The following is a 229007-nucleotide window of genomic DNA, read 5'->3' on the forward strand; positions in this document are numbered from 1 at the left end:
TCGCGGCAGTAGGGGCACTCCAGGTCGCCGAACTCGACGATCGTCACGGGGGCGTCGGGATCACCCAGGACGTGGGCGTCGGCGGGGACGAGGCGGTCGGCGTCTACGGGGACGGAGGGCTGCTCGCTCACCGGCCCAGGATGGCACGGGACCCGCCCCTCCGCGCCGCGAGAGGGCGTCAGCCGAGCACGAGCGGTCGGCTCTCGAGCGCCGCCCCGGGCACGGGCTCGACGCGCTGCACGAGCGCGTCGCCGACGTCGTCGCGCCACCAGGTGACGTTGCGCGCGTGCCGGGCGTAGGGCGTCGACGGGTCGGCGGTGAGCTGCTCGGCCGTCTGCGCGAGGTACACCGCGTCGACGTGGTCCGGCGCGACCGGGACGCCGGCGAGGACGCGCAGGGTGCCGTGGAACCGGGGCCGGTGGCGCAGCCGCTTGACGAGGTTGATCGAGCCGAAGAGCAGTCCCGGCCGGAACCGGCACACGAGCGTGTCCTCGTGCCGGAGCTGGGCGAAGAGCCGGTCCTCGTCGAACGACAGCCCCCGGGCGATCGCCTCCCCCACCATCCACAGCAGCGCGGTGTCGGAGAGCGCGCGCGCCGGGGCCCCGCCGCCGACGTCGCTGTGCGCGCCGGGGAACCAGACCTGCTTGACGCGGTCGGCCATCGACACGGGCACCTCCCACAGGCACGGCTCGTAGGTGATGCGGCGGTCGTCGATCGCGAGCGCCTGGCGCGCCTGCTCGACGGCGGTCGAGAGCCGCAGGTCGTGGAACCGGCTGCGGCGGCGCGAGAGACCGGGGACGCCGAGCGCCCCGACCGTGTCGAAGACCCCGAGGAACGCGACCGGGACCCGCTCGTGGCAGTGCTCGGCGCGGAACGCGGCGGCGAGCTCCCGGCGCCGCTCCGGGTCCTGGAGGCGGTAGATGCGCTCGGCGTCGCACAGGTGGTCGAGCGCGAGCGCCTCCTGCGTGAGGAGGCCCACCGTGGAGACCATCCCGACGATGCTGCGCGCCGTGTAGGCGCCGCGGCTGAAGCCGAACACGTAGATCTCGTCACCCGGCTCGTAGTTGAGCGCGAGGTGCCGGTACCCGGCGACGACGTTGCGCGTCAGCCCGTACCCGAACGCCCCGCCGAGGAGCCGGTCCACGAGGTAGCCCTGCGCCCCCACGCCCTCGATCGAGAACACCATCTGCTGCACGCCGTCCGGGCCGATGCCCGTCCGGACCGACCGCGCGATCTTCTCGATGTTCGACACGCTCGCGTTCACCGGCGAGTTCCACGTGCCGTCGCAGCACAGCACCAGCCGCTTCATGACCCCTCCCGCACCCTGCCCGGCGTCGTCGCCGGGATCCTCCTGGAGGGAGGACCGGCGCTCCGGACCTGATACGCGGGGGCCCTCAGCCGCGCGCGACGTCCACGCCCGTCACGCGGCCGGGCGTCGCGCCGTCACGCAGCCAGTCGACGAGGTCGTCGAGCGCCCGGGCGGTCCCGGACGCCACGACCTCGACCGTGCCGTCGGCCAGGTTGGTCGCCGTGCCGTCGAGGCCCAGCTCGCCGAGGCGCCGCCGGGTCGCCCAGCGGAAGCCCACGCCCTGCACGTGCCCGTGCACGACGACGCGCACACGGCCCGTCCCGGTGCTCTCGTCCCGCGACGCGCCGACCGTCACAGGTGGACGTGCGCCGGTGCGCCGGTGGACGACTCGATGTCCGACTCCGCGTCGTCGAGCAGGCGGTCCGCCAGGCGGCGGAGCGCTCGCCCCACGGCGATCTCGTCGCCGATGAGCGGGACGTCCACGTCGTGCGGGTCGCACCGCGCCCGGCCCACGGTGCGCAGGTGCTCGGGCGAGTCCGCGACGAGGACCGCCTCCGCCGTCGTGCGCCCCTCGGACTCGACGAGGCTCACCTGGACCCGCCACACCTTCGTGGTGTCCGTGCCACCACCGCCGTTCTCCGCGCCCGGGACGTGCTCGACGTAGCTGTCCGCCCCCGGGTACACGAGCGTGCGCTCCCCCGTGTCGGACCACTCGACGAGATACGGCGGGGTGCCGTCGTCGTGCCGCAGCTCGACCACCACGCCGTCCCGCACGGCCCCGCCCACGACCCCCGAGGCGGTCACGATCCTGTCTCCGACCGATGCCTTCATGACTCCTCCTCCGGCCGTCCCGGCCGCGCCCGCTGCCGCGCCGGTGCGGTCGGGGTTCGTCCTCCCATCATGCGACCGGACCCACGGGACCGCACGGGCGTCGGCGGCGCCCGGCCGTGCCGCGCCGCCGACGACGACCCGCGCGCGCTCAGCCGTCGAGCTGCGCGCGCAGGCCGGCCGCGTCGTGCGCGGGGAGACGGCAGACGAAGTCCGCGCAGAGGTAGGCGCCCGGCGCACGGTCGGCGAGCGCGACGACGCCGTCGGCGGCGAGGGCCGGCGCGTCGTCGGGGGTCGCGGCGAGGACCGTGCCGCCCGGGCGATACCAGGACCGTGCGGCGTCCAGGAAGCCCTGCGTCCGGGCAGGGTCGGCGACCACGACGAGCTGGTGGGCGGGCTCGGCGAGCACGACCGCCAGGCGCAGCACCCCGGCGGCCGCGAGGGGCCGCGTCTCGGCGCCGGTCGCTGTCGCCACGGAGTCGCGGACCGCGTCGAGCAGCCGTCGCTCGTCCGTCAGCCGGTGGGCCAGCAGCGCCGCGCGGGCGGCCGACGTCGGCCCGGACGGGACCGCGCCCTCGCTCGGGTCGGCCGCGGCGCCCGCCGCCAGCCCCAGGTCCGCGAGGACCGGGTCGACGCCCTCGGGCGCGCCGAGGCGCCCGTCGTCGGACACCGTCGCGCCGACGAGCCGGAGCCCTGCACGCACGTACCGGCCGTCGCCGGTGAGCCCACCGAGCGTGAGGAGCGCGGTCGCGAGGGCACCGTGGTCCTCGAGCGTCGCGACGGCGTCGGAGACCCGGCCGTCGACGGACGCCCTGACGAGCGAGCCGTCGGCACGGACGTGGGTCTGCAGCAGGTGGTCCGCGGCGGTCCGGGCGGCGTCCGTGAACGCGGGGACGCCGAGGTGGTGCCCGGCCCGCGCGAGCGCCTCGATGGCGAGGCCGTTCCACCCGGTGAGGATCTTCGTGTCCAGGGGCGGGGGCTCGTGCGCGGCCCGCCCCTCGCGGTCGAGCAGGTACCACCCGCCCTCGACGCGTCGCCCGTCGATCGTCGACTCCGAGTCCTGCGCGCTCGCGAACGCGCCACCGGGGCGTCGCAGCGACCGCAGGAGGAAGTCCCCGACGCCCACCGCGACCTCCGCGGCCGCCGCACCGGGGTCCGCGGTGCCGTGCGCGTCGGCCGTCCCGGCAGGGTGCCGGCGGGCCCGGCGGAGCACCGCGAGGGTCGTGTACGCGGACAGGAGCTGGGCGTTGTCGTAGAGCATCCGCTCGTAGTGCGGCTCGGACCAGTCGGGCCGCGTGGCGTACCGGAAGAACCCGCCGTCGACGTCGCGCAGCGGGGTCGCCGCCAGGGCGTCGAGCGTGTCCCCCGCGAGCACGAGCGCACGGTCGGCGTCGGCGGGGTCCACGACGGACGACGCCGCGACGTCGAGCAGGAGCTCGAGCGCCGGGACCACGGGGAACTTCGGCGCCCCGCCGAAGCCGCCGTGCCGGAGGTCCCGGACCGCCTCGACCCGGTCGAGCACCTGCGCGACCACCGCCGGCAGCTCCACGAGGAGCGGTGCGGCGCCCTCGTCCCCGGCCGCACCGGCCGCGGACCCGCCGCCCTGCGCGGCCTCGTGCAGCGCGTCGCGGATCGTGTCGCCCGTCTCGACCACCTGGTCGCGCCGTTGCTCCCAGGCCTGCGCGACGGCGTCGAGCACGTCGCGGAACGCCGGTCTGCCCTGGACGGGGACCGGGGGCCAGTAGGTGCCGGCGTAGAACGGCGCGCCGTCGGGCGTGGTGAAGACCGTGAGCGGCCAGCCGAGCTGCTGGGTGAAGGCGCTGGCCGCGGCCATGAGGCTCGCGTCGACGTCGGGGTGCTCCTCGCGGTCGACCTTGACCGCCACGAACCGCTCGCGCAGCGCGTCGCCGACCGTGGCGTCGGAGAAGCTCTCGCGCGCCATGACGTGACACCAGTGGCAGGTGGCGTACCCCACGGAGACCATGACCGGCACGTCGCGACGGCGCGCCTCGGCGAACGCCTCCGGACCCCACGGGTACCAGTCGACGGGGTTGTCGGCGTGCTGGCGCAGGTACGGGCTGACGGCGTCGGCGAGACGGTTCACCATGCCCCCACTCTCCCAGGGCCCGGCGGCCCCGCGAGCGCAGACGGCCGGGACCGGCGCGGTCAGGACGCCGGCCTCGGACCGGGCCTCAGAACGGCCCCAGCACGTCGTCGCGCTCGGCGACGAGGTCGAGAGCCGCGAGCACGTCGCCCAGCGCCCTCTCCTCGTACCGGAAGTGCGACTCCATGATCGCGCCGACGCCGTCGAGGTGGCGCAGGACCGCGTCCCGCGACGAGGCGGGGTCCGCCGCGCGGTCGAGCGTCTGCTCGAGGTCGCCGACCAGGTAGGCGATCATGCTGTGGTCCTGCCGCAGCGCGCGCAGCGTGGCGCCGAGCTCGGGATGCCGCCGCTCGAGCTCCGGGAAGAGCGTCGAGTCCTCGCTCGTGTGGTGCCGGGTCAGCGCGGTGCAGAACCCGCGGCAGTACACGAGCAGCTCCGCGTGCGCGGCGTGCGGAGCACGTGGTCCCGGGCGACCGGAGGCGTCGGCCGCCGGACCGTCGCTCGCGGGGTCGGTCGCAGGACCTTCGCTCGCGGGGTCCTCGTCGGTCGTCGTGTCCTCGTCGGCGGTCGCGGTCTCCCGCACCAGGTCGAGCGCTCGGCGCAACCTGCCGTGCACGGCTCGCATCTCGTCGTACCAGGCCACGAGCCTGGCCTTCTCGCCCTCACCCACGGGTGCGGAACGAGGAAAGGGTCCGTACGTGGAGCACGGGCACCCCCTTCCGGGTCCGACGCCTCCATGCCTGACGTGGTCCGCCACCGGCACGCGACGCTGCCGCAGATCCTAGCGGGCGGGCCGAGGCGCCCGACGAGCACGACACGACGTGCGGCCGAGCACGACCTCACGGTCGCGAAGACGCTCGGAACGACCCTCAGGTCGTGCTCGGCGTGGTCCGGGGTCGGGTTCAGGCGTGGAGGCGGCGCAGGAACTCGCGCGTGCGGTCGCGCTGCGGGTCGCCGAGCACCTGCTCGGGCGTCCCCCGCTCGTGCACGCGACCGTCGTGGAGGAAGCACACCTCGTCGGCGACGCGGCGGGCGAAGCCCATCTCGTGGGTCGCGACGAGCATCGTGCGGCCCTCGGCGCGCAGCTCCGCGAGGAGGTCGAGCACCTCGCCGACGAGCTCCGGGTCGAGCGCCGACGTCACCTCGTCGAGCAGGAGGAGCTCGGGCTCGTTGACCAGGGCGCGCGCGATCGCCGCGCGCTGCTGCTCGCCGCCGGAGAGCTGGTCGGGGTAGGCCGTCGCCTTGTGCCCCAGGCCGACCCGGCGCAGCATCGCGACCGCCGCCTCCTCGGCCTCCTCGCGGGACCTGCGGTGCACGAGACGCGGCGCGAGCGTGACGTTGTCGAGCACGCGCATGTGCGGGAAGAGGTTGTAGGCCTGGAACACCATGCCCATGCGCGCACGCACCGCGTTCGCGTCGAGCCGCGGGTCCGCGACGTCCTGCCCGTCGAGCAGGATCTCGCCGTCGTCGACGTCGTCGAGCAGGTTGACCACCCGCAGGAGCGTCGACTTCCCCGAGCCCGAGGCCCCGACCAGCACGACGCAGCGGTGCCGGTCGACGTCGAGGTCGATGCCGTCGAGCACGACGCGGGGACCGCCGTGGGCACCGACGGCGGGCGCGACGGGCGCCCGTCGGGCACGCGCGGGTAGGGCCGACGGCGCCGGGTACGTCTTGCGCACGCCCCGCAAGGAGAGCAGGTGGCTCATCGGATGTCCCCCGCCCCGCTCACGGTCGCGATCGACCGGCCCCAGCCCCGGCGGGACTGGTAGGCGTCCACCGCGCGCGTGAGCGGGAACGACACGAGGAAGAACAGCACCCCGGCCACGACGTACGGCGTGAAGTTGTAGCTGCCCGTCGTCGCGATCTGCGCGGCGCGGATCGCGTCGACGGCTCCGAGCACCGAGATGAGCCCGGAGTCCTTCTGCAGCGCGACGAGGTTGTTCGCCAGCGGGGCCGTGACGTTGCGCACCGCCTGGGGCAGCACGACGCGCCGCGTCGTCTGGACGCGCGTCAGTCCGAGGGAGCGGGCCGCCGCCACCTGCGACGGGTGCACCGACTCGATGCCCGCGCGGAACACCTCGGCGATGTACGCGGTGTAGGTGAGCACGATGGCGAGCGCGCCGAGGAACGCGCCCGACGACGGCAGCCACGGCAGGCGCAGCGCGGGCAGCCCGAACCCGACGAGCAGCAGCACGAGCAGCAGCGGCACGCCGCGGAAGAGGTCCACGTAGCCGATCGCGAACGCCCGCAGGGGGAACAGCGCGGGGATGCGGCTCGTGCGCGCGATCGCCAGCACCAGGCCGAGGAGCGTGCCGATCACTCCCGCGGCCACCCACACGCGCAGGTTGAGCCACAGGCCCTCGAGGATCGCGGGCAGGGACTCCCACGCCGTCGCCGGGTCGAAGAACGCCGTCCGCGCCCGCTCCCAGCCGGGCGCGTTCACCACGACGAGCACGACCGTCGCGACGACGACCACGGAGCTCACCAGCGCGACGAGCGCCGAGCGCCGCCGCTGCGCACGCCGGAACGCGGCGCGGTCGAGGGCGAGCGGGGAGGGCGACCAGGGGTCGGCCGGCGACCGGGCGCCGTCGGGCACGGTCACGCGCTCACTCGAGGACGGGGACGTCGTCCGACTTCAGCCACGTCGTGCGCAGCTCGGCGAGCGTGCCGTCCTCCTCGAGCGCGTCGACGGCCTGCGACACGCAGTCGGTGAGCGGGGAGCCGACGTCGAGCACGAGCCCGTACTGCTCGACGACGCCCTCGTCGGGTAGCGTGCCGATGACCTCGGAGTCGGGGAAGTACTCGGTGGAGGCCGCCATGCCCTGGTCGACGTCCATGACCATGGCGTCGATCGTCCCGGACTGCAGCGCCTGCATGCCGTCGCCCGCGGCGCTGTACGGCGAGATGTCGGCGTCCTCGCCGAACGCGGCCTCGGACAGCGTGAGGCTCGTCTGCGCTGCTGTGACGCCGATGCGCGCGCCCTCGAGGTCGGCGAGGCTCGTCGCGTCCGCGTACGGGCCGTCCTCCATGACGATGACGCCCTGCCGGGTCGTGAGGTACGGGCTCGAGAAGTCGACGGCCTGCCGGCGCTCGTCGGTGATCGACGTCTGGTAGGCGGCCACGTCGAACGGCTTCACGGCGGGGCTGACGATCTGCTCGAACGTCACGGTCTCCCACCGCACGTCCTCGGCCGCGTACCCGAGGCGGTCGGCGACGGCGTAGATCAGCGCCGACTCGAACCCCTCGCCCGACTCGGGCTCCCCGACGTACCAGGGCAGGTACGGCTCGCCCGCCCCGACGGTCAGGACACCGTCCGTGAGCGTCGGGAGCTCGCCGGCCTCGCAGGTGGTGTCGCCCGACGGCGCGCCGGCACCGGTCGTCGCGGCGTCGCCTCCGTCCGTGCCGCCGGACGAACAGGCCGCGAGGACGAGCGCGGTGGCCGCGGCCGTGAGTGCGGTGAGGGCGGCGGGACGGGTGCGGGGACGCAGACGGCGCATGGTGACCTTCCGGGTGTCGGGCGCCGCGGGAGTCGTGGGCGCCGGCCACTGACGATAACGCCGCCCACGCGGCCGTGGCTTCCCGTCCTGCCCGTCGGCGCTGTGCGGCTCGTCACCGGGACGTCCCGAGGCCGCCTGCACGACGGACGGCAGAAGGCCCGGTCCCACGAGTGGGACCGGGCCTTCTCGATGTCTGCGACATCCTGTGTAGCGGGGGCAGGATTTGAACCTGCGACCTCTGGGTTATGAGCCCAGCGAGCTACCGAGCTGCTCCACCCCGCGTCGGTGATCACTACTCTACGCACACACCCCCGGACCGGCCAAATCGGGTCGGCGAGACCTGCGTCACGCCGGCCCGTCGACCCGCTGCCCGAGGATCTCGACCCCGGCCTCGAGCCGGCGGGTCGCGCCCGGGGCGAGGCGCACGTCCGGCTCGCAGTCGGCGCGGTTGAACGCGTTCGTCAGCGTGCTCACGGGTTCGACCGCGAGCGCCGCCCGCCCGCGGCGCGCGAGCCCGTCGCCCGTGTACACGTGGACCAGCCCGCCGCGCTGCCAGACAGCGAGACCCTGACCGGTCCGAGGGTCGCGCACGGTCGTCCGGGCCCGTCCGTCGGCGTCAGCGCGCAGCCCTGCGAAGGCGTGGTCGAGCCTCGTGCCCGCGAGCAGCAGGGGCCCGACGCCGTCGATCTCCGCGAAGGCCTCGTCACCGGGCAGCGGGACGAGCCCCGGGTCCGTGACGACCGCCCGCGCAGCCGGGACGGTCAGCTCGAGGGAGTCGACGCGCGCGTGGCCCGGGACCCGGAGGTACGGGTGCCAGCCGAGCGCCACCGGGGCGTCGTGCCGACCGGTGTTCGTGGCGCGGAGATCGACGCGCAGGCCCGCCGGCCCGATGCCGTACTCGACCTCGAAGGCGACCGCGAAGGGGTAGCCGGCGACGTCCTCGGCCCCCACGCCGGTGGCGAGCACCACGACCGACTCGTCCTCGGCACGCTCCGCCTCGCGCCGGGACACGACGACCCAGTCGAGCGCCCGGACGAACCCGTGCATGGCCACCGGCTCCCCCGCGACGACCGGAACCACGTCGTGGGAGACCCCGTCGAAGACGTACGCGCCCCCCGCCAGGCGGTTGACGAAGGGCGCCATGAGGGCGGACCGCGAGGCGTCGTGCGTCACGAGCTCGTGGGCGTCGGCGAAGCCGTCGACGAGGTCCTCGACGCCCACGGTGCCGTCGGGCCGGCGCCAGGGCGCCCGCCACCGGAGGACAGAGCCTCCGTGCGGCGCGACGACGAGCTCGGCACCCGACGGGTGCGTGAGCCGCTCCACCTCGGCGAGGCCCGCGAGCGGCGGCGCTCCGGGGACCTGCGGGTCGCCCGTGACGGCACCGCTGAAATCGTTGCTGCAAGCCGTTGCAGAGAGGGTCACGAGCAGCGATCCTCGCCCCCCGGGGCCCAAAAGACAAACGGGCGGGACCACCGTGGTGGTCCCGCCCGTCCGTGCTCGTGCCGGCGTCAGCCGCCCGACGGCGCCGCGTCGAGCTCCTGCTCCGCCGCGAGAGCCGACTCCAGGGCCTGCTGCAGCCGGTCCTGCGCCTCGCCGTACCCCGCGAAGTCCCCCTCGGTGAGGGCCGTCTGGCCGTCCTCGATGGCCTGCTGCGCGGCGCTCAGCGCCTGGTCGAGGCGCGCGCGGGCCTCGCCGTTGACCTCGCCGTCCTGGGCGGGCGGCGTAGCCGTATCGCCGGGCTCCTCGGCCGGCTCCTCGCCGGTCCCCGGCTCCGCGCCGGGGTCCGCCGTCGCCCCGTCGGCCGGCTGGTCGGGCACCTCCGTGTCCACCCCTCCGTCGGCGTCGCCGGCGTTCGCGCCGGAGTCGCCGCCGAAGACCTGGTCCAGCGCCTCGTCCAGCGTGTCGGCGAAGCCGATCTCGTCGCCGAACGACACGAGCACCTTGCGCAGGAGCGGGAACCGCGTGCCCTCCGTCGACTGCACGTAGACCGGCTGCACGTACAGCAGGCCGCCGCCGACGGGCAGCGTCAGGAGGTTGCCGTTGATCACCGTCGAGTCGCCGCGACGGAGCGCGAGCAGACCGTCGGCCGCGGTCGGGTCGGTGTTGAAGTTGTTCTGCACCTGACCGGGCCCGGGGACGGTCGCGTTGCGCGGCAGCTCCAGGAGCCGCAGCGTCCCGTAGTCCTCCGAGCGCTCCCCGTCCTGGTTCCCGGGCTCCGCGTCCACGGCGAGGAAGCCCGTGAGGATGTTGCGGTCCGAGCCACCGCCCGGGATGTACGTCGACATGAGCGAGAAGGTCGGCGCCTCCTGGCTCGGCATCTGCAGCGTGAGGTAGTACGGCGGCTGCGCGGGCTTGGTCGCCCCGCCCACCGTCGGGTCCTCGGGGATGCGCCAGAAGTCCTGCTGGGAGAAGAACTCCGTCGCGTCGTCCACGTGGTAGCTCGCGAGCAGGGTCCGCTGCACCTTGAACAGGTCCTCGGGGTAGCGCAGGTGGCTCATGAGGTCGCCCGAGATCTCCGACATCGGCTGCACGGAGCTGGGGAAGACCTGCGACCACGCCTGGAGGACCGGGTCCTCGGCGTCCCACGCGTACAGGTCGACCGACCCGTCGTACGCGTCGACGGTCGCCTTGACCGAGTTGCGGATGTAGTTCACCTGCTGCGGGGCGAGCGCCTCGACCGAGTTGGCGGCGACCAGCGAGTCCGCCGTCGACTCCTCGAGGGACTCCGACGTCGAGTACGGGTAGGCGTTCGACGTCGTGTAGCCGTCGACGATCCACTTCACCCGACCGTCGACGACCGCCGGGTAGACCCGGCCGTCGAGGGTGAGGTACGGGGCGACCTTCGCCACGCGGTCGCGCGGGCTGCGGTCGTAGAGGATCTGCGAGTCCTCGGTGACGCGGTCGGAGAAGAGGATCTGCTCGGAGCCGAACTTCAGCGCGTAGAGCACCTTGTTGAGGAACGACCCGACGCTCGGTCCGGCGGCGAGGTCCTGCGTCGGGAAGGTGTTGTTCACCTGGCCCGCGTCGTCGTCGACCGGGTAGTCGAGCTCCCACGGGTCCGTGCCCTCGGGCGCTCCGACGATCGAGTACTGCGGCGCCTCCGGCGAGAAGTAGATGCGCGGCTCGTAGCCGCCCGCGTCGGTGAAGGCGCCCGTCGAGGGGATCGAGCCCTCGTAGAACGCCGGGCGACCGTCCGTGCCGATCTGGTTCCCGTACGCCGCGACGACGCCGAAGCCGTGGGTGTAGACGGTGTGGTCGTTGACCCAGTTGCGCGCGTCGGGGCCCAGGCCGTCCTGGTTCAGCTCACGCACCGCGATGACCGTGTCGCGGCTCTCGTCGTCGATCGTGTAGCGGTCGACCGACAGCGACCTCGAGAACTGGTAGTACTGCTTGTTCTGCTGGAGCTGGCTGAACGACGGGCTGACGATCTCCGGGTCGAGCAGGCGGATCGACGCCGTGGTGTCGGCGTCCTCGCGCAGCGCGCCCGCCTCCGCCTCGGTCTTGGCGTTGTACGCCTCCGTCTGCACCTCGTCGATGCCGTAGGCGTCCTTCGTCGCGTCGATGTTGCGCTGGATGTACTCCTCCTCGAACTCCTGCGCGTTCGGCGTGACCTGGAAGCGCTGGACGACGGAGGGGTAGATGCCGCCGATCGCGATCGCCGAGACCACCATGAGCCCGACGCCGATGGCCGGCAGACGCCAGTTCCCGCGCACCGCGGTGACCACGAACAGCGCCGCGACGAACAGCGCGACGACCGTCAGGATCGCCTTGGAGGGGATGACGGCGTGCACGTCGGCGTACGACGCGCCGTCGAACTTCGCACCGCCCGACGTGAGGATCGAGTACCGGTCGAGCCAGTAGTTGGCGCCGATGAGCACCATGAGGATCGCCGCGGTGACGGAGAGCTGGACGCGAGCGGCCGTCGTCGTGCGCGGGCCGGAGTCGGCGCCCCCGCCGACGCGCAGGCCGCCGTAGAGGTAGTGCGTCGCGAGGGCGGCGATGCCCGAGATGATCACGACCGCCATGAGGAAGCTCACGAGGAAGCGGACCGCCGGCAGGGTGAACAGGTAGAAGGCGAGGTCGATGCCCCACTGCGGGTCGGTCTCACCGAACGGCACGGAGTTCAGCGCGAGCAGCACCGTCTGCCACTGCGACGCCGCCGCGGCCCCCGCGAAGAACCCGACGAGCGCCGGCGCGACGATCATCACGACCTTGCGCAGCGGCTCGACCGCCTCCCGGTACTGGTCGAGCGTCGCCTGCTCCGGCGTGGACGGCGCGTAGATCGGCCGGTTCCGGTACGCGAGCGAGAACGACAGGAAGACGAGGCCGCCCATGACGAGGAAGCCCCCGACGAACAGCGCGATGCGTGTGCCCCACTGGGTCCACAGCACGCGTTCGTAGTCGAGCTGGGTGAACCACAGGACCTCGGTCCAGAACTGGGCGAGCAGGAGCAGCAGGACGACGAGCACGCCGACGACGGCGATCGCGATCCCGATGGGGCTCCGGCGCCGGGAGGGCCGCGCCCCGGAGGACGGCCGGCGGGGCGCTGCGGCGAAAGACACGGTGGGTATACCTCTTTGCGTCGTGACTCGGACGTGCGGCGGGCGGTCGGCTGGGACGCGCCCACCGGGGTCAACGCCCGCACCTCCCTCAAGGTTCCCCGTCGCGTGGCGACGTCGCTCTGCGACGATGGAGCCATGCCCCGCGCCGACGACACCCCTCCCACCGGCAGCCCGACCGGCACCCCCGCCGCGACCCCCACCGGCCCCGCCCTGCCCGCGGCCCAGCGCTCGCTCGCGCTGGCCGTGCACGAGGTCGAGACCCACGCGGCGGACGACGGGTGGGACGCCCCGCCCCGCCTGCTCGCGCTGGTCAGCACCGCTCGCGCGCTCGCGGACGACCCGTCCCTGGCGCAGCGGCTCCCCGCGGACGTCGTCCGGGCCGCGACGACGGACCCGCACCACCTGCTCTCGGTCGAGCAGGAGGGATTCGCCGTCGACGGCGACCTGGAGGAGGCCCTGGCGCGCGTCGCGTGGCCGCCGTCGGTCGACGGCACGGCGCTGGTGGTCGAACGGGTCGTGCTCCCGCCCTCGGCCGAGGAGGGCGTCCCGGAGGACCCCGACGCCGCCCTCGACTACCTCGCGAGCCACCCGGACCGCCAGGACGTCCGCCTCGCGGTCGGCGTGCTCCGCGACGGCCCCGCCTGGTGCGCGGTGCGGTCCCGCGCGCACGACACCGCCGCGGACGTCGCGTCCGGACCGGACCTCGTGCCCGGGCTCGTCACCGCGCTGCGCGCGACGCTCGAGGACTGAGGCGGCTCAGCCCCGCGCCTCGCACGTCGGGAGCGTGTCGCCCTCCCCCGCGCCGATCGCCGTCATCGCCTCGCGCGCGTCGGCGAGCGTCGACACCGCCACGACGTCCAGCCCCTCCGGGACGTTCCCGACGACCTCGGGGCAGTTGGCCTGCGGCGCGAGGAACCACGTCGAGCCGTCGCGCAGCGCGCCGTAGAGCTTCTGCTGGATGCCCCCGATCGGCCCGACGTCCCCCTCGACGCTCATCGTCCCCGTCCCGGCGATCGACACCCCGTTCGCCTCGTCCTCCGGGGTGAGCTGGTCGACGATCCCCAGCGCGAACATCGTGCCGGCGCTCGGTCCGCCGATGTCGTCGATCTGGATCGTCACGTCCACCGGGAAGTCGAACGCCGGGTCGATGAACACGCCGAGCAGGGCCGTGTCGCCGCCGTCGCTCGTCGTGACCGTCAGGTCCGTCTCCGCGCCGTCGCGCACGACGCCGAGCGTCACGTCGTCCCCCGGCGTGACGGCCGCGAGACCGTCGATGAGGTCCTGGTACGTCGGCACGGGTGCGCCGTCCAGCGAGACGATGACGTCGCCGGGCTCCACGACGCCGTCGGCCCCGGTCCCGGGGCTCGTGCCCTGCACCGTGAGGGTGGCGGGCACGTCGTAGCCGAGCTCGGTGAGTGCGGCGACGGTCGCGTTCTCCTGCGAGGAGATCATCTCCGCCTGCCCCTGCTCCTCCGTCTCCTCCTTGGTGCGGTCGGGCGGGAACACCTCCTCCACGGGCCGCACCGAGCGCGACCCGTCGAACCAGCCCTGCACGACCTGCGCGAGGGTCACCGGGTAGCCGGGCCCACCCGCCACGGAGACGGTCGTCAGGCGCAGCTCGCCCGTGGAGTCGAACGTCTCCGCGCCCGTGACCGAGATGAGCGGCGTGCCGCCCTGCTCTCCGAGGGTGTCCTCCGTCGGGCCGGGCGAGCGCACGGCGTACGGCGCGGGCAGCACGGCGAGACCCGCGACGAGGAGAGTCGTCGCGAGCAGCGAGATGCCGAACGTCAGGGACCTGCGGGTCACGGGGGGCGGGACGTCGTCCTCGGTGAGGAGGTCGTCGAAGGAGGGCGTGTCGCTCACCGGGACATCATCCCCGAGGATCCTGGGATCTCCCCGTAAGCCCCTTGAGAGCGGTCAGCGTCGCGAGCGGGCCTGCCGCCACACCGCCGCGGTCCCCAGGACCGCGACGGCGGCCCCCGCCGCGCCGAGCGCCGCGGCGTCTCGCCCGCCGAGCCGCCGCCCGCCCACTCCGAGACGGCCTCGCACCTGGTCGAGCAGCACCTCGAGCGCCGCCGCGCTCGACCACTCGGGCGTCCACCCGGCGGCGTGCAGACGAGCCCCCGAGACGGTCCACGGGTAGACGACGAACGCGAGGTCGCTCGCCGGCGACGGCAGGACACCGACGCGGTGCAGCCGCTCCGCGACCCCGAACGCCGTGGCCGGGGGGAGCTGGACCGTCCGCATCCCCGCGACCGTCGCCACCGTCTCCGCGTCGAGCTCGTCCGGACGGCCGTCGCGCAGGGCACCCGCCGTCAGCCCGCCCTCGAGCCGGGCGTCCAGGACGACACGCACCGCACGCACGAGGTCCTCCACGTGCAGGAGCTGCCACGTGCGGTCGCCCCCGCGCACGGTGAGGAGGCGCGGCGCCTCGAAGTGCCGCGTGAGGACCGTGTCGATCCCCGGGCCGACGACGACGGCGGGGCGGACGACGGCGAGCGGCACCGGACCTAGAGCCGTCCGCAGCGCGTCCTCGGCGGCCACGAGGTCGCCCGCGAAGCCGGCCGCCCCGGGGTCGGGAGCCTCGTCGTCCTCGACGACGGCGCGCCCCGGCACCGCGCCGTGCACGACGGCGGACGTCACCGCGACGACGTGCTCGACCCCGTGGGCTCGCGCGGTCTCACCGACCCACCCGGCCTCTGCGACGAGGCGCTCGCGGTCGCCGAGCACGGCCTCGCCGCGCGCGGCCGATGGCCCGAACTCCCCGGCCGGCAGCACCACCACGACGCGCCGCACGTGCGGCGGCCACCCGCGCTGCGCACCGTCCGCCCGCGGCGGCGCGTCCGCGGCACCGAGGCCGTCCCGCACCGCCCGGGCGACCTGCCCCTCACCGACGACGACGACATCGGCCTCAGGCGCTGGGTCGTGCTCGGCGGACGAGACCGTCGGCGCGCCCGCCGTGGCCGCCGGGGCGCTGCGCCGTGAGCGAACCCCGCCCTCGGACATGGGCCTGCCCCCGTTCTCGGCGCTCGATCGTGGTTACGGTGATTCCCGACGCTACCCCGAGGAGTCCTCATGAGCAGCCTGCCCCCCGACCGCACGCCCGGGCCCGACGACCCGGACGAGCCGGACAGCGGCTTCGAGGAGCTGCTCCGCTCGATGCTCGGCCCCGGCGCCGACGAGGCGCTGCGGGAGCTGCGTGCGCGCGGCTTCGACCCCGCCTCGCTCTCCGCCGGCGGCGCTGCCGCCGTGGACCCCCAGATGTTCCAGCACGTCCTCGCGCAGGTGCAGCGCCTGCTCTCGACGCCGACGGACGGGCCGGTGAACACGGACGTCTCGCACGACGTCGCGCGGCAGGTCGCCGTCGCCGAGGGCGATCCCTCGGTCACGGGCGCGCAGGAGCGCGAGGTGACCCAGGCGCTCTCGGTCGCCGAGCTGTGGCTCGACGCCGTGACCGACCTCCCCCCGGCCGGCGGCCGCAGCCACGCGTGGAGCCGCTCCGAGTGGGTCGAGCAGACGCTGCCCGCGTGGAACGCGCTCGTCGCGCCCGTGGCGGCGTCCGTCGCCGAGGCCCTCTCCACCGTGCTGCGCGACCAGCTGGGCGACCGGTTCGGGATCGAGGACGACGCGCCCCCGGCGATCGGGTTCCAGCTCCCCGGCCTGCCCGTGGGCGGGATCGGCAGCGACCCTGCAGCGCTCATGCAGCGCCTGGGCTCGGCGGTCTTCGGGATGCAGGTCGGTCAGGCCGCGGGCACGCTCTCGCGCGACGTCTTCGGCGCGACGGACGTCGGCCTCCCCCTGCTCGACCGGCCGGCGACCGTGCTGCTGCCCACGAACGTCACCGCGTTCTCCGAGGGGCTGGACGCGCCCGCCGAGGAGGTGCGGCTCTTCCTCGCGCTGCGCGAGGCCGCGCACGCACGGCTCTTCACGCACGTCTCCTGGCTGCGGGGCCACCTGCGGGGCCTGGTCGACGCCTACGCGCGCGGCATCACCATCGACCTCGATGCCCTCGAGTCGCAGCTCGAGGACGTCGACCTCACGGACACGGACGCGCTCCAACGCGCGCTGTCCGGGGGCGTGTTCGGGCTCCAGAACACCCCGGAGCAGCAGGCGACGCTCCTGCAGCTCGAGACGACGCTCGCGCTCGTCGAGGGCTGGGTCGACGAGGTCACGGCCACCGCGGCCCTCCCGCACCTGCCCCACGCCGTGCCCCTGCGCGAGATGCTGCGCCGACGCCGCGCCGCCGGCGGTCCGGCCGAGCACACCTTCTCGACGCTGGTGGGCCTCGAGCTGCGGCCGCGTCGCTCGCGCGACGCCGCGGCGCTCTGGGCGCTCATCGCCGCGCAGTCCGGCGCCCCGGCGCGCGACGGCGTGTGGGACCACCCGGACCTCCTGCCCGACGCGGCGGACCTCGACGACCCGGCCGGGTACGCCGGTCGTCGCGCCGCGGCACGCGTCGAGGAGGCCGACGTCGACAAGGCGCTCGAGGAGATCTTCCGCACGGCCGACGAGGAGCCTGCCGGGGAAGGTCACGAGGACGAGGGGCGCCCCGACGCACCGGGCGCGCCGCCCGCTGACGACGACCGCCCGTAGTCTGCCCGGCTATGCCACGGGGCCGCCGTCGGGACCGTCGACGGCAGCCCCGTCGGGCCCGTCGTCGACCTCGGCCGGCTCCCCGGAGTCGCGCGCGAACGAGACTCCCTCGAGGAATCCGCGGGCACGATCGGTCCGGGGGTAGCTCTCCAGGAGCTTCCAGAAGCCTGGTCCGTGCCCGGCGTGCAGCAGGTGCGCGAGCTCGTGGAGGATCACGTAGTCGAGCACCCATCCCGGCATCCCGCGGACGCGCGTGGAGATGCGGATCGAGCCGTCGATGAGGGTGCAGGAACCCCAGCGGCGATCCTGGTTGCCCGCCCAGCGCACGCTCGCGGGACGGGCGCGCCCGCCGAGGTACTTCGCCGAGAGCTCTGCCGCGCGGCGTCCGAGCTCGTCGTCCGAGGGCCGTCGTCGGCGTTCCGAGTCGGCGAGCCGGTCGAGCATGCGCTGCACCCACTCGCGCTCCTGCTCGCGCGTGAACCGGGCGGGGATCGCGACGATCGTCCGTTCACCGTCGCGGTACGCGCTCACGGTGCTCTTGCGCCGGCGGCTTCGCCGGACCTCCACGACCGTCTCTCGGACCACGCCAAGACCGTAGTGGTTCTCGCCATGAAATGGCAGGGCCCACGCCGTGGCGCTCGCCTGCTGGCGGGACACGGCCGGCCCACGCGTCGCGCTTCGGCCGGGTGGCGGTCAAGGGATCGCCAGCCGATCACGTGGCACAGGCAGGCGGTGCCTGCTCGCGCAGCCACCGGCGGGCACCGCCGACCATGGCTGTGGACAACGCGGGCGACCAGGTCGGGCCGTGCGACGCTGCTCGTCGTCCGGTGCGTCCGCGCGGGATCCGGCGACCAGGAGGACCTGTGCCGACACGTCAGAGGCTGCGCCCGGCCATGCCCGTGCTCCGCCGCGCGCCGGGCGAGCTGCAGTTCGGGACGGACCCGCGGTGGGCGGTCCGGTTCGTCGGTCTCGACGCCGCGGAGGAGTCGTGGATCCGAACCATGGCCGGCACGTCGGCCGCCCGCCCCGAGACGTCGGGTCTGCCGGCCGCGCGGCGCGAGGCGCTCCTGCGCCTGCTCGACGACGCCCGCCTCCTCGTGCGACCGCCGTCGCGGACCGCCGTGTCCCCGGCACCCGGAGGGGGCAAGGCGGAGACGGGCGTGCTCAGTGCGCTGCTCCCGGACGGGAACGCGCACCGCGTCCTCGCCGGACGAGCGCGGGCGGCGATCGCCGTCGTCGGGCTCGGCCGCATCGGGGCGACCCTCGCGACGACGCTCACGACGGCCGGGGTGGGGACCGTGACGCTGCACGACACCTCGCCCGTGCTCCTCACGGACGTCGGTCTCGGCGGGTACCGGTTGCGCGACGTCGGTGCTCGGCGCGACGCCGCGCTGGCCCGTCTGCTCGGGGAGATCTCCCCGGACGTCCGCACGCGGCCCGTGTCGGCGTCCGGTGTCGTGGGAGGAGGTGCTGCGCCGCCCGACCTCGTCGTCGTGATCGAGCACCGCGCGGCCGATCCGGGGCGGGTCCGTGAGCTCGTGGGCGACGGGGTCGCCCACCTCTCGGTGGTGGTGCGCGAGGCCGACGTGGTCGTCGGTCCGTTCGTGCGGCCGGGGCTCGACCCGTGCCTGCGGTGCGTCGACCTGCACCGGGCGGAGGTGGACCCGTGCTGGCCCCAGCTGGCTCAGCAGCTGCGCGACTCCGCAGGTCCCGACCACGAGGAGTCGGTCGTCGCGGCCGTCGCCGCCGCCGTCGCCGCGGGCCAGGTCCTGGCCTTCGTCGACGGGTCGTCGCCCCGCGCCGCCGCGGCATGCCTCGAGATCCGTGCTCCCGATGCGATGCCGCGGCTGCGCGAGACCTCCCGCCACCCGCGGTGCGGGTGCGGCGAGCTGGTGAGCGCGCCCCCGGACGGGGCGCCGCTCGTCCGGACGGCTCGCACGTCAGGCGGCGGCCGAGGCTGACGCCTCGGCCTCGAGGCGTGCTGCCTCCTCGGCCTGACGCGCGAGGACCTCCGCCTTGCTCGGACGACCGCGGCCACGCTTGCGCGCGACCACGACGCCGTCGACGAAGACCTCGCCGCCCCAGACGCCCCAGGGCTCGCGGCGCTCGACGGCACCGGCGAGGCACCCCTCGACGAGGGGGCACGTGCGGCACAGGGCCTTGGCCTCCTCGACCTCGGCAGCGCGCTCGGCGAACCAGAGCTCCGGGTCGTTGGTCCGGCAGGGCAGGAGTCCGGCCAGGAGACGGTCGAACTCGGCCGCGTCCTTCTCGCCCAGCGGTGTGGCCAGGGGTTGATGGGGTGCCCAGGGGCCGGATCCGCCCTGGGCAGTGATGTTGTCGAGCAGCGCGGTGAGCCGCACGATGTCCTCCAGTGATGTCCTGTCGTGGTGTGAACGTCGTCGTCACAGGACCCGAGGGACAGCGGTCCCCGTCAGTGAAGACGGGAAGCGCCGGTGATCCTCATCGGCCGTCGCGCTCTGGAGAACACGAAGGCCGCGGGTCCCAGAGGGACTCCGCGGCCTGGAAGGTGCCGGTCTGTCAGACCGGACGAGTCCTGGGAGCGGAGTCGGGAGCGGGGCGGTTGACGAAGGTGCCGCCGTGCGTGCGCGCACGCGGACGGAGTCCTCCTGGCGTCACCGCGCAACCGGCCACGGAATCCAGCAGGATCGTCGTTGCGATCTGGTTCTTCATCTCAGCTCCACCACCCTTCTTCACTCGGGGACGCGCCTCTCGGCACAGCCCGCTCCATCAGGACTCGACGAGCGTATGCCGCTCGACGAACGAGGCACAACTTATTTCCCAGAATTTCTCGGACGAGTTTTTTCCTGCCCTCGGCCGACCTCTCCCCGACCCCTCCGGCGAGCGTCCGGGCCCGAGGCTCAGGCCTCGGCGCGGGCGACGATCTCGAGGAGCGTCGCCCCGTACCGCTCGATCTTCGCGGGGCCGAGCCCGTTGATGCGCGCGAGCTCCGGCACGCTGCTCGGGCGGGTCTCCGCGATCGCGGCGAGCGTGGTGTCGACGAGGACGGTGAACGCCGGCTTGTCCGTCTCCTGCGCCACCTGCAAGCGCCACTCCCGCAGCCGGTCGAACAGCTCGCGGTCGTACTCGCCGGTGAGCTGGACACGAGGCTGACCGGACCGCGAGCGTCGTCCGCGGGGCGCCGCCGGGTCGTCTGGCCACAGTCCGTCGAGGAAGCGCGTACGACGGCGCGTGGCGCGGCCGCCGGGGTTGCGCGAGCGGGCGAACGACACCTCGAGGTGCTCGCGCGCACGGGTGATCCCCACGTACAGCAGCCGCCGCTCCTCCGCGACCGCCTCGTCGGTCTCCGCCAGCGAGATGGGCATGAGCCCCTCGCTCATCCCCGCGAGGAAGACGGCGTCCCACTCGAGCCCCTTGGCGGCGTGCAGGGACGCGAGGGTCACGCCCTCGACCGTCGGGGCGTGCTGTGCGGACGCGCGCTCGTCGAGCTCGGCGACGAAGGCCGCGACGGTCGGCGCCGGGGCGTCCGACGCGGCTGCCAGCCCGGCGACGTCGTCGGCGAGGGCGACGATCGCCTGCATCGACTCCCACCGCTCCCGCGCCGCCCCTCGTGCGGCGGGGGGCTGCGACGCCCACCCCGCGGAGACCAGGACGTCGCGGACGGCCTCGGGCATCGCGACCTCCGGGTCGGCGGAGCGCGCCGCGCCGCGCAGCAGCACGATCGCGTCCCGGACCTCCTTGCGCTGGAAGAACCGCTCGCCGCCGCGGACGAGGTAGCCGATGCCCGCGTCCGCGAGCGCCGCCTCGAACGCCTCCGACTGCGCGTTGGTCCGGTACAGGACGGCGACCTCGCTCGCCCGGGTCCCCGCGGCGAGCAGGCGTCCGACCCGCTCGGCGATGCCCTTGGCCTCGCTCTCGTCGTCGTCGTACGCCGTGTACGAGACCGGCGGGCCCGCGGGGCGTTGGGCGACGAAACCCAGGGCCTGGTGCGCCCCGCCCGCCCGCCCGGCGCGCGCGAGGAGCCTGGTTGGCGAGGTGCACGACCTGCGGCGTGGAGCGGTAGTCGCGCACGAGCCGGATGACCTGCGCCCCCGGGTGCGTGCGCGAGAAGGTCAGGAGGTGGTGCGGCGTCGCGCCGGTGAAGGAGTAGATCGTCTGCGACGGGTCGCCGACGACGCACAGCTCCTCCCGTCCGCCGAGCCACTGGTCCAGGACGAACTGCTGCAGGGGCGAGACGTCCTGGTACTCGTCGACGACGAAGTGGCGGTACTGACGCCGCACCTCGTCGGCGACGCGACCCTGCGTGGCGAGCATGTCGCCGAGCATGAGCAGCACGTCCTCGAAGTCGATGACGGAGCGCTCCGTCTTGACGTCCTCGTAGGCGGTGATGAGCCGGGCCACCGTCTGGTGGTCGTAGCCCGCGGGCGGGTCACGGTCGATCGCCTCGCTGGCGCGGACGTAGTCGTCGGCCGTCACGAGGGACACCTTGGCCCACTCGACCTCCGACGAGAGGTCGCGCACGGCGACCCGGTCGACCCCGACGCCCAGCCGTCGCGCCGCCTCCGCGATCACCGGGGCCTTGTGCTCGAGGATGCGCGGCGGAGCGCCCCCGACGACCTTCGGCCAGAAGTACCCCAGCTGACGCAGCGCGGCGGCGTGGAACGTGCGTGCCTGCACGCCCGTCGCGCCGAGCTCGCGCAGCCGGGTCCGCATCTCCCCCGCCGCGCGCGCCGTGAACGTCACGGCGAGCACCGACGTCGGCGTGTACGCCCCGGTGCGCACCCCGTACGCGATGCGGTGCGTGATCGCCCGGGTCTTGCCCGTGCCCGCGCCCGCCAGGACGCACACCGGACCGCTCAGGGCGAGCGCGACGTCCCGCTGGTCCGGGTCCAGCGCCTCGAGGATCGCGTCGGCCGATCGCAGGACCGGACGGGACGGGACCGCCGCGGACGGGACGGACGAGGGCGAGACCGTGGGACGAGAGACGGAGGACGGGACCGGTGGCGTGGACATCACGGCGATTCTCGCAGCCCTCGCCCACACGGGACACCCGCGGAGCCGTGGGACGGAACCGGCCGCCGGCGACCGGGAACAACGACGCATCGGCCGGACGTTGCCCTGGGGCACCCCGGCCGCGCCCGCGGCCGGACGCGCCGTCCTGCACGCCGACCCGAGGAGAGCCTCCGATGCCCACCGCCCCGACCACCCCCGACGCCGGCTCGATCGTCATGTACTCGACGAGCTGGTGCGGATACTGCCGCCGGCTCAAGACGCAGCTCGAGTCCGAGGGCATCGGGTACACCGAGGTGAACATCGAGGAGCACCCCGAGACCGCCGAGTACGTCGAGCAGGTCAACGACGGCAACCGCACGGTCCCCACCGTCGTGTTCCCGGACGGCACGGCCGCCACGAACCCGTCCCTCGCCGAGGTCAAGCAGCGCCTCGCCGCCTGACCCTCCCGCGGGCGCACCCGCGCAGGCGTCCTGCGGAACGCCGGAACGGACGCCTCGCGCGCCGTGCGCACGGACTCAGGCGCCGGGCAGCTCCGCCCCGAACCAGTCCTCGATGAGCGCGCGGGCGATCGACGCGCGCCCCGGCAGGAGCACCTCGCCGGAGCGCACGTCGCGCTCGAGCTCGGCCCGCGTGAACCACCGCGCGTCCGTGAGCTCGACGCCGTCGACCCGCAGCGCGGTCGTGGTGGCCGACGCGAAGAACCCGAGCATCAGCGACGCGGGGTACGGCCACGGCTGGCTCCCGCGGTAGGTCACCTCGCCGACCTCCACGCCCGCCTCCTCCCTGACCTCGCGACGGACCGCGTTCTCGAGCGACTCGCCGGGCTCGACGTAGCCGGCGAGCGTGGAGAACCGCCGCTCCGGCCAGTGCGCCGCGTGCCCGAGGAGCAGCCGCTCGGCACCGTCGGGCCCGACTCCACCATCCGTACCGGCGTCCGCCGCGCCGCCTCCGTCCGCCCCGGCACCTCGGCCCGGCCCGGTGCCCCGGTGCACGACCGCCATGATGACGGCGGGGTCGGTGCGCGGGTACAGCTCGGTGCCCTGCGCGACGCAACGGCGCGTCCACCCGGCGTTCTCGAGCGTCGTCGGCTCGCCGCAGCGAGGGCACCGCTCGTGCGCGGCGTGCCAGGCGGCGAGCGCGACGGCCTCCGTCGCGAGCGCGGCCTGCGTCGCGTCGAGCCGGGTCGTCAGCTCGCGCAGCCCCGACCAGGTGTGCGTGCGGGCGAGGACGGCGAGCGCGTCGGCGGGGTCGACGCCCTCGATGTCGACCTCCTCGGCGTCGGCGTCGTCGGGCAGGACGAGGGCGAGGTACGACGTCGCGCCGGTCGCCGCGGTCGCTCCGCTCTCCCCGACGCCGGTCGCCGGCTCGTCCTCGCCGAGGAACATCCAGCGCGGACGCTCGCCGCCGTGGGGTGCGGGCACGCCCGCGACCGCGGCGCCCGGCAGCAGCACGAGCGCACCGTCGGCGGCGGTGGCGAGCCGCCCGCGATGGACGAGGAGGACGCGCGTGGCCGGCTCCGCCAGGAGCTTTCCCACGAGACCGGCCTCGGAGCGCCGGTGGGCCGCGCGGTCGACCGGCGCCGCGTCGAGCGGCTGGGGCAGGGGGCGGTACGGCGGGTGGTCGATGCTCACTCCCCGACCGTAGGCCACCGCGGAGGCGGACCGCCGCCCGGGCGGTGTGCGAGGTCGCGGCGCGGGTGAAGGCGGCGTGGGTGCAGGCGGCGTGGGTGCCGGTCGGCGCGCACCGCGAGCGACTACCGTGGGCGCGTGCCTCGTTCACCGCTCACCCTCGCCGCCCTCGCGACGGCGGCCGTCCCTGGTCTGGACGCGCGGTCCGCGCGAGCCGTCGCCGACCCGGGCGACTACGACACGGCGGTGGTGACCGACGCGGACGGCGCCCGGTGGACGGTCCGTGCGCCGCGCAGCCTCCAGGCGGGTGCCGCGCTCGAGGCCGAGTCCGAGCTCCTCGCGTCGCTCCGCCACTACGTCACGTCGGGGGTGCTGTCGTTCACGGTCCCGCACATCAGCGGCACCGCCGTCCTGCCCGAGGGCGGGCGCGCCGTCGTGCATCCCGCCGTGGAGGGCGCTCCGCTCGACGTCGAGTCGCTGCGCCCCGGTCCGGGTCTCGCGGCGGACGTCGGCCGGGTCGTGGCGTCCGTCCACGAGCTGCCGCGCGCGATCGTCGACGACGCGGGGCTGCCGGGGTACGACGCCGAGGAGTACCGCCAGCGCCGCATGGCCGAGCTCGACGAGGCCGCCGCGACGGGCAAGGTCCCGCCGGCGCTCCTGCGACGCTGGGAGTCCGCCCTCGAGGACGTGTCGCTGTGGCGGTTCCAGCCCGTCGTCGTGCACGGCGACCTCGGTCCCGACCAGGTGCTCGTGGCGCGCGGTCGCGTGGCGGCGGTGACCGGATGGTCGGACGCACGCGTCGCGGACCCTGCGGACGACCTCGCGTGGCTGCTCGTCTCGGCACCGCCGGAGGCGATCGACTCGATCATGGAGGCGTACCAGCTGCGGCGCACGGAGCTGACGGACAAGCACCTCGCGGAGCGGGCACTGCTCGTGGGCGAGCTCGCGCTCGCCCGGTGGCTCCTGCACGGGGTGCGGCACGGGCTCGACGACGTGGTCGCGGACGCGCTCGACATGCTGGCCGACCTCGAGGACGCGACGCGCGAGGACGCCGCGGACTGACCCGGCGCCGCACCGCGGCCGCCTCCGGAGGGGCCGTGGTCGGTCGGCGCGCGGGGGTCGTGCGCGCCGGCGTCCTCACCCGCGCAGGAGCGCCTCGATCTGCTGCTCGTCGAGCAGCCGCTCGGGGCGCACCGTCTCGTCGGACCCGACGTGGTAGAACGCCGCGTGCACCTTGTCGAGCGGCAGCCCGGACCAGCGCGACCACGCCAGCCGGTACACCGCGAGCTGGACCTCGCGGTGCCGGCGCGCCTGCGGGTCCGACGGCGCCCGGCCCGTCTTCCAGTCGACCACCACGACGGCGTCCGTCGCGCCGCCGGCGAGCTCGGGCAGCTCCGGGAAGACCGCGTCGATGCGTGAGCGCAGGACGGTCGCGCCGACGGGCGTCTCGACGTCGACCTCGACCGCGAGCGGCGTGCGAGCGGCCCACGACGACGCGAGGAACGTGCGCTGGAGCGACTCGAGGTCCTGGTCGGGGTCGAGGTCGGTGTCGTCGGCGCCCGGCAGGTCCTCGACGTCGAGCAGCGACGCGCTCGTGAAGTACCGCTCGGCCCAGAGGTGGAACTGCGTTCCCCGCCGCGCGTGCACGGTCGGCTCGCTCGGCACGGGGCGGCGCAGGTGCAGCGCGAACTCGTCGCGATCGCTCGCGAGTCGCACGAGGGCCGACGCCGAGACGTGCGCGGGCAGCGCGACGTCGCGTCCGGCGCGGTCGGCCCGCTCGGCGAGGAGCACGCGCGCGAGCCCGACGAGGTCGCGACCGTCCTGGTCCACGAGCAGGCCCTCGGCGGCGGTGAGCGCCGCGGCGGGCGACGTGCGGGACGCGTCGTCCCCGGGCGCGCCGACCGGTGACGCGCCGCCGACCGTGCGGGGCACCGCGGAGCGCGCCCGCCGCCGGGACGCCTCCTCGACACGCTCGGCGGTGGCCCGCAGCACGGCTCGGGCGGAGCCGGGCGCGGCGTCGTCCGACGCCGGCCACGTGGCGGTGACCTCGACGCCCTCGAGCGGGTTCGTCGCGCCCGGCTCCGGGGCGACCGCCCACCCGTCCGCCGCGACGGCTCCCCCCTCGACGAGCTCGAGGAGGAACGGGGACAGCGCGCGCGGCGTCGAGCCGGTCTGCCACCAGGAGGCCGACAGGAAGAGCTCGCGCCGCGCGCGCGTCAGCGCGACGTAGGCCAGCCGGCGCTCCTCGGCGAGCTGGTGCTCGCCGGACGCCGCACGGAACTCGTCGCGGCGCGCGACGAGGTCCTTGGTGTCCGTCGCCAGGTCGTACCGGAACTGCGGGAGGTCGGCCGCGTCCCCGCGCAACGGGTACGGGAGCTGCGACACGTCCGTCAGCCAGCCGCTGTCCGCACGCGTGCCCGACGCCGACCGCGCGACGGTCGGGAACACCCCGTCGACCAGTCCCGGCACCGCCACGACGTCCCACTCGAGGCCCTTGGCGGCGTGCGCGGTGATGACCTGCACGGCGTCGGGGTCCGGCTCGCGCACGGGCAGGTCGAGGCCGTTCTCGCGCGACGCCGCCACGCCGAGCCACGCGAGGAACGCACCGAGGGTCGCCACGTCGGCCGTCTGGGCGAAGGTCGCCGCGACGTCGCGGAACGCGTCCAGGTGCTCCCGTGCCCGGTCGCTCACGGCGTCCGGGTCCGTGAGCCGTCGGGTGGCGAGGAGCGCCGCCGTCGTCGAGGCCTCGACGTCAAGGCCCAGCGCGCGCTCCGCCTCGACGACGAGCTCCGGCAGCGAGAGGTAGGTCAGCGACCGCAGCGAGCGCAGCGTCGCGGCGAGCGTGGTGAGCCGGGCGTGGGCGGCGTCACCGAGCACGCGTCCGTCGCCGGCGGCACGACCGGGTGCGGGGAGGTCGTCGAGCGCGTCGACGATCGAGCGGTGGTCGACGACGTCGCCCTCGACCACGGCCGGCGCGAGCCCGCCGTCCACGCCCTCGGCCGAGCCCGGCCCGTCCGGGACGTGCTCGGCCCGGTGCGTGCGCGCCCGTCGTGCCGGCCCGCCGTCCTGCCGGGCGAGGTCGGCGGCGCGCGAGCCGAGCGCGTGCAGGTCCGCCGCCCCGAGGTTGACGCGCGGCCCGGTGAGGAGACGGACGAGGGCGTCGCCGCGCGACGGGTCGTGGACCGCCTCGAGGAGCGTCACGACGTCCACGACCTCGGGGGTCGTCAGCAGGCCGCCGAGGCCGACGACCTCGACGGGCAGACCTCGGCGACGCAGCGCGACCTCGACGGTCGCGAACTGGCTGCGCTTGCGGCACAGCACCGCCGCCGTCACGCGGCCCCCCGGCGCGCCCGCGGGGCGCCACCGCGCGGCGACGAAGTCCGCGACGGCGGCGGCCTCCTCCTCCGCCGTCGCGGCGACGTGCGCGCTCACCGCACCGGCGCCCGCCCCGGGCCGCAGCGACAACGGCGGGACCGTCACGGCCGCGTCCGGCGCGCCCGCGCCCCCCGCCCGCAGCGGCGCCGAGATGACGTTCGCGGCGTCGAGCACCGCGGCGTCGTTGCGCCACGACGTCGAGAGGAAGCGCACGGCCGAGCGACCGCCGTCGGCGTGGCGGAACCGGTCGGGGAAGCGCGCGAGGCCCCCCGCGCTCGCGCCGCGCCAGCCGTAGATCGACTGGTGCGGGTCTCCGACCGCGGTCACCGCGTGCCCGCCGCCGAACAGGCCGGCGAGCAGCTCGACCTGCGCGTGCGACGTGTCCTGGTACTCGTCGAGCAGCACGACCCGGTACCGCGAGCGCTCCGTCGTGCCGACGACCGGCACCTCGCGCGCGAGCCGCGCCGCGAGCGCCACCTGGTCGCCGAAGTCCAGCGAGTCGGTGGCCCGCTTGCGGCGCCGGTACGCGGCGACGACGTCGAGGAGGCGCACGCGCTCGGCGACGTCGCCGACGAGCTTGACGACCTCCTTCGTGCGCGACTTCTGCCGCGGTCCGAGCGGGAGCCCGTCGAGCGTCTCGACGATCTGGGCGAGGCGGTCGCGCGCGTCGAGCGGTTCGAGCAGGTGCTCGCCCAGCGCGCCGGAGAGCCCGAGCACGGCCGCGACGACGGTGCTCACCGCACGGTCGGTGCCGAGGTCGTCGTCCCAGCTCTCGACGACCTCGGACGCGAGCTGCCACTGCTGCGCCTCGCCGAGGAGGCGCGCGCCGGGCTCGACCCCCACGCGCAGGCCGTGGTCCGCGACGAGGGACGCGGCGTACGCGTTGTACGTGGCGACGGTCGGCCGGTCGAGCAGCGTGAGCGCCGACGTCGCGCCGCCGCGCGCTCGCGCGAGCTGCGCGAGGCGCGTCTGGACGCGCTCGGCGAGCTCACCCGCGGCCTTGCGCGTGAACGTGAGGCCGAGCACGGCGTCGGGCGCGACGAGGTCGTTGGCGATGAGCCAGACGACACGGGCCGCCATGGTCTCCGTCTTGCCCGACCCGGCACCCGCGACGACGAGCGTCGGCTCGAGCGGCGCCTCGATGACCTCGACCTGCTCGGGCGTGGGGCGCGGGCGGCCCAGCAGGTCGGCGATCTCCGTGGCCGAGACGGCCGGGCGTGCGGGCGTCGTCCCGGCGCCCTGCGCGTCGTCCGGCCCCGCGGCCGTCCCCACGAGCCGGACGCGGGGTCGCGACGGCTCCGGGAGCTCGAACAGCTCGCTGCTCATGCCACCACCTTCCTGCCCTCGGGCTGCACCGGGCACGACCGGCGGACCGGGCACATCTCGCACAGGCCGTTCTGCCGGGCCGTGAAGGTCGCGGACGCCATCGCGTCCGCCGCGTCCTCGACGAGGTCGCGCGCCCAGCTCGAGCCGTCCGGCGCCGGGTCGAGCGCCGGCTGCGCGACGACCGCCGGACCGACGTGCGTGCTGCCCACGTAGACGAGCTGCGCGCCCGCGCTCCGCGTGCCCTCCGGGAGGTCGAGCCCGCCGGCCTCGACGGCGAGCTGGTACGCGCCGAGCTGCGGGTGCTCGGCGCCCTCGGCCTTCGTCGCGGTGCGCCGCCCGGTCTTGAGGTCGACGACGCGCACCTCTCCCTCGCCCGCGGCCTCGACGCGGTCGATGGTCCCGCGCAGGTGCGCCCTGCCGACCGTGACGTCGAACGACGGCTCGACGAGCAGCGGCTCGCCCGCCTCGGCGAGATAGGCCGCGAGCTTGACGACCATGCGGTCCGCACGTCGCCGCAGCTGCGTCGACGGCCAGCCCTCGGGCAGCGCGAGCTCGGGCCACCGGCGGTCGAGCTCGGCCCGGAGCTCGGCGAGCGAGCCCGAGGGCACCGTCTCGGCGATCGAGTGGACGAGCGTGCCGAGGTTCTGGTGCGCGGCGTCGGGGGCCGTCCCGCCGGCCGCCTCGAGCGTCCAGCGCAGGGCGCACGTCGTCACCGTCTCGACCTTGGAGGGCGACACGGTGACCGTCTCGTCGTCGGCGCGCAGCGGGGCCGTGCTCGACACCCCCGCCACGCCGTACCAGGTCTCGGGCCGCGCCTCCGGCACGCCGAGGGCGACGAGGTCGGCGAGGAGCGTCGCCGCCGCCCCGGCCTCGAGCGAGGTCGGGCTGCTCGCGGCGTCCGGCCCGGGAGCCGGACCCGACGCCGCCGCGTCCGCGACGAGGACGGCACGCGCGGCCGCGACCACGCCTCGGAGGTCGAGCGGCGCACCGACCTGCACGCGACGGCGCGACCCGGCGAGGGGGCCGCCCGGCGGGGGACCGTCCGGCGTGGGGCCGCCGGGCCCGGTGTCCCGGTCGTCGTCCCCGGGGCCCTCGGTCGGCCCGGACGGCGGCACGACCAGGTCGCAGAACACCGACGGCGCGTCCTCGCTGTCCTCGACCGCGGTGACGACGAGCCGCCGTGAGGCGCGCGACGTCGCGACGACGAACGCGCGCAGCTCGTCCGCGAGCACCTGCGCGCGCGCCTGGGGGCCGACCCCCCGTGCGTCGTCGGAGCGGCCCGCGAGCAGCTCGACGAGGGCCTGCGAGCCGAGAAGCGAGTCACGCAGCCGCAGGTCGGGCCACACCCCGTCCTGGACGCCCGCCACCACGACGACGTCCCACTCCCCACCGGCGGCGCCCGCCGGCGTGAGCGCCGCGACCGAGTCCGTCCCGCTCGCGCGCGCCGCGAGGGAGTCCGCGGGCAGGTCCTGGGACGCCAGGTACTCGACGAACGCCGCGACCGGCGCTCCCGGCATCCGGTCGACGAACGTCTCCGCCGCCCGGAAGAGCGCGAGGACCGCGTCGAGGTCGCGGTCCGCGCGTGCGCCGGCCGGCCCGCCGTCGAGAGCGGCGGACCGCCAGCGCTCCGCGAGGCCCGTCGCCGCCCACACGGCCCACAGCACCGTCTGCGCGCTCGCCCCCGCCTCGCCCGCCGCCGCCCGGCCGGCCGCGAGGGCTCGCGCGACGGCGACCGGACCACGACGGACGGTCGGCGGGAGGGTCGCGGCGCGCGCCGGGTCGTCCAGGACCTCGACGAGCAGGGCGTCGGACGTCCGGCCTCCTCCGCCCGCCAGCTCCTCGGCGCGCAGCGCGCGTCGCAGGCGGCGCAGCGAGACGACGTCGAGGCCACCGAGGGGCGACGTCAGCAGGAGCGACGCGGTCGCGGGGTCGAGGGCCGGCACCGCGTCGTCCGCAGGGGCGACGCACGCGCGCACCGCGGCGAGCAGGGGGGCGACCGCCGGCTCGTCCCGCAACGGCACGTCGGACCCCAGCAGCGTGACCGGGACCGACGCCGCCACGAGCTCGCGGCGCAGGGCGGCGAGCCGCCCGCCGGTCCGCGCGACGACCGCCATGCGGCCCCACGGCGTGCCGTGCAGGAGGTGCTCCGCGCGCAGCTCGCGCGCGACGAAGGCCGCCTCCTGCGCGGGACCCGAGAGGACGGCCACCTCGACCGCCTGCCCCGCGGCCGGCTCGGCGGGTCCGGGCGCGGGCCGCGGCTGCGCGCCGCGGTGCACCGCCCCCGAGAGGGTCCCGACCTGCGCCGCGACCCGGCGCGTCACGGCGCGCAGGGGGTCCGGCTGGCGCCAGGCCGTCCCGAGGACCGCGACGCGCGCGCCGAGCTCGCCGCGGGCGCCCGGTCCGCTGCGCAGCGGTGCCGACGCGCGCCCGACGAGCCCCGGGCTCGCGCCGCGGAAGCCCTGCACCGCGGAGTCCGGGTCGGCCAGCAGCACGAGCCGCGCGCCGTCGTCGTGCAGCACGTGCAGGAGCCGGGCGGTCGCGACCGTCGCCTCCTGGTAGTCGTCGACGACGACGAGGTCCCACCCCGGGCGCGGCGCGTCGGGCACCTCGGCGTCCCACGCGCGCAACGCCTCGGCCGCCTCGTCGACGACGACGGCCGGGTCGAGCCGCGCGCCGGCGTCCGGCGTCCCACCGCGCAATGCCGTGACGTCGAGGTACTCGGCGTAGAGCTGCGCCCCGAGCACCCACTCGGGGCGCTCGTGCCGGCGCCCGAGCTCGCGCAGGTCGGCGGGCGTGAGGCCACGCTCGGCGGCGCGCATGAGGAGGTCCCGCAGCTCCTGGCGCAGGCCGCGCAGACCGAGCACCTCCTCCGGCAAGCCGTCCGGCAGCTCGAGCGGCGCCCCCTCCCCCGCGACGTGCCCCTCGAGGAGCTCCGCGAGCACGAGGTCCTGCTCCGGTCCGGAGACGAGCGTCGGCGGCGGGTCGCCGAGCGCGGCAGCACGCTCGCGCAGGACCGCGAACGCGGCGGACGCCGCCGTCCGGACCATCGGCGCTCCCACGGTGCGCCGCGCCCGCTCGGACAGCCGGTCCCGCACGGACGCCGCGGCCCGCCGGGACGCCGCGAGCAGGAGCACGCGCTCGGGGGCGACGCCCTGCTCGAGCGCCGCGAGCACGATCTCCTGCGCGACGAGCGTCTTGCCGGTCCCCGGCGCGCCCACGACGAGCGTCGCCCCGGGTCCGGTCGCGGCCGCGACCGCCGCGAGCTGGGAGGGGTCGAGGGTCGCGCGAGCGGCCTCCGTGTCGTGGTCACGGGCGACGAGGCGGGGTCGGTGGGGCTGCGCGCTGGTCCGGAGCACGACGCGATCCCATCACGAGCCACCGACAACGGGCCGGTGCCGGACCGGCGCGCCCCGTGCCGGCGCGCACGCTACGGCGCGGGCCAGCCGTTCGGCACGCAGCCCTCGGCCGAGATCGACTGCTGGACCATGACCGGGGCCACGGCACCCGGCGCGGGGCAGGACTCGTGCCCGTGGCCGAGCACGTGGCCGACCTCGTGGTTGACCAGGTACTGGCGGTAGGTCGCGACGTCGTCGCCGAAGTCCGCGGCGCCGTGCACCCAGCGGTCGAAGTTGAGGACCGCGACGCCCGTGCCGGCGTTGCCGCACGAGTACCGGCCCTCGGTCTGCAGCGGCGCGCACATCCTGTCCGTGGTGGCCGGGCTCGCGAGCACGACCCTGATCGACGCGTCGTCGCCGGCCGTGCGGGAGAACGTCACGCCGTCCGTCGCGCCCCAGCCCCGCGGGTCGTTGAGCGTCGCCAGCACCGCCTCGGCGAGGACGTCGCCGTCCAGCGGGAGCCCGAGCTCGGCCTCGACGCGCACGGAGCGGACCGTGCCCGGACCCGGTGCCGGGACCTCGCCCGGGACGACGACCAGCGTCCCCCCGAGGTCGGCGACGACCTCCTTCCCCGTGAGGCCCGACCCGGGCTCCGGGACGCGGACCGCCGGCGGCTTCGGTGCCGGCGTCCGTGCCGGTGCGGGCGGGACCTCCGGTGCGTCGGGGACCGTGACGGGAGGCGTCGGTGCCGGGCTCGGTGGTGCGAGCGGGACGAGCGTCCCGGGGGCCGGTGCCGCCGGGTCCGCCGTGGAGGGAGCGGCGGGCAGGGCGAGCAGTGCCCGCACCTCCTCCGACCGGCTCACCGCGTCCGGTGCGCGCGAGGGCGACGGCCTCGTGCCCTCGGCCACGACGGGCTCGCTCACCACCGGCGCCGCAGCCGTCCCGGCCGGTCCGCCCGGCAGGTCCCAGACCTCCGCCGCGGCCACGCCCCCGCCGAAGCCGACGCCCAGGCACGCGAGGACCGCGACGACCCGACGTGGCTGACGGCGGTGCGCGCGGTCGTGCGCGCGGTCGTGGGGACGCCTCGCGGGGGCAGCGGCCGCGGCGTCGTCCGCGCCGTGGTGCAGGGGTTCGGTCGGGGCGTCGGGGTCGGGCACGCGGCCATCGTCCCACTCCTCGTCGCCCCGGGTCGACCGCGCGCTGTTCGCCCGTATCCTCGGGCCCATGACGGGTGGTCCGGGACGCAAGGGCGGGGCCGTCCCCGTGCCGCGCGTGCGGATGCCGCGGACGCAGCGGCGCACCCAGCTCCTGTCGATCGGCGAGGAGCTCTTCGCCACCCACGGCTACCACCACATCTCGATGGACGACATCGCCGAGCGGGCGGGCGTCGGCAAGCCGGTGCTGTACCGGCACTTCCCGTCCAAGCTCGACCTGTACCTCGCGATCGTCGACGAGCAGGGCGACCGGCTCGTCCGGGCCGTGCACGCGACGCTCGACCCCTTCCGCGACGCGGCACCGGGCACCCCGCCGGGCGACGCGGACGCCCTGGCGGTCGACGGGCTGGCCGTGATCGAGGGGATCGTGCGGGCGTACGTGGCCTACGCGCACACCGCGGGACGCTCGTCCGCGCTGCTGTTCGAGTCCGACGTCATGCGCGACCCGGTCGTCCGTGCCCGGGTGCTCGCTCCCGACACGCTGATCGCGCACACGTTCGCCGACGTGCTCGTCCGCATCACGGAGCTCGAGCGTCCCGAGGCGCTCGTCGTCGCGCGGACGTGCACCGCGGTGGGCCGTGCGGCGGCCACCGAGGCGGTGCGGCCCGACGGCGCGGCGAGCGCGGACGACGTCACGCGCCTCGTCCCGCGCCTCGTGTGGCGCGGCGTGCACGGCATGCTGCGCCGCACACGGCCCGAGGGAATCTGACTACTATCGATCGCGTTGTCGCCGGTGGGTCACCCGCCGGCGGCCCACCGTCGACCTGCCGCGTGCGCGCGGCCGCTGTGAGGAGAACACGTGGAAGTCACGATCGGTGTGCAGAACCTGGCCCGTGAGCTCGTCGTCGACACCGACCTGTCCGCGGAGGCCGTCGCGAAGGCGGTCTCGGACGCCCTGGGCGGAGCGCCCGCGCTGGAGCTGACGGACTCCCGCGGCCGCCGCGTGATCGTCCCGACCGTGTCCCTGGGATACGTCGAGATCGGCACGGAGGAGCAGCGCAGGGTGGGCTTCGGGTCGCTCTGACCCCGCAGCCTCGAACGACCCGCGGTCCCGCGACGGCCTGCGGTCCGGCAACGCCCGACGGCCCGGACGTCCCTGCACGCAGGGGTCCGGGCCGTCGGGCGTGCGGACGACGTCCGGGTGACGACGTCCGGGTGACGTGCGTGCGACGTGCGCGGCCGTGCGCAGGCGAGGTGCCGCTCGTCAGGCGGCGAGACCCAGCCGGTCCATGCGGCGCGTGTGCTCCGCGGTGAGCCGCGAGAAGACCCAGGACTGCGTCGTCGTGGTTGCCGACGTCGTGTCGCCGTCCCCGCGGCCGATCTCCGTGACGAGCCGGTCGAGCGCCGGGTGGCGGGCGAGCACCACGCCGACCACGCCCAGGGCCTCCCCGACGATGCGGCGGCCCCACAGGGCGAGCCGGGCGGCGAGCACCGGGTCCGCCGTCGCGGCCTCCGCGATGACGGACGCCGAGCGGTCCGCGCGGGCCACCTGCGTGAGCGAGCCCACGACGACGTCCCGCGAGCGGTCGTCGAGGCCGTCCGCGGCGAGCAGGCAGAAGTCGTCCGCGACCCCCTGGCCGACGTAGCCCTTGAGGATCCCTTCCCACCACGTGCTGGGTCGCGTGCGCTCGTCGAAGTCGTCGAACAGGCCGTCGAACGACGCCATGCACGTCTCGGGGTCGCCCCCGAGCTCCGCGACGCGGGCCAGCACCGACTCCTGCCGGTGGAGCAGCTCGGCGGCCATGCGGGACAGCGCCTGGCGCTGGCGCAGGGTCGGCGCGTGCGCGGCGTCGCCGGCGAGCCGGCCGAAGCTCGCGAGCTCGGTGTAGGCGACGAGCCCGAGGAGCTCGAGCGCGTCCTCGGTCGCGCCGGTCGTCGGTCCGGTCGGCTGGTCGACGTCGATCATCCCGCCAGGATAGTGGCGGCCGCGGTGCCCGGAGCGCGGCGGAGCCGCCGTCGGATACCATGGGCGGGTACATCGGTTGCCCGGTCGTCCTGACCTCACGCGCCCGTCCCGGCCCCGGCCGGCACGAAGGGCGACGCCCGTCCTCGTGCGACGACGGCGGTACGGGTCCGCTCCGCGGGCCCGCGCCACGAATTCCACGATCGGCTGCCGGCCACGAAGCGCGTACGACCACGTCCGGGTCCCCCGGCGGCGGAGCCGGTTCCCGAGGCTCCCCGACGAAGCGGTCGCGCGCGCCGACGAGACAGAGGCACCAGTGACCACCACAGACGCGACCACCACGGACGCCACCCCCGACGTCAGCGCCGACGCGCGCGCCGTCGCCGCGAGCGTACAGTCCGACAACACGTCCTTCGCCGACTTCGGCGTCCGCCCGGAGATCGTCACGGCGCTCGCCGACGCGGGCATCACCCACCCCTTCCCCATCCAGGCGATGACCCTGCCCGTCGCGATGTCGGGCCACGACATCATCGGGCAGGCCAAGACGGGGACCGGCAAGACCCTCGGTTTCGGCGTCCCGCTCCTGCACCGGGTCGTCGCACCGGGCGAGCCGGGCTTCGACGAGCTGCCCTCCCCGGGCAAGCCGCAGGCGCTCGTCGTCGTCCCGACGCGCGAGCTCGCCGTCCAGGTCGCCAAGGACCTCGAGACGGCGTCGCGACTGCGCAGCGTTCGCGTCCTGCAGGTGTACGGCGGGCGGGCGTACGAGCCGCAGGTCGAGGCCCTGCAGCGCGGGGTCGAGGTCGTGGTCGGCACGCCCGGCCGCATGATCGACCTCATGAACCAGGGGCACCTGAACCTCACGCGCGCGAACACGGTCGTGCTCGACGAGGCCGACGAGATGCTGGACCTCGGGTTCCTGCCCGACGTCGAGAAGCTCCTCGCCCGGACCCCCGCGCAGCGCCACACCATGCTCTTCTCGGCCACGATGCCGGGCGCGGTCGTGTCGATGGCCCGCCGCTACATGAAGCAGCCGACGCACATCCGCGCGATCGAGGCGGACGACGACGGTCGCCAGACCGTCAAGAACATCGCCCAGGTCGTCTACCGGGCGCACGCGCTCGACAAGGTCGAGGTCCTCGCGCGCATCCTGCAGGCGCAGGGGCGCGGGCGGACGATCGTCTTCGCGCGCACCAAGCGCACCGCGGCCAAGGTCGCGGACGACCTCGCGGAGCGCGGCTTCGCCTCCGGTGCCATCCACGGCGACCTCGGCCAGGGCGCGCGCGAGCAGGCGCTGCGCGCGTTCCGCAACGGCAAGATCGACGTGCTCGTCGCGACCGACGTCGCGGCGCGCGGCATCGACGTCGAGGACGTCACGCACGTCGTCAACTACCAGTGCCCCGAGGACGAGAAGACGTACCTGCACCGCACCGGCCGCACCGGCCGCGCGGGCAACACGGGCACCGCCGTGACCTTCGTCGACTGGGACGACCTGCCGCGCTGGGGGCTCATCGACAAGGCGCTCGGCCTCGGCATCCCCGAGCCGGTCGAGACGTACTCGACGTCGCCGCACCTGTACACCGACCTGTCGATCCCCGAGGGCACGAAGGGCCGCCTCCCGAAGGAGCAGCGGACGCTCGCCGGCCTCGACGCCGAGGTGCTCGAGGACCTCGGCGAGACGGGCAAGCGGCACACCTCCGCGCGTCCGGCCCGTGGCGGCCCCGGTGGCGACCGGTCGGGTCGCGACGGTCGGGGGCAGGGCGGTCGTGACGGTGGGCGTGACGGTGGTCGCGACGGTGGGCGCGGCGGGGACGCCGGCCGTCGTCAGGCCGAGCCGCGTCGCCAGGGCGAGCACGCCGAGGGCGCGAGCACGGCCGCCGCAGCAGAGGCGCCGGGCGGGTCGGCCGAGGGCGGCGAGCGCCGTCGTCGGTCCCGCAGCCGCCGTCGCACGCGCGGCGGCCAGCCGGTCGACCGCACCGAGCAGGGCGGGGCTCCCGCCGCCGAGTAGGCCGCACCGCCCACGAGCCACGAGCCCCGGCCCGCCTCCCGACCGCACGACGGCGGGGGCGGACCGGGGCTCGTCGCGCTCCGGGGCCCCGACCGGTCGCGGACCCTGGCCGTCGCGGACCGCTGCCGGTCGCGGGCGCCCAGCCCGCGGCAGGCGAGACCGTCCGGCCGTCAGCGCACGTGCGCGTCGCGGCCGGCGAACCACACCGCGATCCCCTGCACCACCGCGACGCCGGCGAGGAGGAGCAGCGGGAGCGTCCACGACCCGCTCGCGTCGTGGGCGAGACCGACACCGATGGGTCCGCACGCGGCGAGCACGTACCCGGCGCTCTGCGCCATCCCCGACAGCTCCGAGGTGTGAGCGGCGTCGTGGGCGCGCAGGGCCATGAGCGTGAGGGCGAGGCTGATCCCGCCGCCCTGGCCGAGCCCGAGGAGCACGACCCACACCACCGCGGCCGACGGCGCGAGCACGAGCCCCAGCAGTCCCGCGCCCACCAGGAGGACGAGGACGACGCCGATCCCTCGCTGCCGGCGCATCCGTCCGGCGAGGACCGGGGTGACGAAGGAGCCGGCGATCCCCACGAGGTTGCACAGCGCGAGCAGCCACCCCCCGGCCTCCGGGGACCGGCCGAGGGACACGAAGACCTCGGGGAGCCAGGCGTTCGTCGCGTAGAAGGACAGCGACTGCGTCCCCATCACCACGGTCACGGCCCAGGCGAGCGGGCTGCGCCACACCGACCGGCGTCCGGCCGGCCGTGCGCCGCCGCGGAACCCCGTCGGGGCGGGCAGGGTCGCCCGGAGCGCGCGCGGGGCCCAGACGAGCGCCCCGGCGACGGCGAGGACGCCCCAGGTCGCGAGCGCGCCGCGCCAGTCGAGCCCGGCGGCGCCGGCCACGGGGAGCGTCAGGCCGGCGGCGAGCGCGGCGCCGCCGGAGAGCGCCATGGAGTAGAGGCCGGTCATCAGCCCGACCCGGTCGGCGAAGTCGCGCTTGACGAGCGCCGGGAGCAGCACGTTGCCGACGCCGATCGCGCTGCCCACGACGAGCGTCCCGGCGAACAGCCCCCACGTCGTCGGCACGAGGCGGACGGCGAAGCCCAGGGCGAGCACCACGAGACTCGCGAGGAGCGCGCGCTCGAGGCCCCAGCGCCGCGCGAGCACCGGCGCGACCGGTGCGAGCAGCCCGAAGCACAGGACGGGGAGCGCCGTGAGCAGCCCGGCGGCCGCCGCGCTGAGCCCCCAGTCGGCGCGGATCTCCCCGAGCAGGGGCGAGACCGCCACGACCGCGGGCCGCAGGTTGAGAGCCGCCAGCAGCAGCGCGGCGACGGCCGCGACGCCGAACGGACGGCGCACCGCGCTCACAGGTGGCCCGCGCGTCCTCGGACGTGCACGGTCAGGCCGTCTGGACGAACTGCGTGACGGCGTCGGCCACGAGCTGGACGGCGATCGCGGCGAGGAGGAGCCCGGCGATGCGCGTGACGAGGATCGTCCCCGAGTCGCCGAGGACGCGGTTGATGACGTTGGCGAAGCGCATCGAGAGCCACAGGCACACGTGGACCGCGACGACGCCCGCCACGATGGCGACCCACTCCGCGACGCCCCCACCGCGCTCGCCCGCGCGCTGCACGAACACCATCGTCGCGACGATCGCTCCGGGCCCGGCGAGGAGCGGCGTGCCGAGCGGCACGAGCGCGACGTTGACGCCCTTGTTGCCCGACGGCTGCGGCTCCTCCATCTTGCCCGTCAGCAGCTCCATCGCGACGAGCAGCAGGAGCAGGCCGCCCGCCGTCTGCAGCGCCGGGAGCGAGATGTGCATGTAGCTGAGGATCTGCTGGCCGAACGCCGCGAACGCCACGATGACGCCGAACGCCACGAGGATCGCGGTGCGTGCCGCCTGGTTGCGCTGCTTCGCGCCCATCGCGCTCGTCAGGCCGAGGAACACCGGGACGGTGCCCGGCGGGTCCATGATGACGAAGAGGGTGACGAACACCTCGGTGAAGAGCCGGACGTCGAACCAGTCGCTCATCGTGCGTCCACCGTGCCCTGCCCTGCGAGACGGCCTCGGCGGCTCGTCGGTCGGCGGCTCATCGGATCACGTCCAGCTGTCCCAGCTCCTCGATCTGCTCCAGCACGGTCGGTGCTGTCGTGTTCTCCCCGAGCCGGTTCGGTTTGCCGGCCCCGTGGTAGTCGCTCGACCCGGTGACGAAGAGCCCGAGGGTGCGGGCCATCTGGCCGAGCCGGGTGCGCTGACGCTCGTCGTGGTCGCGGTGGTGCACCTCGAGCCCGGCGAGCCCCGCCGCGGCCATCTCCTCGATCACGGTGTCCGCGACGACCCGACCCCGGCCGTCAGCGCCCGGGTGGGCGAAGACGGGGACGCCTCCGGCCGCACGGACGCCGCGCACGGCCGCGGCCGCGCTCGGGGCGTAGTGCGGCACGTAGTACGGCGTGCCGGGTGCGAGGATCGTCGCGAACGCCGCGGAGCGGTCGGTCACGTGCCCGGCCGCGACGAGCGCATCCGCGATGTGCGGTCGCCCGATCGTCGTGCCCTCGGCGGTCTGCGCGAGCACATCCTCCCACGTGATCGGGTAGTCCTCGCCGAGGAGGTCGACCATCCTGCGCGCGCGGCTCGTGCGCGCGTCCCGCGTGCGCTCGAGCTCGTCGAGCAGGGCCGCGTGGGCAGGGTCGTGCAGGTACGACAGCACGTGGACGCTGATCCCCCCGGAGCGCGCCGAGATCTCCGCGCCCCGCACGAGCGCGACGCCCGTGCGCAGCGCCGCGTCGGTGGCCTGCGCCCAGCCGGCGGTGGTGTCGTGGTCGGTGAGCGCGACGACGTCGAGACCGGCGGCGGCGGCCGCCTCGACGACCTCCCCCGGCGCGTCCGTGCCGTCGGACGCCGTCGAGTGGGTGTGGAGGTCGATGCGCACGGGTCCCAGGATAGTGAGCGCCGCGCGGGGCGCGTCCGCCCGTGCGCCGGGGCGCGCGCCACGGGACCCGCACAACATGTTCACGCGGGACGACGGCGCCGCTCACGGTGGTCCCAGGTACGGGTGCGAGGGTCGACGACGATGACCCACACCACGGCCACGACGCCCACCACGTCCTCGCACCGCCGGCCCGCCCCGACCGGCGACGCCGCCGCCGCCGGGTCTGCCGCGCCCGGCATCGTCTTCGTCCACGGGCTGCGCACCTCCGGCGCCATCTGGGACCGTCAGGTCGAGCACGTCCGGTCCCTCGGCCACGACGCCGTCGCGGTGGACCTGCCGGCGCACGGTGCGCTGTCCCGGGAGCGCTTCACGCTCGAGCGCTCGTTCGAGGTGATCGACGACGCCGCCGCGTCCTTCGGCCCGGACCGTCGCGTCGCGCTCGTGGGGCTCTCGCTCGGCGGCTACACGTCCCTCGCCTGGGCCGCCCGCCGCCCCCCGAACCTCGCGGGTGTCGTCGCCGCCGCGTGCACGTCGGACCCGAAGGGCAAGCCCGTCGCGCTCTACCGGGACGTCGCGCGCCTCGCCGTCGCGGGCGGTGGCGTCGTCGGCCGCGGCGCGCGCTGGGCCTCGCGGACGACGACGGCCGCCTGGTCGGGCATGACGCGCGCCGGCCGCTCGGTGCCCGGCGGCGGCGCGGCGTCGTACGTCGTGCGATGGTCCGACGGCGAGCCCGCGGCCCACCGGCCCGGCTGGGGCATCGTCACCGACGCGCTCACCCAGCTCGCCGGGCGCTCGTGGCTCGCGCACGTGCGCGACGTGGACGTGCCGGTCTGGCTCGTCAACGGCGCCCGCGACCACATGCGCCTGGACGAGCAGCGCTACCTCGCGGCGGCCCAGGACGCCGCGCTCGTCGTCGTGCCGGGTGCGGGCCACGACGTGAACAGCGAGGCGCCCGAGGCCTTCAACCGCGTGCTGACGCGGGCGCTCGCCGACTTCCGCCGGTCCCGCGGTGCGACACTGGGGGCATGACCGACGCCACCCCCGTCACCCCCGAGACCACCGAGCCCGCCGTCACGGCGGGCGAGCCGCAGGAGGTGTCGGCGCGCGGCAGCAACCGCTCGCAGCGCCCCGACTCCGCCGCGTTCAAGGCGTTCATCACGAGCGGCTGGGCGCCGCGCGCCGCGCTCGACGTCGCCCCGTCGCCGGCAGCGCCCTTCGCGGCCGCGCGCCGCGCCGCGCTCTCGGCGCGGTTCCCCGGCGCGCGCCTGGTGATCCCCGCCGGGCCGCTCAAGGTCCGCTCGAACGACACCGACTACCGGTTCCGGCCGCACTCGGCGTACGCGCACCTCACGGGCACGGGCTGGGACCAGGAGCCCGACGCGGTGCTCGTCCTGCACCCCGTCGAGCCCGGCACCGGCGACCCCTCAGGTCCCGACGGGACGGGGCGCAGCGCGCACCGCGCCGTCCTCTACGTGCGCCCGCTCGCGGCGCGCGACACCGAGGAGTTCTACGCCGACGCGCGCTACGGGGAGTTCTGGGTCGGCGCGCGCCCGTCGCTCGACGACGTCACGACGCTGACCGGGATCGAGGCCCACCACGTCGACGGCCTGCGCGACGCGCTCGCGAAGGACGTCGGCCCCGACGGCACGGTCCTGCTCGTCGTGACCGGAGCCGACGAGGCGGTCGAGACGCTCGTCGAGGCGATCCGGGCGGAGGCCGGGGTGGACGAGAGCGCCGAGCAGTCCACCACGGAGTCCTCGCACGAGCAGCGCACCGACGCCGAGTGGCTCGAGCTGGCCCAGGCCGCCTACCGGCGCACGGACGCGGCGCTCGTCGAGGCCGTGTCCGAGCTGCGCCTCGTCAAGGACGACCACGAGGTCGAGCAGATGCGCGCCGCGGTCGCGGCCACGGTCGCGGGCTTCGAGGAGGTCGTGCGCTCCCTGCCTCGCGCGCTCGGGCACCGCCGCGGCGAGCGCGTCATCGAGACGACGTTCGACGGCCACGCGCGCCTCGAGGGCAACGCCGTCGGGTACGAGACCATCGCCGCGGCGGGCGAGCACGCGACGACGCTGCACTGGATCCGCAACGACGGCGTGGTCCGGCCGGGAGAGCTCGTGCTGCTCGACGCGGGCGTCGAGGTGGACTCCCTCTACACCGCCGACGTGACCCGCACGCTGCCCGTGGACGGCGAGTACACCGACGTCCAGCGCCGCGTCTACCAGGCGGTGCTCGACGCGGCCGACGCGGCGTTCGCCGTCGCGGTGCCGGGCGCCCGCTTCCGCGACGTGCACGCGGCCGCGATGGAGGTCGTCGCCGCACGGCTCGAGGAGTGGGGCCTCCTGCCCGTGAGCGCCGAGGAGTCGCTCTCGCCGGAGGGTCAGCAGCACCGCCGCTGGATGGTGCACGGCACGTCGCACCACCTCGGCCTCGACGTGCACGACTGCGCCCAGGCGCGCCGCGAGCTCTACCTCGACGGTGTCCTGGAGCCCGGCATGGTCTTCACCATCGAGCCCGGGCTGTACTTCAAGGCCGACGACCTCGCCGTGCCCGAGGAGTACCGCGGCATCGGGGTGCGCATCGAGGACGACGTCCTCGTCACCGCGGACGGGAACGAGAACCTCTCGGCCGCACTCCCCCGGCGCCCGGAGGACGTCGAGGCCTGGATGCGGTCGCTGCGCGGCTGAGCCCGCCGCTCCGGTGTCAGGCCGGGGCGTCCGGCCGGCGCGCCGGGTCGTCGGGCCGCTCGGCCGGGGGCTGCGGGGCGGCCTGCTCCGGCGCGTCCGCCGTGCCCGACGTCGGGCGCATGGCCCCGTAGCGCGGCTCGCCCGAGGGCGTGGTCCAGCGCGGGTCGGGCGTCCGGGCCGGGGGCGGCGTCGTCCCGTCCTGCCCCTGCTGCGGGACCGCAGCCCCGGCGGGCGGTTGCGCCTGCGCCGGCGGCACCGGGCCCTGCGCGGGCGCGTGGTGCTGCGGCGGCCCGGCCGGCGTCCCCCAGGTGGGGTTCGCCGGAGCGGCCGCGGCGCGGACCCCGCCCGCTCCTTCCGGCATGCGGGCGAGGAGCTGGCGCGCGTCGCCCGCGCGCTCGTGGGCGCAGAGGATCGCGTACCCCGAAGCGACGATCTGGCTCTGCGACGTGAAGTCGCGCTTGCCCTGCGTCAGCGCGTACGACAGCACCGAGAACAGCAGGCCGAAGCCCGCGCCGATCGCGATGCCCGTGAGCACGTAGCCGCCCGAGCCCGAGAACATGAACAGCAGCAGCCCCACGAAGAGGCCGAACCACGCGCCCGACGCCGCGCCCGCGAGCGCGACGCGGCCGTAGGTCAGCCGACCCGTGACGCGCTCGACCATCCGCAGGTCGGTCCCGACGATCGTCACGACCTCGACGGCGAACTTGTTGTCCGACAGGTAGTCCACGGCCTTCTGCGCCTCGAGGTACGTCGCGTAGGACGCGACCTCCTCGCCGCGGGGCAGGGTGGGCACTCGGGGGTTGACGTTCGGGCGCGTCATGCTCATTCGCCCAGTCTGTCCTACTCGTCGGCGCGGCGCTACGCCGCGCCCGCGCGGCCGGACGGGGGCACGGGGCGCGACGACGGGCTTCCGGCGCGCCGAGGGCGGCACCTGCGTACGCTGGCGGCGTGAGTGCAGCCACCACCGTCTTCGTCGCGCGTCTCGCGGGCACCAGCGTCTTCGACCCGATCGGCGACCAGGTCGGGCGGGTGCGGGACGTCGTCGTGCTCCTGCGGCCCAAAGGGCTGCCCCGGGCCGTCGGCCTCGTGGTCGAGGTGCCGGGCCGGCGCCGCGTGTTCCTGCCGCTGACGCGCGTCACGTCCATCGACGGCGGCCAGGTCATCTCGACGGGCCTGGTCAACATGCGCCGCTTCGAGCAGCGCGCGATGGAGACGCTCGCCCTCAGCGAGCTCCTCGAGCGGAGCGTGGAGTTCGTCGACGGCTCCGGCACGGGCACCGTCGAGGACCTCGCGATCGAGCGTCAGCGCACGGGCGACTGGCTGGTCGCGAAGCTCTTCGTCCGGCGCAGCGCCGAGCACAAGGGGACGCTGCGGCTGCGCCGCCGCGGGGACGCCGTCGTCGTCGACACCACCGCGGTGACAGGTCTCGCCGGGCGCACGGGCGCCGCGCAGGGCGCCGCGATGCTCCTCGCCGCGTACGACGACCTCAAGCCCGCGGACCTCGCGGACGTCATCCACGACCTCGGCGACACCCGGCGCCTCGAGGTCGCGGGCGCGCTCGACAACGAGCGCCTCGCCGACGTGCTCGAGGAGCTCCCGGAGGACGACCAGGTCGCGATCCTCTCCGGCCTCGACAACGACCGCGCCGCCGACGTGCTCGAGGCCATGCAGCCCGACGACGCGGCCGACCTGCTGCACGAGCTGCCCGAGGCGCAGGCGGCCCAGCTGCTCGAGCTCATGGAGCCGGACGAGGCGCGCGACGTGCGCCGCCTGCTCGCCTACGCCGAGGACACCGCGGGCGGCCTCATGACGACCGAGCCCGTCGTCCTGGGACCCGAGACCACCATCGCGACGGCCCTCGCGCAGATCCGCCGCAAGGACCTCGCGCCCGCCCTCGCGTCCATGGTGTTCGTGGCGCGCCCCCCGCTCGAGACGCCCACGGGCCGGTTCCTCGGCGTCGCCCACTTCCAGCGGCTGCTGCGCGAGCCACCGCACGCGGCCGTGGGGTCGGTGCTCGACACGGACGTCGAGGGCATCGCGCCCGACGCGCCCCTCGGCCGCGTCACCCGCATCCTCGCCACGTACGACCTGCTGTGCGTCCCCGTGCTCGACTCCGAGAAGCGTCTCCTCGGCGCGATCAGCGTCGACGACGTGCTCGACCACATGCTGCCCGAGGACTGGCGCGAGACCGACGACGTCGAGGTCGAGCACCGGCCGGAGGACCCGCGCGCCGACGCGAGCCCGCGCGCCCGGACGGAGGTCCCCCGTGGCTGACCGCCTCGACACGCCGAAGGCGGCGCGACGCACGCTGCTGCCCCGCTACCGCGTCGACCAGGACGCCGTGGGCAAGGCGACGGAGGGCATCGCGCGGTTCCTCGGCACGCCGCGCTTCCTCATCTACCTGACGATCTTCTGCGTCCTGTGGATCCTCTGGAACTCCTGGGGGCCCGAGGGCCTGCGCTTCGACTCCGCCGAGTTCGGGTTCACCGCCCTGACGCTCATGCTCTCGCTCCAGGCGTCCTACGCCGCGCCGCTCATCCTCCTCGCGCAGAACCGCCAGGACGACCGCGACCGCGTCACCGCGGAGCAGGACCGTCAGCGCGCCGAGCGCAACCTGGCCGACACGGAGTACCTCGCCCGCGAGATGGCGGCGCTGCGCATCGCGCTGAGCGAGGTCGCGACGCGCGACTTCGTGCGGTCCGAGATCCGCAACCTGCTCGAGGAGCTCGAGGAGAAGTCGGCGCGGCCGGCCGCCGACGAGGAGGGCGCGGCGCGCGAGGGCTAGCGCGTGCCCTCCGCCGCCACGCGGCGCAGCCGCTCCGCGAGCGAGGCGTCCCCGGCGACGGTGAGCCCGTCCGCGCCGCCGCGGCCCCAGAGCCAGAGGTCGAGCGCCCAGGCCGGACCGGCGACCTGCGTGGTCGTGGACCCCGGGAGGTCGACGAGCTGGGCCGCGTCCAGGTCGTACGTCGTGCCGGACTCCGGGCCGGTGCCCGTGAACCGCCCGAAGGCGAGCTCCCAGCTGCGGGGCGTCTCGCCGGGGCCGTCGACGACCACGGAGACGGTCGCGCCGTCGGGGGTGAAGACGCCCCAGCCCGGGACGCCGTCGACCATGACCGCGAGGACCTCGTCGACCCCGTCGGCGGCGACGACCGGGTCCGCCGGGCTGACGTCGCGGCCCGCGGTGAGCTCGGCGTCGGCCCGGTGGATCAGCGCCTCGTGCGCCTGGCGGCGCAGGACCCAGCCCACCCGGCGGCCCTCCTCGTGCCACGACCAGCACGGCTCGTCCGGGTCCCGTCCGCGCAGCGCGGCGACGAGGCGGCTCGTGGAACGCTGGAGCAGGGCGGGGAGCTCGGCGTCGGAGCCCGGACGGGCCAGCGGCGGCACGTCGTCGCCGTCGAGGCCCTCGCCGGGCGCCGGGCCGACGACGCGGGACCAGAAGTCCTGCACCTCCGCCAGGTGGTACACGAGGTCGGCCCCGACCCAGTCGGGGCACGACGGGACGCGCGCGTCGGGCGGTGCGCTGCGCGCGGCGTCGCCGAACAGCGTGCTGTCGCGCACCAGGGAGTCGAGGGCGTCCATCCGTCGACGGTAGTACGCCGCTCCCCCGCGCACTCCCCGGGGGGACGCCCCGCGTGACCTTCGTCCCGACGTGGTCACGCGCCCCCGGACCCCGGACCGCGCCGACCTACGATGGACCCATGCCCGACGCCCCCGCCGCCCCGCTCGAGGACGCGGTCCGCGCCGCCCTCGCGACCGTCCTCGACCCGGAGATCCGTCGACCCGTCACGGACCTGGGGATGGTCCGCTCGGTCGACGCGCGGGAGGACCCGGGCCTGGGGACGGTCGTCACCGTCGGCGTGGACCTCACCGTCGCGACGTGCCCGATGCGCGACACGCTCGTGCGCGACGTCGACGCCGCCGTGCGCGCCGTCGACGGCGTCGCCGACGTGCGCGTCGACCTGGGCGTGATGAGCGCCGAGCAGCGCGCGGAGCTGCGCACGAAGCTGCGGGGCGGGGTCGGCGAGCCCGTGATCCCGTTCGCCCAGCCCGACTCCCTCACGCAGGTCTACGCGATCGCGTCGGGCAAGGGTGGCGTCGGCAAGTCGTCCGTGACGGCCAACCTCGCGGTCGCGCTCGCGGCGGACGGCCTGTCGGTCGGCGTCGTCGACGCGGACATCTACGGCTTCTCGATCCCGCGCATGCTCGGGGTCGACCGGCAGCCCACGCGCGTCGACTCGATGCTCCTGCCGCCCGTCGCCCACGGCGTGAAGGTCGTCTCGATCGGCATGTTCGTCCCCGCGGGACAGCCGGTCGTGTGGCGCGGGCCGATGCTGCACCGCGCCCTGCAGCAGTTCCTCGCCGACGTGTACTGGGGCGACCTCGACGTGCTCCTGCTCGACCTGCCGCCCGGCACGGGCGACATCGCCATCTCCGTCGCACAGCTCCTGCCGGGCAGCGAGATCGTCGTGGTGACGACGCCGCAGGTCGCCGCCGCGGAGGTCGCCGAGCGCGCGGGCTCCGTCGCGACGCAGACGCAGCAGGGCGTGGTCGGCGTGGTGGAGAACATGTCGTGGCTCGAGCAGCCGGACGGGTCGCGGCTCGAGCTCTTCGGGTCCGGTGGCGGCGAGCGCGTCGCGCGCAACCTGTCGCGCGCCGTCGGCTCCGACGTCCCCCTGCTCGGCCAGGTGCCGCTCGACGTGTCGCTGCGCGAGGCGGGCGACGGCGGTGTCCCCGTCGTGCTCTCCGACCCGGGTTCCGCGGCGGCCGTCGCGCTGCGCGACGTCGCCCGCGGTCTCGCCCGGCGCCCGCGCGGCCTCGCCGGTCGCCGGCTGGGTGTCTCGGTCGTCTGACCCGCCCCGGGCGCCCGACGGTCGGTCCGGTCGGCGCGCCACGCGATCGAGCATCTTCCCCGCGCGCCAGGGGGCGGCCCCGTGCGCACGCTCCCGCGACGGATCTCCGCCCGAGGGATGAGGACGGCGCACCCAGGACCGCCCTAGCCTCGGGCCGGGCCGTCGTCGTGGCGCCCCGCCCGCTCCGCCGTCCCTGGCCGTCCCGTCCTCACAGGAGCCCGCTCGTGGGTATCACCCGCCGGTTCGTCTTCCCCGCCCTCCGACTCCTCGTGTGGGGGGTCATCGCCGTCTCCCTCGCCGTCATCGCGTTCCGCTCCGCCCCCGAGCCCCCGCCCGACCCGGCGTCGCCCTCGGCGCAGCTGGTCGAGCCGCAGGTCGCCGTCGCGACGGGCGACATCGTCAACACCGTGACCGTCACGGGGCAGATCGTCGCCGACCCCGCGACCACGCAGAAGGTGACGCAGCGCGGGACGGTCACCGCGTTGCACGCGAAGCCCGGCGACGTCGTCGCCGCCGGGGCACCGCTGCTCGAGGTGACGCTCACCGAGCCCCAGGAGCCCTTCGAGCAGACCGACCCCGAGACCGGCGAGGTCACCGTCACGGAGCGCCGGCCCAAGGTCACGCGCGAGACCGTCACCGCGACGACCGCCGGGACCGTCGCGACGTACACGGCGCTCGTCGACCAGGAGGTCGCCGTCGGGGACGACTTCGCGACGATCTCCCCGGGCACGCTCTCCGCCACCGGCTCCCTCCTGGCCGACCAGCAGTTCCGCCTCCTGCAGATCCCCACCGAGGCCACGGTCACCGTGACCGGCGGACCGGCCCCGTTCACGTGCGCCGGCCTGCGCATGGGCGCCGCCGCCTCGGGCCCCGACGCCGCGGACGACGCCGCGGCGGAGCAGGCCGCGCCGGGAGGGTCCGCGTCGGTCACGTGCGCCGTCCCGGGAGACGTGACGGTGTTCGCCGGGCTCGCCGCCCAGCTCGAGATCACCGCCGGCTCGGCGGAGGACGCGCTCGTCCTGCCCGTGACCGCGGTCCTCGGCAGGGTCGAGCAGGGCAAGGTGTGGGTGCTCGGCGAGGAGGGCGAGCCGGAGGAGCGGGCCGTCCGCCTCGGCCTGACCGACGGAGCACAGGTCCAGATCGTCGAGGGCCTCGCGGAGGGTGACGAGGTGCTCGAGTTCGTCCCGGGGCAGGACGTGGACGCCGTCGAGGGCGGCGCGACCGGCGAGGCCTACGTCGGATGAGCCTCCTCGAGCTCCACGGGGTGACGCGCTCCGTCCTGCTGCCCGACGACCGGGTCCTTCAGATCCTGCGCGGCGTCGACCTCACGGTCGACGCCGGTGAGCACGTGTCGGTCGTCGGGCGATCCGGCACCGGCAAGTCCACGCTCCTCAACCTCCTGGGCCTGCTGGACTCCCCGACCGAGGGCGACCTCCTGCTCGACGGTGTCCCCGTCGGCCGGCTGTCCGGCCGCGCCCGGGCACGGCGGCGCGGCGCCGACTTCGGCTTCGTGTTCCAGCAGTTCAACCTGCTGCAGGGCCGCACGGCCCTCGAGAACGTGGTCGCGCCGCTGCTCTACGCGCGCGGGCGCCAGTTCTGGCGCCGCCGCACCCTGGCCGGCGAGATGCTCGAGCGCGTCGGGCTCGGCGACCGGCTCGACACCCGACCGGAGAAGCTGTCGGGCGGCGAGCAGCAGCGCGTCGCCATCGCGCGCGCCCTCGTCCGCGTCCCGCGGGTCATCCTCGCCGACGAGCCGACCGGAGCGCTCGACGTGGACACGGGCACCGAGGTCATGGACCTCCTGGACACGATCGCGCGCGAGAACGGGTCGGCGCTCGTCACCATCACGCACGACCTCGCGGTCGCCTCGCGAGCCTCCCGCCAGTTCCGCCTCGCCGACGGCGTGCTCACGCCCATCGTCATCAGCGCCCGCAGCGCCGGGTCGCTCGGCGCGCTCGCGGCGCTGCCCGACGGCGAGGCGCGCGGCCGCGTGGACGACCCGGTCGGCGCCACCTCCGTCGACGGCTCCTCGGTCGGCGACCCGGTCGACCGGACCGACGACGACCACCAGGCCGAGCACGTCGCCCGTCCCCTGCTCGTCGAGAGCGCCGGGGCCCGGGGCGGTGACGCCGCATGACCGGGATCGTCGGCGCCGTCATCGAGGCCTGGGAGGAGCTGCGGGTGCACCGGCTGCGGGTGCTGCTCGCGCTCGTCGGCGTCGCCGTCGCCGTGTGCGCCATCACGACGATCTCCGCGGCGGGAGCGATGCTGCGTCAGGTGTCCGCCGAGACCACCGAGCGCGACGGCGGGCGCCCCGCCTCGCTCAACGTCTCCGCGTGGCCCATGGGCGCCGAGCAGCCGTCTCCCGACGAGTACGTGGCGGTGTTCGACGAGGTCGTCGAGCGCTATCAGGTCGAGCACACCTCGCTGCGGACGTCGAGCCCCGCGACCATGCGCTTCCCCGACGGGGCGCTGGAGGTGTGGACCAACGGCGTCGAGCCGGGGTGGGCCCTCATGCACCGGTTCGAGGTGGAGTCCGGCCGCTGGCTCACGGCGGCCGACGAGGACCGCCTGTCCCCCGCGCTCGTCGTGAACCAGACGTTCCTCGACGCGTTGGGAGGCGTCCGGGTCGCCGACCACCCCACCGTCACCATCGGTGGCGACAACCCGGTGGTGGCGACCGTCGTCGGGTCCTACCCGGACCCCTGGCCGGGCATGCAGCCCGAGGCCTACGTGCTGGTCAGCGCGCAGGCGCGGTGGGCGACGCCCGAGTCGCTCATGACGAGCGGGCCGCCGTCGCTCGAGCTGTGGGTCCCGCCCGACCTCGCGGACCCGCTCACGGAGGCGATCCGGCGCGACGTCGCCGCGGCGATCCCGGGGACGCAGGTCGAGGTCTACCGCATGGACTCCCCCGCCTACGACGTCATCGACGGCGCGATCCGATGGGTGGTGGTCGGCGTGAGCGCGATCGCTCTCCTGCTCGGCGGGCTCGGGCTCGTGAACATCGGCCTCGTCACCGTGCGCTACCGCATCCGCGAGATCGGCATCCGCCGCAGCTTCGGGGCCAGCTCCGGCCGCGTGTTCTTCTCCGTGCTCATGGAGAGCGTCGTCGCGACGCTCGTCGCGGGCGTGGTGGGGGTGAGCGTCGCCGTCGTGGCACTGCACAACGTCCCGATCGACGAGCTCATGGGGTCGGCCGTGCAGGACCGCCCCGCGTTCCCCGTGTCGGCCGCGGTCACGGGACTGCTCGCCGCGGCCGCCGTCGGGGCGGTCGCCGGGCTGGTCCCGGCGCTCGTGGCCGTCCGGGTCAAGGTGATCGACGCGATCCGCTACTGAGAGCCTCTCGCTGTCGGCACCCTTCAGTGTTCAATCATGTTGGATCGTGTTGGATTTATCCAGCCGCCTGGACAATACTGTCGACATGCTCGCCTCACAGCGCCACGAACGGATCCTCGCGGAGGTCCGCGCGAGCGGTGCCGTCCGGATCGGCGACCTCACCCGGGACCTCGGCGTCTCGGACATGACGATCCGGCGCGACCTGCTCGAGCTGGCGGACCAGGGCCTGGTCCGCAAGGTGCACGGCGGCGCGGTGGCGCCGCACACCACCTCGCACGAGCCCGGGTTCGCGGCGAAGCGCACCCGTGAGGCGAGCGAGAAGCAGGCGATCGCCGAGGCCGCCGCCCGCCTCGTCGCACCGGGTTCGTCGATCGCGCTGAGCGCCGGCACGACGACGCACCTCCTCGCCGCGCAGATCGCGGCCTCGCCCGCTCTGCGCCCTCTCACCGTCGTGACGAACTCGCTGCCCGTCGCCGAGACGCTGCACCGCGCGGGCGACCCGCGGCTCGAGGCGATCCTCACGGGCGGTTCCCGCACGCCGTCGGACGCGCTCGTCGGGCCGCTCGCCGAGGCGGCGCTCGCCGGGCTGCGCGTGGACCAGACGTTCCTCGGCACGCACGGCATCGACCCGGACGTCGGGCTGACCACCCCCAACCTCGACGAGGCGGCGACGAACCGCGCCCTCATCGACGCCGCGGGGCGCACCGTGGTCCTCGCCGACCACACGAAGTGGCACACGACCGGGCTGCGGGTCTTCGCGTCGTTCGCCGACGTCGACGTGCTCGTCACCGACTCCGCGCTCCCCGCCGGCGAGCAGGACCGGGTGCGCGACCTCGTCGAGCAGCTCGTCCTCGCCTGAACCCACCCGGTACACCGGCACCCCGACCCCGCACCACCGACGGAAGCCCTCGCACCCATGAACCAGCACCTGCGCCGCACGGCGACGCACCTCGCCGACGGCCGCGACCTCGTCTACTTCGACGACTCGCCCGAGTACGTCTCCGGTGAGCGCACGCGCCGTCTCGACGACCCGCGCCCCCTCCCCGACCGCTTCGCCCCGGTCCCCGGACCGGACGGCGTCGCGCACCCGTACACGGGCCCGGAGATGCGGCTCGACCCGCTGACGGGCGACTGGATCCCCCTGGCGGCGCACCGGATGAACCGCACGTTCCTCCCGGCCGCGGACTCGTGCCCGCTCTGTCCCGCGCGCCCCGGCAGCGCCTACTCCGACGGCGAGATCCCCGACACCGACTACGACGTCGCGGTGTTCGAGAACCGCTTCCCGTCGCTCCAGCGTGTCCCGGGAATCGGTGACGAGCGGGTCCAGGACGCACCCCTGCAGGTCCACGGCCCGGCGGCCGGCCGCTGCGAGGTGGTGTGCTTCTCGAGCGACCACCACACGTCGTTCGGGGCGCTGCCCCCGCAGCGCGTCCGCACGATCATCGACGCGTGGGCCGACCGCACCGCGGCCCTCGGCCAGATCCCGGGCGTCGAGCAGGTCTTCTGCTTCGAGAACCGCGGCCAGGAGATCGGCGTCACGCTCCACCACCCGCACGGGCAGATCTACGGCTACCCGTACGTCACCCCGCGCACGCGGGCACTGCTCACCCAGGCCCGCGCCCACCACGAGCGCACGGGCCGCAACCTGCTGCGGGACGTCCTCGACTCCGAGCTCGCCGACGGGCGCCGCGTCGTCCTCGAGACCGAGCACTGGGTCGCCTACGTGCCGTACGCGGCGAAGTGGCCCGTCGAGGTGCACCTCGCACCGCGTCGCGACGTGCCCGACCTGCCCGCGCTGACCGACGCCGAGCGCGACGACCTCGCGACGACGTACCTCGAGCTCCTGCGCCGGCTCGACCGGTTCTTCGAGACCGCCGACGGGGACCCGATCCCCCTCCCGTACATCGCCGCCTGGCACCAGGCGCCCGCGCACGAGGGACGCTCCGTCGCCGACGGCGGCACGGACGAGGTCACGCTGACGCGCCTGCACCTGCAGGTCTTCTCGGTGCTGCGCGCCCCCGGCAAGCTCAAGTACCTCGCAGGCTCCGAGTCCGGCATGGGCGCGTGGATCAGCGACACCACACCCGAGCGGATCGCGGCCCGGCTCCAGGAGCTCGCGCCCGCCGGCGCGGCGCGCGGCTGGGTCCCCGCCTGGGAGCAGGACGCGGGCGCCGCCCGCGCGCGCACGGTGTTCGCCGACGCGTTCGGCACGGGTGACGACGTCGACGGCGAGGGTGAGCGCGACGGGCTGCAGGTGTGGAGCGCGCCCGGCCGGGTCAACCTCATCGGCGAGCACACGGACTACAACGCCGGCCTGTGCCTGCCCATCGCGCTGCCGCACCGCACGTACGTCGCCCTGCGCCCGCGCACCGACGGCCTCGTGCGCCTCGCGTCCGCGCAGGCGCCGGGCGAGGTCTGGGAGATGTCGCTCGACGACGTCGCGCCCGGGACGGTCGCCGGCTGGGGCGCGTACGTCGCCGGCGTCGCCTGGGCGCTGCGCGAGCACCTCGCCGCGGCCGGAGCGGACCCCGCGGTGGTCCCGGGCTTCGACGCCGCGGTCGACTCGTGCGTGCCGTTCGGGGCGGGGCTGTCGTCGTCGGCCGCGCTCGAGTGCGCGGTCGCCGTCGCGCTCGACGACGTCGCAGGGCTCGGTCTCAGGACGTCCGACGCCGGCCGCGCGACCCTCGCGGCGGCCTGCGTCCGCGCGGAGAACGAGATCGCGGGGGCCCCGACCGGGGGCATGGACCAGTCCGCGTCGCTGCGCGCCCGGACCGGTCACGCCCTGCTGCTCGACTGCCGGCCCGGTCTCGACCCCACGGAGTCCGCGGAGCAGGAGCCGTTCGACCTGGAGGCCGCGGGTCTCGCCGTCCTCGTCATGGACACGCGCGCCGAGCACCAGCTCGTCGACGGTCAGTACGCCCAGCGACGCGACACGTGCGAGGCCGCCGCGCAGAGCCTGGGGCTGACGTCCCTGCGCGAGCTCGCCGACGCCGCGACGGCGTCCGACGACCCGGCCGGCACGCTCGACGTCGCGCTCGACAAGCTGCCCGACGACGTCTCCCGCCGCCGGGTGCGCCACGTCGTCACCGAGATCGGCCGGGTCCGCGACCTCGTCGCACTCCTGCAGGAGGGTCGCGTCGACGAGATCGGACCGCTCATGAACGCGTCGCACGCGTCGCTGCGCGACGACTACGAGGTCTCGAGCGTCGAGCTCGACGTCGCCGTCGAGGCCGCACGCGTCGCCGGCGCCCTGGGCGCTCGGATGACCGGCGGCGGATTCGGCGGCTCGGCGATCGCGCTCGTCGCGGCCGACCGTGCCGAGGCCGTCGCCGACGCCGTGCGTGCCGCGTTCGAGCGCGAGGGCTTCGGAGCCCCCGGCTTCCTCCTCGCCGTCCCCTCGGCACCGGCCGACGCCGTCGCCTGAGGAGCCTGCGAGGGGGCGCTCAGGGCCGCAGGTGTCCTCCGAGGAGGGCGATCAGGGCCGGAGGGGCGGCCGTGCCGGGTCGTGGCGGGTCTGGCGGGAGCGCCGTGAGGAACGAGCGGCGCGGATGGTAGACCCGGCACGGCCGCCCCGCAGTGCCCTGAGCGCCCGGGGACGCCGAGTGGTCAGAGGTCGTACGTCACGACGACCGGCGCGTGGTCGCTCCAGCGCTCCTCGTGGGACGGCGCGCGGTCGACCTCGACCTTGACGGTGCGCTCGGCGAGCGCGGGGGTCGCGAGCTGGTAGTCGATGCGCCAGCCCGAGTCGTTGTCGAACGCACGGCCGCGCCACGACCACCACGTGAACGGTCCGGGGCCGTCACCGCCGTGCACGCGGCCGAGGTCGACGAGACCGATCTCGTCGAGCCACGTGTCGACGTACGCGCGCTCCTCGGGCAGGAAGCCCGCGCTCTTGAGGTTGCCCTTCCAGTTCTTGATGTCGGCGTTGCGGTGGGCGATGTTGAGGTCGCCCGCGAGGACGGCGCGGCGGCCGTCGGCGGCGAGCTCGCGAAGGCGCGCGGTGACCCGGTCGAGGTAGGCGTACTTCTGGGTCATCGTCTCGGGCTGGGAGACGGTGCCGGAGTGGATGTAGGCGCTGACGACCGTGAGCGTCGAACCGTCGGGCAGGTCGAGGTCCGCCTCGACCCAGCGACCCGTGTCGACGGGCGCCTCGGGCCCCTCGGCGCCGAGGCCGACGCGCACCGCGTGCACCGGCAGGCGCGACGCGATGGCCACGCCGGCGCGGCCCTTGATGTCGCACGCCTGGTGCGCGACGTGCCAGCCGTCGAGCAGCTCGTGGACGACGGAGTCGGGGGCGCGCACCTCCTGCAGGAGCAGGACGTCGGGGGTCCGGGACGCGATCCAGGCGTCCATCCCTCGGCGGACGGCGGCGCGGATGCCGTTGACGTTGGCGGTGGCGACGGTGAGCAAGCGGAGGTCCTTCCTCGACGACGGGGCGCGCGCGGTCGCGATCGCCCGCGGCACCGGGACATCCCATCACGGACCGCCCACGGCGCGGTCAGCGTGCGAGCGTGGCCCCGCTCACGTCGGCGGCCGCGGCCACCGGCCGGAACCGGCCGGCGAGCACCGCGGACACGGCTGCGAGGACGGCGAGGACGGCGAACCCGACGCGGAGCTGGTCCGCGGTCGCGAAGACCCCGGTGAGCACGCCGCCGAGCACGGCCCCGACGTACGTGAAGACGTTGAGCCGTGCGACGGCACGGTCCGTCACGGACTCCACGGTGCCGTCGGGTGGGGCGTCGGCCGTCCCGGGGGAGACCGCCCCGCGCGCACGATCTCCCGCCGCTGCGACTGCTTCGCGCGCACGGTCGCCCGCCGCCGAGAACGCGAGCGGTGCGACGACGCCCAGTCCGAGCCCCGTCACCGCGAGGCCGAGCACCGCGACCGGCCAGCCCGGGGCGGCGGCGACCGCGAGGAACCCCAGCGCTCCGAGCGCGCCGCCCCACCGCACGACCCGCACGCGGCCCAGCCGCCCGACGAGCCGGTCTCCGGTGAGCCGCGACACGATGAGGGTCGCCTGGTACGCGGCGTACCCGAGCGGCGCGACGACGGCGCTGGCCGCGAGCACGTCGCGCAGGAAGGTGGCGCTCCAGCTGGAGATCGCCGAGTCCGCGACGGGGAACGCGACCATCGCGACCCCGAGCAGCGCGATCGTCCCGGCGGCCACGCGCGCACCTGGCGCTGCCACGCCGTCCTCGCTCTCCAGGGCGTCCGGCACCGGAACCGTCGTCGACGCGTCGCGCGCGGTGCGGGACACCTCGGGCGACGCCGTCCGCACTCCCGCGGGCGCGCCGTCGGGCAGCGCACCGCGACCGGGCACGAGGCGCGGCGAGAGAACGACCGCTGCCACCGCCACGACGACCGCGACGAGCGGCAGCGCGACCGGCTGTCCCAGCCCGACGAGCGCCGCGCCCGACACAGCGAGCGCGCCGAGCACGCCGCCTGCTGCGTTGCCCGCGTAGAACGAGGCGAGCAGGCTGCGACCGTAGGCCCGCTCGACGTCGATGCCCTGCATGTTCATGGCCGCGTCGACGGACCCGAGCGCGAGGCCGTACACGGCGAGCGCCGCGAAGAAGAGCGGCCAGGCGGGCGCCGCGCCGGCGCCGGCGATACCGAGCGCCGCCAGCAGGAGCCCGCCCACCACGACGACCCGCGACCCGCGCCGGGCCGACACCACGCCCGAGAGCGCGCTGCCCAGCCCGGCGCACACGCACACGCCGAGCACGACGAGCGTGACGACGTCGTCCCCCATCCCCAGGCGGTCCTTGTACCCGGGGATGCTCGTGAGGACGACGGCGAACCCCGCGCCCTGGACCGCGTACGCGGCGGTGACGGCGGCCCGGGTGCGGCGGGTCGGTGGCGCGGCGGCGCTGCTCATGGGCGCACCCTAGCGCCCCCGCGATCAGGCGAAGGACCGCTCCGCGGTGTCGACGACGTTGGCGAGGAGCATCGCGCGCGTCATGGGGCCGACCCCGCCCGGGTTGGGCGAGAGCCAGCCCGCGACGTCGGCGACGCCGGGGTCGACGTCGCCCCGCAGCCGCGCCCTGCCCGTCTCGGGCTCGACGACGCGGCTCACGCCGACGTCGAGCACGACGGCGCCCCGCTTGACGTGGGCGGGCTTGACGAAGCCCGCGACGCCGGCGGCCGCGACGATGACGTCGGCACCCTGCAGGTGCGCCGCGAGGTCGCGCGTCCCCGTGTGCGTGAGCGTCACGGTCGCGTTGATCTCGCGCCGGGTGAGGAGCAGGCCGATCGAGCGGCCCACCGTGGTGCCACGGCCGACCACGACGACGTCCTTGCCCGCGAGGTCGATGCCGTGCCGACGCACGAGCTCGATGATCCCGGCGGGCGTGCACGGCAGCGGCGAGGTGACGGCCTCGTTGACGCGCAGCACGAGACGACCGAGGTTCGTCGGGTGCAGGCCGTCGGCGTCCTTGTCCGGGTCGATCCGCTCGAGCACCGCGTTGGTGTCGATCCCTCGCGGGAGCGGGAGCTGGACGATGTAGCCCGTGCACGCCGGGTCGGCGTTGAGGCGGTCGATCGCCGCCTCGACGTCGGCCTGGGTCGCGTCGGCGGGCAGATCCTCGCGGATCGACTCGATGCCGACCTCGGCGCAGTCTCGGTGCTTGCCCGCGACGTAGGACATCGAGCCGGGGTCCTCGCCCACGAGGACCGTCCCCAGTCCGGGGACGACGCCGCGGTCGCGCAGCGCGGCGACGCGCGAGCGCAGCTCGGACTTGATCGTGGCGGCGGTGGCCTTGCCGTCGAGGATCTGCGCGGTCACTGCTGCAGCTCCGGGTAGAGCGGGAAGTCGGCCGTGAGCGCCTCGACGCGGCGGCGCAGGGCCTCGACGTCGGCCGCCGAGCCCTCGCGCAGCGTGGTCGCGATGATCTCCGCGACCTCGGTGAACTCGGTGTCGCCGAAGCCGCGCGTCGCGAGCGCGGGCGTGCCGATGCGCAGGCCGGACGTGACGCGCGGGGGGCGCGGGTCGAACGGCACGGCGTTGCGGTTCACGGTGATGCCGACCTCGTGCAGGAGGTCCTCGGCCTGCTGGCCGTCGAGCGCGCTGTGGCGCAGGTCGACGAGCACGAGGTGGACGTCCGTGCCGCCGGTGAGGACGGACACGCCGGCCTCGGCGACATCGGCCTGGGCGAGGCGGTCGGCGATGATGCTCGCGCCGCGCAGCGTGCGCTCCTGGCGGTCCTTGAAGTCGTCGGACGCGGCGATCTTGAACGACACGGCCTTCGCCGCGACGACGTGCATGAGCGGGCCGCCCTGCTGGCCCGGGAACACCGCGGAGTCGATCTTCTTGGCGTACTCCTCCTTGCTCAGGATGAAGCCGGAGCGCGGACCGCCGATCGTCTTGTGCACGGTGGAGGACACGACGTCCGCGAACGGCACCGGGGACGGGTGCAGGCCCGCGGCGACGAGGCCCGCGAAGTGCGCCATGTCGACCCAGAGCTTGGCGCCGACCTCGTCCGCGATCTCGCGGAAGGCCGCGAAGTCGAGGTGGCGGGGGTACGCGGACCAGCCGCCGATGATGACGTCCGGGCGGGTCTCGAGCGCCTGCTTGCGCACCTCGTCCATCTCGATGCGGTACGACTGCGGGTCCACGCCGTACGCGGCGACGTCGTAGAGCTTGCCGGAGAAGTTGATCTTCATGCCGTGCGTGAGGTGGCCGCCGTGGGCCAGCTCGAGGCCGAGGATCTTGTCGCCCTTGTTGATGAGGGCGTGCAGCACGGCGGCGTTCGCGGTGGCGCCGGAGTGCGGCTGGACGTTCGCGTGCTCGGCGCCGAAGAGCGCCTTCGCGCGGGCGATCGCGAGGTTCTCGGCGATGTCGACCTGCTCGCAGCCGCCGTAGTACCGGCGGCCCGGGTAGCCCTCCGCGTACTTGTTCGTGAGGACCGAGCCCTGCGCCTGCAGGACGGCGCGCGGGACGAAGTTCTCCGACGCGATCATCTCGAGCGTGTCGCGCTGGCGCGCGAGCTCGCCGTCGAGGACCGCGGCGATCTCCGGGTCGAGCTCGGCGAGCGGGGTGTTCAGGACGTCCTGCGACGGGCGGTCAACGGGCTGGGCGCTCATGGCGTCTCCTCGCGGTCTGGGCAGCGGGTTTCGTCGGTGGAGATGCTGGACGGTTCCGGGGGGTGGTCCCGGTCCGCAACCGGGTACGCACCCACCAGGGGGTGACCCGGGGCCCAGGCGAACGACCCGTCGTCTGCACAGCACGTCGCTCCCCGGTGGTGATCCACCATCCCCGCTCGAACGACGGGGTGCGCCAGTCGCGACGCGCACGATCCTAACCCACACCGTGCGCCCCCGGTCGAGCGGTCAGGCGCCCTGCTGCTCCTGGGCGGCGCCGTCGTCGTGCACCTCGGCCGCACCGAGGATGCGGCGCAGGTACGTGTACGTGAGGTCGCCCGCCGCCTTGTCGTACTGCTCCTCGTAGCCGTGCTTCGTGTACATCGCCAGGTTCTGCTTCGAGTCCTTGCCGGTGAAGACCCAGATCTCCGAGGTCTGCTCCGGCAGGTACGGCAGCACCTCGAAGAGCATCTGCGTGCCGATGCCGCGGCCCTGCATGTCGGGGGCGACCGCGAGGCGACCGAGCGTCGCCCGGCTGCCCTCGATCTCGACCCGCACCGACCCGACGAGGCGGTGGCCGAGCCACGCGCCGATCGTCACGACGTCCTCGCGCGCGAGGTCGTCGCGCAGCTCGTGCAGGGTCTGCGTCAGCGGGGGGATGTTCGGGTCGCCGTACAGCTGCGCCTCGGTGACGAACGCCGCCCGGCGCAGGGTGAGGAGCTCGCCGGCCTCGGCGTCGTCGACGAGACGGGTCGTGATCTGCGCGTCGTTCATGGGTTCATCGTGTCAGACATGCGCGCGCCGCACGGCCGGGAGCCGGGTGATGTGCCGGTGCGCGTCCGCCGGGAGGACGACGGCGTCCCCCGCCCGGGTCCGCGGCTACCCTCTGAGAGGTGTCCACGACGAGCCCTTCACCCGCAGACGCCACCGCCGACCGTCCGACCCACTGGGTCCTCACGCTCTCCTGCCCCGACGGTCCGGGGATCGTGCACGCCGTCGCGGGGGCGCTCGCCGGGCTCGGCGGCAACATCACCGAGTCGCAGCAGTTCGGCGACCCGCTGTCGGGACTGTTCTTCATGCGCGTCCAGGTCGAGGCCGCGGTCCCCCGCGACGCTCTCGCCGACGCGCTCGCCCCGGTCGTGGAGCGGTTCGGCATGGCCTGGGAGCTCGACGTCGTCGGACGACGCGTCCGCACGCTCCTCATGGTGTCGAAGGCGCCGCACTGCCTCGTGGACCTGCTGTACCGCGAGCGGTCCCAGGCGATGCCGATCGAGGTCGTGGGCGTCGTCGGCAACCACACGGACCTGCAGGACATCGCGTCCTTCTACGGCAAGCCGTTCCACCACGTGCCCGTGACGCGCGAGACCAAGGCCGACGCCGAGGCGCGGCTCCGCGGGCTCGTGACGGAGCTCGACGTCGAGCTCGTGGTGCTCGCGCGCTACATGCAGATCCTCTCCGACGACCTGTGCCGCGAGATGCCCGGCCGCATCATCAACATCCACCACTCGTTCCTGCCGAGCTTCAAGGGCGCGCGCCCCTACGCGCAGGCGCACGACCGCGGGGTCAAGCTCATCGGGGCCACCTCGCACTACGTCACGGGCGACCTCGACGAGGGGCCCATCATCGAGCAGGACGTCGCACGCGTGGACCACTCCCGCCGCGTGGAGGACCTCGTCGCGATCGGCGAGGACGTCGAGCGCCAGACGCTCGCGCGCGCGGTGCGCTGGCACGCCGAGCACCGCGTGCTGCTCGACGGGCACCGCACCGTCGTCTTCCGCTGACCTCGCTCGCGCGAGAGCCCCGGCCGCGCGGGACGACCCCGGTCCAGGACCGGTGCCCTCCCCCGCGCGACCGGGGCTCTGCTTTACGTCAGGAGCAGGTGAGCCCTCCGTACGGGGCGTCGAACGTCGAGGTGACCTCCTCGCCGTCGACCGTCGCCGTCGCGGTGACCGTCGCCTCGCCCGCCTCGAGCGCCTTCGCGCGGACCGCGAAGGACTGGTAGGCGTTCTTGCCCGGGGCGACCCCGGCGACCTCCCGGCTGCCGAACGCGGTGCGGAGCGTGACGTCCACCGGGACGGCGCCGTCGTTCGTCGCGCGCACCGCCACGTAGGCCTTCCCCGCGAGGCAGCGCCCCGTGGCCTCGACCGAGACGGGCAGACCGTCCGCCGCCTGCGGGTCGACGAGCACGGCGACGGTCCGGGCCGGCACGGTCACCGTCCCGGTCGTGGCGTCCCAGGTCGTCGCGCGCACGACGTCGTCGCCGCCCTCCTGCTGGACCGGGGAGAGCACGTAGTCACGCCCCGCGAGCGCCCCGACGGTCTCGGTGACCGGCTCGGGCGAGGCGTTGAGCACGGCGAGCAGGCCGTCCAGCGCCGGGTCGGCGTCGGCGCCCACGAGGTCGTCGACCGCCATGACGATCACGCCGGGCTCCTGGTCGGCGCCCGAGTCGGGGAACGTGACCTTCTCGCGGATCGCGTCGGCGTCGCCGAGACGGAACAGCTCGGTCGAGTGCCGCAGCCGCAGCAGGTCCTGCGCCTGCGCCGACGCCGTCGCGATGTCCTCCGGCGACGGCTTGAGCGCCGGGTCCGCGAGGAGCGGCGCCATGAGAGGCCACTTGTCCTCGTTGTCGGCCGCCATCGGCAGGCCCCTGCCGAACCCGTTGTCCTGGCCGGACCAGTCGATCGCGTTGAACCAGTCGCCCGAGTCGTAGCTGTTGCGGTCGAGCGACTTCGAGCGCAGCAGGTCCGTGCCCGCGTGCCAGAACGACGGCGTCTGCGACAGCGCCGCGGTCGCGAGCGAGACCGTGTTCATCCGGACGCGCTCGTCCATCGGCGTGTCCGCCGGCAGCTTGAGCGTGAGCAGGTCGAACAGCGTCTCGTTGTCGTGCGCGTCGACGTACGTGACGACCTCCTCGGGAGAGTCGGCGTACCCCGCGGGCGCCCCGCGGTAGTCGATCGCGTCGCCGCGCTGCTCCTCGCCCGTCGAGGTGACGAACGTGAAGTCGCGCAGGTTCCCGGCGAGGCCGAGCCGCACGAGATCGGTCTGGTGCCCGAGGTCGGCGTACTCGTCCTCGGACCCGTCGTTGACCGTGCCGGGCTCGTCCGCCCGGGCCGGCTGCCCGTTGGGGTCGGTCGCGAGGCCGGTGCCGAAGCCCTGCGTGAACGTCGACGCGCCGTCGACGGGCGACCCGCCGTGCACCGCGTCGCGCAGGCGGTCGGAGAACGTCCCGATGCCCGTGCCGCCGAGCTGGCCCTGCGTGGCCTGCTCGAACAGCGCGTTCCCCGCGACCTCGCCGAAGTCCCAGCCCTCGCCGTACAGGTAGACCGACTCCCCGTCGACGCCGTCCTCGGCGAGCGTCAGACCGTCGAGCGCAGCCCGCACGTCGAGCATGTTCTGCTTCGAGTGGTGGCCCATGAGGTCGAAGCGGAACCCGTCGACCTTGTAGTCCCGGGCCCACGTGACGACCGAGTCGACCATGAGCTTGCCGGCCATCGCGTGCTCGGTGGCGACGTTCTGGCAGCACGTGCTCGTCTCGACCGCGCCCGTGGTGGGGTTCAGCCGGTGGTAGTAGCCCGGCACGACCTTGTCCAGGACGGACTTGTCGGCCTGACCGCTCGCGGCCGTGTGGTTGAACACCTGGTCGAGCACCACCTGGAGGCCTGCGCCGTGCAGCCCGCCGACCATGGTGCGGAACTCCGCGACGCGAGCGCCGCCGTCGGCGTCCACCGCGTACGACCCCTCGGGCGCCGAGAAGTGCCACGGGTCGTAGCCCCAGTTGAAGCCGTCGGTGCTCTGCACCGCCGCGACGGCGGCCTGCTGCTCGGTCGAGTCGGGTGCGAACCCGCTGAGGTCGCCCGTCGTGGCCTGGGCCGCGCGGTCCTCGGGGATCGACGCGATGTCGAACGTCGGCAGCAGGTGCACCGTCGTGAGCCCCGCGTCGGCGAGCTCGCGCAGGTGCGTCATGCCGTCCGAGTCCTCCTCGGCGAACGCGAGGTAGGTCCCACGCTCCTCGGCGGGGACGGTCTCGTCCGCGATCGAGAAGTCGCGCACGTGCAGCTCGTAGATCGTCTGGTCGACGGCGCGCTCCACCACCGGGGCGGGCGTGCCCTCCCAGACGCTCGGGCGGAACGCCGGGTCGTCGAGGTCGACGGCCACCGAGTGCGTCGAGTCGAGCGTGAGGCCGACCGAGTACGGGTCGGTCACGACGTTGGTCTCGACCTTCCCCGTGCTCGGGACGTAGACCTGCACCTCGTAGAGGTAGCGGGCGCCCTTCCAGCCGACGGCCGCACCTCCTGGGCCATCATCGAGCTTCTTGTCGGCCTCCTTGCCGTCGAGCGTCCACGTGCCGTCGGACTGGCGCGTGGTCGCGAAGCGCCGGGGCTCGTCGTCGAGCGACGCGCCCGCGGGCCAGGCGAGAAGCGAGACCTCCTGCGCCGTCGGCGCCCACAGCGCGAACGAGGCCCACTTGCCGTTGGCGTGCCACGTGAGGCCGAGCTCTCGCTCCGCCGCGTCCTCGGCGAAGAGGTCGTCGACCACGCCGGGGATCTGCACGCCGGTCGCCGCGGTCACCGTGTCGCCGTCGGAGCGGGTGACGAGGAGCTGCCCCCGGAGCGCCGCCGCGACGTCGTCGCGCCCGACGGGCTCGCCGTCGGCGCCCGTCACGCGGAGCGCGGTGTACGCCGCGAGCGCCGGGAAGTCGGCCGCAGTCTCGTCGGGCAGGCCGCCCGGCTCCACCTCGAGGGTGTACGACGTCGCGCCCTCCGGCGCGTCGACCGCACCGTCCGCGACGGTCAGCCCGCCCTCCGGCGCCGCCCACAGCGTGAACCCGTCACCCGTGCCGAGGTCGCCCGGCCAGGCCAGGAGGCCTTCGCGGACCCAGTGCGCGGCCTGCTGGCCCGTACCGGGCAGCGGCGGGTTCTCGACGCCGATCTCGAGCACGTGTGTCTCGAGGTCGTACGTGAAGGTCACGGTCTCGCCGTCTCCGACGGAGAACTGGTAGTTCGCCCCTCCCGGAGCGCCGCCGACGCCGTAGTTCTCGGCCCAGCTCAGCCCGTGGGCGATCTTGCCCTCGTACGCCCCCGCGGCGAGGTCGTCCGTGGACCACGTGTAGGTGCCGTCGCCGTCGGGGTCCTTGAGCCACGTCGCGAGGCAGTCGGGCGCCCACGTGCCGGGGCAGCCGACCTGGTCCTGGTACGACCCGGGCAGCGTGACGACGGGCCCCTGCGCGGTGCTCGAGAAGTCCTTGCTCACCGGGTCCCAGTAGAAGGTCACCGGCCCGCCCTCGGTCGTGTAGGTCGCGTTGCCGCCGCCCGCCACGCCGCCGACCCCGTAGTTGACGGTCCACGACCCGTTGATCGCGACCTTGTACTCGTAGGTGCCCGCAGGGACGTCGAACGTCCCCGCGTACACGCCGTCGGGACGCTGCGTGAGCTGCGCGGCCTCGCAGCCCGGCGCCCAGTCGCCGGCGCAGCCCATCTCGGAGTTGTGGCTCCCGGGGACGGTCACGAGGTCGATCTCGGGCTCGGGCTCCTCGGAGACCGTCCCGCTCACGTCCACGCCGACGCTCGCGAACGTCGACGCGGCGGCACGGTCGCCGTCGGCGTCGGTCGTCACGGCGCGGTACTCGACGAGCGTGCCCTCGGCCAGCCCCGTCACGTCGTGGAAGACGCGCGGCGTCGTGTCCTCGGCCGTCCCGAGGTGGTGCCACGCCGAGGCCCCGGCAGCGCCCACCGCTCGCCAGGCGAACGACGTCTCCGCCCACGCGTCGGCGTCGACCGTCGCGGCGACGGGGGCGACACCGGTCAGGGCGGCACCCGCGGCCGGGACCGTCACGGCGATGTCGCCGGACGAGTCCGCGCCGACCTGGCGGTCGGCCACGAGCACGACGGCGGACGTCGCCGGGACCGTGAGCGTCACCGTGCCCTCGGCGTCCGCGGTGACGGGCTCGGCGTCGCCGTGCAGCACGTCGTACGAGGCGCCCGGCGTGAGGGTCGTGAACGTCGCCTCGCGCTCCTGTGCCGCGTTGTTCAGCGCGACGAGGTGCTCGACCTTCTCCTCGCGGTCGACGCGGCTGAAGGCGTAGACCCCCGCGCCGTTCGTGACGTGGCGCTCGACCTGGGCCCCCGTCGCGAGCGCCGGGTGGCTGTCGCGCAGCGCGGAGAGCGACGCGATGTGCTCGTAGAGCGGCGCGTCGGTGCCGTAGCGGTCCACGCTGCCCGCCTGCTCCCCCGTGACGAGCGGCTGGTCCGCGTACTCGGCGACCTGCGTCGCGAAGAGCGTCTGCCGCGCGTCCTTGTCGCCCCCCGCACCTGCGAAGCCCTGCTCGTCCCCGTAGTAGACGACCGGCTGGCCCCGCGTGAGGTACATGAGCTCGTGCGCGAGCTCGTCCCGCGCGAGCGGGTCGTCGGTGCCCGCGAGCATGTACCCGACGCGGCCCATGTCGTGGTTGCCGAGGAACGTCGGCAGCGCGCTCGCCGACGAGTCGGGCGTCGTGTACAGGTCGTCGCTCGCGAACAGCGAGGCGAGGCCCTTCGTGCTGTTGCCGCTCGCGAAGCTCGTCGCCGCGGACTGGAAGGTGAAGTCGAGGGTCGAGCTCATGTCGGTGCGCCGGACGTACGGCGAGAGCTTCGCCGCGTCGGCGTCGTACACCTCGCCGAACATGAAGAAGTCGTCCTTGCCCTGCGCGTGCGCGTAGTCGAGGACCTCCGTGGTCCACGTCTCCCAGAACTCGAAGTTCACGTGCTTGACCGTGTCGATGCGGAAGCCGTCGATGCCGAGGTCGATCCAGTCCTGGTAGACGTCGACGAAGCCGTCGACGACCGTCGGGTGCTCGGTCATGAGGTCGTCGAGGCCGTCGAAGTCGCCGTACGTGACGGACTCCCCCGTCCACGTCGAGTTGCCGCGGTTGTGGTACAGCGTCGGGTCGTTGAGCCACCCGGGCACCTTGAGCTGTTCCTTGCCGGCCGGGACGAACGGCGTGTAGGGGAACGACGTCGCGGGGTCGAGGTCCGGGAAGCCGTCGGTGCCCGCGTAGGTGGCCGGGTCGAACACGGTCCCGACGGCGTCGCGGTACGGCGACGTCGCCTGGTCGACGTACGAGTACTGCTTCTCCTCGTAGTCGACCACGTCCGCGGTGTGGTTCGTGATGATGTCGAAGTAGACCTTGATCCCGCGGTCGTGCGCCTCGTCGATGAGGGCCTCGAGCTCGGCGTTCGTGCCGAGGTGCGGGTCGATCTGCGTGAAGTCGGTGATCCAGTACCCGTGGTAGCCCGCGGACGCGTCGGCCCCGGTGCCCTGGACGGGCTGGTTCTTGAACGACGGCGTGAGCCAGATGGCCGTCGTGCCGAGCCCCTCGACGTAGTCGAGGTTCTCGCGCAGCCCGGCGATGTCGCCGCCCTGGTAGAAGCCCTTGTCCGTCGGGTCGAACCCGGACGTCAGCCGGTCGTCCCCGAGCCCCGCGGTGTCGTTCGCCGGGTCGCCGTTGGCGAACCGGTCGGTCATGACGAAGTAGAAGCGCTCGTCCGACCCGGGCTGGCGCACCGGCGGGACGACGAGCGCGGCGTCCTGCCCGTCGTCGTACCCCTCCGCGAGGCCGAGGGGCGTGAGCGCGATGCGCTGCGTCGCGTCGTCGAACGTCACGCGCACGCGCGTGTCGCCGCCGAGCACGAGCGGGGCGTTGTCCTGACCGCCGTCGCGCCCGTAGGCCTCGTCCCACGCGTCGTCCATCGCGACCTTGTACTGCCAGGTCCCGGCGGGGACGTCGAACTCGGCCGACCACACGCCGGGGTCTCCCGTGGGCGCGAGGTCCGTCGCCGCGCAGGCGGGGTCCCAGTCGGCCGCGCAGCCGAGCTCGGACTGGAGGTCGCCCACGAGGGCGGCGGTGCGGTCGGCGCCGGCCGCGGGGGCGGCCAGCGCGGCGACGGTGAGCCCGGCGAGCGTCGACGTCGCCAGCGCGAGCGCGGTGACCGACGCCGTCGCGCGGGACGCGCGAGACCGGGAGAGGTGGGATGACGCGGTCGACGACGCTGAGCGTCGACGCGGCGTGGAGGTCATGGAGGACTCCCTCGTCCGAAGAGGTTCGTGCGGAAGCCGCGCGAGGAGCACGGACGGACGACGGGACCAGCAGCGGACGACGTCGGCCGAGCCAGGCGCTCTCAGCGTACGGCTGGCTTGACTGTACTGCTTGCAGAAAGTTGCAGCAAGACTCTGCAGAGGCGCGCGAGAACCCGTCCGCGCCGGGCAGGGCGGTCGACGCGGACGTCAGGACGCGAGGTGGGCCCACCGCGCTGCGAGGTCGCTCCAGGGCCCGACGTCGGCCACCTCGCCGTCCTCGAGCACCACGACGCGGTCCGCTCGTGCGAGCGCGGCAGCCTTCGACGTCGCACCGACGACCGTCGTCCCGCGCTCCCGCAGCGCCGTCCACAGCTCGATCTCCGTCGCGGCGTCCAGCGCGCTCGAGACGTCGTCCGCGAGGAGGAGCTCGGTCTGCGTGGCGAGCGCCCGGGCGAGCGCCAGGCGCTGCACCTGCCCGCCGGAGAGCCGCACGCCGCGGTGGCCGACGAGCGCCTCGTGGCCACCGGCCTCGACGACGTCCTGCTCGAGCCGCGCCGCGGCGACCGGCTCGTCCACGTCGCGCTCGTGACCGAGCCGGACGTTGTCGGCGAAGGACCCCGAGAGGACGCGCGGCACCTGCGCGACGTGCGCGACCTGTCCGGGGCGCAGGAAGGTCTGTGCGTCGACGACGTCGGTGCCGTTCCACCGGATCGCGCCGGTGTGCTCCATGAGACCCGCGAGCGCGGCGAGCAGGCTCGACTTGCCGGACCCCACCTGCCCCAGGAGCAGCACGAGCTCGCCGCGCCGCACCGACAGGTCGACGCCCTGCACCCCGATGGTCCCGTCGTCGTGCAGTGCCGTCATGCCGGCGAGGTCGAGCCGCTCCAGCGGCTGCCGCGGTCCCGGCGCGGGAGCCGGCGCCGCACCGGTGAGCAGGTCGACGCCGCGCGGGAGGTCCACGAGGTCGGCGCCCGCGGCGAACCGGCTCGTCACCTGCTGCCACGAGCGCGTGCCCGGCGCCTCGGTCACGACGGCCCCGGCGACGACGCCGAACCAGCCGAACCCGTTCACGGCGTTGGCGACCAGCAGCGCGGTCGCGAGGTCCCACGTGCCCGTGAGCAGCCCGGCCCACGCGGCGACCACACCGAGCTGGATCATGACGAGCGGCACACCGTCGAGCGCCGCCTGGACGCGGTGCTCGAAGACCGCGGCGGTGACCCGGCCGCCGTCGACCGCGCGGAGGTGGGCGTGCACGTGCGGCGTGCGGGCCGCGAGCTTGACGGTGCGCGCGGAGTCGAGCGCGGAGACCAGAGCACGGCCGAACCGTGCGCGCGCCGCCGAGGACCGCGTCGCCGACCGTCCGGCGATCGGCCGCCCGAGGGCCGACGCGGCGGCGGAGACGACCATGACGGCGAGCAGCACCGCTCCCGCGAGCCACGACCCGCTGAGCAGGGCCGTGACGCCCGCGATGACGAACCCGTTGACGAGGTCCACCCACCGGTCCGCGTAGCGGACGAACCGGTCGGCGTCCATCGCCCGCGCGACCACCTCGCCCGGCGGGGTGGCCGTCAGCCGGTGCTGCCGCGTCTGACCCGCCATGACCATCATCCGGACCCGCAGCAGCAGCTCGATCCACCACCGGGGGTAGACGTAGAGGGCGCGCGCGAGGCACAAGGGCGCCACGACCAGCAGGACCACGAACGGCACGAGCAGCGCGACCGGGAAGCCCTCGTCGAGCTCCTGGACGGTGCGCCCCCAGAGGTACCCGGTGACCGCGCCCTGGGCCGAGAACAGGCTCGCCACGAGGAACAGCACCGCACCCACCACGCCCCAGGCGGGGCGCACGACGAGCGCGTGCAGGACGCCGCGCGCCAGGCTGGGCCCGTCGCCCGGGTCGGGGAGGACGGGAGGCGTGCCGCGGCGACGTCGCCCGCCCACCGACTCCGCGGGTGCACCCGACGGCGCGCCCAGCGCAGCCGGACCGGCCGCAGTGGTCGGCTCGCCGGACTCGGTCGGATCCCCCGGCGCCCCCGGCGCGACCCGCTCCGGGGGCACGCCGTCGAGGTCGTCCGGGTCCGGACCGCCGCGGGACGCGCTCGACTCCAGCAGCGAGCGGTACGGGCCGGGGACCGTCGCGAGCTCCGCCCGGGCGCCCTGCTGCACGACGCGCCCGTGGTCGAGGACGGCGACCAGTCCCGCGCGCTCGATCGTCGAGAGGCGGTGCGCGACGAGGACTCCCGTGCGACCCGCGAGCAGGCGCTCCGAGGCCGCGACCACGCGCGCCTCGGTCAGCGGGTCCATGCGGGCGGTCGCCTCGTCGAGGACGACGACCTGGACGTCGCGCACGAGCAGCCGCGCGAAGGCGACGAGCTGCTCCTCTCCCGCGGACAGCGACGTGCCGCCGGGGCCGAGGAGGGTGTCGAGCCCGTCCGGCAGCCCGGCGACCCAGTCGTCGAGGCGGAGCTCGCGGACGGCCGCCTCGACGTCCGACCGCGGGACGTCCGCGAACAGCGCGACGTTCTCCGCGAGCGTGCCGGCCAGGATCTCCGTGCGCTGGGTCACGACGCCGACCGCCGCGCGCAGCGCCTGCAGGTCGAGGTCGCGGACGTCCGCGCCCCCGAGACGCACCGAGCCCGCCGGCGGCTCGACCGCCCGCGAGAGCAGCGACGCGAGCGTCGACTTGCCGGACCCCGTGCGGCCGACGAGCGCCACGGTCTCCCCCGCGGGGACGCGCAGGTTCACGCCGTCGAGGGCGAACGTCCCCTCGGCGTAGGAGAAGTGCAGGTCCCGCAGCTCGATCCCCACCGGCCCCTCGGGCACGGGGTCCCCTCCGGTCGGCTCGGGGACGACGGAGAGCATCTGGCGCAGCCGCGTGAGGGCGCCGAGGCCCTCCTGGATGTCCGGGAGGTGGTGGACGAGGTTGTCCGTCTGCCCCACGAACATGGCGGTGACGAGGAAGAGGGTGACGAGCCGGTCGACCGGCAGGTCGCCGTCGGCCGCGAGGGCGGCTCCCGACACGGCGACCCCCGCGAGCAGGGCGGCGAGCACGAGCCCGGCACGGCGCAGCATGCTCGCCTCGACCGTCAGCACGGACGCGAACCTGCGGTGCACCTCCGCCGAGCGCTCGGCGAGCCGCCGGACGGCGAACGACTGCCCGAGGCTGGTGCGCAGGTCGTCCCGCGCGGCGACCGCCTCCTCGAACGCGGCGGCGTGGTCGGTCCAGGCCGCCTCCTCGATCACCTTGCGGCGCGCGATCTCCCCGAGCATGGGCCGGACGAGCACGCCGGCGACCAGGCCCAGCGCGGGGAAGATCAACCACGCCGGCCACCACGTCAGGCCGGCGACGACCCACATGGGGACCACGCCGACGAGCGTGCGACCGGCGCCCCAGAGCTGGCGGCGAACGAGCGTGCCGACGGCGTGCGTGTCGTCGTCGACCCGGTCGAGCACCTCCCCGACGGCCTGCTCGGTGAGCGTCGCCAGCGGCTGGTGCAGCGCCGCCGTGAGCAGGTCGCCCCGCAGCGTCCCCTCGGCGCGGTCGACGACCCCCGCCCAGACGACCTGCCCGGCGGTGTCGAGCAGGGCGGCGCCGACGATGCACAGCGCGAGGAGCTGGAGGGTCGCCGTCGTGGGGTCCGCGGCGATCCACCCCGCGACGACGGTGCCGAGCGCGGCACCGACCGCACCCACCGTGAGCGCGACCAGCGCGACGGCGGCCTGCGGCCCGCGCAGGCGCCGCCAGCCCAGCAGTCGGGACGGGTCGACGGCCGCACGCGGGGTCGTCGACGTCGTGGTCTCGCCGGGTTCCGTCGGCTGGCCGGTGGAGGCAGGTGCGTCGATCATGTCCCGTCGACCCTACGGTGCGGGGACGACACCCCCGCAGCGATTTTCGGCGCGGGAGTGACCCGCCGCACGGACCGGCACCGCGCCGGCCCGCGCGACCGGGCTCAGACCAGCCCCAGCTCCTCGACCGCCTGGCGCTCCTCCTGGAGCTCCGCGACCGACGCGTCGATGCGCGACCGCGAGAAGTCGGAGATCTCCAGGCCCTGGACGATCTCCCACGCTCCGCCGCGCGACACGACGGGGAACGACGAGATGAGCCCGGTCGGGACGCCGTAGGAACCGTCGGACACGACGCCCGCGCTCGTCCAGTCGCCGTCCGGCGTGCCGAGGACCCAGTCGTGCACGTGGTCGATCGCCGCGTTCGCCGCGGACGCCGCCGAGGACGCACCCCGCGCGTCGATGATCGCGGCACCGCGCTTGGCGACCGTCGGGATGAACTCCTGCTCCAGCCAGCCCTGGTCCGCCGCGAGCTCCGCACCCGGCGCCCCTGCGACGTCGGCGTGGAACAGGTCCGGGTACTGCGTCGCGGAGTGGTTGCCCCAGATCGTCACCTTGCGGACGTCCGAGACCGGGACGCCGGCACGCTTCGCGACCTGCGTCAGCGCACGGTTGTGGTCCAGGCGGGTCATCGCCGTGAAGCGGTCCTTCGGCACGTCGGGCGCGTTCGACGCCGCGATGAGCGCGTTCGTGTTCGCCGGGTTCCCGACGACGAGGACGCGCACGTCGTCGGCCGCGCCGGCGTTGATCGCCCGGCCCTGCGGCTTGAAGATCCCGCCGTTCGCCTCCAGGAGGTCTCCTCGCTCCATCCCCGGGCCGCGGGGACGCGCACCGACCAGCAGCGCCACGTTGGTGCCCTCGAACGCGGGCGCCGGGTCGTCGAAGATGTCGATGCCCGCGAGCAGCGGGAAGGCGCAGTCGTCGAGCTCCATCGCGGTGCCCTCGGCCGCCTTGACGCCCTGCGGGATCTCCAGGAGGCGCAGGCGCACAGGGGTGTCGGGGCCGAGCATCTGGCCCGACGCGATCCGGAACAGCAGCGCGTAACCGATCTGACCGGCCGCGCCGGTCACCGTCACGTTCACGGGGGAAGTCATGCGCTCACTCTCCCACAAGGCCCGTGCGCAGGTCGTCGCACGCGTCGTCGCCCTGGGCGTCGGCCGACGGCGCCGGGTCGACCTGGGAGGCCGGGGCGGCTTGCGTGCCCGGGCGAGGTGACGGGGCCGGAGAGGAGGAGGGCGCGGGTCGTGGTGGGTCTGGCGGGAGGCCGCGAGGCACGAGCGGCCGGATGGTAGACCCGCGCCCTCCTCCTCGGAGAGCCCCGCGAAGAGGCGACCAGGACGCCGAACGGCGGCACCCCGAGGAGGTGCCGCCGTCACGACGCTGGAGAAGACTCAGCCCAGGCGCGCCTTGAGGTTCTCGTCGAGCGCGGCGAGGAAGTCCTCGGTCGTGAGCCACTGCTGGTCCGGGCCGACGAGGAGCGCGAGGTCCTTCGTCATCTGGCCCGACTCGACCGTCTTGACGACGACGTCCTCGAGCGTCTGCGCGAACTCGGTGACCTCGGGGGTGCCGTCCAGCTTGCCGCGGTGCATGAGGCCGCGGGTCCACGCGAAGATCGACGCGATCGGGTTGGTCGACGTCGGCTTGCCCTGCTGGTGCTGGCGGTAGTGACGCGTGACGGTGCCGTGCGCGGCCTCGGCCTCGACGGTCTGGCCGTCGGGCGTCATGAGGACGGACGTCATGAGGCCGAGCGAGCCGAAGCCCTGCGCGACCGTGTCGGACTGGACGTCGCCGTCGTAGTTCTTGCAGGCCCAGACGTAGCCGCCCTCCCACTTCATGGCCGAGGCGACCATGTCGTCGATGAGGCGGTGCTCGTAGGTGAGGCCGGCGGCGGCGAACTGCTCGGCGAACTCGGCGTCGAAGACCTCCTGGAACAGGTCCTTGAACTGGCCGTCGTAGGCCTTGAGGATCGTGTTCTTGGTGGAGAGGTAGACCGGGTAGTTCCGCTGCAGGCCGTAGGCGAACGAGGCGCGCGCGAAGTCGCGGATGGACTCGTTGAAGTTGTACATGCCCATCGCGACGCCGCCCTCCTCGGGCATGGTCACGACCTCGAACGACTGCGGCTCGGAGCCGTCGGCCGGCTCGAACGTCATGGTGATCTTGCCGGCGCCCGGGACCTTGAAGTTCGTCGACTTGTACTGGTCGCCGTGGGCGTGACGGCCGATGATGATCGGCTTGTTCCAGCCCGGCACGAGGCGCGGGATGTTGGAGATGATGATCGGCTCGCGGAAGACGACGCCGCCGAGGATGTTGCGGATGGTCCCGTTGGGCGAGACCCACATCTTCTTGAGGCCGAACTCCTCGACGCGCGCCTCGTCGGGCGTGATCGTCGCGCACTTCACGCCGACGTTGTACTGCTTGATCGCGTTCGCCGCGTCGATCGTCACCTGGTCGTCGGTGGCGTCGCGGTTCTGGATCGACAGGTCGTAGTACTTGAGGTCGACGTCGAGGTACGGGTGGATGAGGCGGTCCTTGATGAACTGCCAGATGATGCGCGTCATCTCGTCGCCGTCGAGCTCGACGACCGGGTTGACGACCTTGATCTTGCCCATGCGCAGATCGCTCCAACTGTCGGGGACTGGTGCCCCCGGACCGGACGGCCACCTGACGGGCCCGGAGGCCGTCGGTCGGTCGTCCGTCGCACACGAGGGGCGTTTGCTGACCGCCGTCCAGGGTACTCGAATTCTCGACGTCAAGATACTTTGTCGGCTGCTCCTCACGGCCGGGGACCCGGCGTGCCCGGTCGGTGCGACGTCGGTGCTCGCGTGTCCGTCCTGGTGCGGTGCACGGAGCGGTCAGGTGGACGGTCGGACCAGCACGCTCGGACCCCGCCGCTCCTGGCGACGGTCGAGGATCGGTTCCACGAGCACGACGGCCGCCGCCGCGAGGACGACCGAGACCGCCACGGCGGTGTCGTGCGTGCGCGCGATCGCGACGATCGCGGCAGCCAGCACGACCGCGGGCCGGATCAGGGTGAACGGCCCGAGAACCAGTGCGGAGGCGAGGTACCTGAGCTCCCACCGGAGCGCGCCGTACACGCCCAGCGCGAGGAGGACGACGAGAGCGTACGGTCCGAGCACGGCCAGGGCCGCCAGGCCCGCCGCCCCGTAGGTGGCCATGGTCCCGGCGCCCAGGACCACGTCGGCGAGCATCGCGGCGGTCGCCGGCGCTGCGAGCAGCGCCATCAGCGCAGCTCCGCGGCGCAGACCTCGCCGGTTCTCGTCCGTGTGGTCGACGAGGCCGGTGCGGCCCAGCGAGGCCCTGAACCCGCTGAAGGCCCCGTCGAGCAGCGCGAGGCACCCGAGCGCGGCGATCACCGCACCGGTCACGTCCCGACACCGACGACCGGTCGGAGCACGTCCAGCGCCCGCGGATGCCAGCGCGGACCCTCGCGGACCTCGACGCGGTACCCCGGCGCACTCGTCCGGACGGTGGTGAGCAGCGCTCCGGAAGGATGGGCGCGCCGGGCGGACAGCACACCGTCGTGGCGCGAGACGGGCTCGCGCATCCGGGCCCGGTGGAAGACCCACGCCCCGACGGTGGACCAGAAGCAGGGCGCGACGTCCCAGTGGGCGAAGGCCAGCACGCGCAGCCGCGCCTGGACCTCGAAGAAGCCGGCGAGCCCGTCGGAGGGGAGGTGGTGGAGGAGACCCGTCGACACGACGACCGTCCGGGCACCGTCGTCGATCGCGACACCCGGTGCGAACGCGTCGCCGTTCACGAACCGGACCGCGAGGCGTTCCGCCCGGGCCAGTCGCTCGGCCTCCGTGACGAGGACCGGGTTCAGGTCCACCCCGACCAGCTCGACCGATCGCGGCAGGTCGCCGCGCCGGGCGATGGACCGGAGCACGTACCCGAGTCCGCAGCCGATGTCGACGAGCCGGACCGGCGGTGCGGAGTCGTGGCCGGTCTCGGCGAGCAGCGAGCCGACCAGCGCCGCCACACGCCGCCCCAGCTGCAGCTCCTCCCCCAGTCGCGCGAGCTCGTAGTGGACACGGAGGCCGAGCGCGTCCACCGCGTCCGGGTCGAGACGTCCCTCGGTCGCCGGCATCCGGGCGACGAGCCGCGCGGCACGCCGCTGGCCGCGGTCGCGCAGCTCCGCCTCGACCACCGATCGGTCCACGTCCAGGCGCTCACCGCTCGGGTCGAGGGACCACAGCAGGTCGGTGATCTCCAGCGGCCGGGGTCTCATGGGCGAAGTCAACCCCATGGGCCGTCCTCGGGCGCCGCGGCGGCCACCCACCCCGACACGGGACACCCCAGCATCCGGCCCCACCCGTCCCGAGTGCTGAGACACGGCAGCCTTCCCAGCCTCTGCACGGCCGATCTCCACCCGATGTCCTGGGAACGGTGGCAGGATGCGCACAGATGCCCAGAAGTGCGGCATCGTGCCGTCATCCCGACTCCGAACAAGACAGGAACATCATGTCCCAGGACACCACCGCTCCCGGAACAACGGGCGGCCCCGTCGTCGAGGACGTCACCGTCGGGCGGACCGAGTCCGTCGCGGTCGTCCAGCCCGGTCTCTTCGCGCGTCTCGGTGCCGAGGTCTTCGGCACGTTCTTCCTCGTCCTCGCGATCGTCGGCGTGGCGATGTGGGCCCGCTTCTTCAACGGGAACCTCGTGCTCTCGGTCGCCTTCGCCGGTGGTGTCGCGCTGCTGGCCGCGGTCGCCGCCGTCGGGCACATCTCGGGCGGGCACTTCAACCCGGCCGTGACGCTCGGTGCCGCGATCGGCGGGCGCACCGCGTGGCGCGACGTGCTCCCCTACTGGCTGGCCCAGGTGGTCGGCGCGGTCCTCGCCGGGCTCGTGCTCCTCGCGACGATCCCGCGGTCGTCGCTCGAGGTCCTGCAGCAGAACACCCTCATCGACGAGGCGACGACGGCGGCCCTGTTCCGCACGACCGCGAACGGCTTCGACACGCACTCCCCGCTGGCGTCGACGTTCGCGGCGGCCGGCGTCGAGGTGACGGTCGGCCTCGCCGCCGCGCTCCTCGTCGAGGTCGTCGCGACCGCCGTCTTCGTCGGCGTGATCCTCGGCGTCACGGACAACCGCACGCGCAGCACGATCGCCCCGATCGCGATCGGTCTCGCCCTCGCGGCGCTGCTCCTCGTCGTGGCGCCGTTCACCAACGCGTCGCTCAACCCCGCGCGCTCGACCGTCTCGGCCGTGTTCGGCGGCGACTGGGCGCTGAGCCAGCTGTGGCTGTTCTGGGTCGCCCCGCTCGTCGGCGCGGCGATCGCGGGCCTGTTCTACCGCGCCTTCGCGTTCGCGCCCGCGCAGGACGACCTCCTGGGTGAGGACCAGCTCGTGACGACGGAGGAGGTCCTCGTCGAGGAGCCGGTCGAGGAGCCCGTCGCCGCAGAGCCGGCGGCGGCCGCGCCGGCGGCGCCGGCCGCAGGCCCGACCACCACCGCGCGTCCCGAGGTCGAGACCCCGGGCACCGAGCGGCCCGAGGGCGACGGCACCCCGACCCCGCGGGTCTGACACCGCAGGAAGCACGCGGGGCCCGGTCCGTTCCGACGGACCGGGCCCCGCGTGCGTCCCGCGCCGTCAGACCGGGCCCACGCCGGGCGCGAACGCGAGGAACGCGATGACCACGGCGGGGGCGAGGAACAAGAACGTGTCGAGGCCGCGGGAGCGCACGGTGATGCCCACGGGACCCGGTCCGGGGATGACGGCCCGGCAGACCCCGGCGACCGCGAGGACGCCGGACAGGACCAGGCTCGCGGCCCGCGCGTCGACGAGCAGGGCCACCGCCGTGGCGAGGGCGACTCCCCCGAGCACGAGCCACATCGCGGGCTGCCGCGACGGCGCGAGGCTCACCGTCGGCTCCGGCACGGTGACGGGCGCGGGAGCGTCGACGACGTCCGGCGACCCGTCGGCGGCAGCCGGCTGACCCTCGTCGTGCACGTGGTGCCACGACGGGACGAGGGTCGGGCGGGGCCGCTGGCTCGCCGCGCCTCGCGCGGTGACGTCGCTCACGCTCGTGCCCGTTCCACGACCGAGAGCCTACCGTCGTGGCCTAGCGTGGCGTCCATGTCGTCCCCCGCGCGCCCGGTCCCGGCCCTGCCCGCACCGACCACCGTCCCGTCCTCCGTCGTCGTGGTGGGCGCGGGCCTGGCAGGGGCCCGCACGGTCGCAGCGCTCCGGCAGCTCGGTTTCGAGGGAGCGCTCACCCTGCTGGGCGCCGAGGGCGTGCCGCCCTACGACCGGCCGCCGCTCTCCAAGGAGCTGCTGACGCGTCCCGTCCCTGCCTGGCTCGCCGAGGACCTGGGGATCGACGTCGGTGCGCTCGTCGACGACCTGCGGCTCGCCGACCCCGCCGTCCGCCTCGCACCCGCCGGCGGGGACACCGCCGGCGTCTCGGTCACCACCCGGTCGGGCGACGTCGTCAGCGCCGACGCGGTCGTCCTCGCCGTCGGCTCCGAGCCGGTCCGGCCGCCGGGCTGGGAGCCGGCGAGCGTGCTGCACTCCGCGGCCGACGCGGCGGCGCTGCGCGAGCGCGTCGTGCCCGGGCTGCGTCTCGCGATCGTCGGGGCGGGCTGGATCGGCGCCGAGGTCGCCGGCGTCGCCGCGGGGGCGGGCGCCGAGGTGACGGTCGTCGAGGCCGGCGCCACCCCGCTCGAGCGCCAGCTCGGCCGTGCGGTGGGCGCTCGTCTCGCCCACTGGTACGAGGACGCGGGCGCGCGTCTCGTCACCGGGGTCCCCGTCGTCGACGTCCGTGCCGACGGCGTCCGTCTCGCCGACGGCGCGCACGTGGCGGCCGACGTCGTGCTCGCCGCCGTGGGTGCGCGGCCCGCGACCGCGTGGCTCGACGGCGTCGTCCCGCGCGACGGACGCGGCACGATCCCCGTCGACGCGACCGGCGCGGTCCGGGGCGTCCCCGGCGTGTGGGCGGTCGGGGACTGCGCGACGCGCGACCACCCCGTGCTCGGGGCCGTGCCGGGCGGGCACTGGTCCGCCGCGCTGCACGACCCGGAGCCGACGGCTCGCGCGATCCTCGGACTGCCCCCGGACGGCACGCCGCCGCACGCCCCGTACGTCTTCTCCCAGCAGCTCGGTCACGACCTCGCGCTCTTCGGCACGCCGTCCGCGACGGACGAGGTCGTCCTCCGCGGCGACCCGTCGGGCGGTGCGTCGGGCCACGAGGGCTGGGCCGCTCTCTACCTCGACCCGCACGACGCCCGTGCCCTCGACGGCGTCGAGCGACCGGTCGCGAGCGTGGTCGTCCCGGTCCGCGCGGTGCTGCTCGTCGACTCGCCGCGCGAGGTGGGCGCGGTGCGCAAGGCCATGAACCGCGGCGAGCAGCTGAGGCTCGACCTCGCCGTGGCGCTCGACCCCGCACGCCGCCTGCGCGACGCGGTCGTCTGAGCACCGGCCGCGACGCCGTGGCGCCGCGGCCGGTGCACCGTGTCCGTCCGGGCGGGTCGGCCCGCCCGTCAGTGCGCGAAGTGGCGGGTGCCCGTGAAGTACATCGTCACGCCGGCCGCCGTCGCGGCCTCGACCACCTCGGCGTCACGGATGGACCCTCCGGGCGCGACGACGGCACGGACGCCGGCGTCGAGCAGGATCTGCAGGCCGTCGGCGAACGGGAAGAACGCGTCGGACGCCGCGACGGCACCCCGTGCGCGCTCCCGACCGTCCGCGAGCGTGTTCGCCCGCTCCACCGCGAGCCGGCACGAGTCGACGCGGTTGACCTGTCCCATCCCGACGCCCACCGCGGCGCCGTCGGCCGCGAGGAGGATGGCGTTGGACTTCGCGGCGCGCACCGCACGCCAGGCGAACGCGAGGTCCGCGAGCGTGGCCTCGTCGGCCGGGTCGCCCGTGACGAGCGTCCAGTGCTGCGGGTCGTCGCCGCCCGTGACGGCGCCCTGGGCGTCGGCGACCACCGCGTCGACGCGGTCGACCTGCTGCACGAGGAGGCCCCCGCTGATCGGGCGCGTCTCGACCGTGGCGGCGGGCGCCCCGTCGACCACGAGGAGCCGGAGATTCTTCTTGGCCTGGAGCACCTCGAGCGCGTCCGGCTCGAACCCCGGCGCGACGACGACCTCGGTGAAGACGGGGGCGATCTGCTCGGCGGCGGCGCGCGTCACGACGCGGTTGGCCGCGACGACGCCGCCGTACGCGGACACGGGGTCGGTCGCGTGCGCCTTGGCGTGCGCGTCGGCGACGTCGGCACCCACGGCGATCCCGCACGGGTTCGCGTGCTTGATGATCGCGACGGCCGGCTCGGCGTGGTCGTGGGCGGCGCGCCAGGCGGCGTCGGCGTCGACGTAGTTGTTGTAGCTCATGTCCTTGCCGTGGAGCTGCGTCGCCTGCGCGAGGCCGGCCGGGCCGTGCCCGGTCGTGTAGAGCGCCGCCCGCTGGTGCGGGTTCTCGCCGTAGCGCAGGACGTCGGACCGGTCCCAGGTCGCGCCGATCCACGCCGGGAAGCCGCTCGACGTGGTGGAGCCGTCCGCCTGCACGGCCTCGTCGGTGGGCGCGACGACGTTGCCCATCCAGGACGCGACGGCGACGTCGTACGTCGCCGTGTGCACGAACGCGGCGGCGGCGAGCGCCTTGCGCTGCGCGTAGGTGAAGCCGCCGGCGCGGACGGCGTCGATCACGGCGTCGTACGCGGCGGGCTCGACGACGACCGCGACGCTCGGGTGGTTCTTCGCGGCGGCGCGCACCATGGAGGGACCGCCGATGTCGATCTGCTCGACGACCTCGTCCGGACCGGCACCCGACGCGACGGTCGCGGCGAACGGGTAGAGGTTGACGACGACGAGCTCGAACGGCTCGATCTCGAGCCCGGCGAGCTGGTCGAGGTGGTCCTGCTTGCGCGCGTCGGCGAGGATGCCGGCGTGCACGCGCGGGTGCAGCGTCTTCACGCGGCCCTCGAGGCACTCGGGGAATCCGGTGAGGTCCTCGACCCGGGTGACCGGGACGCCGGCGCCGGCGATCGTGGCGGCGGTCGAGCCGGTGGAGACGAGCTCGACGCCCGCCGCGTGCAGGGCGGTGGCGAGCTCGACGAGCCCGGTCTTGTCGTACACGCTGAGGAGGGCGCGGCGCACGGGACGCTGCGCGTCGTCGGCGAGCTGGACGTCGGGCGCGGACGGCGCGCCGTGCGCGGGGGACGCGGGCTGGGACATGGCGAGGGGCTCCTCTGGGTCGCGGTCGGTGCGTCGGCCCCGCGGGTGCGGGACCGGTGCCGAGTGGCAGAACCCAGGCGCCCAGGCGGTCGACGCACCAGCAGGTAGATCCGGCCGCTCCCCGGTGGTCGTTCCCACCCTCGCCAGTCGCGGCCGCCGCCGAGTCTACCGGGGCCCCGCCTGGGCGAGCGCGCGTGCGTCGTCGGCCCACGTGTCGGGCGTGCCCACCCTCCACAGCGGGCGTGAGGTGCTCAGCACGACGACCGTCACGACGAGGAGGCCGGCGAGCACCGCGAGCGCCGTCCCGATCCCGTACCGCGCGAGCAGCCCGCTCCCGACGAGCGGGACGAGGGGGCCTGCGGCGAGGCCGGTGAGGCCCAGGACGGACGAGAGCCGGCCTTGCATCTGGGCCGGCGTGACCGCCGCGGCGTAGCCGGACAGGCCGGCGTTCACCGCGGGGACGAGCAGGACGGCGGGCGGGAGCACGACGAGATAGGCGCCGTACGACTGGAGCACGGCCATCGCCACGGCACCGGCCGCGAGCACGCCGAGCGCGACGACGACGAGCACTCCCGCACGGAACCGCGCCACGAGGCGCGGCGCCAGCACGGCGCCGACGAGGACCCCGAGCCCGACGGCGAGGTCGACCACACCGATGAGGACCGGCGTCGTGCCCGTGCGCACGAGCTCGAGGTTGATGCCGACCATGAGGCCGCCGAACGCGACGTTGACGACGACGAACAGGCCGATCAGCGCGCGGAAGAGCGGGACGGACCAGACGAAGCGCAGACCCTCGCGCAGCGCCGCCACGGGACGGGTCGCGCGCGCCTCCGCGACGTCACCGTTGAGCGGCTCGCGCACGAGCCACGTGCACACGGCCGTGGCGAGGTGCCCCACGGCCGCCGCGGCGAGCGGGACGGCGTGCGACACCGCGTACAGCACGCCTCCGAGCGGGCCGGCCAGGAGGCTCGCCGCGGCGTCCCTCCCCTGCGCCGCGGCGAGCGCGGTGGGCAGCTGGGGCACGGGGACGACCGAGCGGAACGCACCGCTCGTGGCCGGGTCGACGAGCGCCCCGACCACGGACGCCCCGAAGAGGACCGCGGCGAGGTGCCAGGCGGTGAGGGCCCCGAGCCCGGCCGCGACGGCCACCGTGGTCCACAGCAGCGTCCCCGCTCCTGCCGCCGCGACCACGAGCCGGCGGCGGTCGACCCGGTCGGCGACCACGCCGGCCGGGAGGGTCGCGAGCAGCGCGCCGACCTGTCCGACGGCGGCGACCGCGCCCGCCTGGACCACCGACCCCGTGAGCCCGTACGCGACGAGCGGCACCGCGAAGAGCGCGACCCCGGCACCGAGCGACTCGGCGGTGAGACCGGACATGAGGAGCAGGTACGAGCGGTTGCGCAGGAGCCGCGCCGGGGCGGGTGCGGCGGGGACGTCCGGGCCGCCGGAGAGAGGGGTCGGCAGGGGCGGCGTCTCCCGGAGACCCGGTTCGTGGCTCGTCGTCATGGACAGGAGACTAGTTGTGCAACCGCTATTGCGCAATAGCCGTTGCGCACCTGATCCTGCGCAGCGGGCGTTGCGCACCGGCGGTTGCTCGGCACGCCGACGTTGCTAGCCTCGTCGTGTGCTCGACACCTTCCGCGTCCAGGACCCCGCGGCGCTGCGCGCGATCGCGCACCCGCTCCGCCAGCGGATCCTCATCGAGCTCGCCGCCCTCGGGCACGCGCGGGCCGCCGACCTCGCGCGCGCGACGGGCGAGCCCGCGAACGCCGTGAGCTTCCACCTGCGCGTGCTCGCGAAGGCCGGGATGATCGCCGAGGCGCCGGAGCACGCGCGCGACCGTCGGGACCGCGTCTGGACCAACGTCGCCAAGAGCTACGCGGTCGAGCCGGGCACGCCCGCGGCGATGCGCGCCGTCGTGGTCCCCGCGCTCCGGTGGGCCGAGGAGACGTTCCTGCGCGGCAGCGAGGCCGCCACCTCCCGCGACGACCGCATCCTCGCGCTGAGCACCTTCGTGCTCGACGCCGAGCAGGCGGCCGCGATGGTCACCGAGCTCCAGGACGTGCTCGAGCGCTGGTCGGAACGCTCCCTCGAGGCGGCACGCTCCGCGCCGCACACCCGGCGCGAGACGTACCAGCTGCTCGCGATCCTCGCCCCCCAGTCGCCGCACGAGGGCGGCACGGTCACCGAGGGCGAGGACCCGCCGTCTTCCGCGAGCTCCTCGGCCTGACGTCCGGGGAGTCGTCCGCGCGCGCCCGGCGACCCTCGGGGTCCTCGTCCGCGCGTCAGCCGCCGCCGAGGACGCAGGACTCGTTGCCCTCCGGGTCGGCGAGGCACCTCCACGGCACGTCGCCCTGGCCGATGTCGGCGGGCGTCGCCCCGAGGTCCTGCAGCCGCGCGACCAGCTCGGCCTGGTGGGCCGCAGAGGAGGTGGCCAGGTCGAGGTGGGTGCGGTGGGGCCCTCGCTCGACACGCCCAGCCGAGGGCGTCCGCCCAGAACCGGCCGACCGCGGAGTCGTCCCGCGCCTTGCCGTTCACCTGGACGGGTCACGGCGCCGTGCGCGCGACCCTACGTCAGGCGGTCCCCGGCCGACGGACCCCGGCCGAGCACGGCACGCCGCCCCTCGACCCGCAGGCCGTCCCGGGCGACGCGGCCCACGGTCTCCACGAGCAGGGCGCGCTCGGCGACCTTGATGCGCTCGTGCAGGCTCGTCTCGTCGTCGTCGTCCTCCACCGGCACGGCGACCTGGGCGATGATCGGGCCGGTGTCGACGCCGTCGTCCACGACGTGCACCGTGCAGCCCGTGACCTTGACGCCGTGGGCGAGCGCGTCGCGCACGCCGTGCGCGCCGGGGAACGACGGCAGCAGGGCCGGGTGCGTGTTGAGCGTGCGGCCCGCGAAGCGCCCGACGAACGCGGGGCCGAGGATGCGCATGAAGCCGGCGAGGACGACGAGGTCGGGGCGGAACACGTCGACCGCCTGCGCGACGCCCGCGTCCCACGCCGCGCGGTCCGGGAAGTCGGCCGGCTGGACCACGACGGCCGCGACCCCGGCGTCGCGGGCGAGGTCGAGGGCTCCCGCGGCGGGCTTGTCCGAGACGACGCCGACGACGCGCGCCCCGTAGGCGGGGTCCTCGTGGGCCGCGAGCATCGCCGCGAGGTTGCTTCCCGCCCCCGAGACGAGGACGACGACGCGCGCCGCGGACGAGGACTCGACGAGGTGGCCGGACGGCGTCTGCACTGTGCTCCCTGGTTCGACGGCGGGCGCGAGGGGTCCGCGACCCGCCCGCCCGATGGGAGAGAATGTACCCCGAGCCCGCCCGCAACCGAGGAGTCGCCTTGGGCAACCCGTACGCACCGCCCCGCCCGGACGCCCCGTCGCGCCCCGGACCCGGCGACGCGCCCCCGTCGGCCCCCGGATCGGGACCGTCGCGGCCCGGCCACGAGGCCCCGCCGCCACCACCGGCACCGGGACCGACGCCCCCACCCCGGCCGACACCCGAGCCGGAACCCGTCGACCCCGAGACCGCGCGTCTCGCCACCCGACGCGTCCTGCACTTCGGGCTCCTCCTCCTGCTCGTCATCGTCCTGAGCACGCTGCCGTTCCCCTGGCAGATGGCGAGCCTCGCGGTCGCCGTCGCGGCCGTCGTCGGCGGCGTGCGAGCCCTCGTCGCCGCGTGGCGGGCCCGCGTGCGGGGTGCGCTCGTGCCCGCGCTGGCGATCGGCGTCGGCCTCGCGGTCCTGCTGACGTTCCAGCTCCTCGCGGTCCTCGTGACGTGGGACGTGGCCATGGAGCACCAGCGGTGCCTCGACGGGGCGATCACGGTCGCGGCCGAGGAGCGGTGCGAGACGGCCCGGCTCCAGGGGATCCAGAGCCAGGTGAACGGGTTCCTCCCGCAGCCCTGACGCTGCCGGCCCCGACTCGCGTCCGCCGCGCGTGCGCGGGCCGCGGGATCAGGCGCCGAGCACCGCGTCGTCGGCGTCCTCGTCCCGCGCCCCGTGACGGCGCCCGAGCGGGTCGAGGCGCGCCCACACCAGCGCGAGCGCGGCGCCCCCGCCGATCTCCGCCGCGGCGAGCAGGCCCACCAGGAGGCCGTCCGTCCCGACGACGGCGAACCGCCCCGGCCCGACCGCGCCGCTGCCGAGCCAGGCAGCGACGCCGAGCAGCAGGCCGGCCGACGCCGCGACGCCGGCGACCACGAGGGCGACGTCCGCCCAGCGGGCCTCGCCGTCCCTGAGGTCCGCGACGTACGGCAGGCGGCGCGCCACGAACACGCCGACCACGACCCCGAGCGCGACGACCACCGCGGGCAGCCACGCCGTCAGCGCGTTGGTCCAGTCGTCCCCGGGCAGCGCGCCGAGCAGCGGGATCGCCGGGAGCGCGCCCGGCTCCGAGCCGGACGCGGCGAAGGTGCTCCCCTCCCCCACGGCGAACCCCGGCCCGACGAGCCACGCGGCCGCCCACAGCACGAGGTTCGGGAGCACCGTCAGCTGCGCCACGGCCAGGACGACGCCCCCGACCGGTCCCGGGGCGAGCCCCGTGACGATGTCGCCCGACGTCGCCCGGCCCGCGACCACCCAGGCGCCGACGACGAGCGCCGCGGCACCGACGAGGAGGCTCACGCCGAGGAGCCCGCCGCGCAGCCCCAGGCGGGCGGTCGGCGGCACCCACGCGTCGACCCGGTGCGCGAGGTCTCCGACGAACGGGGCGTCGGACCGCGCGAGCATCCCCGCGCCCAGTCCGGCACCCCCGACGAGCGCGCCTCCGACGAGCGCGACCGGCAGCCCCCACACCGGGGTCGTCCCCGCGAGCAGCGCGACGCCGAGGGCCAGGACCCCGTAGGTCACCGTGCCCGCGACCCACGCGGACAGCGTCGTGTGCGCGGACCGCCGGGCCGACGCGAAGCAGCAGAACAGGGCGAGCGCGGTGATCCCCAGCGGGACGAGGGTGATCGTCGCGCCGCTCGCGACGAGCGGCACGCCGTGCCCGAGCAGCCACAGGCCGGCGGCGACGGTCACGGACTGGCCCCAGTTGTCCGAGGGCGTCCCCGTGGACGCGGCGACGAACGCGGCGAGCCCGGGGAGGACGACCACGAGGAGCGACAGGACGACGGCCTGGAGCGCCGCGACGACGCCGGAGGCCGCGCGCCGCGGAGAGACCGGCACGGGCGGCGGAGCACCCTCCACGGTGCGCGGGCGGGTCCCGGTCGTGCTGGTGGTGCTCATGGTCCTCATCGTCGTCGATCGGGCGCGTGCAGCGGGTGAACCTCCCCGGCGCGCCAGCGTACCCGCCGCGCGCGACCGGGACGGCCGCTGCCGCGCCTGGGCACCGGGGACGACGACGCCCCGCGTCCGCCGAGGCGGAGCGGGGCGTCGTGGACCGCCGGGACGCAGGGCGTCCCGAGGGTCAGGAGAGGATCTCGCGCATGAGCGCGGCGGTCTCGGACGGCGTCTTGCCGACCTTGACGCCGGCGGCCTCGAGGGCCTCCTTCTTCGCCTGCGCGGTGCCGGACGAGCCGGACACGATGGCGCCCGCGTGGCCCATCGTCTTGCCCTCGGGGGCCGTGAAGCCCGCGACGTAGCCGACGACCGGCTTCGTGACGTTCTCCTGGATGAAGGCCGCGGCACGCTCCTCGGCGTCGCCGCCGATCTCGCCGATCATGACGATGGCCTCGGTCTCCGGGTCCGCCTCGAACGCGGCGAGCGCGTCGATGTGCGTGGTCCCGATGATCGGGTCCCCACCGATGCCGATGGCCGTCGAGAACCCGAAGTCCCGCAGCTCGTACATCATCTGGTAGGTCAGCGTGCCCGACTTCGACACGAGGCCGATCTTGCCCGGGCCCGTGATGTTCGCCGGGATGATGCCGACGTTCGACTTCCCGGGGCTGATGATGCCGGGGCAGTTCGGGCCGATGAGACGCACGCCGGCCTGCTGCGCGAGCGTGAAGAACTCGGCGGAGTCCGCGACCGGCACGCCCTCGGTGATGATCACCGTGAGCGGCATACGTGCGTCGATCGCCTCGACGACGGCGGCCTTGGTGAAGGCCGGCGGGACGAAGATGACCGACACGTCCGCGCCGGTCTGCTTCATCGCCTCCGCGACGGAGCCGAACACCGGGACGGTCACGTCACCGGGGAACTCGACGCTCTGGCCCGCCTTGCGCGGGTTCACGCCGCCGACGACGTTCGTGCCCGACGCGAGCATGCGCGTCGTGTGCTTCATGCCCTCCGAGCCGGTCATGCCCTGGACGATGACCTTGGAGTCCTCGTTGATGAAGATTGCCATGTCTGTGTCTGTTCTCTTCTCGGGGTCGTCTCGGGCGGCTCAGGCGGCGTTCGCGGCGTCGTTCGCGGCGGCGGCCGCGGCGTCCGCGCCGCCGTCCATCGTCTCGGCCAACGTCACGAGCGGGTGGTTCGCGTCCGCGAGGATGCGACGACCCTCCTCGACGTTGTTGCCGTCGAGGCGGACGACGAGCGGCTTGTTCGCCTCGTCGCCGAGGATGGCGAGCGCCTGGACGATGCCGTTGGCGACCTCGTCGCACGCCGTGATGCCACCGAAGACGTTGACGAACACGCTCTTGACCTGCGGGTCGTTGAGGATGACGTCGAGGCCCGCGGCCATGACGGCCGCGGACGCGCCGCCGCCGATGTCGAGGAAGTTGGCCGGCTTCACGCCGCCGTGCGCCTCGCCGGCGTACGCGACGACGTCGAGCGTGCTCATGACGAGCCCGGCGCCGTTGCCGATGATGCCGACCTCGCCGTCGAGCTTGACGTAGTTGAGGTCGTTCTCCTTGGCCTTGGCCTCGAGCGGGTCCGCCGCGGCCTTGTCCTCGAGCGCGGCGTGGTCCGCGTGGCGGAAGCCCGCGTTCTCGTCGAGCGTGACCTTGCCGTCGAGCGCGACGACCTGGCCGTCCTCCGTCCGGACGAGCGGGTTGACCTCGACGAGGGTCGCGTCCTCGGCCCGGTAGACCGTCCACAGCTTCTGGATCGTGTCGGCCACGGCGTCCTTGACGTCCGCGGCGAAGCCCGCCGCCTCGACGATCTCCGCGGCCTTCGCCGCGTCGATGCCGACGGTCGGGTCGACGGCGACGCGCGCGAGCGCCTCGGGACGCTCGACCGCGAGCTGCTCGATCTCCATGCCGCCCTCGACGCTCGCCATCGCGAGGTAGGAGCGGTTCGCCCGGTCGAGCAGCACGGAGAAGTAGTACTCCTCCGCGATACGGGCCCCCGCGGCGATCATCACGCGGTGGACCGTGTGGCCCTTGATGTCCATGCCGAGGATCTCGGACGCCTTCTCGGCCGCCTCCTCGGGCGAGCGGGCGAGCTTGACGCCACCCGCCTTGCCACGACCGCCGGTCTTCACCTGGGCCTTGACGACGACCACGCCATCGGGCCTGCCGCCGATCAGGGCCTCCGCGCCCGCCCGGGCCTCGTCCGGCGTCGTCGCGACGACACCGCCCAGCACGGGCACGCCGTGCTTCTCGAAGATGTCACGCGCCTGGTATTCGAACAGGTCCACCCTGCTGCGTCCTTCCGTCTGATGCGCCGTGTGCGGCATGACCGATGTCTCGACATCAAGACATCCCTGTACAGGGTAGCCCTCACGGGCGGCGCGTCCTATCCGCGCGGCAGGAGGCCCCGCGACCAGCGCTGTTCCGTTCGTCACGCGGCCCGAGCCGCCGGGTCCACCGGGCCGAGGAGGCACCGACGACGTCCGTCAACATGGGTTGACGCGGCGGACACGTCAACCTAGATTGACACGCATGGATCCCGTCGACATGGACGCCGCCAGCAGCACGGACCCGGACGTGGGGCTCCGCGCGGTGCGCTCGCTGCGCACCCTCGCGGACCGCCTCGAGGCCCTGCAGGTCGAGAACGCCCGCGCGCTCGGCTGGTCGTGGCAGGACGTCGCGGACCGGCTCGGTGTGAGCCGGCAGGCGGTCCACAAGAAGTACGGCTCGACCCGCAACCGGAGGTCATGATGTTCGAACGCTTCACGTCCGACGCCCGCGCGACCGTGGTGACGGCGCAGGAGGTCGCCCGACGGCGCGGCGCCGCCTCGATCGACACGGTGCACCTGCTCCTCGCGCTCGCCGCCCAGGACGGCATCGCGACGCGCGCGCTCACCGCGGTCGGCGTCACCGCCGTCGACCTGGAACGCCTCGCCGCCGCGACGGAGCCCGACCACGACCTCGACGCCGACGCGCTCGCCGCGGTCGGGATCGACCTCGACGCCGTCCGCGCCCGCACCGACGCCGCCTTCGGCCCGGGCGCCCTCGACCGCGCGGGCCGCAGGGGGCGGCGCGGGCACGTCCCGTTCACGAAGGAGGCGAAGAAGACCCTGGAGCTCTCGCTGCGGGAGGCCGTCCACGAGGGCTCCCGCTCCATCGACTCCGGCCACGTGCTGCTCGCCCTCCTGCGGGTCGACGGCACGACGGCGCACCGCACCCTCTCCGCGGCCCTCGCCGCGACGGGCTCGGACCAGGCCGCGCTGCGGGCGGAGCTGGAGCGCGGGCGCGCCGGCGAGAGCGGCCGCGCCGCGTCCTGAGCCCCGGTGCGGCGGTCCCGTCTAGAGCTTCGTCACCGGGGAGTAGCGCAGCAGCAGCCGCTTCGTCCCGTCCGCCCCGAAGTCGATCTTCGCCACGGCGTTGGGCCCGGCGCCCTCGAGCGCCACGACCGTCCCGAGCCCGTAGGCGTCGTGCGTCACCTTGTCGCCGAGCGACAGGTTCGGGATGTCGGTGTCCTGCCGCGGCGTCGCCGACCCGAACGTCGCACCCCCGGAGCCGGACCCCGCGGATCCGGAGGACCGCCCCGGCGACCCGAACGACGAGCGCGCCGAGGGGGTCGATGCCGGATCGTGGCGGGCCTGGCGGGAGGAGCCCGAGGAACGAGGGCTCCGGATGGTAGATCCGGCATCGACCCCCTCGGCGCGCGTGCCCGACCCGGACCACGAGCCGCGGTATCCGCCACCCGAGCCGCGGCCCCACACGGATCCGCCGGCACGCAGCGTGGCCATCGACGACTCACGCCGCCGCCAGTCCCACAGCTCCTCCGGGATCTCCTCGAGGAAGCGGCTCGGCGGGAACTCGTTCGCCATGCCCCACGCGGACCGGACCGCCGAGCGCGAGACGTAGAGCCGCTCGCGCGCACGGGTGATCCCGACGTAGGCGAGCCGGCGCTCCTCGGACAGCTCGGCGTCGTCGTGCAGGGACCGCATGTGCGGGAACGTCCCGTCCTCCATGCCGGTGAGGAACACGACGGGGAACTCGAGGCCCTTGGCGGTGTGCAGGGTCATGAGCGTGACGACGCCGGGGTCGACCTTCTCCTCGGCCGCGCCGTCCTCCTCGTCGCCGTCCGGGACGTCGTCGGCGGGGATCTGGTCGGCGTCGGCGACGAGCGACACGCGCTCGAGGAAGTCGGACAGCGTGCCCTCGGGCTCGAGCTCGGTGAACTCGGTCGCGACGGCGTGCAGCTCGGCGAGGTTCTCGACGCGCGTCGCGTCCTGCGGGTCGTCGCTCGCGCGCAGCTCGGCGAGGTAGCCCGTCCGGTCGAGCACGGCGCCGAGCACGTCGGCCGGCGTCGCGCCGGAGTCCGCGAGCTCACGCAGGCCGGCCATGAGCTCGACGAAGCCGCGCAGCGGGTTGAGCGTGCGGTTGGTCAGGCCGGGGATCTCGTCGATGCGGTCGAGCGCGGCGCCGAAGGAGATGCGCTCGCGCTCCGCGAGCGCCGCGACGGCGCCCTCGGCCCGGTCGCCGAGCCCGCGCTTGGGGGTGTTGAGCACGCGGCGCAGGTTGACGTCGTCGTCGAGGTTGTCGATGGCCCGGAGGTACGCGACGGCGTCCTTGACCTCGCGCCGCTCGTAGAAGCGCGTGCCGCCGACGACCTTGTACGGCAGGCCGACGCGGATGAGCACCTCCTCGAGCGCGCGCGACTGGGCGTTGGTGCGGTAGAACACCGCGACGTCGCCGGGTCGTACGCCGTCGGTGTCGCCGAGGCGGTCGATCTCCTCGGCGACGAACCGCGCCTCCTCGTGCTCGTTGTCGGCGACGTAGCCGATGACCTTCGCGCCCGCGCCGGAGTCCGTCCACAGCCGCTTGGGCTTGCGGTCGGGGTTGCGCGAGATGACGGCGTTCGCGGCCGAGAGGATGTTCTGGGTCGAGCGGTAGTTCTGCTCGAGCAGGATCGTGCGCGCGTCCGGGTAGTCGGCCTCGAACTCGAGGATGTTGCGGATCGTGGCGCCGCGGAACGCGTAGATGGACTGGTCGGCGTCTCCGACGACCGTGAGTTCGGCCGGGTCGAGCGCCGGCACCTGGGCCTCGCCCGTGCCGCTCGTCGCGGGGTCGGTCGCGGCGGAGTCCTCGCCGACGCCCGCGAGCTCGCGCACGAGCACGTACTGCGCGTGGTTGGTGTCCTGGTACTCGTCGACGAGGACGTGCCGGAACCGGCGCCGGTAGTGCTCGGCGACGGCGGGGAACGCCTGGAGCAGGTTGACCGTGGTCATGATGATGTCGTCGAAGTCCAGCGCGCTCGCCGCCTGCAGGCGCGCCTGGTAGCGGGTGTAGACGTCGGCGAGGACCTGGTCGAACTCGGGCACCTGCGCGCCCCGCGCCCCGGGGTGGCGCGCGAGCCCGTCCTCGGTCGCCCGTGCACCGGAGTCGCGGGCGTACGTCTCGGGGTCGACGAGCTCGTTCTTCAGGTCGGAGATCTTGTTCGCGAGCGACCGCGCCGGGTACTTCTTCGGGTCGAGGTCGAGCTCGCGCGTGACGAGCGTGATGAGCCGCTGGGAGTCGGCGGCGTCGTAGATGGAGAAGCTCGACCGCAGCCCGAGCGTCTTCGCCTCGCGCCGCAGGATCCGCGTGCACGCGGAGTGGAACGTCGAGACCCACATGCTGCGCGCGGCGGGTCCGACGAGGTGCTCGACGCGCTCGCGCATCTCCGCGGCTGCCTTGTTCGTGAACGTGATCGCGAGGATCTGGCCCGACCGGGCCCGGCCGGTCGCCAGGAGGTGCGCGATGCGGTGCGTGAGCACGCGGGTCTTGCCCGACCCGGCGCCGGCGACGATGAGCAGCGGCCCGCCGGCGTGGACGACGGCCTCGCGCTGCTGGGGGTTGAGCCCGTCGAGCAGCGCGTCGGGGTCGATGTGGGCGTAGCGCCCGCGGCGTGCGGGCTCGCCCTGCGGGCTCTCGGAGGGCGCCGCGGGGTCGTCGGTCCAGCGCGGAGCGGTCGCGGGCAGGCGGGCCTCGCCGCCGTGGTCGACGCGAGGGCCGTCGAACAGCGTGTCGAGGCCGGGCAGCGGGAGGTTCTCGAAGAGCGAAGCCATAGCCCTCCCAGCCTAGGCGCCCGGACCCACACCTCGGCACCGACGAGTTCTCGCGGCGCGGCCGGTCGTACCGTCACAGGCCGCGCGCAGGGCGTGGCGGACGGAGGAGACATGACCACCCACCTCGTCGGCGTGCACACCGTCGCGATCCCCGTCGCCGACCAGGACCGCGCGCTCGCCTTCTACACCGCCACGCTCGGCTGCGAGGTCCGCACGGACGGCGAGCTGCAGGAGGGCTTCCGCTGGATCGAGGTCGCCCCGCCCGGCGCGACGACGTCCCTCGCGCTCGTGCGTGCCGACGACGCCCACGTGGGCGTGGACACCGGGATCCGGCTGCTCACGAGCGACGCGGCGGCGGACCACCAGGCGCTCGCCGCGGCGGGCGTGGACGTCGACGAGCTGCTCCTCTGGGAGGACGCCCCGCCGATGTTCTCGCTGCGCGACGTCGACGGGAACATGCTCTACCTCATGGAGCCCGGCGGCTGACGGACGGGCCCCGTCACCACAGGTCAGACGACGAACGCGCCGACGAGCCACGTCGCGGCGGCGAGCAGTCCGCCGAGGAGCTGGACGAGGATCGTGATCCCCGTGGCCTGCATGGCCGCGACGGTCGCGCGCCACGCCGCGCGGCGATCGCGGCGGCGCACGAGCTCCGCGACGAAGACGGCGAGCACGAACCCGATGAACAGCCCGACGACGGGGATGACGAAGAAGCCGACGACCCCCGCGATCCCGCCCCACACGAGGGTCGACCACGGCACCTCGGCACGCCGCATGTGCCGGCCCGCGAGGACGTACTGCGCCACCTCCGCGGCGACGACGAAGACCGCGGCCAGCGCGAAGCACACCCACGCCGCCGGCCCTCCCGTGACGATCGCCCAGACGAGGACCGCGCCGAGCACCAGGACGTTGCCGGGCAGCACCTGCACGACGATGCCGATCAGCCCGACCAGGATCGCCAGCCCGACGAGGACCTCTCCACCCACGCTCACGGGCGCAACTCTCGCACGGGACCGCGAGCCGTGGCGATCTGCCCTCGGACGGGCCGGTTCAGCCGCCGGACCCCACGTCCCGCCGGCGACGGCGGGAGTTCACGCACCCGGGGCGAGCGGCACGAGCGCGGGGTGCGCGACGCCGTCGACCACCCAGTCTCGGATCATCGCGCTGAACAGCTCCGGGTCCTCCGCGCTCCACTGGTGGTGCATCCCGGGTGCGAGCCGGACGACCGCGCCGGGCACGCGGCGCTCGATCGTCCGCAGCGCGCTGCGGGCCGCACGCACGTCCCGGGTCCCGGCGACGGCGAGGACGGGGGTCCCGGACGTCTCGAGGCCGGCCGGCCACGACCCGGGGTACGTCTCGTCGACGATGCGCGCCATGGTCGAGCGGCGGATCGCCATGCCGGTGCGCACGAACACCTCGTGCGCGTCGCGGGGCAGGCCGAAGGCGTACGCCTGGCCCCGCCAGTACCAGCGCCGGTCCCACACCCGCAGCTGGGCGCGCCCCAACGCGCCGGGGAGCCCGTGGACGCCGTCGACCACGGCACCGGAGGCGAGCACCGACGCCGCGAGGTCCGGGTGCCGGGCGGCGAACCGCAGCGCGACGATCCCCCCGAACGACAGGCCGACGACGTGCACCTCCCGCTCGGCTGCGACGGGGGCGAGCCACGCCGCGAGGTCGTCGGCTGTGGCGTCGAGCGACACCCAGTCCTCTCCGGCGCGCGACCCGAAGCCGGGGAGGTCGGGCGTCCAGACGTCGAGGTCGTCGAGGTGCTCGACCTGCGGCTCCCACATCCACGACGCGACGTTCCCGCCGTGGAGCAGGACGACGGACGCCCGCTGCGCTCCGGGCCGCCTCGCCGGGTGGTGCACGACGGAGTCCGGCGCGCTCACCGCAGCACCTCCCGCTCCGTCTCGTCGAGCCAGGCGAGCTCGGTGCGGGCGTGGGCGAGGCCGCTGCGCAGCGTCGCGAGGCGCAGGGCGAGCCCGCGGTCCTCGACCGTCGACCGGTCGCCGGCGCCACGACCCGCGAGAGCGGCCGCCACCCGCTCGGACTCCGCGGTGAGCGCGGCGAGCTGCGCCTCGGCCTGCGCGCGACGGCCGGACAGGAGCGCCGCGACGCCGTCGTCGTCGAGCTGGTCGGCGAAGAAGAGGCGGCCGAGGAACGGGTCGCGCGAGTCCTCCGCCTCGAGCGGGGACGCGAGCCAGTCCCGCAGCGCCGCGCGCCCGGCCGGGGTGATCCGGTGGACCTTCCGGTCGGGGTAGCTCTCCTGCGGCACGACCTCCACCTCGGCGAGACCCGCGTCCACGAGGCCCGCGAGCGTCCGGTAGAGCTGCGACCGGTCGGCTGCCCAGAAGTGGTTGACGGACGAGTCGAACGCTCGCTTGAGGTCGTAGCCGGTCATCGGGGCGACCGTGAGCAGCCCGAGCACGAGATATCGGAGGACCATGCGACTAGTCGACCATGCACCTATGGTGAGGTCAAGCGTCCCGGGACGACGACGGCGCCCGGCGACGGAGGTCCGTCACCGGGCGCCGTCAGACGCCGTCGGTCAGTTCCAGAACACCGCGACGAGGATGTTGACGAGGGTGAGCCCGCCGATGGCGTGCTTGAGGCCGGGGGCGACGGCGCCGTCGGCCGACCGGTCGCCCTGGCGCTTGGCGACGAACGCGAGGACGGCGATCACGAGGGCGACGACGAGCTTGACGCCGATCTTGGCCATGTCCGGCCCACCCTCACCCCAGACCGAGGCCTCCCCGATCCCCACCATGGCGATGCCCGCGACGAGCGCGGTCAGGGCGCCGTGGAAGACGCCCTTGTAGAGCCCCGGCGAGCGGAGCGAGGCGAGGTAGCCACCGAGGACGATGGCCCAGCCGACGAAGTGCAGCGCGACGAAGACGTTGTAGAGGAACTCCATGGCTGCACCCTATTTGCTGACACTCGTGTCGTAAAACCTCGCGGTCGTGAGATCGGTCGCACGCCGCTCGTCGACAGCCGTCGCGACGCCCGATGCGGGTGGCCGCTTGCGAGCGGGTCAGCCCGCTCCTAGAACGAACGGATGGAGCACTCGACGGATCGCGCCCCGGACGCCACCACGACGACCTCGGCCCGCACTGCCGTCGACACCCCGGCACCCGACCCGCGCACCGCGGTGGTCGTCATCACGCACGAGCGCCGCGACGAGCTGCTCCGGACGCTGCGCCTGCTCGAACGCCTCCCCGAGCAGCCGCACGTCGTCGTGGTCGACAACGCGTCGACCGACGGCACCGCCGACGCCGTCGCCGCCGAGCACCCGGGCGTCGAGCTCGTCCGGGCTTCCACGAACCTCGGAGCGGTCGGCCGCAACGTCGGGGTCGACCGCGTCGCGTCCCGGGGGACGGCCCGGTACGTCGCGTTCTGCGACGACGACACCTGGTGGGACCCGGGCTCCCTGCGCGCCGCGGCGGACGCGCTCGACGCGAACTCGCGGCTCGCCGTCGTCACCGCGCGGATCGTCGTCGAGCCGGGCGGCACCGAGGACCCCGTGGTCGCCGAGCTGCGCGACTCCCCCGTGCGCGCGAGGTTCCCGCTGCCGGGCCCGGCGCTGGGCAGCTTCCTCGCCGGCGCGTCCGTCCTGCGGGTCGACGCGTTCCGGGCCGTCGGCGGCTTCTCGCCGCGGCTGTGGCTCGGCGGCGAGGAGGAGCTCCTCGCCGCGGACCTCGCCGCCGACGGGTGGGAGCTGTGCTACCTCGAGGACCTCACGGTCCACCACGCGGCGTCGGCGGCGCGAGACCGCTCGCGCCGCGCGCGCGACGGCGTGCGCAACACGCTGTGGTTCACGTGGCTGCGGCGCAGCGGCCCGGCCGTCGCACGCCGGTCCTGGGCCGTGCTCCGCGGCCTGCCGCTCACCCGGGAGGCGTGGCTCGGCGTGCTCGACGCCGTCCGCGGCCTGCCGTGGGTGCTGCGCGACCGCCGGCCCCTGCCCGCCGAGGTCGAGGCCCGGTTCCGCGCCCTCGAGGCCTCGCAGCGCTCGTCGTCCGCGCGCCGGTACGGCCGATGACAGCGGAGGGCACGCGCGCCGCGGACGACGTCGCCGCACCCGCCGGACCTCCCGTCCCGGCCGTCGCGGCCCCGCGTCCGACGCCCGCACCTCCCGTCGTCGAGGACGACCGCGTGACGGTCGTCGTCATGAGCAGGAACCGACGGGACGACCTGCTCGCGTCGCTCCCGCGCCACCGCGCCCGGGTCGTGTACGTGGACAACGGGTCCGACGACGGCAGCCCGGACGCCGCGGCGCGCACCCGTCCCGACGCCGACGTCGTGCGGCTGCGCCGCAACGTCGGGTCGCTCGCGCGCACCGTGGGCGTCGAACGGGCGACCACGCCGTTCGTCGCGTTCGCCGACGACGACTCGTGGTGGGCACCGGGCGCCCTGCGCCGGGCCGCGGACGTGCTCGCGGAGCACCCCTCGGTCGCGGTGGCCGTGGCACGGGTGCTCGTCGGCCCGGAGGAGGACGAGGACCCGATCGTCCCGGAGCTGCGCGCGTCGCCGCTCGACGCGACGGGCCTGCCGGGCCCGCGCCTCCTCGGGTTCATGGCCTGCGCGGCGCTCGTGCGCCGGGAGGCCGTGCTCGCCGTCGGCGGGTTCGACGACGCCGTCCGGTTCCCCGGCGAGGAGGAGCCGCTCGTGCTGCGCCTCGCCGCCCACGGCCACGCGGCAGTCTTCTGCGAGGACGTCGTGGTGCACCACCACCCCTCCACGTCCCGCCACGCACCACGGCACCGTGCCGCCGCGGTCGCGCGCTCCGCCGTCGCGACGGCGCTCCTCCTGCGTCCGTGGCGGGTCGTCGCCGCGCGGGCGCGCGTCGCGTGGCGGACCGGCGGGCCCCGCGCCCTCCCGAGCGCACGGCAGGCGTGGTCGGCGCTCCGACGGCGCCAGGGGCTGCCCGCGTCGGTCGAGCGCGACGTCGCGCTGCTCGAGGGCCCACGACGCGACGGATGAGACGTCGGTCCGGCATGCGGACGGCGTCTTCCGACCTCCGAGACCGGCGTGTACGGTTCTGCGCATGACCACGGCAGCCCGCACCCTCCTCGTGACCCCGCGTCACGGGATGCCGGCGTGCGCGCTCACGTGTCTCAGCTGTTGTCGCTGAACCGCGCCCCGACTCAGCGCGAGCCCCGGCTCGCCCCCTCCTGAGAACCGGCGCGCGCCGTCGGTCCTCAGCCACTCGCACCCTCGCTGAGCGTCCCTCGTCGCGCGTCCCCGCCCCCCGACGAGGACACGAGGAACACCGATGACGCAGGCCACGACTGCGCCCGGCACCACCGGAGACGCGACGGCCCGCCCCGAGCGGCCGGCCCGCGCCGCGGGAGAGCGCCCGGCGCGCGCCGCCCGACCGAACGGGCAGTGGAAGGTGGACGGCACCCAGCCGCTCAACGCCAACGAGACGTGGAAGCAGGAGGACGGCGGACTGTCCGTCCGCGAGCGCATCGAGACGGTCTACGCGCGCGACGGCTTCGACTCCATCCCCGGCGACGACCTGCACGGCCGCTTCCGCTGGTGGGGCCTGTACACGCAGCGCAAGCCCGGGATCGACGGCGGCAAGACCGCGACGCTCGAGCCGCACGAGCTCGAGGACAGGTACTTCATGCTCCGCGTGCGCATCGACGGCGGGGCGCTCACCACCGAGCAGCTGCGCGTGATCGCGGACATCTCGAAGGACTTCGGGCGCGACTCCGCCGACATCACGGACCGGCAGAACATCCAGCTCCACTGGGTCCAGGTGGAGGACGTCCCCGAGATCTGGCGCCGCCTGGAGTCCGTCGGCCTGCAGACCACGGAGGCGTGCGGCGACGTCCCGCGCGTCGTCCTCGGCAGCCCGGTCGCGGGCATCGCCGCCGACGAGCTCGTCGACATCGGCCCGGCGGTCGCGGGCATCACCGAGAAGTACATCGGCGTCCCCGAGCTCGCGAACCTCCCGCGCAAGTTCAAGACCGCGCTCACGGGTCACCCGAGCCAGGACGTCGTGCACGAGATCAACGACGTCGCGTTCGTCGCGCACCGCCACCCCGAGCTCGGCGTCGGGTTCGACGTGTGGGTCGGCGGCGGGCTGTCGGCCAACCCGCGCCTCGGCGAGCGGCTCGGCGCGTTCTGCACGGAGGAGCAGGTGCCCGACGTGTGGCACGGCGTCGTGCAGATCTTCCGCGACTACGGCTACCGGCGGCTGCGCAACAAGGCGCGCCTGAAGTTCCTGCTCGCCGACTGGGGACCGGAGAAGTTCCGCGAGGTGCTCGAGACCGAGTACCTCGGGTACCGCCTCCCGGACGGCCCTCCCGCGCCGAAGCCCCCGGTCCCCGGCGACCACGTGGGCGTGCACAAGCAGAAGGACGGGCTCAACTACGTCGGCGCCGCCCCGTACGTCGGGCGCGTGTCGGGCACGATCCTCGCGAACGTCGCCGACCTGGCCGAGTCCGTCGGCTCGCACCGCGTGCGCCTCACGCCGCACCAGAAGCTCCTCGTGCTGGACGTCCCGGACGAGAGCGTCGAGCACGTCGTGAGCACGCTCAAGGCCAACGGCCTCGACGCCAACCCGAGCCCGTTCCGCCGCAGCACCATCGCGTGCACCGGGATCGAGTACTGCAAGCTCGCGATCGTCGACACCAAGGACACGGCCACCGCGACGATCGACGAGCTCGAGAAGCGGCTCGGTGACCTGTCGGCGATGAAGCCGCTCTCCCTGCACGTCAACGGGTGCCCCAACTCGTGCGCGCGCATCCAGACGGCGGACATCGGCCTCAAGGGCCAGCTGGTCATGGACGACGACGGCGAGCAGGTCCCCGGCTTCCAGGTGCACCTGGGCGGTGGGCTGGCCTCGGACGACCGCGAGACCGCCGGCATGGGCCGCACGGTGCGCGGGCTCAAGGTCACGGCGACGGACCTGCCCGACTACGTCGAGCGCGTCGTGCGCCGCTACGAGTCCGACAAGGACGGGACCGAGACCTTCGCCGAGTGGGCGCACCGGGCCGACGAGGAGGCGCTGCAGTGAGCACCGCGACGAGCAGACCAGCGGGCGGGCAGGAGAGCGGGCAGACGTCGGCCGGCCCCGCGCCGTCGGGCACGGACCCGTTGGCCGCGCTGCGCGCGGCCGCCCGGGCCAAGGCGGAGCAGCGCGAGGCGTCGAAGGCGGCGCACCACGCGGAGCGGGTCGAGCACGGCCGCGAGAAGCGCTCGCTCGACGAGCTGCGCGAGATCGCTCGGCGCGGGGCGGCCGAGCTGCACGGTGCAGGCACTCCCGGGTACGAGGGCGGCGCGGACCGTCCCGAGGCGACGGCCGAGCAGGTCGTCGCCTGGGCCGCCCGCGAGTTCGGCACGTCCGTCGCGGTCGCGTGCTCGATGGCCGACGCGGTGCTCCCCCACGTCGTCGCCGCGCAGGTCCCGTGGGTCGACGTCCTGTTCCTCGACACGGGCTACCACTTCGCCGAGACCGTCGGGACGCGCGACGCCGTCGAGCAGCAGATGGAGGTGACGATCGTCGACGTGACCCCCGAGCTCACCGTCGCGGAGCAGGACGCCGCGCACGGCAAGGACCTGTTCGGGCGCGACCCGGCCCTGTGCTGCCAGATGCGCAAGGTCGAGCCGCTGCACCGCACGCTCGCGGGGTACGAGGTGTGGGTGACCGGGGTGCGCCGCGACGAGGCGCCGACCCGCACGGGCACGCCGCTCGTCACGTTCGACGAGAAGAACGGGCTCGTGAAGATCAACCCGCTCGCGGCCTGGTCGTTCGACGACCTGCTCGCCTACGCCGCGCGGCACCAGGTGATCCTCAACCCCCTGCTGAACGACGGCTACCCCTCGATCGGCTGCCTGCCGTGCACCCGGCGCGTCGCGCCGGGCGAGGACCCGAGGGCCGGCCGCTGGGCGGGGCTCGACAAGACAGAGTGCGGACTCCACGTATGAGGACGGGCATGACGACCATCGACCTGACGACCGACCCGACCGGTGTCGACACCGGGCTCCCCGGCGCCGCGCTGCCCGGGGCCCGCCGGCTCTCCCAGCTCGACGCGCTCGAGAGCGAGGGCATCCACATCGTCCGCGAGGTGGTGGCCGAGTTCGAGCGACCCGTGCTGCTGTTCAGCGGCGGCAAGGACTCCGTGGTGATGCTGCACCTCGCGGTCAAGGCCTTCGCGCCCGGCCCGGTGCCGTTCCCCGTGCTCCACGTCGACACGGGCCACAACTTCCCCGAGGTGCTGGAGTACCGCGACGCGACGGCCGAGCGCCTGCGCCTGCGGCTCGAGGTCGCGAGCGTGCAGGACTACCTCGACGACGGTCGCCTGCGCGAGCGCGCCGACGGCACGCGCAACCCGCTCCAGACGCAGCCGCTGCTCGACGCGATCACCGGCCACCGGTTCGACGCCGTGTTCGGCGGCGGCCGGCGCGACGAGGAGAAGGCGCGCGCGAAGGAGCGCGTCTTCTCGCTGCGCGACGAGTTCGGCCAGTGGGACCCGCGCAACCAGCGGCCCGAGCTCTGGAACCTGTACAACGGCCGGCACCGCCCGGGCGAGCACGTGCGCGTGTTCCCCCTGTCGAACTGGACCGAGCTCGACGTGTGGCGCTACATCGCCCGCGAGCGGATCGAGCTGCCGGAGCTCTACTACGCGCACGACCGCGAGGTGTTCGACCGCGACGGCATGCTGCTCGCCGTCGGGCCGTACTCGCAGCCGCGCACCGACGCCGAGGCCGCGTCCGTGCGCACCGAGACCGTGCGATACCGCACGGTGGGCGACATGTCCTGCACGGGCGCCGTGCGCTCCGACGCGACGGGTGTCGAGGACGTCATCACCGAGGTGGCTGCCACGCGCATCACCGAGCGCGGCGCGACCCGTGCCGACGACCGTCTCTCCGAGGCCGCCATGGAGGACCGCAAGAAGGAGGGGTACTTCTGATGGGCACGCCCACCACGCACGCGACCACGGGGACCGCGCCGGTCGCGCTGGACGACGACCGCCGCGGCACGCTGCTGCGCCTCGCGACCGCGGGCTCCGTCGACGACGGCAAGTCCACGCTCGTCGGGCGCCTGCTGTTCGACTCCAAGTCCGTCCTGGCCGACCAGCTCGAGTCCGTCGAGCGCGTGTCGCGCGACCGCGGCCTCGAGACGGCCGACCTCGCGCTGCTCACCGACGGCCTGCGGGCCGAGCGCGAGCAGGGCATCACCATCGACGTCGCGTACCGGTACTTCGCGACCGCGCGCCGCTCGTTCATCCTCGCCGACTGCCCCGGGCACGTGCAGTACACGCGCAACACGGTGACGGGCGCGTCGACGGCCGACGTCGTCGTGCTGCTCATCGACGCGCGCAAGGGGCTGCTCGAGCAGACGCGCCGCCACCTCGCGGTGACGAGCCTGCTGCGCGTGCCGCACGTCGTCGTCGCGGTGAACAAGATCGACCTCGTCGACTACTCGCGCGAGCGCTACGACGAGCTCGCGGCGGACATCCGCACCGCCGCGGCGTCCCTCGGCGTGGCCGACGTGCACACCGTCCCCGTCTCCGCGCTCGTCGGCGACAACGTCGTGGACCACGGCAGCCCGAACACCCCCTGGTACGACGGCCCGAGCCTGCTGGAGCTGCTCGAGGGCCTCCCGACGGGCGACGACCCCGACACGGAGGCGTTCCGGTTCCCCGTGCAGGTGGTCATCCGCCCGCAGACGGGGCTGGCGGCGGCCGAGGACGCCGACCGGTACCGCGACTACCGCGGCTACGCGGGGCAGGTCGCGTCCGGCGTCGTGCGGGTCGGCGACGAGGTCGTCGTGCTGCCGTCGGGCCGTCGCACGACGGTCGCGGGGATCGACACCGCGGACTCGCTCGCGAGCGGCGAGACGCTCGACGAGGCCTTCGCGCCGCAGTCCGTGACGATCCGCCTGACCGACGACGTCGACGTCGCGCGCGGCGACCTGATCGCCGCTGCGGCCGACGCGCCCGACGTCACGCAGGACGTCGAGGGCACGGTCGCGTGGCTGGCCGACCGTCCGCTCCTGCCGGGGTCGCGCGTGCTGCTCAAGCACACGACCCGCACGGTGCAGGCCGTGGTGCGCGACGTCGTCGGCCGGCTCGACCTCGACTCCGCCGAGCTCGAGCCCGCCGAGCGGCTCGAGCTCAACGACATCGGCCGCGTGACCCTGCGCCTCGCGGCGCCGGTCGCGGCCGAGGAGTACGTGGTCGCGCGCCGCACGGGCGCGTTCCTCCTGGTCGACGCCCAGGACGGCGGCACGCTCGCCGCCGGCATGGTCGGCGACGCTCTCGCGGCGGCCCGCCGGCCTGCCGAGCGCCCCGGCGCGTACACGATCTGAGGACACGATGACCAGGACCCGCGCGACCGACGCCGACGACCGTGACGACCGTGACGTCGCTGCTGCGTCGCACCACGAGACGTACCCGCTCGGCCTGCGCGTCGCGGGTCGGCCGACCGTGGTCGTCGGGGGCGGGCCGGTGGCCGCGCGACGGGCACGCGGCCTGGTCGAGGCCGGCGCGCGCGTCCAGGTGGTCGCGCCGTTCGTCTGCGAGGACCTCCGAGCGCTCGTCGCGGAGCGCGGCGTGCGCTGGGTGCGCCGCGACTACCTGACCGGCGACCTCGACGGCGCGTGGCTCGTCCACACCGCCACGGGCGACCGGGAGGTCGACGCGCTCGTGGCCGCCGACGCCGAGGCCGACCGGGTCTTCTGCGTCGCCGCGGGCGACGCGGAGGTGGGCACGGCGTGGGTCCCTGCCGTCGCGCGCACGCGCGTCCCGGCCGGGGCCGGTCCCGCCGGCTCGGCGGGCGGCACCGGACAGGACGCCGAGGTGAGCGTCGCGGTGAACGCCGGTCGTGACCCGCGGCGCGCGCAGCGCGTCCGGGACGCCGTCGCGGCGCTCCTCGACACCGGCGAGCTCCCGCTGCGGGGCGTGCGGGGCGCCGCGCCGGCGGTGCCCGGAGCGGCGAGCGGCGGGACGGCCGACGCGCTCGTCGCGAGCGCCGGCCCCGTCACGACGCCGCTCGTGCGTCCCGTCGGGACCGTCGCGCTGGTCGGCGGCGGCCCGGGCGACCTCGGCCTCATCTCGGTGCGCGGCCGACGCCTGCTCGCCGAGGCGGACGTCGTCGTCGCGGACCGGCTCGGCCCGCGCGGTCTGCTCGACGAGCTGGCCGACGACGTCGTCGTGGTCGACGTGGGCAAGACGCCGGGCCACCACCCGGTGCCGCAGTCGGAGATCAACGCGATCCTCGTGCACCACGCGCTCGTCGGGCGCCGCGTCGTGCGGCTCAAGGGCGGCGACCCGTACGTGTTCGGCCGCGGCGGCGAGGAGCTCGACGCGTGCCGTGAGCACGGCATCCCCGTCGAGGTCGTCCCGGGCGTGACGAGCGCGGTCTCCGTCCCGGCGGCCGCCGGGATCCCGGTGACGCACCGCGGCGTGTCACGCGGGTTCACGGTCCTCACCGGTCACGAGGACGTGGGCAAGGTCCCGGCCGCGACGGACCACACGGTCGTGCTGCTCATGGGCGTGTCCCGCCTCGCGGAGACGGCCGACGCGCTCGTCGCGCAGGGCCGGTCCCCCGAGACCCCTGTCGCCGTCGTCGAGGACGGGTACGGCCCGCGCCAGCGCACGACCGTCGGCACGCTCGCGACGATCGCGGACCGCGCGCGCGAGGCCGGCGTCCGCCCGCCCGCCGTCACGGTCGTGGGCGACGTCGTGCGCTTCTCCCCCGCCTGGACGAGCTGAACGTCACGTCTCCCGACGCGCGCTCGTGCGAGGGGCGGCTTGAGGAGGTGGCGCGAGCCAGGGCGACGCGTGCGCGGTTGACCTCCGCCGTGCGGCGGTCGGCGGCGCGCAGCGCCCTGTACCGTCCCCAGGCACGCGCCATCCCCAGGATGCCGAACCACCACCAGAAGAGGGCCATGAGGATGGTCCACCACGGGAACGGGTCGCCCAGCTCGTAGCAGCGCCTGCACGCGTCCACCGTCCCGGTCACCTGGGCATGGACCCAGTCACCCGGCATCAGCAGGGTCACGACCATGAACCCGAGTCCGGCGAAGGTCACCTTCCAGGCCTGGCGCCGGGCGGCCTCCGTGTCCCCCACGACGCGCCGGCCGGTGCGCGTCCTCCCGGGCCTCGACGTCACGGCGGAAGACTACGCCGCGACCGTCCGCCCCCGAGCCGGCGACCATCCCCGGAGGAGGGGCCGCTGCCGCGGGGTCCGGTGGTCGCGGGCCACGCCGACCGCGCACGGTCCGCAGCTCGCCTAGAGGAGGCGGCGCTGCGCGGCCCAGCGCGTCAGCTCGTGGCGCGACGAGAGCTGGAGCTTGCGGAGCACCGCCGAGACGTGGGTCTCGACGGTCTTGATGGAGATGAACAGCTCCGACGCGACCTCCCGGTAGGTGTACCCGCGCGCGATGAGCCGCATGACCTCCTGCTCGCGCGCCGACAGCCGGTCGAGCTCGTCGTCGCGCACGGCGACGTCGCCCGCGCCCGTGCCGAACGCGTCGAGCACGAACCCGGCGAGGCGCGGCGAGAACACCGCGTCGCCGCCCGCGACCTGGGCGACCGCCGCCGAGAGGTCCGGCCCGGAGATCGCCTTCGTCACGTAGCCCCGTGCGCCGGCGCGGATCACCGCGACGACGTCCTCCGCGGCGTCGGACACGGACAGCGCGAGGAAGCGCACGTCGGGGAGCACGTCGGCGCAGCGCTGGATCACCTCCGCGCCTCCGCCGCCGTTCCCGCCGGGCAGGTGCACGTCGAGCAGCACGACGGGCGGGCGCAGCGCGTGCACGCGCTCGACGGCCGAGTCCACGGAGTCGGCCTCGCCGACGACCTCGACGAGCGCGGGGTCGAGGCTCGCCCGCACGCCGGCGCGGAACATGTGGTGGTCGTCGACGAGGACGACGGGGACCGGGCGGGCCCCGTCGCCCGCGGCGGCCGGGCTGGGGATCGTCGTCACGTGGTCTCCTCGAGGGTCTCCTGGGGTGCGGGTGCGGGTGCGGCCGGCTCCGCCGGGCCGGTCGCGCGCGGCACCCGCAACCGTACTTCCGTGCCCCACGCCGGACGACTGATGATCTCGGCGGTGCCACCCCGGCGCTGCACGCGACCGAGGATCGACTCGCGCACGCCGAACCGGTCGGGCGCGACGTCCTGCATCCGGAAGCCGTTGCCGCGGTCCCGGACGAACACCTCGACCGCGGCGTCGCTCACCTCGAGGTAGACCGAGTAGGGCGGCGCGCCGTGCGCGACGGCGTTGACGAGCGCCTCGCGCGTCGCCTGGAGCAGCGCTGCGGTCTCCTGCGTGGGCACGCAGTCCCCGACGACGACGAGGTCCACCACGACGGGACCGGCGGCGGCACCGCCGTCGGCCTGTCCCGCGCCGCCCACCGGACCGGGCGACCCGATGGCCTCGGCCCGGCGCCCCACCCGCTCGTCCTCGACCTCGGCGACGAGCGCGCGCAGCTCGGCGGCGAGCGACGTCCCCGGCGACGGCCGGTCGTCGTAGAGCCACTCGCGCAGCTCGCGCTCCTGGGCGCGCGCGAGGCGTGCGACGGTGTCGGCGTCCGACGCCCGTGCACGGATGAGGGCGAGCGTCTGGAGCACGGAGTCGTGCAGGTGCGCGGCGATGTCGGCGCGCTCGGCCTCGCGGGCGCGCGCCGCGCGCTCGTCGCCGAGCTCGCGCACGAGCCGCAGCCACCACGGGGCGAGCACGATCGCGACGCCGCCCAGCACGGCGACGGACGCGACCGCGGCCCGCACGATCGACGACGGTCGCGCGTCCTGCCCGACGAGCAGCACGATCCCGACGAGCACGAGCACGACGCCGCCCGCGATCCGCAGGACGCCCGCGGGGGTCCGGCCGCCCGCCCGGCTCACGAGCCGACCGCGCTCCGCGGCGTCGAGCTGGCTCCACGCGAGCGCGGCCCCCGCGAGTGCGATGAGCACGGGGATGACCCACGTGACCTGGACGTCGACCCCCGTCCGCAGCGCGACGAGCAGCGCGGCTCCACCCAGCAGCACGACGCCGATCGCGACGTCCCGCACGGGCAGTCGCGACACGCGGCCCTGGAGGCGGGGGGCGAGCCGGGACAGCGACGCCGGGCGCTGCTCGTCGAGCGCCGTCCGCGGGTCGCCGGGCGGGATCGTCAGCCACCAGAAGACGTACAGCGCGAGACCCGCGCCACCCGCGAGCGCGAGCAGGCCGAGGACGAGCCGCACCGCACCCACGGGGACGCCGAGGTGCGCGGCGAGACCGGCGCACACGCCACCGACCCAGCGACCGCGCTCCGGACGGCGCAGGGGCAGCACCGCGTACCCGGTCCGGGCAGCGGTGGGTGCGCTGGGTCGAGGTGTCACCCCCCGATCGTCACACGGCACGGACCCCCGGGGCGCCACCCGGGACGGGAACCAGGGTGCCGTGGGGCGGGGTTTCAGGGTCCGCTCAGGGTGCCTCCCGATACCCGCGCGCCGCCGGGACGACCAGCATGGAGGCATGAGCACAACGCCCCTCCCTCCCGAGCCGCCCGGCGGCGGCTCCGGCCCGTCCACCGGACCGGGTCCCGACGGCGGCCCCACGACGAGCACCGGCCCCGCACCGACCGCCGGGCCCGGCACCGACGTGCCGCCGGCGAACCAGCCCCCGCCTGCTGCGTCGGGCCGGACGCCCGGCTCCGGCGCCGACGGGTTCTTCGACGCGGTCCGCCGCGTCGGCATCGCCCGCTCGGACGACCGCTGGATCGGCGGCGTCGCGGCAGGGGTCGCGGAGCGGTTCGGGATCGACCCCCTCCTCGTGCGCGGCATCCTCTTCGTCACGTTCTTCCTCTCCGGCGCCGGCCTCGTGCTGTACGGCGCGGCGTGGGCGCTCCTGCCCGAGCGCCGCGACGGGCGGATCCACCTCCAGGAGGCCGTCCGGGGCAACTTCGACGTCGCGATGCTCGGCGCGATCGCGTCGGTCGTGGTCGGGCTGTCCTGGGGCGGCGGCTGGTGGTCGTGGTGGGACTACCTGAACCTGGGCTGGCTCACGGGTCTCTTCTGGGTCGCGGCGATCGTCGTCGTGGCGGTCGTCGCGGTGTCGGTCCTGCGGCGCGACGGCGACCGGGGCGGCCCCGGCGGCCCCGGGTGGTCCGGGCCGCAGGGTGGTCCCGGCTGGTCCGGCCCGCAGGGGGGGGCCGGATGGTCCCGGTCCGGCGGGCCCGACGACGCCCGCCCCGGGCGCGGCCTCCCCCGGCCCCGTCCCTGCCGACGCACCGTGGGGGTCTCCCGCTCCCGCCTCCCCCGGCACCGCGGCATCCCACCAGGACGCCCGGGTCGCCGACGCGCCGTCGGACGCCCGGTGGACCGCGCACGCGAGCGCGCCCCCCACGTCGGCGCCGGCGCAGGCACCGGCCTGGTCCGCAGGCCCGGGGGTCCGCCCTCCGGCTCCGCCCGTCCCTCCGGCCCCGCGGCCGCCCAAGCCGCGACGCCCTCGCGGGCCGGGCTCGGCGACGGTCGGGATCGTCGTGGGCCTGAGCCTCCTGCTCGGGGCGCTCCTCCTCGTCGTCGAGCGGCAGGGTGACCTGGGCTGGCCCGTCTTCCTCACCTGGGTCGGCGGCTCGGTGGTCCTCGCCGGCCTCGCGATCGTCGTGAGCGGGCTGCGCGGTCGCACCAGCGGCGCCCTGGGCTGGCTCGCGGTCCTCGGACTCCTCGTCGGCGTGCCGACGGCCGTGTGGCAGGACGACGACCCCTCGCTCGTCCTCACCGGCGAGGCGCGCACCGTCTCCGACGGCACGTACACCGTGACGCAGCAGGACGTGGCCGAGGCCGGCTTCGCCGTGCGGTGGGGCGACCCGACGATCGACCTGTCGGCGCTCGACCTCTCCGGCGCGACCGGCACGTCTCCGATCGAGGTGCCCGTCGAGCTCGGGGCGGGAGACGTCACGGTCGTCGTCCCGGACGGCGTCCCCGTGCGCGCGGAGGTCCAGGTCCTGGCGGGCAGCGCGCGCTGGCTCGTCGACGGTGACGACCGCGAGATCGGCGGCGTGAGCACGCGGCCGGTCACGTTCGAGAATGCCGAGGTCGACGCCGGCGAGGACCCGCTGCTGGTCCTGGACGTCGTCGTCGGCGCCGGCCAGGTCACGATCGAGGAGGACTGATGAACGACCAGAAGGACACGCCGGGCGGGACGCGCCCGCTCCACGAGGAGCTGTTCGACGACGGTGCCACCCAGCCGGTCACCGGGCCGACGGGCGACGAGACCCTGGTGCTCCCCGCGGCGTCCGCGAGCAGCCCGCCGCCGGCCCACGCCGGGCAGGACGACCCCTCGTCGACCCGCACGCCGTCGTCGGGGACCCCGACAGCCGGGACGCCCGGAGGGCCGATGCCCGGGACGCCGGGTGCCGCGCCGGGCGGCCCGGCCGCCACGGCGCTCGACCCGGTCACGGAGCGGGAGCCGCACCGCGGCCCGCGCGTCGCGACGATCGTGTGGGGCTTCGTGCTCTTCGCGATCGGCGCCGCGGTCCTGGCGGCGGCGCTCGGCGCCGACGTCGACCTCGGTCTCGCGGCGATCGTCGTGCTCGTCGTCGCGGGCGTGACCCTCGTGGTGGGGTCCGTCGTGACGGGCGTTCGGCGTCGCGGGCAGGTCTGAGACGCGGGACGCCATGAGGCCGAGGGGTCGTGACGGTACTCGTCACGACCCCTCGGCTCGTCCGAGCGACGACCGGTCCGCGCGCTCCTCCCGGTGCGACTCAGCAGGAGCGGGTCTCCGGCGTCCGGACGGACGTCTCGACCGGGTGGTCGGCAGGGCCGCGGCACCCGGCTCGTCTGGTCAGCTCGTGGGCGCCCCCGGGCGCTCGTCGGGCGCGGTCTGCGACGGGGGCTGGGACTGCGCCTGGCCTGTGGTCGTCGGGGTCGTGGTCGAGGGGTTCACCGGCGGCGTGGGGTCGTGGGGCGACGCCTCGGGGCTCGCGCCCGGGGCCGACGGCGAGCCGGTGCCCGGGCCGCCGGTCGGCTCGGTCCTGCCCGCCGCCGCGGCGCGCGCCTCCGCGGCCGGCGTCGCGAGGGCGGAGGTCCGGGCGGGGCGGTCGTGCCGGTCGGGGACGGTCGTCGGCGTCACCGGCGGCGCGGTCGGCGACGCGGGAGCCTCCGGGGCGGAGGCCGGGTCGACGTGCCGGCCGACGCCGGACAGGTCGCCGCCCGAGCTGTACGACGGGGTCTCGACCGCGACGCTCGGTCCCCCGGCGAGCTTGCGGAGCGCGACCCCCAGGAGCAGGAAGAGGATCCCCAGCCCGACGACGAGCGCGGCCACGCCGAACGCCACGACCGACGTGAACAGCGAGGCACGGAGGAACGACGCCGTCATGACGGTCTGGCGCGTGGGGTCGTCCTGGTCGAGCTGCGCGTACGTCTGGCCGCCGCTCGCCTCGAGGGCGTGCTTGTTGATGACCTCGGCCTGCGCGTAGGCGGTGAGCGGGCCGTTGACCTGCCGGCCGGCCATGAACGAGGCGTCGTCGGAGACCGTGATCTCCTCGGCGGACAGCTGGTTCGCGACGACGATCCAGGTGGCGACGCCCGCGAGGACGAGGACGATGCCGGCGATGATGGAGACGAGGCCGATGCCCCGGACCCCTCGTGCCGGAGTGACGGTGACCGTGCTGGACATGTGGCGCTTCTCCTTCGTCAGGACCCACCTGGTCCGTCCGGCGCGCCCCCGCCCGCGAGGCGTGGCCGCCGCGGGACGGTCGAACCACCCATTTCGAGACCACCGTAGCGACCGGGACGGCGTGGCGCTCGCGCAAGCGGCGCGTGTCGCCGCAGGTCGGTGCGCGTGTCGGCGGTGCACGGGACCGGGTGGGAGGATTCCGGGGTGCGCATCACCCACGTCACCGACTGCTACCTGCCCCTCCTCGGAGGCATCGAGACCCAGGTGGCGCGGCTCGCCCAGCAGCAGGCGGCGGCGGGGCACGACGTCGCGGTCGTCTGCACGACGCCCGAGCGGCCGGGCGCGCACGGGCTGAGCACCGAGGTGCACGAGGGCGTCACCGTGCACCGCCTCGCCGCGCGGATCCCGGGCGGCTACCCGGTCCATCCCCGCGCGCCGCACCACGTGGCGCGCCTGCTCCGGGCGGCGCGGCCCGACGTCGTGCACCTGCACATGGGCGTGCTGACCCCGTCCACGCAGGCGTCGCTGCGCACGGTCGTCCGGGCGGGTCTGCCCGCCGTCCTCACCGTCCACTCGGTCTGGGGCGGTGCGGAGCGGGTGTTCGCCGGGCTCGACCGCGTCGTGGGATGGTCGCGCTGGCCGGTCCTGTGGTCCGCGGTGAGCGAGCTGACGGCGGCGCCGCTGCGGCGGATCGTCGGCGACCGCGGCGAGGTCGCGGTGCTGCACAACGGGCTCGACCTCGACGCGTGGCGCGTCCCGCGCACGGAGCGGGACGAGCGCATGGAGGGCTCGGCCGTGCACGTCGTCGCGGCGACGCGCTTCGCGCCGCGCAAGCGCGTGCTCCCGCTCCTCGACGTCGTGCGGGACGCCGCGGCGCGCGTCCCCCGCGGCGCGCTCCACGCGACGGTCGCCGGCGACGGCCCGGAGCTCGACGCCGCCCGGCGGTTCGTCGCCGAGCACGACCTGCACGACGTCGTCTCGCTCCCCGGCCGCCTGACGTCGACCGAGCTGAAGCGCCTCTACGCGCGCGCCGACGTGTTCGCCGCCCCCGCGGTCGAGGAGGCGTTCGGCATCGCGGCCCTCGAGGGCCAGGCGGCCGGGCTCGTCGTCGTGACGCGCTCGCAGTCGGGCGTCGCGGAACGGCTCACGGACGGCGTCGACGCCCTCCTCGCGGACGACGACGCGGCGCTGGCCGACGCGCTCGTCCGCCTCGTCACCGAGGACGGGCTGCTCGACCGGGTCGTCGCGCACAACCGCGACGTCCCCTCGACCGCCGGCTGGCCGCGCGTCCTCGCCGACGTCGAGGACGCGTACGCCCGCGCGACGGCCGTCGCGGCCCGCGCGCGGACGCGCTGACCGGTCCGGTCGCCCGCCCGACCGGACCGGTCGCCCGCCCCCTCGGGGTGACCGGCGCGCGCCGGACCGCTCAGCAGTCGCGGGCCGACGTCTCCACCCGCGCCTCCTGCGGCTCGCCGCCGGGTGCCGTCGCCGTCACCGTCGCGGTGCCGGCGTCGACGCCCGCGGCGCGCGCCGAGAACGACTGGTAGGCGCTCCGGCCCGGTTCCACCGCGGCGACGGACCGCTCGCCGAACGCCGTCGCGAGGGTCACGTCCACGGGCCCGTCCGAGACGTTCGTCGCGCGCACCGCGACGTACGCCGTGCCGGCGAGGCAGCGGCTCGACGCCTGCACCTCGACCAGCGGCGCGGGCGCCGTGTCGATCTCGAGGCGCGCGGTGCGCAGCCACGAGCCCCAGCCGTCCGCGGGGAACGAGTCGGCGAACCGCAGGTACAGCGGGCCGTCGGTCGAGCCGGTCTGCTCGATCAGCGTCGCGACGTCCAGCGCCCGCTGGGCGCGGTTGCCGAGGGCGCGCTCCTCGCGCGTCTCGCGCAGGACCTCGACCCACGACTCGCCGTCGGACGACGCCTCGACGAGGAACTGGTTGCCGATGTCGAGCGTCACCGTCCCGGCCCGCACGCCCTCGGGCAGCGGCACCTCGTAGGTGTACGACCGGTCCTCGTCGGTGTAGCGGACCCACTGCCCGGCGCCGTGCGGGCCGAGCTGCGAGCGGTCGTCCGCGGCCAGCCACACGGACTCCTCCGGCGTGCCCGGGTGCGCCTCGAAGACGTCCTCGATCACCGCGACGTAGCCGGTCCCGGCAGCCGTCCAGTCGTCCCACGACGCCGACACGCTCACGGGGTGGACGCCCTCGGCGGCGCCCGCCACGGCCGTCACCGGCAGCGCGAACGTCTCCGTCGCACCGGCCGCGGCCTCGAGCGTCGTCGCGGGGAGCGCGGCCGTCCAGCCCTCCGGCACCGTCGCCGTGAGGTCGACGGTGCGTGCGTCGTCCGCGCCGTTGGTGACCGTGACCTCGAGGTCGGCCGAGCCGCCGTCGAGCACGGAGCCGGGACCGACCTCGACCGCGACGTCGAGCTCCTGGCGCTCGATCACCACGTCGTCGAAGCGCGCCGCCGTGTCGAAGACGCGCAGGCCGTGCTTGCCCGAGGCGAAGGTCCCGTCGGTGACGCTGATCGCCGGCGCGGCGGCGTCGCCGACGTACACCCGGAGGTTCGGGCCGACGGCGACGACGCGCAGCTGCGCGCTCTCGCCGAGGCGCACGTCGGCGCGCGCTGTCCCGAGCGTGCTCCAGCCGCGGTCGTCGACCTTGCCGAGCACGACCTGGCCCGACGGCCGGACGCCCGCGTAGTAGCCGCGGTAGCCGTCCTGCCCCGCAGCCACCTGGCTCGCGCGGAAGACGACGCCGGCGTCCCCGCCCGTGGGCGCGACCGCCGTCGGGGTGACGGTCACGCGGTAGTCGAGATCGGCGAAGTTCGTGTCCTGGACGCTCTTGCCCTCGCGGACCGACCCCACGACGTACTCGCCGCCGGTGGCCGTCCACGTCCCACCGTGCGTGGTCCACCCGTAGTCGTTGTCGTCCTCGAAGTTGTCCTGGACCTTCATCTCGAGGGGCAGGATCGAGCCGTCCTCGCCGAACAGGAGGCGCTCGTAGGACACCTCGCGCGAGCTGCTGTCGGTCTCGCTCAGCGGACGGCGGTGGTAGACGAGGTACCAGATGTCCGTCCCGGGGACGTTGACCACCGAGTTGTGGCCCGCCCCGCGCGCGACGGCGGGGTCCTGCGCGAGCACCGTCCCCTCGCTCTCGAACGGGCCGAGCGGCGAGTCGGAGCGTGCGTAGGACACGCGGTAGTCGGGTCCTGTCCAGCCGCCCTCGGACCACATGAAGTAGTAGGTGCCGTTCCGCTTGAACATGAACGAGCCCTCGACGAAGCCCTCGGGCGTGATCTCCTGGTAGGTCGACCCGTCGTCGTGCGTGCCGAGGCTGATCATGTCCTCGTCGAGCTCGACCACGTTCGCGTGACCCCACCCGCCGTAGTACATGTACGCCTGGCCGTCGTCGTCGACGAAGACGTCCTGGTCGATGGGCTGCGCGCCGTTGTGGAAGTCGCCGATCAGAGGCTCGCCGAGCGCGTCGACGTAGGGGCCCTCCGGGCTGTCCGCGACCGCGACGCCGATGCCACCGAGCGCATCGTCGCTCTGGATGTCGTTCGCCGCGAAGTACAGGTAGTACCTGCCGTCGCGCTCCACGGGCGCCGGTGCCCACAGCGCGTACTCGCCCCACGAGACGTCGTCGAGGTGCAGCACGCGCTCGTGCTTCGTCCAGTGCACCATGTCCGGCGACGAGAACGCGTCGAGCTGGACCTGCTGCGCGTACGGGCGTGACGTGGTCGGGAAGATCCAGTACTCCCCCTCGTAGAACTCGACGTCGGGGTCGGCGTAGTGGCCGTCGATGATCGGGTTGCCCGCCTCCGCCGTCACCAGGTCGGGGACGACGGCGCCCGCGTCCCGCTCGTCGGCGACCGTGGGTGCCAGGCACCCCAGGACAAGGGCACCGGCGAGGGCTGCCGTCGTGAATCCGCGTCGCATCGTCGTCCTCTCGGGCGTCCGCTCCGACGCCTCGTCGCTCTCGGGTGGTGCCGGTCGTCCCGGGCGCACCGCGGGCGCCTTCGCCCGATCCGGTGACTCACGGGTCGGCGACCGGTCTGACATCGCTGTCAGAGGACAACCTGGCACAGAGACGCACAGACTTCAACACCGGCGCGGGCGTGTCCGCCCGTCCGGGTCGCGTGGTCGGCTACCGGCCCGAGGCCACCGTCGAGCGGCCCCGGGTGCGGGAAGACAGCCCCGAGCGGATCACTCCCACTCGATGGTGCCCGGCGGCTTGCTCGTCACGTCGAGCACGACGCGGTTGACCTCGTTGACCTCGTTCGTGATGCGCGTCGAGATGACGGACAGCACGTCGTAGGGCAGGCGGGTCCAGTCCGCCGTCATGGCGTCCTCGGAGGACACCGGGCGCAGGACGACCGGGTGGCCGTAGGTGCGGCCGTCGCCCTGGACGCCGACGGAGCGGACGTCCGCGAGCAGCACGACGGGGCACTGCCAGATCTCGCGGTCGAGGCCGGCCCTCGTGAGCTCCTCGCGCGCGATCTTGTCGGCGGCGCGCAGGGTCTCGAGACGCTCGGCCGTCACCTCGCCGACGATGCGGATGCCGAGCCCGGGGCCCGGGAACGGCTGGCGCCAGACGATCTCCTCGGGCACGCCGAGCTCGAGCCCGACGGCACGGACCTCGTCCTTGAACAGCGTGCGCAGCGGCTCGACGAGCGAGAACTGCAGGTCGTCGGGCAGGCCGCCCACGTTGTGGTGGCTCTTGATGTTCGCCGCACCCTCGCCGCCGCCGGACTCGACGACGTCGGGGTAGAGCGTGCCCTGGACCAGGAACTTGACCTCCTCGCCGTGGGCACCGGCGTCGGCGACGACGTCGCGCGCGGCGTCCTCGAACACGCGGATGAACTCGCGGCCGATGATCTTGCGCTTGGTCTCGGGGTCGCTGTGGCCCGCGAGCGCGGAGAGGAACCGCTGGCGCTCGTCCCGGACGACGAGGTTCACGCCCGTCGCCGCGACGAAGTCGCGCTCGACCTGCTCGGCCTCGCCCGCCCGGAGCAGGCCGTGGTCCACGAACACGCACGTGAGCTGGTCGCCGACGGCCTTCTGCACGAGCGCGGCCGCGACCGACGAGTCGACGCCGCCGGACAGGCCGCAGATGACGCGCGCGTCGCCGACCTGCGCGCGGATCGCCGCGACCTGGTCCGCGATGACGTTGCCGGGCGTCCACTCGGGCGCGAGGCCCGCGCCGTCGTACAGGAAGTGCTCGAGCACGGTCTGGCCGTGCGCGGAGTGCTTGACCTCCGGGTGCCACTGCACGCCGAAGAGGCGCCGCTCGCGGTCCTCGAACGCGGCGACGGGCGAGCCCGACGACGTCGCGAGGACCTCGAAGCCCTCGGGCGCGCGGTGCACCGCGTCGCCGTGGCTCATCCACGTGGTCTGGTTCTCGGGCGTCTCGGCGAGCAGCACGCCGGCCTCGCAGACCGACACCTCGGTCCCGCCGTACTCGCGCTGACCGGTCTGCGCGACGTCGCCGCCGAGCGCCGCCGCCATCGCCTGGAAGCCGTAGCAGATGCCCATGACCGGGACGCCGGCCTCGAACAGCGCGGGGTCGACGAACGGCGCACCCGCGGCGTAGACGGACGACGGGCCTCCGGAGAGGATGATCGCCGCCGGGTCCTTCGCGAGCATCTGCTCGACCGTGAAGGTGTGCGGCACGATCTCGGAGTACACCTTGGCCTCGCGCACGCGGCGCGCGATGAGCTGTGCGTACTGGGCGCCGAAGTCGACGACGAGCACGGGCCGCGGGGTCGAGGCCACCTGGGCCGTGGTGAGGTGGTCGGGGGCGGTGGCGGAAGACGTCACCCGACAAGGATAGGTCGCGCGGGAACCCCGCTCGAACGGTGGCCGCCCTGCGGGACGTCCTCCCGCGTCAGCCGGGCAGCGTCCCGACGAACGCGAGGACCCCCGCGGCGAGCCCCAGGCCGAGAGCCGCCACGACGAGCACGACACCGACGACGATCCGCACGAACCCGCCCGTCTGGCGACCCCACGAGCGGGCGACGACGTCCGTCGGGTCGTCGCGCGCGACCCAGACCGTGCCGTCGAACACGTACGGCTGCCCGGGGACGCGCACGCGCGCCACGTGGACCGTGGCGCGCAGCGGCGACCCGTCGGGCGCCGGGTACTCGACGAGGTGCTCCTCCCCCGCGAGCGTCCGCGTCTCGGAGAGCGAGCGCGCCGGCACCTGCACGCGGTCGACGGCGCGTGCGCGCCCGCTGCGACGTCCGCCCGCCACGAGCAGCGCGATCCCCGCGGCGAACGCGGCGACGGCGAGCGTGCCGGCCAGCAGCGGCGTCACGCGGCCCCCACCGCGGCGTCGAGGCGCTCGCGCAGCGTCCGCGCGGCGCGCTCGGGGTCCGCGGCCTCCGTGATCGCCCGCACCACGACGACGCGCGTCGCACCCGCGTCCAGCACCGCGTCCAGCCGTCCGGCGTCGATCCCGCCGATGGCGAACCACGGCGTCGCGGGCGCCGTCGCGGCGACGTCGCGCAGCAGGTCGAGACCGACGGGGGCCCGCCCGGGCTTCGTCGGGGTCGACCACAGCGGGCCGACGCAGAAGTAGTCGACGTCCGGGTCGGCCTCCGCGGCGGCGGCCTGCTCGGCCGAGTGCGTCGAGCGGCCGAGGACCGGCACCGGGCCGAGCAGCGTGCGCACGGCGTCGACCGGCAGGTCGCGCTGGCCCATGTGCACGACCGGCGCGCCGGTCAGGCCAGCGACGTCGGCCCGGTCGTTGACGGCCCACAGCGCGCCGTGCTCGCCCGCGAGGCGTGCCACGACCTCCTGGAGCTCGAGCTCGCGCGCGACGTCGAGCGTCTTGTCGCGGAGCTGGACGACGTCGACGCCGCCCGCGAGCGCCGCGTGCAGGAAGTCCTCGAGGTCGCCGCGCTCCTCGCGCGCGTCGGTGCACAGGTACAGGCGGGCGGCGGCGAGGCGGGCGCGGGCGTCGGCGCCCGACGCCTCGGAGGTCTCGGTGTTCACCCGTCGGAGTGTAGGGCGACGTCGCCGCCCCGGCGGGTACTGTGGCCGAGAGCACGGGAGCCCCGCACGGGGCTGAGAGGGCGTAGGAGCCGACCGTCGAACCTGATCTGGGTCATGCCAGCGAAGGGAGCGAACATGCACCCCCCTGCCGTCCCGGCCACGGGCACGTCCGCGGCCACGTCCGCGTGCACGGCCCTGCCCGCGGACTTCCCCGTTCCCGACGGCGCGCGCGACGTCGTGGTCGTCGGGGGCGGGATCGTGGGGCTCGCGGTGGCGTGGCGCGCCGTCCGCGCCGGCCTGACCGTCACCGTCCTCGACCCCTCCCCCGGCGACGGCGCGACGCACGCCGCGGCGGGGATGCTCGCGCCGGTCACGGAGGCCGACTTCGGCGAGGGCGACGCCCTCGCGCTCCACCTGGCGGCCGCGCGCGCCTGGCCCCGTTTCGCCGCCGACCTCGAGCACGTGACCGGCGCGGACGTGGGTCTGCGCACCGCCGGGACGCTCACCGTCGCGTACGACGCGGACGACCTCGCGCTGCTGCGCCGCGTCCTCGCGCTGCATTCCGCGCACGGCCTCGACTCGTCCGAGCTCACGCTCGCGGACGCCCGCCGCCGCGAGCCCCATCTCGGGACGCGCGTCGCGGGCGCCGCGTGGGCGCCGCACGACCACGCCGTCGACCCGCGGGCGACCCACTCCGCGCTCCTCGCGGCGCTCCGTGCCGAACCGGGTGCCGCCGTCGTGCGGCATGCCGCGACCGGTGTCGTCCGGGACGCGACCGGCCGTGTGGTCGGCGTGCCCGACGCCGCGGGCCACCTCCACGGGGCGGGCGCCGTCGTGCTGGCGGCGGGCTGGCGGACGGGCGCGCTGCTCGCCGACGTGCCCGAGGTCCGCGTGCCGACGCGCCCCGTGAAGGGCCAGACGCTGCGTCTGGACGCGGGGCCCGACCTCGCGCTGGAGCACGTGGTGCGCGGCGTCGTGCAGGGGCGCCCGGTCTACGTCGTGCCGCGCGACCCGGTCCCGGACGGGCAGGGCGACGGCTGCGCCGGGCACCGCGAGGTCGTGGTCGGCGCGACGACCGAGGAGAACCCCGACGACCGCCGCGCGACGGCGGGCGGCGTGTTCGCGCTCCTGCGGGACGCCCGCGCACTGCTCCCGGGCATCGACGAGGCCGCGCTCGTCGACGTCACGCCCCGCGCCCGGCCCGCGACGCCCGACAACCTGCCGCTCGTCGGCTCCACGGACGTCCCGGGGCTGCACGTCGCCACGGGCCACGGTCGCAACGGCATCCTCCTCGCGCCGCTCACGGCGGAGGCCGTGGTCGCGGGGATCACCGGCGCCCGCCTGCCGCCCGACGCCCACGCCGCCCTCGCCCCCACCGGTGCCGGCCGGTTCGCCCCTCTCACCGCCCGCCCAGCCACCACCCCTGCGACCCGGAGCTGACACCGTGACCCAGACCACCGCACCGACCGCGCTCGTCAACGGCGAGCCCTACCCGCTCGACGCGACCACGGGCGTCGAGGACCTCGTCGCCGCGCTCGTCCCGGCCTACGTGACGGACGGCTCGCCGCAGGGCGTCGCCGTCGCGATCAACGACGCCGTCGTGCCGCGCGGCACGTGGTCGAGCACCGTGGTCGCACCCGGCGACCGCGTCGAGATCGTCACCGCCGTCCAGGGCGGCTGAGGGAGATGAGCATGCCGGCCGAGACCCTGCGCACCGCCGACCCCACCCTGCCGACCCACGACGACGCCCTGGTCGTCGCCGGGACGACGATCGGCTCGCGGCTCGTCATGGGGACCGGCGGCGCGGCGAACCTCCTGACCCTCGAGGACGCGCTCGTCGCGTCGGGGACCGCGCTCACGACCGTCGCGATGCGGCGCGTCGCCGTCCGCGCGGGCGGTGACGGGTCGCCCGACGCCGGGATCTGGGGGCTGCTCGACCGCCTCGGCATCCGCGCGCTGCCCAACACCGCGGGCTGCTTCTCGGTCCGCGAGGCCGTCCTCACCGCGCACCTCGCGCGCGAGGCGTGCGGCACGGAGTGGGTCAAGCTCGAGGTGGTCGCCGACGACGTCACGCTCCTGCCCGACCCGATCGGCCTCGTCGAGGCGGCGGAACAGCTCGTGCGCGACGGGTTCGTCGTGCTGCCCTACACGAACGACGACCCGATCCTCGCGCGGCGCCTCGAGGACGTCGGCTGCGCGGCCGTCATGCCGCTCGGTGCGCCCATCGGCACCGGGCTGGGCATCCTCAACCCGCGCAACATCGAGGCGATCGCCGCCGCGGCGCGCGTCCCGGTGATCCTCGACGCGGGGATCGGGACCGCGTCGGACGCCACCCTCGCGATGGAGCTCGGGTGCGACGGCGTGCTGCTCGCCACCGCGGTCACGCGCGCCGCCGACCCCGTGCGGATGGCGCACGCGATGCGCCTCGCCGTGGAGTCGGGGCGCCTCGCCGCCGGTGCCGGACGCATCCCGCGCCGCGAGGGCGCGCTCGCGAGCTCGTCGCCGCAGGGCAGGCTCGACCTCGCGCTCTGACGCCCCTGCCCGCGAGACAGGACGGGCGTCGCGAGACAGAGCACGCGGAGCACTGCCTCGCGACGGCGGCTTCTACCTCGCGGAGGGCGGTGTCGTCGCGAGCTCGGGGAGCAGGGCGGGGACGCCGCCCACGACGGAACGGGCGTCGACGCCCGCGGCGCGCGCGACGTCGGCCACGCGGGCCGACCGCGCGCCCATCGCGCACACGACGACGACGGGCCGGTCGGTCGGGAGGTCGTCGAGCGCCGCGCGTGCCGCGGTGTCCGGCGCCCCCGGGGAACCGCCGAGGAAGCTGCCGCTCGGGACGAGCGTCGCGCCCGGGACCGGGCGCACCCGCGCCTCCCAGTCCTCGCGCACGTCGAGCAGGTAGGCCCCCGGACGCGCGCCCCCGTCGGGCGCGAGAAGGGTGACGGCCTCGTGCGCGTCGATCTCGACCGGCACGTCCGCCGCGCCGGGAGCCGGCGCCGCACCGGCCGCCGGGGTGAGGCCGCAGAACGCGGCGTAGGCGTCGTCGCCGGCGAGGAGCTCCGACACGGGCTCGCGCGCGGGGTCCGGGCGGACGGCGAGCTGGCGCCACGTGAGGTCGAGCGCGTCGTAGACGGCGAGCCTGCCGAAGAGCGTCGTGCCGGCACCCGTGAGGAGCTTGATCGCCTCCGTCGCCATGACCGAGCCGACGGTGCCGCACATCGCGCCGAGCACGCCGCCGGTCGCGCAGTCGGGCGCGGCGCCGGGCGGCGGCGGGACGGGGAAGACGTCCCGGTACGTCACGCCCCGCGCGCCCGCACCCGCCGGGCCGGTCACGCCGGTGACGTCGCCGCCCGAGGAGGCAACGGCGTCGGGCACGCCCACGTAGCGAGGGCGACCCCAGAACACGCTGACCTGGCCCTGGAAGCGGTAGATCGAGCCCCACACGACGGGCAGCCCGAGCACCTCGGCGGCGTCCGAGACGAGGTAGCGCGTCGGGAAGTTGTCGGCGCCGTCGAGCACGACGTCGTACCCCCGCAGCACGTCGAGCGCGTTCGCCGCGTCGAGACGCACCCCGTGCTCGACCACGCGCACGTGCGGGTTGACGTCCGCGATCGTGTCGCGCGCGGAGTCGACCTTGCGACGACCGACGTCCGGACCGCCGTGGACCACCTGGCGCTGGAGGTTGGACGTGTCGACGACGTCGTCGTCGACGATCCCGACGGTGCCGACTCCTGCGGCCGCGAGGTACAGCAGGGCCGGGCTGCCGAGGCCTCCGGCCCCCACGACGAGGACCCGGGCCGCCGCGAGGCGCCTGGCCCTCCGGCCCCACGCCGGGCAGCGAGAGGTGCCGGGCGTAGCGCTCGAGCTCGGCGGTCGTCACCGACCGGGCTCGACGAGCGGGGCCAGGCCTGGGGCAGCCGTCGACGAGCTCACGCGCCGTACCGCTCCTCCAGGCCGGCGAGCCTTCGCCTCGGCCTCCGTGTGCACCTTCTTCTCGAGGACGAACGACATGACCGGGACGACGCCCGCGAAGACCATCGTCGCGAGGCGGCCCCAGCCCCACCGCATCTTGGTCCACAGGTCGAGGACCGTCACGAGGTAGACGACGTAGATCCAGCCGTGCGCGAAGGGGATCCACAGCAGGTACCGCATGACGTCGTCACTGACGTCGAAGACGTACTTCATGAGCAGGCTCGACGCACAGGACCAGGAGCATGACACCGGTGACGATCGCGAGGACGCGGTACCGCGCGAGGGCGCCGCGCGCCTTGCGGATGGCCGTCCGCGCGGCCTCGCTGCTCGTCGCGGCAGCGGTGGTGGTGGCGGGGTCCTGAGCGGTCATGCGTGGAGAGTCCTCACCTCGTGCGCCCCGTCACATCGGCAGGGTGGCTTGTTCCGCGTTATTACATGGCTCCGTGTCGGACGCCGAACCGAGGGTAGAACACCGTGCGACCCCTCCCCCTCCCCGACCCGGGGACCCCTCCGCTCACCACGCCCGCACGCATGCTGGCGTGGCAGGCGTGGCGCCAGCGCGGCATCCTCGCGATGGCGCTGCTCGTCGGCGCGCTCACCATGCTCGGCCAGGCCGCCACCCCCCTCCTGTTCGGCCGCGTCGTCGACGACGGCCTCACGAGCGGGTTCGGCCGCGAGCTCTTCCTCGGCATCGGGGCCCTCCTCGCCGTCGCGGTCGTCATGGTGGGGGCGGGCGCGCTGAGCCACCGGTACGACGTCGAGAACTGGCTCCGGTCCGCCTTCGCCTTCTCGCAGGTCGTCGGGTACAAGGCGTCCCGCTCGGGCCACGCGATCACGCGCAAGCTCCCGACGGGCGAGGTGGTCGCCGCCGTCGCCAACGACGCCCTGCGCACCGGCGAGATCTTCGCCATGGCGGGCCGGTTCCTCGGCGGCGTGCTCGCCTACGTCGCGGTGACGGTCGTGCTGCTGTCCCAGAACCTCACGATCGGGCTCGTCATCGCGCTCGGGATCCCCGTGGTCGCGGCGATCCTCGCGCTCCTCGTCAAGCCGCTGCAGTCGCGCCAGGCCGCGCAGCGCGAGGCCACCGGGCGCCTGACGTCGCTCGGCGCCGACACCGTCTCCGGCCTGCGCATCCTGCGCGGCATCGGCGGCGAGGAGGTCTTCGCCGGCCGCTACGCCGCGCAGTCGCAGACCGTGCGGCGCGAGGGCGTCCGCGTGGCCGTCGTGCAGTCGTACCTCGACGGCCTCCAGGTGCTGCTGCCGGGCCTGCTGGCGGTCGCGGTGGTGTGGCTCGGCGCCCACGCCGCGGTCGCGGGCGAGATCACGCCGGGTCAGCTCGTCACCTACTACTCCTACGCGGCGTTCCTCGCGTGGCCGGTCCAGATGGCCACGCAGATGCTGCAGATGACCATCCGCGGGCTCATCTCGGCGGGCAAGATCCAGGACGTCCTGCGGATCGAGGCGGCCACGCGCCCGTCGGCCACGCCGCGTGCCGCGCCCGCGCCCGGCGCCCCGCTCGTCGACGAGACGAGCGGCCTCGTGCTCGAGCCGGGGCGGGTCGTGGGCCTGGTCTCGGCCGACCCGGACACGTCGGCGCGCGTCGCGACGCGCCTCGGCCGGTTCGACGACGACGCCGAGTCCGCCACGCCCGTCCGGCTCGGCGGGGTCCTCCTCGCCGACCTCGACACCGAGGACCTGCGGCACCGCGTCGTCGTCGCCGAGGCGACGAGCCACCTGTTCTCCGGGGTCCTCGGCGAGGAGCTCGACGCGCGCGGGCGGGCGGTGGAGGAGGCTCTGCTCCAGGCGGTCCTCACGGCCGACGCCCAGGACGTCCTCGACTCCGTGCCCGGCGGCCTCGCGGGCGACCTGCCCGAGAAGGGCCGGTCCCTGTCCGGCGGGCAGCGGCAGCGCGTCGCGCTCGCCCGGGCGCTGCTCACCGAGCCGGAGATCCTCGTGCTCGTCGAGCCGACCAGCGCGGTCGACGCGCACACCGAGGCACGGATCGCCGAGCGCGTCGCCGCGGCGCGGCACGGCCGCACCACGCTCGTGGTCACCGCGAGCCCGCTCGTGCTCGACCACCTCGACGACGTGAGCCTGCTCGACGACGACGGTCGCGTCGTCGCGCACGGCACCCACGCGGAGCTCCTCGCCCGGCGGGACCGGGCCGGAGCCGCGTACCGCGCCGTCGTGGGCCGCAGCATGACCGACGACGACCCGGCCGGCACCGACCACCGGGCGACGAGCCGCACCGACGACCACGAGACCGCAGGGAGCGCCCGATGAGCGACCGGAAGCTGCCGATCGCCGACGGCGCGCAGGTGCGCCGGACCACCGCGGCGCTGTTCCGCCGGCACCGCCGCGCTCTCACGCGCGTCGCCGTGCTGCACACGCTCGCAGCCGTCGCGGGCCTCGCCGGGCCGTTCCTGCTCGGCCGGATCGTCGACGAGGTCGCCGACGGGACGACGGTCGCGCAGGTCGACCAGCTCGTGCTCGTCGGGCTCGCGGCCGTGCTCGTGCAGTCCGTGGTCGTGCGGTTCGCGCAGCGCGTGTCGATGATCTTCGGCGAGGAGGTCTTCGCGGACCTGCGCGAGGAGTTCATGGACACCGTCACGCGGCTGCCGCTCTCGACCGTGGAGAGCGCCGGGACGGGCGACCTCGTGGCGCGCACCACCAACGACGTCAACAAGCTCCAGCACGCGATCCGGTTCGGCATACCGCGCGTCCTGGTGTGCGTCGTGACGATCACGCTCACGCTCGTGGCGGCGTTCCTCGCGGCGCCGCTCGTCGCGCTCGGCCTGCTGGTCGGCGTGCCGATCGTCGTCGTCGCGACCCGCTGGTACCTCGCGCGCGCCACCCCGGGCTACCTGCGCGAGTCCGCCGCCTACGCGACCCTCAACGGCACCATCACCGAGACCGTGGAGGGGGCGCGCACGGTCGACGCCCTGCACCTGGGAGGTCGGCTGCGCCGCCGCATCGACAGCGACCTGCGCGAGGCGTTCGCGGCGGAGGACTACACGCTGCGGCTGCGCATGCGCCTCATCCCGTCGATCGACGCCGCGGTCGCGCTCGCGCCGATCGTCGTCCTCCTGTGGGGCGGGTGGCTCGTGTCGCAGGGGCACGCGACGGTCGGCACGGTGACCACCGTCGCCGCGTTCGGGTTCCAGATGGGCGGGCCGGTCTTCGACCTGGTGTTCTGGCTCGACGAGCTGCAGGTCGCCGCGGTGTCGCTCGCGCGCGTCGTCGGCGTCGGGCTCGTCTCCCCGGACCGCGAGGCCGGCACCGCCGTCCCGGCCGACGAGCACGTCGTCGGACGGGGCGTGCGCTACGCCTACCGGGAGGGCCACGACGTGCTCCACGGGATCGACCTCGACCTGCGTGTCGGCGAGCGCCTCGCCGTCGTCGGTCCGTCGGGCGCGGGCAAGTCCACGCTCGGCCGCATGCTCGCGGGCATCCACCCGCCCACGGGCGGCTCGGTGACGGTGGGCGGCGTCCCGCTCGTCGAGCTGCCGCTGGAGGACCTGCGCCGGCACGTCGCGCTCGTCACGCAGGAGCACCACGTGTTCGTCGGCACCCTCGCGGAGAACCTGCGCCTCGCGGACGTCGACGCGACCGACGACGCGCTCCTCACCGCGCTCGAGGCCGTCGACGCGCGCGGATGGGTCGAGGCGCTGCCGGACGGTCTCGCGACGGAGGTCGGCTCGGGCGGGCACTCCCTGACGCCGGCCCAGGCGCAGCAGGTCGCGCTCGCCCGCCTCGTGCTCCTGGACCCGCACACGCTCGTGCTCGACGAGGCGACGTCGCTCCTCGACCCGCGCGCAGCCCGTCACCTGGAGCGCTCGCTCAACGCGGTGCTCGAGGGCCGGACCGTCGTCGCGATCGCGCACCGGCTGCACACCGCGCACGACGCGGACCGCGTCGCGGTCGTCGACGGCGGTCGGATCAGCGAGATCGGCCCGCACGACGAGCTCGTCGCGGCCGGCGGCGACTACGCCCGGCTGTGGCACTCCTGGCAGCGGGAGTAGCGCCCACGACGCCGTCCGCTCGCGAGATCGACCGTCAGAGGGTCGACGTCGGAGCGCTCGGGTCGTTCTCGCGATCGCCCGGCAGCCCGGCGATCCCGTCGTCGTCGCCCCGCGACCCGCGGCGCACCCCGGCGGCCTCGTCGCGCACGAGCCGCAGCCACAGCAGCACGGCGAACCCGCCGAACACCCACCACTGCAGCGCGTAGAAGAGGTTCTGCAGGTTGAGACCCGTGCCGCCCTCGATCGTGGGGCGGGGCAGCAGGGCGGGACCGCCGTCGGCCGGCGACGTCTGCGGCGGGTCCGACGCGATGAGCACGAGGTAGCCCGAGTACATCGGCCCGCCCCACGCGTTGACGAGCGACCCCGTGGAGATCGAGTCGGTCTGCCCGTCCGGCAGCACCTCCTCGCCCGCGGCCTCCGACGCCTGCAGGTAGCCGGTGAGCCGCACCTCGCCCTGCGGCACGGCGAGCGCGGCCGCGTCGTCGGGCGACGCGACCCAGCCCCGCACCACCGGCAGCACCGGCGCCCCCGAGAGGTCGGCCCACGAGTCGCCGCCCGTGCCGTCGTCGGTGACGTGCAGCGGCGTCAGCACGAGGTAACCCACCTCGCCGTCGAGCGCGCGACCGGCGACGAGCAGCTGCTCCGAGGCGTCGTACTCGCCCTCGACCCACGCCTGGCGCCCGACGAGCTCGCCCGGGAAGGTGGACTGCGGCGGGAGCAGGACCCCGAGCCCTTCCGGTCCCTCGGCGGCCGCCTCGGCCGCCTCCTGCTGCGCCGCCAGCTCGGCGCGCTGCTGCGCCCGGTCGAGCTGCCACACGCCGAGGCGGGCGCACACCGCCGCCGCGACGAGGAACAGGACGAGCAGGCCGACCATGCGCGGCTGACGGGCGACCGCCCAGAGCGAACGACGGGGAGCGGACTCGGGCACGGCCCCACCGTATCCGTGCGCCGGTCGGGGTCCCGTATCCGCGGGGCCGATCCGACGGACGTCACACCGGCGCGGTGTCCCGTCGGCGGCCCCGCGGAGCCGGTCGGGACCTTCGGCCCTTTCTGACCGTCCGGGTGCACGTCACACCGCGGTCTCGCTCGGAACCTCGTGCAGGGCCGGGGTGGATGGGGTTGTATGAAGCCGTAGTCGTTCGCGAACCCTTCCCCCTGCTGGAGCGTGAGATGAGCACGACCACCGCCACCGAGTCCACCGCCTGGCGTCCCGCCGAGGTCGCCCCGCTCGACGAGGAGACGCTGCGTCGTGTCGACTCGTGGTGGCGCGCCGCCAACTACCTGTCCGTCGGCCAGATCTACCTCCTGGCCAACCCGCTCCTGCGCACGCCGTTGTCGCGGGACGACGTCAAGCCGCGCCTCCTCGGCCACTGGGGCACGACCCCGGGCCTCAACTTCCTCTACGCGCACCTCAACCGCGCGATCGCCCAGCGCAAGCAGTCGACGATCTACGTCGCAGGACCGGGGCACGGCGGACCGGGCCTCGTCGCGAACGCCTATCTCGAGGGCACGTACTCCGAGACGTACACGGACATCACGCAGGACACCGAGGGCCTGCGCCGGCTCTTCCGCCAGTTCTCGTTCCCGGGCGGCATCCCGAGCCACGTGGCGCCGGAGACCCCCGGCTCGATCCACGAGGGCGGCGAGCTGGGCTACGCGCTCTCGCACGCGTACGGCGCGGCGTTCGACAACCCGGACCTGCTCGTCGCGGCGGTCGTCGGCGACGGCGAGGCCGAGACGGGCCCGCTCGCGACGAGCTGGCACTCGAACAAGTTCGTCAACGCGCGCAACGACGGGGTCGTGCTGCCGATCCTGCACCTCAACGGCTACAAGATCGCCAACCCCACGGTCCTGGCGCGCATCAGCGACGACGAGCTGCGCGACCTCATGATCGGCTACGGCCACACGCCGTACTTCTTCGTCGGCGGCTTCGACGGCGAGGACCACTTCGAGGTGCACCGGCGCTTCGCGCAGCTCCTCGACGAGGTGCTCAACCACATCGCGCAGATCAAGGCGGACGCGGCGGCCGGGAACGACGAGCGCCCCGCCTGGCCGATGATCGTCTTCCGCACCCCCAAGGGCTGGACGTGCCCGCCGGAGATCGACGGCAAGAAGACCGAGGACTCCTGGCGTGCGCACCAGGTGCCGCTCGCGAGCGCGCGGGACACCCCCGAGCACCTCCAGGTCCTCAAGGGCTGGCTCGAGTCGTACCGCGCCGACGAGCTCTTCGACGACGACGGCCGTCTGCGCGACGACATCGCGGCGCTCGCCCCCGAGGGCACGCTGCGGATGAGCGACAACCCGCACACGAACGGCGGCCTGCTCCTCAAGGACCTGCGTCTGCCGGACTTCCGGGACTACGCCGTCGACGTGTCGGGCCCCGGCTCGTCCGTCGCGGAGGCGACGCGCGTGCTGGGCCAGTGGCTCACCGACGTCGTGCGCCTCAACCCGGACAACTTCCGCATCTTCGGCCCCGACGAGACGGCGTCGAACCGTCTGCAGCCGGTGTACGAGGTGACGGACAAGCAGTGGAACGCCGACTTCTACGGCCCCGACGTCGACGAGCACCTGGCGCGCGCCGGCCGCGTCATGGAGATGCTCTCGGAGCACCAGTGCCAGGGCTGGCTCGAGGGCTACCTGCTCACCGGGCGGCACGGGCTGTTCACGAGCTACGAGGCCTTCATCCACATCGTCGACTCGATGTTCAACCAGCACGCCAAGTGGCTCAAGGTCACCAACCACATCCCGTGGCGCCGACCGGTCGCGAGCCTCAACTACCTGCTGTCGAGCCACGTGTGGCGCCAGGACCACAACGGCTTCTCGCACCAGGACCCCGGCTTCATCGACCACGTGGTGAACAAGAAGGCCGAGATCGTCCGGGTCTACCTGCCGCCGGACGCGAACACGCTGCTCTCGACCTACGACCACTGCCTGCGCTCGCGCCAGTACGTGAACGTCGTGGTCGCGGGCAAGCAGCCCGCGCCGCAGTTCCTCTCGATGGACGAGGCGATCGCGCACTGCACGCGCGGCCTCGGCATCTGGGAGTGGGCGGGCACGGAGGTCGAGGGCGAGGACCCGGACGTCGTGCTGGGCAGCGCCGGCGACGTCCCGACGCTCGAGGTGCTCGCCGCCGCGCACATCCTGCGCGAGCGGCTCCCCCACCTCAAGGTGCGCGTCGTGAACGTCGTCGACCTCATGCGCCTGCAGGACGAGAAGGAGCACCCGCACGGCCTGTCCGACAAGGACTTCGACACGCTGTTCACGGCCGACCGGCCGGTGATCTTCAACTACCACGGCTACCCGTGGCTGATCCACCGCCTCACCTACCGCCGCACGAACCACGCCAACATCCACGTGCGCGGGTACAAGGAGGAGGGCACCACGACGACGCCCTTCGACATGGCGATGCTCAACGACATCGACCGGTACCACCTCGTCATCGACGTCATCGACCGCGTCCCGGAGCTGCGCTCGCGCTACGCGGGCCTGCGCCAGGAGATGGTCGACGCGCGCCTCGCCGCCCGGCAGTGGACGCGCGAGCACGGCGAGGACATCCCCGAGGTGCGCGACTGGGTCTGGCCCGACGTCGGCGAGACCGCCACCGAGGAGGGCGGCCCGCAGTACAGCGGCGCGACGGGCGCCGTGCAGGACACAGGAGGAGACAACGAGTGAGCGTTCCCGCTCGCAGCATCTACATCGCCTCGCCGGAAGGCGAGACGGGCAAGTCCACGATCGCGCTCGGGGTCCTCGACCTGCTGGCCCGCAAGGTCCAGCGGGTCGGGGTCTTCCGGCCGGTCACCCGGGCGGCAGGCCCGGACGTCCAGGACTACGTGCTCGAGCTGCTGCTCGCGCACGACGGCGTCGACCTGACCGCCGAGCAGGCGATCGGCGTGACGTACGAGGACGTGCACGCCGACCCCGAGGCCGCCCTGTCGCGGATCGTCGCGCGGTACCACGACGTCGCGAAGGTGTGCGACGTCGTGGTCGTCGTCGGGACGGACTACACCGACGTCGCGGGGCCCACGGAGCTGTCGTTCAACGCGCGCGTCGCCGCGAACCTCGGCGCCCCCGTGCTCCTCGTGGTCTCGGGCAAGGGCCGCACGCCCGACGCCGTGGGGAACCTCATCGAGGTGAGCGTCGCCGAGCTGCGCTCGCAGCACGCGCAGCCGATCGGCGTCGTCGCGAACCGCGTGACGCCCGCCGACCTCGACGCCGTGCGCGCGCTCCTCGCGGCGCCGGGGACCGACGGCGTGGCCGGGTGGGCCGTGCCCGAGGACCCCTTCCTCGACGCCCCGACGGTCCGCACGCTCATGGAGGCCGTCGGCGGGACGCTCGCGTTCGGCGAGGAGGCGCTCCTGGCGCGCGAGGCCACCGACCTGCTCGTCGGTGCGATGTCGTTCGAGCACCTCCTCGACCGGCTCACCGAGGGCGCCGTCGTCATCACCCCCGGGGACCGCGTCGACATCCTCATCGGGCTGCTCGCGGCGCACGCGGCGTCGGGCTTCCCGTCGCTCGCGGGCGTCATCCTCAACGGCGGGTTCTTCCCGCCGGAGTCGACGGCGCGGCTCGTCGCCGACCTCGACCCCAGCCTGCCGATCATCCGCACGGACCTGGGGACGTTCCGCTCCGCGAGCGCCGCCGCGCAGGCCCGCGGCCGCGTGACCAAGGATTCGCAGCGCAAGGTCGACACGGCGCTCGCGCTGTTCGAGCAGAGCGTCGACGGCGCGGCGCTCCTCGCAGGCCTCGACGTCCCGCGGCCCGAGGTCGTCACGCCGCTCATGTTCGAGTACGAGCTGCTCTCGCGGGCGCGCGCCGACCGCAAGCACGTCGTGCTGCCCGAGGGCGACGACGACCGCATCCTGCGCGCGGCGTCCACCCTGCTGGGCCGCCAGGTCGCGGACCTCACGATCCTCGGCGACGAGCAGCGCGTGCGCGCCCGCGCCGCCGAGCTCGGCCTGGACATCGACGCCGCGACGGTCCTCAGCCCGCACGACCCGGAGCACGTCGAGCGGTTCGCCGCCGAGTACGCGCGACTGCGCGCGCACAAGGGCATCACGCTCGACGAGGCGCGCGAGCGCGTCCAGGACGTGTCCTACTTCGGCACGATGATGGTCCACCTGGGCCTCGCCGACGGCATGGTGTCGGGCGCGAAGCACACGACCGCGCACACCATCAAGCCGTCGTTCGAGATCATCAAGACCCAGCCGGGCGTGTCCGTCGTGTCGTCGGTCTTCCTCATGTGCCTCGAGGACCGCGTGCTCGTCTACGGCGACTGCGCCGTCATCCCCGACCCGACGGCCGAGCAGCTCGCCGACATCGCGATCTCCTCGGCCGCGACGGCGGCCCAGTTCGGCGTCGACCAGCGGGTCGCGATGCTCTCCTACTCGACGGGCGAGTCGGGCTCCGGTGCGGACGTCGACAAGGTGCGCCGCGGGACGGCCCTCGTGCGCGAGCGCCGTCCGGACCTCTTCGTCGAGGGCCCGATCCAGTACGACGCCGCGGTGGACGCGTCGGTCGCCGCGTCGAAGATGCCCGGGTCCGACGTCGCCGGGCGGGCGACGGTCTTCATCTTCCCGGACCTCAACACGGGCAACAACACCTACAAGGCCGTGCAGCGCTCGGCCGGCGCCGTCGCCGTCGGGCCGGTGCTGCAGGGGCTCAACAAGCCCGTGAACGACCTGTCGCGCGGCGCGCTCGTGCAGGACATCGTCAACACGGTCGCGATCACCGCGATCCAGGCCCAGACCTCCCCCACCACGAACCCCGCCGCACAGGGAGCCAGCTCATGACGATCCTGCCCGAGGGCGAGCGCCCCAACCCCTACAGCGCGTACGGGGCGCACGGCTCGGTGCTCGTCATGAACTCCGGCTCGTCGTCGCTCAAGTACCAGCTCGTCAACCCGGTCGGCGGGGAGGCGATCGCCGCCGGCACGATCGAGCGCATCGGGGAGGAGTCGGGCATCGTCAAGCACCGGTTCGCCGGGAACACGACGACGCGCGAGCAGGAGGTCCCCGACCACGGCGAGGCCCTGCGCATCGCCCTCGGGCTGTTCGACGAGGTCGGGCCGAACCTCGCGGACGCCGACGTGTACGCCGTCGGCCACCGCGTCGTGCACGGCGGGGCGATCTTCTCCCAGCCCGTCCTCGTCGACGACGAGGTGGTGCGCCAGATCGACGAGCTGTCGCCGCTCGCGCCGCTGCACAACCCGCCGAACGTCACCGGCATCCGCGTCGCGCGCGAGCTCCTGCCCGACGTCCCGCACGTCGCGGTCTTCGACACGGCGTTCTTCACGTCGCTGCCCGACGCCGCGTCCACGTACGCGCTCGACCGCCAGGTCGCCGCCGAGCACGGCGTGCGCCGCTACGGGTTCCACGGTACGAGCCACCAGTACGTCGCCGGCAAGGTCGCGCGCGTCCTCGGCCGGCGCATGGAGTCGCTCAACACCATCGTGCTGCACCTCGGCAACGGGGCCTCGGCCTCCGCGGTGCGCGGCGGCGTCGCGGTCGACACCTCGATGGGCATGACCCCGCTCGAGGGCCTCGTCATGGGCACGCGCACCGGCGACATCGACGCGGCCGTGGTCTTCCACCTCGCGCGCAACGCGGGCATGAGCATCGACGAGATCGACGACCTGTTCAACAAGCGCTCGGGCGTGAAGGGCCTGTCCGGGGTCAACGACTTCCGCGAGCTGCGCCGCCTCATCGACGCGGGCGACGCCGACGCGCAGCAGGCGTTCGACGTCTACATCCACCGCCTGCGCAAGTACGTCGGCGCCTATCACGCGGTGCTCGGCCGGGTCGACGTCGTGGCGTTCACCGCGGGCGTCGGCGAGCACGACGCCGCCGTGCGCGCCGCCGTCGTCGACGGGCTCGAACCGCTCGGGCTGTCGATCGACGCGGACCGCAACGCCGTCGACTCGGGCGAGCCGCGGGTCATCTCCCCGGACTGGACGTCGACGCTCGTCATGGTGATCCCCACGATGGAGGAGCTCGCGATCGCGCGTCAGTGCGTCGAGGTCGTCGAGGGGGCACGTCCGGCTTCCTGAGGACGGCGGTCGAGGCGGTCCAGGCGGGTCGGGGCCGGTCGGGTTCGTCGGGTCCGCGGGTGGTGCCACGTCGGTGCCGGGCTGGCATGCTCGGTGGGTGACCGTCTACGTCGACCCGCCCGCGTGGCCCGCGCACGGGACGCTGTTCAGCCACCTCGTCTCGGACCGTTCGCTCGACGAGCTGCACGCGCTCGCCGGGGCGATCGGCCTGAGCCGGCGGGCGTTCGACCTCGACCACTACGACGTCGCCGCGGAACGGTACGAGGACGCCGTGGCGGCCGGCGCCGTGCCCATCGACGGGCGGGAGCTCGCGCGCCGGCTGGGAGCGTCAGGGCTGCGTGTGCCCGGCCGTGCTCGTCGGGCCGCCAAGGCCGACGCCCTCCTCGCGCGGTGGGACGCCCTGCTGCCCGGCGCGCGGGCCGTCGGGGTCGACCTCGTCGAGCGCTGGCACGAGCCGCACCGGGTCTACCACGGGCCCGAGCACCTCGTGCACGCTCTCGACTCCCTGGCCCTGCTGGAGGGTCGCGCGGCCGGGGTGCCCGACGCCGCACGCTCACCCGGGGTGGTCGGGTCCGGGTCGGCCGCTCGCGCGGCAGCACCGGAAGCCTCGGTCACGCAGCTCGCGATCTGGTTCCACGACGCCGTGCACGACGGCGAGGCGGGCCGGGACGAGGAGCGTTCGGCCGAGCTGGCGACGAGCGCGCTCGCGCCGCACGTCGGCGGCGAGGCGGCCGCCGAGGTCGCGCGCCTCGTCCTGCTCACGACGCACCACGACCCGGCCCCGGCCGACACGACGGGAGGACTGGTCTCGGACGCCGACCTCGCGATCCTCGCCGCCGCACCCGACCGCTACGCGCGCTACGTGCGCCAGGTCCGCGCCGAGTACGCGCACGTGCCGGACGACGCGTTCCGCGCCGGGCGTGCCGCCGTGCTGCGCTCCCTGGTCGCCACGGCTCCGCTCTACCGGACGTCGGCCGCCGCCATGCGCTGGGAGGCGCAGGCCCGGGCGAACCTCGTCGCCGAGCTCGCCGGTCTCGAGGCCTGACGGTCCTCCGAGAGCGGCGACGAGCGGGCGTGTCGTCGGTCCGGTCCGGGCGACGGCGCCGCGCGGGCGGCTAGGGTCGGCGCGTGACCTCGCCGTCCGCCGGATCCTCGCGCCCCCGCACCCGACCACGTCGCCCGCGCCGTCGGGGCCTGGTGCTCGGCGCAGCCGGGCTCGCCGTCGTCGCGGTCCTCCCGTTCCTCGTGGTCCAGGGCGTCGGCAGGTCCCACGTCGCGGCCGCCGACGACGTCCCGGAGAGCGACGCCGTCGTCGTGCTCGGCGCCGGGCTGCGGCCGGACGGCTCGCCCTCGACGTACCTGCGCCGTCGCCTCGACGCGGCCGCTGACCTCTACGCGCGCGGCGTCGCACCGGTGGTCCTCGTGAGCGGCGACGCGCACGACGACTACGACGAGCCCGGCTCGATGCGTTCCTGGCTCCTCGACCGGGGCGTGCCCGACGACGCGATCCTCCTGGACCGCGAGGGCTACGACACGCACGCGACGTGCACCCGAGCCGTCGACGAGTACGGCATCGCGGACGCCGTCGTGGTCACCCAGGGCTACCACCTGCCCCGCGCGCTCTTCTCGTGCCGCGTCGCCGGGCTCGACGCCGTCGGCGTCGGGGTCAGCGCCGCGAGCGTCGAGCCCTGGAAGGCCGTGCTCTACCGGGTGCGCGAGGTCCCCGCGGCGGTCAAGGCGCTGCTCGACGCCGTCGTGCGCTGACCGTCCGCCGGCCGGGTCACGGCATGCGCAGCCGGCGCATGAGGTCGAGCGCCGTCGTGAGCACCCGGCTGGGCAGCTCCCCGCCGAGCTCGTAGAGCGTGTCGAGGCTCAGGCCCTGGTTCACGCCGCGCTGCACGGAGATCGTCTGGGCCTCCGTCAGCGCCTCGATGCCCTCACGACCGTGCCGCCGTCCGAGCCCGGAGGCCTTGAAACCGCCCATCGGCGCGCCCACGGAACCGAAGGTGGCCGAGTACCCGTCGTTGACGTTCACGCTGCCCGCCTCGACCTGTGCCGCGATCCGGCGGCCCCGGGCGACGTCCCGCGTCCACACGCTCGCGTTGAGGCCGTACTCGGAGTCGTTCATGACCCGCACCGCCTCGTCGTCGCTCGCCACGCGGACGACCGACACGACCGGGCCGAACGTCTCCTCGTGCGCGCACCGCGCGTCGTCGGGCACGTCGTCGAGGACGGTCGGCGCGTAGAAGAACGGCCCGATGTCCGCCCGGTGCACGCCGCCCGCGAGCACGCGGGCACCGCGCGCGAGCGCGTCGTCGACGTGCTCGACCACGCGGTCGAGCTGGGCCTGGGACGTGAGCGACCCCATGTCCGCGGAGTAGTCCAGACCGGCGCCGAGCCGCATGGCACGCACGAGCGGCACGAACTCGTCGAGGAACGCGTCCGCGACGGCCTCGTGGAGGACGAGCCTCTCGATCGACACGCACAGCTGGCCCGAGCTGCCGAAGCACGCGCGGACCGCCGCGCGCGCCGCCGTCGGGACGTGCGCGTCGGCTGCGACGTAGAGCGGGTTCTTGCCCCCGAGCTCGAGCGTCGCACCGATGAGCCGCTCGCCGGCGCGCGCGGCGACCTTGCGGCCCGTCGCGGTCGAGCCCGTGAACGCGATGTGGTCCACGTGGTCCGTCAGGGCCGACCCGACGTCCCCGCCGCCCGCGACGACGAGGAACAGGTCGGCCGGGAGCCCCGCGCGCTCGAGGAGCTCGGCCCCCCAGAGGGCCGTCAGCGTGGTCTGCGGGTCGGGCTTCAGGACGACGCCGTTGCCCGCGAGCAGCGCGGGCACCGCCTCGGCGAACGCGAGCGTCAACGGGTAGTTCCAGGGCGCGATGACGCCGACGACGCCCACGGGCCGCCGGTGCACGCGCGTGCCCGTGAGCACGGGCAGCATGCCCGGCGCCCGCCGGTCCGCGAGGTAGCGCGGCCCGCGCACGGCGTAGTGGCGCGTGACGATCGCGACGTCCGCCACCTCCTCGTACGCGCTGCGTCGCGACTTGCCCGACTCCATCTGGACGAGGTCCAGCCCGTCGGACTGCTCGGCGAGCACGAGCTCGCCGAACCGGCGCAGGACGCGTGCCCGCTCGCCCACGGGGACGCGGGCCCACGTGCGCTGGGCCGCGCGCGACCGCGCGACCGCCTCCGCGACGTCGTCCGGCGACGACGTCGGGAAGGCGGCCAGGGGCGCGCCGGTGAACGGCAGGACGGAGCGGTGCGCACCGGACGCGCTGCTCGTGACGATGCGGGCGACGAGCGGCGCGACGACGTCCGGCTCGAGGAAGTACGTCGCGGCGGGGTTCTCCGGGTCGAGCAGGCCGTCGAGCGCGGCGTCGTCGCCGGGGACGGGACCGGGCGAGGGGTTCGAGGCACCCGAGGAGCTGGTCATGGGGACAGGCTACGTCGTCGCGCTGACAGGCAGCTCCCACGTCGTGAGCACCGGCCGGAACCCGTGCCTGGCCCAGAACGGGGCCGACAGCGGGTTGAGCGCACCGTGGTGCAGGAGCACGGTCGTGCCCGGCCCGCTCCCCCGGCGGACGCGCGCGAGAGCCGCCTCGACGAGCGCCGCCCCGAGGCCCTGTCCGCGCTCGGCGTCCCCGACGTGGAGCAGCACGACGTACGCCGCGGGAGTCCGCGTCACCGCGCTCGCGACGCCGCCCGAGAGCCGCGGCGGCTCGACGGCGACGACCCCGACGACCTCCCGGGTCGCGTCGGGCCGTGACGCCTCGGCGACGACCACGGTCGTGTCCGCACGCGCGACGGCCGAGGCGACCTGCGGGACGAGCGTCGCGCGCGCGTCCGCCCGCAGCCGGGCGGAGCCGACGAGCGCGTCGAGCGCGAGCTCGGCGAGCTGGTGCGTCACGACGGCGTCCACGTCCCCGGCGACCGCGTCCCTGAGCAGGACCCTCGGGGGCAGCCCGCGCTCCGCACGGTCGGGTCGCGCGTCCCGACGGGCCGCGAGGTGCGCGGTGGGTCGCAGCCCGGACGCCGTGAGCGCGGCGACCGCCTCGACGTCGCGGCTCGGCCAGGCCACCGCGAGCCCGGTGTCGGGCAGCGGGTCGTCGGTCGCGCCCGCACGACCGGCGCCGTGCCCGGCGTGCACCGCGGCGGACCACGTGGCGACCAGCGCGCCGACGGCACCCGCCACGTCCGGGCCCGCCGCACGCGCGCGCAGACGGTGCTCGCGCAGCGCACGGAACGTCGCGGCCGGCGAGCGCTCGTCGACGTCCGTCCGGGTCACGACCCCTGCGGCGCGCGACCCGTCGGGGAGGCGCACGCCGAGCACGTCGTGCGGGCCGGAGCCCGGAGCGAGGAGGTCCGGCACGGCGACGAGGCCGTCGAGGGCGCGGACCCGCGCACGATGGTCCGCCTCGAGCTCGGCGACCTCCTCGCGCGTGGGGTGCCACGCCGTCCCCACGGGGGTGCCGCCGTTCACGGCGTCACGCGCCGTCGAGCGACCGGCCGAGGACGGTGCACTGCTGGTCGACGTACCCGAGCCGCGCGTAGAACCCCAGGACCGCGTCGTTGGTCGAGCGGACCATGAGCCGGACGGCGCGCGCGCCGACGGCCGCGAGCCACGCCTCCGCGGCCACGACCATCTCCCGCCCGATCCCCGCGCCCCGGACCCGCGGGTCGACGGCGAGGTAGTACACCCAGCCGCGGTGCCCGTCGAGGCCGACCATCGCGGTCGCGACCACGTCGCCGACGCGCGGGTCGGTGCCCGGCGGGGCGGCCGCGTGCGCCACGGGACCGGGCTCCGCCCGCGCCACGAGCACGGTCGACGTCTCGCCCAGGCGCGCGTCCGCGATGTCCCGGTAGGGGTCGTTCCAGGGTCGCGTGAGGCCGCACGCCTGCCAGAGGGCGACGACCGCGTCCACGTCGGCGTCGGCGATCTCGGACACCGCGAGGCCCACCCGGGGGTCGGAGGCTGACGCCCCCGGGTCGGTCGGGCGGTCGAGCGGGACCGGCCCACCGACCCCGGGTGCGCTCACGGAGCGCTCAGCGCGGCTGGTAGGGCGAGACGACGACCTCGACGCGCTGGAACTCCTTGAGGTCGGAGTACCCGGTCGTGGCCATCGCGCGGCGCAGCGCGCCCACGAGGTTGAGCGTGCCGTCCGCCTGGCGGCCCGGGCCGAAGAGGATCTCCTCGAGCGTGCCGGCCGTGCCGACGCTCACGCGCTCACCGCGCGGGAGCTGCGGGTGGTGAGCCTCGGGCCCCCAGTGCCAGCCGCGACCGGGAGCCTCCTCGGCACGAGCGAGCGCCGCGCCGATCATCACGGCGTCGGCGCCGCACGCGACGGCCTTGACCAGGTCCCCCGAGCGGCCGACGCCGCCGTCGGCGATGACGTGGACGTACCGGCCGCCGGACTCGTCGAGGTAGTCCCGACGTGCGGCCGCGACGTCGGCCACCGCCGTCGCCATAGGTGCGTGGATGCCGAGCGAGACGCGGGTCGTGTGCGCCGCGCCGCCCCCGAACCCGACGAGGACGCCCGCCGCACCGGTGCGCATGAGGTGCAGCGCCGCGGTGTACGTCGACGCACCGCCGACGACGACCGGGACGTCGAGCTCGTAGATGAACCGCTTGAGGTTGAGCGGCTCGGCGACGCCCGACACGTGCTCCGCGGAGACCGTGGTGCCGCGGATGACGAACAGGTCGACGCCCGCGTCGACGACGGTCTGGTAGTGCTCCTGCGTGCGCTGCGGCGACAGGGCCCCGGCGACCGTCACCCCCGCCGCACGGATCTCCTTGAGCCGCTGCGTGATGAGGTCCGCCTTGATCGGCTCGGCGTAGATCTCCTGCATGCGCCGGGTCGCCGCGACGGGCTCGAGCTCCGCGATCTCCGCGAGGAGGGACTCCGGGTCGTCGTAGCGGGTCCACAGGCCCTCGAGGTCGAGGACGCCGAGACCGCCGTGCTGGCCGAGCGCGACCGCGGTGGCGGGGCTCATCACGGAGTCCATCGGGGCGGCGATGATCGGCAGCTCGAAGTGGTAGGCGTCGATCTGCCACCCCACCGAGACCTCCTCGGGGTCGCGCGTGCGCCGGGAGGGCACGACCGCGACGTCGTCGAAGGAGAACGCGCGCCGCCCGCGCTTGCCACGTCCGATCTCGATCTCGTTGCTCACCGGGCCAGCCTACCGGCGGCCCGGGCGGCCGGAGCGCCTGTCCGCGCCGTGTCCCGCCGACCCCTGTGGGTGGCCCCTGGGAGGGTGGCGCCACCGTCGGCCGGGCGACCGGGCGGCGGCCCACCGGCCACGCTCGGCCGGACGCAGGAGCGACGGGCACGGAGGCGGTACGGATGAGCTGGACGGCGGGGTCCCTCGTGGCCTTCGACACGGAGACCACGGGGCTCGACGTCGACGTCGAGCGCATCGTCACGGCCGCCCTGGTGCTGCGCGGCCCGACCGGGACCACGGTCCGCACGTGGCTCATCGATCCCGGCGTCGCGATCCCCGCCGACGCGACGGCGATCCACGGCATCGGCACGGCCCACGTCGTCGCGCACGGCGCCGACCCGCGCGAGGCCCTGGACGAGATCGCCTCGCTCCTCGTCGTCCACCAGCGGGCCGGCGTCCCCGTCGTCGCCTACAACGCGGCCTTCGACCTGACCCTGCTCGACGTCGAGCTCGTCCGGCACGGGCTGAGCACGCTCCCCGAGCGGCTCGGTCGTGCCGTCCGCCCCGTGCTCGACCCTCTCGTCCTCGACCGGGCGGCGGACCCGGACCGCGAGGGCAAGCGACGCCTGTCCGACCTGTGCCGGCACTACGGCGTGCGGGAGACCGGCGTCCTGCACACCGCGGACGTCGACGCGCTCGCGACGCTCTCCGTGCTCGACGCGCTCGTGGACGCGCACCCGCACCTGGCCGCCGCGTCCCTCGACGCGCTCCACGACCACCAGGTGGACGCGCACCGCCGCTGGGTGGACGAGCTCGACGACGAGCGGCGCGACCGTCCCTACGTCGGCGCCGGAGCCGACGGGCGCTGGCCCGTCTGAGGTCCGACCTGGGGCTTCACCGTCCCTGCATATCTCACGAGACGCATGGCGTCGTCGGCCTTTCCCGGACGAGTACCAGTGCACCCGCCACACCGCGGGTGCGGCGCTCCACAGATATCTCATCCATGAGTTATCGTCGCGGCATGACCATGATCGACGACGCACCCCTCACGCAGGTCGGCGCCCTCATCCGCGGCGCCCGCCAGAACCGTGGGCTGACCCAGTCGCAGCTCGCCGAGCGCCTCGGCACGAGCCAGAGTGCCGTGCACCGCATCGAGCAGGGCGCGCAGAACGTCAGCCTCGAGATGCTCAACCGCATCGGCGTCGCCCTCGGCTCCGAGATCATCAGCCTCGGCGGGCCCAAGCACTCGCACCTGCGCGTGCAGGGCGGCCACACCCTCTCGGGGACGATCGAGGTGAACTCCTCCAAGAACGGCGCCGTCGCGCTCCTGTGCGCCTCCCTGCTCAACCGTGGCCGCACGACGCTGCGCGGCGTCGCCCGGATCGTCGAGGTGGACCGCATCGTCGACGTGCTGCGGTCCATCGGGGTCGTGGCGACGTGGGCGGCGAACGGTCGCGACCTCGAGATCGTCGCGCCGGCCGCGCTCGACCTGTCGTCGATCGACGTCGAGGCCGCGCGCCGCACCCGCTCCATCATCATGTTCCTCGGTCCCCTGCTCGGGCTCCGCGACACCTTCGAGCTGCCCTACGCCGGCGGGTGCGACCTCGGCACCCGCACGGTCGAGCCGCACATGATCGCGCTGCGCCCGTTCGGCCTGTCCGTCACCGCGACCGGCGGCAACTACCACGCGACGGTCGCGTCGGCCGACGGCCGCGACCTGTCCGTGGTCCTCACCGAGCGCGGTGACACCGTCACCGAGAACGCGCTCATGGCCGCCGCGAGCCGCGACGGCGTGACGACGATCCGCAACGCGAGCCCCAACTACATGGTCCAGGACCTGTGCTTCTACCTCGAGCTCCTCGGGGTCCGGATCGACGGCATCGGCACGACGACGCTGCGCGTCCACGGGCGCACGGGGATCGACGTCGACGTCGAGTACGCGGTCTCCGAGGACCCCGTCGAGGCGATGAGCCTGCTCACCGCCGGGATCGTCACGGGGTCGGAGATCACCGTCGCGCGCGTGCCCGTCGAGTTCATGGAGATCGAGCTCGCGACGCTCGCCGAGATGGGCCAGCGCTACACCCTGAGCTCCGAGTACCTGTCGCGCAACGGTCGAACCCGGCTCGTCGACGTCACCGTCCACCCGAGCGAGCTGCGCGCCCCGATCGACAAGATCCACCCGATGCCGTTCCCCGGGCTCAACATCGACAACCTGCCGTTCTTCGCGGTGATCGCGGCCGGCGCGCACGGCACGACGCTCATCCACGACTGGGTGTACGAGGGCCGGGCGATCCACCTCACGGACCTCACGCGGCTCGGGGCCGACGTCCGGCTGCTCGACGCCCACCGTCTCCAGGTCACGGGCCCGACCCGCTGGTCCGGCGCCGAGGTGAGCTGCCCGCCGGCGCTGCGCCCCGCCGTCGTGATCCTGCTCGCGATGCTCGCGGCGAAGGGGACCTCGGTGCTGCGCGGCGTCGACATCATCGCGCGCGGCTACGAGCAGCTCACCGAGCGCCTGCGCGAGCTCGGCGCCCAGATCGAGGTCTTCCGGGACTGAGCGCCCGCCGAGCCGTGCGACGACAGGCGTGCTGCGGCCGGTCCCGGGGTCCCGGGGCCGGCCGCACGCGTCACTTCGGGTAGACCGCGTCGACCTCCACCTCGACCAGCCAGCCGTTGACCGGCAGGTTCTCGATCTCGAGCGCGAAGCGCGACGGCCGCGCGCCGTTGACGACCATCGGCTTCGTGGTCGCCGAGCCGAGCTGGACGTCCATCGTCGCGCCGGTGGCCAGGTTCGTGTTGGCGAAGAACTGGCGGTACGCCCGGTTCCAGCCGGCGAAGTCCATCTTCTCCGCACCGGCGGGGTTCTGGAGGAAGACCCGCATCGAGACGACGTCGTCGTAGGAGAGGCCGGCCTTCTCGAGGTTCTCGCCGATGCGCATGAGGACGTTGATGCCCTGCGCCTCCGTGATCGTCACGCCCGCCGGGAGCGTGCCCCCGGGGAAGACGTCGGTCGGGATGTACCGCGCCTCCACCGACGCGCCGGGCGTGGTGTTCATCGCGGACGGCCCGAGCCCGGACGACTTGTACCAGGAGACGTTCTTGCCGATCGCCACGCCGTCCGCGATCGAGGCCGTGTCGCCCGTGATGAACGAGTGGGCCTCGGTGGGCTTCGGCTGGAAGAGGCTGCCGGCGGCGACGGCGGTCCCGGGCACCGCGACGGCGGCGGTGAGGGCGACGGCGAGGACGACCTTCGTGCGGTTCTTCATGAGTGCCTCCAGGAAGAGATGACGGGCGCCGCCCTGGCGCCCGACGTGGCGGGGCGAGCCCCGGCCGGAGCCGCGACCGTAGCGACCGGGCGTTTCGCCGCCGTGACGCGCGCGTGTCGGGCGGGTACGTGCGCCGGCCGCGGGCGCGCCAGGAGCCCGCGCCACGGCGCGCCGCACGTGGTCGTGCTTTTCCCGGCACGAAACGAGACGTTTACGAGGTCCGTGCGGCGTTGACCGGCGCGAAACGCGCCGGACCCACGGTGGCGACGCGACGTCCTTAACGTCAGCGACGGTGCTGACGGCGGCACCCGGCATCGAAGGGCCGGGACCGCCGTCCGTCAGGCCTTTCCCCCCACGAGAGGTCCGAGCCACATGGTCACAGACGAGAGCACGACCGGCGTCTCCCGGCGCAACTTCCTCCAGGCGGTCGGCGCCACCTCCGGAGCCGGCGTCATGTTCGCCACGATGGGAGCCGTCGGGCTCGCCCCCACGGCGGCGGCGCAGCCGAGGAACGAGTCCTGGATCGCCCCGACGAAGAGCGACTTCACCCTGACGGGCCGTTCGGCCAAGAAGGTCGTCGTCGTCGGAGCGGGTCCGGCGGGCCTGGCGTCGGCGTACGAGCTCCAGAAGGCCGGCTACAAGGTCACCGTCCTCGAGGCGCGCCACCGCGCGGGCGGGCGGACGCTGACCATCCGCGGCGGGGACTCCGAGACCGACGTCAACGGGGTCACGCAGACGGCCCGTTTCGACAAGAACATCTACATGAACGCCGGTGCCGGCCGCATCGCGCAGTGGATGGTCACGATGGACTACCTGCGCGAGCTGGGCGTGCCCTACGAGGTCTTCACCAACGCGAACGCCGACGCGTACCTCTACAACGAGCGCACCGGCGCCACGCCGGGCAACCCCGTCCGGTACCGGACCGCGAAGGCCGACGTCTTCGGGTACACCTCCGAGCTCCTCACGTACGCCACCGACCAGGGTGCGCTGGACCAGAGGCTGACCGCGGCCGACAAGGAGAACCTGCGCGCGTTCCTGCGCAGCTGGGGGTCACTCAAGGCGGACGGGACCTACCAGGGCGGCAACAACCGCGGCTACTCCGTCTACCCGTCCGCGTGGAACGAGCACGGCACGCCGCTGCCCGGTCCTGGCAGCGTCTCGGAGGTCCTCGGTTCGCGGATGGGCATGTACTTCCCGTTCGAGATCAACTGGGAGCAGTCGATGCTCATGTTCCAGCCCAAGGGCGGCATGGACACGACGTTCGACTACTTCGTCCGGGCCATCGGCAAGCAGAACGTGCTCCTCAACTCCCCCGTCACGGCCGTGGAGAACACCACCGGCGGCGTCCGGGTCACGTACACCGCGCACAACGGGAAGGCCCGCCAGATCGACGCCGACTTCGCGGTCGTCTCGGCGCCCGCGGGCCTCATGCGCCGCTGGCAGACGAACTGGGGACCCGACATCGACGCGGCGCTCGGCGAGTTCGCCGTCGGGGCGCCGGCGGGCAAGATCGGGCTGCAGTACCGGTCGCGCTTCTGGGAGGACGACCACCGGATCTTCGGCGGCATCACCGAGACCGACATGGACCTCGCCCACGTCTGGTACCCGTCCTACGGGTACGGCGAGCGCAAGGGCCTCGTCGTCGGCTACTACAACACCGGCACGAACGCCCGCGCCTACGGCGACATGGCACCGAGGCAGCGCGAGCTGCGGGCCGTCGAGCAGGGCGTCAAGATCCACGGCGAGAAGTACCGGACCGAGCTCGAGAGCTCGTTCTCCATCGCGTGGCACAAGGTGCCCTACATCGAGGGGGCGTGGGCCTACCCGAACACGCAGTCGTCGCGCTTCAAGCAGCTCCAGCAGGGCGCGGGGAACGTCTACTTCGCGGGCGACTGGATGTCGGAGATCTCGGCGTGGCAGCACGGTGCGTTCTGGGCCGCGCGGTACGCCGTCCAGGCGCTCCACACGCGCGTCATGACGTCCTGACGTCGCCGTCGGCCGTCGTCCGCTCCGTCACGACGACGGGGCGGACGCCGTCCGACCGCTCCGCTGTCCGACGTGAGGCTCAGAAGCCCGAGTAGTTCGGCGCCTCGGCCGTGATCTGCACGTCGTGCGGGTGGCTCTCCTTGAGCGACGCGGACGTGATCCGGATGAAGCGCCCCTTCTCCTGCAGCTCGGGGACGGTGCGCGCACCGACGTAGAACATCGTCTGGTGCAGGCCGCCCACGAGCTGGTGCGACACGGCCTGGAGCGTGCCCTTGTACGGGACCTGACCCTCGATGCCCTCGGGGACGATCATGTCGTCGCTCGTGACCTCGGCCTGGAAGTACCGGTCCTTGGAGTAGGACTTCTTGCCGCGCGACGACATCGCGCCCATCGAGCCCATGCCGCGGTAGGCCTTGTACTGCTTGCCGTGGACGAGGATCGTCTCGCCCGGCGACTCCTCGGTCCCGGCGAGCATCGAGCCGAGCATCACGGTCTCGGCGCCGGCGACGATCGCCTTGCCGATCTCGCCCGAGTGGCGCATGCCGCCGTCGGCGATCACGGGGACGCCCGCGGGCCGGGCGGCGAGCGAGGCCTCGTAGACGGCCGTGACCTGCGGGACGCCCACGCCCGTGACGATGCGCGTGGTGCAGATCGACCCCGGACCGACACCCACCTTGACGGCGTCCGCGCCGGCGTCGACGAACGCCTGGGCGCCCTCGCGCGTCGCGACGTTGCCGCCGATCACCTGGACGTCCCGCGTGGCGGGGTCCGTCTTGAGGCGCCGGACCATGTCGATGAGCATCCGGACGTTGCCGTGCGCGGTGTCGGCGACGAGGACGTCGACGCCCGCCTCGATGAGGGTGGTCGCGCGCTGCCACGCGTCGCCGAAGTAGCCGATCGCCGCACCGACGAGGAGACGCCCCTGGCCGTCCTTCGACGCGTTGGGGAACTGCTCGGACTTCACGAAGTCCTTGACCGTGATGAGACCGGTGAGGTGCCCGTCGGCGTCGACGAGCGGGAGCCGCTCGATCTTGTGCTTGCGCAGCAGCGCGGTCGCGTCCTCGCGCGAGATGCCCGACGGACCGGTGATGAGGGGCTGCCGCGTCATGACCTCGTCGACCTTCGTCGTCGCCCACTCGGCGACGGGCGTGAAGCGCAGGTCGCGGTTGGTGACCATCCCGACGAGGCGCTGCTGCGCGTCGAGCACCGGGAAGCCGGAGATGCGGTACTCCCCCGCCGTCCGGTCGAGCTCCTCGAGCGTCGCGTCGGGCCCGATCGTCACAGGGTTGGAGATGATGCCGGTCTGCGTCCGCTTCACCAGGTCCACCTGATACGCCTGGTCCTCGATGGACAGGTTGCGGTGCAGCACGCCGATGCCGCCCTGCCGCGCCATGGCGATCGCCATGCGGGACTCCGTGACCGTGTCCATGGCCGCCGACACGAGCGGGACGCGGATCGAGATCTCGCGCGTGAGGCGGGTCGTCGTGTCGATCTCCGACGGCGCCAGGTCCGAGTACCCCGGCTGCAGCAGCACGTCGTCGTACGTGAGGCCGAGGAAGCCGAACGGGTCGTGCCCGGGCGCGGGCGAGGGGGCGGGCGTGGAACCGGGGGCGGGCGAGGCGGTCACACCAGGATTCTACGCCGCACGCCCCCTCGGTATTCCCGTCGCGGGCGCGCCAGGGACGGGAACGGCGGCGCCCCGGGCCGGCAGGGCGCGGCGGTCAGCGCACCACGGCGAGGAGCTCGTGCAGCAGCCCCGGGAAGCTCCGGACGCGGTGCACCGTGGGCGCGAGCGGGAGGTCGGCCGCGACGTCGTCGCTGGGCAGTCCGACGAACACCGGGAGCCCGGGGTTCGCCTCGAACGTCGCGTGGACGATGCCGAGGTCGGGCCGCGTCTGCGTCGTCACCATCGCGACGGCGGCGGGCCGGACCATCGTCACGAGCTCGAGCGTGCGGTGGACGTTGGCCGGGCCGGTGACGATCCGCGCCATCGCGCCGTGCGAGCCGAGCGCGGCCGCGAGCGCGTGCGCGGCGAGGGGCAGCGGCTCGTCCGGCGCGGCGAACACGAGCACGATGCGTCGCATCCGGCTGGGGTGGTTGCGCGGGGGCCCGCCCGCGGCGACGATCGCGTCCTCGCGCGCCTGGGTGTACTCGCGCAGGGCCCCGAGCGTCGCGTTCGCGAGGACGACCTCGGGCACCTCGCCGGACGTGGCCAGGACCGTCCGCTCCGCGAGGCGCTCGAGCGCCGGCTCGACGAGGTCGGACCACCAGTCGGCCGGGTCGGTCCCCGTCGGGATGCGCAGCAGGCGGTCGCACGTGCGCTGGTCGTACGCGATGGCGGCGTCGACCGCGTCGGAGACCGTCACCGGCCGGGCGTCGCGCAGCCCGCCGAGCTGGGGAGCGGCGGGTTCGCGCTTGTCCCCGCCCGTGACGGCACGCAGGAAGGGCCGCGGCCCGGCGGTGCGGGGCACCGTCGCGACGGACGCCCGGTCGCCCGCGTCGTCCGGCTCGTCCGCGTCGTCGAGGTCGTCCTGGGCGCCGTCGGGGCTCTCCGCCGCCTCCAGGGCGACGTTCGCCCCCCGGTGGGCGGCGAGCTCGTCGCCGTCGGCCGCGAGGGCGTTCCGGGCGGCGTCGGCCGGCGCCACGCCCTCGAGCGTGAGGCGCCGCATGATGAACAGGCGCGCGACGTCGTCGTCGGTGTAGCGACGGTGCGAACCTGCCTGGTGCTCGGAGGGGCCCAGCCCGTAGCGCCTGTCCCAGGTGCGCAGGGTCGCCGGAGCGACGCCGAGGCGTCGGGCGACGACGGCGACGGCGAGACCGGGACTGTGGGACATGGTCGGTCGGGCTCCCTCGGGGTCGGGGGCGGACCGCACGGAGGTCATGGATCGATTCTGCCGATCACGACCAGGTCCCGCCACTCGCCGGACCCCACCTCGACCACACCGTGACCTCGTTCGCGTCGCGCGCTGTGCAGCACTTGTTCAGAGCGCGGACGAACGCGCCAGAGCGCCGAGGCATCGCGCCGCCGGCCGCTCCGGGCCCGTGGTCGCGCCCGCGTGGGCGGTCGCTGACGCGATGCTGGAGACATGTGCGGGGAGACCTCGCCACGACCTGCGGATTCACGAGATCGACACAGGGACTTGAACAACCCCTGCAACGCTTGTAGGTTGTTCGCCATGGCAGAGATCTCGAGGCTCCCCGGACCGGTGATGGAACTCTGGGAATGGCAGTACCAGGGTTCGTGCCGCGATCAGGACGACACGCTGTTCTTCCACCCCGAGGGCGAGCGAGGCTCGACGCGGCGACGACGCGCGGAGGCCGCCAAGGCGATCTGCCACAGCTGCCCCGTGATGATGCAGTGCCGCGAGCAGTCGCTGCGCGTGCGCGAGCCCTACGGCGTGTGGGGCGGGCTGAGCGAGGACGAGCGCGCGGCGATCCTCGCCGGGTCCGCGCGCAAGACGGGCTGACACCAGACGGCTGACCGCTGCGGTCCGACGACGCACCGCAGCGGCACGGCAGACCGGTCGGTGCGCGCGCTCACCACGAGCGCGCCGGCACGCCGCGGCGGGTGGGGCGACCCGTCGGCGGCACGACAGGGCCCCGCGACCATGACGGTCGCGGGGCCCTGTGGCGTTCGGTGCCGGCTGGGTCAGCCGACGACCACGGCGAGGATGTCGCGCGCGGACAGGACGAGGTAGTCCTCGCCGCCGTACTTGACCTCGGTGCCGCCGTACTTGCTGTAGATGACCTTGTCGCCGACGGTCACGTCCAGGGGGACGCGGTTGCCGTTGTCGTCGACACGGCCCGGACCCACGGCCAGGACCTCGCCCTCCTGGGGCTTCTCCTTGGCGGTGTCCGGGATGACCAGGCCGGATGCGGTCGTGGTCTCGGCCTCGAGGGCCTTCACGACGATCCGGTCCTCGAGCGGCTTGATGGGGACCGACACGTCGGACCTCCCCTTTCGCTGTGAGAACTGCTGACGGTTGGGTCGAGCGCACCGTGGCTGGCCGTCGTCGCGGGTGCCGGCAGCCGGGTCGCTCGTCGGGTCGCCACCGTCGCTGACGGCGCCGACCCGTTGCCCAATCTAGGTCGCGGTTAGCACTCGGTCAAGGCGAGTGCCAGCGTGTCCCCACCGGCCCCCGGGCGCACCGGCCCGCACGTCCGTGGAAGGATCGACGCATGGACGCCGCCGCACTGTCGAAGCTGCTCAGCCCCGAGGGCTGGGCCCTGCTCGGCGCGCTGCCGCCCTACGACGAGCACCAGGCGCTCGTGCTGTCGGCGGGGCTGCGCGCGAAGGGCGTGGACCCCGACCTCGCGGCGGCGGCGCTCACGCAGTCGCGCCTGCGGGCGGCCGCGCGCGCCAAGTTCGGGGCGTTCGCCGACGGCATGCTCTTCACCCAGGCGGGCCTCGAGCAGGCCACCCGGCTCGTCGTCGCCGCCCGGCACGCGCAGCGGTACCTCGGGGCCGGTGTCACGAAGGTCGCCGACCTCACGTGCGGCATCGGGGCCGACTCGCTCGCCTTCGCCGGGACCGGCCTCCACGTTCTGGCGACGGACGTCGACGAGCTCACCGCGGCCCTCGCGACCGTGAACCTCCGCCACTTCCCCGAGGCGGAGGTGCGCCACGGCGACGGTCTCGCGCTCGACCTCGCGGCCGATGGTGTCGAGGGCGTCTACGCCGACCCCGCGCGGCGCACGCGCTCCGGGTCGAGGGTCTTCGACCCGCACGCCTACGCGCCGCCGCTCGACGCCGTGTGGGCCGTGCGCGACCGGGTCCCGGCCGTGGGGATCAAGGTCGGACCGGGCATCTCCCACAACGGACTGCCGGCCGACGCGGAGACCGAGTGGGTGTCGGTCGACGGCGACGTCGTGGAGGCCGCGCTGTGGTTCGGGCCGCTGGCCCCCGCGGGGCCGGGGCGCGCCGCGCTCGTCCTCACCACGCGGACCGACGCCGACGGGACCGAGCACACCGTCGCCCGGTCGCTCGCGCACCGGCCGGGCGACGAGGACGTCGCGCCCGAGGCGGGCGACGTCGGGCACTACCTGTACGAGCCGGACGGCGCGGTGATCCGGGCCGGCCTCGTGGGGCACGCCGCGGCCGAGCTCGAGGGGCGCCTCCTCGACCGGACCATCGCGTACGTCACGACGGACACGCCCGCCCCGGTGGGCGAGAACGGTCTCGCGGCCGGGCTCGCGCGCGGGTACCGGGTGCTCGACACGATGCCGTTCGGCCTCAAGCGGCTGCGCGCGTACCTGCGCGAGCGCGGCGTCGGGCGGCTCACGGTCAAGAAGCGCGGGACGGCCGTCACGCCCGAGCAGCTGCGCAAGCAGCTCGCGCTCACCGGGGACGCCGAGGCCACGGTGGTCCTGACGCGCGTCGGGGGGCAGCAGCGCGTGCTCGTCGTCGACCCCCTCGACCGGGTCACGACCACCGGGCGGGAGGGCTGAGGCCGTGGAGATCCCCTTCGCGCGCTCCGAGCGCTCGACCGTCGGTCTCGAGTGGGAGCTCGCGCTCGTCGACGCCGACTCCGGCGACCTCAGGCAGGTCGCGCGGACCGTGCTCGACGCCGTCCGCCCGGCGGGCGGCGGCGAGCACCCGTCGATCAAGCAGGAGCTCCTGCTCAACACCGTCGAGGTCGTCAGCGGGGTGCGCCGGACGGTCGGCGAGGCGGGCAGGGACCTCGAGCGCTCGATCGACGAGATCCGCGCCGTCACGGACCCGCTGCGCGTCGAGCTCATGTGCGCGGGCACGCACCCGTTCGCGCGCTGGGCGCAGCAGAAGGTCACGGACAAGCAGCGCTACACCACCCTGATCGACCGCACCCAGTGGTGGGGTCGGCAGATGCTCATCTACGGGGTCCACGTGCACGTCGGCATCGAGGACCGCGCCAAGGTGCTGCCGATCCAGCGCGCGATGCTGACGTGCTTCGCGCACCTGCAGTCGCTCTCGGCGAGCTCCCCCTTCTGGGGCGGCAAGGACACGGGGTACGCGTCGAACCGTGCGCTGATGTTCCAGCAGCTGCCCACCGCGGGCCTGCCCTTCCAGTTCGAGGCGTGGCCCGACCTCGAGGGCTACGTCGCCGACATGCTGCACACCGGGGTGATCGACGACTTCAGCGAGATCCGCTGGGACCTGCGCCCGGCGCCCCGGTTCGGCACGCTGGAGACCCGCATCTGCGACGGCACGACGAACGTCACGGAGCTCCTCGCCCTCGCCGCCCTGACCCACTGCCTCGTCGAGCACTTCTCGACGCTGCTCGACGAGGGCCGCGAGCTGCCCACGCTCCCCCCGTGGTTCGCGCAGGAGAACAAGTGGCGCTCGGCGCGCTACGGCATGGACGCGATCATCATCCTCGACCGTGCGGGGAACGAGGAGCTCGTCACCGACGCGGTGGCACGCCTCCTCGCCGAGCTCGAGCCCGTGGCCGCGCGGCTCGGGTGCCTCGACGAGCTCGACGGGGTCCGCACGATCCTGCGGCGCGGGGCGTCGTACCAGCGCCAGCGCGCCGTCGCCCGGCGCAACGGCGGCGAGCTGGACGCCGTCGTGCGGTCGCTGGTCGCCGAGATGCGGGCGGGCCGCCCGCTCTGATCCGTCCGCGGTGGCGGACGGCGGCTCAGACCGTGACGGTCGTCAGCGGCATGGACGAGTCGACGCCGATGTCGAGGCGCGACGGCGCGACGCCGGCCCGCACGACCGCGGACCCCAGCGCCGCGATCATCGCGCCGTTGTCCGTGCAGTACCGGATCGGCGGGATGCGCAGCTCGACGCCCGCCTCGGCGCAGCGCTTCGCCGCCATGTCGCGCAGCTGCGAGTTCGCCGAGAAGCCGCCCCCGACCACGAGGGTGTCGACGCCGTGCCGCTCGCACGCGGCGAGCGTCTTGGCCGTGAGGACGTCGGCGACGGACTCCGCGAAGGACGCCGCGACGTCGTGCACCGGGATCTCCAGCCCGGCGTCCTGCCGCGCCTCGACCCACCGCGCGACCGCCGTCTTGAGGCCCGAGAAGGAGAAGTCGTCGGCGTGCTTCTCCTGGTCCTTGCGCGCCGTGAGACCGCGCGGGAAACGGATCGCGGCGGGGTCGCCCTCGCGAGCGAGCCGGTCGATGTGCGGGCCGCCGGGGTACGGCAGGCCGAGGAGGCGCCCGACCTTGTCGAACGCCTCCCCCGCGGCGTCGTCGAGCGTCGAGCCGAGCTCGGTCACCGACGTCGCGACGTCGTCCACGAGCAGGAGCGAGCTGTGCCCGCCGGACACGACCAGGGCCATCACGCGCTCGGGGAAGGCACCGTGGACCAGCTCGTCGACGGCAGCGTGCCCGATGACGTGGTTGACCCCGTACAGGGGCTTGCCGAGCGCGAGGGCGAGCGCCTTCGCCGCGGACGCACCGATCGTCAGCGGGCCGACGAGCCCGGGTCCCGCCGTGACGGCGATCGCGTCGACCTCCGACAGGTCGACGTCGGCGGTGCCGAGCGTGCGCTCGAGCGTGGGGATCATCGCCTCGAGGTGGGCGCGCGAGGCGACCTCCGGGATGATGCCGCCGAACCGCGCGTGCTCGTCCATCGAGCTCGCGACCGTGTCGACCAGGAGCTCGCGACCGCGGACCAGGGCGACCCCGGTCTCGTCGCACGACGTCTCGATGCCGAGGACGAGCGGCTCGCCACCGTCCGTGGCCACAGGAGAGAGCATGGGTCCAGGGTAGTCGCGCGCGCGGACGTGGCCGGGCTGTCGCCCACGTCACACGCTCTGCCGGGAAGATGGTTGAAGAATTGACTGTTGCTCGGGGCATGAGCACCGAAACTCTTGCCCCCGCCGCCCTGCAGATCGACGACGCCACGGCCGACCGCCTCTTCCGCGAGGCCAGGACGGCGCGCGACTTCACCGCCGCCGAGGTGACCGACGAGCAGCTCGCCGCGGTCTACGACCTCGTCAAGTGGGGCCCGACCGCGATGAACACGCTGCCGCTGCGCGTGCTCGCGGTGCGCACGCCCGAGGCCCGGGAGCGCCTCGTCGCGCACATGGCCGACGGCAACAAGGAGCGCGTCGCGAACGCGCCGCTGTCCCTCGTCGTCGCGTACGACCCCGCCTTCCACGAGCACATGGACGTCCTGTTCCCCCACGTCCCCGGCATGCGCGAGAGCCTCGCCGGCGCGCCGGACGTCCGCGACGACATGGCCCGCACGAACGCCCTGCTCCAGGCCGGCTACCTCGTCGTCGGGCTGCGCGCCGCGGGCCTCGCGACCGGCCCGATGAACGGCATGGACCGCGACGGCATCGACGCGGAGTTCTTCGCCGACAGCGGGTGGAGGTCCCTCCTCGTCATCAACGTGGGCGTCGCCGACGGGCACGGCACCGCCTACCCGCGCTCCCCGCGGCTCGCGCCCGAGCAGGCGATCGCCGTCGTCTGAGCGACTACGCGCCCGGCCCGGTCTCGACGGGCCGGGCCGGGTCGTTCGACCACTGCGACCACGAGCCGGCGTAGAGCGCCGCGTCGGCCCCGATCGCCGCGAGCGCCGCGACCTCGTGCGCGGCGGTGACGCCGGAGCCGCAGTACACCCCGACCTCCGTGCCGGGCACGACCCCGAGGGCCGTGAACCGACCGCGCAGCGCCGCGTCGTCGAGGAACGTCCCGTCGCCACCGAGGTTCGCGGTCGTGGGCGCGCTCAGCGCGCCCGGGACGTGACCCGCGCGCGGGTCGACGGGTTCCACCTCGCCGCGGTACCGCTCCCCCGCCCGGGCGTCGAGCAGCACGCCCGCCGCCGCGAGGCCGGCCGCGCCGTCGGCGTCGAGGACCGGCAGCGCGCCCGGGGTGACGACGACGTCGCCCGGCTCCGCGCGCACCTCGCCCGCCTCGACCGGCAGCCCGGCGCGCTCCCACGCCGCGAGGCCGCCGTCGAGGAGACGCACGCCGTCGTGGCCCGCCCACCGCAGGAGCCACCACGCGCGAGCCGCCGACGTGCCCCCGACGGTGTCGTAGACGACGACGCCCCGGTCGCCGCGCACGCCCCAGCGCCGGGCCGCGTCCTGAAGGTCCTGCGGGTCGGGCAGAGGGTGGCGGCCCGCGGCGGGCGACGGCGGCGCGGCGAGCTCGGCCTCGAGGTCCACGAAGACGGCGCCGGGCACGTGGCCCGCGAGGTACCGGTCGCGCCCGTCGGTGACGCCGAGCGCCCACCGGACGTCGAGGACGACCGGAGGCCGCTCGGCGGCGAGCGCCGCCGCGAGGCCCCGCACGTCGACGAGGACCCGCTCCCGGGGCGTCACGCGAGGACGCTGCCCGCGTCCGACGCGGTGCCGTAGTCGGGGTCGTCGTCGCCCAGCGGGGTGAGCTCGAGCCGCATCGTGTACGCGTCGACGCCCTCGGGCTGGTAGTAGCGCTTCCGGATGCCGAGCTGCTCGAAGCCGTGCTTGGCGTACATCGCGAGCGCCACGTCGTTGTCGACCCGCACCTCGAGCAGCACCGCGTGCGCGCGCAGCTCGCGCGAGCGCGCGACGAGGGCGTCGAGGAGCGTCGAGCCGACGCCCTGGTGCTGGAACGCCGGGTCGACGCCGATGGTCATGATCTGCGTGACGTCGCCGTCGAACCACAGGCCCGCGTACCCGACGACGGGCTGCGGTCCCGCCGCGTACAGGCGCACGGGCTCGGCGGCGACGTACCAGCGTCCCGGTCCCGCGAGCTCGTCGGCCAGCATGCCGTACGTCCACGCGCCGCGCCCGAACAGCTCGCGCTCGAGCTCGACCACCCGGTCCAGGTCCGCCGCGCGCAGCGGGCGCAGACGGATCTCGTACCGGCGCGCGCTCATCGGGGCGCCGCCGCGGCCGCCCCGGCGTCGCTCACGCGCTTCGCGCCCGCGGGCGCCTGGACGTCGGGACGACGCAGGTACAGCGGCTCGGTGGGCTGGTCCGCCCCGGCGTCGCGCCGGGCGATCGCGAGCCGGGCGAGCACCGCGGCGTCGGGGACGAGCGGGGCGTCCTCCGCGAGGTCGAGCACGTCGGCGTACAGCGACGCGCCCTCCCCGACGACGACGGCACCCGTCGCGTGCTCGGCGACCGTCGCGGCCGGAGCGACGTCGGGCCCCGCCACCGTCTCCACGACGGGGACGGCGTGCGGGCCCTCGTGCGCGACGACCCGGTACCGCGCCCAGTACACCTCCCGACGGCGGGCGTCGGTCGCGACGAGGACCTCGTCGTCCGGGGCGAGGCCGAGGTCGCTCACGGCCTGCGCCGCCAGCGCGTCGAGGGTCGGCACCCCGAGCACGGGGACGCCGAGCGCGAAGCCGAGCGCCCGCGCGGTGACGAGACCGACGCGCAGCCCGGTGAACGGCGCCGGGCCGGTGCCCACCGCGACCGCGGTGAGGTCCGCGCGGTCGACGCCGGCCTCCGCGAGCGCCTCCTCGACGAGCGGGGCGAGCGCCTCGGCGTGCCGGCGGCGCTCGGGCGCCTCGCGCCGGGCGAGGCGGGCGCCGTCGTCCCCGACGACGGCGACGGTCACGGACGCGGAGGTGTCGAGCGCGAGAACGGCCACGGAACCAGCCTACGACCGCACGGGCGGCTCGCCCGCGTCGCCCGACGGCTCTGCGGCGCCCGCCGCGACCCGGACGCCGGCGGCACGGGCCAGCGCGTCGACGTCGAGGTCGGACCAGCGCGCGCCCACGGCCCGCACGACGACGCGGCGCGCACCGGCCTCGGGCGCGTCGTCGTGCGCGTCCGCACCGGGCACGACGGGGCCCGCGCCGGCGCGGGCCCCGACCGCGCCGCGCGGCCGCTCCAGGACGATCTCGAGCCGGTCGCCCGCGAGGGACTCGACGAGCCCGCTGCCCCACTCCACGACGGTCACCGACTCGTCGAGGCTCGAGTCGAGGTCGAGCGCGTCCACCTCGTCGAGCGAGCCCAGGCGGTACGCGTCGACGTGCACGAGAGCGGGACCACCCGTGAGCGACGGGTGCTCGCGCGCGACGATGAACGTCGGCGACGCGACCTGGCCCCGCACGCCGAGCCCCGCGCCGATGCCCTGCGTGAGCGTGGTCTTCCCGGCGCCGAGGTCGCCCGTGAGGACGACGAGGTCGCCCGCGCGCAGGACGTCCGCGAGCGCGGTGCCGAACGCGCGGGTGGCCTCGGCGTCGGGCAGCACGACGACGGGCGGCTCGTCGGCGGGGACGGTGGTGTCGGTCACGGTGCCGGGTTCCTCTCGGGCGCGGTCGGGTCGGTCGTCGGGGGGTCCAGGAGGGCTCGCGCGGCGTCGTCGAGCACGTCCAGCCCCTCGTGCGCACGGGGGACGCGTGCGCCGAGCCGGGTGGTGATCTCGTAGCTGATGGTCCCCGCGGCCCGCGCCCAGTCCTCCGCGGTGGGCGTGCCGCCGTGCTCGAGACCGGCGCCCGCGCCGAACAGCGTCACGACGTCGCCGGCCTGCTCCCTCGCGCCGGGGCCCAGGTCGAGCACCACCTGGTCCATGCACACGCGCCCGCGCACGCGCAGCACGCGCTCGGTCGCCCCGGTGCCGACGAGCACGGGGCCGCCCGGCGCCGCCGTCGGACCGTGCGGTCCGCCGGACGCGTGCCGGGGGATCCCGTCCCCGTAGCCGAGCGGCACGACACCGAGCACGGTCTCGCGCTGCGTCGTGTAGGCGTGCGCGTAGGAGACACCCTGGCCCGCGCCGACGTGCTTGACCGTGGCGAGCCGCGCCTCGAGCGTCATGGCGGGCCGCAGGCCGAAGTCCTGCGGCGGCCCGACCTGCGGGACGGGCGACATCCCGAAGACCGCGAGCCCCGGGCGCACGAGGTCGTAGTGGGTCCGCGGCGCGGTGAGGGTCGCGGCGGAGTTCGCGAGGTGACGCACCTCGAGCCGTGCTCCCGACGCCTCGGCCTGGCGCACGGCCTCGTCGAGGACCTCGGCCTGCGCGACGACGCTCGGGTGGCCCGGCTCGTCCGCGAAGGCGAGGTGGGACCAGACGCCGACGACGCGCACGAGACCCTCGGCGGACGCGCGGGCCGCCGCGTCGAGGACGGCGGGCAGGTCGACGGGCATGACGCCGTTGCGCCCGAGCCCTGTGTCGACCTTGACGTGCACGCGTGCGGTACGGCCCGACGCGCGCGCCGCGGCGACGACCTCGTCGAGCGCCCAGCCCGCCGCGACCGACACGTCGACGTCCGCGTCGAGCAGGGCGCGCAGCGGCGCGCCGGGCGGGTACAGCCACGTCAGCACGCGCGCCCGGTCGGGACCGACGCCCGCCGCACGCAGCGCGAGCGCCTCGCTCGGCTGCGCGGCACCGAGCCACGTCGCACCGCCCGCGAGCGCGGCGAGCGCGCTCGGCACGAGGCCGTGCCCGTAGGCGTCCGCCTTCACGACCGCCATGAGGTCGGCACCCGGCGCGTGCCCGGCGAGCGCCCGGACGTTGTCCCGGATCGCCGCGAGGTCGACGACGGCGCGCGCCGGGTAGGCGTGCGCGTCGGGTCCGCCGCTGGTCCCGGCGGGCCGCCCGGCCGGGGTCGTGCGCTGGGTGTCGCTCACGGTCCACGATTCTCTCACTCGGGCGGGGGCGTCACCGGCGCGCTCACCAGGCGTCGAGCACCCGGTCGGTCTCGAACCGGCGCTCCCGGCCGTCCAGGGGGTCGGTGAACCGGAGCGAGCGCGACACGAGCTGCAGGGGACGGGAGTAGTCGTCGGGCGCGACGTCGTACTGCTCCGGGTAGAAGTTGTCGTGCAGGATCGGCACGCCGAGGCGGTCCATGTGCAGCCGCAGCTGGTGGGTCTTGCCGCTGTGGGGCTCGAGCCGGTAGCGCGCGAGGCCGCGCGACGCGTCGGCCTCGACGAGGTCCACGCGGCTCTCGGCGTTGGGCTCGCCCGGCACCTCCTCCGCGCGCATCACGCCGCGCCGCTTGACGATGCGGCTGCGGACCGTGACGGGGAGCTCGAGCGACGGGTCGTACGGGGCGACCGCCTCGTACGTCTTGCGGACCTCGCGGCGCGCGAAGAGCTCCTGGTACGCGCCGCGGACCTGCGGGCGGACGGTGAGGAGCAGCACTCCCGCCGTGACCCGGTCGAGACGGTGGGCGGGGCTCAGCTCGGGCAGGTCGAGGTCGCGGCGCAGCCGCACGAGGACGGAGCGCTCCACGTGGGCGCCGCGCGGGATCGTCGCGAGGAAGTGGGGCTTGTCGACGACCAGCAGGTCCCGGTCGCGGTGCAGCACCCGGATCTCGAACGGCACGTCCGGCTCGACGGGAGGGTCGCGGTAGAGGAACACGAAGCCCCGCGGCGCGTAGGGCGTGCGGTCGTCGACGGGGCGTCCGCGCCCGTCGACGACCTCGCCCGCGGCGACCTTCTCGGCGAGGCGCACGGCGTCGTCGGGGAAGCGGTGCCGCACGTAGTCGAGCGTGCGCGTCCAGCGCGCGACGCTCGCGGCGTCGTGCGGCAGGACGAGGCGCGTCGGGTTGAGGCCGTCGCGCACGGGCAGGGGGACCACCCGCCCACGGTACCGGCGGCCTGACGCCCCGACGCACGTCGGCGGCGGCGGGGAGGCGCCGCGCGGAGCGGGGGCCGACGGCGGAACGGTCCGTCAGCGCGCGGCGAGGAGCTCCGCGACCACGCGCGGCACGTGGTCCGCGACGTCGAGCGCGGCGACGGGACCGCCGGGGTTCGCGCGCTCCGCGGCCAGCCCGTGGACCACCGCGGCGGCCGCGGCCAGCTCGGCCGCGAGCGTCGGCTCCTCGACGACGCGCTCGCCGTGCGCGGCCAGCAGCACGCCGAGGACCCCGGCGAGCACGTCGCCCGCGCCCGCGGTCGCGAGCCACGGCGGCGCGTCGGCCTGCGACCACGTGGCGCCCGGCCCGACGACGAGCGTCACCGCTCCCTTGAGCAGCACCGTGGCGCCCGTGAGCTCGTGCGCCCGCCGCGCCCACCGCCACGGCTCGGCGTCGACGTCTCGCCGCGAGACGTCGTCCCCGCGCGCGGAGAGCAGCGTCGCGAGCTCGCCCGCGTGCGGCGTGAGGACGACGGACGGCGGGCAGCGCTCGGGCAGGAGCGACAACGCCCCGGCGTCGACGACCGCGGCGACCCGGTCCGGGCCCGTCGCGGCCGCGAGGGCGCGCCGGATGCGGTCGTGCTGGCCGCCGTCGGGCACCGGGTCCTGCCCCGCACCCGGCGCGGCCGGCACCCCGGACCCGACGGACCACGCCTGGACGCGACCCTCGCCCGGGACCACCTCCGGGTGCGCGGCGAGCACCGCGCGCGTGACGTCGTCGGGTCCGGCGTAGCGCACCATGCCGGGGCCGGTGCGGACCGCCGCCGTCGTGACGAGGACGGCCGCCCCCGGGTAGGTCGGCGTCCCGGCCACGACGCCCAGCACGCCGCGCGTGTACTTGTGGTCCGTCGGGCCCGGGACGGGCCACAGCGCCGCGACGTCCTCGGGCTCGAGGCGCCGGACGGCGGGGGACGGCCCGCCGGGGGTGCCGAGCGCGAGACCGATGTCCACGACCGCCCCGTGGCCCACCTCCTGCGCGGCGGGCGGCAGCAGGAGGCCGGGCTTCGCGGCACCGAACGTCACGGTGCGGTCCGCGCGCAGCACGGTCCCGGGCACCGTCCCGTCGTCCACGCCCACCCCGCTCGGGGCGTCGACCGCCACGACCCACGGACGGCGGGGCACGCCGTCGAGGGCGGCCACGAGCCGTCGCACGAGGTCGGCCGCGACGCCGCGCAGCGCGCCCGTCGCACCGATGCCGACGAGCCCGTCCAGCACCGCGTCGGCGCGCCGCACCTCCTCGACGACGGCGTCGAGCACGCCGGACGGTGCCGCGCGGGGGGCCGGGACCGCACGGTCCGCCGTCTCGCGCGACGCGGTGGCGTCCAGCACCGTCCCGCCCGCACGCCGGAGCGCGGCGAGCCCCTCGCCGTGCACCCGCTCGCTCGCGAGCACCGCCGTCACGCGCGCGCCGCGGCGCGCGAGGTACGCGCCCGCGTGGAGGGTGTCGCCGCCGTTGTTTCCCGGCCCCACGAGCAGCACCACCCGGGCACCGGTCACGCGCCCGTCGCGCCGACCGCCGTCGGGACCGACCACCGACCTGGCGCGCGCGACGTCGCGCGCGACGACCGTGGCGAGCGCGAACGCCGCGCGCTCCATGAGCGGGACCCCGGCGTCGAGGAGCGGCTGCTCGGCGGCACGGACGTCGGCGACGGACCAGGCTTCGATCATCCCGCCATCCTGCCCACCGCACCGCGTGACCGCAGGGCGAGACCGGGCGGGCCAAGGACGCGAGCACGGCGGCCCCGGCCTAGGGTGACGGTCATGCGATTCGGACTCTTCATCCCCCAGGGCTGGCGGCTCGACCTCGTCGGCATCGACCCCGCGGACCAGTGGGAGACCATGCGCTCCCTCGCGCGCCACGCCGACACCGCGCTCGCGGGCGAGGGCCTCCCCGGCGCCGCGAACGCGTGGGAGTCGCTCTGGGTCTACGACCACTTCCACACCGTCCCCGAGCCGACGGACGAGGCGACCCACGAGGCGTGGACGCTCATGGCGGCGTTCGCCGCGTCGACCGAGCGCATCCGCCTCGGTCAGATGTGCACGTGCATGGCGTACCGCAACCCGGCCTACCTCGCGAAGGTCGCGGCGACGGTCGACGTCGTGAGCGGCGGCCGCGTCGAGATGGGCATCGGCGCCGGCTGGTACGAGCACGAGTGGCGCGCCTACGGCTACGGCTTCCCCCGCGCCGGGGAGCGCCTCGCCGCCCTCGACGAGGGCGTGCAGATCTTCAAGCAGCTGTGGACGAACGGCGTCGCGACGCTCGACGGCGCGCACTACCAGGTCGACGGCGCGCGGCTCGCCCCGCTGCCGCTGCAGGTCGACGGGCCTCCGCTGTGGATCGCGGGCGGTGGCGAGAAGAAGACGCTGCGCATCGCGGCCGAGCACGCGCAGTACACGAACTTCGACGGCTCGCCCGAGGGTTTCGCGCACAAGTCCGAGGTGCTGCGGGGGCACTGCGAGGCGATCGGCCGGCCGTTCGAGGAGATCACGCGCAGCGCGAACTACAACGTGGTCATCGGCGGGACGGAGGCCGAGGTCGACGACCGCATCGCGTGGATCGAGGAGCACTACGCGCTGACGCTGCCCGACCGCGCGCCGGAGGAGGCCGAGAAGGCGCGGCGCGGCCCGCTCGTCGGGACGCCGGAGCAGATCGTCGAGAAGCTCACCGAGCTGCGCGGGCTCGGCCTGTCCTACGCGATCACCTACTTCGCGGAGGCGGCGTACGACCGCAGCGGCATCGAGCTCTTCGAGCGGGAGGTCGTCCCGGCGCTGCAGGACTGACCCGTCAGCCCTCCGCGACGACCATGGCCGACGCGATGCCGGCGTCGTGCGAGATGGACAGGTGGAACGTGCGGATCCCCAGCTCCTCCGCGCGCGCCGCGACGGTCCCCGTGATCTCGACCTCGGGCGGTCCTCCGACGACGCGGTGCACGGTCGCGTCGTGCCACTTCATGCCGCCCGGCGCGCCGAGGGCCTTGGCGATCGCCTCCTTCGCGGCGAACCGCGCCGCGAGGGACGACGCCGGCAGGTCGCGCTCCGCGGGCGTGAAGAGCCTGTCCCGCAGGCGAGGGATGCGCTCGATCGACTCCATGAACCGCGCGACGTCGACGACGTCGATCCCCACCCCGATGATCATGCGCCCACCCTACGGCGCGTCCCGGCCTCGTCCCGTGGTCCGTCCGGTCGACCGGACGGACCACGGGCACCGGGTCGGTGGTGACCGGTCTACTCGACCGTGACCGACTTCGCGAGGTTGCGCGGCTGGTCGACGTCGAGGCCCTTCGCGGTCGCGAGCGCCATGGCGAAGATCTGCAGCGGGACGACGGCGAGCAGGGGCGAGAGCAGCGTCGGCGACTCGGGGATCCAGAAGATCTCGTCGGCGTACGGACGCACCGCGTCGTCGCCGTCCTCCGCGATGACGAGCGTGCGCGCACCGCGTGCGCGGATCTCCTGGATGTTGGAGATGACCTTCGAGTGCAGCCCCTCGCGCCCGCGCGGCGACGGCACGATGACGAACACCGGCTGCCCCTCGTCGATGAGCGCGATCGGCCCGTGCTTGAGCTCGCCCGCGGCGAAGCCCTCGGCGTGGATGTACGCGAGCTCCTTGAGCTTCAGCGCACCCTCGAGCGCGACGGGGAACCCGACGTGCCGGCCGAGGAACAGCACCGACGACGCGTCCTTCATCGACCGCGCGGTGGCCCGCACGTACTCGCCGCGCTCGATGACGGTCTGGATCTTGCGCGGCATGTCGCGCAGGTCGTCGAGGATCGCGGAGATCTCGTCCGGGAACTTGTTCCCGCGCAGCTGCGCGAGGTACAGACCCAGCAGGTACGCCGCGGTGATCTGCGAGAGGAACGCCTTGGTCGACGCCACCGCGATCTCGGGTCCCGCGTGCGTGTAGAGCACCGCGTCGGACTCGCGCGGGATCGTCGAGCCGTGCGTGTTGACGATCGAGATCACCTTCGCGCCCTGCTCGCGCGCGTGGCGCACGGCCATGAGCGTGTCCATCGTCTCGCCGGACTGCGTGACGGCGACGACGAGCGTCTTCTCGTCGACGATCGGGTCACGGTAGCGGAACTCGTGCGCCAGCTCGACCTCGACGGGGATGCGGCACCAGTGCTCGATCGCGTACTTCGCGACGTGGCCGGAGTACGCGGCGGTCCCGCACGCGACGACGATGATCTTGTCGACCGACCGCAGCACGGCCTCGTCGATCCGCAGGTCGTCGAGCACGAGCCGGCCCGACGTGTCGGTCCGCCCGAGCAGCGTGTCCCCGACGGCGTGCGGCTGGTCGTGGATCTCCTTGTCCATGAAGGACGAGAAGCCGCCCTTCTCGGCGGCCGCGGCGTCCCAGTCGACCGTGTAGCGCTTCGCCTCGGCCGGGTTGCCGTCGAAGTCCGTCACCTCGACCGAGGTCGGCGTGATCGTGACGATCTGGTCCTGGCCGAGCTCGAGCGCCTCCTTGGTGTGGGAGATGAACGCCGCCACGTCCGAGCCGAGGAAGTTCTCGCCCTCCCCGATCCCGACGACGAGGGGCGAGTCGTGCCGAGCGCCGACGACCGTGTCCGGGGAGTCCGCGTGCACGGCGAGCAGCGTGAACGTGCCCTCGAGCCGGCGCGCGACCTGGCCCATCGCCGTCGTGAGGTCCTTCGTGTCGCGGTAGGCGCGGGCGAGCAGCTGCGCGGCGACCTCGGTGTCCGTCTCCGACCGGAAGGTCACGCCCTCCGCGACCAGCTCCGCCTTGAGGAGCGCGAAGTTCTCGACGATCCCGTTGTGGATCACCGCGAGCCGGTCGCCGTCCGCGAGGTGCGGGTGGGCGTTGGTGTCCGTCGGGCCACCGTGCGTCGCCCACCGGGTGTGCCCGATCGAGGCCGTCGAGGCCGGCAGCGGGTGCAGCTCGATCTCCTCGACGAGGTTGGCCAGCTTCCCCGACTTCTTCGCGAACGCGACCGCGTCGATGTCGGGTCCGACGAGAGCGACCCCCGCGGAGTCGTAGCCGCGGTACTCGAGCCGACCGAGTCCTTCGAGGGCGACGTCGAGGGGTCGCCCCGAGGCCTCCCCCACCATGGTTCCAGGGCCCACGTAGCCCACGATTCCGCACATGGTCGTCGAGTCTAGCGACGGCCGGGGCGACCTCGGAGCGGCGCACGATCCCGGTTCTTCGTCAGGCGTCCTGCGTAACTCCGGGCGGCGAGCCACCCCGTGCCGGTGCACAGTGTCCGCATGCCCTCCGTCCGCATCGGCCTGTCCGGATGGCGGTACGCGGACTGGCGCGGACGGTTCTACCCGCCCGGTCTCCCGCAGCGCCGCGAGCTCGAGCACGTCGCCTCCGCCTTCCCGGCCGTCGAGCTCAACGGCTCGTTCTACTCGCTGCAGCGACCGTCGTCGTTCGTGGCGTGGCGCGAGCAGACGCCGGCGGGGTTCACCTTCGCCGTCAAGGGCGGCCGGTTCATCACGCACATGAAGCGCCTGCGCGACGTCCGGACGCCCCTCGCCAACTTCTTCGCGAGCGGCGTGCTCGCCCTCGGGGACCGGCTCGGACCGGTGCTCTGGCAGCTCCCGGAGCGCACGACGTTCGACCGGTCCACGCTCGAGTCCTTCCTCGACCTCCTGCCCCGCACCTCGTCCGACGCCGCGCGTCTCGCCGAGCACCACGACGACCGCCTCCGCGCCGACCCCTGGACCGAGGTCACCACCGACCGGCCGATCGTCCACGCGCTCGAGCCCCGCCACGCGTCCTTCGCCGAACCCGCGGCCCTCGACCTCCTGCGCGCGCACGACGTCGCCCTGGCGATCTCCGACGGCGCGGGACGCTGGCCCGTCATCGACGCGGTGACCGCCCCGCTCGTCTACGTGCGCCTCCACGGTGACACCGAGCTCTACACGAGCGCCTACCGCCCGCACGTGCTCGACGCCTGGGCCGAGCGCGTGCGCCGCTGGCACGCCGACGGCCACGACGTCGAGCTGTACTTCGACAACGACGTCCACGCCCACGCCCCGGCCGACGCGCGCGCCCTCATGGACCGTCTCCCCGACCTCGCCCTCCCCGGCCCGGGCGCCCCCGTCGACCTGCCCCCGCGCCGCCGTCCCCGCTGAGGCCCCGTGCCGGGCCGACCGACCACCCGGCCGGCACGACGAGCGGGCCGGCGCCGGGGCGGACGACGTGCGCAGGGCGTCAGAGCCGCGCTCCTGAGACACGACCCGGCAGACCAGGGTGACGGGGCGGCAGCCCGAGCACGTCGACCGCGCGGGCGGCGGACCGGGGCAGGGACGAGCGGGCCGGCGCCGGAGCGGACGACGTGCGCAGGGCGTCAGAGCCGCGCTCCTGAGACAGGACCCGACAGACCAGGGCGACGGCGCGGCAGCCCGAGCACGTCGACCGCGCGGGCGGCGGTCCGCGACCCGGCCCCGACCGACTCCACCGACCCGAACGACCCGACCCGAGGCTCCTCGGCACGCGCACCACCCGGAATCCGGCAGAATCGGACGGTGTCCTCCCCGCGCCCGAGTCGACCGACGCCCTGACCCGCCTGATCGCCAGTCCGTCGTCGCCGTACGTCGACCTCGACCGCGCGGCGTGGAGCCGCCTCTCGGAGTCCACGCCGTTGCCGCTGACCGACGCGGACGTGGCGCGCCTGCGCGGCCTCGGCGACCCGATCGACCTCGCGGAGGTCGACGACGTGTACCGCCCGCTGTCGCGCCTGCTCAACCTCTACGTCACCGCGACGGCCGGCCTGCACGAGGCGACCTCGACGTTCCTGCGCGAGGACACCGGGTCGACGCCGTACGTCATCGGCGTCGCGGGGTCCGTGGCGGTCGGCAAGTCCACGACGGCGCGCGTGCTGCGGGAGATGCTCGCGCGCTGGCCCGAGACGCCGCGCGTCGAGCCATCACGACCGACGGGTTCCTCTACCCGAACGCGGAGCCTGCAGCGTCGGGGTCTCATGGAGCGCAAGGGCTTCCCCGAGTCGTACGACCGGCGTGCCCTCATCCGTTTCCTGTCGAAGGTCAAGGCGGGCCACGACGAGGTCCGCGCGCCCGTCTACGATCACCTCACGTACGACATCGTGCCGGGCGCCGAGGCGGTCGTGCGCAAGCCGGACGTGCTCGTCGTCGAAGGGCTCAACGTCCTGCAGCCGGCTCGGCCGAGCGCGCACGACGAGTCGACCGTCGCCGTCTCGGACTTCTTCGACTTCTCGATCTACGTCGACGCCCGCACGCGCAACGTGCGGCAGTGGTACGTCGACCGCTTCCTCGCGCTGCGCCGCACCGCGTTCGCCCGCCCGGAGTCGTACTTCCGCCGCTACGCGGACCTCACGGACGAGGAGGCCGTGGAGCGGGCGCGGTCGATCTGGGACTCGATCAACGCGCCCAACCTGGAGCAGAACATCCTGCCGACGCGCGGGCGCGCGACGCTCGTGCTCACGAAGGGCTCGGACCACTCGGTCCAGCGCGTGCGTCTGCGCAAGGCTCTGACGCCGGTTCCCCCGCCCGTCCGCGAGCGCGTCGACGTCAGCGCGGGAGGGTCCCGGTGCCACCCGTCGTGGTGCCCGACGCCGCGTCCGTCTCTCCCGGTGCGCTCGTCGCAGCCGTGTCGGACGGTGCGGTCGCCACGGCGCTGCCGGACGGTGGCGCGTCCGTCGTCGGTGCCGGGTTCGCGAGGGCGTCCGGGATCACCCCGTGCCGACGGGAGCGCATCATGAGGATCCGGTCGATGACGAACCCGCCGGCGATGCCGATGACGACGCCGACGGCCATCGCGAGGAGCGGCGCGTGGCCGAGCCACTGCGCGGCGACCAGTCCGATGAGGACCGAGTAGAGCGCCCACGTCACGGCGGCGATCGCGGAGAACGCCATGAACCGCCGCCGCGGGTAGCCGACGGCGCCCGCGGTCATGTTCACGGCGACGCGACCTACCGGGATGTACCGCGCGGCGAGGATGAAGGAGGCCCCGCGGTTGGTGAGCGCGCGCCCAGGCCAGGCCAGCCGTGCGCCCGCGCCGCGTGCGCAGGAAGGCGAAGCGCTCCGTGCCGACGGCACGGCCGAGCGCGAAGGCGATCTGGTCACCGGTCCAGGCACCGACCGCGGCGATGAGGAGGACGAGCAGCAGGTTCGGCGAACCCGTCGCGTGCGCCGAGACGGCGAGCGTGATGACGACCGACTCGCTGGGGATGGGCGGGAAGAAGCCGTCGATCGTCGCGAAGCCGAGCAGTGCGGGGTAGATCCACCCGGACGCCGCGAGCGCGAGGATCCAGGCCTCCAGGTTCTCCAGGAAGGTCGTCACGGCCTCGGTCACGGGGTCCTCGTTCGTCTGCTGGCGGGGAGGCCAGGCTGGCGGCGGCTGGGGTGGCACGGGACGGCGTCCGGTACCACGACCAGCCTACGGAGCGTGCCGCCGTCGTCCATCAGGATTTCCCCCGGGCGAACCCTGAGGAGTCCCCGCGTGCACGGCGGTGACCACGAGTCTGGCGTGCGGGCGACGCGTCGTCGTCATCCTGTCGAGGGAGATCCGCCGGGGGGCGCATACGTCGGGGGGACCACCGCGGCCGGGGGCGTGGGGCAGGACCGGCTCAGGCGTCCGCGCGGGCCTGCGGGAGGCGCGCGGCCGCGAGCGTGGACGAGAGCGTCCGCAGGTCGGCGCCGTCGAGGTAGAGCTCGCCGCGCAGGTGGTCCGTCTCGTGCTGCACGATCCGGGCCGGCCAGCCGGTGAGGACCTCGTCGACCGGCGCACCGGTCTCGTCCTCCCCGGTGAGCCGTACGGAGCGGGCGCGTGCCCGCTCCGCCTGCCAGCCGTGCACCGACAGGCACCCCTCGGCGAACGTCCGGCGGTCGTCACCGACCGCGGTGTACCGCGGGTTCACGAGCACGCGGAAGGGCAGCGGGGGGCGCTCGCGCTCGTCGTCCGGGTCCGGTGAGCCCGGGTCCTCGACGACCGCGAGGGCCAGCCCGAGACCGACCTGCGGCGCCGCGAGCCCGACGCCCGGCGCGGCGTGCATGGTCGCGCGCATCGCGTCGAGGAGTGCCGGCAACGTGTCGCCGAGCTGGCCGGCGTACGGAACGGCCGGCGTGCGCAGCACCGGGTGCCCCGCCTGCACGATGGGCAGGATCCCGCCCTCGAAGCTGTCGAGGAGGTCGAGCACGTGGGCGCGCAGCGCCTCGTCGACCCCGTGCCGCACGCTCATCGTCGTCCCTCGCTCGTCACGGCCGCCACGTCGTGACGGGTCGTCGTCCGCCGGCTCACAGCGCCAGGCGCTCGCGGACGACGTCGGCGAGACCGCCGGCGACGGCGTCCGCCTGCTGCTGGGTCGCGGCCTCCACCATCACGCGCACGAGCGGTTCCGTGCCCGACGGCCGCAGGAGCACGCGCCCGGTCTCCCCGAGCGCCGCCTCGGCGTCGGCGACCGCCGCGAGCAGCGCCTCGTCGCTCGCCGCGCGCGACCGGTCGACCCCGGGGACGTTGACGAGCGTCTGCGGCAGCCGCTGGACCACTCCCGCCAGGTCCGCGAGCTTCTGACCGGTCGCCTTGACGCGCGCCGCGAGCTGCAGCGCGGTGAGGACGCCGTCGCCCGTCGTCGCGTACCGCGACATGATGATGTGCCCGGACTGCTCGCCGCCGAGCCCGTAGCCGTGCGCGCGCATCGCCTCGAGGACGTAGCGGTCGCCGACGGCCGTCTGCACCGTGCGGATCCCGGCGGCCCGCATCGCGAGGAGGAGGCCGAGGTTGCTCATCACCGTGACGACGAGCGTGTCGTCGGGCAGCGCGCCCTCGTCCTTGAGCGCGAGCGCGAGCACCCCCATGATCTGGTCCCCGTCGACGACGGCGCCGCCGTGGTCGACCGCGATGCACCGGTCGGCGTCGCCGTCGAACGCGACCCCGAAGTCGGCCTCCGACGCCACGACCACGGCCTGGAGCTGCTCGGGGTGGTTCGAGCCGCACGCGGCGTTGATGTTGTGCCCGTCGGGGCTCGCGTTGATGACGACGACGTCGGCTCCTGCGGCCCGCAGCGCCGCCGGGCCGACGTCGCTCGCGGCGCCGTTCGCGCAGTCGACGGCGATCCGCAGGCCGGCGAGGGGCTTGGCGTCCTCGTCGGCGCCGATGCTCGCCACGAGGTGCTCGACGTAGGCGCTCCCGGCACGGCCGGTGTCGCGCGACAGCCGACCGACCCCGCTGTGCGTGGGGCGCGCCCACTCCTGGCCGAGCAGCGACTCGATCGCGTCCTCGACGGCGTCGTCGAGCTTCACGCCGCCGCGCGCGAGGAACTTGATGCCGTTGTCCTGCATCGGGTTGTGCGACGCGGAGATGACGACGCCGAAGTCGACGTCCATCGCGCTCGCCAGGTAGGCGACGCCGGGGGTCGGCAGGACGCCGACGTCGCGCACGTCGACGCCCGCGCTCGCGAGCCCGGCCGCGAGCGCCGCGCCGAGGAACTCCCCGGACACCCGGGTGTCGCGTCCCACGACCGCACGCGGGCGGTGGCCCTCGGCCCCGTCCGCGAGCACGCGCGCCGCGGCGACGCCCAGGTCGAGCGCGAGCTCGGCCGTCACGTTGCCGTTCGCGAGGCCGCGCACGCCGTCGGTCCCGAACAGTCGTCCCATGAAGTCCCTCTCTCACGGCGTCCGCGCGTCGACCGCGCGCCCGCCTCCCTCGCCCACGCCGGGCATCGTCAACACTCCTGACAAAAGCCGTCGGCCCCGGCGGACGAGTCCACCGGGGCCGACGATCACACGGCGCGGATCAGCGCTTGGAGTACTGCGGGGCCTTGCGGGCCTTCTTGAGCCCGGCCTTCTTGCGCTCGACGACGCGCGCGTCGCGGGTGAGGAAGCCGGCCTTCTTCAGCGCCGGGCGGTTGTTCTCCGCGTCGATCGCGTTGAGGGCCCTCGCGATGCCGAGGCGCAGCGCACCGGCCTGGCCGGAGGTGCCGCCGCCCGAGATGCGGGCGACGACGTCAAAGCGACCCTCGACGTCGACCAGCTTCAGCGGGGAGTTGACGAGCTGCTGGTGGACCTTGTTCGGGAAGTAGTCCTCGAGCGTGCGCCCGTTGACCTTCCACTGGCCCGTGCCCGGCACGAGGCGGACGCGAGCGACCGCCTCCTTGCGACGGCCCAGGGCCTGCCCGGGGGCGGTGATGCTCTGGCCGCGGCCCGTGGGGGCTGCGGACTCAGAGGTGTAGTTGCTGGGGGTCTCGTCACCCAGCGTGTCGGTCTCGACGGTGGTCTCGGCCACGGGTGTGTCCTCGCGTCTCTCTGTCGGCTACGCCTGGGCGGCGATTACTGCGCGACCTGGGTGATCTCGAACGGCTGGGGCTGCTGAGCGGCGTGCGGGTGCTCGGCACCCGCGTAGACCTTCAGCTTGCCGAGCTGGGCGCGGCCGAGGCTGGTCTTGGGCACCATGCCGCGGACGGCCTTCTCGACGGCACGCTCGGGGTGCTTGTCGAGCAGGTCGCCGTAGGCGGTGGCACGCAGACCACCCGGGTAGCCCGAGTGGTTGTAGGCCATCTTCTGCTCGCGCTTGTTGCCGCTGAGGGCGACCTTGCCGGCGTTGATGACGATGACGAAGTCACCGCCGTCGACGTGCGGAGCGAAGGTCGGCTTGTGCTTGCCGCGCAGCAGGGTGGCCACGTGGGTGGCCAGGCGGCCCAGGACGACGTCGGTCGCGTCGATGACGTACCAGTTGCGCTGGATGTCGCCGGGCTTCGGGGTGTACGTACGCACGGTCGTAGCCTTCGTTTCTGTCAGGTGTCTTCTTCGGCCGCTGAAGCAGGCGGTCGAGAGGGCGTTGTCGTTGCGCGGCGGGCTCGTTCGACACCCGCTCCTTGGCCGGCAGCGAGTGGGCGCGCTAGCGACACGGGTGTCGTGAGAAGAGCACAACGACTCATCAGCGTACCTGGGTCGGCGCGCCCGGGTCAAAGCGGCCGGACGGCGACGACGTCAGCCACGGGTGGCCGCGGGCGCGACCGGTCGCTCCCCCACGCACACCTCGCAGCGCACCGACCGTGCGCCGGCGGCGCAGCCGTCGCAGAACAGCCGCAACGTCCTGCACGACGGGTCGGCGCAGTTCTCGTACCGGGCCGTCGCGGCTCCGCACGCCGTGCACTCCCCGAGCGGGGTGGAGCCGGGACCGAGCTCGACGTGCATCCGCTCGTCGAACACGTAGAGGGATCCGTCCCAGAGCCCCTGGCTGCCGAACGCCTCGCCGTAGCGCACGACCCCGCCGTCGAGCTGGTACACCTCCTCGAACCCGCGCGAGCGCAGCAGCGCCGACAGCACCTCGCACCGCACGCCGCCCGTGCAGTAGGTGACGACGGGCCGCTGCCTGAGGTCGTCGTACCGGCCCGAGTCGATCTCGGCGACGAAGTCCCGCGTGGTCTCCACGTCCGGGACCACCGCGCCACGGAACCGCCCGATCGCGGCCTCGAACGCGTTGCGCCCGTCGAACATCACGACCTCGTCCCCGCGGGCGTCGACGAGGTCGTGCAGCGCCTGCGGGCTCAGACGCTCGCCACCGCCGACCACGCCGCCCTCGTCGACCTTCAGCTCGTCCGCGGCGCCGAACGCCACGAGCTCCGGCCGCACCTTGACCGAGAGCCTGGGGAAGTCGTGGCCCGTACCGTCGGACCACTTGACGTCGATCCGCTCGAACCCCGGGTACCGGCGCGTCGTCTTCACGTACTGCTTGAGGTCCTCCACCGTGCCGCCGAGCGTCGCGTTGATGCCGTGCTCCGCGACGACCACGCGTCCCGTGAGGTGCCAGCGCTCGGCGAGCGCGGACTGCCAGAGCTGCACCGCGCGCGGGTCCGCGAGCGGTGTGAACGCGTAGAAGAGCACGATCTTGTGGACGGCCATGCCCTCCAGGATAGGGATCTCACGGTGCCGAGCGGGCCGCGCGCGTCCACCTCACGACCGCCCGCGTGCACCGGTCAGCGGACGCGGTCCACGCGCTCGACGTCCCACACGGGCTCCGGCGTCTCCACGACGCGGCCGTCGCCCCCGAGCACGAGGAACCGGTCGAACCCGCGCGCGAACCAGCGGTCGTGCGTCACGGCGAGGACCGTGCCCTCGAACGCCGCGAGACCGGTCTCCAGCGCCTCGGCGGAGTGCAGGTCGAGGTTGTCGGTGGGCTCATCGAGGAGGAGGAGCGTCGCGCCGTCGAGCTCGAGGAGCAGGATCTGGAAGCGCGCCTGCTGGCCGCCCGACAGCGTCTCGAAGCGCTGGCCCGCCTGCGCGACGAGCTCGTACCGGTCGAGCGCGCGGCTCGCGCCCTCGCGGCCCATCCCCGCCCTGTTGCCCTCGCCCCGGTGCAGGATCTCCAGCAGGGTGCGCCCGCGCAGACCCGGGTGGTCGTGGTTCTGGGCGAACCACCCCGGTCGCACGCGCGAGCCGAGGACCGCCCGCCCGGTGTGGGCGACAGGAGCCGGGGCGGCGGCCTCGGGCGGTGCACCGAGCGGCCCCGGGAGCGGCGCGGCGTCGGGCAACGCCCCGGGCGCCGGGTCGCTCCCGCCCGCCGCGAGCAGCCGCAGGAGGTGCGACTTCCCGGACCCGTTCGAGCCGAGCACGGCCACGCGCTCGCCGAAGAACACCTCGAGGTCGAACGGCTGCACGAGGCCCGTCAGCTCGAGGTCGTGGCACGTCACGGCACGCTTGGCCGTGCGCCCGCCCCGCAGCCGCACGCTGACGCGCTGCTCGTGCGCGAGGACCTCGGGCGGGCCGGCCTCCTCGAACTTGCGCAGACGCGTGCGCGCCGCCTGGTACCGGCTGGCCAGACCGTCGTTGAACGCCGCCTTCGTCTTGAGCGTCTGGACGAGGTCGACGAGCTTGCGGTGCTCCTCGTCCCAGCGGCGCGCGAGCTCCGCGAGCCGCTCGCGGCGGTCCTCGCGCGCCTGCGCGTACGACGCGAACCCGCCGCCGTGGACCCAGACGGTCCCGCCGCCGGGCGTCGGCTCGAGCGTCGCGACCTGCGTCGCCGTGCGGGCGAGGAGCTCCCGGTCGTGCGACACGTAGAGCACGGCCTTGGGGGACTCGACGAGCCGGTCCTCGAGCCAGCGCTTCGTGGGCACGTCGAGCGCGTTGTCGGGCTCGTCGAGCAGGAGGACCTGCTCGGGCCCGCCGAGGAGCGCCGTGAGGGCGAGCCGCTTCTGCTCGCCGCCCGACAGCGTCCGCAGGTCGCGCCACTGCGCCCGCTCGAAGGGGATCGACAGGACCTCGTCCGTCACGCGGTCCCACGCCGTCTCCGCGTCGTAGCCGCCGACGTCGGCCCAGTCCGCGAGCGCCTGGGCGTAGCGCATCTGCGCGGGGGTGTCGTCGACGGTCATGACCCCGAGCTCGGCCGCGGCGAGCTCGAGCGCCGCCTCACGCACGGTGGTCGGGGCGAGCTCGACGAGGAGGTCGCGCACCGTCCGGTCGTCGTCGCCGCGCGCGACCTGCTGCCGCATCACGCCGAGGCCCCCGCTGCGGACCACGGTGCCACCGTGGGGTGCGAGGTCCCCCGTGACGATCCGCAGCAGGGTCGACTTCCCGACGCCGTTCGGCCCCACGAGGGCGACGCGTGCGCCGTCCGCGACGCGCAGGCTCACGGCGTCCAGGAGCGTGCGGCCGTCGGGCAGGTGATAGGTGATGTCGCTGACGTCGAGGTGTCCCACCCCGCCATGGTCGCCCGTGCCGGGGTGCGCGGTCACGTCCTTTGGCCCGGGTGACGGGTCCCGGGACGCGCTCGGCGGGCCGGACGCCGTCGTGCTGCGACGGTCGGCGCGAGGTGCGACGGTGGGGGCATGACCGAGACCACAGGCACCAGCCCTGACCCGGAGACCGGGGCCGAGGGCGACAACGACCAGCTCCAGGCCGAGGACACGCTGCTCGACCGCGGCGTCGACGACGTGCTCGACGAGGGGTACTCCCCGCCCGACCGTCCGCGGACGAACCACTTCGGGGAGACCCCGTGGGAAGAGGTCCACGGCGAGACGCTCGACCAGCGCCTCGCCGAGGAGGAGCCCGAGGAGTGGGACGGCGACCCGCTCGACCGCCCCGACGAGTCGCGCGCGGGCCGGCTCGTCGCCGACCCCGACGCGCTGGACGGCCGCCAGAACGACACCTACGCCGACGACGAGGGCATCTCGGGTGCCGGCGCGAGCGCGGAGGAGGCGGCGGTCCACATCGTCGAGGAGCCGTGACGGACGGGGCGCCGCCGGCGGGTCAGGACCCGTCGACGGCGTCCCACACGTCCTCCTCGTTCCGCACGGCACGGACCCGCTCGGCCCTGTCGGCGAGCTCCGCGTCGGGCGGGTAGGTCACCTCCTCGAGCACCAGGCCGTGCGCGGGCACGACGCCGGCCCCGCCGTCGCGTCGCCGGCTCGCCAGGAGCGCGGCCGGCCACCCGACGTCGCGCCGCCCCTCCCCCACGGCGAGCGACGCGCCGACCAGCGCGCGGACCATGTTGTGGCAGAACGCGTCGGCCCGGACGTGCGCGACGACCAGGCCGGCGTCGGGTCCGGCCTGCGGGCGTGACCAGGACAGGTGCTGCAGCTCGCGGATGGTCGTCGCACCGGGCCGCGGCTTGCAGAACGCCGCGAAGTCCCGCACGCCGAGCAGCGGGCGCACGGCCGCGTCCATCGCCGCGACGTCGAGCCCTCGCCGGTTCCACAGCGTCCACTCGCGGCGCAGGGGGTCGCGCCGCTCCGGGTCGTCGGCGACGCGGTACGTGTACGCGCGGTGCAGCGCCGAGAACCGCGCGTCGAAACCCGCCGGTGCACGCACCGCACGGTGCACCACCACGTCGCCCGGCAGCACGCCGCCCAGGCGTGCGACGAGCGCGTCCCCCGGCTCACGGTCGGAACGGCCCGGCAGCGACTCCCACTGCGCCGCCGTGAGGTCGACGTGCGCGACCTGGCCCCGCGCGTGCACGCCCGCGTCCGTCCGCCCCGCGACGGTGAGGCGTGGCGGGTCCCCGCGCAGGAGGGTCGCGAACCCGTCCTCGAGCGCCCCCTGGACGGTGCGCAGGCCGGGCTGGCGCGCCCACCCCGCGAAGCGCGTGCCCTGGTAGGCGAGGTCGAGACGGACGCGCACGTCGGGCACGTCGGGCGCGGGAGGCACGTCGGGCGCGGCGGGCGGAAGGTCGGTCACAGGGGTTCACGGTAGCCGCCGGCCGCGGGGGCGCACGCTGCGCACCCTGGTGCGCGCGCCTACGCTGCGACCCATGACCGACCTGCGGACGCTCGCCGTCGACTGCGGCGGCGGGGGCATCAAGGCGAACGTGCTCGACTCCTCCGGCACGGCCCACGCCGCGGCGGTCCGCGTACCCACCCCGTACCCGCTCCCGCCGGACCTGCTCGTCGAGACCGTCGCCGAGATCGCGAGCCGGCTCCCCCGGGCGGACCGCGTGACCGTCGGCATGCCCGGGATGATCCGGCGTGGTGTCGTCGTGCACACGCCGCACTACGTCACGCGCAGCGGGCCGCGGTCACGCGTGGACCCCGGGCTCGTCGAGGCGTGGGCGAGCTTCGACGTCCAGGCCGCCGTCGCACGACGGCTCGGGGTCCCCGCGCTCGTCCTCAACGACGCCGAGGTGCACGGCGCGGGCGTGATCGCCGCGTCGGGCCTCGAGCTCGTCCTCACGCTCGGGACGGGGCTCGGCTCGGCCCTCTTCCACGGCGGCCGGCTCGCGCCCCACCTCGAGTGGTCCCGCGCACCCGTCCGGCGGGGGACGTCGTACGACGAGTACGTCGGCGAGCCGGAACGACGGCGGCTCGGCAACGCCCTGTGGTCGCGCCGCGTGCTCGCCGTCGTGGACGGGCTGCGACCGGTGTTCTGGTGGGACCGGCTCTACCTCGGCGGGGGGAACTCGCGGCAGATCACGCCGACGGTCCTGGACCGGCTCGGCGACGACGTCGTCGTGGTCCCGAACTCCGCCGCGCTCGTCGGTGGCGCCCGGGCGTGGGACCTGCCGCCCGCCTGAGGGCGTCAGCGAGCGGTCGCGGACATCTCCGGCCGGACGGGAGGGGACTCGTCCCCCGCACCGCGCGCGAGGTCGGCGACCGCCTCGAGCAGGAGCCTCGAGAAGGCCACGGGCCGGTCGAGGCTCACGAGGTGGCGCGCACCGGGCACCACGACGAGGCGCGCCCGCGCTCCCCCGCGGCGCGCCGCCGCCAGGAACGACCGCTCGCCCGTCCGGAAGTGGTCCCACCGGCCGTTCACGAGCCACACCGGCGAGTCGGTCGCGGCCAGGGCGGCGAGCGGGTCGGCCGTGCCCACCTCGCGCAGGATGGCGCTCATCACGTCGAGGGCGAAGCCACCCGCTGCGAGGTCGGCCGCGGCGTTCGCGGGCATCGACCGGTCCACGAGCGCCTGGTTGAGCGCCGCCCCGCCGTCGGGCAGCTTCTCGATGCGCTCCGCGGCGAGGAGCCACGCAGCGCGCAGCCTCGTGCTCGGCACGGTCGAGCAGCTCGCCGCGACGAGCCCCAGCACGCGCTCGGGGTGCCGCGCCCTCGCCTCGATCGCCACGTACCCCCCGAGCGACAGCCCGACGACGAGCGCCCCGCCGCCGAGGTCCTCGACACCCTGGGCGACGGCCTCGACCGCGCCGTCGAGCGTGAACGGCTCGCCGCGCCGCGCACCGTGGCCGGGGAGGTCGACCGCGAGGGCCGGGACGCCGGCGCGGTCCAGCGAGGTGAGCTGGCCGCGCCACATCGTGCGCGACGTGCGCGAGCCGTGCACGAGGAGCACGGGCGGGGCGTCACGGACGGGGTCCATCTCTCGACGGTAGGCGCCGCACCGTGCTGTCGCACGGGGATCCGGCTCGCCGCGGCCGGCGGCTGGATCCCACCGGCGCCCCCGCGGACGACGGAGGGCCCGGAACCGAGCGGTTCCGGGCCCCCCGTACGGAGCGACAGGCGGCCTCAGGCCTCCTTGGTCTCCTCAGCCTTGTCGGCCTTCTCGGCCTTCTCGGCCTTGCTGGCCTTGCTGGCCTTGCTGGCCTTCTCAGGCTTGTCGGCCTTCGCAGCAGGAGCGTCCTCGACCTGCTCGGCGGCGACGGGCGCGTCCTCGACGGGCGCGTCCTCGACCGGGGCGTCCTCGACCGGGGCGTCGGCCTTCTTCGCCGGCTTGTCGGCCTTCTTCTTGCCGGCCTTCTCCGCTGCCTTCTCGGCCTCGCGGACGACGGCCTGCTTCGGGCTGACGGGCTCGGTCACGAGCTCGATGACCGCGAGGGGCGCGTTGTCGCCCTTGCGCGTGCCGACCTTCGTGATGCGCGTGTAGCCACCGTTGCGCTCGGCCATTTGCGGCGCGATCTCGGTGAACAGCGTGTGCACCACGGACTTGTCGCGCACGACGCGCAGGACGCGACGACGCGCGTGCAGGTCACCGCGCTTGGCGAAGGTGATGAGGCGCTCGGCCAGCGGACGCAGGCGCTTCGCCTTGGTCTCGGTGGTCGTGATGCGGCCGTGCTCGAACAGCGCCGTGGACAGGTTCGCGAGGATCAGACGCTCGTGAGCCGGTCCACCGCCGAGCCGCGGGCCCTTGGTGGGGGTAGGCATGGGATGTGCTCCTTGGGAAGTGATCGCGGCCCGGGTGCGACCCGGGGCGCGCTAGAGGTGTGGGAGTCGCTGGCTCGCGCCGGCTCAGTACTGCTGCTCGGTGTCCGAGAACGTCGGCTCGTCCTCGTCGCCGTCGTAGTACGCCGCGGCCGAGGGGTCGAAGTCCAGGGGCGAGTCCTTGAGGGACAGGCCGAGCTCGGCGAGCTTCTCCTTCACCTCGTTGATGGACTTCGCACCGAAGTTGCGGATGTCCAGCAGGTCGGCCTCGCTGCGAGCGACGAGCTCGCCCACCTGGTGGATGCCCTCGCGCTTGAGGCAGTTGTACGAGCGGATCGTGAGGTTGAGCTCCTCGATCGGCAGCGCGAGGTCGGCGGCGAGCGCGGCGTCCGTCGGCGACGGGCCGATCTCGATGCCCTCGGCCTCGACGTTGAGCTCACGGGCCAGGCCGAACAGCTCGACGAGCGTCTTGCCCGCCGACGCGAGGGCGTCGCGCGGCGAGATCGCCTGCTTCGTCTCGACGTCGACGACCAGCTTGTCGAAGTCCGTGCGCTGCTCGACACGCGTCGCCTCGACCTTGTAGGTCACCTTGAGGACCGGCGAGTAGATCGAGTCGACCGGGATCCGGCCGATCTCCGCGTCGAACGACTTGTTCTGCGCCGCCGAGACGTAGCCGCGGCCGCGCTCGACCGTGAGCTCGATCTCGAGCTTGCCCTTGTCGTTCAGCGTGGCGATGTGCAGATCGCTGTTGTGGACCTCCACGCCCGCGGGCGGGACGATGTCCGCCGCGGTGACGGCGCCAGCACCCTGCTTGCGCAGGTACATCACGACGGGCTCGTCGTTCTCCGAGGAGACGACGAGGTTCTTGATGTTGAGGATGACCTCGGTGACGTCCTCCTTGACACCCGGCACCGTGGTGAACTCGTGGAGCACACCGTCGATGCGGATGGAGGTGACCGCCGCGCCCGGGATGGACGACAGCAGCGTGCGACGCAGCGAGTTGCCGAGCGTGTAGCCGAAACCCGGCTCCAGGGGCTCGATGGAGAAGCGCGAACGGTTCTCCGAGATGACCTCTTCGGTCAAGGTGGGGCGCTGTGCGATCAGCACTGGTGGTTTCCTTTCGGTGAGCGTCCGCCATATGACGCTTCACGGTTCAAGGCGAGGTGCGCGCCTGGGCGCGCGGCCCCGGCCGGGACTCGGTCCACCCGGTCGGGAAGGGGTGCCGTCGGCAGGTCAGGGCCGGAGCCCGGACGGACCGCTGCCGCCGACGGGGCACCGGGGCGCACGAGGCACCCGGGGACCCGTCGACGGCTGGCGTGCCGACGGCGAGGTCGTCAGACGCGGCGACGCTTGGGCGGACGGCACCCGTTGTGCGCCTGCGGCGTGACGTCCTGGATCGAGCCGACCTCGAGGCCGGTGGCCTGGAGGGAGCGGATCGCGGTCTCGCGGCCGGAGCCGGGACCCTTGACGAAGACGTCGACCTTCTTCACGCCGTGCTCCTGGGCGCGGCGCGCCGCGGACTCCGCAGCGAGCTGCGCGGCGAACGGCGTGGACTTGCGGGAGCCCTTGAAGCCCACGTGCCCGGCCGAGGCCCAGGCGATCACGGCGCCCGTCGGGTCGGTGATCGAGACGATCGTGTTGTTGAAGGTGCTCTTGATGTGCGCCTGGCCCAGCGGGACGTTCTTCTTGTCCTTGCGGCGCGGCTTGCGCGAGCTGGAGGCTGCGCGAGTCTTGGGAGGCATGTGCTCTTTCTCTCCTGGTCTGAGGTGGTCGGACCGCGGGGATCTCCGAGCCGCCCGGTGACGCGAGGGTCACCGCACGGCCGGGGCCCGCCCGGCGGACTGCTGCTTAGCGGGCCTTCTTCTTGCCGGCCACGGTGCGCTTCGGTCCCTTGCGCGTACGCGCGTTGGTCTTCGTGCGCTGACCGCGCACGGGAAGGCCGCGGCGGTGACGCAGGCCCTGGTAGGTGCCGATCTCGACCTTGCGGCGGATGTCGGCGGCCACCTCACGACGGAGGTCACCCTCGAGCTTGTAGTTGCCCTCGAGGTAGTCGCGGAGCGCGACGAGCTCGGCGTCGCCGAGATCCTTCACGCGTGCGTCCGGGCTGATGCCCGTGGCGGCCAGCGTCTGCTGGGCGCGGGTACGGCCGACGCCGAAGATGTAGGTGAGCGCCACCTCGAGCCGCTTGTCGCGGGGGAGGTCGACGCCGATGAGACGTGCCATGTGCCTTTCGGCTCCTCGTACTTCGTCCGGAGGTCTTCCGCACCGCCCTCCCGCGGGGTCCGCGGGCCCCGGCCTCCGGGCCGGGGGTTCCCCCGCGCCGTCGTGCGGCCGCTGTCGCGACCGCCTCCGGGGCGGGTTCGTGGTGGTGCGCTGGTGGGCGCCGCCGTCAGGCGGTCACCCGGTGATCCGGCCCGAGGGCCGACACCCGTGGCGCAGGCGAGGGCTCAGCCCTGGCGCTGCTTGTGCCGCAGGTTGTCGCAGATCACCATGACGCGACCGTGCCGGCGGATGACCTTGCACTTGTCGCAGATCTTCTTGACGCTGGGCTTGACCTTCATCAGTGTTCCCTCAGTGGTGCTCCGCCCCCGCGCGCGACCGCCGGGGTGGACCCGGTGGCCAGGAGGCGGCGGCTGGTCGAGTGGTGGACGCGTGACGACTACTTGTAGCGGTAGACGATCCGGCCGCGGGACAGGTCGTACGGGCTGAGCTCCACCACGACGCGGTCCTCGGGGAGGATCCGGATGTAGTGCTGACGCATCTTGCCCGAGATGTGGGCGAGAACCTTGTGCCCGTTGGCCAGCTCCACGCGGAACATCGCGTTCGGCAGGGCCTCGACCACGCTGCCCTCGATCTCGATGACACCGTCCTTCTTTGCCATGTCCTCCGCTAACTCTCGTCTGAACTGCTCGGTCCCACGCGCGAAGGACCGAGGCCCGCGAGCGTGGATTGTCGTGTGGAGCCTCGCGTCGACGCCGGCACCGGCGCCCTTCGGGACGGCGGAACCGGGCGTACCGGTGAACACGGACTACACCCAACGGTCTATCCTACGGCATCGGCCAAGCGACGCGAAACCGAGGTGCGTCACGCACCGGCGGCCCCGCGCTCCCGGGGCGTCGACCTGTCAGGCGCCGAGCGGGGCGACCTGCACGCCGCGCGCCGCGAGCTCCTGGGCGCCGCCGTCGGCCGCGGTGAGGACCCAGATGCCGTCCTCGAGGATCGCGACGCTGTGCTCCCAGTGCGCGGCGCGCGAGCCGTCGTCGGTGACGACCGTCCAGTCGTCCTCGCACACCTGGGTGAAACGCTCGCCCCGCGTGACCATCGGCTCGATCGCGAGGCACATGCCCGGCCGCAGCCGCGGACCGCGGTCGCGGGTGCGGTAGTTCGGGACGTCCGGCGGCTGGTGCATCGCCGAGCCGATCCCGTGCCCCACGTACTCCTCGACGATCCCGTACGCGACGCCGTCCCGCTCCCCCGCTGCGCGGACCGAGTCCTCGATCGCGACACCGACGTCGCCGAGCCGCTCGCTCCGCGCGAGCGCCGCGATCCCGTCCCACATCGCCTGGCGCGTGGCCTCGACGAGCGCCTCGTCCGCGGGGTCCGCGTCACCGAGGACGAACGACGTCGCGGAGTCCCCGTGCCAGCCGTCGACCACCGCGCCGCAGTCCACCGAGACGACGTCCCCGGCCCGCAGCTCGCGCGCCCCCGGGATGCCATGCACCACCTCGTCGTTGACCGACACGCACACCGTCGCGGGGTAGCCCTCGTAGCCGAGGAACGAGGACGTCGCGCCCGCGTCCGCGATCACCGCCGCGGCGAGCTCGTCGAGGTCGCTCGTCGTCATGCCCGGCCGGACGGTGGATCGCACCGTCTCGAGGGCCGTGGCCACGACGACGCCCGCCCGGCGCATCGCCTGGACCTGCTCGTGCGTCTTGTACTCGATGCGCTCGCGACCGAACACCGTGCTCCCTCCCCCGCCCGCAGCCGCCCGGCGTCGCGCGGGACGCGCCGCTCCGTGGCGTGCGGTGCTGCTCTGCCCTCAGCCGACGAGCGGCTCGAGCGCGGACACGATGCGCTCGGTGACGTCGTCGATCTCGCCGATGCCGTCCACGCGGACGAGCAGACCACGCTCGTCGTACGCGGCGGTGAGCGGAGCCGTCTGCTCCGCGTAGATGTCGAGGCGGCGCGCGATGGCCTCCTCGGTGTCGTCCTCGCGGCCCTCGATCCCGGCGCGCTTCGCGAGACGGGCCAGGAGCTCGTCGCGGTCCGCCGTGATCTCCACGACGCCGTCCAGCGACCAGCCCAGGTCGGCGAGGATCGCGTCGAGCTCGACGACCTGGGCCGCGTTGCGGGGGTAGCCGTCGAGGATGAAGCCGTGCGCGACGTCGTCCTGCGCGAGGCGGTCCCGCACCATCGCGTTGGTCACGGAGTCGGGGACGAGGTCACCCTTGGCCGTGTACTCCTGCACGAGGCGGCCGAGCTCCGTGCCGCCCTTGATGTTCGCCCGGAAGATGTCGCCCGTCGAGATCGTCGGGATCGCGTAGCGCTCGGCGAGCCGGGCGGCCTGCGTCCCCTTGCCGGCACCCTGGGGTCCCATGATGACGAGGCGTGCGGTGTGGGCGTTGCTCAACGGAGGAACCCTTCGTAGTGGCGCTGCTGCAGCTGGGAGTCGATCTGCTTGACCGTCTCCAGGCCGACGCCGACCACGATGAGGATCGAGGAGCCGCCGAACGGGATGTTCGTGCTCACGCCGAGCCCGATGAGGACCAGCGTCGGCAGGAGCGCGACGAGCGCGAGGTAGATGGAGCCCGCGGAGGTGATGCGGGTGATGACGTAGTCGAGGTACTCGGCGGTCGGGCGACCGGCGCGGATGCCCGGGATGAAGCCGCCGTACTTCTTCATGTTGTCCGCGACCTCGTCCGGGTTGAACGTGATCGCCGTGTAGAAGAAGCAGAAGAACAGGATCATCGCGACGTACAGCGCGATGTGCAGCGGCGCCGCGGGGTCGGCGAGGTTCGTGCTCACCCAGATCACCCAGTCGGCGGTCTGGTCGCCGAACTGCGCGATGAGGCCCGGGACCGCGAGCAGCGAGGCCGCGAAGATCACCGGGATGACGCCCGCCATGTTGATCTTGATCGGGATGTACGTGCTCGACCCGCCGTACATGCGGCGGCCGACCATGCGCTTGGCGTACTGCACCGGCACCCGGCGCTGCGACTGCTCGACGAAGACGACGAGCCCGATCACGAGGATGATCACCGCGATCATGATGATGAAGTTCGCGGCGCCGTTCGCCCCACCGGCGATCGACCACAGCGCGGTGGGGAAGCTCGCGGCGATCGACGTGAAGATGAGCAGCGACATGCCGTTGCCGACGCCGCGCTCCGTGATGAGCTCGCCGAGCCACATGATGAGGCCCGTGCCGGCGGTCATCGTGATGACCATGAGCGCCATCGTGACGAAGCTGCCGTCGGGGATGACCTCGACCGAGCAGCCCTGGAAGAGGAGGCCGTTGCGCGCCGTCGTGATGACGGTCGTCGACTGGAGGATCGCGAGCGCGATCGTCAGGTAGCGCGTGTACTGCGTGAGCTTCGCGGTGCCCGACTGGCCCTCCTTGTGCAGGGCCTCGAAGCGAGGGATCACCACGCGCAGGAGCTGCACGATGATGCTCGCCGTGATGTACGGCATGATCCCGAGCGCGAAGATCGACAGCTGGAGCAGCGCGCCGCCGCTGAAGAGGTTGACGAGCCCGAGCAGGTCGTTGCCCTCGGCGGTCTCCGCGATGCACTGCTGCACGTTGGGGTAGTCCACACCCGGCGTGGGGATGAACGAACCCACGCGGAAGATCGCCATGATCGCGATCGTGAACAGCAGCTTGCGCCGCAGGTCAGGCGTCCGGAAAGCCCGGGCGAATGCGCTGAGCACCTATCCTCCTGGCCCGCCGAGGCGGGATGTCGTGTCGCCGGGAGGCCCGGCGAGGTGTGACGCACGGCACCGGCGCCAAGAGGCACCCTAACCGTTGCGCCGCGTCGAACGGCAAGTCGGTGTCGGCCGGCCGGGTTCGGTCGGTCGTCCACCGCGTCGGCCTGGACGTCGGCGGGAGGCCGACGACGGCCGACGGGAAGTCTAGCCGCGCCCCGCAGCCGGGCGGGACGACGGTCGGTCCTCGGGACCCGTCGGAGACGGTCCCGAGACGCGGACAGGGCCGACGGCGCGTGCGCGCCACCGGCCCTGTCCGTGGTGTCAGTCCTCCGAGACCGAACCGCCGGCCGCGAGGATCTTCTCGCGGGCCGCACCCGAGAGCGCGTCGACCGCGACCTCGAGCTTGACGGTGATCTCGCCCGTGCCGAGCACCTTCACGAGCTGGCCCTTGCGGACCGCGCCCTTCGCCACGAGGTCCTCGACGGTGACGGAGCCACCCTCGGGGTACAGCGCGGCGAGCTTGTCCAGGTTCACGACCTGGTACTCGGTGCGGAACGGGTTCTTGAACCCGCGCAGCTTCGGCAGGCGCATGTGCAGAGGCATCTGCCCGCCCTCGAAGCGCTCGGGCACCTGGTAACGAGCCTTCGTACCCTTGGTACCACGGCCCGCCGTCTTACCCTTCGACGCCTCACCACGACCCACACGGGTCTTGGCCTTCTTGGCGCCGGGGGCCGGACGCAGGTGGTGCATCTTGAGCGTGCCGCCGGCACCCTCGGTCTGCTTCACCGGTGCGGCCTCCGCCTTCTTGGCGGGAGCCTTCTTCTTCGGAGCCTCGGCGGTCTCCTTGGTGGCCTTCTCAGCCATGGTCACTCGACCTCCTCAACGGCGACGAGGTGCGCCACCGTCGCGACCATGCCGCGAATCTCCGGGCGGTCCTCCTTCACGGCGGTGTCGCCGATCCGCTTGAGGCCCAGAGTGCGCAGCGTGTCGCGCTGGTTCTGCTTGCCGCCGATGGCGGACTTCGTCTGGGTCACCTTGAGCCTGGCCATCAGGCGTTCACCCCCGCTGCACGGGCCCGCAGCAGCGCGGCCGGAGCCACGTGCTCGAGCGGGAGGCCACGGCGCGCCGCAACAGCCTCAGGCTGCTCCAGGTTGCGCAGCGCCTCGACGGTCGCGTGCACGATGTTGATCGCGTTGGACGAGCCGAGCGACTTGCTCAGCACGTCGTGGATGCCGGCGCACTCCAGCACGGCGCGCACCGGACCACCGGCGATGACACCGGTACCCGGGGCGGCCGGACGCAGGAAGACGACACCGGCGGCGGCCTCACCCTGGATGGGGTGCGGGATGGTGCCCTGGATGCGCGGGACCTTGAAGAAGTTCTTCTTGGCCTCCTCGACACCCTTGGCGATCGCCGCGGGCACCTCCTTCGCCTTGCCGTAGCCGACGCCGACGGTACCGTCGCCGTCGCCCACCACGACCAGCGCGGTGAAGCTGAAGCGACGGCCGCCCTTGACGACCTTGGAGACGCGGTTGATGGTGACGACGCGCTCGACGAAGGCGTTCTTCTCGGCTGCGTCGCCCCGGCGACCGTCACGGCGGTTGTCACGACGGTTGTCGCGGCCCCCGCGGGCGTTCTGGTCGCTCGACTCGTTGGCGGCACCCGTGGGGGCGCCGGTGTTGCTGCGCTGCCCTGCAGCCATCAGAGAATCCTTTGCTTCCGTGTACGGATGGTCGGCGTCGTCACAGGGCCAGACCGCCCTCGCGCGCGCCGTCGGCGACCGCAGCGACCCGACCGTGGTACTTGTTGCCACCGCGGTCGAACACGACGGAGTCGACGCCCTTGGCCTTCGCACGCTCGGCGACGAGCTCGCCGACCTTGCGGGCCTTGGCGCTCTTGTCGCCGTCGAGCGCACGCAGGTCCGCCTCGAGGGACGAGGCCGACGCGAGCGTCTGACCGATCGTGTCGTCCACGACCTGTGCCGTGATGTGGCGCGTGGAGCGCGTGACCACGAGGCGCGGACGAGCGTCGGTCCCCTTGATCTTCTTGCGCAGGCGCAGGTGGCGGCGCTGACGCGCGACGGCCTTGCCCTTGCCGAGAACCTTCAGAGCCATCGTTACTTACCAGCCTTTCCGACCTTGCGGCGGACGACCTCGCCGGCGTAACGCACACCCTTGCCCTTGTACGGCTCGGGCTTGCGGATCTTGCGGATGTTCGCAGCGACCTCGCCGACCTGCTGCTTGTCGATGCCCGACACCGAGAACTTGGTGGGGCTCTCGACGGCGAACGTGATGCCCGCGGGCGGGGTCACGACGACCGGGTGGCTGAACCCGAGGGCGAACTCGAGGTCCGAGCCCTTCGCGGTCACGCGGTACCCGGTACCGACGATCTCGAGCTTCTTCTCGTAGCCCTGCGTGACGCCCTCGACGATGTTCGCGAGGAGGGTGCGCGTGAGGCCGTGCAGCGCGCGGGAGGCGCGCTCGTCGTCCGGGCGCGACACGACGAGCGTGGCGTCCTCCTGGGCGACCTGGATGGGGGCGGGGACGTTGTGCTCGAGAGAGCCCTTGGGGCCCTTCACGGTCACGAGCGCGCCGCTGATGGTGACGTCCACTCCGGCCGGGACCGGAACGGGGATCTTGCCGATTCGAGACATGGCGTATCTCCTTTCCGGATTACCAGACGTAGGCGAGGACTTCGCCGCCCACGCCCTTCGTTGCGGCCTGCTTGTCGGTGAGGAGGCCGGAGGACGTGGACAGGATCGCCACGCCGAGGCCGCCGAGCACCTTGGGCAGGTTGGTGGACTTCGCGTACACGCGCAGGCCGGGCTTCGACACGCGGCGCACGCCCGCCAGGCTGCGCTCACGGTTCGGGCCGAACTTGAGCTGGATGGTGAGGTTCTGCCCCACCTTCGCGTCCTCGACGCTCCAGCCGGCGATGTAGCCCTCGGCCTGGAGGATCTCGGCGATGTGCGACTTCAGCTTCGAGAACGGCATGGTGACCGTGTCGTGGTAAGCCGAGTTCGCGTTCCGCAGACGCGTCAGCATGTCTGCGATCGGGTCGGTCATCGTCATTGGGCTCTAGCCCTTCCTCGCCGTGGTATCCCGGCGGGAGCGCACCGTGCGGTGCGTCCCGCCAGGACCGACGACGTAGTTGTTACCAGCTGCTCTTGGTGACGCCCGGAAGCTCACCACGGTGGGCCATCTCGCGCACGCAGATGCGGCACAGGCCGAACTTGCGGTACACCGAGTGCGGACGACCGCACTTCTGGCACCGGGTGTAGGCGCGGACCGCGAACTTGGGCTTGGCGGCCGCCTTGTTGACCAGGGCCTTCTTCGCCATGTCAGTTCTCCTTGAAAGGCATGCCGAGACGGCGCAGCAGGGAGCGGCCCTCGTCGTCGGTCGTCGCCGTGGTCACGATCGTGATGTCCATACCGCGGACACGGTCGATCTTGTCCTGGTCGATCTCGTGGAACATGGACTGCTCCGTGAGGCCGAACGTGTAGTTGCCGTGCCCGTCGAACTGCTTGGGCGACAGCCCGCGGAAGTCGCGGATGCGCGGCAGGGCGATCGACAGCAGACGGTCGAGGAACTCCCACATCCGGTCGCCGCGCAGCGTGACGTGCGCACCGATCGGCATGCCCTCGCGCAGCTTGAACTGCGCGATGGACTTGCGGGCCTTCGTGACCTGCGGCTTCTGGCCGGTGATCGCGGAGAGGTCGCGGATGGCGCCCTCGATGAGCTTCGAGTCCTTGGCGGCGTCACCGACACCCATGTTCACGACGATCTTCGTGACGCGGGCGACCTGGTTGACGTTGCCGTGGCCGAACTCCTCGCGCAGACCGGCGACGATCTCGTCGCGGTAGCGCTGCTTGAGGCGCGGGACCTCGGGGGCTGCGATATCGGTGCTCATCAGATGTCCTTACCGGAGCGCTTGGCGACACGGACGCGAACCGTCCGCTTGCGGCCGTCACGCTCGACCTCTTCGGTGCGGTACCCGACGCGGGTGCCCTTCTTGGTCTCCGGGTCGACGACCATCACGTTGCTGATGTGGATCGGCGCCTCGACGGTCTCGATGCCACCGGTCCGCGTGCCGCGCTGCGACTGGCCGACCTTGGTGTGCTTCGTGACGCGCTGCACGCCCTCGACGACCAGGCGGTCGCTGTCCTTGAGGACCTCGAGCACGCGACCCTGCTTGCCGCGGTCCTTGCCCGCGATGACGACCACGAGGTCGCCCTTCTTGATCTTCGCCATGGTCAGAGCACCTCCGGAGCCAGCGAGATGATCTTCATGAAGCGCTTGTCGCGCAGCTCACGACCGACCGGGCCGAAGATGCGCGTACCGCGCGGCTCGCCGTCGTTCTTGAGGATCACGGCCGCGTTCTCGTCGAACTTGATGTAGGAACCGTCCGGACGACGGCGCTCCTTGGCGGTCCGGACGATGACCGCCTTGACGACGTCGCCCTTCTTCACGTTGCCGCCCGGGATCGCGTCCTTGACGGTTGCGACGATGGTGTCGCCGATTCCGGCGTAGCGACGGCCCGAGCCACCGAGAACGCGGATGCAGAGAATCTCCTTGGCACCCGTGTTGTCGGCGACACGAAGTCGCGACTCCTGCTGGATCATGTCATGTACTCCTGTCGTCGAGCCGGTTCTCACCACGACCGCGGTCGGGGCGAGCCTTGCCGAACGGATAGCTGTCAGTGCCGGGTCCCTCGCGGGTGAACCGGCCAGGTCGCGGCGGGGGACCCGCCGCTCCTGTCCTCACTGGTTGCCGCACCGCGAGGCGCGGCACGAGATCGGTCGTGGCGGACGGCGCTGCCGCCCGCCACGGCCGGTACTACTTGGCCTTCTCGAGGATCTCCACCAGGCGCCACCGCTTGGTCGCGGACAGCGGGCGGGTCTCCATGATCAGGACGAGGTCGCCGACGCCGGCAGAGTTCTGCTCGTCGTGCGCCTTGACCTTGCTCGTGCGACGGATGACCTTGCCGTAGAGCGGGTGCTTGACCCGGTCCTCGACCTCGACCACGACGGTCTTGTCCATCTTGTCGCTGACGACGTAGCCGCGGCGGGTCTTGCGGTATGCGCGCGCCTCCTCGGCGCTCGCCTCCTCGACCGGCGCGTTCGTTGCGTTCTCGCTCATTCCAGCCTCACTCACTCGGCGCTCGGTGCAGTACGGATACCGAGCTCGCGCTCACGCAGGATCGTGTAGATCCGCGCGATGTCGCGACGGACGGCCTTGAGGCGTCCGTGGCTCTCCAGCTGGCCGGTGGCCGACTGGAAACGGAGGTTGAAGAGCTCCTCCTTGGCCTTCTTCAGCTCGGCGACGAGCTTCTCGTCGTCGAAGGCATCCAGGTCCGTGGGGGCGAGCCCCTTCGTTCCGACAGCCATCAGTTGCCACCACCCTCGCGCACCACGAAACGGCACTTCATCGGGAGCTTGTGGATCGCGCGGCGCATGGCCTCACGAGCCAGGGGCTCCGGGACACCGGCCAGCTCGAAGACGATGCGGCCGGGCTTGACGTTGGCGACCCACCACTCGGGCGAGCCCTTGCCGGAACCCATGCGGGTCTCGGCGGGCTTCTTGGTCAGGGGACGGTCCGGGTAGATGTTGATCCAGACCTTTCCGCCACGCTTGATGTGGCGGGTCATCGCGATACGAGCAGCCTCGATCTGACGGTTCGTGACGTACGCCGGCTCGAGAGCCTGGATGCCGTACTCACCGAACGAGATCTGCGTGCCACCCTTGGCCGCGCCGGAGCGCGACGGGTGGTGCTGCTTGCGGTGCTTGAGCCTGCGGGGGATCAGCATGACTCAGGCCTCCGTTCCGGTCTCAGGGGCCTGCTGAGCGGGCTCCGTGGCCGGGGCCTGCTCGGCGGCCGGCGCCTCGGGAGCTGCGCTCCGCTCGGCCGAACGCTCGGGACGACGCCCACCACGGCGGTCTCCGCCACGGTCGCCGCCGCGCTCGCCGCGCGGGCCGCCACGGCCCTGGCGAGGAGCAGCGGTCGCCTGCTGGGCGGCCCACTCCTTCTCGGTCATGTCGCCCTTGTAGATCCACACCTTCACGCCGATACGGCCGAACGTGGTGCGGGCCTCGAAGAAGCCGTAGTCGATGTTCGCGCGCAGCGTGTGCAGCGGCACACGACCCTCGCGGTAGAACTCCGACCGGCTCATCTCCGCGCCGCCGAGGCGGCCGGAGACCTGGACGCGGATGCCCTTCGCGCCGGCACGCTGGGCGGACTGGATGCCCTTGCGCATGGCACGACGGAACGAGACGCGGCTCGCGAGCTGCTCCGCGATCCCCTGGGCCACGAGCTGGGAGTCGATCTCAGCGTTCTTGACCTCGAGGATGTTGAGCTGCACCTGCTTGCCGGTGAGCTTCTCCAGCTCGCCGCGGATGCGGTCGGCCTCGGCGCCACGGCGACCGATGACGATGCCCGGGCGCGCCGTGTGGATGTCCACGCGGACACGGTCACGGGTGCGCTCGATCTCGACCTTGGAGATGCCCGCGCGCTCGAGACCGGTGCTCATGAGCTTGCGGATCTGGACGTCCTCGCGGACGTAGTCGCGGTACCGCTGTCCGGGCTTGGTGCTGTCGGCGAACCAGCGCGACCGGTGGTCGGTGGTGATGCCGAGGCGGTACCCGTGCGGGTGAACCTTCTGTCCCACTATCGGGCACTTCCCTTCGTGTTCTCGCGCGGAGCGATCACCACGGTGATGTGGCTGGTGCGCTTGAGGATGCGGTTCGCACGGCCCTGGGCGCGCGGGCGGAAACGCTTGAGGGTCGGGCCCTCGTCGACGAACGCCTCACGCACGACGAGCTCCTGCTCGTCGAACGCGACGCTCGCGCGGTCCGCCTTCACCCGGGCGTTGGCGATCGCGCTCTCCACGACCTTGCGGACGGGCTCGCTCGCCGCCTGCGGTGCGAACTTCAGCACCGCGACGGCCTCGGAGGCCTGCTTGCCACGGATGAGGTCCACGACGCGCCGGGCCTTCTGGGGCGTGACACGGACGAACCGCGCCTGCGCCTTGGCTTCCATTGCTGTCCTGCCTTCTTGTGTGTTGACCGTCATTCGACAATCCAGTCGTCACCTTGACCCTCGCGGGTCAGCGGCGACGACCCTTCTTGTCGTCCTTCACGTGGCCGCGGAAGGTCCGCGTGGGAGCGAACTCGCCGAGCTTGTGGCCGACCATCGACTCGGTGACGAACACCGGCGTGTGCTTGCGACCGTCGTGCACGGCGAAGGTGTGACCGAGGAAGTCGGGCGTGATGACCGACCGGCGGGACCAGGTCTTGATGACGTTCTTGGTCCCCTTCTCGTTCTGCACGTCCACCTTCTTCTGGAGGTGGCCGTCGACGAAGGGGCCCTTCTTCAGGCTACGAGGCATGTTTCCAGGCTCCTATCAGCGCTTCTTGCCGGTACGTCGACGACGCACGATCAGCTTGTCGCTCGGCTTGTTCGGGCGGCGGGTACGACCCTCCGGCTGGCCCCAGGGGCTCACCGGGTGACGTCCACCGGAGGTCTTGCCCTCACCACCACCGTGCGGGTGGTCGATCGGGTTCATCGCGACACCGCGGACGGTCGGGCGCTTGCCCTTCCAGCGCATGCGGCCGGCCTTGCCCCAGTTGATGTTCGACTGCTCGGCGTTGCCCACCTCGCCGACCGTCGCGCGGCAGCGCAGGTCGACGTTGCGGATCTCGCCGGAGGGCATGCGCAGCTGCGCGTACGGGCCGTCCTTGGCGACGAGCTGGACCGACGCGCCGGCCGAACGGGCGATCTTCGCGCCGCCACCGGGCTTGAGCTCGATGGCGTGGATGACCGTACCGGTCGGGATGTTGCGCAGCGGCAGGTTGTTGCCGGGCTTGATGTCCGCCCCGGCGCCGTTCTCGATGACGTCGCCCTGCTTGAGCTTGCTCGGCGCGATGATGTAGCGCTTCTCGCCGTCCGCGTAGTGCAGGAGCGCGATGCGCGCCGTGCGGTTGGGGTCGTACTCGATGTGGGCGACCTTCGCGGGCACGCCGTCCTTGTCGTGACGACGGAAGTCGATCACGCGGTACGCGCGCTTGTGGCCACCACCCTTGTGACGGGTGGTGATGCGGCCGGAGCTGTTGCGACCGCCGCTCTTGGAGAGCGGGCGGACCAGAGACTTCTCCGGCTGCGAGCGCGTGATCTCGGCGAAGTCGGCGACGCTCGAGCCGCGGCGGCCGGGCGTCGTCGGCTTGTACTTACGGATTCCCATGGGGATCTGTCCTCAATCTGCTCTCGTCGGCTCAGCCGAAGATGTCGATCGTGCCCTCGCGGAGGGTGACGATCGCACGCTTGGTGTCCTTGCGCTTGCCCAGGCCGAAACGCGTGCGACGCGTCTTGCCCTTGCGGTTGATCGTGTTCACCGACGCAACCCTGACGGAGAAGATCTGCTCGATGGCGATCTTGATCTCGGTCTTGTTGGCCCGCGGGTCCACGACGAACGTGTACTTGCCCTCGTCGAGGAGGCCGTAGCTCTTCTCGGAGACGACGGGCGAGAGGATCACGTCGCGGGGGTCCTTGGTCACGGTGGTCACTTCGCAGCCTCCTCGGCAGCAGTCTCGTCCGCCTCGGTGGAGGTGGCGACGGCCTTCGCGGAGCGACCCGTGGACGGGCCGGCCAGGAACGCGTCGAGCGCGCCCTGCGTGAAGACGACGTCGTCGGAGACGAGCACGTCGTAGGTGTTGAGCTGGTCGGCCACCAGGAGGTGGACCTGCTCGACGTTCCGCAGCGACTTGACCGTCAGCTCGTCACCACGCTCGGTGACGACGAGGACGTGCTTGCGCTCGGAGAGCTTCGCGAGCGTCGCGAGGGCGGTCTTCGTCGACGGGGCTCCGTCGACGCCGAAGCCCGTCACGACGTGGACGCGGCCGTTGCGGGCCCGGTCCGAGAGGGCCCCGCGCAGGGCGGCGGCCTTCATCTTCTTCGGGGTGCGCTGGTCGTACGAGCGAGGCGTCGGTCCGTGGACCGTGCCACCGCCCGCGAACTGCGGCGCACGGGTCGAGCCCTGGCGGGCGCGGCCGGTGCCCTTCTGCTTGTACGGCTTGCGACCACCACCACGGACCTCGCCGCGGTTCTTGGTGTCGTGGGTGCCCTGGCGCGCGGCAGCACGCTGGGCGACGACGACCTGGTGGATCAGCGGGACGTTCGTCACGACGTCGAACACCTCGGCGGGGAGCTCGGCGGTCCCGGCCTTCTTGCCGCTCGCGTCGAGGACCTCAACGGTCAGCGCGTTCTGCGTTGCCATCGGTAGTTCACGCTCCCTTCGCGGCGCTACGGACGAGGACGACGCCGCCCTTGGGGCCGGGAACCGCGCCCTTGACGAGCAGCAGACCCTTCTCGGCGTCGACCGCGTGCACGGTCAGGTTCTGGGTGGTCTGGCGGTCGTGGCCCATACGACCGGCCATCCGCAGGCCCTTGAAGACGCGCGACGGGGTCGAGGCCCCACCGATCGAACCGGCCTTACGGTGGTTGCGGTGCGCACCGTGGGAGGCACCGACGCCGGAGAAGCCGTGACGCTTCATGACACCGGCGGTGCCCTTGCCCTTGGTCGTGCCGACGACGTCGACCACGGCACCGGCCGCGAAGGCCTCGGCGGTGATCTCCTGGCCGAGCGTGTACTCGGCCGCGTCGGAGGTGCGGATCTCGGCGACGTGACGGCGCGGCGTGACGCCGGCCTTCTCGAAGTGGCCCTTGAGGGGCTTCGTCACCTTGCGGGGGTCGATCTGGCCGTAGGCCAGCTGCACGGCGGCATATCCGTCGGCGTCAGCGGTGCGGACCTGCGTGACGACGTTCGTGCCGACCGCGACGACAGTCACCGGGACGAGGCGACCGGCCTCGTCCCAGAGCTGGGTCATCCCGAGCTTGGTCCCGAGCACGGCCGTGACCGGTCGGGTGTTCTGCTGGGGGGTAGTCATGATGTCCTCCAGCCTCAGAGCTTGATCTCGATGTTCACGTCGGCAGGCAGGTCGAGACGCATGAGCGAGTCGACGGCCTTCGGCGTGGGGTCGATGATGTCGATCAGCCGCTTGTGCGTGCGCATCTCGAAGTGCTCGCGGCTGTCCTTGTACTTGTGAGGCGACCGGATGACGCAGAAGACGTTCTTCTCCGTCGGCAGCGGCACCGGACCCACGACCGTTGCACCAGCGCGCGTCACCGTGTCGACGATCTTGCGCGCCGAGCTGTCGATGACCTCGTGGTCGTAGGACTTGAGCCGGATGCGGATCTTCTGTCCCGCCATGGCGTCGTCTGACTCTCTCTCTCGAACCGCTAGCTGTCCGACCCCCGCGCTCGGGCGTGTCGCATGTTCACGACGCACCTGGGCGCACGCGCCGGGAAGGCGCAGGGCCGTTGGATATGTGAGCCCACCGCGCACCGTGCTCACGCACGACGCCGCAGCATCGGACCACAACGTTTGTCGAGCCTGGTCGGAACGTGTGTTCCGCGGGGTGCTCGATCCATGTCGACAGAGAGCTCAACCCGCAGATCCGGGTGATTCCACCCGGGATCCGTCCTCGCTGTGCGAGGACCGGTTCAACACACTGTTCGACACGTGAAAGAGCGCGCCCGTTGCAGGCAACCTGAACAGTTTGCCACACGAACCCGCCTGCGTCCAAGTCGGGTCGCAGCCGGCCCGTGTGACCTCGCCCTCTCCCCCCGCCGGCAGACACCTGCGGGGCGCTCCTGCGGCGCCCTCAGGCCCGCAGGAACGGCACGAGGGCCCGGCTCCTCGCGGAGCCGGGCCCTCGTGGCGATGCCGCCGAGAGGCAGCGTCAGATCACTTGATGATCTTGGTGACGCGGCCGGAGCCCACGGTGCGGCCACCCTCACGGATGGCGAAGCCGAGGCCCTCCTCCATGGCGATCGGCTGGATCAGCGCGACCGTCATCTCGGTGTTGTCGCCGGGCATGACCATCTCGGTGCCCTCGGGCAGCGTGATGACGCCGGTGACGTCCGTCGTGCGGAAGTAGAACTGCGGACGGTAGTTCGAGTAGAACGGGTTGTGACGCCCACCCTCGTCCTTGCCCAGGATGTAGACCTGCGCCTCGAAGTCCGTGTGCGGCGTGATGGAGCCCGGCTTCACGACGACCTGGCCGCGCTCGACGTCCTCACGCTTGATGCCGCGCAGGAGCAGACCGGTGTTGTCGCCGGCCTGGGCCTGGTCCATCTGCTTGTGGAACGTCTCGATGCCCGTGACCGTGGTCTTCTGCGGGGAGCGGATGCCGACGATCTCGACGTCCGAGTTCACGTCGAGCGTGCCGCGCTCCACCTTGCCGGTGACGACGGTGCCACGACCGGTGATCGTGAAGACGTCCTCGACGGGCATGAGGAACGGCTTGTCGAGCTCGCGGACGGGCTCGGGCACGTTCTCGTCGACGGCCTCCATGAGCTCGACGATCTTCGCGGTCCACTCGGCGTCGCCCTCGAGGGCCTTGAGGCCGGAGACGCGCACGACGGGAGCGTCGTCGCCGTCGTAGCCCTGACCGGAGAGGAGCTCACGCACCTCCATCTCGACGAGCTCGAGGATCTCCTCGTCGTCGACCATGTCGGACTTGTTGAGCGCCACGAGCAGGTAGGGCACACCGACCTGGCGGGCGAGCAGGACGTGCTCGCGCGTCTGGGCCATCGGGCCGTCGGTCGCGGCGACGACCAGGATCGCGCCGTCCATCTGGGCAGCACCGGTGATCATGTTCTTGATGTAGTCGGCGTGACCCGGGGCGTCGACGTGCGCGTAGTGGCGCTTCGGCGTCTCGTACTCGATGTGCGCGATGTTGATCGTGATACCGCGCTGCTTCTCCTCGGGAGCTGCGTCGATCTCGTCGAAGTTGCGCTGGACGTTCGCCGGCAGGTCCGGGTACGTGTCCGCGAGCGTCTTCGAGATCGCCGCCGTCAGCGTCGTCTTACCGTGGTCGACATGACCGATGGTGCCGATGTTGACGTGCGGCTTGGTCCGCTCGAACTTGGCCTTAGCCACTGGGGTCCTCCTGGGACTTGGGTAGATGTGCCGAACGTTTGCGAATGTCGACCGAAGGATCCTACATCCGCGGGGCGTTGCGGTTGCCTACAGGTTGATGGTTGTGCGGAACTGCTACGACCTGTGGGGTCTCACTCGCCCCGGGTCTTCTTGATGATCTCTTCGGCAACGTTCCGAGGAACCTCGGCGTAGTTGTCGAACTGCATCGAGTACACGGCGCGGCCCTGGGTCTTCGACCGGAGGTCACCGATGTACCCGAACATCTCTGACAACGGTACGTGGGCCCGGACGACCTTCACACCCGTCGCGTCCTCCATGGACTGGATCATTCCACGACGTGAGTTCAGGTCGCCGATGACGTCGCCCATGTACTCCTCGGGCGTACGCACCTCGACCGCCATCACCGGCTCCAGCAGAACCGGGTCCGCCCGCTTGACGCCCTCCTTGAGGACCATCGAGCCGGCGATCTTGAACGCCATCTCGGACGAGTCGACGTCGTGGTAGGCGCCGTCGATCAGCGTGGCCTTGACGCCCACCAGCGGGAAGCCGGCGAGGACGCCGTGCTGCATCGCGGACTGGATGCCCTGGTCGACGCTGGGGATGTACTCGCGCGGGATGCGACCACCGGTGACGGCGTTGTCGAACTCGTAGAGCTCGCCCTCGGACGTGTCGAGCGGCGAGAAGGTGACCTGGACCTTCGCGAACTGCCCGGAACCACCGGTCTGCTTCTTGTGCGTGTAGTCGATCTTCTCCGCCGTGCGGCGGATCGTCTCGCGGTACGCGACCTGCGGCTTGCCGACGTTCGCCTCGACCTTGAACTCGCGACGCATGCGGTCGACGAGGATGTCGAGGTGGAGCTCGCCCATGCCGCCGATGACGGTCTGGCCGGTCTCGTCGTCCAGCTTCACGCGGAACGTCGGGTCCTCCTCGGCGAGCTTCTGGATCGCCGTCGAGAGCTTCTCCTGGTCGGCCTTCGTCTTCGGCTCGATCGCCACGTCGATGACCGGCTCGGGGAACGTCATCGACTCGAGGATGACGGGGTTCGCCGGGTCGGTCAGCGTGTCGCCCGTCGTGACGTCCTTGAGGCCGATGAACGCGTAGATGTGACCCGCCGTCGCGTCCTCGACCGGGTTCTCCTTGTTGGAGTGCATCTGGAAGAGCTTCCCGATGCGCTCCTTCTTGCCCTTGGTCGAGTTGAGCACCTGGGCGCCCTGCGCGACCTTGCCCGAGTACACCCGGACGTAGGTGAGCTTGCCGAAGAACGGGTGCGTCGCGACCTTGAACGCGAGCGCGGAGAACGGCTCGGTGGCGTCGGGGTGACGCTCGACGACCTTCTCCTCGTCCTTGACGTCGTGGCCCTCGATCGCGGGGACGTCGAGCGGCGACGGCAGGTAGTCGATGACCGCGTCGAGCATGGGCTGGACGCCCTTGTTCTTGAACGCGGAGCCGCACAGGACCGGGAAGGCCTCGCCGGCGATGACGAGCTTGCGGATGCCGGACTTGATCTCGGCGATCGACAGCTCCTCGCCCCCGAGGAACTTCTCGAGCAGCTCGTCGTCCGCCTCGGCGACGGCCTCGACGAGCTCCGCGCGGTACTGCTCGGCCTTCTCCTGGAGGTCCGCGGGGATCTCCTCGGTGTCGTAGGCCTCGCCGAGCTTCGTCTCGCCGTGCCAGACGAGCGCCTTCATCTCGAGCAGGTCGACGACGCCCGTGAAGTCGTTCTCGGAGCCGATCGGCAGCTGGATGACCAGCGGCTTCGCCTTGAGGCGGTTCACGATGGTGTCGACCGTGAAGTAGAAGTCCGCGCCGAGCTTGTCCATCTTGTTGACGAAGCAGATGCGCGGGACGTTGTACTTGTCGGCCTGGCGCCACACCGTCTCCGACTGCGGCTCGACACCCTCCTTGCCGTCGAAGACGGCGACGGCGCCGTCGAGCACGCGCAGGGAGCGCTCGACCTCGACCGTGAAGTCGACGTGACCCGGCGTGTCGATGATGTTGATCTGGTTGTTCTTCCAGTAGCAGGTCGTCGCGGCCGACGTGATCGTGATGCCGCGCTCCTGCTCCTGCTCCATCCAGTCCATCGTCGACGCGCCGTCGTGCGTCTCACCGATCTTGTAGTTCACACCCGTGTAGAACAGGATGCGCTCGGTGGTCGTGGTCTTCCCGGCATCGATGTGGGCCATGATGCCGATGTTGCGGACCTTGTTCAGGTCGGTCAGCACGTCAAGTGCCACGGTCTGTTTCCCTCGCTAGGTGGGTTGAGTCGGGGGCGCTGCTCGGACCGGGGTGGCCGGCCGGGGAGACCCGCCGACGGCCCCGGGGACAGGAGTCCTCGGGGCCGGTCGGGCGGACTACCAGCGGTAGTGTGCGAAGGCCTTGTTGGACTCCGCCATCTTGTGCATGTCCTCGCGACGCTTGACCGCGGCACCGAGGCCGTTGCTCGCGTCGAGGATCTCGTTCATGAGGCGCTCGGTCATGGTCTTCTCGCGACGGGCGCGCGAGTAGTCCGTGAGCCAGCGCAGCGCGAGGGTCGTGGAGCGCGTGGGACGCACCTCGACGGGGACCTGGTAGGTCGCGCCGCCGACGCGGCGCGAGCGGACCTCGAGCGCGGGGCGCACGTTCTCGAGCGCGCGCTTGAGGACGACGACCGGGTCGCCGTCGGTCTTCGCCCGGACGCCCTCGAGGGCGCCGTAGACGATCGACTCGGCGGTGGACTTCTTGCCGTCGAGCAGCACCTTGTTGATGAGCTGCGTGACGACGGGCGACCCGTAGACGGGGTCGACGATGAGCGGCCGCTTCGGGGCCGGGCCCTTGCGAGGCATCAGCTCTTCTCCTTCTTGGCGCCGTAGCGGCTGCGGGCCTGCTTGCGGTTCTTCACGCCCTGCGTGTCGAGCGCGCCGCGCACGATCTTGTAGCGCACACCCGGGAGGTCCTTCACACGACCACCGCGGACGAGCACGATGGAGTGCTCCTGCAGGTTGTGGCCGACGCCGGGGATGTAGGCCGTGACCTCGACCTGGGAGGAGAGCTTCACGCGAGCGACCTTGCGCAGCGCGGAGTTCGGCTTCTTCGGGGTGGTGGTGTACACGCGCGTGCACACACCGCGCCGCTGCGGGGAACCCTTGAGGGCGGGAGTCTTGGACTTCCCCACCTTCGAGGTCCGCCCCTTGCGGACGAGCTGCTGGATCGTAGGCACTACGTCTCCGTGTCTTCTCGAGCTGTACCGGGGCTATCCCCGGTGGTGGTCGTGCTGGCTGGTGGAGCCGATCGCACGAGGCACCCGCAGCGCTCGACACGCTGCAGCAGCCACCTACCACCGGCCCGATGGTCCGTCACCCGTCCTGGGCGCGAGGCGCGGTCAGGAGCGGGTCCGGAATGCTCGCGCACTCACATCGGCCCGTCCGCGCGTCACCGGGGCGGAGCTCGTGCGCGTCGCGCACGAGGGTGAGCCAGGGACATCACGGAGGGCCCGACGGCGCGGGCACGGTTTACCAGGTTACCTGGCGCTCGGTGGGTAGTCAAAGGCGCTGGTGGACGCGCCGGCAGGGTCGGCACCACCAGGGGGAGGAACGCGGACGGGTGCCCGACGACGCAGGCCGGGCCTGCGTCGTCGGGCACCCGTCAGGTGCGCACCGGAGGTGCGGGGACGTCAGCGGTAGTCGCCGAAGTCCAGGTCCTCCAGCGGGATCGCCTCGCCGGAGCCCATGCCGAGCGCCGGGAAGTCGATCTCGTCGTAGCCGAAGCTCGGGTAGAGCTCCGTCTTCGCCTGCTCGGTCGGCTCGACCGTGACCTTGGTGTACCGGGGAAGACCGGTACCGGCCGGGATGAGCTTACCGATGATGACGTTCTCCTTGAGGCCGAGCAGCGGGTCGCGACGACCGCTCATCGACGCCTCGGTGAGCACCCGGGTCGTCTCCTGGAAGGAGGCGGCCGAGAGCCACGAGTCGGTCGCGAGCGACGCCTTCGTGATGCCCATGAGCTCGGGACGGCCGGAGGCCGGCTGGCCACCCTCCGCCACGGTGCGACGGTTCGCGTCCTCGAACCGGCCGCGCTCGGCCAGCTCGCCCGGGAGCAGCGGGGCGTCGCCCGAGTCCAGGACGGTGATCCGGCGCAGCATCTGCCGCACGATGACCTCGATGTGCTTGTCGTGGATGTCCACGCCCTGGGAGCGGTAGACCTCCTGGACCTCGTCCACCAGGTGCTTCTGCGTGGCCCGCGGGCCGAGGATGCGCAGGACCTTCTTCGGGTCCACCGCACCCTGCACGAGCTGCGTGCCGACGCCGACGTGGTCGCCGTCCTGCACGAGCAGACGCGCACGCTTGGTCACCGGGTACGCGATCTCCTCCGAGCCGTCGTCCGGCGTCAGCACGAGGCGACGCGAACGCTCGGAGTCGTCGATCGTGATGCGGCCCGGGAACTCCGCGATGGGCGCCTCACCCTTGGGGGTGCGGGCCTCGAAGAGCTCCGTGACACGCGGGAGACCCTGCGTGATGTCGTCGGCCGACGCCACACCACCGGTGTGGAAGGTACGCATCGTCAGCTGCGTGCCCGGCTCACCGATCGACTGGGCCGCGATGATGCCCACGGCCTCGCCGATGTCGACGAGCTTGCCCGTCGCGAGCGACCGGCCGTAGCACTTCGCGCACGTGCCGACGCGCGACTCGCACGTGAGGACCGAGCGGACCTTCGCCTCGCGCACGCCCGCCGCCACGGCGGCGTCGATGAGGACGTCGCCCGCGTCGTCGCCGGCCTTGCCGATGACGTTGCCGTCGGCGTCGACCAGGTCGGACGCGAGGGTGCGGGAGTACACGCTCGTCTCCACCTTGGGGTGGCGGACGAGGATGCCCGCCAGCTCCTCGGCGATCGGCATCGTCAGGCCGCGCTCCGTGCCGCAGTCCTCCTCGCGGACGATGACGTCCTGCGAGACGTCCACGAGACGACGCGTGAGGTAGCCCGAGTCGGCGGTCCGCAGCGCGGTGTCCGCCAGACCCTTGCGGGCACCGTGCGTGGCGATGAAGTACTCGAGGACGGACAGGCCCTCGCGGTAGTTGGACTTGATCGGGCGCGGGATGATCTCGCCCTTCGGGTTCGCCACGAGACCGCGCATGCCGGCGATCTGACGGACCTGCATCCAGTTACCACGGGCACCGGAGCCGACCATGCGGTAGACCGTGTTGCGGTCGTTCGCCTCGAGGTTCTCGCGCATGACCGACGCGACCTTGTCCGTCGCCTGGGTCCAGATCTCGATGAGCTCCTGACGGCGCTCGTCGTCCGTGATGAGACCACGGTCGTACTGCTGCTGGACCTTGAGCGCGCGCTCCTCGTGCTGCTCGAGGATCTCGGCCTTCTCCGTCGGGGTGGCGACGTCGGAGATCGCGATCGTGACGCCCGAACGGGTCGCCCAGCGGAAGCCGGCGGCCTTGAGGGCGTCGAGCGAGGCGGCGACCTCGACCTTCGGGTACCGCTCGGCGAGCTCGTTGACGATCGCCGAGAGGCGCTTCTTGTCGACCACCGAGTTCACGTACGGGTAGTCGACCGGCAGCGTCTCGTTGAACAGCGCACGACCGAGCGTGGTGTCGAACAGGATCGGCTGACCGGGCTCCCAGCCCTCGGGCGCCTCGAAGCCGGAGACCGGCGGGACGAGGTCCGTGGTGCGGATCTTCACCGGGGCGTTGAGGTCGAGCGAGCCCTGGTCGAAGGCCATGATGGCCTCGGCGACGGACGCGAACGCGCGCCCCTCCCCCTCGGCGCCGGCCTTGTCGCTCGTCAGGTGGTACAGGCCGATGATCATGTCCTGCGAGGGCATGGTCACCGGACGGCCGTCCGACGGCTTGAGGATGTTGTTGCTCGAGAGCATGAGGATGCGGGCCTCGGCCTGCGCCTCCGCGCTCAGGGGCAGGTGGACGGCCATCTGGTCACCGTCGAAGTCCGCGTTGAACGCGGCGCACACGAGCGGGTGCAGGTGGATCGCCTTGCCCTCGACGAGCTGGGGCTCGAACGCCTGGATGCCCAGGCGGTGCAGCGTCGGCGCACGGTTCAGCAGGACCGGGTGCTCCGTGATGACCTCTTCGAGGACGTCCCACACGACCGGGCGCGCGCGCTCGACCATGCGCTTCGCGCTCTTGATGTTCTGCGCGTGGTTGAGGTCCACGAGACGCTTCATGACGAACGGCTTGAACAGCTCGAGCGCCATCTGCTTGGGCAGGCCGCACTGGTGGAGCTTGAGCTGCGGGCCGACGACGATGACCGAACGGCCCGAGTAGTCGACGCGCTTGCCGAGCAGGTTCTGGCGGAAACGACCCTGCTTGCCCTTGAGCATGTCGGAGATCGACTTCAGCGGACGGTTGCCGGGGCCCGTGACCGGGCGACCGCGGCGGCCGTTGTCAAAGAGCGAATCGACAGCTTCCTGCAACATCCGCTTCTCGTTGTTGACGATGATCTCCGGCGCACCGAGGTCGAGCAGGCGCTTGAGCCGGTTGTTCCGGTTGATCACGCGGCGGTACAGGTCGTTGAGGTCGCTCGTCGCGAAGCGGCCACCGTCGAGCTGCACCATCGGGCGCAGGTCCGGGGGGATGACCGGGACGGCGTCGAGCACCATGCCCGTGGGCGAGTTCGTCGTCGTGAGGAACGCGTTGACGACCTTGAGGCGCTTGAGCGCGCGCGTCTTGCGCTGGCCCTTGCCGGAGCGGATGGTCTCGCGCAGCGAGTCCGCCTCGGCCTCCAGGTCGAAGTCCTGGAGACGCTTCTGGATCGCCGCGGCGCCCATCGAGCCCTCGAAGTACGTGCCGTAGCGGTCCTGGAGGGCGCGGTACAGCATCTCGTCGCCCTCGAGGTCGGCGACCTTGAGGTTCTTGAAGCGGTCCCAGACCTGGTCCAGGCGGTCGAGCTGGGCGTCCGCGCGCTTGCGGATCTGCGTCATCTCGCGCTCGGCCGAGTCGCGGACCTTGCGGCGCGCGTCGGCCTTGGCACCCTCGGCCTCGAGCTCGGCCAGGTCGGCCTCGAGCTTCGTGGCGCGAGCGTTGATGTCGTTGTCGCGGGCGTCCGCGATCTCCTTCTTCTCCAGGTCGATCTCGTTCTGGAGGTTCGGGAGGTCCTCCTGGCGACCCTCGTCGTCGACCGACGTGATCATGTACGCCGCGAAGTAGATGACCTTCTCCAGGTCCTTCGGGGCGAGGTCGAGCAGGTAGCCGAGGCGCGAGGGCACGCCCTTGAAGAACCAGATGTGCGTGACCGGAGCGGCGAGCTCGATGTGGCCCATGCGCTCACGGCGCACCTTCGAGCGCGTCACCTCGACGCCGCAGCGCTCGCAGATGATGCCCTTGAAGCGCACGCGCTTGTACTTGCCGCAGTAGCACTCCCAGTCCCGGGTGGGGCCGAAGATCTTCTCGCAGAAGAGTCCGTCCTTCTCGGGCTTGAGCGTGCGGTAGTTGATGGTCTCGGGCTTCTTGACCTCACCGTGCGACCACGCACGGATGTCGTCGGCCGTGGCCAGGCCGATGCGCAGCTCGTCGAAGACGTTGACGTCGAGCAAGGTGTCCTACTTCCTTCGTCTGCCGGGGCGAGGTCCCTCGGGGACCGTCACCGTCGGCTTCATCAAGACGGGGTGGAACGAATGGGGTGCGGGGAGGGGCGGGAGCGGGGCCCGGTCGTGGGACCGGGCCGTCGCCCCCGCCCGTCCGAGATCAGATCTCGTCGACGCTCGCGGCAGCGTTCGGACGCCGCGACAGGTCGATGCCGAGCTCCTCCGCCGCGCGGTACACGTCGTCGTCGGACTCCCGCATCTCGATCTGGACGCCGTCGCTCGAGAGCACCTCGACGTTCAGGCACAGCGACTGCATCTCCTTGAGGAGCACCTTGAAGGACTCCGGGATGCCCGAGTCGGGGATGTTCTCGCCCTTGACGATGGCCTCGTAGACCTTCACGCGGCCGGGGACGTCGTCGGACTTGATGGTGAGGAGCTCCTGCAGCGTGTAGGCCGCGCCGTACGCCTCGAGGGCCCACACCTCCATCTCGCCGAAGCGCTGACCGCCGAACTGCGCCTTACCACCCAGCGGCTGCTGCGTGATCATCGAGTACGGGCCCGTCGAGCGCGCGTGGATCTTGTCGTCGACCAGGTGGTGGAGCTTGAGGATGTACATGTAGCCCACCGACACCGGCTCCGGGAACGGCTCGCCGGAGCGGCCGTCGAAGAGACGGGCCTTGCCGTCGCCGCCGACCATGCGGTCGCCGTCGCGGTTCGGGATCGTCGACGAGAGCAGACCCGTGAGCGCGTCCTCCTGGAGGCCGTCGAACACCGGGGTGGCGACGGGCCGGCCGGGCTCGGACGACGCCGCGATGTCCGGGACGTGGGTCTTCCACTTCGAGCCGTCCTTGCTGACGGTGTCCTCGGCGAGGCTGATGTCCCAGCCCTGCTTCGCGATCCACCCGAGGTGCGTCTCGAGGACCTGGCCGACGTTCATGCGGCCGGGGACACCGAGCGGGTTGAGGACGACGTCGACCGGCGTCCCGTCCTCGAGGAACGGCATGTCCTCGACGGGCAGGATCTTGGAGATGACGCCCTTGTTGCCGTGACGGCCGGCGAGCTTGTCGCCGTCCGTGATCTTGCGGCGCTGCGCGATGTAGACGCGCACGAGCTGGTTCACGCCGGCGGGCAGCTCGTCGCCGTCCTCCCGGTTGAACTCGCGCACGCCGATGACCGTGCCGGACTCGCCGTGGGGCACCTTGAGCGACGTGTCGCGCACCTCGCGCGCCTTCTCGCCGAAGATCGCGCGGAGCAGGCGCTCCTCCGGGGTCAGCTCGGTCTCGCCCTTCGGCGTGACCTTGCCGACCAGGACGTCGCCCGCGCCGACCTCGGCACCGATGCGGATGATGCCGCGCTCGTCGAGGTCCGCCAGGACGTCCTCGGAGACGTTCGGGATGTCCCGCGTGATCTCCTCGGGGCCGAGCTTGGTGTCGCGCGCGTCGACCTCGTGCTCCTCGATGTGGATCGAGGAGAGCACGTCGTCCTGCACGAGACGCTGGCTGAGGATGATCGCGTCCTCGTAGTTGTGGCCCTCCCACGACATGAACGCCACGAGGAGGTTGCGGCCGAGCGCGAGCTCGCCCTCGTCCGTCGCCGGGCCGTCCGCGAGGACGGAGCCGACCTCGACGCGCTGGCCCTCGTCCACGAGCACGCGCTGGTTGTAGCTCGTGCCCTGGTTCGAGCGGCGGAACTTCGCGGCGCGGTAGCTCGTGGTGGTCGCGTCGTCGTTCGCGACGACGATGAGGTCCGCGGAGACCTCGGTGACCACGCCGGGCTTGGTCGCGACGATGACGTCACCGGCGTCGACCGCGGCGCGCCACTCCATGCCGGTGCCCACGAGCGGGGCCTCGGAACGGACCAGCGGCACGGCCTGGCGCTGCATGTTCGCACCCATGAGGGCGCGGTTGGCGTCGTCGTGCTCGAGGAACGGGATGAGCGCGGTCGCGACCGACACCATCTGGCGCGGCGAGACGTCCATGTAGTCGACCTGCGCGCCGGGGACGATCTCGACCTCGCCGCCCTTCGTGCGCACGAGCACGCGCTCGTCCGCGAAGGAGCCGTCGGCGTTGAGCACCTGGTTCGCCTGGGCGATGACGTGGCGGTCCTCGTCGTCGGCGGTCAGGTACTCGACCTGGTCGGTGACCTTGCCGTTGGTGACCTTGCGGTACGGCGTCTCGATGAACCCGAACGGGTTGATGCGCCCGTAGGACGCGAGCGAGCCGATGAGGCCGATGTTCGGGCCCTCAGGGGTCTCGATCGGGCACATGCGGCCGTAGTGCGACGGGTGGACGTCACGGACCTCCATGCCGGCGCGGTCGCGGGACAGACCGCCCGGGCCGAGCGCGGAGAGGCGACGCTTGTGCGTCAGGCCCGCGAGCGGGTTGTTCTGGTCCATGAACTGCGAGAGCTGCGACGTGCCGAAGAACTCGCGGATCGACGCCACGACCGGGCGGATGTTGATCAGGGTCTGGGGCGTGATCGCCTCGACGTCCTGCGTCGTCATGCGCTCGCGCACGACGCGCTCCATCCGCGACAGGCCCGTGCGGACCTGGTTCTGGATGAGCTCGCCGACGGCGCGGATACGACGGTTGCCGAAGTGGTCGATGTCGTCGGTCTCGACGCGCACGTCAACGGCCTCGCCGGCACGACGGCCGGGGATCGTCGCGTGGTCGGCGTGCAGGGCCGCGAGGTACTTGATCGTCGCGACGACGTCCGAGACGGACAGCGTCGAGTCGGTCAGCGGCGCGTCGATGCCGAGCTTCTTGTTCGCCTTGTAGCGGCCGACCTTCGCGAGGTCGTAGCGCTTCGGGTTGAAGTAGAAGTTCTCGAGCAGCGCGCGGCCGGCCTCGACCGTGGGCGGCTCGCCCGGGCGGATCTTGCGGTAGAGGTCGACGAGCGCCTCGTCCTGGGTGTGGACGTGGTCCTTCTCGAGCGTGTCGAGCACCGAGGGGAGGTCGGAGAACTCCTCGCGGATCTCGGACTCCGTGAGGCCGAGGGCCTTGAGGAGGACCGTGACGGACTGCTTGCGCTTGCGGTCGACGCGCACGCCGACGGCGTCGCGCTTGTCGATCTCGAACTCGAGCCAGGCGCCGCGCGACGGGATGATCTTCGCGGAGAAGATGTCCTTGTCGCTCGTCTTGTCGGCCGTGCGCTCGAAGTACACGCCGGGCGAGCGGACGAGCTGCGAGACGACGACGCGCTCGGTGCCGTTGATGATGAAGGTGCCGCGCGCGGTCATGAGCGGGAAGTCGCCCATGAAGACCGTCTGGCTCTTGATCTCACCGGTGTTGTAGTTGACGAACTCCGCGGTGACGAACAGCGGCGCGGCGTACGTGAAGTCCTTCTCCTTGCACTCGTCGGCCGTGTACTTCGGCGGCTCGAAGCGGTGGTTGGAGAACGAGAGGGACATCGAGGACCCGAAGTCCTCGATCGGCGAGATCTCCTCGAAGATCTCCTCGAGCCCGGACGTCGCCGGGACGTCCTGGCGTCCGGCCGCGTTCGCCGCGGCGACGCGGGCCTGCCACGCCTCGTTGCCGAGGAGCCAGTCGAAGCTCTCGGTCTGGAGGCCCAGCAGGTCGGGGACCTCGAGGGGCTCGAAGATCTTGGCGAAGGAGACGCGCCGAGAGGCGGTGCGGTTCGCGATGGCGTCGGCGGACGGAGCAGAAGGGGTGCGCGAGGCAGCCAAGAGGGGTCCTTCCCTGCAGATCGAAAGAACGCTGCACCGCCCGGCTGGTCGCGATCACCGCCGCCACGACTCCTCGCGGACGCGCACGTACGTCGTCGAGGGGGTCGGGGGTATCTGAGATCGTGGGCACAGGACAGCGCAAAGCGTTAGCATACCCCCTTGGCGCCCGCACGTCCACCCCGACCGCGCACCGACCTGCCGGGCTCCCCCCGGCGCCGTCCGGCACCTGCCCGGTACTCCTCCGGCGGGCGTCGTCGCCCGCCGCACGCTCTCCGGGCACGTGGTGCCCGGCCGCTCGTCGGCTCCGCTGCTGGTGCTGCCCTGCTGCTGTCCTGTGTGCTGTCCTGCTGCTGCTCTGCGTCGTCGACCCGCACATGGTGGCACACACCACGCCCATCCGTGAAGCCGGGCGGCTCCCGGCGCGGCGCGCCGGTGCGCACGCGAGCGCGTCGAGGGGAACGACGAGGCCCGCACCCCCTCGCAGGGGTGCGGGCCTCGTGCGGCGTGACGACCGGTCCCGTCAGGACGGGACCGGCGAGATCACTTGACGGAGACCGTGGCGCCGGCGCCCTCGAGGGCAGCCTTGGCCTTGTCGGCCGTCTCCTTGTTCGCGCCCTCCAGGACCGGCTTGGGGGCACCGTCCACGAGGTCCTTGGCCTCCTTGAGACCGAGGGACGTGAGCGCGCGCACCTCCTTGATGACCTGGATCTTCTTGTCGCCGGCGGCCTCGAGGATGACGTCGAACTCCGTCTTCTCCTCGGCCTCCTCGGCGGCGGCAGCGCCACCGGCGGCGGCCGGGGCGGCAGCGGCGACGGGGGCGGCCGCGGTGACCTCGAAGGTCTCCTCGAAGGCCTTCACGAACTCGTTGAGCTCGATGAGGGTGAGGTCCTTGAACTGCTCGATGAGCTCTTCGGTGCTGAGCTTCGCCATGATGGCGTTCCTTTCGGTTGGTGCTCGGCCACGGCCCGTGGCGGGCCTGCCAGAAGCGGGGTGTGTGCTTGCGCTGTCGTGATCGCGTGCCGGTCGGAGGACCGGCGCGGGATCAGGCGGCAGCGCCCTCCGATTCCTGCTTCTGACGCAGGGCATCGATGACGCGGGCTGCCTGGGCGGTGTTCGCGGTGAAGACGTACGCGGCCTGGAACAGCTTGGCCTTCATCGCGCCGGCCGCCTTGGCCAGCAGGACCTCGCGGGACTCGAGGTCCGCGAGCTTCGTGACCTCCGCTGCGGTCAGGGGGCGCCCGTCGAGGACACCGCCCTTGATGACCAGCGCGGGGTTCGCCTTGGCGAAGTCACGCAGACCCTTGGCTGCCTCGACCGGGTCCCCGGTGACGAAGGCAATGGCCGACGGGCCCTGCAGGTCGGCGTCGAGTCCCTCGACACCGGCCTCCTTGGCCGCGATGGCGGTCAGCGTGTTCTTCACCACGGCGTAGGTTGCGTTGCCGCTGAGCGACCGACGCAGCTGCTTGAGCTGCGCGACGGTGAGCCCGCGGTACTCGGTCAGCACGGCAGCGTTCGAGCCGCGGAACTTGTCCGAGAGCTCGACGACTGCGGCTGCCTTGTCCGGCCTCGCCATGGCAATCCTTCCGGTGGTGGTACCACCGGCGTGGGCCCCGGAACGAGAACGAGCCCCGCGCAGGCGCGGGGCTCGGTGTCGCTCGCACGGCGGGGCCGGGCGGACGTCGTCGATTCGCTACCTGCGCTGGCCTCCACCTCGTGGTGGGACTTCGGCCTTCACGGTCCACAGAGGAGTCTGCGGGCAGCGTCGGACGACCGGCGGTCTTGGGTACGGGTCCATCGTACGGGACGACGACGCGTGGTCCAAACCGCTCCCCCGGCCGCGACGACGGGCCCGCTCACAGGGCGAGCGGACCGAAGCACACCAGCGGGACCGGCTCCGGCTCGTCCGCGACCGCCCGTGCGAGGGCGGAGCCCGGCATCGCGCCGTCGCGCAGCTCGGCGTGCAGCGCGGGCATGACGCGGGCGGCGACGTCGTCGCGCAACGGGGCGATGCTCGCGACCACGGCCCGTGCACCGAGCCGGAGGAGGACGCTCGTCAGACCGAGCGACTCGCCACCGATGCGCGGCGTCGAGAGGCCGACCTCGCACGCCGAGAGCACGACGACGACGCCGCGGAGGTCGATGCCGTCGAGCTCGTGGGCGAACAGCGGACCGTCCGCGAGCCGCAGGGAGGAGAACAGGGGGTTGCCGGTGTCGTGCGTCCCGTGGGCGGCGAGGTGGAGCACGCCGGCGCTCTCGACGCCGTCCACGACGGCGGAGCACGTGGCGTCCTCGCCCGCCCGGAGGTCGGCGCTGTCCCAGACGGAGGCGACGAGCTTCGCCTCTGCGGACGAGAAGCGCAGCCCGGGCCCGGCAACGACGAGCGCATGGTCGGTCCGGCGGACGGGATCCCCGCGGCGCAGGTCGACCCACGAGTTCGCCCAGGTCCGACGACCGCGCCGCGACGGGAGCGAGGCCCACGGCACGGCGAGGAGAAGGTCACGGGCAGCCACGTGCAGGTCCCCCTCCACCGCCAGCGGCGCCACGAGCTGCTCGTCGAGGGCCGCGAGCGTCCGCGAGAGCGAGACGACCGCGGCCGCCCGCATCGGGACCGGGATGAGGACGTTCGCCAGGACGGCGAAGTCGGCACGGGCACGCCGGACGAGCTCCGCGACGGACCTGCGGGAACCGAGCGGGACGAGGCGTGAACCCGACGCCGAGACCCGGACCGCGAGCAGCGTGTCGCCGTCCGCGACGAGGTCCGCGACGACCGCCCCCGACCCGGTCGCGTCCAGCACCGAGCGGAGGCCCCGCTCCGTGACGGGCACGGGCGTCGGGGCCTCGCCGCCGTGCTGCCAGGCGCGTCGACGCGCGTCGTCCTGGAGCCGGCGCGCGGCCCGCAGGTGGTCCTGCCGGCGACCGAGGCCGTCCGCGTCGGCCGAGGTGCCGAGCGCACGCGCCGCCTCCACCTCCCGGCGTGCTGACGCGAGGAGGTCCGCGAGCACGGGGTCTGCGGGCGGCCGCACGCGGCCGGAGCCGGCGAAGGCCGCCCGCCCCCGCTCGACGGCGTCGAAGACCGTCGCGGGACGGCCGGTCCCGAGCGCGGCCAGCACGTCGACGTTGCCGAGCCGCACGCCGTGCACCGCGGAGGCCGTCACGGCGTCGACCGACCCGAGCCGCGCGCGGTGGTCCGCGAGCATGGCCTGTCCGCGCCGGACGGCACCGACCCCCACCTTCCTGTCGCCCGCGGTGAACGCCAGGCGCGCGACGACCGCCTCCTGCTGGAGGCGCAGCGGGAGGGGTGCGCGGCGGAGGTCGGGCACGCCCCCGAGCACCGCGCGCGCGGCGTCGAGGTCGCGCGCCGTCGTGTACCAGTCCGCGGCCAGGAGCCGCGCCGGGATCTCGACGCCCAGCCCGATCGTCCGGCCCAGCGCACCACCGCTCTCCGCGAGGTCGAGCGCGTCGGCGGCACGGCGCCGCGCGGCACGGGGGCTGATCGTCCGCCTGGCGTCGTCCGCACCCTGCGCCTGGAGCTCCGCGACGCGCGCACGCAGCGCCCACGGCGTGTTCGCCATGCGCTCGAAGCGGCGCGCTGCCGAGCGCGCCTGCTGACGCGCGTCGCCGTAGCGGCGCAGCGCGACCAGCGTCCGCGAGCGCACGAGCTCGACCTCGGCGAGGTCGCGGACCATCCGGTACCGGCGCAGGTGCTCCCGCGCCTCGGTGAGCGCCTCGTCGGCGTCGGCGACGAGTCCCGCGTCGAGCAGCACCTGGGCCTTGTCGACGAGGCCGATGGCCGCGTGCCGGTCCGGGGCCGCCTCCGCCGCCTGCTCCATGGCGCGCAGCGCGACGGGAAGGTCGCCCCGGAGGTACGTGACCCACCCGAGGTTGTGCGCCGCCATCGAGGAGTAGAGCGAGTTGCCGATCCGGCGCGCGTAGTCGGAGCACGCCGCGAAGTCGTCGGCGGCCTCGGCGAGCCGGCCGAGGTCGGACCGCAGGGAGCCGCGGTTCATGTGGAGCACCGCGAGGTCGCGCCAGGAGTCCGCGGGGACGAGGCTCATCGCGTCGTCCATCGCGCGCGAGGCCGCACCGAGATCTCCCGTCCGGTGGAGCAGGAGCCCGCGCTGGCCGAGCACGACGGCGCGCAGGGCGTCGTCGTGCTCGGCCGCGGTCTCGGCGGCGGCCAGCAGCTCGAGGGCGGGCCGGACGTCGCCCTTCGCCTCGAAGTGGCACACGGCCAGGCCGATCCGCGCACGGACGAGCAGGTGCAGCATCTCCGGGGCGAAGGGTTCCCCCGCCCCCGCCGGGGCCGACTCGTCGCACCAGGCCAGCACGGCGTCGAACCCGTTGCGCGCAGCCGCGTGCCGGCCGCGCGAGTTGAGGGAGAGGGCGCGCTCCAGCACGGCAGACGCCTCCGCGAGCGTGGAGACACCCACCAGCGCACCTCCGTCCCGGCGGGGACGGACGACTCAGCTCACGTCGCGCGCTCCCGGCCTCTCGATCCCTACGGTCGCCGTCACGGCACGCCATGCCGCATCGATGCGTTCCGCCACCCGGTGTCCGAGGTTACCGCTCGCCGAGCCGGGCGTGCCGGTGTCGAGGACGGCGCCGATCTCCCCCGCGAGGACGGGCGCCGCGAAGGAGGTCCCGCTCCACGTCCCGAAGCCGCCCTCGAAGCTCTCCGGGTCGATCGTCGCGCGCACGCCGCCGAAGCGCGTGTCCGGGAGCTGGCGCGTGGGCGTCGTCGGACCGTTGAGCGTCGTGGGGAAGGTGCTCACGATGGCCGCGCCGGCGCGGAGCGTCGTGACCCACGGCCCCTCGTTGGTGAAGAGGGCCGTCGAGGCGTCCGGGTTGCGGGCCCCGACGGTGAGGATCGGGACGTAGTCGTGGGACAGCTGCTCGTCCTCGACGACGACCGTGCTCGGGGTGCCCGAGACGTGCGGGGCGAACGCGGCGGGGTACATCGGGCGCGTCGAGCCGTCGTTGCCCGCCGCGACCACCACCACCACGCCGGACTGCCGCAGCGCGCGCAGGACGGACCGGAGCGGGCCGTCGTACGCGACGTCCTCCGGCTCCTCGTGGTAGTAGCCCATGGAGAGGACCGCCACGTCGACGGGGAAGTACCCCTCGACGTCGCGCAGGCCGCGCAGGTGGAAGCGCAGGAGCCGCCGCAGCGACTGGAGGACGTCCCACTCGGGCACCGTCCCGGACCCGCCGAAGATGCGCACCGGGAGGATCGCCGCGTCGGGCGCGACCTGGTGCACGACCCCCGCGATGAAGGTGCCGTGACCGGCGACGGGGTCGAGCGGTCCCGTCAGCGGTGCCGACGACGCGCCTCCGTACTCGGCGTCGTCCTCGGGGCGGGGCGCGAGGGGGAAGGTCCCGATCGGCCGGCCGTCGAGGGTGGCGCCGCGCAGGACCACCCCGTTGCCGTCGCCGCGCGTGGGGTCCGCCGGGTCGTAGTCGCCGAACCACGGGTGCGTCCCCACCCCGGTGTCGAGGACGGCGACGACCGGTCGGCGGCGGCCCTCGGCGTCGACGAGCGGAGACTCCCCCGCGGGTCGCCGCCGCGGCGCGCCGCCGAGCCGCTGCACCGGGGAGCGGCCCCCGGTGCCGGCCTGCCCGTACTCCGCGAGGCCCCGGACGGGGAGGGGCGTCGAGTACGGCAGCGGGGTCGAGTAGGGCAGGGGCGTCGAGTACGGCAGCGGCGTCGAGTACGGCAGCGGGGTCGAGTAGGGCAACGGCGTGGAGTACGGCAGCGGCGTGGAGTACGGCGTCGCGGTCATCACGTGGTCGAGCGTGATCGTCGGCCCGTCCGGGTCGTCGGGGTCGAGCAGGCCGCCGAGCTCGTCGACGAGCCTCCACGCGTCGGGGACCTCGTCGTGGTCGTCCGGCACGAGGCGCAGCGCGAAGCCGTAGGCGTCGTCGTCGGCGTGCTCCGGCCCCTCGTCCGGCACCTCGCCGAGCCGCCGGGCGACGGCCAGCGGCGCACGGTCGCCCGCGGTGTCGAGCGCGACGCTCCACCCTCGTGCACGGGCGGCACGCTCCACCCGCGGCGCGGTGGTGTCGTCGCCCTCGGCGAACGCGACGAGGTCCTCGACGTCCGCCGGGCCGGAGATCCGCTCCCGCAGCGCTCGCGGGGGCGCCCCGCGCACGATGAGCCGGTCCGCGACGTACCAGGTCGGGTTCAGCGGCGGGCGCCCGCGACGAGGGCGGACGTCGATCGGGTCGAGGAAGCGCATCGCACGACCGGCGTAGCGGTCGTCATGGCTCGGGCTCACGGGTGACCTCCGGGGTCAGGGTTGAGGGGGTGTCCCCGACACGTCGTGACGGCCGTGTCACACGCCGGGGCGGGACGGGTCTGGTTCCGGTACTGCGGGGCACGGGTCGTCCGGAGGACGAGGCCGGACGCCCGTGAGCGGCCGGGTCCCGGCGAGGACCCGGCCGCAGGATCAGGCAGGCAGGGTGACGACGACGGCGCTCACAGCTCGATGACCGGAGTGCTCACGGCGCCGCCGGTACCGTCGGCGCGGCGCACGACGAGGCTCGCCGGGCCACGGTCGACGGCGTCGAAGACGAAGCGTCCGTCGTCGTCGCTCGCGGTCTCGGTCACCGCCCCGGGTCTGTGCAGCTCGACACGCAGCGCCGTCGCGGGCGCGGCCCAGCCGTCGACGCGCACGCGGCCGCCCTCGGCGGGCGACAGCGAGATCATCACGGTGACGGACTCGGACGTGAAGGTGATCGTCCGCGCCTCGACGGGCGGAGCGTCGCCCCGCACCGACATCGCCGGGGCCTGGACGTACTCGAGCTCCATGACCTCGGCCTCGAGGCCGGCGAGCGTGATGGCGAACAGCGACCGGTCGACCAGGCCCGCGGGCACGGGGTCGAGCTCGTCGGCGATGCGTGCGAGGTCGGCGAGGAGCGCGACGTCGATCGCGTCCAGGGGCTCGTCGGGGCTGTGCTTGGACTCGGCGCTCATGATGTTTCCCACGATTCCCCCTGGTCGTCGATGATGTCGCGCAGCTTGGCGAGGCAGCGGCCGCGCGTGGAGCCGATGCTGCCGACCGGCATGCCGATCGCGGCCGAGATGGCCTTGTAGTCGGGCCGGTCGGCCAGGGAGACGAGACGCAGCAGCTTCTGGCACCGGTCCGGAAGCTGGTCGAGGGCTCGCCAGAGCCCGCGGTCCCGCTCGTTGCGCAGCACCTCGACGTCCGGTGTCGGGTCTCCCGACGGGAGCTCGGGCACGCCCTCGTCGGTGTCGTCGGGCAGCTCGGTGCGGCGTCGCGCGTCGTCACGGTGCTTGCGCACCGTCTCCCACGCCGCGCGCTTGGCCGTGATGAGCAGCCACTTGAGCACGGCGTGCGGTTCCTTGATGGTCATCGCGTTGCGGACGAGAGCCACCCACACGGTCTGCACGACGTCGTCGGCCTTCTCGCGGTCGACGCCCTGCGCACGGACGGTGTGCCAGAGCAGCGGCGTCGCCTCACGGACGAAGTCGCCCAGGGCCTGAGGCCGCCCGTCCCGGTACTCGAGGAGCGCGACCGCTCCCCGGTCCCCGAGACTGGGCTCCGGTTGACCGGTGTCGGCGAGGTCTTCGGTCGTTCGCGTCATCGGCGGCTCTGTCCTCGGCTCGCTCGTGCGATCAGCCGACGGCGGGGGATCCGCCGGGACGCCTGATGGTACGGCGAACTCATCGGGCTCGACAACCATCGTCACTGGTCACGACCCTCCGTGCTCGCGCTGCTGGGGGCTCATCGTTCTCCTCCGTGGTGAGCGGGGAACGGGTGCACCGGTGCCGGTGCACCCCTGCACCGGGACGAGAGGGAGATGTCGAGCGCCTGATACATCCGATGCCGCCCAGTTTGCGCACAGGATTCTCCCGGCCCTCGGCGCCGGCACCCATCCGTCGGTACGACCGGTCCGAACCGGGTCCGAGCGCGGGAACGGCCCGCGCCACGACACGGAAGTGGGTACGCACCATGTCCTCGTCCCCGAACCGCCTCCTCGCCGCCGTGTTCGGCGCCGTCTACCTGCTCGTGGGCCTCGCCGGGTTCGTCGTGACCGCCGGCGTCGGCTTCGCCGCCACGGAGGGAGAGAACCTGCTGCTGTTCGAGGTGAACCCGTTGCACAACGTCGTGCACCTCGGCATCGGCGCCGCGCTGCTGCTCGCCTCGCGCTCGGCCCCCGCTGCGAAGGCGGTCAACGTGACGATCGGCGCCGTCTACCTGCTGGTGGGCGTGGTCGGCCTGTTCCTCGTCGGGACGGCGGCCAACATCATCGCGCTCAACGGCGCGGACAACGTGCTGCACCTCGGCAGCGCCATCCTCCTCCTCGGCGTGGGGCTCGCGGCGGACAAGCAGGTCGCGTCCCACGCCGCGACGGCGTGACCGGCCGCACTCCCCTGCTCCGTGCCCTCGTGGGCTTCACGCTGCTGGGCGCCGGCGTCGTCAACCTCGGGCTCGTCCGAGGGACGTTCCCGGCGCCCAGCGGGTTCCTCGCGCTCGGGCTGGGCGTGACCGAGGTCGTCACCGCGCTCCTCGCGCTCGCCGACTCCCGCCCGCGAGGCCTCGGCCCGACGACGCTCGGGCGGGTCGGGGTGGGCGCGCTCGTCGCGGGGAGCGTGGCCCAGGCGGCGCTCGCCGTCTCGGGCGGCGGAACCCTCGGGCCGACGGTCGCCGCGGCGTCCGCGCTCCAGCTCGTGGGCGCCGGGATGCTGGGCGTCCTGACCCGCGCCGTCGCCCCCGGGCGGGACGGCACCCCCGTCCCCGACGGACCGGCCGGGTCGCAGCGCCCTGGCGGACCCGGAGCGGGCACCGCCGTGCGCGCGAGCGCCGCCGCCGGCGGCCTGCGGACCGCGGGCGCACTCGCCGCTCTCTTCGCCGGCGCGATCCTCGTGTCGACGGTCGCGACGTTCGGGCTCGGCGCCACCGAGGCCGGGGAGCACGCCGTCCCCCACGGCGACCACCGACCGCCCCGCCTCCCGGGCCTCCACGGGCACCACCCGTGAGGCGGGGGTCGACGCCGCGTGTACGCGTTCTCCCGTAGCCGGCCGGCGGGAAGTAGCGGGAGATCCCTCATGCCGCCCGGCTCCGCGGGCTCCTAGCGTCGAGACGACCCGTCGACGAGGCGGGCCGGTGCGTGCGAGCCGCGCGCGCCCGAGACCCGAGGAGCACCACCCGTGAGAACCCACCAACCATCTCGCCCCCGTCGCCGCGCCGTCCGCGCCGTGCGGGCGCTCGCCACCGCCGCGACGGCCCTCGCCCTCGCCACCACCGGCGCCCTGGCCGTCGCCCCGGCGCACGCCGCTCCCGCCGCGCCCGTGACCGTCCCGACGGCGACCGCCCTGGCGGCCGCCGCGCCGTCGGGCACGCAGTGGCTCACCGGCTACTGGCACAACTTCGACAACGGCTCGGTGACGATGCGCCTGTCGGAGGTCCCGCAGGCGTACAACCTCGTCGCGATCGCGTTCGCCGACAACCTCGTCGGGACGCCCGGCGGCATCACGTTCGACCTCGCGAGCGCGGAGCTCGGCGGGTACACGGACGCGCAGTTCACGGCCGACGTCGCGACGATCCGCTCGCAGGGCCGCAAGGTCGTGGTGTCGGTCGGCGGCGAGAAGGGCAACGTGATCGTCTCCAACGCGACGGAGGCGAAGAACTTCGCCGACACCGCGTACGCGCTCATGCAGCAGTACGGCTTCGACGGCGTCGACATCGACCTCGAGCACGGGATCAACGCCACCTACATGGCGAGCGCGCTGCGCCAGCTCTCCTCCAAGGCGGGCCCGGACCTCGTCATCACGATGGCGCCGCAGACCATCGACTACCAGGCGACAAGCATGGGCTACTACCAGCTGACGCTCGCCATCAAGGACATCCTCACGATCGTCAACACGCAGTACTACAACTCCGGCTCGATGATGGGCTGCAACCAGCAGGTCTACGCCCAGGGCTCGGTCGACTTCCTCACCGCGCTGTCGTGCATCCAGCTCGAGATGGGGCTCCGGCCGGACCAGGTCGGCATCGGGATCCCCGCCGTGCCGCGCGCTGCCGGCGGCGGGTACCAGCCTCTGGCGAACGTCGTGAAGGCCGTCGACTGCCTCGAGGTCGGCACCGGGTGCGGCGCGTTCCGACCCGCGACGCCCTACGGGAAGATCGGCGGCGTCATGACGTGGTCGATCAACTGGGACAAGACGAACGGCTACGAGGTCGCCAGGGTCATCGGTGGCCGGCTCGCGAGCGGCCCCACCGACCCCACGGACCCCACGGACCCCACGGACCCGACCGACCCGACGGATCCGACCGACCCGACCGACCCGACCGACCCGGGCGACTGCACCGCACCGGCGTGGTCGGCGTCCGCGGTCTACACGGGAGGGAACCGCGTCGCGCACCAGGGCCGCACGTACGAGGCGAAGTGGTGGACGACGAACGAGAACCCGGCCCAGAGCGGGCAGTGGGGCGTCTGGCGGGACCTCGGGGCCTGCTGACGTCCGGTCGCGCGACGGCGCGTCGCCCGGCCGGCCCGCGGTACCGAAGACGCCGACGGCGCGGCCCCCCGGTCCGGGGGGCCGCGCCGTCGGCGTGGTGCGCCGGGCCGAGCCCGGTCGCGACGAGGGACGCTGCGGTCAGGCCGCGTCGTCCTCGAGGAGCTTCGTCGTCTTGGACTGGTCGAGCGGGATGCCCGGGCCCATCGTCGTCGTCAGCGTGGCCTTGGTGATGTACCGGCCCTTCGAGGACGACGGCTTGAGACGCAGGACCTCTTCGATCGCCGCGGCGTAGTTCTCCACCAGCGCCTTCTCGTCGAACGAGACCTTGCCGATGATGAAGTGCAGGTTCGAGTGCTTGTCGACGCGGAACTCGATCTTGCCGCCCTTGATGTCGGTGACGGCCTTGGTCACGTCCATCGTCACGGTGCCGGTCTTCGGGTTCGGCATGAGGCCACGGGGACCCAGCACCTTGCCCAGGCGACCGACCTTGCCCATGAGGTCCGGCGTCGCGACGGCGGCGTCGAAGTCGGTGTAGCCCGCGGCCACCTTCTCGATGAGCTCGTCGCCACCGACCTCGTCGGCACCGGCCGCGCGGGCCTCCTCGGCCTTCGCCCCGTTCGCGAAGACGATGACGCGGGCCGTCTTGCCCGTGCCGTTCGGGAGGTTCACCGTGCCGCGGACCATCTGGTCCGCCTTGCGCGGGTCGACACCCAGACGGAAGACGACCTCGACGGTCGCGTCGTACTTGACGGTCGACGTCTCCTTGGCGAGACGGATCGCCTCGAGCGGGGCGTACAGACGCTCCCGGTCGATCTTCTCCTCGGCGTTGCGGTACGCCTTGCTGCGCGTTGCCATGCTGCTTCTCCTTCTGCAGTCGTGGTCAGCGGGTCCGCGCGGACCCTGCCACTGCCGCCCGCGGTCGCGGACGATCTGATGGTGCCGAGCGGCGCTCAGCCCGCTGTGCTGACAGTCGGGATGAGCGACGCTCACGCTCTGCTCAGCCCTCGACGGTGATGCCCATCGAGCGGGCCGTGCCGGCGATGATCTTCGACGCGGCGTCGAGGTCGTTCGCGTTGAGGTCCTCGAGCTTGGTCTGGGCGATCTCGCGCACCTGGTCGGCGGTCAGCTTCGCGACCTTGGTGGTGTGCGGCGTCGCCGAGCCCTTCTGGACGCCCGCGGCCTTCTTGATGAGCTCCGCGGCCGGCGGGGTCTTGGTCACGAAGGTGAACGAGCGGTCCTCGTAGACCGTGATCTCGACCGGGATGACGTTGCCGCGCTGCGACTCGGTGGCCGCGTTGTAGGCCTTGCAGAACTCCATGATGTTCACGCCGTGCTGACCGAGCGCGGGGCCGATCGGCGGGGCGGGCGTCGCCGCACCGGCCTGGATCTGGAGCTTGATGAGGCCGGAGACCTTCTTCTTGGGAGGCATGAGTCTTCCCTGTCCTTCTTCTCGTGGGCCGACGCCGTGGGCGATGACCCGGTTGCAGTACTGCGCTCGCACGCTCCCGGCGGGCGCCGGGAGGCCGTGTCAGATCTTGGCGACCTGGTTGAACGACAGCTCGACCGGGGTCTCCCGGCCGAAGATGGAGACGAGCACCTTGAGCTTCTGGTTCTCGACGTTGATCTCGGAGATCGTCGCGGGCAGCGTGTCGAACGGACCGTCGGTGACGGTGACCGACTCGCCGACGGTGAAGTCGACCTCGATCGGGGCCCTGGCCGCGGCGGGCATCGGCTTGCCGGGCTCCGGGGCGGGTGCCAGCGTCGACGCGAGCATCGAGAAGACCTCGTCGAGCGTCAGCGGCACGGGCTGGTGGGTGTGGCCGACGAAGCCGGTGACACCGGGCGTGTGACGCACCGCGCCCCACGACTCGTCGGTGAGGTCCATGCGCACGAGGACGTAGCCGGGGATGCGGACACGACGCACGATCTTCTTCTGCGCGTTCTTGATCTCGGCCACCTCCTCCATGGGGACCTCGATCTGGAAGATGTAGTCCTCCATGTTCAGGCTCTGGATGCGGTTCTCCAGGTTGGCCTTCACACGGTTCTCGTAGCCGGCGTACGAGTGGATGACGTACCAGTCACCGGGCTGCGTGCGCAGCTGACGCTTGAACTCCGCGACCGGGTCCTCGATGACGTCGCCGTCCTCGTCGGCCGGGCGCTCGTCCTCGACGTCGTCGGCAGCGGCCTCGTCGTCGGCAGCGGCCTCGTCGTCCTCAGCGGCCGTCCCGAGCTCGTCGGTCTCCGCGGGCTCGTCGGTCTCCTCGACCTCGGGCGCGTCCGTGGCCTCGTCGACCTCGTCCTGGGCACCCTCGGGCTGCGTCGGGTCGACGTTCTCCGTCTGGTCCAGCGACTCCTGGGACACGAACGAACCTGCTTTCTGCTGACCGGCTTCGATGACTTCTGGGAAGGACTGCTGCTGGAAGCGCCGACGGCGCCCCGAGGGGCGCCGGGTGCCGAGAGATCGGCACGTCGGGTGCGTCGTGGCCGGCTAGTCCCCGAAGACCCACAGGACGGCCTTGCCGATCCCGAGGTCGAGCACCGTCACGAAGGCCATGACGACCAGCACGAAGACCAGGACGACCGTGGTGTACGTGATCAGCTCGGACCGCGTCGGCGTGACGACCTTGCGCAGCTCGGCGACCACCTGGCGCACGAAGAGGGCGATACGGGCGAAGACGTTGGGCTTCCTGTCCTTGGTCGGACGACCCTTCGTCACCTCGTCGGCGCGTGCGCCGTCCGCACCCACGGCCTCTGACGGCGATTCGCTCACTGATCTACCCCATCGCTGACGTACCGGACGTGCCCCGGACCTGCTGGAACCTCTCGTGCAGCCCGTTCTCGGACCACGCACGCCCCCCGAGGGGGAGGTGCTGTGCAGGGTAGACAGGACTCGAACCTGCAACCTGCGGTTTTGGAGACCGCTGCGCTACCAATTGCGCCACTACCCTTCGCGACCGACGCCCTCAGCCTGCAGGGATCCGCACCGTCCGACGTCACGCGGACGTCGAGGCGCGGCTCAGCATGGTGGGCGTCAACCACCGAAGGAACACTGTACGCGACGCCGGGCGCCTGGTCGAACCACGTCCGCGCCACGTCCTCACCATCTCCCGTGCCATCTCCCGTGCCATCCCCCGCGCCACCTCCCGAGCCACCTCGCGCGCGGCCCGGACCGGAGCGGGCGTCCACCGATCGGTGGACGCGAGGAGCGGACGAACGGTCGTCGCGGGCCGTGCCCGAGGCGGACGACGCTGGTCGGCATGGAGAGCACACACGAAGGGACGGTCGCACCTCGCGGCACGACGCGCGCCGTCGCGACCGGGACGCCGGCCCCGCCCGCGCCGGCGGTCGAGGTGCGCGGCCTGCGCAAGCGGTACGGCACCAGGCAGGCCGTCGCCGGGATCGACCTGCGGGTCGAGAGCGGCGAGATCTTCGCCCTCCTGGGTCCCAACGGCGCCGGCAAGACGACGACGGTCGAGATCCTCGAGGGCTTCCGCTCGCGGGACGCCGGCGACGTGCGCGTGCTGGGCGTGGACCCGCAGACCGCGGGCCGCGCGTGGCGCGACCGCATCGGCGTCGTCCTGCAGGACTCGCGCGACCTCTCGGAGTTCACCGTCACCGAGACCGTGCGGCACTTCGCCGGCTTCTACGCGGACCCGCGCGACCCCGAGCAGGTGATCGACGCCGTCGGGCTCCGCGAGAAGGCGGGGACCCGCACGCGCCAGCTGTCCGGGGGGCAGCGACGCCGGCTGGACGTCGCCCTCGGCATCGTCGGACGGGCCGAGCTCGTGTTCCTCGACGAGCCGACCACCGGCTTCGACCCGCAGGCGCGACGCGCGTTCTGGGACCTCGTCCGCTCCCTGCGCGACGACGGGACGACGATCCTGCTCACCACCCACTACCTCGACGAGGCCGCCCAGCTCGCCGACCGGGTCGCCGTGCTGCGCGACGGCGTCGTCGTCGCGCTCGACGCCCCGGACCGCCTGGGCGGTGCGGACGCGCGTCGGCCGTCCGTCCGGTGGCTCGACGACGGCGGGCCCCGCGAGGAGCGCACGGACCGCCCGTCCGCGGTCGTCGCTCGCCTCGCCGCCCGCTTCCCCGACGGCGAGGTCCCCGGGCTCGAGATCGTCCACCCGTCGCTCGAGGACGTCTATCTCGAGCTGATCGGCGCGGGCACCACGACACCGCGCGGCCACGCCGGACCGAGCGCCGCCACCCCCGACCAGGAGGAACGACCGTGAGCACGACCGCCGTCCCCGCCGCGCGCCCCGCGCCGTCCCGCGCCTCCGCCCTGCCCGGTGTCGCGCGCCTGGGCCTCGCCCGGACCCGGGCGGAGCTGCGGGGGTTCTTCCGCGAGCGCGACGCGGTGATCTTCGTCTTCACCTACCCGGTCATCATGCTGGCGATCTTCGCGACGGTGTTCGACGGCCAGGAGCAGGCCACGGCCGACTACGGCGTGCCCTTCGCGCAGTACTTCCTGCCGGGCATGCTCGCCACGGGCATCATGCTCACCGGGTTCCAGTCGCTGGCGATCTCGATCGCGGTCGAGCGCGACGACGGCACCCTCAAGCGCCTGCGCGCGACCCCCCTGCCGGCCGTCGCGTACTTCCTCGGCAAGATCGGGCTCGTCCTGGCCACCGCGGTCGGCCAGACGGTGCTGCTCCTCGCGCTCGCCGCGCTCGCGTTCGACGTGCCGATGCCGTGGGACATGCCCGACGGCGCAGGTCGCGTCGCCACGTTCGTGTGGGTGTTCGTGCTGGGGTGCGCGACGGGCGCGGTGTGCGGGGTCGGGTTCTCGTCCCTGCCGCGCTCGGGGAAATCGGTGACGGCGGTCGTGACGCCGGTCGTGCTCGTCCTGCAGTTCATCTCGGGCGTCTTCTTCGCGTTCTTCGCGCTGCCCTCCTGGATGCAGACCGTCGCGTCGGTCTTCCCCCTGAAGTGGATGGCCCAGGGAATGCGGTCGGTCTTCCTCCCGGAGCAGGCGGTGGCCCTCGAGCCGTCGGGGTCGTGGCAGCACGGCGCGACGGCTGCTGTACTGGTCGCATGGCTGGTGGTGGGGCTCGTCGTGGGGGTCCGGACGTTCCGGTGGAGGCGCCGTGACGACGGCTGACCCGCCCGGTGCCGCGGGCGACGCGACGGCGCAGCTCGACGGGACGTGGGCGCGTGACGTGCGCTGGTGGGACGTGGCGTTCTACGTCATCGTCTCGCTCAGCGCCGTCGCGCTGTTCACGGCGTCGCTGCCCCGCTCCGCGCTCGTCGTGGCGCTCTGCGGCACGGGCGCGATCCTCGTCAGCTACGTCGCGTGGGGACGTCGCGCCGCCCGCACGCGCGACCAGGTCGCCGCCCACGCGTACCTCGTCGTCGCCGTGGCGGCGACCGTCGTCGTCGCCGCGCAGGACGCCCTCGGCACGCTGCTGCTCTTCGCGACGTTCACGCAGATCTGGATGATGTCGGAGCACCTGTGGGCGCAGGTCGTGCTGTGCGTGGTCCTCGCCGCGGGCACCGCGCTCGCGCTCGCCTGGGACCTGGAGGCGGGCCGGGTCGACCCCGCCGCGCTCATGGGGTCCGCGCCCCAGATGGGCGTCGCGCTCGCGTTCTCCCTCGGCCTCGGGCTGTGGACGGCGCACACGATGCGCCAGGCGGAGCGGCACGCGCGCCTCGTCGACGAGCTGCGCGCCACGCAGGCCGAGCTCGCGCGCTCGAACCACGCGGCCGGTGTCGCGGCCGAGCGCGAGCGCGTCGCGCGCGAGATCCACGACACGCTCGCCCAGGGCTTCACGAGCGTCGTCATGCTGGCCCAGGCCGCGCGCGCCGACCTGGACCGGGACGCTCCCGAGGCGGCGCGCGAGCGGCTCGCGCTCGTCGAGACCACGGCCCGCGAGAACCTCGCCGAGGCACGCGCGCTCGTCGAGGCGACCGGACCCGTGCCGCTCGAGGCGGGCGGGACGCTCGTGGACGCGGTCGGACGGCTCGCCGAGCGCTTCGGCGCGGAGTCCGGCGTCGACGTCCGGACGCGCCTCGCCGGGGTCGCGGGCCTCTCCAGCGCCGACGAGGTCGTGCTGCTGCGCTCCGCCCAGGAGTCGCTCGCGAACGTCCGCCGCCACGCCGCCGCGCGGTCGGTCCGCGTCGAGCTCGCGCAGGACGCGGCGGTCACGCGGCTCACGGTGCACGACGACGGCCGTGGCCTGCCTGCCGACGTCGTCGAGGGCTACGGGCTGCGCGGCATGCGCGAGCGCGTCGCCGCGGGCGGGGGGACCGTCCGGCTCGGCCCGGGCGGCGCCGGCGGGACCGTCGTCGTGGTCGAGCTCCCGCGGACCGCGCCGGCCCCCGCCACGGCGGCGGTGGGCCGCGGCGGTGCCGCGGCTCGCCGACCCGTGGCACGGGGGGCGGCGGCCGGCGACCCGGCAGCGGTGACGGGCGTGACGGACGGTGCCACGTGAGCGCCCCCGTGCGTGTCGGCCCGGTGCGGGTCCTCGTCGTCGACGACCACCCCGTGGTCCGGTCGGGCCTCGTCGGGATGCTCGCGGCGGAGCCGGACCTCGAGGTCGTCGGCGAGGCGGGCGACGGCGCGCAGGCGGTCGCGCTCGCGGCGGCGCTCGACCCCGACGTCGTGCTCATGGACCTGCGCATGCCGGTGCTCGACGGCGTCGGGGCGACGTCGGCGATCCTCGCCGCGTCGGGCGGCACCGCCCGCAGGGCCACGGCGGACGGCGGGGTCGCGGGCCGCACGGCGCCGCGCGTCGTCGTGCTGACGACGTACGAGACGGACACGGACATCCTGCGGGCCGTCGAGGCCGGGGCGACGGGGTACCTCCTCAAGGACACGCCGCGCGAGGAGCTCGTCGCGGGCGTGCGCGCCGCGGCGCGCGGGCAGACGGTGCTCGCGCCGAGCGTCGCGACCCGGCTCGTGACGTCCGTCCGCGGGGAGCGCCTCACGGACCGGGAGACCGAGGTGCTGCGGCTGGTCGCGCGCGGCCTGTCGAACGCGGCGGTGGGCAAGGAGCTCTTCATCGCGGAGGCGACCGTCAAGACCCACCTCCTGCGCGCGTTCGCGAAGCTCGGCGTGGACGACCGGACCGCGGCGGTGACGGTCGCGATGGAACGGGGCTACCTGACCTCCGCCTGACCGCCGAGCGCGGCCCGGACGTCGCGCGGCCCTGCCGGGCACGCGCGCCCGTGACAGACTCCGGCGTGTGCGAGACCTGGCGACGCTCCCCAAGGCCCACCTGCACCTGCACTTCACGGGGTCGATGCGCCTCGAGACCCTGCGCGAGCTCGCCGCGGGCTACGGGGTCCGGCTCCCCCACGCGCTCCTCGACGGGGACCCGCTGCGCCTGCCAGCGACCGAGCGGGGCTGGTTCCGCTTCCAGCGCCTGTACGACGCCGCGCGCGCGTGCGTGCGCTCGGAGGCCGACATGCGCCGCATCGTGCTCGAGGCGGCGCAGGACGACGCCGCCGAGGGCTCCGGGCGGCTCGAGATCCAGGTGGATCCGACGTCGTACGCGCCGTTCGTGGGCGGGATCACCCCCGCGGTCGAGATCGTGCTCGACGCCGCCCGGTCCGCGAGCGCCGCGACGGGCACGGAGGTCGCGGTGGTCGTCGCGGCCTCCCGGATGCGCCACCCGCTCGACGCGCGCACGCTGGCGCGGCTCGCCGCGCAGTACGCGGGCGAGGGACCGGGCGAGGTCGTCGGGTTCGGTCTGAGCAACGACGAGCGCCGCGGCGACACCGCGGAGTTCGCGCGCGCGTTCGCCATCGCCCGGGACGCCGGGCTCGCGTCGGTGCCGCACGGCGGCGAGCTGCTCGGGCCCGCGCACGTGCACGAGGTCGTCGAGGCTCTCGTCCCGGACCGGCTGGGGCACGGCGTGCGGTCGGCGGAGGACCGCCGTGTGCTGGACGACGTCGTCGACCGCGGGATCGCGCTCGAGGTCTGCCCGGCGTCGAACGTCTCGCTCGGCGTGTACGACGACGCCTCGCAGGTGCCGCTCGGGACCCTCGTCGACGCCGGGGCGCGCGTCGCGCTGGGCGCCGACGACCCGCTGCTCTTCGGCTCGCGCCTCGTCGCCCAGTACGAGACGGCGCGGGACGAGCACGGGTTCTCCGACGACGAGCTCGCGGACCTGGCACGGGGCTCGGTCCGGGCGAGCCGTGCGTCCGAGACCACGAAGCGCCGTCTGCTGGGACGCGTGGACGACTGGCTCGCGGGCGCCTGAGCGCCGACGACCCCGCCCGTGGTTCTCATGTGCGTCTCATGAGGCTCTCGGATACTGGGCGCATGACTCGCCGGACCCTCACCTGGATCGTCGGTGCGCTGCTCCTCGTCCTCGCCGGGGGCGCCACCGCCGCCGCGCTCTCCTCCCGGCCCGACGACCGGGAGGTGGGCCGTGCTGTCGTCGTGACGCCCTCCCCCGCCCCGACCTCTCCCGGGCCGTCGTCGCCCCCGAGCTCCGGGCCCGACGGCGGACCGGCGCCGACGCCCACGGAGACGCCCACGGAGACCGCGCCCCCGCCGTCGACGGGCGGGGGCGTCGCCCCGGTGCCTCCCGCACCGCCGTCGGCGGACGACGACGATGACGACGATGACGACGACGCCGATGGCGACGACGACGGGGACGACGATGACGACGACGGGGACGACTGATGCCGCGCACGGCGCGGCGCGACGGCACGGACGGCGTCGCGGACGACGACGCCGCGGGTGAGCGGCACCGTCTCGGGCTGACCGTCCGCACCCGGATGCTCGCCGCGTTCCTGGGTCTGTCCGCGCTCGCCCTGCTCCTCGCCGGGGGCGCCGCGTGGTTCCTGCAGCGCGGTCAGGTCGACGCGCGGATCGAGGAGAGCCTGCGGCGCAGCGCGGTCGAGCTGGAGACGCTCGGCGAGTCGGGCGTGAACCCGGTGACCGGCGAGCCCTTCACGTCGTCCGAGGACGTGGTCGTCGCGGCGATCCAGCTCGTCGTCCCCGCACGCAGCGAGGGCATCATCGGCCTGCGGGCGGGCCGGTCGCCGCTCGTCTCGCAGCAGGACGTCGAGGTGCACCTCGAGGACGACGCCGAGCTGCTCGCGGCGGTCGCCCCGTTCATCGACGGCGACGTGAACGTGCTGCGCTCGGTCACGACCGCCACCACCGACTACCGCGTGCTCGTCGCCCCCGTCGTCGTGGGCGGCGCGACCGGGACCGCGGACGCCGTCGGCACCACGGGCGAGCCCGCCGCGCTCGTCCTCGCCTACGACCGCACGGCCGAGCACGCCGAGCTCACGCGGGTCTTCGGCACGTACGCGCTCGTCGCGCTGGGCGCGCTCGTGCTCACGGGGGTGGTCGGGTGGGTGGTCGCGGGCCGCCTCCTGCAGCCGATCCGCGTCCTCGCCCGCACCGCGCAGACCATCGGCGACACCGACCTCACCGCGCGCATCCCCGTGACGGGCAACGACGACCTGTCGCACCTGTCGGAGACGGTGAACGGGATGCTCGACCGCCTCGAGGGTGCGTTCGACTCCCAGCGCAGGCTGCTCGACGACGTCGGGCACGAGCTGCGCACGCCGCTCACCGTGGTGCGCGGGCACCTCGAGCTCATGGACCCCCACGACCCCGACGACGCGCGCGAGACCCGCGACCTCACGCTCGACGAGCTCGACCGCATGAACCGCCTCGTGGACGACCTCGTGACCCTCGCGACCGTCGGCCGGCCCGACTTCGTGCGCCCCGCCGACGCGGACGTCGGGCGTCTCACCGACGACGTGCTCGACAAGGTCCGCACGCTCGGGGACCGGCGGTGGCTCGTCGACGCACGGGCCGACGTCGTGGCCCCCGTCGACGCCCAGCGCATCACCCAGGCCCTCCTGCAGCTCGCGGCGAACGCCGTGAAGTTCTCGGCGCCCGGGTCGGTCGTCGCGATCGGCTCCGCCGTGTCCGACGACGGCACGCGCCTGCGCCTGTGGGTGCGGGACGAGGGGGCCGGCGTCCCACCGGACCAGGTGCGGCGCATCTTCGACCGGTTCGCCCAGGCGCCCGCGCCCGCGGGCCGGGAACGTCCGGAGGGCGCCGGGCTCGGTCTCGCGATCGTCAGCGCGATCGCGGAGGGCCACGGCGGGCACGCGGCCGTCGCCTCGACCCCGGGCGTCGGCTCGACGTTCTCCCTCGACCTCCCCGTCCCCACCCGAGGAGGGACGGCGTCGGTGCGCACGACGACGGACGGGAGCGCGCCGACCGCCACCGCCCCCACCGTCCCGACCGCCCGGACGCCGCTGCTGCCCGGCCCGGACGCCGAGACCGGCGCGACCGCACGCCCCGACGGAAGGACCACCCCGTGAGCCAGATCCTCGTGGCCGAGGACGAGACGCGCATCGCGTCGTTCGTCGCGAAGGGCCTGCGCTCGGCGGGCTACGCGAGCACGACCGTGGCGACCGGCCGCGAGGCGTTCGACCTCGCCAGCACCGGCGACTTCGCGCTGCTCGTGCTCGACCTGGGCCTCCCGGACCAGGACGGCTTCACGGTCCTGCGCCGCCTCCGCGAGACCGGCAACGCCATCCCCGTCATCATCCTCACCGCGCGGACGGGGGTGAACGACACCGTCGCGGGCCTCGAGGGAGGTGCCGACGACTACATGTCCAAGCCGTTCCGGTTCGAGGAGCTCCTCGCACGCATCCGGCTGCGACTGCGCACCGAGCCCGCGGGCGAGGTGACCGTGCTCAGCCACGGGTCCCTCAGCCTCGACCTGCGCACGCGCCGCGCACGGACCGCCGACCGCGAGGTGGACCTCTCGGCGCGCGAGTTCGCCCTCGCGGAGGCCTTCCTGCGCAACCCCGGCCAGGTCCTCAGCCGCGAGCAGCTCCTGTCGCGCGTGTGGGGGTACGACTTCGACCCCGGGTCGAACGTCGTCGACGTGTACGTGCGCTACCTGCGCAACAAGCTCGGCGCCGAGCACTTCGTCACGGTGCGCGGCATGGGCTACCGGCTCGCCGACGCGCCGCGCGCGACGGAGCCCGCCCGCCCCTGAGCGCCCGCGCGTGCACGCACGACGCCCGCCCCGGGGTCCTGGGGCGGGCGTCGTCGTGGGGGCTTCGTCGTGGGGGCTTCGTCGTGGGAGCCTTCGTCGTGGGAGCTTCGTCGTGGGGGGCCTCGGTGGGCCTTCGGGAGCGGTCGCCCGCGCCCGGGTCCGGTCAGCCCGCCGACTGCGGCGTCGGGGGGTGACCGCCGTGCCAGCGGTGGGGGCGGTGTTCGGGGTGCTCGCCGTCGGGGCGGTGTTCGGGGTGTTCGCCGTCTGCGCCGTCGGGGCCGTGCTCGCCGTGACCGTGGTGACCGAGGACCCGTTCTGGACCGCGCTCGGGCTGGGCGTGGTCGTGGTGGTGCTCGGGGTGGCCGCCGGGGTCGACGCGTCGACCTCGACCGCGGGCGAGACGACGGCCGACCCCGGAGCGTCGAAGACCCCCTGCGCGGTGGCGACGGTGGCACCGAGGCCGACCGCGCCGAGAGCTCCCGTGACGATCCATGCGCTGCGAGCCTTCATGATCCTTCTCCTTCGTGTCGTTGTGCGCGCGGCCTCCCGGCTGCGTCTGGACCCGAGTCTTCCGACCGGACGTGAGACGGCGAGGAGCCGTCGATGAGAGAGCTCTCAGAGAGCGGGGCGTGCGCGCCGGCCGCCGCGAGCGCCGCGTCGACGAGGTCCTCGGCGACGGCCAGCCAGGCCGTCGCGAGCTCGCGCGTCCCTGCGCCCGAGGCGAGCGACAGCACGACGCCCGCGGCCCGGGCCCGCAGCGCGGCCGCGTCGACCACGGCGTCGAACGCGACGAGGCACCGGTCCACGAGACCGTCGGTGCCTGCGTAGTCCGCCGGGGACAGCGACGGCAGCACGGCGAGGTGCGCGACGACGCACGCGAGGTCGTCCACGCGGTGACCCGGCCCGAGCGTGTCGACGTCGAGCAGGACGCCGACGCGGCCGCCCTCAGGCCCTGACGTCCCGGCGGCGAGCAGGACGTTGGCGGCGTGGAAGTCGCCGTGCGTCGCGACGACCGGGCCGAGCGCCCGTGCGCCGACGGTCTGGACGACCCCGGCGACCCGTGCCGTGCGCGCGGCGTCGAGCCCGTGCACCTCGACGGCGGTCCTGGCGTACCGCCCGACCCTGTCCGCCCAGGCCGGGCGACGGGTGAGCGCGGTCGCGGCGGCCGGGAGCTCGTCGAGCGCGCGCAGCAGCGCCCGGGGGTCGACCGCCGTCGCGCGCCCCTCGGGAGCGGTGGCGGCCAGGTGCTGGGCGAGCGAGCGTCCGTGCTCCTCCGCGAGCACGACGACCCCGTCGTCGGACCACGTGAGGCAGCGCGGGCCCACGACGACCTCGCGCAGGCGGTCGGGCCCGCCGAGCAGCGCGTGCCGACGGACGAGCGACCGGACGCGCTGGGGCCGCACCACCTTGACGTAGACGGCTCCGAGCGACGTCCGCGCCCGCAGGACGGCGCGACGCAGCGGGCGGTACGCCACGACCTCGACGGACTCGACGTCCGCCCGGTGCCCCGCGTCGCGCAGCCTGCGGGTGAGCGTCGCGGCGTCGCACGCCGCGGACAGCCCGGGCAGCATCGGGTCGGCAGGATGCCGCCACACGTGCACGACGCGGGGCCCGTCCGCGAGACGCACCACGCCCGGGCCGACCACGTCGCCAGGCAGGTCGGCGGTCGTCGCGAACAGGTGCTCGGTCGACTCGGCGACGGACCCTCCCGCCACGTCGAGCGCGCCGGGCTCGTCGCGCCGCGCGACGACGTCGTACCCCACCGTGACCTCGGCGCCGGGCCGCGCGTGCACGCGGTCGACGCTCCACGCCCCCAACCTCGCGCCGTCGGCACCGAGCGCGGCCTCGAGGAGGTCCGCGGCGTCGGGGGTCGTCAGCAGGTCGAGCCACTCGCGCTGGTCGACGGTGACGGGGTCAGAGGTCGCGGTAAGTGGCACGGTCACGGTCACGGTCACGGCGCCATTCGACGCCGCGCCCGTGGGGCACGGGTGAGACGCAGATGAGAGAGCTCTCATCCGGCTCTCCCGCCCGCAGCACTGACCACCGACGACCACCGCCCGACAGCGTCCTTGACACGCCGGTGCACCGGTGGGATCGTCGCATCATGCCGATACAAAGCCTGACACAAAATACGGTGCGCGACCCCGTGCGGGAGGCCGCACGGCGTCACGCGGGGATCGTCGCCGGGTCGGCGGCCGCCGCGGGCGTGCTCACGGGGATCGTGGCGGCGCAGGCCACGACGGTCGTCGACGGGTTGGCGGAGGGCGTGCTCCTCGGCCTGACGCCGGCGCTCGTCGGCCTGGCCTTCCTCGCCGTGCACGCGGTCGGCGAGCGCACCTGGCCGCGGCAGGGCGAGACCGTCCGGTCGGCCTCGCTCCAGCCGCGGTCCGTCGCCGACGTGGCGCCCGCGGGCCTGCGCCGGCTCACGTGGGGGCTGGCGGCGGCGATCCTGGTCCTCGCCGCGGTGGGCGCGCTCACCGCCGGGGACGACGGCCGGTCGGTGACCCGCGTCGCCGGGGACGTCACCTCGACGGCGAGCCCGTACCCCGGCGCCTTCTACGGCGTGTGGCTCGCGCTGGGCGCGGTCCTCCTGCTCGCCGGGTCCGAGTCCGTGCTGCGGCTCGTCGCGCGACGGCCCGCCGTCGCCCTGGTCAGCTCGGCGTGGGACGTCGCCCTGCGACGCCTCTCCGCCCACCGGGTCCTGCGGGGCGTCCAGCTCGCGCTCGCCCTCACCGCGGCCGGCATGCTCTTCTACGGCGGGAACGCGGCTGCACGGACCGGCTACCCCGGCGCCGTCGTCCTCGCCGTCGTCGGGGCGCTCCTCGCGCTGGGCTCGCTGGCGGTCGTCGTGCGCGCCGCGCCGGACCCGGACGTCGCGGTCGGGCGCGCGACGCCCGAGGGAGCGCCGGCCGGTGCCTGAGCTGCGGGTCCGCGTGGACCTGGGGTCCGGCGTCGCGCCGTACGAGCAGATCCGGACCCAGGTCGTCGCCCACGTCGCCGCCGGGCGGCTCGCCCCCGGGGACCGCCTCCCGACCATCCGCGCGCTCGCGACCGACCTCGGTCTCGCGCCCGGGACCGTCGCGCGCGCGTACCGCGAGCTCGAGGAGTCGGGCGTGGTGACCACGCGTCGTCGGGCCGGGACCGTCGTGTCGGAGGGCGTCTCCCCCGCGGACGTCGACGCCCGCCGCGCGGCGCGGGACCTCGTGGCCACCGCGCGCGCGTCGGGGCTGAGCGACGAGGAGGTCCTGGCCCTCGTCGTGGCCGCGCTGCGCCACGAGCAGACCCGGGCCGAGGGCTGACCTCGGCCCCGACCCGCCGTCGCGAGCCGGGGCACGGCGGTACGTCACAGCACGGGGCCGTGCGTCACGAGAGCATCACGATCCGCGGTTCACCCGCGCCGCTCACGGTCCGGCCCGTGCGTCGCGGCGCATGATGGTCCTCCGCGGCGTGCCACGCGCTCGCACGCGCGGGACGGAGACCGGAGGGGGACCGCCGTGGACGACGCACGACCGGGGCACGACGTGCCGCGAGACAAGACGGCTGCGCCGCGCGCGCCCCGGCAGCGGGTCCGGGTGCTCCGCGCCGTGGCGCCGGCGCTCGCCGGGCTCCTCGTGCTGACCGGCTGCCAGGCCGGGCTGCCCGACATGGAACCCGGACGCGCGCCGTCGGCCTCCGTCGAGAGCACCCCCGAGACCGCTCCCGAGCCGACGACGGACCCCGGCACGACGACGTCGCCGGAGGAGACGCCGTCGGCAGCGCCCGGTCCGACCGCGACCCCGGACACCACGCCCGAGCCGACGCCCGAGCCGACGCCCGAGCCGAGCCCGACCCAGGAGCCCGCGCCCAGCCCCGACGAGACCGCTCCCCCGCCCGCTGCGGAGCCTCCTCCGCCGGCGGAGCCCGCCGAGCTCGAGCGCGGTGCGGAGGGCGACCGGGTCGTCGCGCTCCAGGCACGGCTCGCGGAGCTCGGCTACTTCATCGGCGCCCCGGACGGCGCCTTCGGCCCGGGGACCCAGCAGGCGGTGTGGGCGCTGCAGAAGGCCGCGGGCATCTCCCGCGACGGTGTCGTCGGCCCCGCGACGCAGGCCGCGCTCGACGAGGGCGTGCGGCCGCAGCCGCAGACCGGGTCGGGCAAGGTCATCGAGATCGACCTCGACCGCCAGCTGCTCCTCGCCGTCGAGGACGGCCGGGTCGTGACGGTGATCAACGCGTCGTCGGGCAACGGGGAGCAGTTCGAGGCGAAGGGCCGGACCTACCGGGCCGGCACCCCGCGCGGCACGTTCCAGGTGGGCCGGCAGGTCGACGCGAACTACGAGTCGAGCCTCGAGCTCGGCAGCATGTGGCGGCCGAAGTTCTTCACGGGCGGCATC

General features: G+C 74.0%; 206 protein-coding genes, 2 tRNA genes, 5 pseudogenes and 3 riboswitches (2 of these 216 running past the window's edge). Of the genes and pseudogenes, 75 read left to right on the plus strand and 138 right to left on the minus strand.

Going from position 1 to position 229007, the window contains the following annotated elements; translation table 11 throughout:
* The 12 genes from ACWPWV_RS01015 to ACWPWV_RS01070 form a co-directional block, all read right to left on the minus strand.
* Positions 1 to 131, minus strand: the 5' portion of a protein-coding gene (locus ACWPWV_RS01015; protein WP_454041145.1) for a DsbA family protein. The gene continues 415 nt to the left of window position 1, outside the view; only the first 131 of its 546 coding nucleotides appear in the window; it begins with the start codon at positions 129 to 131; its stop codon lies beyond the left edge, outside the window.
* 47 nt (positions 132 to 178) lie between these two features.
* Complete coding sequence (locus tag ACWPWV_RS01020; RefSeq protein ID WP_454041146.1) at positions 179 to 1309, minus strand: DUF2235 domain-containing protein; 1131 nt, start codon at positions 1307 to 1309, stop codon at positions 179 to 181.
* An 85-nt stretch (positions 1310 to 1394) separates the two neighbouring features.
* Positions 1395 to 1664 (minus strand): acylphosphatase, encoded by a 270-nt coding sequence (locus tag ACWPWV_RS01025; protein ID WP_454041147.1) that lies wholly within the window; start codon positions 1662 to 1664, stop codon positions 1395 to 1397.
* Positions 1661 to 2140 (minus strand): dsRBD fold-containing protein, encoded by a 480-nt coding sequence (locus ACWPWV_RS01030; protein ID WP_454041148.1) that lies wholly within the window; start codon positions 2138 to 2140, stop codon positions 1661 to 1663. The genes ACWPWV_RS01025 and ACWPWV_RS01030 overlap by 4 nt, the downstream gene beginning before the upstream one ends.
* Before the next feature lie 148 nt (positions 2141 to 2288).
* Positions 2289 to 4244 carry a thioredoxin domain-containing protein gene (locus tag ACWPWV_RS01035; RefSeq protein ID WP_454041149.1) on the minus strand — a complete coding sequence of 652 codons (1956 nt, stop codon included), beginning with the start codon at positions 4242 to 4244 and terminating at the stop codon, positions 2289 to 2291.
* Positions 4245 to 4329: 85 nt separating this feature from the next.
* The gene (locus ACWPWV_RS01040; RefSeq protein ID WP_454041150.1) at positions 4330 to 4884 is read right to left on the minus strand and encodes a hemerythrin domain-containing protein; all 555 of its coding nucleotides are present in this window, start codon (positions 4882 to 4884) and stop codon (positions 4330 to 4332) included.
* Between the two features lie 259 nt (positions 4885 to 5143).
* Complete coding sequence (locus ACWPWV_RS01045) at positions 5144 to 5947, minus strand: amino acid ABC transporter ATP-binding protein (protein WP_454041151.1); 804 nt, start codon at positions 5945 to 5947, stop codon at positions 5144 to 5146.
* Positions 5944 to 6843: an amino acid ABC transporter permease gene (locus ACWPWV_RS01050; protein ID WP_454041152.1), complete on the minus strand. Its 900-nt coding sequence runs from the start codon at positions 6841 to 6843 to the stop codon at positions 5944 to 5946. The genes ACWPWV_RS01045 and ACWPWV_RS01050 overlap by 4 nt, the downstream gene beginning before the upstream one ends.
* A gap of 4 nt (positions 6844 to 6847) precedes the next feature.
* Positions 6848 to 7738 (minus strand): ABC transporter substrate-binding protein, encoded by an 891-nt coding sequence (locus ACWPWV_RS01055; protein ID WP_454041153.1) that lies wholly within the window; start codon positions 7736 to 7738, stop codon positions 6848 to 6850.
* Between the two features lie 208 nt (positions 7739 to 7946).
* Positions 7947 to 8020: transfer RNA gene (locus tag ACWPWV_RS01060), tRNA-Met, on the minus strand.
* A gap of 63 nt (positions 8021 to 8083) precedes the next feature.
* Entirely contained in the window at positions 8084 to 9160 is a 1077-nt protein-coding gene (locus ACWPWV_RS01065) for an aldose epimerase family protein (RefSeq protein WP_454041154.1), read from the minus strand.
* A gap of 86 nt (positions 9161 to 9246) precedes the next feature.
* Complete coding sequence (locus ACWPWV_RS01070; RefSeq protein ID WP_454041155.1) at positions 9247 to 12300, minus strand: UPF0182 family membrane protein; 3054 nt, start codon at positions 12298 to 12300, stop codon at positions 9247 to 9249.
* 135 nt (positions 12301 to 12435) lie between these two features.
* On the opposite strand from ACWPWV_RS01070, the gene ACWPWV_RS01075 reads away from it, so the two are divergent.
* Positions 12436 to 13050: a PPA1309 family protein gene (locus ACWPWV_RS01075; RefSeq protein WP_454041156.1), complete on the plus strand. Its 615-nt coding sequence runs from the start codon at positions 12436 to 12438 to the stop codon at positions 13048 to 13050.
* 6 nt (positions 13051 to 13056) lie between these two features.
* Here ACWPWV_RS01075 and ACWPWV_RS01080 read toward each other — a convergent pair whose 3' ends face one another.
* Positions 13057 to 14163: a YlbL family protein gene (locus ACWPWV_RS01080; protein WP_454041157.1), complete on the minus strand. Its 1107-nt coding sequence runs from the start codon at positions 14161 to 14163 to the stop codon at positions 13057 to 13059.
* Between the two features lie 54 nt (positions 14164 to 14217).
* A complete protein-coding gene (locus ACWPWV_RS01085; RefSeq protein WP_454041158.1) occupies positions 14218 to 15306 on the minus strand; it encodes a nucleoside-diphosphate sugar epimerase in 1089 nt (362 codons plus the stop codon).
* A gap of 69 nt (positions 15307 to 15375) precedes the next feature.
* Here ACWPWV_RS01085 and ACWPWV_RS01090 point away from each other — a divergent pair, with 69 nt between their 5' ends.
* On the plus strand, positions 15376 to 16893 hold the full coding sequence (locus ACWPWV_RS01090; protein ID WP_454041159.1) for a zinc-dependent metalloprotease: 1518 nt from the start codon (positions 15376 to 15378) through the stop codon (positions 16891 to 16893).
* 9 nt (positions 16894 to 16902) lie between these two features.
* On the opposite strand, the gene ACWPWV_RS01095 is transcribed toward ACWPWV_RS01090, so the two are convergent.
* The gene (locus ACWPWV_RS01095) at positions 16903 to 17478 is read right to left on the minus strand and encodes a M48 metallopeptidase family protein (protein WP_454041160.1); all 576 of its coding nucleotides are present in this window, start codon (positions 17476 to 17478) and stop codon (positions 16903 to 16905) included.
* A gap of 308 nt (positions 17479 to 17786) precedes the next feature.
* Here ACWPWV_RS01095 and ACWPWV_RS01100 point away from each other — a divergent pair, with 308 nt between their 5' ends.
* A complete protein-coding gene (locus ACWPWV_RS01100) occupies positions 17787 to 18854 on the plus strand; it encodes a ThiF family adenylyltransferase (RefSeq protein WP_454041161.1) in 1068 nt (355 codons plus the stop codon).
* Here the strand turns inward: ACWPWV_RS01100 and ACWPWV_RS01105 are convergent.
* Together ACWPWV_RS01105 and ACWPWV_RS01110 are read right to left on the minus strand one after the other, a co-directional pair.
* Entirely contained in the window at positions 18834 to 19253 is a 420-nt protein-coding gene (locus tag ACWPWV_RS01105; RefSeq protein ID WP_435738902.1) for a WhiB family transcriptional regulator, read from the minus strand. The two genes, ACWPWV_RS01100 and ACWPWV_RS01105, sit on opposite strands and share 21 nt — an antisense overlap.
* A 519-nt stretch (positions 19254 to 19772) precedes the next feature.
* Positions 19773 to 21885 (minus strand): annotated as a pseudogene (locus ACWPWV_RS01110) (ATP-dependent helicase).
* A gap of 173 nt (positions 21886 to 22058) precedes the next feature.
* Between ACWPWV_RS01110 and ACWPWV_RS01115 the strand changes: the two are divergent.
* Positions 22059 to 22325 (plus strand): mycoredoxin, encoded by a 267-nt coding sequence (locus ACWPWV_RS01115; protein WP_454041162.1) that lies wholly within the window; start codon positions 22059 to 22061, stop codon positions 22323 to 22325.
* A 75-nt stretch (positions 22326 to 22400) separates the two neighbouring features.
* On the opposite strand, the gene ACWPWV_RS01120 is transcribed toward ACWPWV_RS01115, so the two are convergent.
* Entirely contained in the window at positions 22401 to 23516 is a 1116-nt protein-coding gene (locus ACWPWV_RS01120) for an NAD(+) diphosphatase (RefSeq protein WP_454041163.1), read from the minus strand.
* A gap of 135 nt (positions 23517 to 23651) precedes the next feature.
* Between ACWPWV_RS01120 and ACWPWV_RS01125 the strand changes: the two genes are divergently transcribed.
* On the plus strand, positions 23652 to 24575 hold the full coding sequence (locus tag ACWPWV_RS01125; protein WP_454041164.1) for a phosphotransferase: 924 nt from the start codon (positions 23652 to 23654) through the stop codon (positions 24573 to 24575).
* A 75-nt stretch (positions 24576 to 24650) separates the two neighbouring features.
* Here the strand turns inward: ACWPWV_RS01125 and ACWPWV_RS01130 are convergent, their stop codons facing one another.
* From ACWPWV_RS01130 to ACWPWV_RS01140, 3 genes are all read right to left on the minus strand, one after another.
* Entirely contained in the window at positions 24651 to 28214 is a 3564-nt protein-coding gene (locus ACWPWV_RS01130) for a UvrD-helicase domain-containing protein (RefSeq protein WP_454041165.1), read from the minus strand.
* A complete protein-coding gene (locus tag ACWPWV_RS01135; protein WP_454041166.1) occupies positions 28211 to 31570 on the minus strand; it encodes an ATP-dependent helicase in 3360 nt (1119 codons plus the stop codon). Before ACWPWV_RS01135 ends, ACWPWV_RS01130 begins: the two co-directional genes overlap by 4 nt.
* Positions 31571 to 31641: 71 nt before the next feature.
* Entirely contained in the window at positions 31642 to 32706 is a 1065-nt protein-coding gene (locus ACWPWV_RS01140; protein WP_454041167.1) for a DUF3152 domain-containing protein, read from the minus strand.
* A gap of 67 nt (positions 32707 to 32773) precedes the next feature.
* On the opposite strand from ACWPWV_RS01140, the gene ACWPWV_RS01145 reads away from it, so the two are divergent.
* Together ACWPWV_RS01145 and ACWPWV_RS01150 are read left to right on the plus strand one after the other, a co-directional pair.
* Positions 32774 to 33472, plus strand: a complete 699-nt coding sequence (locus ACWPWV_RS01145; protein ID WP_454041168.1) for a TetR/AcrR family transcriptional regulator — start codon at positions 32774 to 32776, stop codon at positions 33470 to 33472.
* 90 nt (positions 33473 to 33562) lie between these two features.
* Positions 33563 to 33787: a DUF3107 domain-containing protein gene (locus ACWPWV_RS01150; protein ID WP_454041169.1), complete on the plus strand. Its 225-nt coding sequence runs from the start codon at positions 33563 to 33565 to the stop codon at positions 33785 to 33787.
* A gap of 180 nt (positions 33788 to 33967) precedes the next feature.
* Here ACWPWV_RS01150 and ACWPWV_RS01155 read toward each other — a convergent pair whose 3' ends face one another.
* The gene (locus ACWPWV_RS01155) at positions 33968 to 34669 is read right to left on the minus strand and encodes a ferritin-like fold-containing protein (protein WP_454041170.1); all 702 of its coding nucleotides are present in this window, start codon (positions 34667 to 34669) and stop codon (positions 33968 to 33970) included.
* Between the two features lie 313 nt (positions 34670 to 34982).
* On the opposite strand from ACWPWV_RS01155, the gene ACWPWV_RS01160 reads away from it, so the two are divergent.
* A complete protein-coding gene (locus ACWPWV_RS01160; protein WP_454041171.1) occupies positions 34983 to 36671 on the plus strand; it encodes a DEAD/DEAH box helicase in 1689 nt (562 codons plus the stop codon).
* 170 nt (positions 36672 to 36841) lie between these two features.
* Here the strand turns inward: ACWPWV_RS01160 and ACWPWV_RS01165 are convergent, their stop codons facing one another.
* The 3 genes from ACWPWV_RS01165 to ACWPWV_RS01175 are packed head-to-tail and all read right to left on the minus strand — an operon-like array spanning position 36842 to position 39591.
* The gene (locus ACWPWV_RS01165) at positions 36842 to 38029 is read right to left on the minus strand and encodes an MFS transporter (RefSeq protein ID WP_454041172.1); all 1188 of its coding nucleotides are present in this window, start codon (positions 38027 to 38029) and stop codon (positions 36842 to 36844) included.
* A 31-nt stretch (positions 38030 to 38060) separates the two neighbouring features.
* Entirely contained in the window at positions 38061 to 38693 is a 633-nt protein-coding gene (locus ACWPWV_RS01170) for a MarC family protein (protein WP_454041173.1), read from the minus strand.
* Positions 38694 to 38751: 58 nt separating this feature from the next.
* Positions 38752 to 39591, minus strand: coding sequence for a PHP domain-containing protein (locus ACWPWV_RS01175; RefSeq protein ID WP_454041174.1), 840 nt, complete (start codon positions 39589 to 39591; stop codon positions 38752 to 38754).
* Positions 39592 to 39732: 141 nt separating this feature from the next.
* On the opposite strand from ACWPWV_RS01175, the gene ACWPWV_RS01180 reads away from it, so the two are divergent.
* Both ACWPWV_RS01180 and ACWPWV_RS01185 read left to right on the plus strand, forming a co-directional pair.
* Complete coding sequence (locus tag ACWPWV_RS01180; protein WP_454041175.1) at positions 39733 to 40620, plus strand: alpha/beta fold hydrolase; 888 nt, start codon at positions 39733 to 39735, stop codon at positions 40618 to 40620.
* Entirely contained in the window at positions 40617 to 42275 is a 1659-nt protein-coding gene (locus tag ACWPWV_RS01185) for an aminopeptidase P family protein (protein ID WP_454041176.1), read from the plus strand. The genes ACWPWV_RS01180 and ACWPWV_RS01185 overlap by 4 nt, the downstream gene beginning before the upstream one ends.
* Before the next feature lie 16 nt (positions 42276 to 42291).
* Here the strand turns inward: ACWPWV_RS01185 and ACWPWV_RS01190 are convergent, their stop codons facing one another.
* Complete coding sequence (locus tag ACWPWV_RS01190) at positions 42292 to 43101, minus strand: general stress protein (RefSeq protein WP_454041177.1); 810 nt, start codon at positions 43099 to 43101, stop codon at positions 42292 to 42294.
* A gap of 122 nt (positions 43102 to 43223) precedes the next feature.
* Here ACWPWV_RS01190 and ACWPWV_RS01195 point away from each other — a divergent pair, with 122 nt between their 5' ends.
* Positions 43224 to 44549, plus strand: a complete 1326-nt coding sequence (locus ACWPWV_RS01195; protein ID WP_454041178.1) for a magnesium transporter MgtE N-terminal domain-containing protein — start codon at positions 43224 to 43226, stop codon at positions 44547 to 44549.
* Positions 44542 to 45060 (plus strand): DUF1003 domain-containing protein, encoded by a 519-nt coding sequence (locus ACWPWV_RS01200; protein ID WP_454041179.1) that lies wholly within the window; start codon positions 44542 to 44544, stop codon positions 45058 to 45060. Before ACWPWV_RS01195 ends, ACWPWV_RS01200 begins: the two co-directional genes overlap by 8 nt.
* Here ACWPWV_RS01200 and ACWPWV_RS01205 read toward each other — a convergent pair.
* Positions 45057 to 45854: a maleylpyruvate isomerase N-terminal domain-containing protein gene (locus ACWPWV_RS01205; protein WP_454041180.1), complete on the minus strand. Its 798-nt coding sequence runs from the start codon at positions 45852 to 45854 to the stop codon at positions 45057 to 45059. The genes ACWPWV_RS01200 and ACWPWV_RS01205 overlap by 4 nt on opposite strands.
* Positions 45855 to 45973: 119 nt before the next feature.
* On the opposite strand from ACWPWV_RS01205, the gene ACWPWV_RS01210 reads away from it, so the two are divergent.
* From ACWPWV_RS01210 to galK, 7 genes and pseudogenes are all read left to right on the plus strand, one after another.
* Positions 45974 to 47125, plus strand: a complete 1152-nt coding sequence (locus ACWPWV_RS01210; RefSeq protein ID WP_454041181.1) for an Mrp/NBP35 family ATP-binding protein — start codon at positions 45974 to 45976, stop codon at positions 47123 to 47125.
* 224 nt (positions 47126 to 47349) lie between these two features.
* Positions 47350 to 48369 carry a secretion protein HlyD gene (locus tag ACWPWV_RS01215; protein WP_454041182.1) on the plus strand — a complete coding sequence of 340 codons (1020 nt, stop codon included), beginning with the start codon at positions 47350 to 47352 and terminating at the stop codon, positions 48367 to 48369.
* Positions 48366 to 49262 (plus strand): ABC transporter ATP-binding protein, encoded by an 897-nt coding sequence (locus tag ACWPWV_RS01220; protein WP_454041183.1) that lies wholly within the window; start codon positions 48366 to 48368, stop codon positions 49260 to 49262. The genes ACWPWV_RS01215 and ACWPWV_RS01220 overlap by 4 nt, the downstream gene beginning before the upstream one ends.
* On the plus strand, positions 49259 to 50461 hold the full coding sequence (locus tag ACWPWV_RS01225; protein WP_454041184.1) for an ABC transporter permease: 1203 nt from the start codon (positions 49259 to 49261) through the stop codon (positions 50459 to 50461). Before ACWPWV_RS01220 ends, ACWPWV_RS01225 begins: the two co-directional genes overlap by 4 nt.
* An 85-nt stretch (positions 50462 to 50546) precedes the next feature.
* Positions 50547 to 51320, plus strand: a complete 774-nt coding sequence (locus ACWPWV_RS01230) for a DeoR/GlpR family DNA-binding transcription regulator (RefSeq protein WP_454041185.1) — start codon at positions 50547 to 50549, stop codon at positions 51318 to 51320.
* Between the two features lie 57 nt (positions 51321 to 51377).
* Positions 51378 to 52580 (plus strand): annotated as a pseudogene (gene galT, locus ACWPWV_RS01235) (galactose-1-phosphate uridylyltransferase); the annotation flags it as partial.
* Entirely contained in the window at positions 52554 to 53885 is a 1332-nt protein-coding gene (galK, locus tag ACWPWV_RS01240) for a galactokinase (protein WP_454042783.1), read from the plus strand. The pseudogene galT and the gene galK, both read left to right, overlap by 27 nt.
* Positions 53886 to 54067: 182 nt before the next feature.
* Here the strand turns inward: galK and ACWPWV_RS01245 are convergent, their stop codons facing one another.
* The 5 genes from ACWPWV_RS01245 to ACWPWV_RS01265 form a co-directional block, all read right to left on the minus strand.
* Positions 54068 to 54871 (minus strand): exodeoxyribonuclease III, encoded by an 804-nt coding sequence (locus ACWPWV_RS01245; RefSeq protein ID WP_454041186.1) that lies wholly within the window; start codon positions 54869 to 54871, stop codon positions 54068 to 54070.
* An 88-nt stretch (positions 54872 to 54959) separates the two neighbouring features.
* The gene (locus ACWPWV_RS01250) at positions 54960 to 56339 is read right to left on the minus strand and encodes an MFS transporter (protein ID WP_454041187.1); all 1380 of its coding nucleotides are present in this window, start codon (positions 56337 to 56339) and stop codon (positions 54960 to 54962) included.
* A 24-nt stretch (positions 56340 to 56363) separates the two neighbouring features.
* Positions 56364 to 57245, minus strand: coding sequence for a bifunctional methylenetetrahydrofolate dehydrogenase/methenyltetrahydrofolate cyclohydrolase (locus ACWPWV_RS01255; RefSeq protein ID WP_454041188.1), 882 nt, complete (start codon positions 57243 to 57245; stop codon positions 56364 to 56366).
* Complete coding sequence (glyA, locus tag ACWPWV_RS01260; protein WP_454041189.1) at positions 57242 to 58543, minus strand: serine hydroxymethyltransferase; 1302 nt, start codon at positions 58541 to 58543, stop codon at positions 57242 to 57244. The genes ACWPWV_RS01255 and glyA overlap by 4 nt, the downstream gene beginning before the upstream one ends.
* Positions 58544 to 58647: 104 nt before the next feature.
* Positions 58648 to 58754, minus strand: a riboswitch (ZMP/ZTP riboswitch).
* A gap of 35 nt (positions 58755 to 58789) precedes the next feature.
* Positions 58790 to 59314, minus strand: coding sequence for a GNAT family N-acetyltransferase (locus ACWPWV_RS01265; RefSeq protein WP_454041190.1), 525 nt, complete (start codon positions 59312 to 59314; stop codon positions 58790 to 58792).
* A gap of 119 nt (positions 59315 to 59433) precedes the next feature.
* Between ACWPWV_RS01265 and purU the strand changes: the two genes are divergently transcribed.
* A complete protein-coding gene (gene purU / locus ACWPWV_RS01270; protein ID WP_454041191.1) occupies positions 59434 to 60321 on the plus strand; it encodes a formyltetrahydrofolate deformylase in 888 nt (295 codons plus the stop codon).
* Positions 60322 to 60409: 88 nt separating this feature from the next.
* Here the strand turns inward: purU and pulA are convergent, their stop codons facing one another.
* The 6 genes from pulA to ACWPWV_RS01300 form a co-directional block, all read right to left on the minus strand.
* Positions 60410 to 66592 carry a pullulanase-type alpha-1,6-glucosidase gene (pulA, locus tag ACWPWV_RS01275; RefSeq protein WP_454041192.1) on the minus strand — a complete coding sequence of 2061 codons (6183 nt, stop codon included), beginning with the start codon at positions 66590 to 66592 and terminating at the stop codon, positions 60410 to 60412.
* A gap of 207 nt (positions 66593 to 66799) precedes the next feature.
* Positions 66800 to 70435, minus strand: coding sequence for an ATP-binding cassette domain-containing protein (locus ACWPWV_RS01280; protein ID WP_454041193.1), 3636 nt, complete (start codon positions 70433 to 70435; stop codon positions 66800 to 66802).
* 104 nt (positions 70436 to 70539) lie between these two features.
* Entirely contained in the window at positions 70540 to 71526 is a 987-nt protein-coding gene (locus ACWPWV_RS01285; protein ID WP_454041194.1) for a malate dehydrogenase, read from the minus strand.
* A gap of 297 nt (positions 71527 to 71823) precedes the next feature.
* Positions 71824 to 73041 carry an NADP-dependent isocitrate dehydrogenase gene (locus tag ACWPWV_RS01290; RefSeq protein ID WP_454041195.1) on the minus strand — a complete coding sequence of 406 codons (1218 nt, stop codon included), beginning with the start codon at positions 73039 to 73041 and terminating at the stop codon, positions 71824 to 71826.
* 243 nt (positions 73042 to 73284) lie between these two features.
* On the minus strand, positions 73285 to 73818 hold the full coding sequence (locus tag ACWPWV_RS01295) for a hypothetical protein (protein WP_454041196.1): 534 nt from the start codon (positions 73816 to 73818) through the stop codon (positions 73285 to 73287).
* The gene (locus ACWPWV_RS01300) at positions 73815 to 74681 is read right to left on the minus strand and encodes a class I SAM-dependent methyltransferase (protein ID WP_454041197.1); all 867 of its coding nucleotides are present in this window, start codon (positions 74679 to 74681) and stop codon (positions 73815 to 73817) included. Before ACWPWV_RS01300 ends, ACWPWV_RS01295 begins: the two co-directional genes overlap by 4 nt.
* Positions 74682 to 74914: 233 nt before the next feature.
* Here ACWPWV_RS01300 and ACWPWV_RS01305 point away from each other — a divergent pair, with 233 nt between their 5' ends.
* The gene (locus ACWPWV_RS01305) at positions 74915 to 75976 is read left to right on the plus strand and encodes an aquaporin (protein WP_454041198.1); all 1062 of its coding nucleotides are present in this window, start codon (positions 74915 to 74917) and stop codon (positions 75974 to 75976) included.
* A 66-nt stretch (positions 75977 to 76042) separates the two neighbouring features.
* Here the strand turns inward: ACWPWV_RS01305 and ACWPWV_RS01310 are convergent, their stop codons facing one another.
* The gene (locus ACWPWV_RS01310) at positions 76043 to 76474 is read right to left on the minus strand and encodes a DUF3017 domain-containing protein (RefSeq protein WP_454041199.1); all 432 of its coding nucleotides are present in this window, start codon (positions 76472 to 76474) and stop codon (positions 76043 to 76045) included.
* Positions 76475 to 76528: 54 nt separating this feature from the next.
* On the opposite strand from ACWPWV_RS01310, the gene ACWPWV_RS01315 reads away from it, so the two are divergent.
* Entirely contained in the window at positions 76529 to 77863 is a 1335-nt protein-coding gene (locus tag ACWPWV_RS01315) for an NAD(P)/FAD-dependent oxidoreductase (RefSeq protein WP_454041200.1), read from the plus strand.
* Between the two features lie 68 nt (positions 77864 to 77931).
* Here the strand turns inward: ACWPWV_RS01315 and purH are convergent, their stop codons facing one another.
* Together purH and ACWPWV_RS01325 are read right to left on the minus strand one after the other, a co-directional pair.
* A complete protein-coding gene (gene purH, locus ACWPWV_RS01320) occupies positions 77932 to 79626 on the minus strand; it encodes a bifunctional phosphoribosylaminoimidazolecarboxamide formyltransferase/IMP cyclohydrolase (protein ID WP_454041201.1) in 1695 nt (564 codons plus the stop codon).
* A 72-nt stretch (positions 79627 to 79698) separates the two neighbouring features.
* Positions 79699 to 79787: riboswitch (ZMP/ZTP riboswitch) on the minus strand.
* Positions 79788 to 79791: 4 nt separating this feature from the next.
* Positions 79792 to 81132 carry an MFS transporter gene (locus ACWPWV_RS01325; protein ID WP_454041202.1) on the minus strand — a complete coding sequence of 447 codons (1341 nt, stop codon included), beginning with the start codon at positions 81130 to 81132 and terminating at the stop codon, positions 79792 to 79794.
* 118 nt (positions 81133 to 81250) lie between these two features.
* Here ACWPWV_RS01325 and ACWPWV_RS01330 point away from each other — a divergent pair, with 118 nt between their 5' ends.
* Positions 81251 to 81856 carry an ArsR/SmtB family transcription factor gene (locus ACWPWV_RS01330; RefSeq protein ID WP_454041203.1) on the plus strand — a complete coding sequence of 202 codons (606 nt, stop codon included), beginning with the start codon at positions 81251 to 81253 and terminating at the stop codon, positions 81854 to 81856.
* Positions 81857 to 81911: 55 nt separating this feature from the next.
* Here ACWPWV_RS01330 and ACWPWV_RS01335 read toward each other — a convergent pair.
* Both ACWPWV_RS01335 and purN read right to left on the minus strand, forming a co-directional pair.
* Positions 81912 to 82067, minus strand: a pseudogene (locus ACWPWV_RS01335) (VOC family protein); the annotation flags it as partial.
* Between the two features lie 128 nt (positions 82068 to 82195).
* Positions 82196 to 82867 carry a phosphoribosylglycinamide formyltransferase gene (gene purN / locus ACWPWV_RS01340; RefSeq protein ID WP_454041204.1) on the minus strand — a complete coding sequence of 224 codons (672 nt, stop codon included), beginning with the start codon at positions 82865 to 82867 and terminating at the stop codon, positions 82196 to 82198.
* Positions 82868 to 82965: 98 nt separating this feature from the next.
* Between purN and ACWPWV_RS01345 the strand changes: the two genes are divergently transcribed.
* Positions 82966 to 83532, plus strand: a complete 567-nt coding sequence (locus ACWPWV_RS01345) for a hypothetical protein (RefSeq protein WP_454041205.1) — start codon at positions 82966 to 82968, stop codon at positions 83530 to 83532.
* Positions 83533 to 83580: 48 nt separating this feature from the next.
* Here the strand turns inward: ACWPWV_RS01345 and ACWPWV_RS01350 are convergent, their stop codons facing one another.
* The 3 genes from ACWPWV_RS01350 to sucC form a co-directional block, all read right to left on the minus strand.
* Complete coding sequence (locus ACWPWV_RS01350; protein ID WP_454041206.1) at positions 83581 to 84852, minus strand: cell division protein PerM; 1272 nt, start codon at positions 84850 to 84852, stop codon at positions 83581 to 83583.
* A 181-nt stretch (positions 84853 to 85033) separates the two neighbouring features.
* Positions 85034 to 85912: a succinate--CoA ligase subunit alpha gene (gene sucD, locus ACWPWV_RS01355; protein WP_435738850.1), complete on the minus strand. Its 879-nt coding sequence runs from the start codon at positions 85910 to 85912 to the stop codon at positions 85034 to 85036.
* Between the two features lie 39 nt (positions 85913 to 85951).
* Positions 85952 to 87145 (minus strand): ADP-forming succinate--CoA ligase subunit beta, encoded by a 1194-nt coding sequence (gene sucC, locus ACWPWV_RS01360; protein ID WP_454041207.1) that lies wholly within the window; start codon positions 87143 to 87145, stop codon positions 85952 to 85954.
* 244 nt (positions 87146 to 87389) lie between these two features.
* On the opposite strand from sucC, the gene ACWPWV_RS01365 reads away from it, so the two are divergent.
* Complete coding sequence (locus tag ACWPWV_RS01365; RefSeq protein WP_454041208.1) at positions 87390 to 87608, plus strand: helix-turn-helix domain-containing protein; 219 nt, start codon at positions 87390 to 87392, stop codon at positions 87606 to 87608.
* On the plus strand, positions 87608 to 88174 hold the full coding sequence (locus ACWPWV_RS01370; protein ID WP_454041209.1) for a Clp protease N-terminal domain-containing protein: 567 nt from the start codon (positions 87608 to 87610) through the stop codon (positions 88172 to 88174). Before ACWPWV_RS01365 ends, ACWPWV_RS01370 begins: the two co-directional genes overlap by 1 nt.
* A 21-nt stretch (positions 88175 to 88195) precedes the next feature.
* Here the strand turns inward: ACWPWV_RS01370 and ACWPWV_RS01375 are convergent, their stop codons facing one another.
* Positions 88196 to 90946: a UvrD-helicase domain-containing protein gene (locus tag ACWPWV_RS01375; protein ID WP_454041210.1), complete on the minus strand. Its 2751-nt coding sequence runs from the start codon at positions 90944 to 90946 to the stop codon at positions 88196 to 88198.
* A gap of 111 nt (positions 90947 to 91057) precedes the next feature.
* Here ACWPWV_RS01375 and ACWPWV_RS01380 point away from each other — a divergent pair, with 111 nt between their 5' ends.
* The gene (locus ACWPWV_RS01380) at positions 91058 to 91432 is read left to right on the plus strand and encodes a VOC family protein (RefSeq protein ID WP_454041211.1); all 375 of its coding nucleotides are present in this window, start codon (positions 91058 to 91060) and stop codon (positions 91430 to 91432) included.
* Positions 91433 to 91455: 23 nt separating this feature from the next.
* On the opposite strand, the gene ACWPWV_RS01385 is transcribed toward ACWPWV_RS01380, so the two are convergent.
* The 4 genes from ACWPWV_RS01385 to ACWPWV_RS01400 form a co-directional block, all read right to left on the minus strand.
* On the minus strand, positions 91456 to 91938 hold the full coding sequence (locus ACWPWV_RS01385; protein WP_454041212.1) for a DUF456 domain-containing protein: 483 nt from the start codon (positions 91936 to 91938) through the stop codon (positions 91456 to 91458).
* A gap of 99 nt (positions 91939 to 92037) precedes the next feature.
* Entirely contained in the window at positions 92038 to 92835 is a 798-nt protein-coding gene (locus tag ACWPWV_RS01390) for an alpha/beta fold hydrolase (RefSeq protein WP_454041213.1), read from the minus strand.
* Positions 92832 to 93392, minus strand: a complete 561-nt coding sequence (locus ACWPWV_RS01395) for a PadR family transcriptional regulator (RefSeq protein ID WP_454041214.1) — start codon at positions 93390 to 93392, stop codon at positions 92832 to 92834. Before ACWPWV_RS01395 ends, ACWPWV_RS01390 begins: the two co-directional genes overlap by 4 nt.
* Positions 93393 to 93494: 102 nt before the next feature.
* Positions 93495 to 93860, minus strand: coding sequence for a hypothetical protein (locus ACWPWV_RS01400; RefSeq protein WP_454041215.1), 366 nt, complete (start codon positions 93858 to 93860; stop codon positions 93495 to 93497).
* A 141-nt stretch (positions 93861 to 94001) separates the two neighbouring features.
* Here ACWPWV_RS01400 and ACWPWV_RS01405 point away from each other — a divergent pair, with 141 nt between their 5' ends.
* The 7 genes from ACWPWV_RS01405 to cobA all read left to right on the plus strand — a co-directional run bounded on the left by ACWPWV_RS01405 (position 94002) and on the right by cobA (position 102669).
* Positions 94002 to 94982: a glycosyltransferase family 2 protein gene (locus tag ACWPWV_RS01405; RefSeq protein WP_454041216.1), complete on the plus strand. Its 981-nt coding sequence runs from the start codon at positions 94002 to 94004 to the stop codon at positions 94980 to 94982.
* Between the two features lie 128 nt (positions 94983 to 95110).
* Positions 95111 to 95923, plus strand: coding sequence for a glycosyltransferase family 2 protein (locus ACWPWV_RS01410; protein WP_454041217.1), 813 nt, complete (start codon positions 95111 to 95113; stop codon positions 95921 to 95923).
* A 292-nt stretch (positions 95924 to 96215) separates the two neighbouring features.
* Complete coding sequence (locus tag ACWPWV_RS01415) at positions 96216 to 97967, plus strand: nitrite/sulfite reductase (protein WP_454041218.1); 1752 nt, start codon at positions 96216 to 96218, stop codon at positions 97965 to 97967.
* Positions 97968 to 98161: 194 nt separating this feature from the next.
* Positions 98162 to 98878: a phosphoadenylyl-sulfate reductase gene (locus ACWPWV_RS01420; protein WP_454042784.1), complete on the plus strand. Its 717-nt coding sequence runs from the start codon at positions 98162 to 98164 to the stop codon at positions 98876 to 98878.
* Positions 98879 to 98886: 8 nt separating this feature from the next.
* Entirely contained in the window at positions 98887 to 99864 is a 978-nt protein-coding gene (gene cysD, locus ACWPWV_RS01425) for a sulfate adenylyltransferase subunit CysD (RefSeq protein WP_454041219.1), read from the plus strand.
* On the plus strand, positions 99864 to 101264 hold the full coding sequence (locus tag ACWPWV_RS01430) for a sulfate adenylyltransferase subunit 1 (protein ID WP_454041220.1): 1401 nt from the start codon (positions 99864 to 99866) through the stop codon (positions 101262 to 101264). The genes cysD and ACWPWV_RS01430 overlap by 1 nt, the downstream gene beginning before the upstream one ends.
* A 7-nt stretch (positions 101265 to 101271) precedes the next feature.
* A complete protein-coding gene (cobA, locus tag ACWPWV_RS01435; RefSeq protein WP_454041221.1) occupies positions 101272 to 102669 on the plus strand; it encodes a uroporphyrinogen-III C-methyltransferase in 1398 nt (465 codons plus the stop codon).
* Here the strand turns inward: cobA and ACWPWV_RS01440 are convergent.
* The 3 genes from ACWPWV_RS01440 to ACWPWV_RS01450 form a co-directional block, all read right to left on the minus strand.
* Complete coding sequence (locus tag ACWPWV_RS01440; protein WP_454041222.1) at positions 102620 to 103069, minus strand: hypothetical protein; 450 nt, start codon at positions 103067 to 103069, stop codon at positions 102620 to 102622. The genes cobA and ACWPWV_RS01440 overlap by 50 nt on opposite strands.
* A gap of 120 nt (positions 103070 to 103189) precedes the next feature.
* Complete coding sequence (locus ACWPWV_RS01445) at positions 103190 to 103807, minus strand: LuxR C-terminal-related transcriptional regulator (protein WP_454042785.1); 618 nt, start codon at positions 103805 to 103807, stop codon at positions 103190 to 103192.
* Positions 103808 to 103881: 74 nt separating this feature from the next.
* Positions 103882 to 105282, minus strand: a complete 1401-nt coding sequence (locus ACWPWV_RS01450; protein WP_454041223.1) for a PspC domain-containing protein — start codon at positions 105280 to 105282, stop codon at positions 103882 to 103884.
* Positions 105283 to 105418: 136 nt separating this feature from the next.
* Here ACWPWV_RS01450 and ACWPWV_RS01455 point away from each other — a divergent pair, with 136 nt between their 5' ends.
* Genes ACWPWV_RS01455 through ACWPWV_RS01465 form a run of 3 tightly spaced genes read left to right on the plus strand, consistent with a single transcriptional unit; the run spans position 105419 to position 107548 of the window.
* Positions 105419 to 106480, plus strand: a complete 1062-nt coding sequence (locus ACWPWV_RS01455; protein WP_454041224.1) for a PspC domain-containing protein — start codon at positions 105419 to 105421, stop codon at positions 106478 to 106480.
* The gene (locus tag ACWPWV_RS01460) at positions 106425 to 107057 is read left to right on the plus strand and encodes a hypothetical protein (protein ID WP_454041225.1); all 633 of its coding nucleotides are present in this window, start codon (positions 106425 to 106427) and stop codon (positions 107055 to 107057) included. Before ACWPWV_RS01455 ends, ACWPWV_RS01460 begins: the two co-directional genes overlap by 56 nt.
* The gene (locus tag ACWPWV_RS01465; RefSeq protein ID WP_454041226.1) at positions 107057 to 107548 is read left to right on the plus strand and encodes a hypothetical protein; all 492 of its coding nucleotides are present in this window, start codon (positions 107057 to 107059) and stop codon (positions 107546 to 107548) included. The genes ACWPWV_RS01460 and ACWPWV_RS01465 overlap by 1 nt, the downstream gene beginning before the upstream one ends.
* 180 nt (positions 107549 to 107728) lie before the next feature.
* Here ACWPWV_RS01465 and ACWPWV_RS01470 read toward each other — a convergent pair whose 3' ends face one another.
* Complete coding sequence (locus tag ACWPWV_RS01470) at positions 107729 to 108562, minus strand: hypothetical protein (RefSeq protein WP_454041227.1); 834 nt, start codon at positions 108560 to 108562, stop codon at positions 107729 to 107731.
* Positions 108563 to 108766: 204 nt separating this feature from the next.
* On the opposite strand from ACWPWV_RS01470, the gene ACWPWV_RS01475 reads away from it, so the two are divergent.
* Positions 108767 to 109918, plus strand: a complete 1152-nt coding sequence (locus ACWPWV_RS01475) for a glycosyltransferase family 4 protein (protein WP_454041228.1) — start codon at positions 108767 to 108769, stop codon at positions 109916 to 109918.
* 70 nt (positions 109919 to 109988) lie between these two features.
* On the opposite strand, the gene ACWPWV_RS01480 is transcribed toward ACWPWV_RS01475, so the two are convergent.
* The 4 genes from ACWPWV_RS01480 to thiE all read right to left on the minus strand — a co-directional run bounded on the left by ACWPWV_RS01480 (position 109989) and on the right by thiE (position 115562).
* Positions 109989 to 112505 (minus strand): family 43 glycosylhydrolase, encoded by a 2517-nt coding sequence (locus ACWPWV_RS01480; RefSeq protein ID WP_454041229.1) that lies wholly within the window; start codon positions 112503 to 112505, stop codon positions 109989 to 109991.
* A 267-nt stretch (positions 112506 to 112772) separates the two neighbouring features.
* A complete protein-coding gene (gene guaA, locus ACWPWV_RS01485) occupies positions 112773 to 114386 on the minus strand; it encodes a glutamine-hydrolyzing GMP synthase (protein ID WP_454041230.1) in 1614 nt (537 codons plus the stop codon).
* 67 nt (positions 114387 to 114453) lie between these two features.
* Entirely contained in the window at positions 114454 to 114882 is a 429-nt protein-coding gene (locus ACWPWV_RS01490; RefSeq protein WP_454041231.1) for a hypothetical protein, read from the minus strand.
* Complete coding sequence (gene thiE / locus ACWPWV_RS01495; protein WP_454041232.1) at positions 114879 to 115562, minus strand: thiamine phosphate synthase; 684 nt, start codon at positions 115560 to 115562, stop codon at positions 114879 to 114881. The genes ACWPWV_RS01490 and thiE overlap by 4 nt, the downstream gene beginning before the upstream one ends.
* Positions 115563 to 115605: 43 nt before the next feature.
* Positions 115606 to 115708, plus strand: a riboswitch (TPP riboswitch).
* Between thiE and thiO the strand changes: the two genes are divergently transcribed.
* The 3 genes from thiO (at position 115698) to ACWPWV_RS01510 (ending at position 118094) form a co-directional block, all read left to right on the plus strand.
* Positions 115698 to 117002, plus strand: coding sequence for a glycine oxidase ThiO (thiO, locus tag ACWPWV_RS01500; protein ID WP_454041233.1), 1305 nt, complete (start codon positions 115698 to 115700; stop codon positions 117000 to 117002). Its footprint overlaps the riboswitch before it by 11 nt.
* Before the next feature lie 4 nt (positions 117003 to 117006).
* Positions 117007 to 117243, plus strand: a complete 237-nt coding sequence (gene thiS, locus ACWPWV_RS01505; protein ID WP_454041234.1) for a sulfur carrier protein ThiS — start codon at positions 117007 to 117009, stop codon at positions 117241 to 117243.
* A gap of 11 nt (positions 117244 to 117254) precedes the next feature.
* A complete protein-coding gene (locus ACWPWV_RS01510) occupies positions 117255 to 118094 on the plus strand; it encodes a thiazole synthase (protein ID WP_454041235.1) in 840 nt (279 codons plus the stop codon).
* 72 nt (positions 118095 to 118166) lie between these two features.
* Here ACWPWV_RS01510 and ACWPWV_RS01515 read toward each other — a convergent pair.
* The 3 genes and pseudogenes from ACWPWV_RS01515 to ACWPWV_RS01525 all read right to left on the minus strand — a co-directional run bounded on the left by ACWPWV_RS01515 (position 118167) and on the right by ACWPWV_RS01525 (position 119904).
* Positions 118167 to 119442 (minus strand): annotated as a pseudogene (locus tag ACWPWV_RS01515) (ThiF family adenylyltransferase).
* Entirely contained in the window at positions 119439 to 119747 is a 309-nt protein-coding gene (locus tag ACWPWV_RS01520; RefSeq protein WP_454041236.1) for a DUF3817 domain-containing protein, read from the minus strand. Before ACWPWV_RS01520 ends, ACWPWV_RS01515 begins: the two are co-directional and overlap by 4 nt.
* Positions 119722 to 119904, minus strand: a complete 183-nt coding sequence (locus tag ACWPWV_RS01525; RefSeq protein WP_454041237.1) for a hypothetical protein — start codon at positions 119902 to 119904, stop codon at positions 119722 to 119724. Before ACWPWV_RS01525 ends, ACWPWV_RS01520 begins: the two co-directional genes overlap by 26 nt.
* A gap of 104 nt (positions 119905 to 120008) precedes the next feature.
* Here ACWPWV_RS01525 and ACWPWV_RS01530 point away from each other — a divergent pair, with 104 nt between their 5' ends.
* Complete coding sequence (locus tag ACWPWV_RS01530; RefSeq protein ID WP_454041238.1) at positions 120009 to 121817, plus strand: ABC transporter transmembrane domain-containing protein; 1809 nt, start codon at positions 120009 to 120011, stop codon at positions 121815 to 121817.
* On the plus strand, positions 121814 to 123556 hold the full coding sequence (locus ACWPWV_RS01535) for an ABC transporter ATP-binding protein (RefSeq protein ID WP_454041239.1): 1743 nt from the start codon (positions 121814 to 121816) through the stop codon (positions 123554 to 123556). The genes ACWPWV_RS01530 and ACWPWV_RS01535 overlap by 4 nt, the downstream gene beginning before the upstream one ends.
* A gap of 34 nt (positions 123557 to 123590) precedes the next feature.
* On the opposite strand, the gene ACWPWV_RS01540 is transcribed toward ACWPWV_RS01535, so the two are convergent.
* Entirely contained in the window at positions 123591 to 124484 is an 894-nt protein-coding gene (locus ACWPWV_RS01540) for an SURF1 family protein (protein WP_454041240.1), read from the minus strand.
* Between the two features lie 242 nt (positions 124485 to 124726).
* Here ACWPWV_RS01540 and ACWPWV_RS01545 point away from each other — a divergent pair, with 242 nt between their 5' ends.
* From ACWPWV_RS01545 to ACWPWV_RS01565, 5 genes are all read left to right on the plus strand, one after another.
* Entirely contained in the window at positions 124727 to 127228 is a 2502-nt protein-coding gene (locus ACWPWV_RS01545; protein WP_454041241.1) for a phosphoketolase family protein, read from the plus strand.
* Positions 127225 to 129345 (plus strand): phosphate acetyltransferase, encoded by a 2121-nt coding sequence (gene pta / locus ACWPWV_RS01550; protein WP_454041242.1) that lies wholly within the window; start codon positions 127225 to 127227, stop codon positions 129343 to 129345. The genes ACWPWV_RS01545 and pta overlap by 4 nt, the downstream gene beginning before the upstream one ends.
* The gene (locus ACWPWV_RS01555; RefSeq protein WP_454041243.1) at positions 129342 to 130601 is read left to right on the plus strand and encodes an acetate/propionate family kinase; all 1260 of its coding nucleotides are present in this window, start codon (positions 129342 to 129344) and stop codon (positions 130599 to 130601) included. The genes pta and ACWPWV_RS01555 overlap by 4 nt, the downstream gene beginning before the upstream one ends.
* A gap of 97 nt (positions 130602 to 130698) precedes the next feature.
* Entirely contained in the window at positions 130699 to 131646 is a 948-nt protein-coding gene (locus tag ACWPWV_RS01560) for a DUF4031 domain-containing protein (RefSeq protein ID WP_454041244.1), read from the plus strand.
* Between the two features lie 83 nt (positions 131647 to 131729).
* Positions 131730 to 132365 carry a SanA/YdcF family protein gene (locus ACWPWV_RS01565; RefSeq protein ID WP_454041245.1) on the plus strand — a complete coding sequence of 212 codons (636 nt, stop codon included), beginning with the start codon at positions 131730 to 131732 and terminating at the stop codon, positions 132363 to 132365.
* Positions 132366 to 132381: 16 nt separating this feature from the next.
* On the opposite strand, the gene ACWPWV_RS01570 is transcribed toward ACWPWV_RS01565, so the two are convergent.
* From ACWPWV_RS01570 to ACWPWV_RS01585, 4 genes are read right to left on the minus strand one after another with little or no spacing between them, the layout of a single operon-like run.
* A complete protein-coding gene (locus ACWPWV_RS01570) occupies positions 132382 to 134037 on the minus strand; it encodes a succinic semialdehyde dehydrogenase (protein WP_454041246.1) in 1656 nt (551 codons plus the stop codon).
* A 9-nt stretch (positions 134038 to 134046) separates the two neighbouring features.
* Positions 134047 to 135084: a GNAT family N-acetyltransferase gene (locus ACWPWV_RS01575; protein ID WP_454041247.1), complete on the minus strand. Its 1038-nt coding sequence runs from the start codon at positions 135082 to 135084 to the stop codon at positions 134047 to 134049.
* Positions 135085 to 135088: 4 nt separating this feature from the next.
* Complete coding sequence (locus ACWPWV_RS01580; protein WP_454041248.1) at positions 135089 to 135640, minus strand: GNAT family acetyltransferase; 552 nt, start codon at positions 135638 to 135640, stop codon at positions 135089 to 135091.
* A gap of 7 nt (positions 135641 to 135647) precedes the next feature.
* Entirely contained in the window at positions 135648 to 136772 is a 1125-nt protein-coding gene (locus ACWPWV_RS01585; RefSeq protein WP_454041249.1) for a GuaB3 family IMP dehydrogenase-related protein, read from the minus strand.
* A 173-nt stretch (positions 136773 to 136945) separates the two neighbouring features.
* Between ACWPWV_RS01585 and ACWPWV_RS01590 the strand changes: the two genes are divergently transcribed.
* Complete coding sequence (locus tag ACWPWV_RS01590) at positions 136946 to 137641, plus strand: exonuclease domain-containing protein (protein ID WP_454041250.1); 696 nt, start codon at positions 136946 to 136948, stop codon at positions 137639 to 137641.
* A 143-nt stretch (positions 137642 to 137784) separates the two neighbouring features.
* Positions 137785 to 139320, plus strand: coding sequence for a helix-turn-helix domain-containing protein (locus ACWPWV_RS01595; protein ID WP_454041251.1), 1536 nt, complete (start codon positions 137785 to 137787; stop codon positions 139318 to 139320).
* A 70-nt stretch (positions 139321 to 139390) separates the two neighbouring features.
* On the opposite strand, the gene ACWPWV_RS01600 is transcribed toward ACWPWV_RS01595, so the two are convergent.
* A complete protein-coding gene (locus tag ACWPWV_RS01600; RefSeq protein ID WP_454041252.1) occupies positions 139391 to 140029 on the minus strand; it encodes a Rid family hydrolase in 639 nt (212 codons plus the stop codon).
* Positions 140030 to 140401: 372 nt separating this feature from the next.
* Here ACWPWV_RS01600 and ACWPWV_RS01605 point away from each other — a divergent pair, with 372 nt between their 5' ends.
* Entirely contained in the window at positions 140402 to 142015 is a 1614-nt protein-coding gene (locus ACWPWV_RS01605; RefSeq protein WP_454041253.1) for a flavin monoamine oxidase family protein, read from the plus strand.
* Between the two features lie 79 nt (positions 142016 to 142094).
* Here ACWPWV_RS01605 and guaB read toward each other — a convergent pair whose 3' ends face one another.
* The gene (gene guaB, locus ACWPWV_RS01610) at positions 142095 to 143642 is read right to left on the minus strand and encodes an IMP dehydrogenase (protein ID WP_454041254.1); all 1548 of its coding nucleotides are present in this window, start codon (positions 143640 to 143642) and stop codon (positions 142095 to 142097) included.
* Between the two features lie 94 nt (positions 143643 to 143736).
* Positions 143737 to 144849, minus strand: a complete 1113-nt coding sequence (locus tag ACWPWV_RS01615; RefSeq protein WP_454041255.1) for a MerR family transcriptional regulator — start codon at positions 144847 to 144849, stop codon at positions 143737 to 143739.
* 342 nt (positions 144850 to 145191) lie between these two features.
* Between ACWPWV_RS01615 and ACWPWV_RS01620 the strand changes: the two genes are divergently transcribed.
* A complete protein-coding gene (locus ACWPWV_RS01620; protein ID WP_251153581.1) occupies positions 145192 to 145482 on the plus strand; it encodes a WhiB family transcriptional regulator in 291 nt (96 codons plus the stop codon).
* Between the two features lie 182 nt (positions 145483 to 145664).
* Here ACWPWV_RS01620 and groES read toward each other — a convergent pair whose 3' ends face one another.
* On the minus strand, positions 145665 to 145961 hold the full coding sequence (groES, locus tag ACWPWV_RS01625) for a co-chaperone GroES (protein ID WP_021482870.1): 297 nt from the start codon (positions 145959 to 145961) through the stop codon (positions 145665 to 145667).
* 233 nt (positions 145962 to 146194) lie between these two features.
* Here groES and ACWPWV_RS01630 point away from each other — a divergent pair, with 233 nt between their 5' ends.
* Both ACWPWV_RS01630 and ACWPWV_RS01635 read left to right on the plus strand, forming a co-directional pair.
* A complete protein-coding gene (locus ACWPWV_RS01630; protein ID WP_454041256.1) occupies positions 146195 to 147463 on the plus strand; it encodes a THUMP-like domain-containing protein in 1269 nt (422 codons plus the stop codon).
* A gap of 4 nt (positions 147464 to 147467) precedes the next feature.
* A complete protein-coding gene (locus ACWPWV_RS01635) occupies positions 147468 to 148604 on the plus strand; it encodes a glutamate--cysteine ligase (RefSeq protein ID WP_454041257.1) in 1137 nt (378 codons plus the stop codon).
* A gap of 25 nt (positions 148605 to 148629) precedes the next feature.
* Here ACWPWV_RS01635 and tsaD read toward each other — a convergent pair whose 3' ends face one another.
* Positions 148630 to 149697, minus strand: a complete 1068-nt coding sequence (gene tsaD / locus ACWPWV_RS01640) for a tRNA (adenosine(37)-N6)-threonylcarbamoyltransferase complex transferase subunit TsaD (RefSeq protein WP_454041258.1) — start codon at positions 149695 to 149697, stop codon at positions 148630 to 148632.
* A gap of 98 nt (positions 149698 to 149795) precedes the next feature.
* On the opposite strand from tsaD, the gene ACWPWV_RS01645 reads away from it, so the two are divergent.
* Complete coding sequence (locus ACWPWV_RS01645) at positions 149796 to 150416, plus strand: malonic semialdehyde reductase (RefSeq protein ID WP_454041259.1); 621 nt, start codon at positions 149796 to 149798, stop codon at positions 150414 to 150416.
* 4 nt (positions 150417 to 150420) lie between these two features.
* Here the strand turns inward: ACWPWV_RS01645 and ACWPWV_RS01650 are convergent, their stop codons facing one another.
* The 7 genes from ACWPWV_RS01650 to ACWPWV_RS01680 all read right to left on the minus strand — a co-directional run bounded on the left by ACWPWV_RS01650 (position 150421) and on the right by ACWPWV_RS01680 (position 157189).
* On the minus strand, positions 150421 to 151269 hold the full coding sequence (locus tag ACWPWV_RS01650) for a sulfurtransferase (RefSeq protein WP_454041260.1): 849 nt from the start codon (positions 151267 to 151269) through the stop codon (positions 150421 to 150423).
* Positions 151266 to 151808 (minus strand): ribosomal protein S18-alanine N-acetyltransferase, encoded by a 543-nt coding sequence (gene rimI / locus ACWPWV_RS01655; RefSeq protein WP_454041261.1) that lies wholly within the window; start codon positions 151806 to 151808, stop codon positions 151266 to 151268. Before rimI ends, ACWPWV_RS01650 begins: the two co-directional genes overlap by 4 nt.
* A complete protein-coding gene (gene tsaB / locus ACWPWV_RS01660; protein ID WP_454041262.1) occupies positions 151805 to 152530 on the minus strand; it encodes a tRNA (adenosine(37)-N6)-threonylcarbamoyltransferase complex dimerization subunit type 1 TsaB in 726 nt (241 codons plus the stop codon). The genes rimI and tsaB overlap by 4 nt, the downstream gene beginning before the upstream one ends.
* Positions 152531 to 152539: 9 nt before the next feature.
* Positions 152540 to 153178 carry a tRNA (adenosine(37)-N6)-threonylcarbamoyltransferase complex ATPase subunit type 1 TsaE gene (gene tsaE, locus ACWPWV_RS01665; protein ID WP_454041263.1) on the minus strand — a complete coding sequence of 213 codons (639 nt, stop codon included), beginning with the start codon at positions 153176 to 153178 and terminating at the stop codon, positions 152540 to 152542.
* Positions 153175 to 154512, minus strand: a complete 1338-nt coding sequence (gene alr, locus ACWPWV_RS01670) for an alanine racemase (protein WP_454041264.1) — start codon at positions 154510 to 154512, stop codon at positions 153175 to 153177. Before alr ends, tsaE begins: the two co-directional genes overlap by 4 nt.
* 43 nt (positions 154513 to 154555) lie before the next feature.
* On the minus strand, positions 154556 to 155464 hold the full coding sequence (locus tag ACWPWV_RS01675; protein WP_454041265.1) for a pseudouridine synthase: 909 nt from the start codon (positions 155462 to 155464) through the stop codon (positions 154556 to 154558).
* Between the two features lie 93 nt (positions 155465 to 155557).
* Positions 155558 to 157189 (minus strand): bifunctional ADP-dependent NAD(P)H-hydrate dehydratase/NAD(P)H-hydrate epimerase, encoded by a 1632-nt coding sequence (locus ACWPWV_RS01680; RefSeq protein ID WP_454041266.1) that lies wholly within the window; start codon positions 157187 to 157189, stop codon positions 155558 to 155560.
* Positions 157190 to 157282: 93 nt separating this feature from the next.
* Between ACWPWV_RS01680 and ACWPWV_RS01685 the strand changes: the two genes are divergently transcribed.
* Entirely contained in the window at positions 157283 to 158302 is a 1020-nt protein-coding gene (locus ACWPWV_RS01685; RefSeq protein ID WP_454041267.1) for an LLM class F420-dependent oxidoreductase, read from the plus strand.
* Positions 158303 to 158306: 4 nt separating this feature from the next.
* Here the strand turns inward: ACWPWV_RS01685 and ACWPWV_RS01690 are convergent, their stop codons facing one another.
* Both ACWPWV_RS01690 and glmS read right to left on the minus strand, forming a co-directional pair.
* Positions 158307 to 158657 (minus strand): holo-ACP synthase, encoded by a 351-nt coding sequence (locus ACWPWV_RS01690; protein ID WP_454041268.1) that lies wholly within the window; start codon positions 158655 to 158657, stop codon positions 158307 to 158309.
* Positions 158658 to 158746: 89 nt separating this feature from the next.
* Positions 158747 to 160624, minus strand: coding sequence for a glutamine--fructose-6-phosphate transaminase (isomerizing) (gene glmS / locus ACWPWV_RS01695; RefSeq protein ID WP_454041269.1), 1878 nt, complete (start codon positions 160622 to 160624; stop codon positions 158747 to 158749).
* A 120-nt stretch (positions 160625 to 160744) separates the two neighbouring features.
* Here glmS and ACWPWV_RS01700 point away from each other — a divergent pair, with 120 nt between their 5' ends.
* Together ACWPWV_RS01700 and coaA are read left to right on the plus strand one after the other, a co-directional pair.
* Entirely contained in the window at positions 160745 to 161617 is an 873-nt protein-coding gene (locus ACWPWV_RS01700) for a DUF72 domain-containing protein (protein ID WP_454041270.1), read from the plus strand.
* A 437-nt stretch (positions 161618 to 162054) separates the two neighbouring features.
* A complete protein-coding gene (gene coaA / locus ACWPWV_RS01705; RefSeq protein WP_454042786.1) occupies positions 162055 to 163224 on the plus strand; it encodes a type I pantothenate kinase in 1170 nt (389 codons plus the stop codon).
* 157 nt (positions 163225 to 163381) lie between these two features.
* Here coaA and ACWPWV_RS01710 read toward each other — a convergent pair.
* A pseudogene (locus ACWPWV_RS01710) lies at positions 163382 to 163600 on the minus strand (hypothetical protein); the annotation flags it as partial.
* Positions 163601 to 163611: 11 nt separating this feature from the next.
* Between ACWPWV_RS01710 and ACWPWV_RS01715 the strand changes: the two are divergent.
* A complete protein-coding gene (locus ACWPWV_RS01715; RefSeq protein ID WP_454041271.1) occupies positions 163612 to 163743 on the plus strand; it encodes a hypothetical protein in 132 nt (43 codons plus the stop codon).
* 348 nt (positions 163744 to 164091) lie between these two features.
* On the opposite strand, the gene ACWPWV_RS01720 is transcribed toward ACWPWV_RS01715, so the two are convergent.
* The 6 genes from ACWPWV_RS01720 to ACWPWV_RS01745 all read right to left on the minus strand — a co-directional run bounded on the left by ACWPWV_RS01720 (position 164092) and on the right by ACWPWV_RS01745 (position 170157).
* Entirely contained in the window at positions 164092 to 164703 is a 612-nt protein-coding gene (locus ACWPWV_RS01720) for a peptide deformylase (RefSeq protein ID WP_454041272.1), read from the minus strand.
* 55 nt (positions 164704 to 164758) lie between these two features.
* Positions 164759 to 166117: a phosphoglucosamine mutase gene (glmM, locus tag ACWPWV_RS01725; protein WP_454041273.1), complete on the minus strand. Its 1359-nt coding sequence runs from the start codon at positions 166115 to 166117 to the stop codon at positions 164759 to 164761.
* 139 nt (positions 166118 to 166256) lie between these two features.
* Positions 166257 to 166745, minus strand: a complete 489-nt coding sequence (gene rpsI / locus ACWPWV_RS01730; protein WP_454041274.1) for a 30S ribosomal protein S9 — start codon at positions 166743 to 166745, stop codon at positions 166257 to 166259.
* 44 nt (positions 166746 to 166789) lie between these two features.
* Positions 166790 to 167233: a 50S ribosomal protein L13 gene (gene rplM, locus ACWPWV_RS01735; protein ID WP_251153559.1), complete on the minus strand. Its 444-nt coding sequence runs from the start codon at positions 167231 to 167233 to the stop codon at positions 166790 to 166792.
* Between the two features lie 216 nt (positions 167234 to 167449).
* Complete coding sequence (trhO, locus tag ACWPWV_RS01740; protein ID WP_454041275.1) at positions 167450 to 168364, minus strand: oxygen-dependent tRNA uridine(34) hydroxylase TrhO; 915 nt, start codon at positions 168362 to 168364, stop codon at positions 167450 to 167452.
* Between the two features lie 74 nt (positions 168365 to 168438).
* Entirely contained in the window at positions 168439 to 170157 is a 1719-nt protein-coding gene (locus ACWPWV_RS01745; protein WP_454041276.1) for an ABC-F family ATP-binding cassette domain-containing protein, read from the minus strand.
* Positions 170158 to 170286: 129 nt separating this feature from the next.
* Between ACWPWV_RS01745 and ACWPWV_RS01750 the strand changes: the two genes are divergently transcribed.
* The gene (locus tag ACWPWV_RS01750) at positions 170287 to 170685 is read left to right on the plus strand and encodes a DUF5709 domain-containing protein (RefSeq protein ID WP_454041277.1); all 399 of its coding nucleotides are present in this window, start codon (positions 170287 to 170289) and stop codon (positions 170683 to 170685) included.
* Positions 170686 to 170707: 22 nt separating this feature from the next.
* On the opposite strand, the gene truA is transcribed toward ACWPWV_RS01750, so the two are convergent.
* Entirely contained in the window at positions 170708 to 171634 is a 927-nt protein-coding gene (gene truA / locus ACWPWV_RS01755; RefSeq protein WP_454041278.1) for a tRNA pseudouridine(38-40) synthase TruA, read from the minus strand.
* Between the two features lie 73 nt (positions 171635 to 171707).
* Here truA and ACWPWV_RS01760 point away from each other — a divergent pair, with 73 nt between their 5' ends.
* Complete coding sequence (locus ACWPWV_RS01760) at positions 171708 to 172466, plus strand: ROK family protein (RefSeq protein WP_454041279.1); 759 nt, start codon at positions 171708 to 171710, stop codon at positions 172464 to 172466.
* A gap of 5 nt (positions 172467 to 172471) precedes the next feature.
* On the opposite strand, the gene ACWPWV_RS01765 is transcribed toward ACWPWV_RS01760, so the two are convergent.
* The 43 genes from ACWPWV_RS01765 to ACWPWV_RS01975 all read right to left on the minus strand — a co-directional run bounded on the left by ACWPWV_RS01765 (position 172472) and on the right by ACWPWV_RS01975 (position 210768).
* Entirely contained in the window at positions 172472 to 173260 is a 789-nt protein-coding gene (locus ACWPWV_RS01765; protein ID WP_454041280.1) for an alpha/beta fold hydrolase, read from the minus strand.
* 146 nt (positions 173261 to 173406) lie between these two features.
* The gene (gene rplQ, locus ACWPWV_RS01770) at positions 173407 to 174042 is read right to left on the minus strand and encodes a 50S ribosomal protein L17 (RefSeq protein WP_454041281.1); all 636 of its coding nucleotides are present in this window, start codon (positions 174040 to 174042) and stop codon (positions 173407 to 173409) included.
* 84 nt (positions 174043 to 174126) lie between these two features.
* Positions 174127 to 175146 carry a DNA-directed RNA polymerase subunit alpha gene (locus ACWPWV_RS01775; RefSeq protein WP_251153551.1) on the minus strand — a complete coding sequence of 340 codons (1020 nt, stop codon included), beginning with the start codon at positions 175144 to 175146 and terminating at the stop codon, positions 174127 to 174129.
* Positions 175147 to 175373: 227 nt separating this feature from the next.
* Positions 175374 to 175781, minus strand: coding sequence for a 30S ribosomal protein S11 (gene rpsK, locus ACWPWV_RS01780; protein WP_454041282.1), 408 nt, complete (start codon positions 175779 to 175781; stop codon positions 175374 to 175376).
* A 106-nt stretch (positions 175782 to 175887) separates the two neighbouring features.
* The gene (gene rpsM, locus ACWPWV_RS01785) at positions 175888 to 176262 is read right to left on the minus strand and encodes a 30S ribosomal protein S13 (protein WP_229243414.1); all 375 of its coding nucleotides are present in this window, start codon (positions 176260 to 176262) and stop codon (positions 175888 to 175890) included.
* A gap of 224 nt (positions 176263 to 176486) precedes the next feature.
* Positions 176487 to 176600: a 50S ribosomal protein L36 gene (gene rpmJ, locus ACWPWV_RS01790; protein WP_003956441.1), complete on the minus strand. Its 114-nt coding sequence runs from the start codon at positions 176598 to 176600 to the stop codon at positions 176487 to 176489.
* Between the two features lie 98 nt (positions 176601 to 176698).
* Positions 176699 to 176920 carry a translation initiation factor IF-1 gene (infA, locus tag ACWPWV_RS01795; protein ID WP_012867920.1) on the minus strand — a complete coding sequence of 74 codons (222 nt, stop codon included), beginning with the start codon at positions 176918 to 176920 and terminating at the stop codon, positions 176699 to 176701.
* A gap of 243 nt (positions 176921 to 177163) precedes the next feature.
* Positions 177164 to 178000 (minus strand): type I methionyl aminopeptidase, encoded by an 837-nt coding sequence (gene map, locus ACWPWV_RS01800; protein WP_454041283.1) that lies wholly within the window; start codon positions 177998 to 178000, stop codon positions 177164 to 177166.
* A 78-nt stretch (positions 178001 to 178078) separates the two neighbouring features.
* A complete protein-coding gene (locus tag ACWPWV_RS01805; RefSeq protein ID WP_454041284.1) occupies positions 178079 to 178669 on the minus strand; it encodes an adenylate kinase in 591 nt (196 codons plus the stop codon).
* Positions 178666 to 179964, minus strand: a complete 1299-nt coding sequence (gene secY, locus ACWPWV_RS01810; RefSeq protein WP_454041285.1) for a preprotein translocase subunit SecY — start codon at positions 179962 to 179964, stop codon at positions 178666 to 178668. The genes ACWPWV_RS01805 and secY overlap by 4 nt, the downstream gene beginning before the upstream one ends.
* Before the next feature lie 318 nt (positions 179965 to 180282).
* Positions 180283 to 180825, minus strand: a complete 543-nt coding sequence (rplO, locus tag ACWPWV_RS01815) for a 50S ribosomal protein L15 (RefSeq protein ID WP_454041286.1) — start codon at positions 180823 to 180825, stop codon at positions 180283 to 180285.
* A 2-nt stretch (positions 180826 to 180827) separates the two neighbouring features.
* Positions 180828 to 181010 carry a 50S ribosomal protein L30 gene (gene rpmD, locus ACWPWV_RS01820; protein ID WP_030151924.1) on the minus strand — a complete coding sequence of 61 codons (183 nt, stop codon included), beginning with the start codon at positions 181008 to 181010 and terminating at the stop codon, positions 180828 to 180830.
* Complete coding sequence (gene rpsE / locus ACWPWV_RS01825; protein WP_251153546.1) at positions 181010 to 181663, minus strand: 30S ribosomal protein S5; 654 nt, start codon at positions 181661 to 181663, stop codon at positions 181010 to 181012. The genes rpmD and rpsE overlap by 1 nt, the downstream gene beginning before the upstream one ends.
* Before the next feature lie 40 nt (positions 181664 to 181703).
* Positions 181704 to 182075, minus strand: coding sequence for a 50S ribosomal protein L18 (rplR, locus tag ACWPWV_RS01830; protein WP_251153545.1), 372 nt, complete (start codon positions 182073 to 182075; stop codon positions 181704 to 181706).
* Positions 182076 to 182077: 2 nt separating this feature from the next.
* Positions 182078 to 182614 carry a 50S ribosomal protein L6 gene (gene rplF, locus ACWPWV_RS01835; RefSeq protein WP_454041287.1) on the minus strand — a complete coding sequence of 179 codons (537 nt, stop codon included), beginning with the start codon at positions 182612 to 182614 and terminating at the stop codon, positions 182078 to 182080.
* A gap of 19 nt (positions 182615 to 182633) precedes the next feature.
* The gene (gene rpsH, locus ACWPWV_RS01840; protein ID WP_251153543.1) at positions 182634 to 183032 is read right to left on the minus strand and encodes a 30S ribosomal protein S8; all 399 of its coding nucleotides are present in this window, start codon (positions 183030 to 183032) and stop codon (positions 182634 to 182636) included.
* 82 nt (positions 183033 to 183114) lie between these two features.
* The gene (locus tag ACWPWV_RS01845) at positions 183115 to 183300 is read right to left on the minus strand and encodes a type Z 30S ribosomal protein S14 (protein ID WP_012867931.1); all 186 of its coding nucleotides are present in this window, start codon (positions 183298 to 183300) and stop codon (positions 183115 to 183117) included.
* A gap of 1 nt (position 183301) precedes the next feature.
* Positions 183302 to 183871 (minus strand): 50S ribosomal protein L5, encoded by a 570-nt coding sequence (rplE, locus tag ACWPWV_RS01850; protein WP_251153542.1) that lies wholly within the window; start codon positions 183869 to 183871, stop codon positions 183302 to 183304.
* A complete protein-coding gene (gene rplX / locus ACWPWV_RS01855) occupies positions 183871 to 184212 on the minus strand; it encodes a 50S ribosomal protein L24 (RefSeq protein WP_251153541.1) in 342 nt (113 codons plus the stop codon). Before rplX ends, rplE begins: the two co-directional genes overlap by 1 nt.
* A 2-nt stretch (positions 184213 to 184214) precedes the next feature.
* Positions 184215 to 184583: a 50S ribosomal protein L14 gene (rplN, locus tag ACWPWV_RS01860; protein WP_079572436.1), complete on the minus strand. Its 369-nt coding sequence runs from the start codon at positions 184581 to 184583 to the stop codon at positions 184215 to 184217.
* Positions 184584 to 184797: 214 nt separating this feature from the next.
* Positions 184798 to 185100, minus strand: a complete 303-nt coding sequence (gene rpsQ / locus ACWPWV_RS01865; protein WP_251153540.1) for a 30S ribosomal protein S17 — start codon at positions 185098 to 185100, stop codon at positions 184798 to 184800.
* An 11-nt stretch (positions 185101 to 185111) separates the two neighbouring features.
* A complete protein-coding gene (rpmC, locus tag ACWPWV_RS01870; RefSeq protein ID WP_069386375.1) occupies positions 185112 to 185348 on the minus strand; it encodes a 50S ribosomal protein L29 in 237 nt (78 codons plus the stop codon).
* Positions 185348 to 185767: a 50S ribosomal protein L16 gene (gene rplP / locus ACWPWV_RS01875; RefSeq protein ID WP_069386374.1), complete on the minus strand. Its 420-nt coding sequence runs from the start codon at positions 185765 to 185767 to the stop codon at positions 185348 to 185350. The genes rpmC and rplP overlap by 1 nt, the downstream gene beginning before the upstream one ends.
* A gap of 3 nt (positions 185768 to 185770) precedes the next feature.
* The gene (rpsC, locus tag ACWPWV_RS01880; protein ID WP_251153539.1) at positions 185771 to 186625 is read right to left on the minus strand and encodes a 30S ribosomal protein S3; all 855 of its coding nucleotides are present in this window, start codon (positions 186623 to 186625) and stop codon (positions 185771 to 185773) included.
* The gene (gene rplV, locus ACWPWV_RS01885; RefSeq protein ID WP_251153538.1) at positions 186625 to 186996 is read right to left on the minus strand and encodes a 50S ribosomal protein L22; all 372 of its coding nucleotides are present in this window, start codon (positions 186994 to 186996) and stop codon (positions 186625 to 186627) included. The genes rpsC and rplV overlap by 1 nt, the downstream gene beginning before the upstream one ends.
* A 67-nt stretch (positions 186997 to 187063) precedes the next feature.
* Entirely contained in the window at positions 187064 to 187345 is a 282-nt protein-coding gene (gene rpsS / locus ACWPWV_RS01890; protein ID WP_012867940.1) for a 30S ribosomal protein S19, read from the minus strand.
* Positions 187346 to 187360: 15 nt separating this feature from the next.
* The gene (gene rplB / locus ACWPWV_RS01895) at positions 187361 to 188197 is read right to left on the minus strand and encodes a 50S ribosomal protein L2 (protein WP_191612722.1); all 837 of its coding nucleotides are present in this window, start codon (positions 188195 to 188197) and stop codon (positions 187361 to 187363) included.
* A gap of 31 nt (positions 188198 to 188228) precedes the next feature.
* Positions 188229 to 188519 carry a 50S ribosomal protein L23 gene (rplW, locus tag ACWPWV_RS01900; protein ID WP_454041288.1) on the minus strand — a complete coding sequence of 97 codons (291 nt, stop codon included), beginning with the start codon at positions 188517 to 188519 and terminating at the stop codon, positions 188229 to 188231.
* A complete protein-coding gene (rplD, locus tag ACWPWV_RS01905) occupies positions 188516 to 189229 on the minus strand; it encodes a 50S ribosomal protein L4 (RefSeq protein ID WP_454041289.1) in 714 nt (237 codons plus the stop codon). The genes rplW and rplD overlap by 4 nt, the downstream gene beginning before the upstream one ends.
* A gap of 7 nt (positions 189230 to 189236) precedes the next feature.
* Complete coding sequence (rplC, locus tag ACWPWV_RS01910) at positions 189237 to 189899, minus strand: 50S ribosomal protein L3 (RefSeq protein WP_454041290.1); 663 nt, start codon at positions 189897 to 189899, stop codon at positions 189237 to 189239.
* A 14-nt stretch (positions 189900 to 189913) separates the two neighbouring features.
* Positions 189914 to 190222 carry a 30S ribosomal protein S10 gene (gene rpsJ, locus ACWPWV_RS01915; RefSeq protein ID WP_012867945.1) on the minus strand — a complete coding sequence of 103 codons (309 nt, stop codon included), beginning with the start codon at positions 190220 to 190222 and terminating at the stop codon, positions 189914 to 189916.
* 537 nt (positions 190223 to 190759) lie between these two features.
* Positions 190760 to 191956, minus strand: coding sequence for an elongation factor Tu (tuf, locus tag ACWPWV_RS01920; protein WP_454041291.1), 1197 nt, complete (start codon positions 191954 to 191956; stop codon positions 190760 to 190762).
* Between the two features lie 131 nt (positions 191957 to 192087).
* Positions 192088 to 194190: an elongation factor G gene (gene fusA, locus ACWPWV_RS01925; protein ID WP_251153533.1), complete on the minus strand. Its 2103-nt coding sequence runs from the start codon at positions 194188 to 194190 to the stop codon at positions 192088 to 192090.
* A gap of 117 nt (positions 194191 to 194307) precedes the next feature.
* Complete coding sequence (gene rpsG, locus ACWPWV_RS01930; protein WP_251153532.1) at positions 194308 to 194778, minus strand: 30S ribosomal protein S7; 471 nt, start codon at positions 194776 to 194778, stop codon at positions 194308 to 194310.
* The gene (rpsL, locus tag ACWPWV_RS01935) at positions 194778 to 195152 is read right to left on the minus strand and encodes a 30S ribosomal protein S12 (RefSeq protein ID WP_021479869.1); all 375 of its coding nucleotides are present in this window, start codon (positions 195150 to 195152) and stop codon (positions 194778 to 194780) included. Before rpsL ends, rpsG begins: the two co-directional genes overlap by 1 nt.
* A 453-nt stretch (positions 195153 to 195605) precedes the next feature.
* A complete protein-coding gene (locus ACWPWV_RS01940) occupies positions 195606 to 199487 on the minus strand; it encodes a DNA-directed RNA polymerase subunit beta' (RefSeq protein ID WP_454041292.1) in 3882 nt (1293 codons plus the stop codon).
* Positions 199488 to 199638: 151 nt separating this feature from the next.
* Positions 199639 to 203163: a DNA-directed RNA polymerase subunit beta gene (gene rpoB, locus ACWPWV_RS01945; RefSeq protein WP_454041293.1), complete on the minus strand. Its 3525-nt coding sequence runs from the start codon at positions 203161 to 203163 to the stop codon at positions 199639 to 199641.
* Between the two features lie 540 nt (positions 203164 to 203703).
* Positions 203704 to 204093 carry a 50S ribosomal protein L7/L12 gene (gene rplL, locus ACWPWV_RS01950; RefSeq protein ID WP_454041294.1) on the minus strand — a complete coding sequence of 130 codons (390 nt, stop codon included), beginning with the start codon at positions 204091 to 204093 and terminating at the stop codon, positions 203704 to 203706.
* 112 nt (positions 204094 to 204205) lie between these two features.
* A complete protein-coding gene (gene rplJ, locus ACWPWV_RS01955) occupies positions 204206 to 204736 on the minus strand; it encodes a 50S ribosomal protein L10 (protein WP_454041295.1) in 531 nt (176 codons plus the stop codon).
* 280 nt (positions 204737 to 205016) lie between these two features.
* Positions 205017 to 207593, minus strand: coding sequence for a CHAT domain-containing protein (locus ACWPWV_RS01960; RefSeq protein ID WP_454041296.1), 2577 nt, complete (start codon positions 207591 to 207593; stop codon positions 205017 to 205019).
* A 33-nt stretch (positions 207594 to 207626) separates the two neighbouring features.
* Positions 207627 to 209438, minus strand: coding sequence for a S8 family serine peptidase (locus tag ACWPWV_RS01965; RefSeq protein WP_454041297.1), 1812 nt, complete (start codon positions 209436 to 209438; stop codon positions 207627 to 207629).
* Between the two features lie 200 nt (positions 209439 to 209638).
* Positions 209639 to 210136 (minus strand): hypothetical protein, encoded by a 498-nt coding sequence (locus ACWPWV_RS01970; RefSeq protein ID WP_454041298.1) that lies wholly within the window; start codon positions 210134 to 210136, stop codon positions 209639 to 209641.
* Positions 210133 to 210768 (minus strand): RNA polymerase sigma factor, encoded by a 636-nt coding sequence (locus tag ACWPWV_RS01975; RefSeq protein WP_454041299.1) that lies wholly within the window; start codon positions 210766 to 210768, stop codon positions 210133 to 210135. Before ACWPWV_RS01975 ends, ACWPWV_RS01970 begins: the two co-directional genes overlap by 4 nt.
* A gap of 368 nt (positions 210769 to 211136) precedes the next feature.
* Here ACWPWV_RS01975 and ACWPWV_RS01980 point away from each other — a divergent pair, with 368 nt between their 5' ends.
* From ACWPWV_RS01980 to ACWPWV_RS01990, 3 genes are all read left to right on the plus strand, one after another.
* Positions 211137 to 211544: a DUF4383 domain-containing protein gene (locus tag ACWPWV_RS01980; protein WP_454041300.1), complete on the plus strand. Its 408-nt coding sequence runs from the start codon at positions 211137 to 211139 to the stop codon at positions 211542 to 211544.
* A complete protein-coding gene (locus ACWPWV_RS01985) occupies positions 211541 to 212164 on the plus strand; it encodes a hypothetical protein (protein ID WP_454041301.1) in 624 nt (207 codons plus the stop codon). Before ACWPWV_RS01980 ends, ACWPWV_RS01985 begins: the two co-directional genes overlap by 4 nt.
* 171 nt (positions 212165 to 212335) lie before the next feature.
* A complete protein-coding gene (locus tag ACWPWV_RS01990; RefSeq protein ID WP_454041302.1) occupies positions 212336 to 213646 on the plus strand; it encodes a glycosyl hydrolase family 18 protein in 1311 nt (436 codons plus the stop codon).
* A 138-nt stretch (positions 213647 to 213784) separates the two neighbouring features.
* Here the strand turns inward: ACWPWV_RS01990 and rplA are convergent, their stop codons facing one another.
* From rplA to ACWPWV_RS02015, 5 genes are all read right to left on the minus strand, one after another.
* The gene (gene rplA, locus ACWPWV_RS01995; protein ID WP_454041303.1) at positions 213785 to 214501 is read right to left on the minus strand and encodes a 50S ribosomal protein L1; all 717 of its coding nucleotides are present in this window, start codon (positions 214499 to 214501) and stop codon (positions 213785 to 213787) included.
* Between the two features lie 142 nt (positions 214502 to 214643).
* Positions 214644 to 215075, minus strand: a complete 432-nt coding sequence (rplK, locus tag ACWPWV_RS02000; RefSeq protein ID WP_435738752.1) for a 50S ribosomal protein L11 — start codon at positions 215073 to 215075, stop codon at positions 214644 to 214646.
* 99 nt (positions 215076 to 215174) lie between these two features.
* Positions 215175 to 216008 (minus strand): transcription termination/antitermination protein NusG, encoded by an 834-nt coding sequence (gene nusG, locus ACWPWV_RS02005; RefSeq protein WP_454041304.1) that lies wholly within the window; start codon positions 216006 to 216008, stop codon positions 215175 to 215177.
* Between the two features lie 126 nt (positions 216009 to 216134).
* Positions 216135 to 216416: a preprotein translocase subunit SecE gene (secE, locus tag ACWPWV_RS02010; RefSeq protein WP_454041305.1), complete on the minus strand. Its 282-nt coding sequence runs from the start codon at positions 216414 to 216416 to the stop codon at positions 216135 to 216137.
* Between the two features lie 105 nt (positions 216417 to 216521).
* Positions 216522 to 216594: transfer RNA gene (locus ACWPWV_RS02015), tRNA-Trp, on the minus strand.
* 309 nt (positions 216595 to 216903) lie between these two features.
* Between ACWPWV_RS02015 and ACWPWV_RS02020 the strand changes: the two genes are divergently transcribed.
* From ACWPWV_RS02020 to ACWPWV_RS02055, 8 genes are all read left to right on the plus strand, one after another.
* The gene (locus ACWPWV_RS02020; RefSeq protein WP_454041306.1) at positions 216904 to 217884 is read left to right on the plus strand and encodes an ABC transporter ATP-binding protein; all 981 of its coding nucleotides are present in this window, start codon (positions 216904 to 216906) and stop codon (positions 217882 to 217884) included.
* Positions 217881 to 218753: an ABC transporter permease gene (locus ACWPWV_RS02025; protein WP_454041307.1), complete on the plus strand. Its 873-nt coding sequence runs from the start codon at positions 217881 to 217883 to the stop codon at positions 218751 to 218753. The genes ACWPWV_RS02020 and ACWPWV_RS02025 overlap by 4 nt, the downstream gene beginning before the upstream one ends.
* Positions 218740 to 220083: a sensor histidine kinase gene (locus ACWPWV_RS02030; protein ID WP_454041308.1), complete on the plus strand. Its 1344-nt coding sequence runs from the start codon at positions 218740 to 218742 to the stop codon at positions 220081 to 220083. The genes ACWPWV_RS02025 and ACWPWV_RS02030 overlap by 14 nt, the downstream gene beginning before the upstream one ends.
* A gap of 77 nt (positions 220084 to 220160) precedes the next feature.
* Positions 220161 to 220769: a LuxR C-terminal-related transcriptional regulator gene (locus ACWPWV_RS02035; RefSeq protein ID WP_454042787.1), complete on the plus strand. Its 609-nt coding sequence runs from the start codon at positions 220161 to 220163 to the stop codon at positions 220767 to 220769.
* A 67-nt stretch (positions 220770 to 220836) separates the two neighbouring features.
* A complete protein-coding gene (locus tag ACWPWV_RS02040) occupies positions 220837 to 221856 on the plus strand; it encodes an adenosine deaminase (protein WP_454041309.1) in 1020 nt (339 codons plus the stop codon).
* A gap of 62 nt (positions 221857 to 221918) precedes the next feature.
* Positions 221919 to 222284 carry a hypothetical protein gene (locus tag ACWPWV_RS02045; protein ID WP_454041310.1) on the plus strand — a complete coding sequence of 122 codons (366 nt, stop codon included), beginning with the start codon at positions 221919 to 221921 and terminating at the stop codon, positions 222282 to 222284.
* Positions 222284 to 223951 (plus strand): sensor histidine kinase, encoded by a 1668-nt coding sequence (locus tag ACWPWV_RS02050; RefSeq protein WP_454041311.1) that lies wholly within the window; start codon positions 222284 to 222286, stop codon positions 223949 to 223951. Before ACWPWV_RS02045 ends, ACWPWV_RS02050 begins: the two co-directional genes overlap by 1 nt.
* Positions 223948 to 224637, plus strand: coding sequence for a response regulator transcription factor (locus ACWPWV_RS02055; protein WP_454041312.1), 690 nt, complete (start codon positions 223948 to 223950; stop codon positions 224635 to 224637). Before ACWPWV_RS02050 ends, ACWPWV_RS02055 begins: the two co-directional genes overlap by 4 nt.
* A gap of 506 nt (positions 224638 to 225143) precedes the next feature.
* Here ACWPWV_RS02055 and ACWPWV_RS02060 read toward each other — a convergent pair.
* The gene (locus ACWPWV_RS02060; RefSeq protein WP_454041313.1) at positions 225144 to 226592 is read right to left on the minus strand and encodes a phosphotransferase; all 1449 of its coding nucleotides are present in this window, start codon (positions 226590 to 226592) and stop codon (positions 225144 to 225146) included.
* 149 nt (positions 226593 to 226741) lie between these two features.
* Between ACWPWV_RS02060 and ACWPWV_RS02065 the strand changes: the two genes are divergently transcribed.
* From ACWPWV_RS02065 to ACWPWV_RS02075, 3 genes are all read left to right on the plus strand, one after another.
* On the plus strand, positions 226742 to 227557 hold the full coding sequence (locus ACWPWV_RS02065; protein WP_454041314.1) for a hypothetical protein: 816 nt from the start codon (positions 226742 to 226744) through the stop codon (positions 227555 to 227557).
* Complete coding sequence (locus tag ACWPWV_RS02070; protein WP_454041315.1) at positions 227550 to 227936, plus strand: GntR family transcriptional regulator; 387 nt, start codon at positions 227550 to 227552, stop codon at positions 227934 to 227936. The genes ACWPWV_RS02065 and ACWPWV_RS02070 overlap by 8 nt, the downstream gene beginning before the upstream one ends.
* Positions 227937 to 228131: 195 nt before the next feature.
* Positions 228132 to 229007, plus strand: the 5' portion of a protein-coding gene (locus ACWPWV_RS02075) for a L,D-transpeptidase family protein (protein WP_454041316.1). Its footprint extends 132 nt past the window's final position; the window shows 876 of its 1008 coding nt (coding positions 1-876); it begins with the start codon at positions 228132 to 228134; the stop codon falls past the right edge of the window.

The organism is Cellulosimicrobium sp. Marseille-Q8652, assembly GCF_965112045.1.

What these genes read in the sequence shown, in the direction of transcription:
- ACWPWV_RS01020 (WP_454041146.1), bottom strand. Translation starts at nt 1,309, where the DNA reads ATGAAGCGGCTGGTGCTGTGCTGCGACGGCACGTGGAACTCGCCGGTG.
- ACWPWV_RS01030 (WP_454041148.1), bottom strand. Translation starts at nt 2,140, where the DNA reads ATGAAGGCATCGGTCGGAGACAGGATCGTGACCGCCTCGGGGGTCGTG.
- ACWPWV_RS01035 (WP_454041149.1), bottom strand. Translation starts at nt 4,244, where the DNA reads ATGGTGAACCGTCTCGCCGACGCCGTCAGCCCGTACCTGCGCCAGCAC.
- ACWPWV_RS01045 (WP_454041151.1), bottom strand. Translation starts at nt 5,947, where the DNA reads ATGAGCCACCTGCTCTCCTTGCGGGGCGTGCGCAAGACGTACCCGGCG.
- ACWPWV_RS01055 (WP_454041153.1), bottom strand. Translation starts at nt 7,738, where the DNA reads ATGCGCCGTCTGCGTCCCCGCACCCGTCCCGCCGCCCTCACCGCACTC.
- ACWPWV_RS01075 (WP_454041156.1), top strand. Translation starts at nt 12,436, where the DNA reads ATGCCCCGCGCCGACGACACCCCTCCCACCGGCAGCCCGACCGGCACC.
- ACWPWV_RS01085 (WP_454041158.1), bottom strand. Translation starts at nt 15,306, where the DNA reads ATGTCCGAGGGCGGGGTTCGCTCACGGCGCAGCGCCCCGGCGGCCACG.
- ACWPWV_RS01090 (WP_454041159.1), top strand. Translation starts at nt 15,376, where the DNA reads ATGAGCAGCCTGCCCCCCGACCGCACGCCCGGGCCCGACGACCCGGAC.
- ACWPWV_RS01100 (WP_454041161.1), top strand. Translation starts at nt 17,787, where the DNA reads ATGCCCGTGCTCCGCCGCGCGCCGGGCGAGCTGCAGTTCGGGACGGAC.
- ACWPWV_RS01115 (WP_454041162.1), top strand. Translation starts at nt 22,059, where the DNA reads ATGCCCACCGCCCCGACCACCCCCGACGCCGGCTCGATCGTCATGTAC.
- ACWPWV_RS01130 (WP_454041165.1), bottom strand. Translation starts at nt 28,214, where the DNA reads ATGAGCAGCGAGCTGTTCGAGCTCCCGGAGCCGTCGCGACCCCGCGTC.
- ACWPWV_RS01145 (WP_454041168.1), top strand. Translation starts at nt 32,774, where the DNA reads ATGACGGGTGGTCCGGGACGCAAGGGCGGGGCCGTCCCCGTGCCGCGC.
- ACWPWV_RS01155 (WP_454041170.1), bottom strand. Translation starts at nt 34,669, where the DNA reads ATGATCGACGTCGACCAGCCGACCGGACCGACGACCGGCGCGACCGAG.
- ACWPWV_RS01170 (WP_454041173.1), bottom strand. Translation starts at nt 38,693, where the DNA reads ATGAGCGACTGGTTCGACGTCCGGCTCTTCACCGAGGTGTTCGTCACC.
- ACWPWV_RS01180 (WP_454041175.1), top strand. Translation starts at nt 39,733, where the DNA reads ATGACCCACACCACGGCCACGACGCCCACCACGTCCTCGCACCGCCGG.
- ACWPWV_RS01185 (WP_454041176.1), top strand. Translation starts at nt 40,617, where the DNA reads ATGACCGACGCCACCCCCGTCACCCCCGAGACCACCGAGCCCGCCGTC.
- ACWPWV_RS01190 (WP_454041177.1), bottom strand. Translation starts at nt 43,101, where the DNA reads ATGAGCATGACGCGCCCGAACGTCAACCCCCGAGTGCCCACCCTGCCC.
- ACWPWV_RS01205 (WP_454041180.1), bottom strand. Translation starts at nt 45,854, where the DNA reads ATGGACGCCCTCGACTCCCTGGTGCGCGACAGCACGCTGTTCGGCGAC.
- ACWPWV_RS01210 (WP_454041181.1), top strand. Translation starts at nt 45,974, where the DNA reads ATGCCCGACGCCCCCGCCGCCCCGCTCGAGGACGCGGTCCGCGCCGCC.
- ACWPWV_RS01220 (WP_454041183.1), top strand. Translation starts at nt 48,366, where the DNA reads ATGAGCCTCCTCGAGCTCCACGGGGTGACGCGCTCCGTCCTGCTGCCC.
- ACWPWV_RS01225 (WP_454041184.1), top strand. Translation starts at nt 49,259, where the DNA reads ATGACCGGGATCGTCGGCGCCGTCATCGAGGCCTGGGAGGAGCTGCGG.
- ACWPWV_RS01230 (WP_454041185.1), top strand. Translation starts at nt 50,547, where the DNA reads ATGCTCGCCTCACAGCGCCACGAACGGATCCTCGCGGAGGTCCGCGCG.
- ACWPWV_RS01250 (WP_454041187.1), bottom strand. Translation starts at nt 56,339, where the DNA reads ATGAGCAGCGCCGCCGCGCCACCGACCCGCCGCACCCGGGCCGCCGTC.
- glyA (WP_454041189.1), bottom strand. Translation starts at nt 58,543, where the DNA reads ATGAGCGCCCAGCCCGTTGACCGCCCGTCGCAGGACGTCCTGAACACC.
- ACWPWV_RS01265 (WP_454041190.1), bottom strand. Translation starts at nt 59,314, where the DNA reads ATGAACGACGCGCAGATCACGACCCGTCTCGTCGACGACGCCGAGGCC.
- pulA (WP_454041192.1), bottom strand. Translation starts at nt 66,592, where the DNA reads ATGACCTCCACGCCGCGTCGACGCTCAGCGTCGTCGACCGCGTCATCC.
- ACWPWV_RS01280 (WP_454041193.1), bottom strand. Translation starts at nt 70,435, where the DNA reads ATGATCGACGCACCTGCCTCCACCGGCCAGCCGACGGAACCCGGCGAG.
- ACWPWV_RS01285 (WP_454041194.1), bottom strand. Translation starts at nt 71,526, where the DNA reads ATGACTTCCCCCGTGAACGTGACGGTGACCGGCGCGGCCGGTCAGATC.
- ACWPWV_RS01290 (WP_454041195.1), bottom strand. Translation starts at nt 73,041, where the DNA reads ATGGGCAAGATCAAGGTCGTCAACCCGGTCGTCGAGCTCGACGGCGAC.
- ACWPWV_RS01300 (WP_454041197.1), bottom strand. Translation starts at nt 74,681, where the DNA reads ATGAGACCCCGGCCGCTGGAGATCACCGACCTGCTGTGGTCCCTCGAC.
- ACWPWV_RS01305 (WP_454041198.1), top strand. Translation starts at nt 74,915, where the DNA reads ATGTCCCAGGACACCACCGCTCCCGGAACAACGGGCGGCCCCGTCGTC.
- ACWPWV_RS01315 (WP_454041200.1), top strand. Translation starts at nt 76,529, where the DNA reads ATGTCGTCCCCCGCGCGCCCGGTCCCGGCCCTGCCCGCACCGACCACC.
- purH (WP_454041201.1), bottom strand. Translation starts at nt 79,626, where the DNA reads ATGTCCCAGCCCGCGTCCCCCGCGCACGGCGCGCCGTCCGCGCCCGAC.
- ACWPWV_RS01325 (WP_454041202.1), bottom strand. Translation starts at nt 81,132, where the DNA reads ATGACGACGAGCCACGAACCGGGTCTCCGGGAGACGCCGCCCCTGCCG.
- ACWPWV_RS01350 (WP_454041206.1), bottom strand. Translation starts at nt 84,852, where the DNA reads ATGAGCACCACCAGCACGACCGGGACCCGCCCGCGCACCGTGGAGGGT.
- sucD (WP_435738850.1), bottom strand. Translation starts at nt 85,912, where the DNA reads ATGGCAATCTTCATCAACGAGGACTCCAAGGTCATCGTCCAGGGCATG.
- ACWPWV_RS01365 (WP_454041208.1), top strand. Translation starts at nt 87,390, where the DNA reads ATGGATCCCGTCGACATGGACGCCGCCAGCAGCACGGACCCGGACGTG.
- ACWPWV_RS01370 (WP_454041209.1), top strand. Translation starts at nt 87,608, where the DNA reads ATGTTCGAACGCTTCACGTCCGACGCCCGCGCGACCGTGGTGACGGCG.
- ACWPWV_RS01375 (WP_454041210.1), bottom strand. Translation starts at nt 90,946, where the DNA reads ATGGCTTCGCTCTTCGAGAACCTCCCGCTGCCCGGCCTCGACACGCTG.
- ACWPWV_RS01380 (WP_454041211.1), top strand. Translation starts at nt 91,058, where the DNA reads ATGACCACCCACCTCGTCGGCGTGCACACCGTCGCGATCCCCGTCGCC.
- ACWPWV_RS01395 (WP_454041214.1), bottom strand. Translation starts at nt 93,392, where the DNA reads ATGGTCCTCCGATATCTCGTGCTCGGGCTGCTCACGGTCGCCCCGATG.
- ACWPWV_RS01400 (WP_454041215.1), bottom strand. Translation starts at nt 93,860, where the DNA reads ATGGAGTTCCTCTACAACGTCTTCGTCGCGCTGCACTTCGTCGGCTGG.
- ACWPWV_RS01405 (WP_454041216.1), top strand. Translation starts at nt 94,002, where the DNA reads ATGGAGCACTCGACGGATCGCGCCCCGGACGCCACCACGACGACCTCG.
- ACWPWV_RS01410 (WP_454041217.1), top strand. Translation starts at nt 95,111, where the DNA reads ATGAGCAGGAACCGACGGGACGACCTGCTCGCGTCGCTCCCGCGCCAC.
- ACWPWV_RS01415 (WP_454041218.1), top strand. Translation starts at nt 96,216, where the DNA reads ATGACGCAGGCCACGACTGCGCCCGGCACCACCGGAGACGCGACGGCC.
- cysD (WP_454041219.1), top strand. Translation starts at nt 98,887, where the DNA reads ATGACGACCATCGACCTGACGACCGACCCGACCGGTGTCGACACCGGG.
- ACWPWV_RS01430 (WP_454041220.1), top strand. Translation starts at nt 99,864, where the DNA reads ATGGGCACGCCCACCACGCACGCGACCACGGGGACCGCGCCGGTCGCG.
- cobA (WP_454041221.1), top strand. Translation starts at nt 101,272, where the DNA reads ATGACCAGGACCCGCGCGACCGACGCCGACGACCGTGACGACCGTGAC.
- ACWPWV_RS01445 (WP_454042785.1), bottom strand. Translation starts at nt 103,807, where the DNA reads ATGTTCCGCGCCGGCGTGCGGGCGAGCCTCGACCCCGCGCTCGTCGAG.
- ACWPWV_RS01455 (WP_454041224.1), top strand. Translation starts at nt 105,419, where the DNA reads ATGAGCACAACGCCCCTCCCTCCCGAGCCGCCCGGCGGCGGCTCCGGC.
- ACWPWV_RS01465 (WP_454041226.1), top strand. Translation starts at nt 107,057, where the DNA reads ATGAACGACCAGAAGGACACGCCGGGCGGGACGCGCCCGCTCCACGAG.
- ACWPWV_RS01470 (WP_454041227.1), bottom strand. Translation starts at nt 108,562, where the DNA reads ATGTCCAGCACGGTCACCGTCACTCCGGCACGAGGGGTCCGGGGCATC.
- ACWPWV_RS01480 (WP_454041229.1), bottom strand. Translation starts at nt 112,505, where the DNA reads ATGCGACGCGGATTCACGACGGCAGCCCTCGCCGGTGCCCTTGTCCTG.
- thiO (WP_454041233.1), top strand. Translation starts at nt 115,698, where the DNA reads ATGCACCCCCCTGCCGTCCCGGCCACGGGCACGTCCGCGGCCACGTCC.
- ACWPWV_RS01510 (WP_454041235.1), top strand. Translation starts at nt 117,255, where the DNA reads ATGCCGGCCGAGACCCTGCGCACCGCCGACCCCACCCTGCCGACCCAC.
- ACWPWV_RS01520 (WP_454041236.1), bottom strand. Translation starts at nt 119,747, where the DNA reads ATGAAGTACGTCTTCGACGTCAGTGACGACGTCATGCGGTACCTGCTG.
- ACWPWV_RS01525 (WP_454041237.1), bottom strand. Translation starts at nt 119,904, where the DNA reads ATGACCGCTCAGGACCCCGCCACCACCACCGCTGCCGCGACGAGCAGC.
- ACWPWV_RS01535 (WP_454041239.1), top strand. Translation starts at nt 121,814, where the DNA reads ATGAGCGACCGGAAGCTGCCGATCGCCGACGGCGCGCAGGTGCGCCGG.
- ACWPWV_RS01545 (WP_454041241.1), top strand. Translation starts at nt 124,727, where the DNA reads ATGAGCACGACCACCGCCACCGAGTCCACCGCCTGGCGTCCCGCCGAG.
- ACWPWV_RS01555 (WP_454041243.1), top strand. Translation starts at nt 129,342, where the DNA reads ATGACGATCCTGCCCGAGGGCGAGCGCCCCAACCCCTACAGCGCGTAC.
- ACWPWV_RS01570 (WP_454041246.1), bottom strand. Translation starts at nt 134,037, where the DNA reads ATGACCAGCTCCTCGGGTGCCTCGAACCCCTCGCCCGGTCCCGTCCCC.
- ACWPWV_RS01590 (WP_454041250.1), top strand. Translation starts at nt 136,946, where the DNA reads ATGAGCTGGACGGCGGGGTCCCTCGTGGCCTTCGACACGGAGACCACG.
- ACWPWV_RS01595 (WP_454041251.1), top strand. Translation starts at nt 137,785, where the DNA reads ATGACCATGATCGACGACGCACCCCTCACGCAGGTCGGCGCCCTCATC.
- ACWPWV_RS01600 (WP_454041252.1), bottom strand. Translation starts at nt 140,029, where the DNA reads ATGAAGAACCGCACGAAGGTCGTCCTCGCCGTCGCCCTCACCGCCGCC.
- ACWPWV_RS01605 (WP_454041253.1), top strand. Translation starts at nt 140,402, where the DNA reads ATGGTCACAGACGAGAGCACGACCGGCGTCTCCCGGCGCAACTTCCTC.
- ACWPWV_RS01615 (WP_454041255.1), bottom strand. Translation starts at nt 144,849, where the DNA reads ATGTCCCACAGTCCCGGTCTCGCCGTCGCCGTCGTCGCCCGACGCCTC.
- ACWPWV_RS01620 (WP_251153581.1), top strand. Translation starts at nt 145,192, where the DNA reads ATGGCAGAGATCTCGAGGCTCCCCGGACCGGTGATGGAACTCTGGGAA.
- ACWPWV_RS01630 (WP_454041256.1), top strand. Translation starts at nt 146,195, where the DNA reads ATGGACGCCGCCGCACTGTCGAAGCTGCTCAGCCCCGAGGGCTGGGCC.
- tsaD (WP_454041258.1), bottom strand. Translation starts at nt 149,697, where the DNA reads ATGCTCTCTCCTGTGGCCACGGACGGTGGCGAGCCGCTCGTCCTCGGC.
- ACWPWV_RS01645 (WP_454041259.1), top strand. Translation starts at nt 149,796, where the DNA reads ATGAGCACCGAAACTCTTGCCCCCGCCGCCCTGCAGATCGACGACGCC.
- rimI (WP_454041261.1), bottom strand. Translation starts at nt 151,808, where the DNA reads ATGAGCGCGCGCCGGTACGAGATCCGTCTGCGCCCGCTGCGCGCGGCG.
- ACWPWV_RS01680 (WP_454041266.1), bottom strand. Translation starts at nt 157,189, where the DNA reads ATGATCGAAGCCTGGTCCGTCGCCGACGTCCGTGCCGCCGAGCAGCCG.
- ACWPWV_RS01685 (WP_454041267.1), top strand. Translation starts at nt 157,283, where the DNA reads ATGCGATTCGGACTCTTCATCCCCCAGGGCTGGCGGCTCGACCTCGTC.
- ACWPWV_RS01690 (WP_454041268.1), bottom strand. Translation starts at nt 158,657, where the DNA reads ATGATCATCGGGGTGGGGATCGACGTCGTCGACGTCGCGCGGTTCATG.
- glmS (WP_454041269.1), bottom strand. Translation starts at nt 160,624, where the DNA reads ATGTGCGGAATCGTGGGCTACGTGGGCCCTGGAACCATGGTGGGGGAG.
- ACWPWV_RS01700 (WP_454041270.1), top strand. Translation starts at nt 160,745, where the DNA reads ATGCCCTCCGTCCGCATCGGCCTGTCCGGATGGCGGTACGCGGACTGG.
- ACWPWV_RS01715 (WP_454041271.1), top strand. Translation starts at nt 163,612, where the DNA reads ATGAGGAGGACGAGCAGCAGGTTCGGCGAACCCGTCGCGTGCGCCGAG.
- ACWPWV_RS01720 (WP_454041272.1), bottom strand. Translation starts at nt 164,703, where the DNA reads ATGAGCGTGCGGCACGGGGTCGACGAGGCGCTGCGCGCCCACGTGCTC.
- glmM (WP_454041273.1), bottom strand. Translation starts at nt 166,117, where the DNA reads ATGGGACGACTGTTCGGGACCGACGGCGTGCGCGGCCTCGCGAACGGC.
- trhO (WP_454041275.1), bottom strand. Translation starts at nt 168,364, where the DNA reads ATGGCCGTCCACAAGATCGTGCTCTTCTACGCGTTCACACCGCTCGCG.
- ACWPWV_RS01750 (WP_454041277.1), top strand. Translation starts at nt 170,287, where the DNA reads ATGACCGAGACCACAGGCACCAGCCCTGACCCGGAGACCGGGGCCGAG.
- ACWPWV_RS01760 (WP_454041279.1), top strand. Translation starts at nt 171,708, where the DNA reads ATGACCGACCTGCGGACGCTCGCCGTCGACTGCGGCGGCGGGGGCATC.
- ACWPWV_RS01765 (WP_454041280.1), bottom strand. Translation starts at nt 173,260, where the DNA reads ATGGACCCCGTCCGTGACGCCCCGCCCGTGCTCCTCGTGCACGGCTCG.
- rplQ (WP_454041281.1), bottom strand. Translation starts at nt 174,042, where the DNA reads ATGCCTACCCCCACCAAGGGCCCGCGGCTCGGCGGTGGACCGGCTCAC.
- rpsK (WP_454041282.1), bottom strand. Translation starts at nt 175,781, where the DNA reads ATGCCTCCCAAGACTCGCGCAGCCTCCAGCTCGCGCAAGCCGCGCCGC.
- rpsM (WP_229243414.1), bottom strand. Translation starts at nt 176,262, where the DNA reads ATGGCACGTCTCATCGGCGTCGACCTCCCCCGCGACAAGCGGCTCGAG.
- rpmJ (WP_003956441.1), bottom strand. Translation starts at nt 176,600, where the DNA reads ATGAAGGTCAAGCCCAGCGTCAAGAAGATCTGCGACAAGTGCAAGGTC.
- infA (WP_012867920.1), bottom strand. Translation starts at nt 176,920, where the DNA reads ATGGCAAAGAAGGACGGTGTCATCGAGATCGAGGGCAGCGTGGTCGAG.
- rplO (WP_454041286.1), bottom strand. Translation starts at nt 180,825, where the DNA reads ATGGCTGAGAAGGCCACCAAGGAGACCGCCGAGGCTCCGAAGAAGAAG.
- rpmD (WP_030151924.1), bottom strand. Translation starts at nt 181,010, where the DNA reads ATGGCCAGGCTCAAGGTGACCCAGACGAAGTCCGCCATCGGCGGCAAG.
- rpsE (WP_251153546.1), bottom strand. Translation starts at nt 181,663, where the DNA reads ATGGCTGCAGGGCAGCGCAGCAACACCGGCGCCCCCACGGGTGCCGCC.
- rplR (WP_251153545.1), bottom strand. Translation starts at nt 182,075, where the DNA reads ATGGCTCTGAAGGTTCTCGGCAAGGGCAAGGCCGTCGCGCGTCAGCGC.
- rplF (WP_454041287.1), bottom strand. Translation starts at nt 182,614, where the DNA reads ATGTCTCGAATCGGCAAGATCCCCGTTCCGGTCCCGGCCGGAGTGGAC.
- rpsH (WP_251153543.1), bottom strand. Translation starts at nt 183,032, where the DNA reads ATGACGATGACCGACCCGATCGCAGACATGCTGACGCGTCTGCGGAAC.
- ACWPWV_RS01845 (WP_012867931.1), bottom strand. Translation starts at nt 183,300, where the DNA reads ATGGCGAAGAAGGCCCTGGTCAACAAGGCGGCCGCCAAGCCCAAGTTC.
- rplE (WP_251153542.1), bottom strand. Translation starts at nt 183,871, where the DNA reads ATGAGCACCGATATCGCAGCCCCCGAGGTCCCGCGCCTCAAGCAGCGC.
- rplX (WP_251153541.1), bottom strand. Translation starts at nt 184,212, where the DNA reads ATGGCGAAGATCAAGAAGGGCGACCTCGTGGTCGTCATCGCGGGCAAG.
- rplN (WP_079572436.1), bottom strand. Translation starts at nt 184,583, where the DNA reads ATGATCCAGCAGGAGTCGCGACTTCGTGTCGCCGACAACACGGGTGCC.
- rpsQ (WP_251153540.1), bottom strand. Translation starts at nt 185,100, where the DNA reads ATGAGCGAGAACGCAACGAACGCGCCGGTCGAGGAGGCGAGCGCCGAG.
- rpmC (WP_069386375.1), bottom strand. Translation starts at nt 185,348, where the DNA reads ATGGCTGTCGGAACGAAGGGGCTCGCCCCCACGGACCTGGATGCCTTC.
- rplP (WP_069386374.1), bottom strand. Translation starts at nt 185,767, where the DNA reads ATGCTGATCCCCCGCAGGCTCAAGCACCGCAAGCAGCACCACCCGTCG.
- rplV (WP_251153538.1), bottom strand. Translation starts at nt 186,996, where the DNA reads ATGGAAGCCAAGGCGCAGGCGCGGTTCGTCCGTGTCACGCCCCAGAAG.
- rpsS (WP_012867940.1), bottom strand. Translation starts at nt 187,345, where the DNA reads ATGCCTCGTAGCCTGAAGAAGGGCCCCTTCGTCGACGGCCACCTCCAG.
- rplB (WP_191612722.1), bottom strand. Translation starts at nt 188,197, where the DNA reads ATGGGAATCCGTAAGTACAAGCCGACGACGCCCGGCCGCCGCGGCTCG.
- rplD (WP_454041289.1), bottom strand. Translation starts at nt 189,229, where the DNA reads ATGGCAACGCAGAACGCGCTGACCGTTGAGGTCCTCGACGCGAGCGGC.
- rplC (WP_454041290.1), bottom strand. Translation starts at nt 189,899, where the DNA reads ATGACTACCCCCCAGCAGAACACCCGACCGGTCACGGCCGTGCTCGGG.
- rpsJ (WP_012867945.1), bottom strand. Translation starts at nt 190,222, where the DNA reads ATGGCGGGACAGAAGATCCGCATCCGGCTCAAGTCCTACGACCACGAG.
- rpsG (WP_251153532.1), bottom strand. Translation starts at nt 194,778, where the DNA reads ATGCCTCGCAAGGGCCCGGCCCCGAAGCGGCCGCTCATCGTCGACCCC.
- rplL (WP_454041294.1), bottom strand. Translation starts at nt 204,093, where the DNA reads ATGGCGAAGCTCAGCACCGAAGAGCTCATCGAGCAGTTCAAGGACCTC.
- rplJ (WP_454041295.1), bottom strand. Translation starts at nt 204,736, where the DNA reads ATGGCGAGGCCGGACAAGGCAGCCGCAGTCGTCGAGCTCTCGGACAAG.
- ACWPWV_RS01970 (WP_454041298.1), bottom strand. Translation starts at nt 210,136, where the DNA reads ATGAGCGCCGAGTCCAAGCACAGCCCCGACGAGCCCCTGGACGCGATC.
- ACWPWV_RS01975 (WP_454041299.1), bottom strand. Translation starts at nt 210,768, where the DNA reads ATGACGCGAACGACCGAAGACCTCGCCGACACCGGTCAACCGGAGCCC.
- ACWPWV_RS01980 (WP_454041300.1), top strand. Translation starts at nt 211,137, where the DNA reads ATGTCCTCGTCCCCGAACCGCCTCCTCGCCGCCGTGTTCGGCGCCGTC.
- rplA (WP_454041303.1), bottom strand. Translation starts at nt 214,501, where the DNA reads ATGGCAACGCGCAGCAAGGCGTACCGCAACGCCGAGGAGAAGATCGAC.
- rplK (WP_435738752.1), bottom strand. Translation starts at nt 215,075, where the DNA reads ATGCCTCCCAAGAAGAAGGTCTCCGGCCTCATCAAGCTCCAGATCCAG.
- ACWPWV_RS02020 (WP_454041306.1), top strand. Translation starts at nt 216,904, where the DNA reads ATGGAGAGCACACACGAAGGGACGGTCGCACCTCGCGGCACGACGCGC.
- ACWPWV_RS02035 (WP_454042787.1), top strand. Translation starts at nt 220,161, where the DNA reads ATGCTCGCGGCGGAGCCGGACCTCGAGGTCGTCGGCGAGGCGGGCGAC.
- ACWPWV_RS02045 (WP_454041310.1), top strand. Translation starts at nt 221,919, where the DNA reads ATGACTCGCCGGACCCTCACCTGGATCGTCGGTGCGCTGCTCCTCGTC.
- ACWPWV_RS02050 (WP_454041311.1), top strand. Translation starts at nt 222,284, where the DNA reads ATGCCGCGCACGGCGCGGCGCGACGGCACGGACGGCGTCGCGGACGAC.
- ACWPWV_RS02065 (WP_454041314.1), top strand. Translation starts at nt 226,742, where the DNA reads ATGCCGATACAAAGCCTGACACAAAATACGGTGCGCGACCCCGTGCGG.